Consider the following 201,151-nt stretch of genomic DNA (forward strand, 5'->3'; position numbering starts at 1 on the left):
AATCGGAGAATTTAGTAGGCTCTCTATCTTACAATTAATTTTACCCACCTACTTATCTGCTCTAGTTCCTCTTTTTTCGCATCGATCGCAGCTTTTGTTGAAGTTCCCTCAAGTTAGCGGGTTGACCACCGTAGCGCCAACTGACATAAGCCTGAGAAATGTCTTGAATGGTTTGCGCGTGACTTTGTTTGCCGTCTTGCGCCTGTTTTGCATATTCCAGCGGCGTTTGGGACGGGTGTTTGCGAAATCCTTGCGTCGCTAACCATCTCAGCATTTGTTGATAGAGACTTTCCATTGGCGACAGTTTGTTGAGCCAGCGACGGTAGCGAATTTTTTGCCAGCCTTGCCAAGTGAGCCAGCCGATAAAACTCAGACAAGTCGCCAAAATCAGACCGATGAACAACCCCATCCATCCTCTGGAGAAGAGTCCAATGATCCAACCTAAAACGCCACCAAGCCACTGCACGATCGCGCTCATCACCCGATTTAACACCGCCGCAACCGGAGACGGCAACCAACCCGCAACCCACTGCCAAAAGCGCTGAAGTACGGAGAAGGTCTGATCTTCTTCAATGGAAGGTGGAATCAATTCATGTCCGGGAATCGGATCAAAGGCAAACCAGCCAAACTTGGGAAAATACACTTCTGTCATCGCATAGGCATCCGTGTTTCGCACCACGTACAGCCCTGTAAATGGGTTGAATTCTCCAGGAGCAAAGCCAACGACGAGCCGCGCAGAAATTCCAATCGATCGCAACATCATCGTCAGCGCCGTCGAGAAATGATCCGGATAGCCCCCTTTGTACTTGAACAAAAAGGCTTCGGTCAAGTCTTCGTCTTTGGGCAACAGCGGCAAATTTGGCTGGATTCTGTAGCGCTGTTTGAGATATTGCGCCAGATAGAGCGCTTTTTCGTAGGGAGACGCGATCGCTTTCTCTGACTTTGAAAGAATCGTCTGAGTTTCTTGACGCACTTTGGCCGCGATCTGAGGGGGAATTTGTAGATAAGATTGACCGTTTCTAGGAATGCCAACGGGCGCTCTCTGCAACCAGGTACGATCACGGTAAGGCACTTCTGAAAGCACGGTGTAAGTGATGCCTTCGGCCAGGGGTAGGGGCGCTCGCAGTCCGTCTTCAGGATCGATCGCCACCTCTGTTGTGGGAAAGTAAAGCTCTTTGGGCTGCGTCAGCGCAGGAATCAGATTGGGCAACTCAGAAACGATCGTATAAGTTTGAATCACCTCTTTGGTTTTGTTGAGGGTGACAGGTCTGGGTAAGAAAAATTGATAAGACCATTCTGATCGACTCAGCGTTTTGGTTTGATTGTTGCGCGCCAGTTCCCAGCCTTGTCCGGTGTAGCGATCGAAGGCCTGCACTCGCCAAAAGCCCTCGGCTTGCGATCGAACTCTCATAACGACTTTGGGTTCGAGTTGACCGCGCAGATTTTGATTGATGCGATCGCCAAATCCGTAGTAGAAGGTTTTATCCATCTGCCCAGATTCACCGTTGCGAGCAGCTCCTGCGCCCTGTCCGGCTGCGCCCTGTCCCCGATTGCCGTTTCTCACATAGCCAGGATTGGTAATTTGACGGTTATTAAATTCGCCCTGTAATTGAATCTGCGGACTCATCGGAAAACTTCGCAACTGGTAGCCAGAAAATCGAGGCATCACTGCAAAGATCATCAAGCCCAACGCCAGCGTGATTGCAAACGTGAACGGTAATGAGGAGAAATTAACCTTGCGTAAAGTCAGTTTTGTACTGGTCGATCGACTCAATCCTAAGCGCGATCGATAATCTAATACCAATACTGGAAGCGCGATTGCTAAGAACGCCAGCAACAACACGCCAAAGATCATGGTTTGACTCAGGGTACTCGCCACCCCGATCAAAATTAAACCAATGATCATTGAATAGCCCAAATCTTTGCGACGCGGCAAATCAAAACTGTGTAATACCTGAAGTTGAATCAACAGTTCTACTAAGACCAGCCTTGTGTCGTTGAGTTCTCGATTGCCGATCAGATTGACGAAGAAAGTCGCCAAAGCTACGAGCATCGCGATCGCCAGCGCAAACTTAGTAGGAATGTTGCGATCGTGCCGCCGCATCCAACTCCAGGTTGCCCCAATCAAGCTGAGCGGAATGGCCCAAACGCTGAGATGGGTTTCTGCGGCAATGTCGGTTGCGATGATGCCAATGCTGACGAGTGTCTGAGTCAAAATCCGAAACAAAATTGACTCTTCTGGCTCTGGCATCAGGGCGCGTTGTGGCCACCACGACTGTCTCATAGAAAAGGGTGAAGGTAATTTTACTCATGGTACACGGTCGCACCTTGGGAGGAGAGGGAGGGGGGAGGAGGGAAGAGTGAGGAGTGAGGAGTGAGGAGTGAGCTTGGTGAAGTTCTTTCCTTTGGTTGAGAAATTGGGTTGTTTCCTAAATTTCCCATAAGTGAGGGATATTGAACCGAGACGCTTGTCTCAAAGTTTCCCAAATTGGCAGCTTGGGAGGTAGAAGACTTGGATACCGAAGCGAAAGAACCTTATCGAACGGGTGGTTTGTTAGCGTTGAGGGGTGCTGATGATTGTTTTGATGGTTGGTTTTTATGGGACAGAAAGTGGCGATCGTGGGGTCTGGGGTTGTTGGAGCGGCGATCGCGTATGAACTCAGCAAAATTTCAGAGTTGACAGTGATGGTGTTTGATCAATTGCCTGCACCTGTTGAAGCTGATTTGAGCGTTTGTCCGACTTCGACGGGGGCGGCTTTGGGGGTGTTGATGGGGGCAATCAGCAAAAAGGAAAAAGGTCGAAATTTGCAGATGCGCCTATCGAGTCTTCAAGCTTATGAAACGCTGATTCCAGAACTCGAAGCTTTGACAGGAAGTGTGGTTCCCTATAATCGACAGGGAATCTTGATGCTGGAGTTTGAAGAAGATTTGACGCGCTGGGAGCGGCTGGTTGAGATTCGACGATCGCAGGGCTTGACGCTGGAGATTTTGGAAGTCGATCGTCTGAGGGCTGACTTTCCTCAGTTGCGCTTGGATGGGGTGAAAGCGGCGATTTATTCTCCTGACGATCGGCAGGTCAATCCCGTCGCGCTGACTCATGCGCTGATCAAAGCCGCTCAACAGAATGGGGCAGCTTTTCAGTTTAATACTAAGGTGACCGGGGCGATCGACCACGAACTGCACACTTCACACGGCACGATCGCTACTGATTGGATCGTGATTTCTGCGGCACTAGGATCGACTCCTCTGACAGCAACAATGAATCAACTTGTAGACATTCGTCCTGTGTTGGGGCAGGCGATTCATCTGCGATTAGAGAAGCCGTTACAAACTTTAGAACCTGTAATTACGGGAAATGATGTGCATTTGGTGCCGTTGGGTGGTGGCGATTATTGGGTAGGTGCCACGGTCGAATTTGAGGAGGATGCGGCTCCACTGCGGCCCGATCGCGCTCAATGGGAAGCCGTGATCAATCAAGCGATCGCCTTCTGTCCCCGTCTTGCGGATGCGAAGCCAATTCGCTCCTGGTATGGGTTGCGTCCTCGCCCTCAAGGTCGTCCGGCTCCAATTGTTGAATTGCTCCCAGGCTACAATCAGGTTTTGTTAGCAACGGGCCACTACCGCAACGGCGTTCTTCTGGCTCCCGCGACGGCAAAAATGGTCAGAGATGCGATCGTCAAGCTGTGATTAACGTCAATTCGATGAATTGATCGGTCACTCCGCTTCAAACGCAAAATTTTCTTGCTCTGGAAGTCGATCGTTCCGTTCTGGGATATGAAACATTCCGTTCTGGAAGTCGATCGTTCCGTTCTGGGATAGAAACATTTCGCTCTGGAAGTCGATCGTTCCGTTCTGGAAGTTGATCGTTCCGTTCTGGGATATGAAACATTCCGTTCTGGAAGTCGATCGTTCCGTTCTGGAATAGAAATGTTCCGCTCTAGAAGTTGATCGTTCTGCTCCGGAATCGAAACGTTCCGCTCTGGAAGTCGATCGTTCTGTTCTGGAATCGAAATGTTCTGTTCTGGAATAGAAACGTTGGGGTTTAAGTAGCGATCGTTCTGCTCCGGAATCGAAACGTTCCGCTCTAGAAGTCGATCGTTCCGCTCTGAAATAGAAACGTTGGGGTTTGGAAAGTTAATCGTTCCGCTCTGAAATAGAAACATTCCGCTCCGAAATAGAAACGTTCTGTTCTGGAATCGAAACGTTCCGCTCTAGAAGTCGATCGTTCTGTTCTGGAATCGAAACGCTCCGCTCTAGAAGTCGATCGTTCTGTTCTGGAATCGAAACGCTCCGCTCTAGAAGTCGATCGTTCTGTTCTGGAATCGAAATGTTCTGCTCTGGAATCGAAATGTTCCGCTCTAGGAAAGCTTTGAACCAAAACGCTTCTCATAAAGTTCCCTAGAGTTGGGAGATTGGGGGGCAGAAGACTTCACCACCGAAGTGACCCCCCTCAAAACCTACGTCCAATAGAGAATCTGCGCTTGAGGAAAGCGATCGCCAATCTGCCCTTCAAAAAAGCGGCGCATCGTCTTCATCGTGTCAGAGTCATACACATACTTGACCCCGCCAAACTTATTGCGCTTCATGACTCGCTTTGACTCATCCATCTCTAGCTTGCTGTTGGGATACCAGCTTTGCAAAACCTCTTTAGAGCCAGGGGTAAAGCGATGAGAAATTAGCTCAAACGTCAGGTCACAGTCAAAATCTAAAGCACGACTGATCGAGTCAAACAAGCGATCGTACTCCTCTTCCCAGTCCTCGATCGGCATGATCGGCGCAATCACCAAACCAACCGGATAACCGCCACCCCCCCGCTCACGAGGCAAGGCCAACTTTCTCAAAGCTTGAAGTCTCTGGGTAACGGATGCAGTCCCCCCTTCGAGACGATCGCTAATCGGAGCCGCATTCACACTAAATCGACAGCGCGTATGACCATTGTGTGGCAGATCCAACAACTCATCAACCCCATCAAACTTAGAAACCCAGCGCAAATAACCATCCTCACGGGTGCCAAAGTAGCGAATACACTCCGACAAGCTGCCCGTCAAATGCTCAATGCTCAATGGGTCGGTATAACAACTCACTTCAAACGAGGTAGCCTGCCCAGGGCGCTCATAGTTGCCCAAATTCTGCAAGGTCTGAGGCAAATTGGCAAAGGCTCGAACCACAGGCGCACCTTTGAGACTGCCCGCCAGATAACAATACTGACAATGAGCAGGACAGCCTTCAGCTAAGTGAAACTGCCAATCCGCAGACGGGGGAATCGGACTCAACTTCAAACTACTCGGCGGCGCAGTGACGACGGCCATCGTGCGCTTAGAAATGCTGTAGGTCTCGCGATCGGTCTCTCCTCGCAAGCCAGTCAGCCGATTCTTAGGCAACTCTTCAACAGGCAGATCCAAGGCTTTGACTCGTGAAAGGATCTGCTGTCCCCAGGGTTCGTCGAGGGCAGCGGGGGTAAAAATGACGCGATCGGGCATCCACAAACGCGCTTTGGGATGGGTGTCAGCAGCAGAAATGGGACTCGCAATTGTACTCAACAAATTTGTTCTCCAGCTTTGCTCTTTCTCTATTATGGCGGTTATGCAAAGGCTGAAAAACTTTGCTGTGAGCGGATTTCACGACTTTAAGAGTAGGGTTCTCTACCTCTTCTAAAACCGTATCAAATCTAACTCTTTGGAGAGGTGAGCCGCCTTAAAAATTGAGGTTAATTGATTAATAGAGAGCCTTCAATAAACGTCAGTTCGATAGAACTTTTCGCTTCGTTATCTTGCACTTCTGCCCCCCAACCCCCCAAAATTGGGGGACTTTAAGACAAGAATTCCAGTTCAAAGTCCCTCCCTTGTGGGGGATTTAGGGGGCGTTCCTGAATTTGCAGTCGGAGTGAAGTATTTCGTCGAATTCACGTTAAATAAATAGGTTTTCGAGATCAAGAGATTGTTTAGGAATGGAGAAAAAATATGGCGATCGTTAGGTTTGATCCATTTCGCGACATTGACATCATGCAACGGCAGATGAATCGCTTGTTTGACCAAATGATGTCTTACAACGGTGGCGATGCTCAGACTGATATCACTAGCTCTAACTTTGTCCCAGCGGCAGAAATCCACGAAACGCCTGACCAGATTCAACTCAAGATGGAGCTTCCCGGCATTGAGCCAAATGATTTAGATGTGAAAGTGACCGCAGAAGCAGTGGCAATTCGGGGAGAGCGCAAGTCTGAAGTCAAGCAAGAAGATAAAGGAGTGCGGCGATCGGAGTTTCGTTATGGCAGTTTCCAGCGCGTGATTCCTCTGCCTGCTCGCATTCAAAACGACCGGGTTCAAGCCGACTTCAAACATGGCGTTTTGAGCTTGACGCTACCCAAAGCTGAGGAAGAAAAGAATCGAGTGGTGACTGTTAGCCTGACTGGGCAAAATCAACCCCAAATCAGTGGGCAACAATCTCAGTCTGATGGGCAACCTCAGCAACAATCCCAAGCGGTTGGCAGTTCAAATTAGCTTTAGTTACGCAATGTGAAACTTCATTTAAGCGTCTCTTTTCAAGGATGCCTACGGAATCACTCCACTCGGCTGGTTCACGTTGAGATCCCCTTAGCTGCCTTGAAAAGGAAAGATGTGAATTCCAGGTTGCACAGCGCGTTCTAAGTTTACTGACTTTTTGGGATGGATAACAGACGGGATGGAGCGATCGATTAAAGTGAGCGATCGCTTCGTTCCGTTTTGGCGTGCTTGCTCAGACAGGGACAGTACCTAATGCGTTTGGTGAACATAGTAAATCCGTAATCAAAATCAAACGTTGTATCGTACTGTTCTTTATGTTTACTCAGGGATGCCAAATGACATATGCCCTGTGATAGGCATGGTTAATAGAGTTTCCTCCCATGAAACCCTGCCTACTAGCGCAACTCAATCAATTATGGGTAGTTTTGCAAGGTTTGAAGAGCAATCTCAAGAAATAGATCGTATTCAGAGTTTATAAGACTCTCTAAGCTGCGCCAGTTATGGAAGTGGCCCATGTCAACCCCAAATTTCGGTACAAAGATAGATACAGATGGGGGGTCATCCCCTACACGGGGTAACTTCTTACCTTTAGAAGATGTGCAGTATTCATAGCAGAAATAGTATTGATGAAGACGGCTACGAGCATTGGAACCGCATGTAACCGCCTTTTATCATCTGATTCGCAACCTCCAAAGGAGGCAGCTTCCTCATGTCAAATTTTAACGCTCTCCCTCGCAATTCAGCTTCCGTAGTTACTAACACCATCCAGGTGCCTACTTCCGGAATCGAATTAGCAAGTCCTACGGTTGTCAAGCTCATCGAGCAGGGAGGAATGGCTGCTTCTCTCGTCCTGGTCTGCCTGTTTATATGGCTGCTGACGAAACTGATTGAAGTGGCAAAGAAGGAGTAGCGATCGTTCAAGTTGTGCGATCGTGGCTACTTATCTGTCAAACATGCTATTGAGCAACTTATTAAAATCCTGGTTCCCTGTTGAAATCGATAGCATCTCTTCACAATTTACGAGTTCAGGAGAGCCAACTAAACTGCCCTTCTAAAGAACCTGAAGCTAAATTTCTAGCTCAAAGTTCTCCTCTATAGAAACTCGGCAAGCAGAAATGCCAAAATCATACGGCAAAAAATCTGATCGAACTTGAGTCACAATAGTGTGTTCCCTTCATTCCGTTAAACTTCTAGACACTACGGCTCAAGCGTTTCCAAATTTGTTTGAGAGCACGGTTGACCAAGATTTTTTCTGAAATCGAGCAGTCACTCTTTTCTAAAAGCGGTGCGATGGCTTGCGCTTCTGCCTCGGCAAACCCGTATTCTCTTAGCTCCTGCTCATAAAGCTTGTCTCGAAAGGCTTTGACCGGATCGATGCCCCGTGCAAGACAGTCTAAATACTCGATATCAGACATGCCCAAATCGATGACTAGCGGTGAGGTATTCATCAAAATTTTGCTCTCGACTCACAGTGATGTAAGCCAGCATACCAGTCGATCGCCCTTCATATTGTAAAAACGAAGGCAAATCTTCTAGCTGTCATCCATCCATAGGAGGAGCGTAAAAAGTGGAACCTCGATTAAGCTACCACTGCTGAATAATTTGGGCTAACTCACTTATCCTTAAGTAGTCAGAAACAAAGCTTTTTTGCAGCAGATTGGTGGGAATGAATTCATCGTACTTTTGCAGCTTTGGGGCTTCTTCTGGATCGAGTAAATCGTCTGAACTCAGGTGTCTTTCTGCGAGAGATTTCACTTCATATTCCAGACTTTCGACCTTACACTTGCCCAATCTAACGATGAGAAAGTAGGGCGATCGAGCCTTAATACTTTTGATGCCCAATGCAGGTTTGCAATGAAATCTGAGGAACCGTTCTAACGTTCTAAAGGCGATCGTGCCTGCCCACGGAAAAATACAGCAGATTTCTTCATTCAATAGCACAATTGGATTTTGAATAAGTCCGTTTCTAGCTAACTGGCGTGCTGCTTGCAATCGATCTTTTGCACCCGCTTGCAGGTAGGAATATTGCGTGTCTTCTTGCAAAACTTTTCGCATTCGTTGCAGCACACGAGTATGAATATCACCCGCACTGCCACGCCACGAACTCGACGTTCCGGTCTGTTTGGTGAGTTGAACAGAGATAATCTTCTTTCTAGAATTCACCTCCAAAACTTCCCAGATGCGACCTGCTAATGAGAAGCGATCGCCTTCACTCGGAGGCACCACAATGCTGCCGATCGTTTTAGTTTCTTGCTTAACGATGTACTCTTCTACATCAGGAAAAATTGCGTAAAACTTAAAATTGCGAGCGATCTTTTCTCCCGCCAATCCAATGATTAATCCGCCTTCTATGGTTTTTTGAATGTGGTCGATTTCGATCCAGTGCCGCAACAGTTGGCGATATTCATCTTGAGAGATTGATCGAAAGGGTGCCAGGGTTAAAACTTGCTGCGCCAACGCTCCCGGAGACAATTCACCGAGCGACACTAACACACTCATCGTTTGGTGATAAAGCAGACTATAGGGATACTTGGCTGACTGAAGCGGCTCGATCCATTTCTCTTCTAAATAAAGCTGAATAATCGCGATCGCCTGCAATAGTTGCCAGGGAATTTGTTCGGGTAGAGACTCTTCGCCCGTGGGTTTGTCTTCTGCACAGATAAACCGCATTTCTGCCGCCCCGCCCCGTCTGCCCGATCGCCCCAATCGCTGCAAAAAGCTGGCCACCGACGACGGAGATTCTAACTGAATGACGCGATCGAGCTGCCCCAGATCAATCCCCATTTCAAAGGTCACCGTTGCCGCAGTCACGGCCGGCGTATCTGGTTTTCGCATCGCCGCCTCAGCCGCTTCTCTCAAAGGAGCCGAAATGCTGCCGTGATGGACGTGGTAAATGTCAGGAAATCCCTTCGCCTGAGCAATCTCGCGCAGGGCTGCGATCGCTTCTTCGGTCGCCGTCCGTCCATTGGCAAAAATCAGACATTTGCGCCCCTGACTTTGATTAAATAAATGCAAATGATAAGGGTTAAATGCAGAATCCTTAGTTTCACCTTTGGCGCGAACGACTAAACCCGGATCGTAGAAGTGTTCGATCGAGAGTTGAATATTTCGCGCGCCGCCTTGAATGTCGGGTGTGATTACCGATTGAGTTGTCCCTAATCGCAGCCATTCCTCCGCCAAACCATAATCGCCCAGGGTGGCAGATAATCCAATTCGACGCGGCTGATTTTGAGTTCGTTTGGCTAATCTCGACAACTGACAAAGAATCTGATCGCCCCGATCGCTACCCATAAACGCATGGATTTCATCAATCACCACAAACCGCAAATCGCCAAACAAGCGATCGAGATCTGCGTTTTTATTAATCAACAAACTTTCCAACGATTCGGGTGTAATTTGAAGTATGCCTTTGGGCCGAGTTAACAGCTTTTTTTTGCGACTTTGAGTTACGTCCCCATGCCAGGCCCAGACTGGGATATCCGCATATTTCAAGAGGTCATTCAACCGATCGAACTGATCATTGATCAACGCTTTGATTGGGCTGATGTATAGCGCCCCAACCGTTTGAGAAGGATTTTCGTATAGCAGCGTCAATATCGGCAAGAATGCTGCTTCAGTCTTTCCGGATGCCGTTCCCGCAGCAATGAGTAAATGAGCATCTGTTTCAAACAAAACGCGACAGGCTTCGATTTGGGATTGCCTGAGATCAGTCCAACCATTGCTGTAGATATAGTCTTGGATAAACGGAGCAAGACGCTGATAAGAACTTTGCATCATAGCGATCGTCAGAAACTACATACGATTTAGCGATTACCCAGAATAAATCATTGGGAACGCAGAATTAGAAATTCAAAACTCAAACGGACGATCGCTCGTAAATTCTCATCACAGCGGATTGACTCAAATCTACTCGATCAAAGACTCCATCAGACGTTAACCCATCCTACCCGACTGATTATGAGTGAAGTTGATTTTTTTGTAACAGTGAAATCTACCTTTAGGAAGATTGGTGACGTAACCGTTGTTAGATAACCTGCACGGAGATTATAGTCACGCAATCAAGGTGCGAACTCTACCGATATCAGCGCGGTGAATCGGGATAAAACAGGGCGTAGAATCGCTCGATCGTGACACAGATACTCAGATTATTACGGAGATGAATCGAACATGTTAAAGAAAATTGCTGCTGCAAGTATTCTTACTATGCTTGTCGGACAAACACTTCCAGCGTCGGCTCAATATGATCAGCAATACAATCAGTCAAAGCCGACAACTCCCTCTGAGAAGCCGTCTACCGAAGCGATGCCCTCTGCTGCACCAGACGAAACGCCATCCAATAACACGCAGCAAATAATGCCTTCTGCGACCCCTGGCACGGAGTCCCAACCCTCTACAACTCCTGCGCCTGAGATGATGCCTACCGCACCCTCTAGAATGCCCTCAATGGAGATGACCCCTTCGTCACCTTCTACAGCGCCTTCGACTGAAATGATGCCCGCATCACCGTCTAAGGAGATGACCCCCTCGTCCCCTTCTACAAAGCCCTCCGAGACGATGCCTTCGACCGAAATGACTCCCTCATCGCCCTCGACTGAGATGACTCCTTCGTCACCTTCGACTGCGCCTTCGACTGAGATGACTCCTTCATCGCCTTCGACCGAGACGACTCCTTCGTCGCCTTCAACCGCACCTTCGACCGAGATGACCCCTTCGTCGCCCTCGACCGAGATGGCTCCTTCGTCGCCTTCAACCGCGCCCTCGACCGAAATGACTCCCTCATCGCCTTCGACCGAGATGACTCCTTCGTCGCCTTCAACCGCGCCCTCGACTGAAATGACTCCATCGTCACCTTCGACTGCGCCCTCGACTGAGATGACTCCTTCGACTCCTGCTCCGTCAACCTCCACGCCCGTCACCCCCTCTGCCGACGCAAAACCAGCCGAATCGGGAGCGAAAACTATGGTGCTAGAGAAAGAAAGCCTCACGGGTATTAAAGAAATTTCGTTTCCCACTCCGCCTGTAACGCCTGCATTCTTTACGTTGCCGATGCAGCTTAAGGTGGTGAAAGATACCTCGATTACCAGTAATACGCCGATCACCGATAAGAGTGCCAAAGATATCACCGCTTGGGCCGCCGCAATTCGGGCTTGTGCTGCCGATCGCCCTGCGTTTGTGCGCGTTGTCGGGGATCAAGAAGTGCCCTTTATGATCAATGGTTCTGAAGGCAAAGTCCGGATGAATGCTAACGATAAGCCTGTCTGTAGCGCTTAGCTTTAGAGCTTTCGAGCGTTCGTAGTTCTGGTTCACTGATTCCTAGTTGAGGAGGGTGTGGTTGTTTTGATTAACGATCGCTTCCTCCTCTTTCTCTTTAAAAACTTTTCTAAAGTGCAATCACTTTTGTATTTAGTTCTTATTCCATATGCAATTAGTCATATAACTTTTTGGCATTCATCGCTGATTAAAGATGGCTGTGATTTGGCGTTTCATCAAGATTCTGTGTAGTCAATCTCGATTTATTTTTTTGTGATTAATTCAGTGATAGTTTGAAACGGCACTCGACGATACTGATACACCATGAGAAAAGCTTGGATCTTTGTTACCGTCAGTCTTGCCCTATTTACGGGTGCCACTTCTAGTAGCGCTGCTACACTGACCCTCTACGACGGCTCCAAAAATACCTCACTTAGCGCTCAAGGCTGGATGTCTTCTATCCCTTTGGGTGTCTCTCAAACCGTCAGTGCAGGGGCCACCACGCTCAACACCACAGCTAACGATGCGCTGCAAGCCGGGTACGCCAGAATTCCTACTAACTTTGCCCTCGATCGCAACCGGGGCTACACATTAGGATTCAACATTCGGCTCTTGTCTGAGACGCACAGCAGTTCTAACGATCGGGCGGGCTTTAGCGTCATTGCCCTCGGTGCCGACAAAAAAGGGGTTGAACTGGGATTTTGGACAGACACCCTCAAAAAAACTGGTTCCATCTGGGCGCAAAACGACGGCGCAACCAAGCCTCCGCGATTTACTCGTGGCGAAACGACCGCCTTTAATCCTGGAACTGCCCTGACTCGCTACGAACTTTCTGTCAAAGACAATTCCTACAATCTGTTTGCCAATCGCAACTATCAGGCTCCCATTCTCAGCGGCGTTTTGCGTAACTATTCGCTCGAAGGCTCGTTCTACTCGACTTCCAACTCCTTGTTTTTTGGCGACAACACCACCTCCGCTAGAGCCAACACCAGCATTGCCAAGATTGATCTGACGGATTTTGCGATCGCTCGATCGGCGGCTCCTACGATCTCTTCTCCAACAACGCCTCGACTAATACCAATGTCTGCGCCCGTCGCAAGGTTGCAGACTGAAGATTCTCAGGTTGAAGTGGATGCGCCTGCAATCACCTTTCAAACCAAAATCAAAGAGGATGTAGAGCCTACTAAAGAAATTCCAGAATCCTCTCTTTATCTGGGGCTACTTGGCATTGCGGCCTGGTTTTTCACCCGTCGCGTCTTGACCGCAGGTGCTAAATCAAATCGTTAAACAGAAACTTCTGCCTCTTTGCTTTCTGCCTGTTCGATCGCTTCTACTTGTTTTGCCAGGTCAATCAGAGATTCCTCAAAGATTTCTTTTTCCTGAAAAACGAGACTGACGAGATGAATAAGTGCCAGCGTCACGGCGGCGATCGACACAATATAGCTGTGAATCGTGTACAAATGTTCGACCGAAAGACTGCCCACCGCTCCGCCTGTAATAATGTCTCTCAGGGTCGGCCCAATCAGCGGAATGGCTTCGATCGTGCCCAACTCAATTTTGAACCGCCAATAGCCAAGCTGATCCCAGGTGAGAATCATCGCAGTCCAGGCTAGACCGATCGCTGACAGCGTAAACAAAATGCCGCTCACCCAGGCCGTCAGCCAACTTTTGCGAAACCGTTCGCCCAAAAACATCACCACGATCTGAATCAGCCCAACCCCGATCACCAGGTTTCCGGCGAGATTGTGCATCGAGTGAACCAGCCACCCAAACGCCACTTCCGTATCGAGTAGTTTTAGCGAATCGTAAGCGCCTCCAGCAGAAGGCTGGTAATAAAAAGCTAAAAGAATCCCAGAACTGGCCGCAATCAACGTCAGCGTTAGAATTACGACTGCCAAAATGGTCGAAAGGCGACGAAGGACAAAAGCAGGATTTTTCATAAACGTGCAGGAAATTTTGTGAGACAGACCCGAATGATTTGCTGGGTCATTTGTCTAAGCGTGATTTTGAAACCCGCAGAACTTTAAGATTTGTTTCTTTAATTAAGATATGGGACTTTGCGATCGCGCCCCTCTCCCAAAAGGCAGGAAGATAACCGAAGCACTTCTCGACTTGTCTAATCTAAAGAACCGTAAATTTGATTGGGGGTTTTCGCTTCGTTGTAAAGCGCATTCACGTCAGATAAGTTGCCCACTGCTCGATTACGCTGGGAGTGCCATACCAGAGACCCCCCGATCGCGGGGAATGTCGAACGTTTTCTAACGTAATATTTTCGGCACCTTTGAGATGAGCCGCGACGATCGGTGTGATGCCATCTCCCCAACAGTTTCCTTGTCCGCAGGTAATTTGATAGCTGCTGTAAGCCAACCACTGACCCAATCGACGATCGCCCAAAATCGATTTACCCGCCACACAGACATAGCGCACGTCTGAATAGAACGCACCCGGATAAGTCTCGTTGACGAAATTCAGGTTTCTCAAGGCCCACCGTTCTAAACTGATGTGCGGCGTTCCGAGTGCGACGAGGTTAGCGACAAAGGAATGCGCTTTCCACACATAGGTTTTGTCAGGCAAGACTCCATGCACATCGTAGGGCTGTTCTCCGAGGTAAATGCGCGATATCCAACCGCCTGCCGAATGTCCAATCAAGTTCACCTTGGGCGCATCATACTTTTGCATCACAGTTTGAACGGTGCGATCGAGCCATTCTAATATTGGCAAAACCGATCGACCGCCCAGCGTCGGAAACCAGGTGCGTTTGAGCAAAGGTACGGTCACCGTCGGATAGCCCAAATCGTTGAGGGTCTGCTCCATGAGTCGGTAGTCGATCGCGCTGGCAAGATAACCCGGCAAAATCACGGTAGGTAAAGGCATGAAAAATCAGTAGAGAGATGAAGATTTATTTAGCTTAGGACACTCTTCTAACTTTTTGAGGCTTAGCAAAGGTGCAAGACCAGAGACGTTAGACCAAATCAATTTGTTAATGCTACAGATCCGTCGCCCCCTAAATCCCCCAGTCTGGGGGACTTTGAGAATCCAGACTTCTTTGGTTTGAAGTTCTCCACAAGTGGCGAATTTAGGTTGCTCTCCCAGATCTGTAGCACTCAAAGATCAATTTGGTATTAGACCAGAGACGTTAGACCAGAGACGTTAGACCAGAGGTTAAAAGCCTATTCTGTCCAAAGTCTCCTCCCTCCTCCCTCCTCCCTCCTCCCTCCCTTTCCTCCCCAATCTCCCAGTCTGAAGCTAAGATCTGAGCGGGATTGTTTCTCTCTGCCCCGATTACTTGTCATGGACTTGTTATGAATCAGCCGATCGCCCCCTCTTCTGCTTTCTCCTCGTTTGTTAGAAATCTGCCTGACCTGTTGCAACAGCCTGCATCTCTGGCACTATTTGGTTCGCTGGGGGCGCATCTGTTTTTCTTTGCCACGCTGCCCGCATTTACCTCACCCCCCGAACAGCCAGACTTGCGATCGGTGCGCCTGGTCAATTTGACTCCACAAGAACAAAGCCGTCTACCCCAATCGCCGCTCACATCTCAGTTTGGCTTGCCGCCGCTGCCTGATTCGAGTGCCAAATTTAATGTGCCGTTGGGTCAGCCGTTTCCGCAGTCGCCTTTACCAGATGCATCGCAGTTATATAAGATTCCTGACTTGAGTGTGCCAACTCCGCGTGTGCAGCCTCAGCCTCCGTTTGACATTTCTCGCTACATTTTCAAACCCAACACAACACCTTTAATCTCTCCCGATCGAACCAAGGTTCAAACTCCCGACGATCCCACTTCGCCTGACAAGCCACCCTCTCAACCGCTTCCACCTGACCAAATACCTTCTGGAGCAACCGATCGTAATATTCCTCGGCTGCCTGCTGCTCCAGTTGTACCTGACCCCAACGATCAAGCAGCAAACAATCCAAATCCTTCAACTCCAGGCAATAATTCGGCAAGTGCCACTCCGTCACAGTCCCCAGTTTCTCCTAGCAGTCGCTTGTTAGCCGAAAATCGTCAGCTTCAAGAACTCTACGCCCGTGAGAATTTTGTCTTTAATCCGATGGGCGCAACTGACAGCGAACGGGGACAGCAAGCGACGCAAAACTACGCCAAATGGTTTGAGGAAAATATTACTAACAAGGACATTGCGGCTGAAGATTTAACAGAACAAGTCATTAAGAGTGAAATACTGTATCGATCGCCTGCCCCACTCACCGAAAGGTACAGTCCTGCACTGGTTTATGTTCTCATTGATCCACAAGGTAAGATGGTTGGCGCTCCGGCTGTGTTGGGTCGATCGGGCTATCGGTATTTAGACCTGCTTGCTGAGAGAGCGATTAATCAGCAGATCAAAGACTTAAAGCCCGTAGATGGAAAATATGTAATCTACAAAATCGAGCTAACCTTTAAACCCGAAGCTCAACCACCGAATCAGCCGACTAGCTAACAGTTGAGTGATTGCTTGTTTAGACCCAAGCGTCCGCGTATCTCATCGTTGGAAATGCTGCCTTCTGAGCAACGACGCTTTCTTGATCGCTCAATCATGTCTATAAACTTAGGATTGCTGCTCAATGAAATTGCAAGTGTACAAACGCCCGATACAATCGAGTGACTGAATCGCAACCTGTACCGCTTCATATTGGTATGTTACGAGTAGTGTTCGCAATGAATCCTTCAAGCTCACTCACAGAGTATTGTGTTAACCCTCTCGTACTCAAGTAATGTACAAACGAACTTGATACGCGAGTGTAGCAAACTGCTGGTTTGTATTGCCGCTCCAGATTTTTCCGTTTCTTTTTACGCTCTGCCTTCAATAAATCACCGCTCTCGCTACTAAACTTTAAAAGCTGATAGTCATATTCTGCCTCTCTTTGAACAAAAAGATTTGAATCTTGTCGCAATTGCTCAATACACCTGAATTTACTCTGGAATAGTTCACTTTGTGATTGAGCATCATCACCAACGATATGTAGCGCATCAATAACTGCCCATCGTGTTGTGTAAACTGCTATAGTTACAAGTCTTACCCAGGGTATAAACCGCCTGCTTCCGAGTAAAGTGATTGTCAGAAAGAAGTAGTTGTTCAAGAATTTTGACGATCGGAGACTCTGGATATTCTTGTACAAATTTTTTGGAGTCAGGATGCCGAGATCCAATCAGTATTAAGTCTCGAACAAAAAGACAAGTTAGATCAACGGTTTCAGCATTCTTTGACTGCAAGAGTTCAACAATGATATTGCAGAGTTTTGATGAAGAAGTTGAGTTAACAATCGCAGCCAAGTAATCAACATCTTGAAGGTGAGCAAGGTAATAGAGAATACCGTTTACTATCAATTCCACCTCAGTTGCTCCACTGACAAAATTGCAAATACTATTTCTTCATCATTCCCACGCTAATCCTCGAACCTGTTCTGAAAACTGAAACACATCAGCAGAATTACTTTTTGACTCGATAGAAGGGGCGTTTTACAACGGTGGCTGAGTAGCTTTTTCCGCGAATCTCAACTTCGACTAGTTGACCGGGTTGGGCGAGATCAAGTGGCACATATCCTAAAGCGATCGCTTGTCCTAATGTTGGTGATAGCGTACCACTGGTTACAATTCCGACAGGCTGACCTTGGTGCAATATCGGATAGTCGTGTCGGGCAATGTTGCGACCCTGCATTTGTAGAGCGACAAGTTTTTTAGCAACGCCGTCTCGTTTTTGTTGTTCTAAAACCGATCGACCAATAAAGTCACCCTTGGTATCAAGATGCACGACCCAGCCCAATCCCGCTTCTAAAGGAGTTGTCGTGTCATTGATGTCTTGTCCATAGAGTGCCATTGCCGCTTCGAGTCTTAGCGTGTCGCGGGCACCCAGACCACAAGGAGTCACCCCAGAAGAGAGGAGCGATCGCCACAGTTCTCTTCCCACTGTCGGATCGAGCATCACCTCAAACCCATCTTCTCCGGTGTAGCCCGTGCGAGCGATAAAGGCAGGCTCACCCAAAACAGACGCTTCTAAATGACCAAACGGTTTAATTGGCGACAAGTCCGCATCCACAAACGCTTGAAAATGCCGAACCGCTTCTGGCCCCTGGAGGGCAATCAGAACTTTGGAAGACTGATCGGTGAATGCGATCGCTTCCATATCAATATTCTCTAACATCCAGGTTTTGTCTTTGAGTGTCGTCGCCGCATTGACAATGATCATCCAACGCTGATTGTTATCGGCATCCAACCCCTGGTAATAGAAAATCAGATCGTCAACAATCCCGCCTTGAGGATTGAGCAACACCGTATATTGAGCTTGACCCGGCTGTAGGCGACTCAGATCAGACGGCACCAATCGTTGAATCTGACTCAGCACGTCCTTCCCAGTCAGCGCAAATTTGCCCATATGCGAAATATCAAACATGCCTGCGGTCGATCGCACCGCCTGATGTTCTTGCCCAATTCCTCCAAACTGCACAGGCATCTCCCACCCCGAAAAACCAGTCATTCTAGCATTGAGGTCTATTGCTAAATCAAATAGAGGCGTGCGAGCGAGGATTTCAGGGGATTGAGTCACGAGTCGATCGTCCTTTGTTAAGTTCTCAAATTAAGGTAGCAGGGAAAGGGAGGGAGGAGGGAGGAGAGAGGAGGGAGGAGAGAGGAGAAGTAATGTGTGAAAACTATGAATGTGATGTAGATGACAATGGATGTGTGAACCTGTGGGCGAATACGAGATTCTGAATGACTCATCCTTTCTCGCGAAGCGGAACAAAGTTCTCCCTCATCACCTTCTTCCCCGATCCCCAATTTACGATTCTCTTGCGCTAACCCCTTGTCAACGGAACCATACAAGCACACACTAAAGTTGGGAGTCGAAGTGGCAGCAAAGAGGTTTTTTTGTGAAAAGAGTCTTATCTATTATTCTTGGCGGAGGAGCCGGAACCCGCCTTTATCCATTAACTAAGCAACGGGCAAAACCTGCGGTGCCTCTAGCGGGAAAATATCGCCTGATTGATATTCCTGTCAGTAATTGCATCAACTCAGAAATCTTTAAGATTTATGTTCTGACTCAGTTTAATTCGGCTTCCCTTAATCGCCACTTAACCAGAGCCTACAATTTTTCTGGCTTTAGTGATGGCTTTGTCGAAGTGCTTGCCGCTCAACAAACTCCCGAAAATCCTAACTGGTTTCAAGGAACAGCCGATGCGGTGCGTCAATACCTCTGGTTGTTTCAAGAATGGGATGTTGATGAATTTTTGATTCTCTCTGGCGACCATTTGTATCGGATGGATTACCGTCAGTTTGTACAGCGTCACCGCGAAACCGATGCTGACATTACGTTGTCTGTTGTACCGATGGACGATCGCCGCGCTTCTGATTTTGGTCTGATGAAGATCGACAAAGATGGGCGCGTCATTGACTTTAGCGAAAAGCCTAAAGGTGATGCGTTGAAATCGATGCAGGTCGATACGAGTATTTTGGGACTCAACCCCGACGAGGCGAAACAGAATCCCTACATTGCGTCGATGGGGATTTATGTCTTCAAGAAAGAAGCCTTGATGAAACTGCTGCGACAAGCGCCCGATCGCACCGACTTTGGCAAAGAAATCATTCCTCATTCGGCGCAGACTCACAACATTCAGGCGTTTCTCTTTAACGATTATTGGGCGGATATTGGAACGATCGAAGCCTTCTACGAAGCCAATCTAGCCCTGACTCATCAGCCCGATCCGCCCTTCAGCTTCTACGACGAAAAGGCTCCTATCTATACTCGTCACCGCTTTTTGCCACCGAGTAAGTATCTAGACTGCAAGATTACTGAGTCGCTGATCGGTGAGGGCTGCATTCTCAAAGATTGTCGGGTGCATCATTCTGTCTTGGGCGTGCGATCGCGCATCGAGTCGGGTAGCGTCGTCGAAGATACTCTGGTTATGGGAGCTGACCTCTATCAAGGAGGAGCAGAACGCCCATCTGGATTGGATTGTGATAGCCCAGAAGTGCCTTTGGGAATCGGCTCGGATACGATCGTCCGGCGGGCCATCATTGATAAAAATGCTCGAATCGGCTGCAACGTTCAGATTGTCAACAAAGATCGAGTCGAAGAAGCCGAACGCGAAAATCTGGGATTCTATATTCGTAGCGGGATTGTGGTGGTGTTGAAAAACGCGACGATTCCGGATGGGACGATTATTTAGGGATGAGGGATGAACGGCTCTGGGGGTTCGTCTCTTGTGATTTTGATTGGGTTACCGGGAAGTGGTAAGTCAACGTTTGCACGATCGCTGCTGACTACTCATCCCGATTCAATTTTGATCTCGACGGATGGGATTCGATCGCAGCTATTTGGCGATGAATCAACTCAGGGGTCGTGGCTAAAAATTTGGCTAGAAGTGCGGCGGCAGTTTCAGGAAGCGGTGCGTCAGATTGAAGTGGGACAAGCTTCTCTGGCAGTTTACGACGCGACGAATGCCGTGAGAAAACAGCGACGACAGGCGATTCATCTCGCTCGAAAAATGGGCTTTTCTCACATCGTGGGGCTATGGATTAATACGCCGCTTTCTGTCTGTCTAGCGCGCAATCAAGCCAGAAGTCGCCAGGTGCCAGAAGCCATAATCTTACGAATGGATCGCCGCTTGCAGGGGGCACCTCCGACGATCGTAGAGGGACTGGATGAGTTGCGATCGCTTTCTCTAGACGGCGCACCAGACCCCCAATTTCTGCAAATTAACGTCGGGTCGATGAAGTCTTTTCGCTGCGTTGTTTAGCGCTTCTGCCCCCAACCCCCCAACTTTGGGGGACTTTGAGCCAACGTCAAATTAGGAATCTGTGCCTTTATCTTTAACTGCCCTAGACCACAGCCAACTGACGCTGAAAGTCATACACTTGTCGCCCAACGGCTTCGGCAACGGGCTTGATGCTGTGAACTAATTGCACCATGTCGGGCAGGGAGAGCGCCTGACGCGCATCAGAGACAGATTTTTCGGGTTCGGGGTGACACTCGATAATCAGACCATCGGCACCACAAGCGATCGCGCCTCTCGACAAATCGGCAATCAGTTCGCGTTTTCCGGCGGCATGGCTCGGATCGACAATCACCGGGAGATGCGTAATTTGTTTCAACGCGACGACCGCACCCAGATCCAAAACATTGCGCGTGTAGGGGTCGAAGCTTCGGATGCCTCGCTCACACAAAACGACATTGGGATTGCCGTGGCTGACCACATATTCAGCGGCCATGACAAATTCTTCGATCGTCGCTGACAGTCCCCGCTTTAACAATACGGGCTTATTTGCCTGACCGATCGCTTTCAACAGATCGAAGTTTTGCATATTGCGGCTGCCGATTTGCAGCATGTCGGCGTAAGCAGAAATTTCCTCAATCTGCGAGATAGCCATCACCTCCGTCACGACGGGCATTCCATAACGCTGGCGCACCGAGGCGAGAATTTCCAGTCCTTCTAAACCCATTCCCTGAAAGGCGTAGGGCGACGTGCGCGGTTTGTAAACGCCACCTCGAATGGCTTGCACCGGGGCGGTTTGCAGCGATGAGGCGACGGCTTCCATCTGCGCCATGCTTTCAACGGTACAGGGGCCGCCAAAGATGACGATTTTTTGTCCCCCGATCGCCACCTGATCTGAGAGACGAACGATCGTGTGTTGAGCAGCGTCAGACTTAGAAACTAACTTGGCATCCAGCATTTGATTGAGTCCTTAATTGGGAAGAGTTGGTTGGAAAAATTGAGCCAAAACGAGCAAAAAAAACCGGAACCCTTGTGAGCAGTTCCGGGAGACGAAGACAGACGCGACGACCTTCACCCAGAACTTCTGTGGGGCCAAAAATAAAATCCAAAAAAGTAGATTTTGAGCAGCATGAGGGTCGAAGGTGAAGGGTCTGGCAATAAAAAAACCGCAGAGTTGGCTCTACGGTTCACTGGGGCGTTCACACAGAACTTCATTCACCCCAAGTGAACCGCCTCGCGCCAAAAAAAGTAAAAGTAGGAAGGCCTGTGAGACATGAAGCGAAAAATCCCCTTGTCGAGAAACGTGTCCAAAAACTTTGTTCTTTGAACTTAACAGAGGGATCGGTGCAAGTCAACTCCCCGATCGGGCTACAACCGTCAGTTTTTTAGCATAATCCTTGATTGTCTGCAAACTTTCTTGACACTTTGTAACAATCGCTGTTATATTTGTTTACATAAGACAGAGACAACCCGGAGCGATTTCAGCCCGCTAAGTCCTTGTTACAGATTTCACTTCACTCTCAGAAAGAGGTTTGACAATGACAGCGATTTTAATTGCCTTGTTTGTAATTGGTTGGGCGGCGGTAGCGTTGTTGGGTACACAGGCTTATTTTCGAGGCGAACAGACCAAGCCCATCCACGAACGCAACTGGCGCTCTGAGTCGTTTGAAACGTTGGCAGAGTCGATCACAGGAAGCGAAATCGACTACAGCAACCGAGTTCCCGCTTATGCAATGGATGCCTACGCTAGTCGATCGCTTCCCGATGCGTAGTTAGATTTTAAGAATTGTAAGTTTGAGACTCTTCAGCCCTGGTTTAACGACTGGGGCTTTTTTGCGTCGATTTTTGTCCTAAATAAACGTGAATTCGACGAAGTCTTTTCGTTTCGATGTCAAGCTTCTGCCCCTTAAATCCCCCATGCTAGGAGATCTTGAAGATAAGATTTCCAATTCAAACTACCCGATCGCTTCCGCTAATTCGAGCCAGCGTTCTGTAGAAGTTTCGATCAAGTGGTCGAGTTCTGCTAATCGCTCGGACAGTTTTTGGACTTCACTAAATCCATCGGGCGGAGTGCCGTAGAGTTTCTTTTCGATCTCTGCTTTTTCGGCTTCCATTTGAGGAATTTGTGCCTCTAGCTGTTCATATTCGCGCTTCTCTTTGAAGGAGATTTTACGCGATTTGTTGGCAGTGGATGTCGTGGGTAGTTCTATCGGTTTAGTAGGTTTTTCCTCTGGCTTTGAAACGTTGTTATCTTCTTCTTTTTTGTAATCCAGATAAACCGAATAGTTGCCGGGATACTGTCTCAAATTGCCGCCGGGTTCGAGTGCAAAGATAGTTTCGACGGTGCGATCGAGAAAGTAGCGATCGTGCGAGACTACAATCACACAGCCATTAAATCCTTCCAAATATTCTTCTAAAACGGCTAAGGTCTGGACATCTAAATCATTCGTTGGTTCGTCTAAAATCAGAACGTTTGGCGCACTCAATAGCACTTGCAGCAAAAACAATCGCCGCTTTTCGCCTCCAGACAGCTTGTGAATCGGCGCATATTGCTGACTGCTCGGAAATAAGAATCGCTCCAACATTTGAGACGCGGTGATCACACTTCCATCGGCCAGCGTGACTAATTCTGCGGTTTCCTTGAGATAGTCGATGACGCGCTGATCTTGATTGAGCGAGTGAATTAACTCCTCGGAATGCTGGTCAAAATAGCCAATGTGAATCGTGCTGCCAATGTCTACTTTGCCGGAGTCAGGTTCAATTTGTCCGGTAATAATATTCATCAGCGTTGATTTTCCAGCACCGTTGCCGCCGATGATGCCCACGCGATCGTCGGGACTAAACTCATAAGTGAAATCTTTGATTAAAACGCGATCGTCATACGCTTTAGAAATATTCGTTAATTCAATAACTTTTTTACCAATTCTGCGTCCAGCCGTAGCAATATCGACCTTTCCAACTGATTGCTTAAACTCACGATTTTGCATGTCGTGAATGCGATCAATCCGAGCTTTTTGCTTGGTGCTTCTCGCTTTTGGCCCGCGTTTTAGCCACTCTAATTCTCGTCTCAAAACGCCTTGATGTTTGCGCTGAGTGCTGACAGAAGATTCTTCGGCGAGGGCTTTTTTCTCTAAGTAGTAAGAATAGTTGCCGGAATAGGTGTAAAGATCGCCGCGATCGATTTCTAGAATCCGATTGGTGACGCGATCAAGAAAATAGCGATCGTGCGTGATTAACAATAAAGCGCCTCGATACCGATTCAAATAGCTTTGCAGCCACTCGACCGACATTGCATCTAAATGGTTGGTTGGCTCATCCATCAGCAAGACATCGGGTTGAGACAAGAGCGCCGTCGCCAAGGCCACCCGTTTGCGATAGCCGCCCGACAAATCGCCAATTCGAGCGCTAACGTCATCAATTCCTAACTCGGTCAGGACGATTTTGGCGTTGGTTTCCAGTTCCCAAGCGCCGACGGCTTCCATTTGATGGGACACTTCAGACAATCGAGCCATCAGTGCCGTTTGGTCGCCCTGTCCGTGAGCCAGCTTGTCTGACAGTTCCTCATATTCTCGAACCAGTGCCATTTGTTCACCGCTGTCGGCAAAGACTTGCTCAAGAATGGTGCGGTCTTCGTCGATTTCGGGCTGTTGGGGAAGGTAGACAATTCTGGCGCTGGGATTGACTAGGCGTTGTCCCGCGTCGATCGGCTCCAGTCCTGCGATCATTTTTAGCAGTGTCGATTTGCCCGATCCGTTAGTACCAATCAACCCAACCTTATCGCCTTCCTCAATGCTAAAGCTGGCATCCTTAAGAAGCTCTTTAATGCCAAAATCTTTGCTGACCGATCGCAACGTAAACAGACTCATTCGATTTCCCAGTTAGAAAAGCCCCCATTTACGTTAACATTCTGCAATCACTTTAGGCAGCGATCGACAATTCATCTCAGAAGTTTGGGGACTCTTTTAGACTGCGTTGATACTTCTCGGTAGTCATGCTAATTCATACCAGCTTGCCTTGGCTGAGTTTAGCGATAGCAACGTTATTGACTGATCACTAGAGTTTCTGGCTGAACGATTGTGCTTTGTTAGAGAGTAATCTACTTCATCGGCGGTCACTCATGTGTGAACATGACAAGCATCGTTATCTCGCCTTTGCTGGCGCACAGCATCATTCGGCGGATCTATTTCTGAGCTGCTATCCAGTGTGGTTTGATAAACCAGTCCATCTTATTCTTCATAATCTGAACATTCTTAAAGCCCGCTTGCTTTAGGTGGTCTACCAGATCTGACCGTTTGAATCCAATCTCATGAGTATTAGATAACTTAGCTACACGATAAGAGACTGCCGTATGAATAAAATTAGGTTCATTGCAGATCAGAAACCATCCGTTATTCCTTAAGCAAGCATAGCTAGAGATAATCGCTAAATCCCCCACGAGTGAGGGACTTTGAACCAGAATTCCTCTCTTAAAGTCCCCCAAAATTGGGGGGTTGGGGGGCAGGAGCCGTGAACAACGAAGCGGAAAAACTCTCATCGAATTCACGTCTTTTTACCGTAAGTGACGAACGATCGCACAGTCTAGAAGCTCCCTTAGATCCCTCCAATTTCAAGGGGGCTTCTGATTATGTGCTTGACCAATCTTCTATTTGCAAGTCTGAAACCTGCCGAAAGTCTGACCCGTTGCAAGTGAGTAAGATTGAATAGTTGGTTATCGCGATCGCGGCAATTTTGAGATCCATATTCCCCAGTCGAGGATAAGCTTTTCGTAAGCGTTGATGCTCCAAAGCTGCTGCATGGTTGAAAGGAAGAATTGCGATCGATCGATAATCAATGGAAAGCTGTCGCAGTCCTTGGTATGCAAAAACTTGTTCCTCCAAAATCTTTGCCCTGGCTAAAAGACTGAGCCGACCTTTGACTTGTTCTTCATAGGCAATTACCGTCACAGCAGCTTCAAGCTCGTCGATCGCCCCGAGTCTCGCTAAAATTCGCTTTCCCTCTTGACCGTTGCGTTAAATCAGGCTGAGATGGTCAGTATCAAGAATGTACCTGGTAGGAGACAATCATCCTACTTAGCAGATTTGCGCCATTCTTGCCCAAGGCGAACAGCTTCATCAAAAGTAGGATCGTTTTCAAAGCTACCCGCAATTTTCGACCACCAGGGTTCCTTCTTCTGGAGAGATTCAGAAAGCATTTGTTTCACCTGCACTAATTCTGCCTCTAGCGTTGTGACTCGTGCTTCAAGTTGTTGAGAGCGTTCTTCAAGTTGCTGAGAAGTCATAGAAGCTTGCAATCGATAGAAATCTTAAGAGCATTGTAGCGCAGTGGCTAGAAGCGATCGTTGGCTTGAGTTTTGAGGGTTGGCTAACGTTCCTAGTCAGCAGTTGCGACAGACTTTGCAATTACACCAATGGCTTTAGTCAATCCGCTGCACTAGGGTTGTTAGGATGCGCTTGGACAGAAAGAAGTATAAGGAACTACCATGACTGCCTAATTTCTATTGACCTTTCACCTTGTTGGACAGCGTTCTCAATTTGTTGAAATATGTTATGCACTCCAATAATTAGAGGGGTAAAAATAGCCTCTCGATCTTTGGATAGGCTCTTTAGAATACAAAGACCGGATAAAGAATCCGCTATTCCTGTTTCCACTCCAAAATTATGGTAAGAAGTATCTGTTGTCATCCAAGCAAGATTGAGAGGTAGATATAGCTTTACATCCTCTACTTCGAGATATAGGTGAGGATCTTTCTTGTAAACTCCATGCATTTTAGGTTTTTCGTGATACTTATTCCAGAACTTAATATTTTTTGATTTAAAGTCAGTTTGAAAGAATTCAAAAGTGCATCCAACAAAATCTTTAGTTAGATTATTTGCATTTTACAGGTTTAAGACTTTTGGCTGCCAACACTTTAGCAACTCTGTCATAAATGCCATAAGCGCATGATAATCGTCATAGGGTAAAGCACGTATACTGCCTAGATCATCCAAATTCTTTGCAGGAATACTTGCAAAGCAAATTCCACTTGCAGCAGCAATATTAAGCAGTCTATGAACATTCACATAATGGGTAAGAAAAGGCTGATATTGCCAAATGTGCAACCTGTCGAAATTATGATTTATATGGTCAAGCCTTCTTATTATTCCATCTTCTCTTTTTGTTTTGGATATCTCTCTGTTAACAAACTCATATATTTTTCGTAGCTTTTCGATTTCTAGATATTGAATTTGCTTAAGCAAAATTTTGAAGTCTATGATATTATCACTTTCATTAAAATTAAAATAGCCTTGTGTATCAAATCTTCTGTAGCTTTGCTGCCTTCCCTTTAGTATAAAAACATATAGTCGTGAGTATTTCTCATATAGTTTATGTCCAATAAACTTTTCAATAGTTGTCTTGACTTTCCGTCGGCTAGTTGTGGATGTAACCTGAACTGCAATTTTATTTGATGAGTCGCCCAAATCAATCCCTGGTTGATTAGAATTGATTGAGTTTAGGTTTTCAAGCTGAAAATCAAAGACAATATTGAGCAGGTCTTTTACAAAATCCTCTGCAAGAATCCCTAAATCATGTAAATTAGATGCTGTGCGAAACTCAATAGATTGCTGCAAAAGAGCCAGGTTGTTACTGATCTCTTTAAAGTAGGTTTCTCTGGTCAGTACCATGTCTATAAAAATTGTCTGTCTTGGTTTGCTGATAACTTAATATCAGAGTTCCCTCTATTAACAACGCTGAAATTAATGAGGTGACTTTCAAATAATTGGAAGGGGCACTTGGTAGACAGGCTGACGATACTAAATCTAGTAAACATTAGCAGATAAGACTACGGTCACATCCCTATAAGGGGTTAAGCAACATAACTCATCACTAAGCCGAAATTCCGCGTTGTGCTTGGCGTTCTCGAATGCGATCGAGCGTCCCTGTCGGAATCGCAGAAATTAGCTGACGGGTATAAGGATGCTCTGGGTGACGGTAGATATTCTCGGACGTGCCGATCTCTTCGATTTTGCCTCGATTCATGACGACGATGCGATCGCTCATAAACTTCACGACACCCAGATCGTGAGAAATGAATACATAAGTCAAGCCAAACTCAGATTGCAGTTCTTTGAGCAGATTTAACACCTGCGCCTGGACTGAGACATCTAACGCAGAAACCGACTCGTCACAAATGATGAATTTAGGGTTGAGAGCAAGCGATCGGGCAATACAAATCCGCTGGCGCTGACCGCCTGAGAATTCGTGAGGATAGCGATTCATCAACTCAGGATTTAAGCCCACTCGTTGCAACAAATAGGCCGCCCGTTCTCGGTGTTGTTTGGGTTTACCCCGCCCGTAGATCTGTAGTGGCTCCATCACCGCTTCGCCAATATTCATGCGCGGATCAAGCGAACTGTAGGGATTTTGAAAAATGATCTGCGCCTCTCGGCGAAACTGCCGCACTTCTGATGGAGACAAAGATAAGATATCTCGCCCCTCAAAGCGCACCTGTCCCCGTTTGGCTTCGATCAGTCGCAGGAGGGTTCTTGCCAGGGTCGTCTTTCCGCAGCCCGACTCACCCACCAGTCCCAACGTCTCCCCCGGATACACGTCAAACGAAACGTCGTTAACCGCCATCACATAGCGTTGAGTCTGCCCAAACACCCCTCGAATCGGGAAGGCTACCTGCAAATTTTGCACCGACAGCAACGGCGGTTTTTGCTGCAACTCATGCAGACGTGAGTTAAATTCTGCCTCACTGATTTCTTCTGCACTGCGAAGCACCTGAGCCACATCCTGCTGTTTTGCCTCGATCAGGCGCTCCCCTGTGGGCAACGTCGAAACTTCCATAAAATCGGACACCGTGGGCAAATATCGCAGGCGGCGATCGGGCTGTGGCCGACAAGTCAGCAACCCTTTGGTGTAGGGATGTTTGGGATTGGAAAAAATCTCCCAGACGGGCCCATACTCAACGATTTTGCCTTCATACATCACCGCCACCTGATCGGCAATTTCAGCAATCAGCCCTAAGTCATGGGTGATAAACATCATCGCCATACCCCGCCGATCGCGCAGTTCTCGCAGCAGATCCAGAATGGTGGCTTGTACGGTGACATCCAGGGCCGTCGTCGGCTCGTCAGCAATCAGCAGCGTCGGGTTACAGGAGATCGCCATCGCAATCATCACCCGTTGAATCTGTCCGCCCGAAAGCTCGTGAGGATAGCGATCGAGCATCGCCAACTTCTGACGGTTGATCTGCTGATCGATTTCTGCCTCGCTGGGTTGTTTTTTGTTTTGGGCGATGTCTTCGAGATAGCGGCGCTTGAGTTCTGCATCCGGTGCTAACAACCGAACTTCTTGCAGCAGGGCTACGGCCCGTCGTCTCGCCTCGGATTCAGAAACCTTTTCGTGCAGCCGAATCGCCTCAGTAATCTGAAACCCACAAGTGTAAACCGGATTGAGCGAACTCATCGGCTCCTGAAAGATCATTGCCAAGCGATCGCCGCGATAATTTTGCAATTCTTGATCAGGGACGCGCAGCAAATCGATCGGCTCTCCACTTGTCTGAGCATCTCGAAACCAGATCTCACCGCCCGTCACTTTGCCCGGAGGATTGGGCACCAGTCCCATCACCGCCAACGAAGTGACCGACTTACCCGATCCTGACTCACCAACGATTCCTAGAGTTTGACCGCGCTGCACTTGAAACGAAATGCCATCGACCGCTTTCACCACTCTCGTATCCGTTCTAAACCGAACCTCAAGATTGCGAACGTCCAGGATAGTCTCACTCATAGGGCAGGAACGACGATAAAAGGGTTGAGAGGGCAGCGATTGCCAGATTTTACTAATTTTGCTCAATTGCAATGATTCAGCTTAACAGCGAACTTGTAGTAGACGCTGTGAATCTTGTTACCTGACGGGATTTTCGATCAATTGTGCCAGTTTCAGAAGCCCTACAGCATGGACAGGTCACCGATCACGTCTAATCGTTTGTAGCGACCGATCGTAATATAAGTTTCCGATAGCGCTTCTGCAACAGAAGGCGTGATCCAGCCCATTTGTTTGAGAACGTGGATTGCGACGGCGTATTTTGCTCGTTTTGCGCCATCGCTTACTTTGATGGCTAACCCCACACCTTCACCGACTCGTCCCACACACTGCACGCCTTCTGCCCCTGACTTACTGACGATTTCGCCCTGGGTAAGCTGCATCAACTCGGTGTCAAACTCGCCTTCTCCGGCCACCATCGTTGGATGATGCGTCATCGCCCGTGAAATTCGCTCCATGTCGAGGCTGTTTCCCGATGCGAGGTGGGCGTAGAGCCAGGCCATTTGCCGCAGTTGCATAAAATAAGTCGGTGCGCCACAGTCATCTTTTGCCGTGATGAACTCGATCGCCGGGATCTTGAGCAACTCCGCAATCTTATTCAAAATCAACTGCTGTACTGGATGGTGATGCTGAAGATAATTGTTAAACGGAAACCCTCGCTGCTGACACACCGCCAACATTCCTGCATGTTTCCCCGAACAGTTGTACTCTAACGAACTGCGCTTGCCTGCCGGAACGGGACATTGCAGCATCGTCGGGTCAATGTCCGCCCGCCACAAAATGTTGAAAACCTGTCTGACTTGCTCAATGGTGCCTTGATGAGAGCTACAGATAATTGCCAGATCGCGATCGGTCAGATTATATCGCTCCAAAGTCCCCGTAGTTGTCATCGCCAGCGCCTGAAACGGTTTCAACGCAGAACGGACAAACGTCGCCGTGTCAGCGCTACCCGCCATCAAAAGAATGCGCCCGCGATCGTCGCAAATCACCGCTTCAGCGGAATGGACAGATTCTGGAATGCCTTCTCGCAGCAGCCTGACTTCAAGTTGTGCCGATGATTGATTTCTTCTTCCCCTTGTCATGCATAGCACTCTAACATTAGACGGGAACTCCACTCTCAAAAAGTTACTAGTTTTTAACTCGCTACAAGATCAGCCAAGCCAATCCGCCACTCACCAAAGCCGTGCCCAAGAAGGCAAACGTGCGGTTGAGACGCTGCAAAATAGGCTGTATTTGATAGCTGACGATCAGCCGATCTTGATTGAGCACTTCGATCGGCTTTTCCCAGGTTTGCCCATCATACCAGCCCGATTCTTCATAAAAAACGGTGGTGTTGAGCAGTCGCGTCCTGATGTATGACCAGCCCAGATAGAGACGAATCAGCGCCAAAGCCGGAATAATACTTGCGCCAGCAGCCCCCAACAGTGCGTATTCCAGGGGGTGTCTAGCAGGAGAAAAGCTCATCGCCGCCGTGGGCCCCGCCAGCAGCCAACTCAAGCCCCACAAAATTGCAATTGGCTTGATGTATCCCACCAGATCAAGCGTTGCCCATCTAAAAAACCACGATTCTTTGAGGTCTTGATACTCATTAATCGGTCTCTGTTCCACCGGAACGGGGCAAACGACTGAGGAGTTCATAAATCGAGCCAGAAAATAAACGATCGGATATATCCGTCAGTATAAGAGAGTTTTGGGGTTTGGGTGCCTTAAGTGAGTCGTGAGTTAGCCGTAAAAATTGCCTTGAAGATCTAATTTGTTCTAATTTGTAAATTACCCGAAACATACCCCGTCCAGAACTAAGCTTCAAAGTCTCCCAATTTTGGGGGATTTGGGGAGCAGAAGCCGACTGAAGCGGAGCAGTAAACGACTTGTGTACACAATAGCTTTTTAAGGGGCAGAAGGAATGAGCTATTAACCTGGCAATGTTTGCTATTACAAATGTAGAGATTGTGCTTCGACTTCGCTCAACACTCGATCGTTTAGCGGGTTGAGCGTAGCCAAAACTCACGCCAAAATGCAAATGTCAAATCTTTTATTGCCAGGTTACTAGGTACGACAACACATCCTGCGAGATCGTGATGCCCATCACGATACGACCTCTCGTAATCCATTAACCTGGGCCGGGAGAAGTGTCTTCAATCCAAATATCAACACAAACGTAATAGTCAGTCAAAGGAATTCCGAAGCATGATGTAGGCTGAGGAGGAATTACGCCCGTAATAATATTATTAATTACATTCTGTGAAGGGCGACTAATTCTTGTTTGCAGTTGATCCAACTGGCTCTTGGTGAGTTTTTTGGATAGCCTAACTGAACTAGTTTGAATTTTCCCCACTACTTGCTCTCGATTATGATCCTTTTTGGTGACCTGAAATTGAGATTCAGTTGTTCGTTGCTGGGCATTGACAATAAATACACTGCCAATAAAAAACAGTGTTAAGACAACTGCAAATAACACACCTATTCTGTATTTCTTTTTCATTTCTGTTCTCCTGTTAAGACGGAATCAAGGATGAGCAAACACACTTTCGATGTATGGGTAGCGTATTTTACAATGCACCTGTAGAACCTTTAAGTTACTGAGGCAAAAGATATCAGAAAATCCAATACTCCGAAATCTTTTAGGCTTGTTTGTGGTCTAATTCTTGCCAAAGCTCAGGCTCTCGAATTTGCATCATCAAATCCTCCACTTCAACTCAATTGTGGTGTTAAGTTGTGTAGCTCTGATCGCCCTTAGTTTCCAGGCTGACTTAACACTGGCAAATTCTCCTTCTGAATGTCTTGCACATTCTTATTGTTTTTGCACATTTTTGTTATGAGTTGAGCCAGATTTTAGGAGTTGCGCCAGTCAAGCGTTTGAAGTGACGATGTAGATGACTTTGGTGCGTAAACCCACAAGCGATCGCCACTTCTCCGATCGTCATCTCCCCTTGCCTCAACAAGTGCTTTGCCCGTTCGACTCGTTGTTGAATTAAATACCGATGGGGACTCAGCCCAGTAGCTTGTTTAAAGGCACGGCAAAAGTAGTGTTGACTCAGTTGAGCGATCGCTGCCAGTTCATTCAGACTCAATTCGCGCTCTAAATAATCGTTGATGTAGTCTGTGACAAGATGCAACCGATGTTGAGAGAGTCCACCTGTGTAAACTGGAGTGCTACAGGGCTGGGTTGCATAATGCCGTAGCAAATGAACCGCAAGTGTATTTGCCAGGGTTTCGGCATACAAACGACTTCCACTTCCCTGCGATTTCAGTTCTGCTTGAAGGGCCAACCCAATCTGATAAATCAGCCCATCTTGAATTCCAAACTGAGGAATCAACTCTACACGATCGGTTGCTAATAGGTCGATCGCGTTCAGGTTAAATAACTCTGACTTCAGGTTTAGGGAAAGCGTTTGAAGCTTACTGTTCCAGCAAAAAAAGTGACGACTGTAGATTGGACAAATCACAGCCGTACCGTGAAAGAAGGTTGCTCTATTGGATTTTCCTTCTACAACCTGCTCTACCTGGAGCCTGTGCCCTATATTTATGCTGATCACATAGTGATCGAGACAGTATTCGGGAGTTTCTCCAGGTGGTAGATGATGAGCTTCTATAGCCATGTTGCTCCACCCAGCATTGTGGCTTGTGAGAATGGGTGACTGCTCAAAGATATTCGGTAAACGATTCGTATGATTTGAATCAAATCTTTCCTGTGTTGACATCGCTCATCCTCCTTTTTTTCTCAAGAGGGGTCTTATTCAAGGTTCGTAGTTCCATGCCAGCTCAGGCAGATTTCTCACCATGTCGCGCAGACTTTGACCCGATAATTCGGCGAGTTGCCGGAAAGCCCTTCCAGACACATAACAATCGGCTCCTGGAAAACATCGGGCACAGCGTTGATAAAGCCGTTGAACGCTTCTTGGGTTCTCGACCGCCTGCCCTTTGATGTATGAGCCGCCCTGCTGCTGAATTTTGACAGCGATCGCGGTAATGAACTGGATTGCTACCCCCCGACCCCGATGAATCGGATCAACAAACAGATCAATCACTACGCCCCCCTTAAGGCAATGGTGAAGATCATAGGATGATTCCCAGGCTGCAAAAGCGATTAACGTTTGGGGTTCAGCTTCCGCGACCATCATTTCAAATTCACGTCCAAAACCGTCTTGTGCCAGCTTTTGAGGGGTTCCTCCGCAGGGACGCTGAAACGTTTCTTGCATGAAGACTGTTATTAGTTTTTCCAGGTTTGAAATATCGTCTGGAGTTGCATTGCGAATGTAGTAAGACATTATGCAGGCACCTTCATCTCTATAACTTTTTTATAACCCTATCAATAAAGAATAGATCGCCCAGAGCCTCTAGAAAATACTCAACAAAGAGGCTCAGTTCTAACTTCAATGTTAAAACCAAGCCTGAATACTTATCTTCAAGATTCAATGACTGACCCAAAACTTAGCCCTTCTCTTAGCCGATCGCCAGTGGCTCGTAGGCAACTTTGGGCGCATGTCCCCAGAAGGCTTCGAGGTCGTAGTGTTCGCGCTCTTGGGGCATGAGAATGTGGACGATCACATCGCCGTAATCTTGCACCACCCAGCCGCCTTCTGCCAATCCCTCTGATCGCAGGGGTTTGCGGTTGAGCGTTTCTTCTACTTCGTCTTCGATGGCGGCGGCGATCGCGCGAATCTGCACCTTAGAAAAGCCCGTCACGATCACAAAATAGTCTGCCAAGACGGTGACTTCTCCCACTTTGAGCAGCACAATGTCTTCACCCTTGCGATCAGAGGCAGCATCGGCGATCCGAGTGGCCAGTTCGTAGCTCGTATCAAAATCTGGGGCGGAAGATGCAATCGTCGAAAGGATTTGCTCTTTAGAAAAATCTGTCATTAATGTTCAGGTTCCTTGATTAGGTAAATGGTTAGTGCGATCGAGGCAGTTAGAAACGGTAGGGTGGCATGATTTTCACTCCAGCTAAGGGTCAGGGTTTGGGAGGTTGGCTCTTTTGGGGGGCTTGTGGGTCACCGTTTGCATAAACCAGTTGCGAGTTAGCACCGTGCGGGGATGAATCAGGTGGTGAGCATTGAGCAAGTGTCTGAGTGAATGATCGGAGGCGCGCCAGATGGCTTCTTCTAGATCTTGCCGACTTAGTTGTCTCAGAGCCTCTAACTCAAGGGCGTCGCCTCGTCCAGGTTCTAGGCCATCTGCTAGATAGACCACACAGCTTAATGGACTCATCCCTGGTCTGCCCAAGGTGTGGTCTCGAATGGCTTGCAGCACTGCTTCGTCTCGGATTTCAAATTCATCTCTGGCGACGATCGCTCCCACGTCAGCGTGAAGTAAATGAGGATTAGACTCATCCACTGCGTCCAGGGTTAGCCCTTCGTCTTTGGACATTTGCAGGAGCCGCTGGGGTTTAAAGAACTTCGCCAGGTCGTGCATCAGGGCTGCTTGAGCCGCTTTTTCTACATCCAAGTGATGGTGCTGGGCTAGAACGATCGCCAGTTGCTCAACGCGCAAAATATGTCGAATTCTAGTTTCGGGAACGTGAACCTTGAGCCAGGTGAGAATCCGCCGCCGAAGGGGATTGGCAGGATTTGAAAAATTATCCGCAGTCGAGTGTTCAGCATGACGGACATCAGCTTTAGGTGGATTTGGACGTACCGCCTCGAACGACTCACGCATGAAGGCAGAAAGCTCCTGTCAGTGCGACACGATCGACCTTAGAAAAATTGAATTTAGAAAACAAATAGCACAAGATTTTGCATAAGTAGGACGAAAGATTCTCTTATTTTAGCTCAATCGCTCCGATCCATAAATTTGCTAACAATCTGTGATGATGTACGGAATCCCCCCAAAGAGGGTTGCGGTTTGAAGTGCTAACATAGGCTCAAAGCAAATCAGCAAAGCACTTACACGACATTTGGGTAGAAGATCATGTATTTTCATCCGTCTTACCTGTTATTGATTCCGGGCATGATTTTGGTGTGGTGGGCCCAGCAGCGCGTTCAGGGCACTTATCGCAAGTATTCTCAAGTACGATCGAGTCTAGGAATGACCGGGGCTGAGGTGGCGCAGACGATTCTCAAAAATATGGGGATTCACAATGTAACGGTCGAGCCGATCGCAGGAGAACTGACGGATCACTACGATCCCAGTGCTAAGGCAGTTCGATTGTCTGAGGTGGTATATGGGTCTGACTCTCTGGCGGCGGCGGCTGTGGCGGCTCACGAGTGTGGTCATGTGCTGCAAGATGTGAAGGGCTATAAGCCAATGAATATGAGGGCGGCGCTGGTTCCGGCGGTCAATTTGGGCGCTAACTTTGGGCCGATTTTGATTATGGCTGGCTTGTTTATGGGCGCGATCGGCGGAGTTTTTATTCAGATTGGCATTGTGCTATTTGCGGCGGTGATTGTCTTTCATCTCGTCACGCTGCCTGTTGAGTTTGATGCGTCAAATCGGGCGCTGAGAATCATTGACGAGCTAGGAATTTTGCAGGGTGAAGAAAATCGGGCGGCCCGCAAAGTGTTGAATGCTGCGGCGTTTACCTATGTGGCGACGGCTCTATACGCTGTGTTTCAGTTGGTTCAATATCTAATTTTGGCCAATTCTCGCCGTTAGTTTCTGGTCGTCTTAACTAAAGATTTTTGAGCAGGGCATCTAAATCAGATGTCCTTTTTATTGGTTAAAACTTGTAGCAAGATGAGTCTAAAAGCCTGTTTTAACGTCAGTTCGATGAGAGTGACTCGCTTCGTTGAGCGCTATCACCGTTTTGTTGTCTAGTGAGTTGTCGAAATCTTATGGTTGATCACGATCGTCTCTTCAAGGAGCTGCTCACTACATTCTTCGCTGAGTTTTTGGATCTATTTTTGCCCGAAATTGCCAGCACGATCGAACGAGACTCAATCCAGTTTTTGCCGCAGGAGTACTTTGCGGATCTCACGTCTGGAGAGGACAAAATCATTGATCTGCTTGTTGAGGTCAAACAGTCTGGTGAGGAAGTTGGATTCCTTGTCCACATCGAAGCTCAGTCATACACTCAGTCGAACTTTGCCCGAAGAATGTTTTTTTACTTTGCCCGTCTGTACCAAAAGTATGTGCAGAGGATTTATCCGATTGTTGTCTTCTCGTTTGATGAACCCCTGAGAGCCGAACCGCAAACGCACACTGTGGAGTTTTCAGGATTAAAGGTTTTAGAATTCAATTTTGCTGCAATCCAACTCAATCAGTTAGACTGGCGCAACTTTATCGATCAGCCTAACCCAATCGCAGCCGCTCTCATGTCCAAGATGCGAATTGCCCCACAAGACCGCCCCAGAGTGAAAGCGGAATGTTTGCGGCTATTGACCACATTGCGCCTTGACCCCGCAAAAACCAGACTCATCTCAGGATTTGTGGACACGTACCTGCGGCTAAATGAGGTTGAGGAGCCATTGTTTGCTGAGGAGATTGGTAAATTAGAGGCAACAGAACAGGAGCAAATTATGGAAATCACAACCAGTTGGATGGCTCAAGGGATTGAGCAAGGGATGGCTCAAGGAGAACGATCGCTGATTTTTCGACTGCTGGCCCGAAAAGTTGGAGAAGTGCCAGAGGCTTTACGCAGACAGATCGAAGCATTACCCATTGAGCAACTCGAATCCCTTGGAGAAGCTTTACTCGACTTTTCTAGTGTGTCAGATCTAGAGAGATGGCTGTCCCATTTGTAGAATGCCTGCTTCTTTGAGAGCCGTGCGAATTGAATCTACTCTTTGACGGTTAACGCCCAAATCCGATTCGCCCAATCGAGAAGCTGATCGCACTTGAATCACGCCCGCAGGTTTGTCTAGATAAAACTCCACATCATCGACAAAGCCCATCAGTTTGCTGGTGAATTCGGCGTAGAGATAGTTCTCAGTTTCAGCAACGATTCTGGTTCTGGGTTGCGCCTGAATGGTTTGCTTGAGGTTAGCGAATGCCTTTTCAGGACTGGTGGCGTAGCGCAGGGGAGCGATCGTATGGGCTTGATCTGCTGTTTGACTATTCACACAGTTGGGCGTACTCGGACAGGCTGCCAGCTTGCCATTCTGAACTCCCAGATTAGCCGGACGTGTGCCCGAAAACGAAAATAATGCAAACAAAGGGGTTGGCTGTAGGGGTTGAGCAGACACCGAAACAGACATTGTGAGCCAGCAGCTTGCAACTAACAGAGCCGTCACGATCGATTTAACACTAAAAACTCTAAGCATTTGCCAAAACACGTCACTCATAGTTAATCCACAGTTAATCCATACAAAGCTTACCGTCTTCACCCTCACTCCTCACCCCCTCCCGATCGATCTGCAACCCCTTCACCTCAACGCCAACACCCTCCCGCATCCAGGCTTTCTCCATTGCTGACTGAACCGCTTCTGCATTTGCGGCACTTGATAACGCGAGTAAAGTTGGGCCCGCCCCACTGATCACCATTCCATGAGCACCCGCTGACAGGGAAGCCGATCGCACCGCTTCAAATCCCAAAATTAACGTTTGACGATAGGGCTGATGAATACGATCGTCAAGTGCCGCCTTGAGCCAGTCTGCGTTTGCGGTTTCCAATCCTCGCACCAACAAACCCAGGTGAGCCGTATTAAAGATGGCATCAGCGCGACTGTAATCGGTAGGCAAAACGCGACGAGCTTCTGCGGTAGAGAGTTCAAAATCGGGAATGGCGACGATCGGCATCAGGTCAGAATGCCAGTTCAATTCACAGATTTCCCACGCCCGATCGCGGCCCGATGCCGCCAATCGACAGCCCCCAAGCAATGCAGGCACCACATTATCAGGATGTCCTTCGAGGGCGATCGCCAGGTGCATGATCTCGTCTTGACTCAGCGGCGACCCTGACAGACTATTGGCACCCACCAGCCCACCGACGATCGCCGTTGCCGAACTGCCCAATCCTCGTGCGAGGGGCACATTCATCTCTATCTCTATCTCAACCGCAGGCGGGGTCTGTCCCAGATGGGCAAAAAACTTGCAGAATGCCTGATATACCAGATTGCTGTCATTGGTGGCGACGCGATCGGCTTCTGCCCCCGTTGCCGTAATTTTGAGTGGTTTTTGAGACGACGGCGTAAATTTGAACTGGTTATACAGCGTCAGGGCAGCCCCTAGACAATCAAAGCCAGGGCCAATGTTTGCTGTTGTCGCAGGGACTCGAATGGTGGGCATAAGAGGGATGAGGGATGAGGGATGAGGGATGAGGGATGAGGGAGAACTTCGATGATCTGTTTCCCCTTTGGGGGTAATCCGCTTCGCGAGGGGGGATGAGAAGGATTCAAAAAGACATTTCCATAGAATATCGGATGGCGGGAAGCGATCGGCTCTCAATTCTCAAAAACCTCCGTTTGTCCCGGCTTTCTTACACGACGTTTGATCTTGATTTGAGTGAGAAGCTTAACGAAACCAAGCTCGTAACAATGTGTTGTCAACGCGAATCTGAACTTCACGGGCAAGATTACGTCAATTTGCAGTCTCCTGAATTCTCTTTTTAAGGGAAGTTAGGGGGGATCTTCGAGATCACAGCCTGCGATCGAGGACGCTTTCAACCATCACTTTCAACCATCAAAGATTGAGCGTTCTGAGTTCTTTCTTGCTTGAAACGCTAGATTTGAGCCTTTGTGAGGAGCATTTAAAGATTTCTTGAGTAGAAGATAAATGTTTTCTGGATAGGTTGCTTGCTTTGATGGTTAACTCTAGATTAGTCAGTAGATAGCCGGATGCGCTGAGAAGTCTTCCAGGAAAAAGATCATGAATTCTCGTGCAAATACAGATACCAGTAAATCGATCTCCGTATCCTCACGCACTCGATTTCTAGCTCATCTTAAAAGCTTGCGACCTCGCCAGTGGACAAAAAATCTGGTTGTGTTTGCGGTGCCTCTCTTTGCATTTAGCATTAATCTGCCGTCGTTTTTGGCTGCGACTCTGGCCTTTGTGCTGTTTTGCTGCGCTTCTAGTAGTTTTTATCTGATCAACGACGTGGCGGATGTAGAAGCCGATCGTCAGCATCCCGTCAAGTGTAAGCGCCCGATCGCGGCGGGTTGGGTAAAAGTGCGGACGGCGATCGCGATGGCGGTTCTTTTATTGAGCAGTGCCTTAATTTTGGGATGGTTAACCGCGCCTGCATTGGGAGTCACGCTGATCGCCTATTCGCTGCTGCAAGTTGCATACAACCTCAAACTAAAGCGCACTCCCATTTTGGACATCATTGCGATCGCCGCTGGGTTTGTTTTGCGTGCTTTGGCTGGAGGGGCTGCGATCGGAATTGCTCCATCGGTCTGGTTTTTGCTGTGTACTGGAATGCTGGCGCTGTTTTTGGGAGTCGAAAAGCGCAAAGCTGAACTTCGACTTTTACAAGAACGTGGGGGAAAAACTCGCAGCGTGCTGAAGCGCTATTCTCTACCACTGCTGACTCGGATGGAAAGTACTGTGACGACCGGAGCGCTGATGAGCTATGCCCTGTGGAGTTCTGGCCCGCAAGTCAACGGCGCGTCTACTCCCTGGATGATGTTGACCTTCCCATTTGTGCTATATGGTATTTTTCGCTATCAGCTATTGAGCGATCTCAAAGTTGACTCGCTTGAAAATTCTTCCACTCCTGAGCTAGGAGAACGGGCGGAGCGTCCAGAAGAAGTGTTGCTTACCGATAAGCCAATCCTCTTTACGGTGGTCAGTTGGATTGTCACAATCTTCGTGATTTTATGGCTCAAGCATCAAGGCATCATTGTTTAGGGATGAGGAAGGCTGCGCGAGGAGGGAGGAGGGGTTGTCTGCGATGATCTGTTCCCCCTTTGGGGGTAATACGCTTCGCGAGAGGGATGAGGGATGAGAACTTGTAGTACTGCTCACGGTTCCTAAATCAGTGACATTTGTTTTAGGGTCTGCTTTCACCCTGGAATAATTCAAAGTCAGCGCTTTTGTAAAATTGGGATCGGCATTAGGCGGCGTAAATAAATGAGAATTTTGCAACTGCATAACCGCTATCAGATTGTGGGCGGAGAGGAAGGCGTTGTTCAAGCTGAGAAGGCGTTGTTGAGCGATCGCGGCCACACCGTTGAGTTGCTAGAAGTTAGTAACGATGAGATTGTCGGAGCCTGGAGTAAAGCGATCGCAGCGGTGAGTGCGGTTTATTCCCAGACTTCTAAACTGAAGGTGAGAGAAGCGATCGCTCAGTTTCGGCCGGATGTTGTTCACGTTCACAACTTTTTTCCGCTGCTGTCGCCTTCGGTTTATGATGCCTGTCGAGATCAAAAAATTCCTGTGGTGCAAACGCTGCACAATTATCGGTTGGGCTGTCCCAGGGCGATGCTGTTTCGAGACAATCAGATCTGTGAAGACTGTCTGGGGAAGCCGATTCCACTAGCGGGGATTGTGCATGGCTGCTATCGTGGCTCTCGGTCTCAAAGCGCGGTTGTGACAGCAATGGTGAGTTGGCATCGGCTGCGGGGCACTTGGCAAGAGCGGGTCAATGCTTACATTACGCTGACTCAATTTCAAAAAGAGAAGCTGACTCAGGCGGGGTTGCCGATCGCCAAGATTCACGTCAAATCTAATTTTGTGTTCGCACCCGAAGGGGTTTCTTTCTCCAATCCTGCTGATCATCACAATGCATTATTTGTAGGCAGACTGGCAGAAGAAAAAGGCGTTGCTGTTTTGATTGATGCTTATGTGCAAAATGCGTTGACGCTACCATTAAAAATTGTCGGCGAAGGGCCTTTGCGAGAAGTGTTGCAGCAGCAGGTCAAAGAGGCTGGATTAGAGGACACGATTACCTTTCTTGGCAGACAAGACAAAGCGACGGTTCTCCAACTCATGCAGCAAGCTCGATTTTTGGTGTTTCCGTCGATCTGGTATGAAGGGTTTCCGTTGACGATCGCCGAAGCGTTTTCCTGCGGGCTTCCGGTTATCGTCCCCAAACTGGGCAGCATGGCAGAAATTGTAGAAGACGGACAGACAGGCTTACAGTTTGCTCCCAGAGATGCAGCCGACCTAGCCACAAAGATGAAGTGGGCAGAACAACACCCAGCAGCGATCGCCCAAATGTCAAAACAGGCTCGTCTCACCTACGAAACTAAGTACACCCCAGAAGCCAACTTTGATCAACTGATGAAAATTTATCACCAAGTATTGAACGATCAAGGATTAGACAACCCGTCATTCTGACTAGCAGTTCTAACCCGCGAAGGTGAGTTTTATTCAGGTAAGCACAGGATTTGTCAGGTTTATCTCCTCACTCCTCACTTCCTACTTAGGCAACAACGGCAAGACGATCGTCACAAAATAATAGACCAGCGGAGCCGTAAAAACGTAGCTGTCGGCGCGATCGAGAATGCCCCCATGCCCTGGAATCAGTTGTCCAGAGTCTTTAACGCCTGCATCTCGTTTCATCATCGACTCTGTTAAATCGCCTAACAGACTGGCAATCCCGATCAGCAAACCCAGCGCCACCCCTGTGATCGGCCAGCCCGACCAGTTGAGATACCACGATCCCAGCACGCCAACTGCTACACTAGCAGCGACTCCAAACACGGCACCTTCGACAGTCTTTTTGGGGCTGATATCTGACAGGCGAGTTCGACCGATCCACCGACCGATCGTATAGGCTCCGATGTCAGCGGCCCAGATACACAAAAAGGCCAGCAGCGTGTTTGTCAAACCAATCGGGAGCGCCTGAAGTCCTTGCCAGGAGGTGATCCAAAAGCCGTCGAGCGGGAGGTTACTGGCTTCAACTTGTCCCAGCGATCGCAGGCGAATCCAATAGCTCGGCAGATAGCCCCCATAAAACAAGCCCATGATCGAAGCAGAAATATCCGCGATCGTCGCCAACTTAGGCTGAAACAGCAGATAAAAGCAAATTAACGTTCCTGCAACCGGAAAGATCGCATCTGCCAGACCGGGCGAAAGGTTGGAGACCACCAGCAAAATTTGACTGACCACCAGCGTTGTTTTGCCAGCCGGAGCAAACCCTTTGGCGCGAGCAAGCTGAAAATATTCTAGTTGCCCAAAATAAATAATCAGACAAAACCCCGCCGTAAAATACCATCCACCCAGCAGCATAATGGTCAGGGCGAAGGCAATCAGGACAATCCCACTCAAAATACGAGACCAAGGCATAACACTAATTTTGCATGAAGAGAACCTGGTCTAACTGTCCAACCATCCGCTGACTCCATTGCTCAATCAAATCATTTGGCAAATTAGCCAGAGGTTAAGAAGGTTAAGAGTTGCTTTGGAACACTTTAGCTGATTTGGAGAGACAAACCTAGTTTTGCGTTTTGAGTTCTTCACAATCTCTCTCGTTCATTCTATTTTTTCGCCACTCAAAACAAAAATTGGATCGACCGCGATAAAGGTTTGACTCGTGCCACGGGTTTCGAGGCGATTGACCGCCGACTGAACCACTTCAATATTCCTGGCGTGAAGGTCGGAGAAGCTTTCTGAAATCTGGTAGAGCGTTTCCAAACTGACGGCCGTGGCGACGATGCGACCCTGGGGTTTGAGTTGTTGCCAGACGGCCTTGAGAATCGCTTTGATCGGGCGACCGCCTTCGATACAGACCCGATCGGGCTGAGGCAAATTTCGCAGACAGTCGGGCGCAGTTCCTTCGATCACCTGGACGTTTTTGATCTCAAAGCGATCGCAGTTGTGCCGGATCAAATTCGCGACCTCCTCATCTCGCTCGACGGCGATGATCTGCCCACTAGGACAGAGCAACCCTACTTCTACAGGAATGGTTCCTGTGCCTGCGCCGATGTCCCACAAAATAGAGTCTCGTTTTAGTCGCAGTTGAGACAGCAGTAGTAGCCGAACTTCACGCTGAGTCATTGGAATGCCAGGAAGATTCTCGAAAAGATCATCGGGAATGCCGGGGGTGAGGTAGGGCCAGAGGGGGGAGGGCATGGGGAAGGGATGAGGGATGAGGGATGAGGGATGAGGGATGAGGGATGAGGGATGAGGGATGAAAGGTGGTGACCTATTGGTAGGTGTGGCAGATAGAGACATTGGACATTAGAGAACAGGGCAGGAGCCAAAAACTTGCTTTGTCTACAGTGCAAGGTCTACAGTCCAGAGTCCACAACTCTCAGTCCGTCCGGCTTGATGGAGGCTTGATGAGTTTATCCTAATTCTCCTGAGTGAATCGGGCACACTGCCTAAAGGAATTGACACGTAGACGATCGACCCATGCTTTCACATCTGTTGCTTGTTAGAGACGACCAGGGCGAACATCAAATTACGCTGGAGCGCAGCCTTTGCACGATCGGGCGAGATCCGAGATGCACAGTCCGGCTGGCTTCACAGTTTGTTTCTCGTCGCCACGCTACGCTGATCCAACTGCCGCTAGATGATGGGAGTTGCCGCTATCAGATTGTGGATGGTAGCCCCAAAGGAAAGCCCAGCGCCAATGGATTGTTGATCAACGGGCGTAAGCTGCAAACTCATGTGTTGTGCGATCGTGACAAAATCGTCTTCGGCCCTCAAGTTTGGGCGGTCTATCACTTATTAGAAAGAGACGGTGTAGAGGGAGTCTTTGTGGGCGATGTGGATGCGACGTTACGGGCAGACGACTAAAGTGCTTTTCTATTGCTTTTCTATTGCTTTTCTAAAGTTTGACGACTTGGAGCGTTTGCAGGGTGAGATCGGCGCAACCGCTGATCATGCCACCTGCTAGAAGAACTTGCTGTAGATAAATGAGAACGTCTTGAGTGATTTTTTCACCAGGAAACAGAGCAGGAATGCCAGGGGGATAGGGGCAAATCAGCTCTGCGCTGATGTGATCAACCGTTTGAGCGATCGCCAGCGTTTCTGTTGTAGCAAAAAAAGCATCGCGGGGAGAGTAGAGAAGAGGGGGAGGGAGGAGGGAGGAGGGAAGAGGGAGGAGGGAAGAGGGAGAACTTTGTTCCGCTTTGGGAGGGATGAGGGGTTGTCTTCGATGATCTGCTCCCCCTGGGGGGTAATACGCTTCGCGAGAGGGATGAGGGTTGGGATGGCGTGCAAGTTGGGTGAAGGCTTGGATGAGTTGGTCGATGTCTTGCTGAGTGTTGCCCAGGCTGATGATGAAGGTGAGATGTTTGAGAGAGGGAAACTCGGCGGTGACTTTGAGGTGTTGATGGAGGCGATCGTCGGCAGCAAAACCATCCCATCCTAACTCTGAAACAGTGACGGTGAGACGGGTGCGATCGAGCGCCAAAAATCCTGGAGTTTTCCCGGCTTGACTGGGTTGGAGTGTGGAAACAGGAATTTTCTCAAGGCGCGATCGAGCGTTATCTGCCAGATTTAGCGTGTGTTCTAATCGTTCTAGTCCCTGGGTGGCCATTTGCTGACGAGCCGCGTCTAGTGAAGCAAGTAGGAGGTAGCTAGGACTGGTCGATTGAATTAGCTGTAAGGCTTTTTGGATGCGATCACGCTCAATTCTCTGCCCTCGAAGATGCAGCATGGCCGATTGAGTCATCGAAGCCAGGGTCTTATGAATCGACTGCACGGTTAGATCGGCTCCGGCCGCTAAAGCAGCGATCGGCAAATCGGGATGAAAGGCAAAATGTGACCCGTGAGCTTCGTCAACGATGAGTGGAATGTGATGCTGATGGGCCATTTGAGCGATCGCCTCCACATCACCACACACGCCATAATACGTCGGATACAGCATCATGACGGCTTTAGCGTCGGGGTGAGCGGCTAGTGCTTGCGCGACACCATCAGGCGTAATGCTGTGGGCAATCTCCAAAACGGGATCGTATTCAGGATTGACAAAAATGGGAATCGCGCCGGAGAGAATAAGTCCCGCGATCGCTGATTGGTGCCCATTGCGCGGCAGAATAATTTTGTCACCAGGGCGGCAGGTCGCCAGAATTGATGCGATCACACCACAGGTCGAGCCATTGACCAAAAACCAGGTTTCATCTGCTCCAAATGCTCTGGCCGCCAGTTGTTGAGCCGCCAAGATTGCTCCTTGAGGCGCAAATAGATTGTCCAATTCGGGCAATTCTGGGAGATCCGATCGTCCCACTTGAGTCCCCAACAAGTCGGTCAATTGGTCTGGAAAACCTTGTCCTCGTTTGTGACCTGGCGTGTAGAAAGATGCGTTGGACGATCGAGCGCACTTTTGCAGACTCTCTAGTAAAGGCGTGGTTTCTTGAAAGTCAAATTCCATTTGGATTCGTCATTGATTTGCGGTTAGGGTCATTTGTTTAGCAGCAGTTTTGTAGCGATCGTATTCATCGGACGCAGACACCTTTTGCACATTAACCAACCATAATGGTACGTTACAGTAGCACTTCTTACGCTGCGTTGCTTAGACTGCAAGAACAAAGTGTGCCTTCGCGCATTAAAGAAGTAAGTAGGTGAACAGAATAAGTTTCACAGTGAGGCAGCGCGAACTGAAACTTTCAACCGATTTGCGGTGTAATTTCGTACAACTACTTATTCGTGCTTTAGAATTGGCTTTGAACAACAATGGCTCCTTAATCCACATAAAAAATCAGGTGGAGCCATGACCCCACCCATCTATTGAGCTTATATTGAGCTTTAACTGACTAGATGTTTTTCTCGATAACAGGACGTCCTTCTGTGTCCACATCTAGTTCTTCTCGGCGAAGCTGTTCTTCAGCAGTAACAGTCTCTTGCTCAGTGACTTTTCTAACCTGCACTTCTTCACGCACAAACGCCTCTTTATGAATGTCGGGCGTTTCTTCATAGACCTCTACTCGCGCAACTTCTCCTTCTTGGAAAGCATACTCACCCGGAGAAACCGCCGTTTGTGCCGTTGCAGCAGTTCGCTCGACAACTACGCGCTCTTTTTCAATCGGAACAGAAACTCGTGCTGTCTCAGTTTCGACCCGCTTTCCGACGGTGACTTCGCCCGTTTTTTCGCGATGCTTAGTTGCAATCAGACGCTCTTCATACAGCTTGAGGTAAGCATCTTGAGCCGCGTGTTTTGCTTTGTCCCAACTTAGCCCAGTGTTAGCATAATTTGTTTCATAGGCGCTCTTTAGCTCAGGTTCGATCTCTTCAAACGTTTTGCCTGTCTCGGCATGACGATCGAAGGCTTCATAGCCAGTTTTATAGGCAGGTGCATAATCATCGTAGGTTTTGTCTGCCTCAACATAGGGTCGAGACGTGTGATTCGTTCGCCAGTGTGCGTCTTCTGTAGTGGGGTCGATCGCTTCAGCCGCACCTTTGCCAAATAGCCCGCCCCCGACTGCTCCGATCGCGGCTCCAACGACTGCCCCAACAGGGCCGCCAACTACACCACCGATCACTGCGCCTACTGAGCCAGCTCCTGCTGCACCAATTCCAGTTCCGACAGGGTGAGCACCAGGTTCTCCTGTAATGGGATCGAGATTTGCGTCTGGTTCGTTGAGATTTTTTTTAGAGTCACTCATGATGTTGTCCTAGTAATGTTTTGAGATTGAAATTTCAAACAAAGCTATCAGCAGAAGCACCAACTAAAGACTCAACGCCACAGCTACTACAAGGAGTGGATATTAAAAAACCTGGTTGCAATAACCTGTGGAACAAACCACTGTCAAGCCCCTATAAGGTAGTCGAATGCTTCGTCAGTCCAGCTAATTAAGTGTTGTGTTGCACTTGTCTTCCCAAGCAGTAATGCTGAGGCTAGTTTACAAAAAGATGATGTTTTGAACACCTATCCATAGGAGTACAAGACGCGAAAATCGATACCCACAAAGATCAGTATTCCTGCTTGAGAACTGCTCAATGTTCTATTCGATTTGATATTGATGGAGTTAGAGTTTCTAAAGCGTTAGCCAGCATCTAGTTAGACTTCAAGAAATCTCGCTCTTATCAGCATCTAAGATTTCTCCTACTTCGCCAATAACCTCCTTCTTAAGTTTGGCAACCTTTTGAGAAAACTCTTGCTGTTGAGATGCAGTGAGCAAGTTGTGGTAAACAAACCAACCTACATAGATGATACCAACTAGCTCAAACAAAGGTGAAAGAATTGGAATGCTAGTGGCAACGCTGAGAATCCCGCCTAGCACTGTCAGGAGTAGATTTAGACCAATCGCTGCTAACAGCACCCAGCCGACCGCTTTGAGAATTGGGAGGTAGGGTTTTAAGAACTCAGCACTGTAATTGATCGGATCACTCAGGAATTCTGAAGTTTTGGCTTCTATCAATTCTTTAGAAGGAGTCTCAACAGTTGTCTTTTTGAATGGAATAGAGTCACCAGTAGGGATATCAATAATAGTCGTTTCAGTTTTTACTTCAACAATGTTTTCGGTGTTTGTAGACATGAGAAATCTCCTGATTTAAAACAATTGATTTAGGATAATTAGACAACAGTGAGGGCAGATTCTACTCCGCCCCCAATATTGGAATTAGAACAGTGTCCGAACCGCTAAGAAGCCCGCGATCGCAGACGCTGCCAAAGAGGTTAAAGCCGTTCCAAATAGCCACCAAGCCGCCGTCGCCGCTACTTTTTGAGTTTCGATCGCTTGCTTTTTAGCTTCACGCTGAACCGCTCTGATGCGTTTTTTGGCTTCTATTTGAATTCGTTCAGCCCGATGTAATACACTGTCTCGCGTTGATTCGATTTGATTGATAATGCGATTGGCATCCGCTTCGGAGATATCTTCACGAGAGCTAAGGACGGCAACTAGCGTATCGCGATCGAACTCCCCTAGCCGCGATTTTAAGGCCTCAAATCCAGCTTGAGGGTCATCAAACAAAGTGCTGAAATCTTGCTTAATGCCTTCATAGCTCAGTTCCGGGCGCTCTAGAGAATCAAGATAGCTGCGAATCTTGCCAAATACAGTGTCGATCGTAGATTGAAAGGCTTGTTGAACTTTCTGAATCTGCTCCGTCACTGCTTTGAAGTTTGACTCAACCTGATCCGCAATTCGGTTTGCTTCTTCTTCACTGATGTCTTCGCGCTGAGAGAGCAAAGCAACGAGTGTAGAACGATCGAAGCGAGACAGGCGCTCACCTACACTGCTTAACCCTGAGCGAGGATCTTGAAGTAACCGTTGGAGATCTCGTTTAATGCCGTCCGGGTTTAGTTCTTCTTTTTGAGTATTTCGCAAGTAGCTTTCGAGACTAGCTTCAAAGTCTACCGCTTGTTTTTGGGCACGTTTTGCCAACCGACGCGGCGCTTTGATCGTGTCACGAATGGCGGTTTGCACCTGGTCGATCGCTTGGTTTACTTGCTCCTCCGTCAAGTTACCTTCTTGGGTGAGCAGTTTAACTAATGTTTCACGGTCAACCTGAGACAGGCGAGAACGAATGGCATCGGTTCCTGCTTTTGGGTCATTTAGCAGCGTCTGTAAGTCGCGTTGAATGCCGTCTGGATCGAGTTCTTTCAGGTCTGTCTTACGCAAGTAGTCAGCAATCACAGTTGTCGTTTGTTCGTATTGCTCTTTTGCTTTGCCTGCTAGTTTTTGCGGAGCTTGCAGAATGCTAGTACGAACTGATTCAACTTGATCCAAAACTTGATTGACTTGCTCTTCGCTCAGGTCTTGACGTTGACTAAGGAGTTGAACTAGGGTGTCACGATCGAACTGAGAAAGGCGTGATCTCAAAGCACTGAATCCGGCTTGAGGATCATCAAACAAGGTTCTTAAATCTCGCTCAATGCCTTCTGGGTTCAGTTCTTCTTTGTTGGTATTCCGCAGATATTCTTCAACTTTGCGTCGAAGTTCTTGTGCCTCAGACTGCACTCGCTCCTGAGCTTCTTTGGCCTGCGAGAGAACAGTATCGCGGGTAGATTCAAGCTGACCAACAATCTGACTAGCCTCTTCAGGATTGATGTCTTCGCGCTGCCCCAGTAGCTTTACTAACGTGTCGCGGTCAAGCTGTCCCAATCGATCGCCCAATGCCTCTAAGCCCGCTTCTGGGTCTTCTAATAGCAGTTTGAATTCACGCTCGATCGCTTCTGGATTAAGTTCTTCTTTGCCTGTTGACTTCAGATAATTTTCAACTCGACTGCGAAGATCTTGCGCTTGGTTTTCCGATTCAGACTGTTGTACAGAACTGAAAACTTCAGCACGAACAGCTTCTAGCTGATCCGCAATGTCTTGAACGCGATCGGGTGTAAACCCTTCTCGACGTGAGAGGATTTCAATAAACGTGTTGCGATCGATGCCTTCCAATTCTCGACGAATCGCACCCGCATCAGCTTGCGGATCAAAGTAGACCAGATGACAACACCAATGATCGCACCTAGAACACTACTTCCGACTAAGCTCAGTTTTACAGCGAGAAAGCTGGCGGCAAATAGAGCGATCGTTACGGTTAATAGGGCCCACATCCCAACCTTAGATTCCGTTTTGCGAATAGAGGCGCCCAGACTATCTGAATCATCGTCGTCTGAATCGGGTAACGTGCCTGGAGTGGCTACGATCGCAACTGATAAATTGGTCAATAGAAACTGAAACGCAAACGCCATCATTACTCCAGCCAGCAGTGAGATTAAAAACTGAGGGCTAGAAAAAACAAAGGCTGTCTCTTCTACAGGCACTTGTCCTACTATTAAATTTGTTAACTGAAACATGATACTTTTCCCATTTCGACTTTATTGACTAGAGCTACTGTTCGCGCCTCAGAACCTTTGATTTCGTCTGACTGCGGTTCGCTTGCAATCTAACTTAGAAACCTTCTATTAAAAATTTCCCAAGTTCAATCCCGTAGCGTCTCGGTTGTGATGGGGGCGGTGCTACGTTTGGTAATTCCTTTTGTGGGAGTAGACTTAGAGAAACAAAATGCGAGTCGCTCAACAAAACCCGCATCCTATGCACTGAGGCTTTTCTGGCTGATTCGCCCAATTACAGAAGCCTTATTGTTAGCTGAACTGTTAACTGAGTCATTTATTGTTGCTGACATAGGAAATTAGAGGAAATCAGGAACACTATGGAGATCTCAACGTGAGGCGGTTTAGTGGAGTAATCTCCCCAACTCCCCTTAAAGAGGAACCTGAAGAAGTTGCAGACCGCGCGGCGTTGCTGATTGAAGGGATGAATCTGTGGGAAGTGTCAACTTTTCCGCCCCCTAAATCCCCCAATTTTGGGGGACTTTGAACATTTAGTTCCCCTTCGCATTAGGGCAATTCATCCTGTGGTTCAGCAATGCCCAGACCGCGCTACTTCTGGACGATGTCAGAGTAAGGCATCAAGCTTCAAATTCTCCTTATCGAGTCGCTCTCACAGTGGTTTGGGTTGTCTCTGGACGGCGCGTACCGATCGAAGCACCCAGCAACGACGCAATCAATCCTAATAAAGAACCAATCGCAAACGACCAACCCCCTCTAGCAACATCTCCAGCAACGTTTCTTGTTTGTTCAGCCGTCGCGCTAGGTACATTGTTCGGTATACTCGCACCGCTTTGCTGCACCTGATTGACAACTTCTCCAGCGTTTGAGGCTACTACCCCAAAGGCACCTGACACGCCACTGGTTACTAACCAGGCACTCAACGCTAAAGTCGTCGCCCAGAGAACAGCCCCATTCAACAAAGCAGACTTACGACTCATCGGGCCACAAGCTCGCGCTGTTACCCATCCCCCAATAAACAGAGAGATTAGCAGACTAATAATCGACCAGATCCCGATCGCTGATCCCACACCTCCTAGATCAGACCGAGGCGACCCAGAATTCGCAATGCCAGACAAGCCGATCGCTGCCCCTAACGCACTCAAGACTAGCTGAGAACTCAAGGCGATAACCAGCCCCGAAAAGATTGGCCCCCATCGGACGCGATCATGATAATCTGCTGTGGCGGCTACTGGCGTATTCGTAATATAAACGTCAGACGGTTGAATCGCTGGGTCATCGTTAGCCCTTCTTACAGGATCATCAGAGTAGGTCATGTTTTCCTCCAGCCGTACTACTTAAAGTAAAATACATTGACTACTTGAACTGTAGAAACCTGCTCAGGACACAACACCCATCTTGAGAGATAGTTGGTGGGTAAGTTTAAAGTTCTTAACCAACTAATAACCTGAGCAATAATCGGGTGTGTTTGAAGTGATTAGACCCAAGAGAGTAAGTCTGACTTAAGAGGGAGGAGGCCAGTTTTTTTGAAGTCTAATTTTAAGTAAAAGTAGTTCAAACACTTTAGGTAAAAAACAATGGCACTTCATAGAATCAAAGATTTTGACCCTGACTATCGCAGTCATTTTGAAGAGCAAAAATACATTCTGGAGTATGACCTCTATTCTGGAAACGATAAGGTTGGCTCCGTCAAAGATTTGTTAGTAGATGAAAATGGTAGATTCCGTTATCTGGTCGTTCACACGGGTAACTGGATCTTCGGTAAAAACGTCCTACTTCCGATCGGTCGTGCCCAAATCGACAACAAAAAGCACTGCGTCTATGTCAATGGACTAACTCGTGCTCAAGTCGAAGCACTTCCAGAGTATCAAGAAGGTGCCACAGTCGATTACGACCAGGAAGAGCAGGTTAGAGGTGTGTATCGTCCTATGATGGCTGCTCCGTTGGATGCGTCTGCTTCTTTAGATGCGTCTGCTCCCTTGGATGCTGCCCCGGCTGTTGCTGCTCCTGCTGCTTACGATCGCAGCACCTACAACTATGATCAGGATGCTGACTTGTACAACTTGAACGAGCAAAACCACGAAAGCCTTAAGCTGTATGAAGAGCGATTGATTGCCAACAAAACTCGCCAAAAAGCAGGTGAAGTCGCGATTGGAAAGCGCGTCGAAACCGAAACTGCACGAGTCTCTGTCCCTGTTGAAAAAGAGCGTGTTGTCATTGAGCGCACAACGCCTGTCAACGCTGGCACGACGGTTGCCCCGGATGCGGATGCCTTTGCTGAAGGTGAAGTTGCACGAGTTGAAGTCTACGAAGAAACGCCCGATATTCACAAAGAAGCGTTTGTGCGAGAAGAAGTGCGAGTCAGAAAAGAAGTTGATCAGCAGACCGTTCAGGCAGAAGAACAGCTTCGTCGAGAAGAACTGGATGTGAACACTCAAGGTCGTCCAGTTGTGGATAAAGGAACCGACTCCCGTTCTGGAAAGCGATCGAAGTAGCCGCTCTCATGCTAGTTAAGTAATCCTTGACACTCAGAACCGTTGCGGGCAGGGCTATTTATTGGCTCTGTCTGCCTTTGTAAAACCATCAGCAGATTGCGAAGTAGCGTTGTTTTTAGGTCGTTACATCTCGATTGTTTGAAGTTGTGGAGTACTGCATCTCAGGTCTCTCAATCCCTGACGTTAGCTTGAATCCAGGTTCCTCCCTTTTTAAGGAAACTGGAGAGAGTCTGATGGCTAGTAACTGACTAAAAATGTTTATTTGAAATCTACTGATTATCTAAAACTTGAAATTTATTTAGCGTCGATCGCATGAAAAGGAACTCACACAAGAGAAGCTCTAGTTGCGGCTCATGCAAGCTTCTACACAAAGTTTAGCAGATGTGAACGAGTAGTCATTAGAACCTTGACACAAAGGCTGAAGTTGAAGCGATCGTGAGACCAAATAGCGGTTTTAAGGTTAAGTGGAACAAGCCTACTAAAGCAAAATTCGGTTTCTTTTATCTTGTTTCCTTTTATCTCTTTTTAACGTTAACATCTTGGTTCAGAATCTAATATGAATCTCTTAAAACTACGTCCTGAAGACTGTTCGGCGTTCGGACGGCTCATTTTGCAGTACCTTCAGGAAAATCCACAAACCAACATGAGTGAGCTTTCCAGGCGGGTCAACATCTCACGGGCTGGGCTAGGTTGGATCTGTCTTAAGCGTAGCGGGCCAGACGAAGAAACAGCAAAAAGAATTGCTCAGGTGATTGGGGCTGACATGACAAAAGTTGCTCGTCTTGTCTACGAAAACAAACTAGAAAACCTGGCAAATTTAGGCGAATTAAACTACACAATCAAGCTAGATCGAAACTTTGTTAAAAGTCCTATTCCTCCAGAAGATGCGATCGCTGGGCTAAACTCTGTCTTTCATGCGTTTCACTACATTATCCGAAGTATTCCTGAGTCCGAAAAGCCTTCTGACTTCCAAATCTACAAACAAGCCCACGAGGTTGTCAAGTCACAGGTTTTGAAGGGCAGAAAAGCCTCTAAAAAGGGAACTGGGGACTAACAAAAGACTTCTTGCACAAATCATAGATGCCCTCCTGCTAAGGCACCTTCTGCAACGAGGGGTACTAGAATTCTGTTTTAGCTCGTATAGACCCCTCTTGGAATCTAATCTGATCCCTTAAAGCATCTCTGAAGAACCTAAGTGTCCAACTTTGCTGGAGTTGGTGACTTTTTCATGGAAATAGCCTTAACTCCTAGAACCGATCTTTTCCGACTGACATCCCACCTGCAACTCTGTATGCTGAAACAGTACTAGTAATGGACAGGTGCCAGGTTTCTGGAAACAGCTACGCCCGTTGCTATTAATAAGATCAATTTTAGTTGTTGAGTAGATTATAGATAGGAGTTTCTATGTCCATCATCGAAATTTATAGTGCTGCGCTTTGTCCTTTTGCCCATCGATCGCGCTTAACTTTGCTAGAAAAAGGCATTCCTTATCAGTTGATTGAAATCGACCTGCAAAACAAACCTGCTAACTTTAAAGAGATTTCTCCTTACGGCAAGGTGCCTGTACTTAAGCATGGCGATCAGCGAGTGTGGGAATCAACCATCATTAATGAATACCTGGATGAAACTTTTCCAGAACCTCCGTTGTTACCCAAAGAACCTATTCAACGTTCTCAGGCGCGAATTTGGATTAATTTTGCTGATACCCGGTTGTTTGCTGCATCTGGAAAGTTGTTATATGGCTCCGATCAACAGTTCGCCACGATCGTAAAAGAGTTAATTGAGCACTTGCAGTTCATTGAGCAGGAAGGGCTACAGAAGATGTCGGCAGAGGGCCCTTACTGGTTTGGTAGAGCGATCAGCTTAGTTGATTTGACCTATTACCCTTTGTTTGAGCAATGGGCAGTGCTGGAACACTACCGAAATGTGCAATTGCCGCCCGGACTTGACCGCTTAAAACAATGGTGGAAAGCTGTTGCAAGCCGTGAAACCGTGAGGTCGATCGCTAAATTTTCAGAGTTTTATGTCGATCGATATGGTCAGTTTGCTCAGGCTCGTCAAGCCCAAATGGTAAATCATGCTATTAAGTAACTTTGAAAAATCAGAGGAAACATGGACTTCTCCCATTCGCTGCTATTGTTTTGTACTCTACTTACCTTCTACGTACTTGGTGTGATCTGGTTTGTCCAACTTGTGATCTATCCGCTGTTTGCTAGAGTCGGCTCGGCGGAATATGTTGCTTATCACCTATTCTACACAAGTAGAATCCCGTTTCCAGTCATTCTTCCAGGGTTTGCTTCCTTCCTCTTGCCCATCGCCCTGATTTTATTCCATCCTGTGTCAGTTCCCCTGTGGATTGTTCTGGCTAACGTCGGATGTGGGCTAGTCTCATTGATTGTGACTGTAGCCTTAGAGATACCGCGCCATAGTCAACTAGAGAGCAGTGGCAAGCAGGCGATCGTGATCGATGAGCTGATCCGCTACAACTGGCCTCGCACTCTGGGAATTACTAGCTCTGCTGTTCTAATGCTCATGATGCTCATATTGGCGTTCTCACCAGCCTAATTTGTTCGCTCACTCCATCCAGTATTCATTGTTTTTGGCTTGTTAAAGTGGAGGCTAAAGTATGGATGCAGAGATTGTTCCTTGCTCTGTTCAACATCTGGAAAGCTTAATTGATAATACAGATGCCTTTTCAAAGACTTATGGGCTTTTGGTAGCCGATGGATACATGCCTTTTGAAGGGGCACTTCAGTATATTCTGAAGCAGATCCAAACTTCGCAAATTCGCCATCCTTGGCTACCCTATCTGTTTCTTTTTCGTCCTGACCAAACTTTAGTTGGATTTGGAGGCTTCAAGTCAGTGCCGGACTGTGAGCGTAGGGTTGAGATTGGTTACTCTGTTGCTCCAAGTTATCAGGGTAAAGGAATTGCAACATCGGCAGCACGCCAGCTTATTAACATAGCGTTCGAGTCAGGTTCCGTTGATTGTGTTTACGCTCACACATTGGCAGAACCTAACGCCTCAACAAGCGTATTAACAAAGTGTGGAATGACTCAAGTCTCAGAGATGGTTGATCCCGATGTCGGACATCTATGGAGATGGGAAATTAGTCAGTAGTAGCCAGATTAAGACAAGTAGGGCGTTACTCAACTGCTATTCAGCAAAGGCTGCGTTTTACGATCGAGGCTAACCACAAATCGCTTTCAGGTTTAAGTAATTTCTGAGTTAAGTGCTGTATCTCATTCAAGATTCAGAGAGATCAATAGCTCAAACTAAGCAGTTTCAAAACGCTACTCAAACAATTAGCAATTACTAAACAACCTGTATTGAGGTAAACAAATGGGACGTTACATCTTTAATGAAACTTTAGCGAAAATGGTGCCTTACTTTGGGTTACCAACGCTGCCAATTATGAGCAATGAGCCGATCGTGCTTGACTTTTCGATCGACACGGTGCGGCAGGTCATTCCTGATTTTCCCCAGGATGGCAACCTGCAAGTTACCTTTGTGCGTAGCGTTGTGCGGCAAGTTACCTTTCGTCCAGACTTTCCAGCTAAGAAGTTGTTTGCTTTTCTGTTTGGCTATCAGCCTGCGACTGAGATTAAGGTGTCGGTCAACAATGCCAACACAGGGCTGTACAGTGATATTCGCTGTCTGGGCGATGGCATCCATGTAGAAACACAAATGACCGGAGGCGGAGATAACTACGTTCGCTTCTCCTACACTGAAGATTTTGTTGCTCCTTATGATTTGCTAGAAGCTCAACAATATAAGCTTGGTTCGCTGGATTACGTCACAGAGACAAAAGACAATGAATATCCCTGGTTGTCTGAGCGACAGGTGACTGAGGCTGATATTCAAGGGGTCGATGTTACGCAGCTTTATATTATGTTTCATTCGATCTATGCTCGTAAAGGACTCATTTACTACAATGATTTTCTAAAACGAGTCTTTGAAAAACAACCCTGGTATCGTCCCCTTTATCAAGTCCAGCAATTCAAGCAAAACGGATTACCAAAGCTGAGTGAGATTGAGCAGTCCAACCTTGACTTTCTGCGCGATCGCTTCTGGAATAAGTTGTAGGCTTCATCAAGCGATTACCCATGCCAATTTTATGAGAGATGAAGTAGGTCTGAGCGATCGTGCGGTGGTTGAGTTAATGCAATCAGTTCTTCAAAACAGTAGTGGTTAGCGAGGTCTGTCAATGCTTGAATGAGCTGATCCTGTGGCTCAGGAATTTGCTCAATTAACTGAAGAACTTGCTTGGTATTAATGCGAAGGGCTGCTTGATGGAGTTGGTTGATCCAGTCGATCGGCATCTCTGCCAGGTCAGCAGCCGTGAGTGAATGAGACGGTGAGGATTGGTTGTTTTGTTCATCCGTATAGAGATATTGAACGCCTAAATGTTCAGCTATTTTTTCAAAAACAGTGGTGGTTTGAATAGGCTTACGCACAAAGTCGTCAAAGCCCAAAGCCATTGCTGTCAGGCGGTCTTCTTCAAAAGCACTTCCAGTCAAGGCGATGATTACAGGTGCTTGGTTGCCTGCTGCTTTGATCTGCCGAGTTGCCTCAAACCCATTGAGAACGGGCATTCGTAAATCCATCCAGATTAAGTCGGGTGACCAACTTTGCCAAAGGTCGATCGCGGCTTGTCCATTAATTGCTTCCTGCACTTCAAAGCCAACAGGCGCTAACAACTCAAGGAGAAACCGTCGATTTTCGAGTTTGTCTTCAACAATTAGAATCCGACAAGGGGGGTGTTTTTTGTCTAGTCCAACTACTTGCCGATGGGGGATTGGTGCAGGCAGAACATCCCAGGTGACGGCGTGAGTGCAAATCTCAAAGGTAAAGGTTGAGCCTTGTTCGGGTGTGCTGTCTACGCTCAGATTGCCTCCCATCAGCCGCACAAATCGATCGCTAATCGGTAATCCAAGTCCAGTGCCTTCTTGTGCCTTGTGACCTGCCTCAGTTTGTACAAATGGCTCAAAGAGGCGATCGAGATCAGACGCAGCGATGCCACAACCTGTATCTTCAACACTAAAGCGCAGAATCGGGTCAGGGGTTTGGTCAGAGTTGACTCGCACCGTCACGCTGCCGATCTGGGTGAACTTGATGGCGTTGCCGATTAGGTTAACTAGAATTTGCCGCAGTTTGCTTTCATCGGCGTGAATGTAGTGAGGGACATCCGGCGATCGCTCAAAAATTAGTTGTAAGCCTCTAGATTGAGCTTTGAGGGCAAACATTTGCTGAAGTCGATCGAGTAGCCCATACAGGTCAAAATCGGTCTCATTGAGAGTGATGCGCCCTGCTTCGATTTTGGACATTTCTAACACATCATTGATTAGAGTTAGAAGGTCTTCACCACTGCGATTGATGGTATCAAGATAGTCTTGCTGTTGGGGATTCAACGATCGACTTCGTAACAGCAGTTGGGTAAAGCCAAGAATAATATTGAGTGGCGTTCGCAGTTCGTGGCTCATGTTGGAGAGAAACTGACTTTTGGCCAGGTTAGCGGCATCTGCGGATTCTTTGGCTTGTTTGAGAGCCGCTTCAGTTTTTTTGAGCTTACTGATATCACGGGCAACCCACAGCACTGCTTGATCAGACAACGGTGAGACACTAGCCAAAAACCAGGTTTCGGGATGGGCGATCGAGGCGCAGTATTCCACAAAAACATGCTTACGAGTGCCATCAGGGTTGAGAGGTTGCTGACGGAGGTTTAAGGCTTGCTGAATCGCATGAGTGATTAGGTTTGCGATCGATTCGGGTAATACTTCGTGAACGGTTTTGCCAATGAGATCGACACCCGGTTCATCCGTAACGGATTGCGTCTGCATATACTTCAGATAGTGACCCTCTGAGTCGAAGACAACTACGACATCACTCATCGCAGCGAACATTAATCGAAGTTCTGTTTCGGAGGTTTTCAAGGCGGCTTCTGCTTTTCGACGCTCTTGAATTTCTTGTTGAAGCTGAGTGTTTTTTTCGCCAAGTTCTGTGGTTCGCTGCTCGACTCGGCTTTCTAATTCTTCGTTGGTTTTTGCCAGGGCTGAAAAAGATTCGCGTAGCTGCTCGGCCATCTGATTGAATGACTGTGCTAATCCATTGAGTTCAGTTGTGCTGCTGACAGAAACCGTTTGATCTAGATGTCCAGCCGCGATCGCTTTGGCAGCACTTCCCAGTCGAGAAATCGGTTGGGCGATCCAGCGAGCCGTCAAAATTCCCAAGGCTGTCGCCAGTCCAAACGCACCCAGACAAAGCACGATCGTCGTTCGAGTGTTGGCATGAATTTGATCCATGAAGTCGCTTTCTGGAACCACGACAATAATCAGCCAGTCCAATCCCTGAACCGTTTTTAGCGGCACAACCTGGAGAAATTGCCGTTGTCCCTCAACTTCAAAATCGAGTTGTTGGGTTTGAGTAATCTGAGACAGGTTGCCAAAGCGCTGTTGTAGGTACTCTGTTGTTTGTCGGGTTAAGCGATCGCTACTTTCTAATGCTTTGACACGAACTGGATTTTGCTGATTGAGCGGGGCGGTTGGATTTTGAATGACATAAGGTCGTTGAGTTGCAGAACTGCCGACGAGCAAGCCTGTCTGACGTTCGAGAATGAAGGTTTCACCCGATCGCCCAATCTTCAAACTCTGTAGAAATTGACCAATTCCAGTTAGCGAAAAATCTACCGAAGCTACCCCTACTAGCTGGTTGCGATTGTTATGAATCGGCAAGCCCGCATTCAACACATACTTAGGTGTGGCAAACAGTCGATAAATTCCGCCCCAGGTTGCTTTCTTGGACTTAACAGCCGAACTGTACCAGGGACGATTCCGGGGATCATAGTTGGGTCTGGCTCTCAGGAGTTTAGTGCGATATCCAGGGCGATCGGCAGCATAGATGCGAATCTGATAGTCGGTCGATTTTCCGGCAACTTTTACTTGAAAGTTATTGTTGTCATCTCGCTCAACCGCCACATGTTCTCGTGATTCTGACCCAAGCTGGACGGCGGTCACCGTGTCAAAGGTCTCAAGCTGATACCAGAGGTGTTGTTCTAAGGCTGCTAGATTTTGAATATCAATTTCACCCAACCGAACTGCATTTGCGTTGAGTTCATTAATCTGATGGGGAGTTTCTACATAGGTTTGCAGGTATTGTTGAATTCGAGCCGTAATCTCACTTCGCAACTGTACTGCAACCTCATTGACAGCCTGTTGTCCGTTGCGAATGGATAACCATCCAGTTAGCCCCACTGCTAACGAAATCTGTAGAATAAACGGCACAACCAGAACGCGGCGCAACGGCATACTTTGGGCAAGCTTTGAGAAGCGATCGGTGAGAAGGCGCATCTGCAAACTCCTTGTATTAAACGGCACTGTTAGAAGTCAGTGCTAATCCGAAAATCCCTAAGCCTAATGAGTTTCCTCAGCATAATGTAACAAGCGTTTCAAGTAAACTCACGCATCTGGGTGATAAAGTAGCGAAATCTAGGCGATACCATCGCTGAAGCTAATTCTTCACCTCAAGGTTAGAGCGATTTGAGTGTCATGAAGGTAATGTTTCTTCATGTTGCAATTATTTTTTTCTTGATCGCAGATCGTAAAATTGATCTACGTCTTGTACAACCACTACGCTTTATGTAAGAACAGATTATGTAGAAACAGATTATGTAGAAACAGATCGACGAATTTAGCAACGCTGTTTTTAGACGCACCCTTCAATCCTTAATCTCTATAAATTCTATGGCTGTCACCATTTGCAGTTTTTGTAATTCCGTCTTGAGCGCTGATGATTGCAAAACAATATGAACGCTAAGGGAGACATTCTAATCGTTGACGACACATTGGATAACCTTCGTCTCTTATCTGCAATGCTGGCTGCCCAGGGATATGAAGTACGGAGTGTCACCAATGGGTCGATCGCGCTGATCGGAATGCAAACTCAGCCACCTGATCTCGTTTTACTGGACATCAACATGCCCGGAATGAACGGCTATGAAGTGTGTCAGCGTCTCAAATCTAATGCTCAACTCAAAGAAATTCCCGTCATTTTTATTAGCGCTCTAAACGAAGCAGTCGATAAAGTAAAAGCTTTCTCAGTGGGCGGCGTTGACTTTATTAACAAGCCTTTTCAAATTGAAGAAGTGCTGGTTCGCATCGAACACCAACTCAAACTTTGCCGCCTACAGCGACAGCTTCAAACCCAAAATCATCAATTGCAGCAGACTCAGGCAGACCTGCAACGATCGCTCGACCAGGAGCGCGCCCTCAACCAACGGATCGAAGCAATGGCGGCTCTAGAAGAACGCAATCGTATTGCACGAGACATTCACGACTCACTGGGGCATTCTCTCGTCGCGCTCAACATTCAAATGGAGGCAGCCCTGACGCTCTGGGGGGTAGACACCGATCGCGCCCGATCGACGCTAATCGAAGCCAAAAAACTCGGTTCTGAAGCTCTGGAAGCGGTGCGTCACTCGGTGTCTGCGATTCGTTCTGATCCCCTACAGGGACAACTGCTCGAAGGCGCGATCGTTAACCTTGCTGAGGAGTTTTATCACTTAACGGATGTGATGCCAGAGTGCCAAATCGGTCTCTCTCAACCCCTTTCTACTGCAATCAATCACGTTGTCTACCGGATTATTCAAGAGGGGCTGACTAACATTTGTAAATATGCCGAAGCGACGATCGTTCAGATTCAGATTGAGACTACGGATGCAGGTTTGTCGCTCACTCTGCAAGATAATGGAAGAGGGTTTCAACTAGATCAAGCCACAATGGGGTATGGACTCCGAGGAATGAAAGAGCGATCGACTGCGCTGGGCGGACAACTACAGATCATTAGCAATCCGGGTGCGGGGTGTCAAATTGTCGCTCACTTTTCTAGAGAAAACCATCCCTTCAACAATGGAACTTAATTGCCCTATTGCGAGGCATTTACGATGATTCGAGTCCTATTAGTAGACGACCAGGAAATTGTCCGGCGAGGGCTGAAGATCTTGCTAGAAACAAAGCCTGACTTTCAAATTGTCGGTGAAGCAGAAAACGGTCGATGTGCGATCGCACAGCTTGAAGCCCTACAAAAGGTCACAACGGACACGTCCTTTCCGGATGTTGTGTTGATGGATATTAGAATGCCTGTGATGAATGGAGTAGAAGCTACACAGGTGATTTGTCAGCAGTTTCCGACGCTCAAAGTGTTAGTTCTCACGACTTTTAACGACACAACCTATGTTGCAGAAGCGCTACACTTTGGCGCAAAAGGGTATTTGCTCAAAGATACTCCCACTGATGAGCTTGCCCAGGCGATCCGCGCGATTCATCAGGGCTACACTCAATTTGGGCCAGGAATTGTCGAAAAAGTGATTGCTGAAGCGCCCGTCTCAAAACCAGAGTCACTCCCTCCAGGCTTAACGGAACTCACCGACAGAGAGCGAGAAATCCTGCGATCGATTGCCACAGGCGCAAGTAATCGAGAAATCGCCCAAACGCTCCACCTGACCGAAGGAACCGTGAGAAACCACATTTCACACATTTTGACCAAGCTAGATTTGCGCGATCGCACTCAGGCATCAATTGTGGCCAACTCTTATCGCACCTGGTTAATGTAATACCAAATCCACTAGTTACTGATACAGATTCTCGCCCCCTAAATCCCCCATTTTAGGGGACTTTGAAACGGCTTCCTTGATAGGTTCTTTTCAAATCTCAGAGATAGAAATCGGTTAATTAACTGATTTTTTATGAGTATCATTTGTTGGTTGATTTGGTACAAGATTCGGGCAGTCCGCTAAATCCCTACCCGTGAGAAATTTTGAACTAGAAGTCTTATCCGAAACCTTTCCATCTCCTATCTGTTAGGAAATGCTGACTGATAAACAGGCACCTGCATAAGCGTATTACATCACCCGTGTAAAGAAAAGTCGTCATCACAGGATTTAACATGACCGATTGCCTCAAACAGCATGACAGATGTCATTCTCAAGTCGTGACATTTATATGATGTGAGCCGCCTCTCAGCTTTGGTAAAGTAAGGCTGTCAAATTGGGGGCTGCATTCCCACCGTTGAGTTTGTTGTCGAAGTGAAATTCAAGCTGATCTGCGGAAGACCCCCAAGCACGTCTCCCCATGAACTCATCATGAGCAATCAGGTGTTTGAACCCAATCAGTTTATTCTTCACGATCGCGACACTGAAATTCTGTATTCGATCGAGTATCAAACAGGTATTCCAAAACTTGATTATCAAACCTTGCATGTTGATCGCATCTGCCATTTTAGCGGTGACGAAATCAGCCTGGTTGCAACCACGATCGGGAGATTAATCACCGTCACTTTAACATCTGACTTTGATCAAAGAAGCGAAACGTTACTAACGCTGCTGTTGCCCACAGTGTACCTACCTGTGAATGTAATGGAGCAGTTAATCCAAGTTGAAGTTATTACTACGACTCGACGACTTCCACAGCCCAAAAGCTGGCGGCGAGTTGAAGGACAAGTCGAGACCCATCAAGCGCGATCGTGCCAGGGAATTGCTCGACTCGTCGAGTGCTAATTGAACCCTGCTGCGATCGCCCATCTAACTCATACAGAGGTGCCCCGATGAAGCGTGATGAATCCTCTCCCATTCGCCTGTTAATTGTTGATGACCAGAGTCTGATTCGTCAGGGACTCAAAGCCATGTTAGAACAGGAGCCTGATTTGCAGGTGGTGGGCGATGCTGAAAATGGCAAAGTTGCTCTAGAGCAGGTAGAGGCTCTGCAACCTGATGTAGTGCTAATGGATATTCGGATGCCCGAAATGGATGGCCGAACCGCGACTAAACTCATTACTCAAAATTTCCCGAATGTCAAAGTTCTGGTCTTAAGTACGTTTGATGATGATGCGTATCTAGCAGGCGCAATTCGAGCCGGGGCAAAAGGATATTTGCTTAAAGATATGCCTTCTAAAGAGTTAGCCGATGCGATTCGCTTTGGGTACTATGGCTACACTCAATTTGGGCCAGGGTTGTTTGACAAACTGTTGTCAATGGAATCGGCTCCCGATCAAACGACAGGATCGCCTCCACCCAAACCATCAGAACTCACCGCACGAGAACAAGAAGTGTTACGACTGCTGGCTGTCGGAGCAACTAATCGTGAAATTGCTCAACAGCTTTACATTACAGAAGGAACTGTGAAAACGCATGTGACGAGTATTCTGAGCCGCCTCAATTTCAAGAATCGATCGCAGCTTGCAATATATGCAAATTCTATTTCAACTGAAAGGAACACACTAACTGCCAGACTAGGAAGCCAATCAGAAGGGGAGCGATCGTTCTAGTTAAACATTAGCTCGATGCAGGTTTTTCGCTGCGATGTTCTGGTCTTCGGGAGCATCCCAATTGTGCAAAATCTCGGATTGCCCTCCTCACGAAGTGGGGCGAGAGCTTTGCCAGCCCATCTTCCCAGTGAGAAGGGAGTCAGATCTCTTGTTCCCTCTCCTTGGGGAGCTACGGTGTATACACAAGTCTATACTCACTTCGTTCTAGTCGGCTTCAGCCCCCTAAATCCCCCATTCTGGGGGACTTTAAGCAAAAAAGGCTTCCAGAATTTAGAACCCTGATCAGCGTTCAAAGTCCCCCAAATTTGGGGGATTTAGGGGGCGAAGGATTACGGCAAGTACAGATCAATCGACTTATGTATACACGGTAGCCTTGGGGAGAGGGTGAGGGCAGAAAGACTGTGCGACACAATTGGGATGCTCCCTGGTCTTCTGCCCCCCAACCCCCAATTCTGGGGGACTTTAAAGCAAGCGTTTTGGTTCAAAGTCCTTGAGTGGGGGATTTGGGGGTGTTCCTAGATTTGTAATCGAGAGGTTTGGTGAATTTGGGTCTGGTTAACGAGGAATGGGTAAGCGATCGATAGCGGACTTGATGGTTCCCGCTAGTTGATTTGTCAGATCACTATTCTGATTGATGCGAGACTCTAGACCACTACTAAAGCTGCCTCCTGTGAAGAAATCACCCACTGATTTAACAACTGTCCCAACTAGGTTAGACCCGCGAATGTCGGCATCAGCAACCTGCACAGAGAGTTGATTAACCTTGATAGGATCGCTGGAGGTGTCTACCGAAAAGATCAGATTCATATTCAATGTATGAAACACTCTGAAGGAGGGATCTGGGACAACAGGAACAGAAACATGGAAGTTCTCGTTATTTTGAGGAACAACCACCCTGACGCTTACTTGATTGGCACCAGGGCCGGCCGTAACTTCTTTAGTGCCAACATCTCTGAGGTTAACATTCACGTCTTTGATTCTCATGCCTTTACCGACTCGCTTGCCATTGAGTTGGTCTTTGATCTGCTGTGCAGCAACTCCTTTGCCAAAGTCTCTCCAGACGGTATCGATCGTTTGTTCGATCAGGTCTGAGCGTTGTAGAATAAACGCGATCGCGGCTGGATAATTGGTAATGGGGGCGGGAGCCGGAGCAGGCTTAGGAATGGGTTTGGGCTTGGGTTTGGGAATCGGTTCTCCCGAACACTTGGGTGCAGTTGGATTTGCATCACAATCGATCACAGCATAGGCTGGTGTGTAAATTCCGATTACTGTGACTAGCACTAAACTCATGATTACACTCATGAAACCTCGTAACCGTAACTTGTCCATGATTGACTCCTGGTAATGGTTTAATTGATTATTTTGGGCATCAAGTTCTGATGTCTAACAGCACAAAACTTGAGTGGTAGAGCAATTTATCAAAACGTAATCCTGAGCGATCGTGGATTAGACTTTCTATACGACTGCTGCTCTCAGAACAAAGTCCGGGAATTTATTTCTCAGCCGCTCCACAATCTGGAAAGTCTCCTTGCAGCAGGGCTAATACTCCCTTGACTCGCACTCCTCGCAGTCCTTGAGCCGGAAATACACCCTTGGCAGCGATCGCGGTAATCACCTGTGCGGCAGGCTCTTTGGGAGGAGTCGCAACAAAGTCAAACTCATAGATGCAGTCGGGAGGCGCTTGGATATAAACAACGGGCACCAACTGGGGATTTGTCCAACCCGTCGAAGGCACTGTACCGCGAGCAATAATCTGCACTTGGGGCGGATTACTCTCTAACAAAACTAGGCTGACATCAGTCACCGTAACGTCTGTATGAGTAGAATCAGGCTCAGTCAGCACAGCACCCTCAGCAATCCCTTTGAGCGGTAGCACTTCGTACTTGAGTTGTGCGCCGGATCGATCCACCACAAACCCCAAGCTTCGAGCTTTAACCGCCAAGGTTGTAAAGTCTTGCTGCTTTTCACCTGCTAAGTTAACAGGAGGAAGTATCAGGGTGAGTGACAATTCTCCTGCGTCTACATCAGGCTGGAGGGTGACGCTAATCAGCAAACCGAGCTTACTTTGTTGTTGGGTGATTTGCTCCCCTCGAAACGTAAAGCTACCTTCGACACCTCGATAGTCAAGCTGAGATTCTCGCCCGCTCTGCGCTTTGGGGGCTTGAGGATAGAAGGCAATGTTAGTAGCTCCCTCTCGATCGCTAAACTTAAATAGACTGGCTTCGGGTTGAGTTTTTGGGCGTTCTGATTGAGTCACAATAGGTCTCCAAGCTGTGGTTTGATTCTTTAACCATAAAAACTAGAGCGGGGTTTGGCAGTCGGAAAATGTCGGATTTGCGATCGTACTCAATAGGTTGTTTTTCTCGCTAGGATCAACAAATATTGTGAAGTTCGTAAATACTCGATGAGTTGGAAAACCTGGGCTGCGATCGACATCGGCTGTGACGAAATTTGATCTGAGTATTGAAGCAAGATTGGCAATGTATCTTCGAGCAATAGTGCGTGATCTAAAGACTGCCAAATTAAACTATTAACTTTTTGCGGAAAATGTTCTGAAAGCTTTGTAGTCAGAGAGTTTCTTTCCATTTCTCCCATTCCAACAATGGCGATAAGCCGACACTGATCTTGAACTATCCAGTGTTGTAGTTGAGTGATCTCTTGACGACGACCGTAGAACACCGCAACCTCCAGAGAGGCTTCTCCACTGTGATCAGATTTTGTGGTTAGCGAGCTAGTAAAGTTGTTGGTATTCGCACTATCACTCGCAATCATTAGTCTATTATCAAAACTATATATAGGAGCGATACTTTTTTGTTTTCTTTGATGCTGTCGTCGCAAAACAGTTTGTAGGTTTTTTTTAGTAACTAACTCTCCAAAAAGTTGACTAAGTTGTTGCCATAGTTGAGATCCAACATCTCGAATATGACCCGTGTCGTAGCCAAGCTGGTGAGCGATCGCCTCATACGTCCAGCCGTGCCAAGAATAGCGGAAAACTTTCTCCTGAATGTCCTTCAGGTTTTGTCCTTCTAGTACCGTGTCGAGCAGAACTAAGGCTTCTTCTACGGTCATGAATGAAGCGGGAGGACAATCATTTAAGGAATGCTGGCTCATTAGATTTGGTAAGGTGAAACAGGAGCAGGTTTAGGGGGACTTTGATACTACTTGGAGTGTTGGAAGCATTCGAGAGAGAAGCTAAATTTGTGTGGTCTCTAGTGCAGGGCAGCGCCTCTGCAATCAGAGAGGGATTAAACTGGAGTAAGGTCAGTACAAAGCTGATATTGAGTGTGAAAACTTCAGAGAGAGTCGTCATGATTTTCCCTTTAACAATAGAACCTTTAACAATAAAACCTTCAACAATAGAGAGTGACATCTTCACCACAATGGTCAGCTAAGTAAGACAGCGATTTGAACCGGATTTCAACGAATTGATCACAGAAAGGATTCAATTTGCAAAGCGGTGGAATAGAGAGGATTCGGTAGCCAAAAAGTTCGATCTCTCGCTCAAATGGACACCGACCCGGAATAAGTTTGCAGAGCGATCGAGCCACAGTTGGATGACAGATTTCGATTGATCCAAGCCATTGTTGAGCAAAAGAAAGTAGATTAATTGTGTAAGCTGAGATGAGACGTTTCATTGGTTTATTCTCGATTCAAATTAGCTTTATCTTAGAAATTTCAGTGAGGATAAACGTCTGAAGAACGTCATGGATTGACCTCAACGAATGAGTGACTTTCTCTATGACATTTGTGATTTTAGACAGACCATTTTCTATGACTTTTGTCATGCGATTCTAGAAAAGTTGACACTAGACTTCCTGCATGAATACCTGGCGATTGATGTTAGCTTCGCAAGAGCCTTCGGCAACGCTGCTATCAGAACAAAGTCCACCTCCGTGGACTAACGGTTAAAATCGCCTCTTTAGTGTGAGAAGGCACACTTTGCTCTTGTAGCCCCGACTTTAGTCGGAGGGCATCTATGATTCGTGCAGGAAGTCTACTCAAAAAACAGATGCGTAATCAGTATGTTGACCGATCGCGCATCCGTTTCTTATTCGATTGCTAGAGGCTGCTCAGAGCTTTTGGCGTTCCATGAGTTCAGCAAACAATCCTGCTTGGTTAGCGAGTTGATCGAAGGTGCCTTGTTGAACGACGCGACCACTTTGGAAAACATAGATGCGATCGGCGTTGCGAATGGTACTCAAGCGGTGAGCGATCGCAATACGAGTAACTTTGAGACGTTCTAAACTTTGGCTGACGATCGCCTGAGTCCGATTGTCTAAAGCACTGGTGGCTTCGTCGAATAAGAGGATTTTGGGTTTTAGGGCCAGCGATCGGGCAATTAACAATCGTTGTCGTTGCCCTCCCGAAACATTGGTTCCTCCTTCGCTGATCACCGTATGCATTCCCATTGGCATAGATTCGATATCTTCAGCAAAGCCAGCCATTCGAGCCGCTTCCCAGGCTTCCTCCATTGTAATCATGGCACCACTAGCAATGTTTTCAAATATAGAAGCGGAGGTTAAGCGGCTATTTTGCATTACCACGCCTAGTTGCCGCCGGACTGCATGAACATCCAACCCTGATAAATCCTGTCCATCGTAGTAGATCGTGCCCGATTCAGGAACATCAAACCCCAGGAGCAATCGAAATAGCGTTGACTTCCCGCTACCGGACGCACCCACAAAGGCGATAAATTCACCCGGTTCAGCCCGAACGCTCACATCATCCAACGTCAGAGGGCCATCATCTCGGTAGCGAAAGATCACATGATCGACGACGACTCGACCTGACAAACGACCCGGATCAGCCTTCTCAGAATCAACTTCAGGTTTGGCTTCTAGAATGGGTTGCGCCCGCTCCCACAAAGGGACAATTTTGAGGACATCCACCACCGTACTACTCAAACTTGTTGCACCACTGATAAAAGTCCCAAATGCTGCATTGAATGCTAAAAACACACCTGTAGACAACCCACCTTCTTGAGACTGTGATTGCTGAAGAAAGCTCGCTGCAAACCAGAAGAGTGTTGCTGTGGTTAATGCAGGCAGAATTTTATTAATCACTGCCAGATAATCTTCGATGCCCTGCGTACTCAGCATCCACTTGATCTGTTGACTGTACTGTTTGCCCCAAAACGCAAAAGCACGAGCTTCAGCCCCAGCGACTCGAAGTTTGGGCACACCGTTAATCAATTGGATCATCACTCCAAAAAGCTGTCCCTGTAGCTCCATGAGCGGGCGAATCTTGCGGAGCGTCGAAATGCCAGAAACCAGCGTTACGGTAATGTTAATCAGTGCAACAACAGTCGCAATCAGAGCCAATGCGGGGTTGTAGTAAAACAGTAGACCGAGATTAAGCAAGGCAAACAAGCTAGTGAAAATACTTCTCAGAACCGTGCTACTTAGCTTTTGACGAATTTGACTAACAGCGCTCACCCTGGAATTGAGGTCACCGATCGAGTACTGCCGAAAGAAGGAGGCTTTGAGATTTAGCAGTCGATCCCAAACAGCAGACTGAGTAGAAGCATCGGCAAAGGTTTCAACTCGCATAATAGCAATCCCTTGGGCAAGTTGAAATAGGGTACTCCCAAAAGCGGTTGCTACCAGTGCTAAAGCGATTTGCATCAGTAGACTACGATTTGCATCGGGGATGGCACTGTCGATTAGAATAGCAGTAGCTTGCGGCGTGATCATTCCTAGCAGGGTTGTTGCTATACCCGCCGTCAGAACAACTAGCAATTCCTTATAGTGTCCCTGTAGCGCGAACTTTACCAGGTCGATCGTCGTCAGCACTTTGTCCGGTAACGGACGGTAAAACGTATATCCAGTCGAGGTTAGTTTGGCAGCACTTTTAGCTGTGATCGGTGTGCGCGTTCTCTCAACGGGGTCAAAAATCTCGTAGTGGGTGTCTGAGATGGGCAACACTGCAACAGGATGGTTATCCTCTAATGTGTAAGCAAGCATGGCACCACAATCTTTCTTCCACCACTGACCCTGTAGGGAAATTGATCGCATTCTTAACCGAGAGGCACGAGCGATCGCTTGCAGCGGATCTTGAACTCGCTTCAGATCTTCAGATTTTGCAGGCGGCCGAATCGTCACACCTAACACTTTGCCAACTGCACCCGCCGCAATAAGTAACGCTTGATCTGGGTCGCTGGCCCCCGTTTCAGCAGTCGTGAACTTTGGTGATTGTAGCAATGAAGCAAGTTCGCCTAGCGTTTCCTCCATTACTTGACGGTTGAGGTGTTGCCGTTCTTGAAATCGCTTTAGCTCTGTATGGGTTTCTTGTTGCTCTAGTAAGTAAATACTTTGAAGCACATAGATTTGAAGCTGAAAAATTCCCATCAGCACGGTGTTGGGATCGTCAATTTCAGACGTTTTTTGACAAGAAAGCTCGATCGTATCCCCGGCTTGAAACCACATATCGGCACTCACTGGCAACAGTCCTGATTGGGGTGTGAGTAGTAGTTCCTCAAATCCCATCCAAACTGCATATCCGCTTTGAAGCTGCACCCAGGAAACAAGCTCTCGCTGGGGTTGAAAGATCTGCCCCTCTGTGAGCGAGAAGTAGCGCACCCCTTCCTCTTGAAATACTAGAGTAGGAGGAACAACCGCAGACAGTGTTAATCCTAGTTGCTCAATCCAACTCTCTGCTAAAGTGAGTGCTTCCCCATTCCCGTCTGCAAGGAATTCTCGAAAATCAGCGATCGAGACTTTTAGTAGCTCAGTTTCCTCGATCGAGACGGCAAGTAGTTGGTAGGGCAATGCTTCAGAATCACCTGAAATACCAAACATGGCTTGTCGCGATCGGGTGGTAAACAAGTAGCGGCGAGTTCCTTCTGCAATGCCTTCTCTGAGAGGAATCGCAAACAATGCCAATGACCCCGATTTCACCACCCACATTGTTTGTGGATCATCTAAAACTAACGGCTCATTGCCTTTTAGCGAATGGTACTCTCCGGGCAAACCAACCGTCCGAACTTGATCTAACATGACGATTCCTCCTGAACTCCTTCCCCTTCGCTGCGAATCAGTTGCAAGTATTTTCCTTCGACCTGCTGTAGGGTTTCATGCGTACCTCGTTGCACGACTTTGCCGCGATCGAAGACAATAATCTCGTCACAATCTCGAATCGTACTCAGTCGATGCGCCACGATCACACAAGTACAGCCGCGTTCCCGAAGTTTTTGATCAATCACTCTCTCAGCTTCAGAATCGAGCGCGCTGGTGGCTTCATCCATGACTAAAATTGCAGGATTGTTGACCAAAGCACGAGCAATCTCTAATCGCTGTCGCTGACCACCGCTTAAGTTAGTTGCCCCTTCTGCCAGGTCAGCATTGTAGCCTCCCGGCATAGATAGCACAACCTCCTGAATCGCCGCATCTTTACAAGCGCGAACTAGATTGCTAAATGGAACAGTCGAATCCCATAGCGTAAGGTTGTCTCGGACACTGCCTGCAAACAGTGAGATGTCTTGTTCGATCAGCGCCATTGAGTGAGTAATAATCGATCGCGGAAGCTGTGCCCTCGATTGTCCATCAAACAAAATTTCTCCTGACCACGGCTCATACAATCCGCACACTAACTTGGCAACCGTCGATTTCCCTGAACCACTCCCCCCCACTAAGGCAACTCGTTGACCTGGCTTGAGCGCAAGACTTAGATTTTCAATCAAAGGAGGCGCAGAGCGATTGTAGCCAAAGGTAAGGTTGCGAAGTTCAATATAGCCTTGTAGCCGAACATTGGCAGCCGAAAGCTCATCAAGCGGCGCAGTGATTTCTTTTTGAACAATGGGGTCGATCTCATTCCGCAACACATCATCCAGCCGACCTAGATTCCCTTCCATTTCTTGAAGTTCGCCCGCCAAACCCACCAGACTATTCACAGGCTCTAGAAACCGTTGCATTAAGGATTGAAAGGCAATGAGCATCCCAATACTGAGAACGCCATCCATCACCCGCAGTCCACCGACGACTAACAACAACATTGATGTAATTGAAGTCAAGAACAACGGCAACACACCCAGCGTTTGGTTCGTGGTGTCCATCTCCTGTTTTGCATTGATTGCTTTGGCGTAGTAGCCAGCCCAACGCGAAAAGAATTCTGATTCTAGCCCGGATGCCTTCAGCGTCTCCATGCTTTGCAGACCAGAAATGGAAACCCCGTTTACTTTGCCTTGTTCTTGCATTAGCCGCAGGTTACCATCGACGCGCTGACGAGAAACCCATCGCCAAACAGAGACATTGACGACTACAAACGCCATCCCGATCGCCGTCAACACAACATCATATTGCAGCATAACAACGGCATAGAAAACCACGGTCACGGCTGAAATGACAGTTGTCGCTAACCGTCCTGAAAGTAAACTTGCTAAACTATCGTTGAGGCGAATCCGACTACTAATTTCTCCTGCAAATCGCTGATCATAGAAGCTAACAGGCAGCCGCAGAATATGCCACAAAAATCGACTGGACATGCCCACAGCCAGCTTAATTTTCATTCGACGCAGAAACTGAAGCTGAAGTAATGTTAGAAATCCGCTTAACACTGCGGTGAAGATGATACCTAAAATCAAGGGTTGTAGCCAGTCATTCCTTCCTTCAATCAAAACGTTGTCCACAAACGCCTGAGAGAAGGCTGGCATTGCAAGTCCAGGAATGACTAGTAGCAAGCCTGCGATGACACAATACACTAAGGCTCCGATCGAACTCTGTAATCGTTCCCACAATGCCAAAGTGAGACTGGGTTTACGTCCTCCAGGCTGAAACTCTGGCCCCGGTTCACCCACTAAAACAACGCCAGTAAAAGATTGATCGAATTCTGCTGGTGAAACAGTGCGCGGCCCGGTCGCCGGATCATTGAGATAAACACTGTCTTTAGTAAAGCCCTCAACGACTAGAAAGTGATTAAAATTCCAGAAAACGATGTAGGGACATTCTAGTTTGCGTAGCCCATCCAAATCGACCTTAAAGCCTTTTGTTTTTAAGCCGTAGCTTCGAGCCGCGTTGAGAATGTTGGAGGCTTTACTACCATCTCGTGAAACGCCGCAAACCTGCCGCAATTCGGCAAGGGGAACAATGCGATCGTAGTACCCCAACAAAATGCCCAGTGCTGCTGCTCCACACTCCACTGCTTCCATTTGCAAGAGAGTTGGCGTTTGACGGCGACGATCAGGACGGCTCACAACTCGTCGAATTTGTCTTAATCTACGTCCAATGTAGGCTTGAACTTGCTGCATAGTTAGTACATTCCACTCCACGATCGCAGGATTGGAAACACAAAGGAAATTGGGGATTGTTCGTCTACTTTGACGCGCACTGAAGTCGTTGTTCCTGATGTAATTTCGGTATCTGGCCCCTTAGACGATGACCATTGAAAACGGCTTTTTGTCGAGGGATCTTGGCGAAGCTCGGCAAACACTTGAATTTGTGGGCCTTGAGCCGTCAACCCTTGCAAGACTTCAGCACCCCCTACTACACTCGACGCGCCCTCCTTAGTCACCGGAAACGCAGAAACATTGGTCACTGTCGCCACAATGCCACCAAAGCGCTCTCGTTTGACCGTAGAAGGCGTAACCTGCAACTCCATGCCCTTGCGAATCTTTTTGCCTTCGCTCACCGGGAAGAATACAACCCCAACTAACTTGTCAGCAGAGTCTTGAGCCTCGATCGTACCAATTCGTCCGCCTTCCTCTAGTGTTTGCCCTGGTACAACGACGACTTCTAACACCCGTCCATCAAAATTACTCGTTACTTGACTACTACCTTTTAATTGTGAGACTAGCTGGGTGATTGTTCGCTCTGTATCTTGAATTTCTTTTTTACGATTCGTCGCAATGGCTAAATCTTGTTCTGCTTGGCTTGATAGTTTGGTATCTAGTGTGGCTAACTGAGCTTGCAGATCTTTGACTGCATTCAAGTTTCCTAAAAATTGTCGCTGTGCGTCTGCTTCTTTGACATCAAGCTGTTTAAGCTGCGATTCAATTTCGCTGATTTTAGTTCTACTATTGAGAAATTCTTGTTGTGCTTGCAGAACACTATCACTCGATACGGCTCCTTCCTGGCGCAACTGTTGGCGAATCTGAAAGCGCTGTTGGAAGGTGGGCACGAGATCCTGCATCGTCTGCAACTGTTGCTGCAAATTTTGTCGTTCTTGACGAATCGAATTCAGCCCTTTTTCGCGCAAAATGGGTGTGACAGACTGGGTAGTGTCCAAGCTTTGTACAATTGCCTGACGCTGCTGCTGAATCGCGCCCTTATCTAACACCGATCGCTGAAATTGCAGTGAATTTGCAGTACGATCTTGCTCTTGAAGTTGAGCTAGTTTAGCCCGTGCCAGATCTAAATTTTCTTGCAGTTCAGTTTGGTCGATCGTGGCTAATACCTGTCCTTTTTTGACGCGATCGCCGGGACGAATATTCAAGGTAAGAATCTTCCCAGAACTAGGAGACTGAAACGCTGCAACCTGGCTCGGAAAGACCAACACGCCTTGCCCTGCAATGGTAATTGGAATGCGACCGAAAACACTCCAGGTCAACCCAACTGCAATCAAAGATCCCATCGCTGCTAATGGAATCCACTTCTTAGGCTGAACCACCTGCATGAGTTGGTCTAACCGCTCTGGGGAAGATAAGCGATCAAGCGCTTCTTTGCGAAACAGATTATTTTTTTGAATCGTGACCATACTAACTCCATTCAAATGATTGAAATTTTCATTAGGTAATCGATCGCATCAGGATTAAGCGTTCTAAATTCTGGTACAAATCTATAAGCTTACAATGTCTGAGTGTTAGTTTCAGCATTCATTCAATTGCCACGAATCTGTTTTAACATCCAATCAAACCGCGTTCCTGCTAGTGTTACCTGAGCCAAAAATCCAGAACTTAGCTCATCCTCATAGGTTAAGCCTTCATCCAGAGATTGACCCGAACTATAGGTGATTCTGCCGTAGCCTAGCCGATTGATAATGCCCTGCTGCTTATCAGCTAACAAAATCGCCAACACCCGGTAAAATCGAGCCGCAAATCCCACATCGTTGAGCAATTTCGCAGCCAGTTTCCATCGGGGAATCGACAGCACGATCGCATCCTCGATCGCCCGAATCGTCATCGCTGGCGGACTTGCTTCAACAAACGGTGTTTCGCCCACCATGTCACCCCGCGATAATTTGGCAAACTCACGCTCAACCTGATTAGTCTGTTCTAAGCTGGAAAAAGCGCGAGTCAGAGGATTGTTAGTATCTTCTGCGATCGAGGCTGCCATCTTGCCATCCAGCAGAATATGCAGCGCATCGACAGGTCTTCCCGCATGAAACAAAACTGCTCCCGCTGGGATTCTTGTAGCAGTTCCCGCAGCAATCATCCAGCCAATATCACTATCGTTTAACTCGGCAAATGTAAATAGAATTTCTCGAATCTGCGGCTGACATAACACAACCGTACTGTGACCAATCTGATTCACCATCTGTTCGAGTCGGTGCGCTAATAGAACAGCGATCGCTCGATAAAGATGCGCTGCAAACGTAATGTCCTCCTGCATTTTTTCGACTAGCTGCTGCTGTGGAATCATTAAGACCAACGACTTTCTAAGTGCCTTGACCGTCGTAGAAGATTGGTAGGATGCTAAAAAGGGCATCTCGCCCACAACTTCACCATTGGCGAGTCTAGCAATTTCTCGTCCTGACAGTTCGCCTCCTTCTAGAGCCGCAAACGCCCGCCCGATCGGGTTGTCATCCGCCTGCGCGATCGTGACTGTCAATGCCCCATCCAGCAGGATATAGAGCGCATCTACAGGTGTTCCTTGACGGATCAATGTCATACCAGCCGCGATTTCTTGTCTCCGACCCGTTGCTAAAATCCAGTCAATGTCGCTACTACTTAGTTCCTTTAAGAGAACTTCTGTCATAATTTAACTTCCTTCTATGTTGCTAACGGGGAAATCGATCGGAAAGGACAAAAGCGCCAATAACAATCACGATTCGTTTTGCTGAGTTATGCAGCTTGTGTAGGGAAAACCTATCTTTAAAATAAAACTACAGATGCTCCCCAAGAGAGTAGAAGCAACTAGAATTTGATGCAAGCAACCTTCAACAGAGCATCTGTAGCCTGGGAGCGGTGAATGTCCCATGAGCAGGCAATCAAACTGACGCTGATTCACCTCGACCAACAAACCTGGCGAGCTACTCAACTGGAGCATCACTGGTGTAGAACTTCGGCTCAAGCAATTCATCAATCTTTTGGGTCAACTCAGGCAGCTTGTCATTAATCTGTTTCTCAATCCCACCTGTGCCATACAAGCCCCCTGGAGGTTTCTCACCTTCTCTTAATGTAGAATTACCGCCTGCAATTGCCGCCAACTCTTGAGCCGATAGCTCTAGCGGTTTATTTGGCTTCATGTTGTCCATTTCGATGATTTCTCCTGACTATGTTATTTTTATTGATCATTGCAGCGGAAGCAGCCAAGTCAGGGGACTCAACTGCTAACCCACCTGTTATAGAAACTCGGATTATTCCGAACCTTCGATCGCGGCATTTCCCCCAAACAACCCACCGAGAGCTTGTATATCCTCAGTCGTTGCATCAAGGATTGTGAGTTCAAGGAACGATGATGCCGTGTTCTCAGATTGAAAGGCTGATCGGGATGGGCCACACCCACCGAGAGGTGTCTCCTGGGCAAAGGCAACTTTCGATTGCTGAAACTGCGCTAGTGTAAAGCGTATGCTCAAACCACCCGCCACCTCATCTAGTTCCTCATCTGATAGCTCGCTCATTTCTTGAGACGGCGCATCATTCGGAGCCATTTCGTGATCTGACATGGAATCTCCTGCGATTAGATCAACTAGAAGGGGTATCCCATCGGACTGATTTGCCTTAGCGAATGTCCCTTCTAGTTCAGTGGTCTTTAGAACTCGCCTAGCTTTGCGATCAGATCATTGCTGGCGATAGTTTGGGTTTGGTCAATCTCAGTTGCTTCAAGACTCTGAGCGCCACCCGCACCGACACTATTGGCTCGAACATCCTTGACTGAAGCTGTGTTGAACGAAGCGTCGAAGTCCTTAACGAGTAGTTGGTCGAGTCCGGCACCACCCGCAACGACATCGAGTTCTTCGGTAGACAGTTCTTGAGATTTGGGCTGCATTTCGTTAGACATGATTGTTTTCCTGATTGTTTAGTGTGTGTTTAGACTTGATTGAACTGCGAGTACAGCTTAGAAACCGCCTAGCTTTGCGATCAGATCATTGCTGGCGACAGTTTGGGTTTGGTCAATCTCGGTTGCTTCAAGACTCTGAGCACCACCCGCACCAACACTATTGGCTCGGACATCCTTAACTGAAGCCGTGTTGAACGAAGCATCGAAGTCTTTGACGAGTAGTTGGTCGAGTCCAGCACCACCCGCAACGACATCGAGTTCTTGAACGGACAATTCTTGAGCGTGGTTGATTTCGTTAGACATGATTGTTTTCCTGAATGTTTGGTGTGTTTGAAATTTCGCTTGACGTTGAACGCTACTCTTAGAAGTCGCCGACAATTGCCAGGAGATCGTCACTAGCAACTGTTTTCGTTTGGTCAATCTCGGTTACTTCAACGGTTTGAACGCCATTGGGCCCAACATTGATAGCGCGAGCATCTTTGATCGAAGCTGTCTGAAAGGACGCATCGAAGTCTTTAGCGAGTAGTTGGTCGATTCCAGCACCGCCAGCTACAACATCGAGTTCTTGAACAGACAGTTCTTGAGCGTGGTAGTTGATTTCAGTAGACATGGTGTTTCCTTCCGGTTTAGTTAAGTGAATTGCAAGCAGAACAGACGGTTTGTAGTGCGTTCCTTGCTTGATGTCACCAGAATAGGTTTTCTATCCCCTCATCCACATCTGAAAAACGTCTTGGGTTTTGTCTAAACGAAGTAAATAGAGCCTCTCTAACTTTGGCTTTACCCTATCAGATCACGCCTAAGACTTTCGTCATAGACAGGCGAAAATTGCTCCACCAAACGTGATGCTTTTAGCTACAAGGAGATCAAACCCCTGCATATTGCAGTATCACTAAACGTGAAAGCCCCAATGATCTGCTATTTAACCTCTTTTCTCAATAGATGATCGACCATGACCGCAAATCGCTCAGAGACTCTAAGTGCAACATGATGAGCAACACTCAAAAGTTTCTAGCAATGTTGTAAATACAAACGGGAGCAGCAATGTTAAATCAATCCAAGTTAGCAACCAAATTTACTTTACTTTTATCACTGGTGTTTGTGGGTGCGATCGCGCTGAGTGGATTTGCCTTATCTCATGCACTTGAACAAAAAGCAGAAGGTGAAATCGCTTACCGGAGCGAGATATTGTCCGAGACGATGAATTCAGTCAGAGCATTTACCAACACCCGCATTAGCCCGCTCTTGATGCCAATGGTAGAAACGCAACCTACCTTCATCCCCGAATCGATTCCCAGTTTTACAGTGAGAGAAGTCTTTGAAGGTCTTCGCAAAAATGACGAATATAAAGACTTCTTCTACAAAGATGCTCTGCTAAATCCAACAAACTTGCGAGATAAGGCAGATGTGTTTGAAACTGATCTTACCAAGCAATTTCAAAGCAACCCAAAGCTAAAAAATATCTCCGGTTTTCGGGACTCTGTGGGCGAGAAGCTGTTTTATAGTGCCCGTCCATTTTCAGTGAAAAATGCAACCTGTTTGCGCTGTCACAGTACGCCACAAGCGGCTCCCAAAAGTCACATCGCCAGCTATGGCTCAGAAAATGGCTTTAACTGGAAGCTCAATGAAGTGCTGGGTAGTCAGGTGATTTACGTTCCTGCTAGTAAAGTTTTTGATGATGCCAGTCGAGCCTCTTCTCTAATCATTGGTATATTCATTGGCATATTCGCGCTAGTGATTTTGCTCATCAACTATTTGCTCAAGCGCAACGTACTACAACCAATTAAGCCAATGGCGCAGCTTGCTCAAAAAATTAGTATGAACGAGATCAGCGCAGAAGAAGCAGCAGAGTTTGAACATGAAAAACTAGCCCCGATCGCCAAGCGCAATGATGAACTAGGACAATTAGGGCGAGTGTTTCAACGCATGGTGCAGGAAATTTATGCCCGCGAACAACAACTCAAACAACAGTTGCAGAAATTGCGTCTCGAAATTGACGATGGCAAACGAGCGCGTCAAGTTGCTGAGATCGCCGAGTCAGAATCGTTTCAGAAATTACAGGAGGAAGCAAAAGCTTTGAGAAGTAAACGCGAGTCTGCGACTGATTAAGCTCCTATTTAACGTGAATTCGATAAAGCTTTTTGCTTCGTTGTTTTGTGCTTCTAGCCCCCCAAGCTGCCAATTCTGGGGGACTTTCGGACAAGCGTTCAGGTCAATGTTTCACTAGTCACTTTACCTTGAGGATATACCGTGTCTGAAATTATCTCAATTCACTCATTTCGTGGCGGAACTGGTAAGTCGAATGTCACCAGTAATTTAGCGACTCTGATTGCTCGTTCTGGAAAGCGAGTTGGCGTAGTGGACACTGACATTCAATCACCCGGAATTCATGTTCTATTTGGGCTTGAAGAAGAGCGACTGCGCTATACCCTGAATGACTATCTCTGGGGGCGCTGCGCCATCGAAGAAGCCGTTTATGATGTCAGTTCAATTCTGCAACAAAAGCAGTCTTTATTTGGTCGTCAGGGAAGTATCCATCTGATTCCTTCTAGCATTAGAATGAGTGACATCTCTCGCATTCTTAGAGAAGGCTATGATGCTCGACTTCTCAATGATGGGTTACAAAATCTAGTGCGTCGGCTAAAGCTAGATTATCTGTTGATTGATACTCATCCCGGCATCAATGAAGAAACGCTACTCTCGATCATTCTCTCGGATGTGTTTGTTCTGATTCTTCGTCCTGACAAACAGGATTATCAAGGAACTGCTGTCGCGATCGATGTGGCTCGTAAGCTAGAAGTTCCCAAAATGATGCTCGTGGTCAATAAAGCCCTGCCATCACTGGATTTTAAGGAGCTACGGCAGCGAGTCCAAAATACCTACGAAACTCCCGTAGCGGGCATCCTCCCAGTCAGTGAAGAGATGTTTGATTTGGGCAGCAGTGGTATTTTTTCTTTGAAGTATCCCAATCATCCCTGGACTCAAGAGATGACTGCGATCGCCAAACAAGTGACAGGCTCTAGTTCACTTAAACAAACGAACGGGTTTTTGTTGAAGTAGCGCTCCCGTCTTTTGAGTGTCCCCTGGGAAAATGGCTCTCACTCGCTCTACTACTGAGATCATATACTTGTAGTCAGCGACGGGAGCATTTGTCACAAACCCGGCTTCTTGAGCCACGACAGAAGGGGTTTCATTTAAAGTCTTGCGAATTGATTCTTGAGCATTGCGCTCGATCGTAGGACTAATCAAAACCGCACCAGACGGAACATTGTGAACATCGGTCAATAGAATTCGCAAACTGAGGGGATTAGCCTGACTTTTATAAGTTTCAAACTCTTCTAGCGAGACAGCACCGACGGCTGCTTTACCCTCAACCACTGCTTCTAAAATCGCCTTGGGCGTGGGTGGAAACATCAGTTCTGACAGGGTTAGACCATATAAATTAAAAATCGGCAGATAGTATCCCGTTGCAGAACCTGGCTTTCCCAAGGCTACAGACTTACCTGCGATCGCTGCAATTTCCCGAATCGGGCTATCTTCTCGCACCACCAGAACTGAGCGCAACCCTTGTACCCCAAACAGCGGAAAGAGGGGCGTATATTGATGTTGTGAGATTGCGATCGCAGTCAACCCCGGCGGCGCAAACACTAGCGACCATTCCTGCCGCTGAATCCGCTCTAAAGCTCTCCCCTCGTTGATAGCAGGCTCTAGCTCTACCAATGACTGCATTTTTTCGCTTAAGTATTGTTTAAAGCGATTGTACTGATCCAGGGATTTGCTGCCTTCTTCGTAGCTGACTGTGCCGACTAGCAGCGATCGACGCTGAGACGAGGGTAGAGTGGCACGACAGGCAGACAGCCCCATCAAACCAAGGAAGCCACGGCGAGAAAGTTTCAGAGGTAAGCCTGAACTTAGTAATTTAAGTGTTCTGTCAGGAGTTGCGTTCATCATTTTGCTTTTACTAAAAGTTGGTACTATAGCTATCCTATTTGAGTTGTGGGAGTTCGGTGGTTAGTGGTTAGTCGTAAATCAATTGCTAGGGACTAATGAGTAACCACCCATCAATTGACGATTCTCACAGACGATTTAGAACTGCTATATCTAATTCATAGTGTTTAACTAGTCAAAATATGCTTACCGCTGTATTATTTGTTACTAATCTGACTGGGTAGTCTAGGGAATTTTAAGAGAATCAGGTAGTACTATTTAGGAAAGGACGTAGAAAAAATGTACGATCGCCTGGTAAACGTCGCGATTCGCTTGCCCCTATCCTATGTCTGTTGGGCTGATTGACTGACAAATCCTTTCAGGTAGGTTGGGTTGAACTTGGTGAAACCCAACGTTAGCAACGGTAGAAAGGCTGCTGTTGGGTTTCGCGTTGCTCAACACCAACCTACGAAGAATCGAGGGTTTCAGGAGTTTTGTCAGTCAACCAGGTCTGTTGGGTCAAAGAACCAAAACGTGTTCAAAATCGCCACAGTCAATTTTGGATTGGCTTGTATGATAGCCTCAATTTGTTCTCCACCTTGGCGCATCAGCTCATTGCGCTCAAGCCCCAAAACGTCCTTTTTTCCAGCGAGGTTTCAGGGCTATTTCCTCAAACCAGCCTGCGTTGTAGCTTCCTTGTCACCCCCTGAAATAACCTTCACCGATCAGGCGTGAGACAGCAAAGGTTTGATCGAACTCGTCTTCGGGATCAATCTGAACTTCAAGCGGAGTAAGCATTTCATCATAAGCTTCCCCGGACAGGCGCATTATCGACGCTCCCTTGCTTTTTGGCTAATTGGGATACACATCGGCGTACCTGCGATCGGGTCTGAGAAAATGCGACAGTCTAGATTAAACACAGCTTGAACAGTCTCTTCTGTCATTACCGTTTGCGGATCGCCTGCCACAAAGATTCGCCCTTCTTTAACAGCGATTAGATAATCTGCATAGCGACAAGCTTGATTGAGATCATGTAGCACCATGACGATCGTTCTTTCCTGCCGCTGATTTAAGTCATAGAGCAGATCTAACACTTCGATTTGATGCGCCAGGTCTAAGAATGTTGTGGGTTCGTCTAATAAAAGAATTTCAGTATCTTGTGCGAGGGCCATTGCAATCCAAGCGCGTTGGCGTTGTCCACCGGAAAGCGTATCTAAAGCGCGATCGCTAAACCCTTCTAAATCAGTTGTCTCCAACGCCCGCTGCACAATCTTTTCATCTTGAGTAGACCATTGTTGTAGCCAGTTTTGATAGGGATAGCGTCCCTGAGCCACTAAATCTTTTACCGTCAGCCCTTCGGGTGCGATCGGGTTTTGGGGAAGCAATCCTAACTGTTGTGCAACTTCTTTGGTCGATCGGCTAAAGATCGATTTACTGTCAAGGTAAACTGCTCCGCTTGTCGGCTTGAGTAATCTGGCTAATCCGCGCAAGAGCGTTGATTTTCCGCATCCGTTTGCACCCACCAAAGCCGTAATTTGTCCGGGTGGAACAGCGAGAGTCAAATCTTGAACAATCGGGGTTCCTTCATAACCAAGCGTAAGATTGCGAGCGGTGAGGGCAGCGGGTAAAGACATGACAATTTTTGTCAATAAACTTCATGACCTTGATTAAATCAGAGTTCTAACATTCTGTCGAGGTTTGTGTTTAGGGGAAGCAACACATCTGAGTGGGTCATGGGGGACGAGAGAAATCGTGCGGGAGCATCCCAATTGTGTAGCACAGTCTTTCTGCCCTCACCCTAACCCTCTCCCCAAGGAGAGGGAACAAGAAATCTGACTAGTCCGATTAATATCGTGAGCATCTTGCAATGAAGCTGACCTTATCGGCTGAGAACCTGGAAGAGCTTTATCTGGAAGCTCAACAGCAGTTTTCTTTGACAAAAACAATAGAGGTGCCTTCCCTAATGAGAATTAATTCATTAGTAATGGTAGAATCCTCCAAGTATGAGCTACAGGCTGTTGTAATATGAAGTCTTTTGTTCCGGTTCGTCATTTCCAAATGAGTTGTATTGTTCTGACTAGTGCAATGACGATCGCTGCTCAAAACGCAACGGCTCAAACGCCAGCGCCCACACCCACAATTTTCCAGATTACGGCCATTCAAGCGCCAAATTCAGCCGCTGTAAAAACTGCTTTCCAGCAACCTCCCAGCCAGCGATCAAGGCTGCTACCAGAAGGAATCATTCAGTTCGTAGGTTCAGGGACAATTACATTTACCAATCCCAAATCAGAAGGCAATCGCGTCACTGTAGAGATTGCTAATACAACGCTTAAAGATCAAAAACCGCTTCAACTACAACAGCCGTATCCTGGAATTGCCCAAATTACGATCGCGCCGCTCAATGATAAAACGCTACAACTGTCGATCGTGGGTGAGAAGTCTTTACCAACCGTTGCTTGGTCGCCGTTTGACAGTCAGATAACGGTTACGGCTTGTCCCTTTGGTTTTCTGCCGATACCCGCAGAATTTCAGGGCGAAGGTTCAGCGCGATTGCTTTACGATGTGAATGATGCTGGATGCCCACAAAACATTCGAGTGGCTCAATCGAGTGGTCAGCTTGCCTTTGATGCCTGGGCAGTGAGAGAACTTCAACGACGACAACTCCAGCCGAATCGACCCACTCAAGCACTCCGTCTTAGAGTCACTTATAAAAGTGCAGAATCAGAGTCTCAGAAACAACCAGAACCACGCGGAACTGGAAATGGCTCTCCGACTCGATCGCCCTGATAGGCTGATTGACTTTGAGTTTGCATAAACTGGCTCTGCAACCCTTTTACAATGCGGAAATGGCTATCAACCTAAATGTCGAGCAGCTTAATAGGCACCGTAGCTTAGGATCGTGAATTAAATAAGATCGTTTATTGCCAAGTTACTTCGCCCCCTAAATCCCCCATTCTGGGGGACTTTGAGATCAAAAAAATTCTGGAATTCAAAACGGGTTTGAGCTTCAAAGTCTCTCAAATTTGGTGGATTTAGGGGGCTGCAACCCATTGAAACGAAGCCAAAATCTTAGGGTAGATATCTCTTGGTAAAGTTTCATTGAATGAAGACTTCAGCGATCGCTAACCCTAATTTTTATCGTTGACGCTGCACTAGAGGCAATCTGGACAGGCCGCAACCACTGGTATTTCAGGGTTTCAGCAAATAGATAAAGTCGAGCTAAGAACCCTCAACTACAAATCGAATATTAGTTAGCCCTGATGCTGGGTCGAGATTTTGATAAGTGCCGCCACCTGAGATAAAGTAAGTCGAACTCGGCAAGCTGGCGTTGTTGATAGGCATTCTAGCGATTCCACCCAGATTCGTTGTACTACCAAAAATCAGGGCATAGTTTCCGGGCGGCAGTGACGCAGACAGCGGAATTCTTACGTCTTGGCTTCTAGTGGTGAGAGCGCTGGGAGGAATGAATGTCGTGGATGCAACCACCTCGCTAGGGGCAGGCGGAAACGCCGTCGGAAACGCCGTCGGATTACTCAGCCGAACGATCGCCCCAAAGATTGGTTTTCCGCCTCCGTCTCCGACCAAATGCCCCCCAATCCGCGTCACTCGAAACGGCGCACTAACTCTAAATCTCCAGCCTAGATACTGAACATTGCTCACCGGAGCGCCAAAGATCTGCTTGGTTTCTCCTAATGTAGCAGAGGTCAAAATCGCAGCCTGGGCCGTCGGGGTGCCCATGATCATCAAAGCAGACCCAACAGCGATCGCTGTGAGCGTCTTAAGAACAGTTGAGGTTGTCATGAATAGCGGCTCCTAAACAATGTCTGCGGCAGGAAAACTCATTTTGGAAGTGAAGTGATCGACTCCAAGCCTTAAAGGGTGTTTCAAAAGTCTTCTGTTGTGAAGATAGAGACTCGGAGATCCCCCCTGCCTCCGTTAAAAAGGGATTTTGAATCTAGTTCCTCCCTTTTTAAGGCTACTGTGTACACACATCTCTTTCTCGCTTCGTTTCAGTCGGCTTCAGCCCCCTAAATTCCCCAAAATTGGGGGACTCCAAGCCCAGAATCCGAGTTCAAAGTCCCCCAGATTGGGGGATTTAGGGGGCGAAGATCTCGGCAATAAACGATTAAGCAACTTGTGTGTACACGGTAGCTTTTTAAGGGGGGGCTAGGGGGGATCTAACCCGTTCTGCTACCAGCGAGATGACTTTTAAACCATCCTCTTAGCGTTCAAGCGCTAGTCGATGCTCAAATTGTCTAATGCAGATTGTCTAATGCAGTAAGTGGGAGAATTAGCAGATGCAGCCTTGCTTGTTAGACAATACTTCACGGCTCAAAGAATTGTTTCTAGTATGATGCAGGTTTTCGGTATCGAAAGGATGGCTTAACAATTCCTTAAGTCACCCTTTAAAGAGGACTACTCCACTCCAGACTGTGTTTTTTTGCGTTTCAGAACACCGCCGACCATCATGGAGACAGATGTAACAAGTAAGGCGACTGTACCCATTGGTTCTGGAACAGCCTGCACGATCGCCTGATTTTCTTTCTCCTCAATTAACATCAGCCTGGTTTTCTGACTAAAAAATCTTGAGAAAGTACCCTGAGTCTTAGCGATCGCAGACTCCTTATTGCCCCCAAACGATCGAGCCACAGAAGTCTTGTCGGGATCAAATTCGATGTTCTGGTAGCCTGTCGCATTCAACAGATCGCCTTTGCCAGGAGTATTAAGAGCACCAAAGATTGAGAATTCGTTTAGTGGGATGAAAGTGTCTTCATAACTGACATCTAACAATTGAAATTTGATGTTGCCGCTGGCTCTAGCAGTCTCTTTAAGAGGATTGTCAGTCAAAGTTGCCAGCTCCAGCAGCGTATCAAATTTGAACGAAAACTCTTCTCCGGCAGCGATCTCAAAGTCGTAGCCAATCACACCCGCAAAGCTTTGAGCGATTCCTTGATAAGCGATACCGTCTCCCGCTGCCTGGCTCACCGATGAGTTTTCAGCACGAGGCTTAGGTTTATTCAAAAAGAGCGCTTTGGGGGTGGCAATGGCGGTTGCTTTCCCGTTTGTCGCAGAGATGACGGTTTTGGAGTCGATCGCTGCCAAAACCTCTAGTGGATTGTGGCTGAAGTCAAAGAGTTTGACCTGAGCTTCTGAGAAGGCTGTAGATTTGGCGTTAGCTGGATTGGGCGCGATCGATGTGACGGCCAACGGCACCAGCAGCAGCAACAAACGCTGAGTATTGTTTCGTTTCAATTCCATAAAATCCTCTCAATTCATACGATTTCGCAGACTCGCGTCAAACTGTCAGCCCTTACACGCAGGACTGCCTAGCCTTAAATCGAACATACAGCTAGAAATGGGAGATGCTTTTTAATTGAGCGTAATTTTTGATCAACTTACAGATGACCTACCGAACTAACTCCGTACTACTGGAGTGGGGGCTGAAGGATAGTTCGATGGGCAGTGAAGGTCAGTCTTCTAGTAATCGCTCAATAGTTCTCTGGGTCAGGTAGTCTGGCAGATACATCTTTACTAACTAAGAATCCACGGGGGAGATGGATTGAGACACAAGTTAAGATGTCACGAAATACACTGATGAGTTAAGAAAACGATAGCAGTTATTTAATAGAATCTCAGTAAAATCACGAGTTAATGTTTAAAGTTTGTATAAAGCTTTGCACAAAGAGTTTCGAGTAGCCACTCACCGCTAAAAACTGCTACTTATCACTACAGCGATCGCGCCATCGCACAGGACTAAATCGCCAAAAGTTTTGGAATAGTGGAGTGGCAACTTTTCTGGGCGTTGCTGAATCAGGGGGTGTGCCCCAAAGCGGCGGGAACGCCAAGGTTCAAAGTCCCCCAATTTGGGGAATTTAGGGGGCGAAAAAATGGACACTTCCCACAGATTCATCCCTCCAATCAGCAACGCCCTTTTCTGGTAGGTTGATCGAGAGAAATTCATATAGCACCGTATTTCTACTAAGCTTTCATGAAGGGACGATCGTTGCGGATGCGAAAGCCCACAAAAAGCATTAGAAGATCATCTCAATGCGCTCCCACACAGTTTGATTAAAAGCTTATTCTCGTAGTCAACTAAAAAATATAGGGATTGCCTAACCAGCAGACTCAACCAACACGTTTCCAGGGGCACAAATGCAGCGGCAACCTCAACCTTTTCAGGATGCGATCGATCAGCTATCCGAAATTTTGATGCGACTGTTTCCGCAAGCAGATCCGCTACTCATTGAAGCTTTGAGCCAATCGTTTGAGATTGCAGAATTTCGACTGGGCGATCGCTGTAACTCCTCACCAACCACGCTATCTATTGTTTGTCAGGGGCGAGTCCGCTTGCTAGGGTATGGCGAACAGCAAAAGGAGGTGTCTGTTTGTGTGTTAGAAGTAGGTGATAGCTTTGGCGCAGATGACCTGTGGGCAACTCTTCAATATTCAGCGATCGCCGCCAGCATCGGAAAGCTTGCCCAAATTGATATCAAAGATCTAGAATCCTGGCTAGAAAAACTTCCTGACCTGCGCGATCGCTGGCACCAACAGGCCCAAACAAGAGACTATCTACTGTTTCTTAAAACCCTGACGAGCTTACGATCACTATCTCAGGCTCAACTTTTAGAGATCGGATCTCATTTGGTTTCAATCTTATTACCACCAGGAAAAAGGTTAGCCGAAGTTTCGCAAACAGGACAGTTTTGGCTGCGTCGGGGTGAAGTTTACAGCCGCAACGTTCAGCCTCCAAAGTTGGGCGATTGGGGGTCTCCATCTGATGATTGGACTGCTCAAACAGAAGTTGTCCTGTACCATTTGCCTGCTGAGTACTGGGAAACGATCGTACCAACGGTTTCAACCTTAGATAATTTAACTTCGGTTGCCGTTCAGAAAACTCCGACTAACCACTCAGAGAACTTTCCTCACGCTGACATAGCATCCTCTAATACATTGCCCTTTCCGCAACCTGGGAAGCGACGATCGCGCCTAGGGCAAAAGTATCCCTTTGTTCCGCAGCAGAGTTCGGTAGACTGTGGCATTGCTTGTTTGGTTATGGTGGGACAGTACTGGGGTAACCGTTTGAGCTTGAGCGACTTGACTCGTCGGGCAGGAATGGGGCGGTTTGGGGTTTCACTTCAAGCTTTGGCAACCACCGCAGAAGGTGTAGGCTTTCAGGCTCGACCCGTGCGGGCTAGTTTGGGACAGCTAATCGAACAATCTAAGCCGTGGATTGCTCACTGGCAAGGCGATCACTATGTGGTTGTCTACCGAGTCAGAGGAAACCAATTTTTGATTGCTGATCCCGCAGTTGGAAGGCAAAAACTATCACTACAGGAGTTTCAGACCCATTGGAGTGGCTATGCACTGTTACTAGAACCCACCGATCGACTTAAGGCATCTGAGGCAGAAAAGCCCTCCCTAAAGCGGTTTTGGGGACTGCTGACAGCTTATCGCACCGTGATCGGACAAATCATTTTTGCTTCGCTGCTGATTCAAGTATTTGGGCTGGTGGCTCCGTTGTTAACTCAGTTCATTTTGGATCGAGTCATTGTTCAACGCAGCTTGATCACGCTGAATGTGTTTGCGATCGGGCTACTGCTCTTTGGTATCTGGCGAGTTAGTTTAACAGCTGTGCGGCAATATCTGCTTGACTACTTTTCTAATCGGCTGGATCTGATGCTGATCAGTGGTTTTATTAGCCATACGCTACTCCTGCCTCTGACATTTTTTGAGTCTCGTCAGGTGGGCGATATTCTAACTCGTGTACAAGAAAACCAGAAGGTACAGTTGTTTCTAACTCGGCAAGCGATCGTGGTCTGGTTAGATGCGCTGATGGTGTTTGTCTACCTGGGTTTGATGGCTTACTACAACTGGCAACTGATGCTGCTGGTATTGGGATTGCTCGTTGCGATCGCGCTGATTGTTCTGATTGCTACGCCCTTTATGCGACAGGTTTCCCGCGATGTGTTTCGGCAGACCGCGATCGAAAACTCTGCTCTAGTAGAAATTTTGACTGGGGTTGAGACAATCAAATCCGCCGCCGCAGAACGAACCTTACGCTGGCGTTGGGAAGACCGTCTGACTGAGTTGCTGAATGCGCGATTTCGAGGACAAAAGCTATCAAATACGCTGCAATTTCTCAGCGGACTGGTGAATAGCCTGGGGAGTACAGCGCTGCTCTGGTATGGGGCAACTTTAGTGATTCAAGGAAGCCTGACGGTAGGGCAATTTGTCGCTTTTAATATGCTGCTGGCAAGTGCGATCGCGCCCGTTCTCTCGCTGGCGCAGCTTTGGGATGAACTACAAGAAGTTGTTATCGCGGCTGAACGGTTGAATGATGTGTTTGTGGTGTCGCCAGAAGAAGATGCTCAACGTCCGATGCTGATGTTGCCGCCGTTAAGAGGTGAAGTCCGCTTTGAGAATGTCACTTTTCGTTACAGTGCCGAGCAGGAAAGAAATACGCTGCAAACGGTTTCCTTTGAAATATTGCCAGGGCAGATGGTCGCGATTGTGGGTCAAAGCGGTTCAGGTAAGAGTACATTGGTGAATCTACTTCAAGGACTCTATCAGCCAATGAGCGGGCGCATTCTAATCGACGGGCATGATATTCGCCAGGTGTCTCCTCAATCGCTGCGATCGCAGTTGGGAGTTGTGCCACAGGATTGTTTCTTGTTTTCGGGCACCATTCTAGAAAACATTGCGCTATTTCGTCCCGAATTCACGCTAGAGCAGATCATTGAAGTCGCAAAACTAGCAGAAGCTCACAGCTTTATTCAAGACTTGCCCCTGGGTTATCAGACCAAAGTAGGAGAACGAGGGACAACGCTATCAGGCGGTCAAAAACAACGGATTGCGATCGCTCGTGCGCTACTAGGTGAACCTCGTTTACTCATTTTAGACGAAGCGACCAGTTCACTCGATGTCCATGCAGAGCGCCGCTTTCGCGATAACTTGAGACGAATTGGAAATTGCACTATCTGTATGATTGCCCATCGGCTATCAACCGTGCGAGATGCAGATAATATTCTGGTGGTCGATCGCGGCATTCTAGTTGAGCAGGGCACCCATCCTGCATTAATGTCTCAGCAAGGGGTTTACTACCATCTAGCACGGCAGCAGTTATAGGAAGATGGTTAAAGTTGGTAGTTAAAACCGCAGCTAGGAGAACAAAACCCACCGTCGCGAATTAAGACAATATTGATGAGTGTAGTTTGCGAAAACAAACTTCGTTTTGGCGGGGGAGAATTCTATTCACTAACTAACTATCTAAATCAGAACTGCCTCATCCCTCATGTATGAAAATTCAGTGAAGCAGGTGATAAAATCCCAGTAAAGTCGAGTGTAATTACGTATTGAGAAATGAGATCCAGTAATATTGACGTGGTATTTTTACTGAAATTTCTACTTTAAGTTTAGAAATCGCTGTATCGGTTAATAAGCAAATACAACTGAAAGGATGTTAGGAGACAATCTAAATTCTCTAATCAGACGGAAATTCAGTCGCAAGTTATCTCCAGGAGCGTTGCTGTGCAGAAGTTGGATGATCGTCTGAAATTAAATTCTCCAAGCTCCACGAGTCGCACTTTTGTTGCTCAACAATCAAACTGGTCTACTTCTCTACAGTCCGTACTAGACCAACCTCCGATCGCCTTTCCGCTTTACCTACTGCTGGGTGGCATTGCGTTTTGTAGTGCTTTTGGTGCCTGGGCTTATTTTGGGCAGATCGATGAGGTCGGTCATGCCCGTGGGCAGCTTGTTCCTAAAGGAAGCGTGTATAAGATTCATCCGGTCGAATCAGGCAAGGTGACAAAGCTGCTGGTCAAAGAAGGACAGCTCGTGAAAGCGGGACAAACTCTGGCGGAACTCGACCCACAACTCTCAACCGGAGAAGTCGATCGCTTACAGCAAACACTAGCCTCTGATCAAACACAACTTAACCAGATGCAAATGTTGGTTGCCCGATCGCGTCTAGAAGCCCAACAGGGACAGGAAAGTGCGTCTGCAAATTCACAGGGTCAAGTTGCTGCGATCGCTCAGTCTACTACCAAGGTAAACACAGTTCGGGAAGTTTTGTCTCAGCTTCGAGTGGATGAAACGGCGCAGCGATCGCGACTCGAAAAACTTAGAACACTTGCCAGCCAAGGAGCCGTTTCGCAAGAGCGTTTGTTTGAAGTAGAACAGGCATTGCGCGATCGTCAAAGCAGTATTACCAAAAGCCAGGGAGATCTGGAACAAGCGTTGTCAGAAGTCAGGCAGTTGCAAGCAGGGTTGGATCAAAAGCAAGCAGACGGCACTCGATCTCAGCTAGAAGCTCAACAGCAAACCCAACAGCTAGAAGTTGAAGCCACTCAACTAAAAGCCAAAATTGCCGAAACTCAAACCTTATTAAATACTGCAAAAACCAAAGTTAGCCAGCGATTGTTAGTTGCGCCTGTTGAAGGAACAGTGTCTTCTCTAAGCATTCAAAATGTGGGCGAAGTTGTACAACCGGGACAAACGATCGCAGAGATGACTGCTCTCAAGGCTCCGCTAGTACTACGGGCAAGTTTGCCAAATCAGGAAGCAGGGTTTGTTCAAGTGGGAACGGCAGCGCAAATCAAACTCGATGCCTATCCCTATCAAGATTATGGGATGGTTTCGGGAAAGGTGGTTTCAATTTCTCCAGATGCCAAGCCTAGCGATCAGTCAGAGCCAGTTTACCAGGTCGAAATTGCGCTCGATCGCACCTCGATTACAGCCGATCAGAAAACGATTGTATTCAAAGCGGGTCAAGTGGCTACAGCAGAACTTGTAATTCGTCGTCGTCGCATTATCGATGTGTTATTCGATCCAATTCGTCAATTGCAAAAAGGAGGTCTTCGCTTGTAGCAATTTCTAGAGTGAGGTATTTTGTTGGGGTAATAAAATTCAACATCAAGAGCAATTTTTTTAAGAAGGTTCTTGATAGTTCTTGAACCAATCTTTTGAAAAGTTAGTATATAAAGCTACTATGAAAAATTGACATTATTAATGGTGAAATCTCGAATATTTTTCTCTAATTGATATGATCTGAAGTGCGCTCCCTGTTGCGTGAAAACATCTTTAACGAAGGAGAAATCTCATGGTAATTCGCGACCTGGAATATCTAGACACTGTGTTTGATTCAAAAGAAGCAACTGGCATTGTTGGAGGCGCTAAAGCCTGGTTTAGCAGCAAATCCTGGTCAGGTCCATTCTCAACGAGCAACTACTCCACCGGCTTTGCCAAGGGTACCTACTTGGCTGTAGCGGCTGGGACATCTGGCTCAACTTATGCAGCAGGTGCAGCAGGTGTATTCAGCACCTCTGGTGGAACTGCATTTGCGTTTGGCATCTAACGATTAACTGTAAAAAAATGTGGTTTTGTAGGAGTGTTATTCGTAATGTTCCTACATTTTTTTCGATTGCCTTTCAGAAGCTTTAGAGAAATTAAAAAGTTGAGTTTTAGCAGTGATATTTTTAGTTAAAATCAGCTAGTTTGAGATGGTTAATCATTTGTTTGAATCTTTTATTGTGTTGGACGATCTCATCAATTACTTAAAGAAAAGTGTTCGATTAAAAGAGATTTATCAAAAGGTTTTGCATCAGAAAATTATTGATCAAACGGCTCACGCAAAGGGAATCATCGTGACGCAGGATGAGATTCAGGCAGAAAGCGATCGCTTACGTCGAGAATCTCGTTTAGAAAAAGCATCCGACACGTTAGCCTGGTTAAATGACCAGATGATCACAGCCGAAGATTTAGAGGCAGGAATTCGCGATCGCTTGCTAACTAAAAAACTCTCACACATCTTGTTTGATCAAGAAGTTAAAGCGGCTTTTGCTCAACATCGATCGGACTTTGACCAAGTTGTTTTGTATCAAATCATTGTTTCTGAACAGACCATTGCCCAGGAGCTATTCTTTCAAATTGAGGAACGAGAAACCAGCTTTTTTGAAGCCGCCCATCTCTACAATCAGGATGAATCGCTTCGGCAAACCTGCGGCTACGCGGGAAAACTTTATCGCTGGAACTTAAAACCAGAGGTGTCTGCGGCAGTTTTTAATGCGCGATCGGGTGACTTACTAGAGCCGCTTAAAACCGATCAGGGATATCATCTCTTATGGGTCAAAGCATTTATTCCAGCCCAGCTAACACCCGAAATTTATCAAGAGATTCTAGACGGTCTATTTGGCACTTGGCTATTTAATGAATGTCGTCATTTGCTTGATTAGAAAACTACAGCAGTACCTAAATCAGTAGGAATCTTCAAAGGGCGGGTTGTTATTGTTCTTAGCCATCGATTCACGACTAATCTACTAATCACTAAGGAACGCGAGTTTATTAACCTGAAATTCTCTAAATATGCTTGGTCAGCTAATTTTGGCGGCGTTGCTGAGTCAGGGGATGAATTGCCCCAAAGCGGAGGGAAACCCAAGGTTCAAAGTCCCCCAGAATAGAGGATTTAGCGATTATCTACATATTTGCTTCAGGTGAATTAGTAAGCTATGAAGCGATCGTGTAGCCAAGTTGCAAGTTGAGCGACAGCACTCTCGTAAGTTGCTGTGTTGCCATGTCGATCCAAATTCCACAGGATGCCCTTCGCTAGAGTTGGAGTAAAATTGATGTGAGAACATACCGTTTGGTTTAACACCGCATCGATTTTGTGCAGACGACTTTCTAGAAACGCGATCGTTTCACAATTCTCACAGTGAGCAAACTGCTGCCAATGGCTTATTTCTTGCAGGTTCGACGACAGTAGGATCAAAAAGTCAGAGCGCTGCAAAATTTCTGCATTTTCTGCTGTACGCTTACCACCGAGATCGAGCAGAACAATCGAAAAATGTGGATTCTGTCCCAGGTGATCAATGGCTCGAAGCGTTTCAAGAACAAACTCTTCAGAGAACTGACCTTTTCTGCGAATTGACTGCACGACTGCTGGATCAGCTTCGCTTGACCACATTCCTTCGCCATCCGGACAAACCCGTTGCAGGAAGACTCGGTTTGAGTGCTTGAGAAGTTGTTGATAGAGTGCTGCAACGGTGCTGGTTGATTTGTTCAAGAGAACGGTTGGATATGGCGCGGGAGCTTTGTCAGGAGTTTCCTGATATGTGTGTGGATGCACCTTTGGTCGTGAATGATATCTACAATCCATTGGAGTTTCGGGCGCGAGTGGATGAGATTTATCGGACTCGATTGCCCAAGGGTTGGACAGAGGCAGAGGTGATTGCAGATTATACCGGGATGACGGCTCATGCTTCGGTGGGAGTGGTGTTGGCATGTGTGGGCACGAAGCGATCGATTCAGTACACGCCCGCGAAGGTGGATGCTCAAGGGAAAGTCGTTGGATCGCTGAATCTGATTCGCGTCATGCTGGGATTTCAGGCGAATGGGCGATCGAATGCTTCGAGCAAACTTGCGGGGTAAGATGAGTCCAAGTTACTGATTTGAGATATGCCACGTCGTGCTGCTAAACCGATTTTAAGTTGGGATGACACTGCTGAATTGATTGGACTTGCGCTCTTCTTGCAGCCGAATCGGAGTTTTCAAGCGACTTCTAACTTTTCGACTCAGCTTCATGCTTGGTTTTTGGATCAGGTGCGATCTATGAATCCGGATCTTTCGGCTTATTTGCATGATGGGCAGTCGGAGAAAGCGTTTACGATTTCGGGATTGGAAGGGAGTCGGGTGGGTCGATCGATTCAGTTTGAGGCAGAGCAGCTTTATGCTTGGACGGTGACGGGGCTGAATCATGAGGTTTGTGAGTGGATGCAGCAGTGGTTGGTGAAGCCACCGACGGAGATTAAGCTGCGGGGGGAAGTGTTTCGGATTGTGCGGTGGGAGATTGGTTTGCCTGCGATGACGTATGAGGCGGTTTGGGAGCAGGCTGGGGAAGGGCAGCAGGATGATTTGAATCTGACGTTTTTGAGTGCGACGAGTTTTCGGAAGCGGCAGAATCATTTACCTTTGCCGATGCCGGAGAATGTGTTTCATAGTTACTTGCGGCGTTGGAATGATTTTGCATCGATCGCAGTTGAGCAAGAGGATTTTCTTAACTGGGTGAATGAGTGTGTGGTGATCTTGCGGCATGAGGTGCGATCGCTCAAAGTCCAAGCAGGCAAACAAGGCTCGGTGACTGGGTTTGTGGGTCGGGTGCAGTTTGGGCTGAGTCCGAAGGCGAAGGGTGATCCGGACTATGTGCAAATGGTGCGATCGCTGGTGTTTTGTGCGCCGTATTTTGGGACGGGGCATAAGGTGACGTTTGGGTTGGGGCAGACCAGAGCGGGATGGTTGGAGGTGGAATCGGTTGAGGAGCCAGTTGTGGAGGTGGCGGAGTGGAACGATTCGGTGGAGGTGCAGCGGCGGGTGTTGATTGAGGCGCGGCGGGCGGAGTTGAAGGCGTTCTTTTTTGGGTTGAAGAAGCGGCAAGGTGGGGAGCGGGCGGAGAAGGCGGCGGATTTGTGGGCGACGATCGTGGCGCGGCAGGAGTTTGGGGAGAGTTTGAAGGGGATTGCGGAGGATCTGGGGATTGGGTATGAGAGCGTGAAAAAGTATTCGCAGTTGGCTCGCAAAGCAATGAAGGAATGAGAGGGGTTTGCGATCGTGCCTAGGTCATCTTGGTTATACTGTTGCATAGCGCAGTGTAGTTTGCTCAGAAGAATCAGAATGATTTCAAATCTGATCGAAAGCCATAATCTTGAGAGTTATCAAACCATCAAGTTGGGTCAAGCGATTTTATCTGTTCCGATCGAAGTTGATCCCAAACCCTATATTAGGCAGCTACTTGCAATCGAGCTTCAAGCCATTCAAAATCCGACCGCAAAAGCCGCGATCGAACGGGGCTTAAATGAGGCGACGACGGATGAGGATTTTTCCAGTTTGCTCGAAACATTTCATTTACTGAGTTCTTCTGCAAATGCCGATCGTTTGATTGCGGCATTGGAGCGCTCTAAGGTGCAAGAAACGGCTGCACAATCGGTTGAAGATTTCAAACGGGAGTTTGGACTTGTCGAAGAAACGCCCTAAGAAGTTGAATGAGTCTTCGGAATCGACGGCTGAGGAGTCTTCAGAAAAGCTGGAGCGGAGTGCAGTTTTTGAGCCTGATTTTCGTGAGGATTTGCGGTTTTGGATTGAGTGCGATCGCAAGATTGCGTTGAAAGTGATGGATTTTGTTGAAGCGGTGATGGTGATCCTTTTGATGGAATTGGAAAGCCGGAGCCGCTGAAATATCTAAACTCAAATACTTGGTCGCGCAGGATCACAGATGAGCATCGACTGGTTTATGAGGTTTATCGCGATCGAGTGAAGTTTCTTCAAGCGCGATTCCATTACTCTCGCTAGACTATCACCAAGCTACTGGCTTATAGTGAGTTGTCCTAGATGCGTTAAGATTCGGGGCACTTCGTATAGACCGTTGCGATACTGCGATCGTGTTGAAAATAGGTCAGAAATTCCGTACTGTTTTTCGAGTGCTTTCACGAATAGATAGCTGCTTCCATTCATGACCATTCCGTAGAACATTTTTTCGAGATTTGGCGAAGCGCTCATGTAAGCCAATGTCTGAGGGAGGGCTTGGGACACAAAAAAGAAACATTTATGAAGAAGTCGGTTTAGCGCGATCGTGCTTATTCGATCGATCGACAAAACTTTGGGCTGCATTCCGTGTAACAACTAACGGATGTGGAAAAGTTTCCATCCCCTTGCGGGGAATGAGTGATGAAACTTTTTTATGATAGTCTAGAGGTATTATGCCTAACATCAACGTGTTTCCATCCCCTTGCGGGGAATGAGTGATGAAACCTAGAGCGTTTGGGTCTATGTTTTGCGGGTCAAGGTTTCCATCCCCTTGCGGGGAATGAGTGATGAAACGAGTTGTAAGTAACTCGACTACATTCTTAAGGAATTTCGTTTCCATCCCCTTGCGGGGAATGAGTGATGAAACGTTTATACGAGGACTCTACCATGTCTGTTGAATCTGATGTTTCCATCCCCTTGCGGGGAATGAGTGATGAAACTCATGGAAACCCATGAACCACTTTTGCGCTATGGCAAACGTTTCCATCCCCTTGCGGGGAATGAGTGATGAAACTTTTTGGGAATGGCGGAAACGATCGACTGGATGGCAAACGTTTCCATCCCCTTGCGGGGAATGAGTGATGAAACTTTTTTATGATAGTCTAGAGGTATTATGCCTAACATCAACGTGTTTCCATCCCCTTGCGGGGAATGAGTGATGAAACCTTATGCGATTCAATCGCTTGTCTCGTGTTTTTCTGTTTCCATCCCCTTGCGGGGAATGAGTGATGAAACACTTCATCTAGGGAGCCTTGCCCTGAGAAGCTCTCAAGACCCAAATCGACGTAATAGCTTTGTACTAGTCAATAAGCACTGATTTAGTGTCAATAAGCTAGATCGTCAAGCGCTAGAAACCTTATGGAACAAGGCATCGACGCAATCCAACGAAGTTATGCGGCTTTCAAGGTTCTGGCGGATCGCGTGGAAATCATCGATACTGAACAAGGTAATCGACTCTTAGAAAAAGGTCAACCTCGCTTTCAATCGCACGAGCTACATTTAAGAAATCTTTTAGAAAGTTAGAAAGATTACACGATCGTTTAAATTTCCGAAAAAATACGGGTTGTCTCAAAATTCGAGCGTAATATCGATAGGAATCTCCTGCTGAAAGAAAAATTAGAGTGGAAAATCCTTTTTCCACCGTCCTGCATCATAGAACTTGTCAATCGTCCGCTCGTCTCGCCCCCTAACTTTCTCAATCTGTCATGATTCAGTCTCATCAGGACATTACTATCGCGATCGCTTGGTGTCTCGCCTGGGGTAACAAAGAAACTCCCCAACACGATCCCTCTCTACTCAGAAAATTTCGTCACGATCTAAAGCAAGGACAAGCGATCGATTCCGAACTTTCTCACTACTTAGACCAAGCCCAAAAATTACAAAAGCTCGAAAAATCAGCACAAATTCCAGACACGATCGAGCAATTCCAAACCGAATACGATGAACTTTGGAATGAATCTACAGAAATCGGACTCGTCTTCGGTGGCGCAACTAAAATTAAGCAATACGTCTTTGAAACCAGCAATCTACAGGACATTCGAGGCGCATCAGCATTACTCGATCGCATTAACCTCATCGACTTACGCAGCTTCTTCGATTCCTTGATCGAGTCAACTGTTCAAAGTTGGTTCAAGCAAGAATATCCCGAACTCAGTAAAGCACTGATCCCAGAACTCATTGTCTATTCCACAGGGGGAAATATTCTCGCGCTCTGTCCAGCCGCATATGTTCATCAGCTTGCTAACGCGATCGAGCAATGCTACACCCGCGAAACCTTGATTGCAAACTCCTGTGCTGTCGGTGAGACATTCAAGCTACTAGAATTTCGGTTTGGCAAAATTCAACAGCCCTGGCTCCAAGACTATCTCGCAAATCCGAAACACGAACTATTTCAAGCTTACTTTGGTCAGCCTAACGCTGAAGATCCTGACCAACCATTTCGCGATCGTAAATCTTTCAATGAATTAGTTGCCCATCTTGCCAGTCAATTCAATCAACGACGAAGCGGGAATATTACTTCAAATCGCCCAACTCGCGCCTATCCCCCGCTCTACGAAACTCATCCCTATGCTCAACGCGATGAAGGCGATCGACGTTCAGCGATCGCTCGTGTGCCTGCTTTGCGTCGGATGAAATTCTCCGAACCCTCCGGGCGGAAGTACATCATGGGTCAAATTGCTAAATGGAGTACAGAACAAGATTGGTGGTCAAGCATCGTCGGCAACTGGAAGCATGGAAAAATAGATAGCTGGGTGCAGAAGTTTCTAGATAGTCGTAGCAAACTGCCCTACCAGAACTACTTCGAGTCAATGCCACACGATACTAAAGAAGCGCGATCGCTGCGAGAAATTGGTGCAGCTAGTAAACCATCTGGTTTCGTTGCTTACATCTATGCTGATGGCAATAACATGGGGGGCTATATTCAAAAAGAAATCAAAACCCCTCAAGATTATCGCGCATTTAGCCAAGATATTTCTGCTGTCACAGAACAGGCAGTGTATCACGCGATCGCAAAGCATCTTAAACCCTTCTACTATGAGCCTGATGATTCTTCCGATCGTAAAGACCCAAGCTGGATTCATCCCTTTGAAATTGTCACGATTGGTGGCGATGATGTTTTTTTGATTGTGCCTGCTGATCGTGCTTTAGCGATCGCGAACACACTCAGTCAAGAATTCGAGAAGCTACTGAAAGATAAACAGATCTACAAAAGCGATGAATCCTATAATCAAGAATCTGTTCACCGCTATCAGCCCAGTGATGCAACCAAGCGACCTAATTCGAGAGAGCAATGTAAGCTCAGTATGTCTGTAGGTGTCCTCATCACAGCCGAAGATACGCCGATTTACTATGCGGCTGATTTGGTAGAGCAATTACTAAAATCAGCAAAACAAAAAGCGAAGAAGCTCAAAGGAAAAGGCTACCTCGGAGGCACGATCGATTTTCTAGTGATGAAATCCGTCACAATGATTTCTTCCAACATCAAAGAGTTTCGCGCTCAGGGTCTAACTCGCGAACGGGATGGACAAGCACATCTCAAGCTTTATGGCGCACCCTATACTCTGCATGAAATGAGTGGGTTACTAGAAACGCTTGCAGCGTTCAAAAAAGCCGATTTTCCAAAGTCACAACTCTACCAAATCCGAAGCTTACTTGAACAAGGCAAACAAACTGCAATCCTCAACTATCGATACTTCCGCGCTCGCCTGGGCGAGAAAGGTCAAAACTTAGAACAAGCCTTTGAGCAACCCTGGTGTAGTGCCAAACTCAACTCAGGCAACCTCGCTCCTTGGATGTCGATTTTAGACTCCGACTCTACTACTTACGAAACAATTTGGTACGAGTTAACGGATTTGTTTCCCTTTGTTCCTGACCCACCAAAATCCAAGATTCAACGAAAGTCCTCTCCTGCTCAATCTCGTTCTAAATAGGCAATTGCTATGATTGTTCTCGATGAGCTTGCACCTCCCATTCTTCAGACGATCGACAGTTGTGCGATCGTAGATTCAGCGCTTTGTGTTGGTGCTGGTGGCTCAACAGGTTCTCTCGCTGACAAGCCCATTGTTCGGAATGCTCAAGGACAACTGATCATCCCAGGTTCTCAACTCAAAGGCAGACTACGGCACGAATGTGAAAAGTTAGCTCGAAGCTTAGGATGGTGGATTGCCGAAGCTCCAGGTGCGAATCAGCTTTGTCCTGATGATGTTGAAGCAGAATTTCGATCGCATTATACAGTTGCTAATTACCCAGGCTATCACTGCCTTGTCTCACAGATATTTGGTGATCCGATTTTACCTGCTCGGATTGCCGTTGATGATCTGGTCTGTCAGTATAGCCGAGAAGAATTAGGAGAAGTCATTCGTCCAGGGGTTTCGATCAATCGATCGCGAAGTACTGCTGAGGATCAGAAGCTCTTTTTCCTAGAAACTTCTCCTGCGAATGCTCAACTTCCTTTCAAAGGAGCCATTCATCTCCTCGCGGATTGTCCAGACTATGCGATCGCACTCATTTCGGCAGCACTCCAACATCTTCACGCATTAGGGGGCAGCAAATCTGCTGGACTGGGTTGGCTCACCTGGACAGAATTTCCTCAAGTGAGTCCAGACGATGAAATTTGGTTACAACTGATTGCGCCCAGGGAGTCGGAATGAATTGTATTGAACTAGAAATCACGGCTCAAGCTCCATTAGCAATCGGACGACAGAAACCAGGTGGCTCGATCAGCGAAACGGAAAGCTACATCCCAGGCACGATAATCCGAGGTGCGATCGCGGCTCAGATTCTCAAGACAGCAAAACCGCAAAATAAAGATCTTTCAAGCAATGGTGGGCAGTTTCAAGCCTTGTTTTTAGGGGGACAGCCTGCGATTTTTCAGAATGCTTATCCAGCGATCGCCAAAATCAGTGAGTCTGAATCTCGCTGTGTTCCTGAAGCTGTTTATGTTTTACCTGCTACGGCGGTCAGTTCTAAAGCTGAACCTGGATTCAAAATGGAGAACAAAGAGAAAGGTGGCGTTTTTGATACGTTAATCGATCGTTTTTGTGCTGAACAATGCGGGCATATCTATGATCCAAGCTGTCCCAAAGATACGAGTCGCATTGAGCCTTTTGCCGGGTTTTATAGCAAAGCAATTCATGGGCAGTATCCTTATCGGACGCATAGTGTTTCAAGCCGCTTTTTGACGAAAGTTGGGATCAATCGCCGTAGAGCAACTGCACAGGATGACATTCTTTACAGCATCGAAGTTTTGAATGAATCGTTTTTGAGAAATACGCGCGATCGCTTTCCAGAGTGGGAATACGTCAGCTATCGCAGTCAGATCTGGATTGATGATGATCAATTAGCAGCAGCATTGAGAAACTATCTTCAGAAACATTCTGACAGTTTCCGAATGGGAGGCTCTGCATCAAGAGGACTGGGCAAAGTCCATCTAGCAATCAACAATAGTCAGACCGTTGAATCTGTTGAGAAAAAGATTGCTACGTTCAATTCAAAACTTAAAGACCGTTGGAACCTTTGGTCTATTTTTAGACAGTCACCTGATCAATCTTTGCCTCAGCGAACCTTTTTCACATTAGATCTCCAGTCTGATGTAATTTTGACAGATAACTGGCAACATACGATCGTGCTATCTGCTCAAATGCTACGAGACTTTGCAGGCATTCAAGACTCCACACTTCATCTAGAAACTTCTTATAGCAGCTACGACTATCGAGCGGGCTGGAATTCTGCTTGGGGCTTGATGAAAGATATGGAGCTTACAACAAATCGAGGCTCAGTGTTCTTATTCAGCACTGAACAGCCAGAGCAATGGTATGGAGCGCTGCAAGAACTAGAGTGGAGAGGAATTGGCGATCGTACCTCCGAAGGATTCGGACAGGTACAGGTTTGTAATGAGTTTCACACGGTGTTTCGGGAGAATGCGGTATGAGTTTGCTGAAAGAAGAGTTGATGCTAAGAATCGATCGAGAGATTCGCTATCGTATGGATGGCGTGATTGAGAAATTAGGCAAACTTGCAAGAGAATTTGATATTGGGCACGAAGACACCAGTAAGCGATCGCCACTTCGTAACATTCTGCTAGTTGCTTCTGATCCAACATCGTCCATAGAAACCATTAAGACTTATATGCGCTATCAAGCTGCACGAGATATCAAAGTCTTGGGCGTAAAGCGCAGAGATCGAAGATTTGTAGATGCGTTAATTCTCCAATTAGAAGAGCTAGAAGACGATGCAAAGGCGATTTTTGAGCAAGTTAAAACATCACTTCCTAAACAGCACCAACTCGGCGAATATTTTCAAACACCAGAATACACAAAGGATCTGAAAGATTTACATCTCAGACTTGCACAACTCTATTTAGGAAGTTTAGTTCGAGAACATACTGCTTTGGTCGAAGAAGGTCGTAACCCTTCAAAAGCAAGAGAAGAGAAGAATTTTAATCAGTCTAAACCTGATGCTCCATCTAAGGCATTTGAGCGTCCTAGCAAGCCTCAGAAGCGAAATTAATAGGAGAATTTACCATGCGTCGAGTGATTGTTTCTACAATTGGAACTAGCTTACTGACAAATCAGATTGTTCGATCGAGTCCTGATGAAAAGACTTGGTATAACCAGTTGAGAGATACTGCAAATTGCAAATCAGAAGAACTTCCGGCAACAGCAAAAGAAATTATCGAAGTTTTGCAATCACGATCTCAAGAAGTTCTCAGTCAAAGTTCTTCACAGCAAATTCGTCTAGCAAGTGCAGAGCTAAATGGCATCTATGGCATTTACCAAGAACAGCTAGATCAGGGACAGCAAGACATCCACTATTTAATTGCAACTGATACTGCACAAGGAGTTGCAACCGCCAAAATTGTAGAATCTTTTTTGCGATCGGAAGGCATCACTCAAGTCAATATTGTCTGTCCGAGGGGGTTATCAATGGCAAGTACAGCGCTTTTTGCAGTTGGCATTGATGAACTTATTGTCTGGTTACGCGAAACAGTTGAACCTTTGAGAAAAGACCACGGCTATCGAATCTACTTCAATTTAGTCGGCAGCTTCAAAAGCTTGCAAGGGTATATGAATACGATCGGTATGTTCTACGCCGATGAAATCATCTACATTTTTGAAGGAGCAGGTTCGCAACTGATTACCATTCCGAGACTCCCGATTAAAATTGATGAAGCTGCGATCGCGCCTCATGCGTTGCAGCTTGCTTTGATAAAAGCTGGGCATGAACCCACAGTTGCAGAAGCTGAAATGATTCCTGAATTGATGTTGTGGGAGGTCGATGGTAGAAAGCTATTTTCAACCTGGGGCGAGTTAATTTGGGAGGAAGTTAAGCTTCAACTGATGTCACAAGATTTACTAGCATTTCCCAGATTAATTTACAGCGATGCTTTCAAAGCAGACTACAAACAAGTTAAAGATGCAAAAGATCGTCTGAAGCTCCAAGAGACATTAGCAAAAGTCTCCGTTATGCTCAATGCCTCCAATGGCGATCCAGCACCCTTAAAAGCAGACGGAGGATTGCAGTATGACAAATATGTTAATCAAAACCGCATCGATCATTTTCGAGTCACACAGGGTTTACGGGTTAGTTGTGAAAGTGTGAATGACCAGTTGCGCCTGCGCCGATATGGAAAAGAACCAGAAGTCAATCGCAAGCCGTAGGGGGAAGCTATGTTTAACGTTTTTAAGAATCGATTAGAGATTACAGGAACACTGACAACAGTGACAGCATTGCGAGTGGGAGCCGGGAAATCGACTGATCCCATTGGCTCGGATTTACCCGTGATCAAAGATGCGCTGCGTCGTCCTTTGATTCCTGGATCGAGCTTCAAAGGGGCACTGCGATCGCGCTTAGAAAGTTTTCTGCGTGGTATTGACTTAAACTTTGCTAGAGATCCTTCGGAGCTAGTCGATCCAAAAATAACTGCTTGGCTCAAAGATCTGAAAGATGAATACAAAGAAGCTGAGAATAAGGACGATAAATCACTCACTGAGAAGATTCTAGAGAGAACAGATTTAGTCTCACTTGTATTTGGTGCGCCTTGGTTAGCTGGAAAGCTTCAGGTTCGTGATTTGACAGTTGTGCCGGAGATTTGGTTTGGACAGTATCAGGAGCGAAATGGAGTCGCGATCGAGCGAGATACCGAAACGGCTTCGAGTGGAAAGCTTTACGATTTTCAAGTGGTTCCTGCGGGAACACCCTTTCAGTTTCAGGCAGTGATTGAGAATGCGGAAGACTGGGAGTTGGGATTGTTGCTGGTCGGGTTGTACCAGTTAGAGACAGAACAATTGCCACTAGGAGGAGGACGATCGAGAGGATTGGGTGTGGTGAAGTTGGTGCTGGAGCGAATGGAGTGGATCGATGTCAGACAAGGAGACAAAATCGATCGAGAGAAATTGCTGAACTATCTCAAACAGCTTGCAAGTCATCAGGATCAAACACTGAGGCAGAACATTCTGAATGATGCAGAACTTAAATCAAGATGGTCAGAAGCACTCTTGCACAAACTATCCAATCATCAAGTTGTACAAGCTTAGGAACTTATTATGCACAAAGCAATTGTGAATCAATGTACGATCGAACTCAATCTTATCCCTGAAGGCCCAATTTTGATTAAATCGGGTCGCCAAGGGGCTGATCCGACAAAGCCTGATATGGAATTTGTTGAAACATTCCACAATGGGCGAAAGGAGATTTATTTTCCAGGAAGTTCGCTCAAAGGTGCAATTCGCGCCCAGGCAGAACGAATTGTTAGAACTGTAGGGAGTCAAAGCTATAACCTGAAAGAACCCGATCAACTATGGGCAAATGATCCCTTAAATGACAAACGAGATTATTTAAAAGGAAAAAGCCCTGAGAACATCTATCTCCATTCTTGCTTTACTGAGCAAATGTTTGGAAACACTTCGATTTCTAGTCGAGTGCGAGTAGAAGATGCCTACTATGATGCTCAAGCTGGAATTCCATTAGTGTTAGAGGAACGAAATGGTGTTGCGATCGATCGAGTTACAGGTGCAGCAACCGATAAAGCATTGTTTAACTTTGAAGTTTGTACCTCTGGTGCGTTTAGTACCAAAATCCATCTTAAGAATTTCTCGCTTGCACAGTTAGGATTGATTGGCTTAGTGTTGCGAGACCTAAATGATGGATGGTTTGGGATTGGCTTTGGGAAATCGCGAGGCTTAGGAACCGTTAGCCTTGATTACAAACGAGCGATCGTGCGTTATCCCACTTGTCAATTTCAAGATGACAAAATCCAGATGATGGGTAAAAGCCGCAAGACTTGGGATAAGACGATGCTACTAGGAGCGGGCGAATTTTTAGGGAAGAATCCTTATGGATTTCCAGACCGTGATCATCAAGCAACGCCGATTCCTGCTGAGGCAATGTCACTGGGATTTGGAGTGCAGATGGAGTGGCGGGGTCAAGAACAAGTAGAGAGCTTGTTTCGGTCAGCCGTAGAACAGTGGAAAGTTCTCTTACAGGAGCGTGCTGCATGAGTTATGTTGCTTCGGCTCAGATGGATTTAGAGACACTTCAGGCCCTCTTGGAAAAGTACGATCGCGCTTCGAGCTACTATTTTCTGCGTTGGACTCACAAAGTCAGTGGGATTCAGACCCATCTGAAAGGGTTTCCGAGTCCAGAAGGGCAATTGTTTAATTCGCAACTAGAACTGCGGTGGAAGCAAGTTCAACAGAGCTATCGGGTGTTGATGTTGAGTTCAGAGCCGTTGAATGAAGCGGGATTTCAGCCGTTATCGGGCGAATGGGAGCATGAAGATCATCCGGTTCTGATGCACGATCGCACAAATTTAACAGGCGATCGTAAAAATCCCCAATATCCAAACGGCTTCACTTACGAAAAAGGTATAGAGGTGTGTCGAATTCAGCAGCGGTGTTTTCGCAATGTGAACACGTTAGCAGTTCAGTTTATTGCACTTACGGTACAAGCGTCATGACTGAGGAAGATACTTCATTCAAACTGATTCCATTTGCAACAACGGAGCCGAAGCTAGAAGAGCGTTATGGACACGATCGCTTTGGGTACGATCGCTTTCATGGTTGGTTTGACCTAGCTTTGACTGCACAAACGCCTGTGCATATCTCATCTGGAATCGCAGCGCTTGGGCGAGATATCGGGGAAAGTGATGTCCCCATGATTCGTCCGATGGTGCAGTCTCAGAATGGAACATTGGTAATTCAGGGCAGTTCTCTCAAAGGGTGCATTCGTGCAATTTATGAGGTGATTACTAATAGTCGATCGGCGACTCAATCAGCAATGACGCTTCCTGATGGCTATAAACCTTCAAGTGGAGAGCGTCTCTGTGCTGCGGGGCGAGTGTTTGGGGCGATGGGCTATCAGGGATTGGTGTCTTTTACAGATGCGCTGTGCAATGTTTCTGCTGAAGTTGGATACGTGCGTCCAATGTTTTCACCTAAATCGCTGACTAGGTATTGCGATCGCAATGGTCTAGCAAAGGGGCGAAAGTTTTACTATCAAACGTGCCGAGTTGCTGAGGGGCAGGGTCGAACAGTTGCGATTCAACGTGCGCCGAAGGGGGCGATTTTTACAACACGATTGAAGTTTAAGAATCTAGATTCGGCTGAGTTGGGAGCATTGCTAATTGCACTTGGACAAGATTCTAAGCATCCGATCGCTTTGAAGCTGGGAGCCGGGAAAAATCAGGGAATGGGGACGGTTACGGTTGAGATCATGAAGGCGGAAATTGTGAATCAACAAAATGTGGTCGATCGCTATTCTGACTATGATTACAAGGCTTCTGCTTGGTCGGATGCAGTAAAGCAAAAACTGATTGCGGAAGCACATCGACAGTTGATTAATCAGTCGCTTGTGGGTGAGCTTTTGCAGGTATTGCGTTATCCAACTGATCGAGAACCGAGGGAGGAAGAATGAGAGAGCAGGATTGGAAGACGGCAGATGAAATTGCGCGATCGCTGCAAGCTAGTAAAACTGATGTGAATGAACTGAAGAAAGTGATTGCTTATTTGCGGTGGTCGCTTCGACAGAAAAGGCAGCCAGATTTATTTGAATATTTAGAAGTATTGGTGAAGGCGGGGGAGCAGCGTTCAAAGTCTACTGAGCCGCACTATCGCAACATTCAGCAAGCTTGTCAGCAATATTTGCAGAAGGAAATTGAAGCTGAAGTTGCGATCGAGATTTTGGGGTGGGCAGCTCGATTAGAGATTTATCACAATGCAAAGTAGATGGATGCTCAGATTGCAGTATTCTTGAGCATTGAGAATTTTCAGGCGGCTTGGAAACGAGTTATATAGCAATCCTAAATCATTCGTGAAATGCACAGTTGATCGTGCCCCCTAAATCCCCCAGAATGGGGGACTTTGAAACCGGAAATCTTGGCTTGAAGTCCCCCAGAATGGGGGATTTAGGGGGCAGAAGCCGCCTTGAACCGCAGCGACAAAGGACTGATTTATGACTCATTTAGGATTGCTATAGTTTGCTGAGTTTTGGGTATACGTTGCTTTTCAATAATGTGATGAGTTTGATTTTGGCGGAGGGGTTGAATCCGTATTTGGGGAATTTGCATCGATCGGAGCGCAAGGAGCTGCATTTGGCGTTTGATTTGATGGAGGAGTTTCGATCGCCGATCGTGGATAGTTTGGTGATGAGTTTGATCAATAAGCAGATTTTGAAACCTACTGACTTTAAGTGGGCGAATCAGGAGGGTGGAATTTATTTAGAGGATGCGGGGCGGCGAGTTTTTCTGAAGTATTTTGAGGAGCGTATTTCTGAGTCGATCGCTTATCCAGGATTGGGGGACAAGGTTTCTTATCGGCGGGTGATTCAGTTGCAGATTCAGAGGTATAAGCGTTGTTTACTGAATTCTGTGCCCTATGAGCCGTTTCTACGATCGACGTGAGGCAAAGGCGATGTTGGTTGTGGTGGTTTATGACATTCCGAATGATAAGAGGCGCACAAAGCTGGCGAACTTTTTGGAGGGGTATGGCAGAAGGGTTCAGTATTCTGTTTTTGAGTGTTTTTTGACGCTTGATCAGATGCAGAAAATGGCTGAACAGGTTCGGAAGAAAATCAAGTTAGAGGAAGATAACGTGAGGTTTTACTGGATCTCATCGGATGCGATGGGTCGGACAATTACGCTGGGAAGTTCTCCACCAGAACCTCCTCCATCGGTGTATATTCTCTGATGATTTTTTGAAGAATTTCTTAAGGTTAGAGAGTTTTGTCGCGAACTGGGTTGATCTTTCTTTCTAAGTAATTTATTATCTTTGGTGTGGTTGTCCCACCCCCTGCTGAACCTTGAAAGCCGCATAATCTCGTTGACCTGCGTCGATGCCTGTCTGGGTAAGGGTTTCAGGTAGCTTGGCCTCTGCCTTGTTGACAATAAATTGGAGTTTATTGACACTTAAAATGACCTGCGTCGATTTGGTTTCTAGGATCTCTTCAGGGCTTGGCTTCCTGAGCGAAGGGTTTCACAGCCTATTCCCCGCAAGGGGATGAAAACCAATCCAATCAAAAGATACACCGTGCACGTTGGTGAAAGTTTCACAGCCTATTCCCCGCAAGGGGATGGAAACGCCAATCCTCATATTCCATAAAAATCCTCGGAATTTGAGTTTCACAGCCTATTCCCCGCAAGGGGATGGAAACAACCCGCGCACTGCACTTTTTCCAGCCACTGGCTTGAGGTTTCACAGCCTATTCCCCGCAAGGGGATGGAAACCACATTAAACATTTTGGGTCATGAGCGATGCTCAAGGAGTTTCACAGCCTATTCCCCGCAAGGGGATGGAAACCTTGTTGCAATCCCCAAAGATATTTAGCGCAGTCCGTGATGTTTCACAGCCTATTCCCCGCAAGGGGATGGAAACTGTACAGGAACCCTTGTTGCATTAAAAACATGAGGATGGGTTTCACAGCCTATTCCCCGCAAGGGGATGGAAACACCCGAAAAAAAACTGTGGTTTGAATCGAATCAAAGTTTGTTTCACAGCCTATTCCCCGCAAGGGGATGGAAACGTAATAAAATTTAACAACAACTGAAACCCTTATCCTATCTAGCTTTACCTGGGGACTCATAAGCCCAAGGTCGCAAGTTCAAATCTCGCCTGAGCCTATTCTGACGAATAAAAGATCCTGTAGACCTCATCTGGATGGGATGTGGAATTTTAGATCGTTTGAGAATGCCCTTCAATGCCCTTCTATCCTTTTGAGTGGGTGAGGTGTAATACCAAATCAACCAACAAATGATACTCATAAAAATCAGTTAATTAACCGATTTCTATCTCTCAAATTTGAAAAAACCTATCAGGGAAGCCGTTTCAAAGTCCCCCAAAATGGGGGATTTAGGGGGCGAGGATCTGTATCAGTAACTAGTGAATTTGGTATAAGGTGTGAGGTGTGGAAGAGAGACGGAATCGTAGAAAATTGAGAGGATTGTCTGTGTCAGCGCTGCCCGTTCAAACTTAGTGATTCATCCCTCACCCCTTATGTCTGAAACCCAAAATCGTAAAGCCGATCATCTTCGTATTTGCCTGGAAGAAGATGTGCAGTGTCAGGAAACGACCAATGGACTGGAGAATTATCGGTTCACGCACTGTTGTTTACCAGACCTCGATCGCGCTGAGATTGATTTAACCACGCCCTTTTTACATAAAACACTGAGTGCCCCGATTCTGATTTCTTCGATGACGGGCGGAACGGATTTAGCAAAAACGATTAATTATCGATTGGCGGCGATCGCTCAACATTACCGACTGGCGATGGGGGTTGGGTCGCAGCGAGTCGCGGTCGAAAATCCTCAAGTAGAAGACACGTTTGCGATTAGAGCGATCGCGCCGGATGCTCTGCTGTTTGCCAATTTGGGCGCGGTGCAACTCAACTATCGCTATGGGATTGAGGAATGTTTGCGCGTGGTCGATTTGCTCGAAGCTGACGCGCTGATTTTGCATCTCAATCCTCTTCAAGAAGCGGTGCAAACGAGAGGCGATACCAATTTTCGAGGGTTGTTGGATAAGATTGGCGGTTTGTGCGAGAAGCTGCCCGTTCCTGTAATCGTCAAGGAAGTCGGCAACGGTATATCGGCTCAGATGGCACAGAAACTGATCGAGGTCGGCGTGGACGCGATCGACGTGGCGGGAGCAGGCGGCACTTCTTGGGCAAAGGTCGAGAGTGAACGGGCAGAAGATGCCAAACAGCGCAGATTGGGCAGAGTTTTTGCAGATTGGGGGATTCCGACGGCTGAGTGCATTACGGCGGTGCGGTCGTGTGCGTCTGAGATTCCTCTGATTGCGTCGGGTGGCTTGAGAAACGGATTGGAGATTGCTAAAGCGATCGCGCTGGGGGCAGATTTAGCCGGGTTAGCGCTGCCTTTTCTCAAAGCGGCCAATGATTCAGAAGAGGCGCTGCATCAGTTAGTAGAAATTTTGACCGCAGAAATTACGACGGTGCTGTTCTGCACAGGGAATGCAAATTTGGCGGAACTGCGGCGATCGAATGCCTTACAAAAAAGTTGTGAATGATTTCTAAACGCTTTGTTTTTGCTAATACCCTTTGCTAATACCAGTTGTTCGTGAAGCTGCACGTCTTTTGATCCCTTATACCGAATCAATTTGTTAATGCTACAGATCCTTCGCCCCCTAAATCCCCCATTCTGGGGGATTTAGGGGGCTGCAAGATCTGTAGCGTTCAAAAATCAATCTGGTATTAACCTTCCTTAAAAAGAGGAGAAAATAAAAGTTTTAGTTCTCTTCTAAAAGGGTAGAACATGAATTTAAGGTTGCCCATCGCCTCTGAATTAACTTATGAACTGTAAAATTCTCGCTACCTCTTTTGCCACCTGGAAAGCGCATCATGTTTCTAATTCTTCAGATGATTTGTTGAGGGCGATCTCTTCGAGTTACCCTCAAGGGGTCGCTGCTTGCTATCTTTCTAATTCCAGCCCTTATCTTCTAAGAAAAGTAACCGTTGATTTTGAGTTAGCGCCCCGTCAAGTGATTTCAATGATTGATCTGCTGAAGCCAGAAATTCTGATTTGCTGCGGCATGGCCGAAAATCGAGACAACTTAACTGTAGAGTCAAACGGTAAATCTCAGACTGAAATTCTTGAGACTAAAATCGACTTAAACCACCTGACTGAGGGAACGATCGCTACTCAGATCAGTCACGACGCTGGAAACTTTGTTTGTAATCATCTTTATTATTCAGTTCTCAAATACTTACAGAATCGAGATTTCAAATGTCAGTGTATCTTTGTGCATGTTCCTGTGTTGAACGAGCGAAATTTTAGAACGATCGTAGAAGATTTTTTGATGATCGTCGATCGCCTGAATGCCGGGAAATTTCTTCTTAAATAGCGCGATCGCAGCGAATAACCTTCTAAATTGCTAATGATAATCTGTATGGTAAAATCCCCTCACTACTTGATGCTTTCACGCTGAATAATGTTGTCATTTTTGCCGATTTTGCTCGCACAAGCCACCCCCAACCTGCCCCCCAAAGAGATTATCAAACCTCAAGAAGTTCGCGCGCTACCCGGACAGCTTGACTCGGTTTTGGTCTTCAATAGCAACAGTCCCGAAGTGGTTCAACAAGACGGTATTTTGCTTTCGACCTTTCCTGCGATCGCCAAACGAGTGCCTGCCGCTCATCTTGACCAAACCTTTGAAGGTCGCTTTGACATTTTTGCTCATCACATTGCCAAGGCGCTGACTCCCGAAGATTTGAGAACGTTGTACCTGGGAATCATTGTGCATAATCCGGGCCAAGTGCCTGTGACAGTGGATACGCTGCAAGCTGCAAGCTATCTGAGTCAACCGGATGCGCCGTTCTTAGATATTCCTTCTTTTGTGGATAACCCGATCGGAAAGGTGTTTGCGGGCCCTGGCAGTCGAGCAGTCAATGAAGTGATGCGGGGACGACGGCAAGCAGAATTTCCGCCTCAGTTGGTGATTCCGCCAGGGGAGAGCCGGATGATTTTGAATTTGCCGATTCCGGTTAAGCCGTTGACTCCGCCGCTAAATGGACGATCGACACTGATGCGCCTTCACAGTTCGGGTAAGGTCTATCTGGCTAGTCTGGGAATGTTTGCTAAAACGGATGCCAGCGGTAACGAACGCGCTCCCACTCTAGAAGAATGGCAAACTCTGCTGGATACGGGCGATTTGGTGACTCCTCGTGATAAGCCTCCGACACCGCTTTCGGCAACCAAAAATGCCTTTGCTTATGGGCGAGTTGCGGGAGTCGCTGTCGGGTCTCAGTGGATTAGTCAGGTCGTAGATCAAGGCAGCGATCGCTTGAATATTCCCAATCCGGGTCAGGCTTTTTCCTACGGATTTAGTTTGCTGTATCGAGGGACAATGGGAACGGGGCAAAATCAGAATGCCAAAGTCATCAAACGCTATCCTGATACGGCTTATGAGGCACATGGCAACTATGGGATTGAGTACGATTTAGCCATGCCGTTGTACAATCCCACCAACCAAAACCAAACCGTAACGCTGGCTGTAGAGAATCCTTTAAAGCGAGAAGATACTCAGCAGGGACTGCGATTTTTTGAGCCGCCAGCGCGATCGGTCTTCTTTCGCGGCACCGTGAGAATTCGCTATAAAGACGATGCTGGGTTGCCTCAAACTCGCTCTGTGCATTTAGTGTTGCGTCGTGGTCAGCAGGGCGATCCGCTAGTCACTCTAAATCTGAAACCGGGAGAACGCCGTCTGGTCGAGTTTGATGTGATCTATCCCCCAGATGCCACGCCGCCACAGGTTTTGACCGTCAGAACATTGGATTAATGCCAGTTTGATGAACAGCGTTGCTGAATAGCGAGATGATTTGCCCTCATCCCCAACCCGTCTCCCCAAGGAGAAAGGAGCGAGAAATCCTGTCCTATCTCCTTTTGGGAGAGGGTTAGCAAGGGCAGATTTAGGAATTCATACCCGATTCAGCAACGCCCGAATTAGCACGGCCTTGCACTTTGATAGTCCTCAACGGCTAAGATTGCAGTGAAACTCATGAGTCGTTGATATGGGGCGCGCTAAAACGATCGCAGCAGGCATTCTACTAGGCATTGGGCTTCCGATTAGCCTTCTAATGGCCATTCCTTTGTTGGATCAAAAAACACCTTCCGAAACTAAAAAAGGCGCTTTTGGGACATTGATCATACTGGGGCTACCGCCGCTTGCGCTAGGTAGTTGGCTGATATTTAGTAACCAGCGAGGCAGTAAGCAAGCAGAACGCGATCGACTTCAAGCGCTTTTCTATCAACTGCTCAAAGAAGGCAACGGGCACATTAATGCGCTGCGCTTTTCGATGGAGTCTAAGTTGAGCGGCTCTGAGGCAAAAGCCTACTTAGACGATCGTGCCAAAGAATTCAACGCTTCCTACAACATTAGTGAAGAGGGCAAACTTTCTTACTACTTTGATGGCGATTTTGGTCAGCCTGCTTTGAGTTATAGCCAATCGTCAGAAACCTATGATGTCATTGTTGAATATGTTGCAGATAGCAATCGTCGCAATGTAATTCAAGCAATTCACGAATTGACGGGACGAGACTGGATAGAAGTCAAAACTTATGTGAAAAGAAATCGTCCCTGGACGATCGCTCAAAACGTCAATAAGGAGACGGCCGACCAGATGCGAGGCAAGCTAGAAGCAGCAGGCGCAAAGGTTTTAGTCGTGTTGAGATAGAAGACTTTAAACTAGAGACAGCGACCCTTTTGCACAGATTTAGAATCTTATGATGACGCGAATTTTTCTGACGATCGCTCCCATTCTAGCCGGACTCTCGGTTGCCTTCGGTGCGTTTGGTGCCCATGCGTTAAAGGAGAAATTGAGCGATCGCTCTCTCGAAATTTTTGAAACAGGGGCCCGCTATCAGATGTATCACGCTTTGGCCTTACTGCTGGTTGCGGTGCTAATGAGTCGCGCTGAAACGGATCAAACCCTTCTAACCGTTACGGGGTCAGCCTTTCTCATTGGAATTTTTCTATTTTGTGGCAGTCTCTACGCCCTGAGTTTCACTGGCATCAAGATTTTGGGCGCAGTGGCTCCTTTAGGCGGACTGGCGTTTATGGTTGGGTGGGCTTGTCTAGCGATCGCTGCCTGGAGTTATAAATAATTCCTCAAAGTTCTTCAATCAACACATAGATAGTACGATCGCTTGCGGATCTGAGAACTTAAAGCTAATCTTCCGTTCAAAGTCCCCCAGAATTGGGGGGTTGGGGGGCGTAAGGGCTGATTAACGAAACGGAAAAACTCGTCGAACTTGTGCTAAATCAGATATGAGAGATGCTGCAATGCTCTGCTTGACGGGATCACGAGGATCATTGACGTAGATCAAAATATTGGTATGAACGGCGTTCATGCAGCATTTCTCGTGTAAACCGAGGAGCATCAAGTGGAATTGGATTTTGCTGCATTCGCTCAATGAGGGTTTTGAGAAGCTGTTGTTTAGTTTCTATATCAGAAATAGAGGGCGAAATAACTTGAGGGGCTTGAATCAACAACTCAACTTCAGTGCCTTCAGGTAACTCAAAGTCTGTTTGAAGAATGAATGCACCATTATGATAAGTTGCTTTTAGAGCTTGAGGCATCAGGAAACTCCTCGCTAGTTGCTATCCTTCAAGCATAGCCGATCGTTCCTCTCTCAAAAATTCAGGATTCCAAAAAACGAAGAACTCTTGTAGAATATTCCGCAGGTGGATATCACGCCCCGGAAACCAGATTTACCAGATCCGATCTCCGAGGACTTCCACCTAAGTTATCGGTACTAACTTCGGAGGCGTTCATGATTGTACTACGTCTGCTTTGCGATGGGATCTTGAAAGGTTGGAATCAAGATCCTGCATACACTTCATATCTTTGGGGAACCTCTGAGCAACTGCTTTGTAGTTCCCCATCCTCTTTGCATTAAATAGAGAGGATAACAATATGGCAGTTAGGAAACATCTTCCTGACTCGGTTTCGTTTAGCTTTGAGTTGCAATGCTCATCCGTTAGACGCTATCGAGTCATGGTCACATTGGATTTGCAAGAGCGACTGATTTTTATGTCTTCTGGCATTCTTCCCGATGTAATTGACTTCGTTGACGAATTTGTTGAACAACTCAGCGAGGTTGCCTCGACGAAACTAGCCATTCTCAAATGGGATGGCACTAGTGATTTGACGACTGAATATCAAATCATTCGCGTCTTGCCAGGATATCAAGCCCAACGTTCTTTAGTGAAGTTCAATATCGTGATCGGCGACAGTTCATTAATACATCTGGAGGAATTGCACGACAAAAAGACCATTCAACTATAGAAGTTTAGAAAGAAGTTTAGAAAGAAGTTTAGAGAGCCGTCAATAACTCCTTCTCTGAAAGTTCCGCAGAATGAGGGGCTAAAGGGCTAGACAACGAAGCGGAAAAACTCATCGCATTCACGTCAACCTGGTGGTCTGCGGCTCTCTAAAATCATCCGATCGACAGACATTCAGCCAACTCTAAGGCGATTGTGTCAAGATGCAAAAAGTGAAATCTTCTAAAGTCTTATGTGTCGCCTGTTTGGTTATCTTGGTTCGCCCGTCCAACTCGATCGCTTACTCACTCAACCCGAACATTCTCTCATCGTCCAGAGCTATCAACCTCGCGAAATGACCGCAGGAACGATGAATGCCGATGGCTATGGTTTGGGTTGGTATCATCCTCAACGCGACACAGAGCCGTTTCTCTACAAAAACATTCTGCCGATCTGGAATGATATCAACTTGCCCAGTTTGAGTCGCTATATCGAATCGGGCTGTATTTTGGCAAACGTGCGGAGCGCCACCGCTGGACTGGCCGTTGATTTGAGCAATTGTCAGCCTTTTCAGCATTCTCTCATCTTGGCCATGCACAATGGCTTTATTAAAAACTTTCGGCAGACTTTGTATCGACCGATTCGCGATCGTCTCAGTGATCTAGCTTATCAATTGATCAAAGGTAATACCGATTCAGAACACTTGTTTGCGCTGCTGATTGACGAGCTACAAACGACCGATAGTTTGGCCCAAGCCCTCAATCAAACGATCAAACTCGTGGCTCAACTCGCTGACAAACAAGAAACGCCGTTTTCTGCCAATCTAATGGTTAGTGATGGTCAGCAATTGGTGGTCTCTCGCTATGCCGATCGCCTCAAAGTTCCGACCCTTTATTGGCTGCGCGATCATCCCAGCTTTCCTCAGTCGGTGATGGTGGCCTCTGAGCCGATTTTTCCAGGAAACTGGCACCCCTTGCCAGATCGCTGCGTTGCAATTCTAAAACATGACCACGACCCCGAAATTTGCCCCCTCTAAAGTCCGTCTCAAATTCTGGATGCAGGACTGTCGATCGCTCACCCTATCTCTGTTTGAGAATCTGGATTACGAAACATTCTGTCGTCAAGCTCATGCTGATTTCAGTCCGATCGGATGGCATTTGGGTCACATTGCTTACACTGAGGCTCTGTGGCTTTTACAGCGCTGTGCAGGTCAGCCGCCCATCTTTCCTGAATATCATCGCTTGTTTGCTCAGGGTGGCTTGCCCAAGGGCGACCGCGTCCATTTGCCTCCCCTTGGTGAAGTTTTGCACTATTTGGAAGCGGTACGATCGCAGGTTTTTGACTACTTAGAAACGGCACCGCTAGAAACTGAAGAACGCCTGTGGAAATGGTTACTTCAACACGAAAGCCAACATGCCGAAACCGTTGCGATCGTTCTAAAACTACAGGAAAGAAACCAGCAACTAGATGTAAATAAAACAAATGTAAATAAAACAGATGCAAATAAAACAGATTTTATAAACTTCTCAAATCAAAATGCTCCAATGATCTGCATTCCAGCAGGCTATTTTGAGCAGGGGAGTGAAGCGATCGCAGCAATGGATAATGAACGGCCGACTCAACAGGTTTATTTAGACACTTACTGGATCGATCAGTTTCCGGTGACTTGTGGCGCGTATCGATCGTTCATGCAGTCAGGGGGCTATCAGAATGCAAAGTGGTGGTCAGACGCGGGTTGGCAATGGCTGCAAAAAACCTCTATGACTGAGCCGCTTTATTGGCGAAATGATCCAACTTACGACGACCATCCCGTTTGCGGTGTGAATTGGTTTGAAGCAGACGCATACACTCGATTTGTAGGCAAGCGCTTGCCAACCGAAGCCGAATGGGAAAAAGCCGCAAGCTGGAATTTTGGAGAGCAACGTCGTGCAGGTCTCTCAAAAACCTATCCCTGGGGCAACGAGCCACCTGACCCAACGCGATGTCATCACGCTCAGATGGTGGGAACGTCGCCCGTTCGGTCTCATCCCAAAGGTCAAAGTCACGCAGGCTGTCACGATCTGTTGGGCAACGTCTGGGAATGGACAGCTTCCTGGTTTGACGGTTACCCAGGATTTGAGAGTTATCCTTATCCTGCTTATTCTCAAGCCTATTTTGACGGTCAACATCGCGTCCTCAAAGGTGGCAGTTGGGCGACCTATCCCTGGGCACTCCGATCGTCCTTTCGCAACTGGTATTACCCCCATGTGAGAGAAATTTTTGCTGGATTTCGAGCCGTCCGCGATACCGAACCGTAGACCTTCAGCGCTCTCGTCATGAAATTCTGTCTGAAATTCTGTCTGATATGTAGTTGACCAAAATACGATCGCGCCTCACGCTAGACAAGGGACTTTGGACGGGGACTTTAAAAGCCGCTCACAGGCTCAAGTTCAACAAATCAGACAAGCATGGTGAAAATCAACGGAGGACGCATGTCAACTCAGTTTGCAGGTCGGGATGTTTTCGATCGTCTCAATGTCGTCGATCGCCTCAAGATCGATCATTTGGTCAGCCAGACTCAGCCCTCAGAAGACGAACTTCATCCCGGAAGTGACGTGGTGAGTGGATTGAGCCAGATCCCCAAATCTTTGCCGCCGCGCTATTTTTATGACGATCTTGGCTCTCAGCTATTTGAGCAGATTTGCGATTTGCCAGAATATTATCTAACCCGCACTGAGACGGCGATTTTGCAAGACTGCGCCAATCAGATTGCCCACCTCACAGGTGCTTGCGAAATAGTTGAATTGGGCAGTGGCAACTCGACCAAAACGCGCATTTTATTAGACGCTTATCAGCAGGCTGACTATCCTTTGTGCTATCGCCCGATCGACATCAGTGCAGGCATTCTCGAAAGTAGCGCCCAAGAATTGCTGATCGACTATCCCACGCTCCAGGTTCAGGGACTCGTCGGCACCTATGAACTGGCCCTGCAAAAACTCTCAGCGACTCACCTTCCCAAACGGATGATCTGCTTTATCGGCAGCACGTTGGGCAATCTCAGCCCCCAAGCCTGTGAGGAATTTTTGCAGCAAGTCACCGACGCGCTCCAGCCAGGTGAATATTTTTTACTCGGCATCGACCTTCAGAAATCAAAAACTCAGTTAGAAGCCGCTTACAACGATCACCAGGGCATCACCGCCGACTTTAATCTCAACATGCTGCGCCATCTCAATCGCCGCTTTGACGGAGACTTTGACCTGACTCAGTTTGAGCATGTTGCTCATTACAACGACACTCAACACCAGATTGAAATGCACTTGCGGAGTTTAACATCGCAGACGGTTCACTTAAACGCCTTAGATTTGACGGTTCACTTTGCCCAAGGCGAGACAATCTTAAGTGAGATTTCGCGCAAGTTTGATCTGACCAACCTTCAACAACAACTTCAATCAAAAATGCTCAACCTGCTACACGTTTGGACAGATCCCAATCAATGGTTTGGATTGCTTCTCTGCCAACTACGATCGCCTGAGTAATATTCAATTAATCTGGCATTGCGATCGATCTTCGACCTCCCCTAACCTCTCCTCAGTCAGGCGGGGAGCTAGAAAATTAATTCCAACCTTTAGAAGCCATCGGTGGGGGGTAAAGCTCCTGTCGCAATGAAAAACTGAATAGTGAAAGGCAATTGAGATGGCGTTGAACAAACTTTTGAACCATCTCCAAAAAAGTTTTCAAAAAAGTGGGTTTGAATCGGCAAATTATTTGTGATACTTTTGCAAAATCCCGCTAAACTTGAGTGGGCTAATGGGAAGCCATGTCTTTAAAGGGCATAGATTTCAAATTTCAGCCCCATCAGGTTAAGCAAAAGGATACGGAGTTTACCTGGATTGCGTCACTCGTTTAAACAAGTTTGAAAAGCAAGCTGCGATCGATTGAAACTAATCCAGAAATTTAAGGTGGTAGGGGATGAGTGATACAACTTCATTTTTAGGAGGAGCCGCATTAGCAGGGCTGGCAGCCGTCATTCTCTTGAGAGGAGGGGTCAGCGCTACTTCTCCGATCGGGACGATGCCCATGCCGACGCTTCAACCATTGCCCACTGCGACAATGCCTCCAGTCGGGACGATGCCTCCTGGGGTCACTCAACTCCCTACCACTTACGATTTAGAAAAACAGCGGGCCGAAACTGACCAGATCAAGGCCCAGCTAGAGCAGCAGCGCGTGCAAACCGAGCAACTCAAGGCGCAAATTCAGAGTCAGCAGGCCTTGATCGAAACGCTCAATGTCCAAAACAAAAATATGCCCCCGGCGATCGCAACCCGCAGTCCCCAGGGACAGGTTAATCCGCTAGAGTCACCCAACCTCATGACGGGTGTGCTTTGGGCGTTGGGTGGAATGATTTTAGCCTTTGGGGGCGGAATCGCGCTGGTAGGGCTATTTGTGCTGCTTGCGCGTCAACGACCGTCTCGCACGATCGAAGTGATTCATGACGACAACCCTAACTATCTTCCGGCGGGTGCGGTGAGACGGCGATCGCAGGTGTTGCCCCCTCGTCGAGTCATCAAACGGATGGATGCCGAAGATTTTGAGTAAGGTTTGAGTTTACATCCATTCTTCGCAGCGCGTCATCATTTTTGATCCTCTCTAATTTCCTTAAAAAGAGAGAACGTAAAGTGTCTTTTTTAAGCAGGACAAAGGGATCTAATCGACGCAAATCTCATAAAGAATTGGGATTACAATCCTCAAGCTGACCTATTTTGCTCGATCGTTCATGCACAAGTCGTTGTTCAAAGACTGGCAGTTTCCGCAGCAGCTAACTCCCTATTTGTTTTTGCTTCCCGCGTTGGTGATTTTGGGGCTGACGGTTTTTTATCCAGCGCTGCAAGCGTTTTATTTTAGCTTTACTCGCTATGACTTGCTCACGCCTGCCCAATGGACGGGACTGACGAATCTCAAACGTCTGTGGGCGGATCAGATTTTTTGGCAGACCTTGAGAAATACGCTGATTTATCTGGTCGGAGTGGTTCCCATTCTGGTCACTTTTCCGCTGGGGTTGGCGATTTTGGTCAATCAAAAACTTCGAGGAATTCGCTGGTTTCGGGTGGCTTACTATACGCCTGTGATTATCTCAATGGTGGTTGCGGGCATTGCCTGGAAGTGGCTCTACGCGGACAATGGATTACTCAATCAACTGCTCAAACTGTTAGGGATTTCTGACGGGATTCCCTGGTTGACGAGTCCGAGTTGGTCGATTTTTAGCGTCATGGTCGTCACCATCTGGAAAGGGTTGGGCTATTACATGGTGATTTATCTGGCTGGGCTGCAAGCAATTCCAGAAGATCTGTATGAAGCGGCGGCGATCGATGGCTCTGATGGCATTGGCAAACATTGGGATATCACCGTTCCTTTAATGCAGCCTTACCTGTTGTTGGTTGCCGTTATTTCAGCGATTTCTGCGACCAAGGTTTTTGAAGAAATCTACATCATGACCCAGGGCGGCCCGCTCAATAGTTCTAAAACGATCGTCTATTACGTCTATGAACAGGCCTTCCAGAATCTAGAAATTAGCTACGCCTGCACGATCGGACTGGTGATGTTTTTGATGATTTTGGTGTTGTCGATCGTGCGATTATGCGTTCAACGACTGACTGATTCTGACCAACCGTTGAGCTAAGTTCAATCTCCAGATTGTCCCTTGCCGCGAAACATTTCATCGAATTGACATCAAGTTAGGATAGACAAATTTAGAACCGACCAAAATCACTCCTCTTCCTCCGGCGTATCCGTTTGTTTGGGACGGCCCGCCAGTGCAACTGCCATCGCATCAACGACTCGCGAAACCGGAATCACCTCTATTCCCACATCACCATAAGTGCCCTTGGGCACGATCGCTCGTTTGAATCCCAGTTTTGCCGCTTCCTTGAGTCTGAGTTCCATTTGAGAAACCGATCGTACCTGTCCGCCCAATCCCACTTCGCCAATAATGACGGTTTGCGGATCAACGGAGCGATCGCGAAAACTAGCTGCTACTGCTACCGCTACCCCTAAATCTGCCGCAGGTTCTCCCACATTTAGCCCGCCCGAAGACGCGACATAAGCATCCAGCTTTGATAAGGGAATTCCCACCCGCTTTTCAAGAACCGCCAAAATTTGAAGGAGACGGTTGTACTCGATGCCCGTGGTCGATCGCCGAGGAGAACTGTAGCTAGTCGCACTCACCAACGCTTGCAGTTCTACGACAATGGGACGGGTGCCTTCGCAGGCCACGATCGTCGCGGTTCCGGTAGAGGCTTCATCTCGGTTGCCCAAGAAAAGCTCTGAGGGATTGAGAACTTCTTGCAGCCCCTGATCGACCATTTCAAACACGCCAATCTCATGAGTCGCTCCAAAGCGATTTTTCACAGAGCGTAGGAGACGATGACTGGCAAAGCGATCGCCCTCAAAATACAAAACGGTATCGACGAGGTGTTCTAGAACTTTAGGGCCGGCGATCGCGCCTTCTTTGGTCACATGACCGACGATAAACAGCGTGATGTTCTGGCGTTTGGCCACCTGCATGAGCACCGACGTACATTCGCGCACCTGAGAAACTGACCCCGGAGCCGAAGTCAACGTACTGTAAAAGAGCGCTTGAATACTGTCAATCACGGCCACGGCGGGCTTTAGCGACTCCAATTCCATTAAAATGGTGTCGAGATCGGTCTCAGGCAACAGATACAAATCTGCATCGGGTGCGGAGGGTTCATCTTGGGGAAGCAGCGATCGGTCGTCTTTGCCGATTCCTAGCCGTTGCGCTCTGAGTTTCACCTGCTGTCCCGACTCCTCGGCGCAGACATAGAGCGTTCGATACCTTGTGGCGAGTCGATTTGCGGTTTGGAGTAAAAGCGTTGACTTACCGATTCCAGGGTCGCCGCCGATTAGCACCAGGGAGCCAGGAACAATGCCGCCACCGAGGACGCGATCGAGTTCCACATACCCCGAAGTTAGCCGAGACTGAGGATGGTCTTCAATCTGAGTCAGGGTTTGAGAAGAAACCGCAACGGGCGCACTGCGGCTAGAACGGCTTTTTCCAGAGGTGCGGGTCTGCCCAATGGCGGCCGTCTGCGTCGATCGAACCACCTGCTCTTCCAGCGTATTCCACGTACTACAAGAAGGACACCGACCAAAATATTGAGGAGAGTCTGCCCCACATTGGGTACAAACAAAGTGCGATCGCAGTTTTGGCATGAACAAAAATAAGTGTTAATGATTCGCAACATTTCAGACAAACCTTAAGAAAGTCTGAAATTGAGTAAGAGAAAGGGTTTGACGAACTGAAAATAAAAGATTCAGCCCCTATCTTTAATGATAAAGTATGGAAAAATTAAGCTTTAAAGATTTGACTTAAGGAGCGTTACAGAAGTTGGAAAGTCATAAAGAAAAAATACTCGTAGTCGATGACGAGGCCAGCATTCGACGCATTCTTGAAACCCGTCTGTCCATGATTGGCTATGATGTCGTCACGGCTGCCGATGGGGAAGAAGCCCTCGATACGTTTCGTAACGCTGATCCTGATCTGGTGGTTCTTGATGTAATGATGCCCAAGCTTGACGGCTATGGGGTTTGTCAAGAGCTTCGCAAAGAATCTGACGTACCGATCATCATGCTGACCGCTCTAGGAGATGTCGCCGATCGCATCACAGGGTTAGAACTCGGCGCAGATGATTACGTCGTCAAACCCTTCTCTCCCAAAGAGCTAGAAGCCCGCATCCGTTCGGTTTTGCGACGAGTCGATAAAGTCGGAGTGACTGGAATCCCTAGTTCCGGCGTGATCCACATCAACACGATTCGCATCGACACTAACAAGCGCCAGGTTTACAAAGGTGACGAGCGAATTCGGCTGACGGGCATGGAGTTTAGCTTGTTAGAACTGTTGGTGAGCAAATCGGGCGATCCGTTCTCGCGATCGGAAATTTTGCAAGAAGTCTGGGGCTACACACCCGAACGTCACGTCGATACTCGTGTGGTAGACGTTCACATTTCCCGCCTCCGCGCCAAACTCGAAGACGATCCCAGCAATCCTGAACTGATTCTCACCGCCAGAGGCACAGGTTATCTCTTCCAGCGCATTCTCGAACCTGGAGAAACCGAATAGGTCAGGGTCTTGTGACTGTGAGTTGTTTGGGTAAATAGTCTGACCCTAGCTTTTTAGCACAAAATCCTGCATCGATCGTTTGACCCGGCTGAACGACGCGACCCCACTCTGGAGGCGTTACGATGTACTGCGAACCCTGATTGCGGAACGTTCCATTCCAGCGTTGATCAAGGGTCGATCGCTCCATTTGAAACTGAAGCTGCCAATTTTCGACAGGCGTTTTGCCCTGGTTGGTGACTGGCAAACTCACACAAAAGCCCGCATTCCAATCAGACTGCACGATCAGTTTGGGCTGCAACTGAGCGATCGCGCCTGAATTTGACTTCGTTGAACTTGACATAGGCGAAGGACTGCTGGGCGAGGGGCTGGGACGCACGACAGGAGTTGTGGAAAAAGAACGCATCGTCGGGGCTGGTAAAAGCTGATTGAGAAGCTGTTGTTTGGGTTGGTCGATCGCCTGCCAGTCGTCTAGCAAAATTCCCCCCGTATCCTGACTATTGGGGTTCCAACTCCAGTACGCAAAACCGAGATTGTTGCGCTGCAAAAAGTTGACAAACTGACGCTGCCAAATGCCTTCTTTGGAAGTCGCATCCACCTTGCGTCCGCCAAACTCACCGACCAGAACGGGCGCAATCTTCTGTCTTGCGATAAAAAAGAAACCCTTCTCCCAGCGATCGCTCAGATTTTTGGGAAAACTTCGCTCTGAAAACCAGGGCTGATCAAACACACCTGGGCCATATTCGTGGGGCGAGTAAACCAGCTTATTGCGAACCGCTAACCGAACTGGAAACCGCCGTACTCCTTCTAGATTGCCGCCCATCCAGTGCCGCTTGAGCCGTTGCCCAGGGACGTTGTTCTCCACGCCTTCAACGATGATCAGCCAATTTTTGTTGATCTTGAGAATCGCATTGCCCGATCGCTCCGCCGCCAGTCGCCAGTCAGTTGCTTTATTGTTGGTTCCCCAGCTTGCCCGACCGTGAGGCTCATTTTTGAGGTCAGCCCCAATGACATTTGGCTGATTTTTGTAGCGCTCCGCCAGCATCGTCCAGGTTCCGATCCAATCCGCTTCGGTGAGGCCATCTCCATACCACAGTTCAGGAATGCGTTGATTATTGAGACGGTGACTATCAAGCAAAATCAGCAAGCCCTGCCGCCCCGCTTCTTGAATCACCAAATCCATGACTTCGATCGGCGTTTTGCCCTGCAATTCACGATTACTGCCCAGGTCGAAATTAATGCCGCTCACGCTCGTCCCTCGGAGTGCCTGAACCGAATAAGGTAAGCGAATCACGTTGTAGCCCAAGCTCTTGATCTGCGTCAGCATCTCCTTATAGTCTCGCAACCACAATCCATGAGGAGCCTGAAGGTCAGATTCTATGCCAAACCAGTTGACCCCCCGCAGCATCACCGATCGCCCTGTGGCATCCACTACGCTTGCCCCTCGCGTCGATAAAGGTGGCTGAATGACGATCGCAGCCTCCGCTATAAAAATTAGGTTTTGTATCCAAAAATACAGCCCGATCGCCAGTCCAATTATGAAGAACCGAAGGAGTCGAATCTGAAGGCGAGGGCTAAATCGCACATTAACAAGGTTTTGTAATGAATACCAGGCGCTTTGGTAAAAATACGGTGGCGATCGCCGTTGTTTCAAAGCCTGCCCTGAGTATTTCTGCCACAAGACAGCCAAAGCTGTGATTAGCCAGGTGTGTGTAAAGCGAGTCCGCAATCTGGGTAGGAGGGCAAAAGATTTAGCCATATTTAAATCGTTGAATGAGTTTACTTGGCTGAGAGAGAAATCAGAATTGAGAAAATTGCACCGTCAAACTCTTAGCAGTAAAGCCCCAAAATTTTAGAATTCAATACAGCTATACAAAGGGGGCAAAACTCAGTTGCACCCGGAAGAAACCCATGAACGATCTCGTCCCTTCATCCTTCTAAGCAACCGCTTGCTACCCTTACTATCTCGGTAATGACGGCGCTTTTCAGCAAAAGGTGTCTAAAGATAAGATGCCTTTCATATAAAGTTTTTGTAAAGTTTTCATGAAGCTATTCAGGCCTACAACAGTGCTCTAATGACTGCTTGTACGCTAGACACCGTAAGGGAAACCGTACTACGGAATCCACTGAGTCAATCAGGGCATTAAACCTCATCATGAAAAAGTAGTCTCCGAAATTTCACATAAACTTTTTGTGCCAGCGCTCTTCTTCATGGGATTTATATTCCATTTTTAGTGGAGAGCCACTAATCTTGATATCAAAGGTAAGCAATTCTTTTCTGTCTGCCTCGATCGCTTGATTGATCGCATCAAGACAGATTGAAACTTGTGAAGTTGCTGCCACTTGCCCACGGTCTTTTTGTAGTAACCGATACTCAGAGTTGTCAAACATGACTGTACCTTCACTCGGAAAGTTTTTAGTCCCTGCCGCCCTCGCTGCCGGAGCCGTCTTCTCAATCTCTACAGCCCCGCTTGCTCTCTTTGGCTCTGAGCCAATCACCGTCGAAATGAAGGGAACGGAAGTCTTTAAAGGCAGCCTTAAAGATGTCGCTGCTCCTTATCTGGGTTTTGCGGGTGCCCTGAGTTTGGCTGTAGGAGTCACAAGCCTCGCATTGACTGGATGGCGGCAGTCCTCTCGTCAGTCAGGAAAACTGGAACAGCAGGTCTCCGGAATGCAGAATCAACTCCAGGAAAAAGAAGTTCAGCTTCAAGAGCTTTTGCTCTCAGATAAAAGTCTAGAAACGACTGGACTCCAATTTTTTCTAGAGGATGAAGAATCGTCTCAGCTAGTTTCTGATGAAGTAGCCGTTCCGTCTCAGCCGATCGTTCAGGCATCTGCTCAGGTGAGTCAGCCGATCGTTTACGCTGCGCCGTCTCAGTCTATTCTGTCTGCCAAGCCCACCGTTCAAACTGCGGTATCTCCTCTACAGGCTGCTCAAGCGTTTCTCAGCTTCTCTCGAACGGGAACCTCAGCTAAAGCAGCGGTCAAACCTGCCTGGACTCAAGTGCCCCCTGCTTCTGAGAGTACGGTCGCGCAAATCAGCGAACTGCAAACTCAGCTTCAGCAAATCATGGCGCAGATTGAGACGCTGCAATCAAACGCTTGGGTCGAGTCGCAGCCTGTCAACTCAAGAGTCACGATCGATTCCATGATCTCCTCAATTCCGCAAGCCAAACAGCGTAAACTTGAGCCGCAGAGAGTGATGCAAATTGTTGCTTCCTAGAATTTGGGACACTCACGGGGTGCCCTTCTTTTTAGGATAAGTTTCGGCAGCCAAAACAGCCAAGATCCTGCTTCGCAAGAAACGGCGACCTTGGGTTGGACTGCTGAGAGGTAACTTAAGTGATGTCTTTGTTTTCAAGCTACCGTCATCGGAGAACGGCTTGAGGGGCGATCGCCGCATCGGTTTGTCCCTTTAGATCGTCTGATCTCTCAATTGCTTTGGCTGCGACTCTGACTCTCTGAGATGTGAGGTCACGTTGACTAATAGGCGGAGTTGGGGGACTGATGGTTAACACTTGATCCGCTTGCAGGTAGCTTCTACCATCCGCCGTAAAGCGCACGACTAAACTATCTGTGCCTTGTGCCACGTCAAGGGATCGAGCGACAGGATCAGTCACCGCCAAAAAGGTCACTTTAGTGTCTGGCTCTAGATTTAGACCTGCCCGCCCGGTTTGCCAGACCTCTTGCGGCTGACCCTGGGGAGTTCGCAGCAGGTTGAGTGTGGCTTCCCACTTGCCTTCTTTTACCTCGACCTGAGTGCGCGACAAGATCGAGTAGGTTGGCTGCTGATTGCTCAGACGATCGCCCGGTTGTAAAGTTCGGAGAGCCTGCACGGTGATTTGGGTGCGATCGGGAAGGGTTGTTTTTCCAGTCACGGTATAGGCTCCGCGCTGTTGGGCAGGCTCGACTTGCATCGTTAATTCTGTTTTCGAGGAGCGCACTTGCACACAGCCCACACAAATCAGAGACAAAAACGCCAGGCAACGCGATCGAGCAACAGTAAACGTCATGGAAGAAAAAAGTTAAGTTGACTTGAAATTCTAGAAAAGAGTGAACGTCACAACAAATGCAGGTCATTTGCAGGTTGCTTACGCGACTCCTACTTCGTTAAGCTCAATTTTCCGCATTCATCCGGAATCGTCAACCCTTAACTTTATCTAAAGCCTGCGAGACCACCCCTTGAGCCTTGATAGCGAGATCAGCGTCTTGAGGTTCTGATTGTGAGGTAAAAGTATTGAGGGCCAGAGGAATAGAAGCTGGAAGTAAAAGCCAAGTCTAGTCGGTTTTGTCCTGAATTGGGAGAAGAAGCTAGGAGATAGGATCGGGCTTTAATTGTGTAAACTGTCACACGATGCCAAAAAATGAGTCAGGTCAAAGTGGGTCATGGTAACGTGTGAAGTTGGTTCTTTGTGACAGTTCGGCTGAGTGAAGTTAATGATCAATATCCTTGAAGCGTTGTCGGCGACGGCACATCCCAAGGTTAGTCCATCAATCAGCAATGGTGTGAGTGAACAATGTCTGACTTATCCAGGTATCCCATTCTAAAGTCTCTTCTGTCTTGGGGAGCAGTCTCGTCGGTGGCGGTGGGCGCGATCGTCTCGCTACAAAACAATCCTGCTCAAGCAAATCCCTCCGCGTCTAATCCAGAGATTGCTGTCCCGCGAAATGATTTGAGGTCGGTTAATCCAGATTTGGCGAGTCGTCAGTTGCCCAGTGTTGCGGCGGTCAGTCCTGCTCGATCTTATGTTCCTCAACTTCAGCAGCCGATTCCTGCGTCTGTCAGCGAAGACGATTTGATTCGTCAGCTTTCGGGGAGTGCGCCAGTCGTGCGTTCTCAGCAGGTTTCCCAGCAGATTCCGGTTTTTGCGCCGACTCCGACGGTTTTGCCTACGACTGAAGCGACGCCTGCTCGTGAACCTGTGTTGGTGACGGCGACGACCAATTCTGATCAGGGGCTAAAGCTGCTAACTGTCCCTCAAATGAAGTTTACGGCTCCGACTTCTGCGGTGCGATCGATCAATCCTAATCCTGCTCCGTTTACAACGACGGCTCAGACAACGGCGATCGACCCCACGACCAAAGATAGCTTGTTGTCACAGTCCTCTAATCAGGATGCCGGATCGCTGTCTCCTCGCAGTCGCCCTTTTCTCAGAAGTACTGCTTTGACTCCGCCCAACTTTACGCTACAGGGCGTTTATCTCTATCAGGGAGATGAGTCTTCGGCGCGGGCCAGGTTGACGACGATCTATCCGCTGACACCGCGAGTCCAGTTTGGGGCTACGTTTGATATCAGTACGGGGAATGCGTTTACGGACACGCCTAATGATGGGTTTAACGTCACAGAGCTATATTTAGCCACGTCTCTGGGCGACATTCCTAATTTGCGATTTGTGGTTGGGCAACTGGATCTGACTTCTTATTTCGATCGCAACAGTTTCGCCAAAGATGGCGCGACTCACTTTTTTAATCCTGTGTTTCAGACCAATCCAGCCCTGAGTGCGACAGGGATTGGCTCTCGTCCAGGTTTGTTGGTGAATTGGAGTCTGACGGACAATATCGAGGCGAAAGCGGCGGCGTTTTCTTCGTCGAGAGGGCTGAGTGACTTTGCGCTGGATGGGTTTGCGGGCGAGTTGGGAATTCGCTATGGCAATCTGATTGTGCGGGGAACGTATGCAACCGATCGCGACTCTGGCAACAAAGATGGCTTTAGAGAAATCTTTCAGATCAATCGAGGCGGCGGACTGACCGGCCCCTTGCGCGGCGATCGAGAAGAATCCTATGGTATCAACGCCGAAGCTTTTATTCCCAATCTGAAAATGGGGATCTTTGGGCGATACGGTCGCTACAACAACGTCGATTTGGGCGAAGGCGGCGACACCTTTAGCGGCGGGATTACCTTTTTGGATCTGTTTGCCAAAGACGATCGCTTGGGGCTGGCCTACGGTCGGGGCTTGTCAAACGATAAACTGCGGGCCCGCAACAACGATCGCACGCCCGATGTGTTGGAGTTGTTTTACGACTTTCGGTTATTGCCCAATCTACGACTTGGCTTCTCGGTGCAAGAGCGAAATCAATTTTCTGAGATCGTCGCTGGCATCCGAGTCAGAACTGAGTTTGATGTCACACCTAGAGGAAGGCTGATTCAGTGAACTTGACCAAACAGCAGCGTAAAAGAAACCGCACCCTTGCCTTTTGCCTGGGGCTTCTGTTGTCGGGAACGCCGATTCTCTCGTTTGCGGTGAGCATTCCTACGGTGCAGGCTCAAACGGTTCCTAGTGAAGTGCGTCGAGGCTATACCGAACTGGGACAGGGATTGGTGAATCAGGCGATCGCGACCTTTCGCGGGGCCATTCAACGATACCCGGAGTCACTGGAAGCAAAATTGGGGCTGGCGATCGCCTTTCGTCGAGCCGGACGGGATGCCGATGCGTTTCAAGCCTATCAGCAGGTTTTGGTTCAAGATCCCAACAATGTGTTGGCGTTGAAGACGATCGGGATTTTGGGCGGCTTTCGGCCTGAGTGGCAGGCACGAGGGATTGAGGCGCTGACGACTTTGTTGAAAATTAGTCCCGCAGATAACGAAGCGCGTGCCCAAAGAGGCTTACTGTATGGCTTTCAAGGACGCTTTGCCGAGTCGCTGGCAGATTATGAGATTGCACTACAGGGCAGTCCCACGCCAGACGTTCTGTTAGGTGCGGCTCAGATCTACACCTACGGCGGCAATCCTCAAAAAGGGCTGGAATTATTTGAGCGCTATCGGTCTGCGTCGAATAAACCAATCGTCGGAAATGCAGCGATCGCTTATGCGCGGGCCTTGAGGGCGACGGGGAACACGGCTCAGGCGATTCGGATTTTAGAAGGGCAGCTTCCGAGAGAAACCAACGCCTTTGGGGTGCAGGTGCGATCGGAGCTTTCTCAAGCCTATTTAGCCAATCGACAACCGACTCAGGCTTTGGCCATTCTTGACCCGCTGCGCGATCGTGGCGATTCTCGACTCTCTCTGGCTAGAGCGCTCAATGAGATCGGCAAGCAAGAAAATCGTCCAGATCTGTCGGCGCAAGCGTCTGATCTCTATCGGCAAGTTCTCAACTCTACGCCCAACCCCTCTCCGGCTCTGGTGCGAGAAGTGGCGGATGTGCTGAGTGCCATTCCTCAAGATCGACAGACCGCCTTGCAGCTTTATCGTCAACTCGTCCAGCAGCAGCCCAGTGACAAAGTGTTGATCATTCAGCAGTTGGCGCTCGAAAGTCAGTTAGGGACTCTGCCTCAAGCTGAAGTGCGGCAACGACTGCGATCGATTCTCCAACCTTTGCCCAGTTCTCCAGCACAGCAGGCGGCGATCGCTCAAGCGCTAGTGAGACTGGAACCCGATCCCGAATTTCTCCCGGTCTATCAGAGTCTGATTCAGGCGGGTGTGAATGAGCCGTTTTTGAACTTTCGATTGGCACAATTGCTGATTGAGAGAAACGATCTGGATGGGGCGAAGACGGCCCTGGCGGCTTATCAGGCGACTTCGGTGGGGTCGCGCGATCTGGCTCCAGAATTGCTATTGGCAGAACTCGATCGCCGCCAGGGAAACCTGGAAGCCAGCGCCAAACGCTATGAAACGCTGATTTCTAGTAGTTCGCGAGACAGCGATGTGACGACAGCCGCGATTCGAGGATTGGCCGGGATTCGATTGGCTCAGGCTCGATATGAGGACGCTTTGACGCTTTACGATCAGTTGATTTCTCGCAGTCCCCAAGACCAGCAGCTACAGCTTGGACGAGCGGCGATCGCCTACCAGGGCAAGAAAATCACCGAAACAGAAGCGGAAGCTGTCCTCGATCGCTTTTTACAAGCCCGTCCCGCCGAAACGCCCCAAGAGCTATACACCTTAGTCGGACTGTTGCCCAGCAATCCCAGACGTGAGGCGCTCTACAACGCCCTGATCGAAGCTGATCCCAGCAATGTGACGGTGCAGGTGAGGCTGATTCAACTGTTGGCGGTGCGAAGCCCCAATCAGGCGCGGGCCCAGGCAAATCGACTGATCGCCAGAGTCAGAAAAGCCTCCCCCAACGGCAACAACAACGTCGAACTGCTGTTTCTCAAAGGTCAACTAGAGCAGGCCTTGGGCAACCTCGATCGCGCTGAAGATGCGTTTGCGGCGATCGTCAATCTCGAACCCGACAATACCAACGCGCTGTCTGCTCTGGGAGGAATTCGCTTTCAGCAGCGACAGTTTGACTCGGCGGCCAGCCTCTACTCCCAGGTTTTGGAGCTAAACCCCGATGATCTGATCGCTCAACGATCGCTAGCCGAATTAACCGCCGCTCAGGGCAATCCGCTAGAAGCGCTAGAACGATTTGAGCAACTCCAAGTGCAGGGCAACGCTGATCCCAACTTGTCCAGGCGCATTCAGCAGTTGCAAGAAGACATGCTCAGACAGCGAGGCTTCCAACCGCCCTGGGAGCGCTATTAAGGTTCGATCACACTTGGTGCATCTGGTTTGAGTTTTCGTGGTCTATGTTGTCTCGGTTCCCGCTTGCCCCCCTCGATCCCAGAAGATTACTTCACGACTGTCCCACTTCCCAGGAGCGCCCATTTTCAGAATGCTGCGGTTTTTGCTACTGATTTTCGTCAGCCTGTCGATCGGAAGTTTGACAGCCTGCAATTTGCTAATGCGCCAAAATTCTGATCGACCTTCTGTTGAAGAATCGGCTACACCCGACCATTCCGCTTTGCTGTCTGAAAGTTGGACGGCTTACCGTAACCGATTTATTCAAACCGATGGGCGAGTGATTGACTGGGAAGCGACTGGACGATCGACTTCTGAAGGTCAAGCCTATGCCATGTTGCGGGCTGTGTTGGCGAACGATCCCGACAGTTTTGCGCTAACCCTCAAGTGGTCACAAAACAACCTACAGCGACAAACAGCCGACAAGCGACGACTCGATCAGCTTTGGGCCTGGCAGTGGGGGCGCGATCCCGCCGGAAGATGGGGCATTCTAGACGGCAACTTTGCCAGTGATGCGGACATTGATGCGATTACTGCTCTGATTTTGGCCTCGCGTCGATGGGAGCGGCCAGAATACCTGAGTTTGGCGCGGGCTAAATTAAAGGATCTCTGGACTTACTCCACGGTGACCGTCGGATCAGACCGATATTTGCTGCCTGGCCCACTCGCCGCCTTTCAAAAAGCAGGCAAGCTCAAGTTCAATCCGTCCTATCTCGCGCCTTCTTCCTTTCGGCTGTTTGCTCAGGTTGACCTTGATCGCGATTGGCTCAGTCTGGTCGAAAGTAGCTATCTAATGCTGGAACGATCGGCGGCGGTTTCCGCGATCGGCTTGCCGAGTGACTGGGTGGCACTAGATCCCAAAACAGGACAGTACGTTGCTTTGGACGAATCCAATACGGTCGTCAGTCGCTATGGATTTGATGCGAGTCGAGTCTGGTGGCGGGTTGCTCTCGATTGGAAGTGGTTTAACGAGCCACGCGCCAAACGCTACCTAGAGAAACATCTGGAACCAATGGAAAAGCTGTGGCGATCGCAGCAAAAAATTCCGGCTCAAATCGACCTCCAGGGCAAACCGATGGTGGACTACGATGCGACTTCTCAGTATGGAATGCTGTACGCTGCCTTTCGGGTCGTCGATCCGGCGATCGCGCAGCAGATTTACGAAAAAAAGTTAAAGCCTCGCTACCAAAACGGTTTCTGGGACAACGACTCCGCCTATTACACGCAAAATCTCGCCTGGTTTGGGCTTCTGCCCTCAACGGCAATCGCGCCCTACCTTTCACCCCCTACTAAAGCTGCCCAAGATACTCACCCATGAACAATCGGTTTTCAGGTCACTCCCGGCGAAATTTGCGTCGTCTACCCCGGACGGTGTTGCGGTCATTGTTGCTATCTAGCATTGGATTGATCACCGGATTGGTCATCACCTTCGCTCAGGGACACCACTCGGCGATCGTCACCGCTCAAGGTGTTCAAAAGCAAGAAGATCAGCTAATCCGAGAATTTAAGCTGCCACCCGCTCAATCCGCTCCGGTCTACCAACCTCAAGCCCCCGTTTCACAACCTGAACCCGCTCCTGCGGCTCCCCAACCTGCCCCGGTTGAATCTGCTCCCGCTCCCGAATCGGCCCCAGTTGAGGCGGCTCCCACCCCTGCTCCGACCCCACAGCCAGAGAAAAAGCCGTCAGAACCTCAGCTGGCAAATACCGGCCCGCGCAGTCAGTACGTTTTAGAATTTAATCGCAGTCCGGTGATTGGCAACCGATTTCGGCTAGAGGGCGTGTATTCAGAAGCGCGATTGGGCTTTACTCGTCCCAAAAATTGGCAGGTCAAATCGGCGAAGGCGATCGTCCATTTTCAGCATTCTCCGGCTCTGGTGGCCAACAAATCCAATCTGATTGTGCGCGTCAATGATACGAGTGTGGGCAGTGTGCCGCTTAATCTTAAGGACGCTCAGACGGGCGAAGCAGTTGTCAACGTTCCGATCAATCTGCTTCAGGACTATAACGAGATTGCGATCGTCGCCCAGCAGCAAAATTCACCGACCTGCTCTAACCCAGATGACAAAAGCCTCTGGTCAGAAGTGCTGCCTGATTCAAAACTGGTGTTTGACTATCAGAGCCAGCCGATCGCCCTCGATTTTAGCCGCTATCCCTTTCCCTTCTTTGACGATCTGGGATTAGATGCCAGCCGCATCAGCTATCTCGTGCCCTCAAAACTGGATGAATCCTGGCTGACCGCTTCCAGTCGATTTCAGACCAATTTGGGACGAATGGCCGATTTTCGCCCGCTCGAAACGCAGTTGGTCAAAGACTTAAAGAAATTTGCGTGGAACGATCGCCTCGTGATCATCGGCACTCCCGAATCACAGCCAACGCTGAAAACGCTGAGACTGCCCTTCCCAATTGTCAACAACCAGATCCTTGATGGCAATAAAGCGCCCCTGCCCGGAGATGTGGGCGTGTTGATGTTGGCGACGACTCAAGAAGGGGGCGTTCCTGTTCTGATCGCGTCTGGCAACAGTGCCGAGGGCGTTGCGAAGGCGGTTCAGTTTTTGGTGCAGCCTCAGAGCGGTCAGATTGGCACAGGTCAGTCGATTTTGGTTAATGATCTCGTCGATGTGCCGTCCCCCGATCCTCGCGTCTGGTCGCGCTATCTCCCGGTGGCGAATTCGTTCAAATTGAGTGAGCTAAAAGGGCTGGACAACAAGCCATTCAAGGATGTGACGGTGCGGGGTTCGTCGGCTCCTCCCGTTCAGGTGGCGTTTCGGGCATTACCGGACGATCGCTTTTTGCGCGGCAGTTCGATGAATTTGCGCTACAGCTACAGTGCTCAGGTCAATCCCAAAAATTCGGCTGTGGAAGTGCGAATCGATGGAGTGGGCGTAGGCAGCAAAAAGCTTACCTCTGATGCGGGCGCGACGAACGAAGTGTTTAACGTCAATCTGCCTGAAAATTTGATTCGGTCAGACTCGGTGATCGACGTTGCCTTTAAGCTGTCTCCCAAAGAAGCAGGCAATTGTGGGCAGGTGAGCGACCAGCAGCTTTGGGGAACGGTTCACAGCGACAGCGACTTTAATCTGCGGCGGGAAACCTCTGTCCAACTCCCCGATCTCAAGCTGTTGACGACGGGCTACCCTTTCACCGCCCCCCAGGATTTGTCTCAGACGGCGATCGTTCTCCCCGACCAACCTAATGATGCAGACTTGATGACGCTGATGAGATTTAGCGAACGCATGGGACGACTCAGCCAGGCCAACTCGGTCAAACTCGACGTGTACGAATCTGGCAAGCTCCCAGAATCCATCAAAAAAGAGCGCAATCTCGTGGGAATTGGCACCCGCGATCGCTTCCCGATTAAAGAAATATTTGAGACGGAGAAAGGCTTTCGTCTGTTGGGGGCTTTCACTCGTCAATCAGATCAGGCGCGCATCCAATCCCTGCCTGACAACGGCGGCGTGATCAAGAGCATTCTCTCTCCCTGGAATGGCGATCGCGTCCTCGTGGGTCTGAGCGGCCAAACCGAATCGGGTCTAAAACAAGTTCAAGACATTCTCAGCAAAGACTTGTGGTTCTATCAACTCAAGGACGACACCGTTTTGGTTAGTGCCAACGCGCAAATGCTGTCTCCGTTTGATTCCAATGCCTACCAGCTTCAGTTTTTACAAGAAGGACGATCGCGCCGGGTCGAAGACTTGAATCCGTTAGCCAAGGCTCGTCGCTTTTTGCAAGACCACTGGTATCTGTTGCCCACGGGCATTATCGCCCTCTCGCTCTTGCTCTACGGAGTTGCCCAACTTTATCTCAAGCGTGTTGCAGGATAGATCGTCATGACAAGTCAAACTTCTGATCTAGAGCCAAAGCGTCGCAGTAAAAGTGAGCGACTTGTCGCTTGGCTGGCTGACCTGATTCCCAACTTTTTTGATCGCACCCTTAGTTGGGTCGGACGATCGCAGCTAATCTGGCTGATGGTCGTGCTTTTGGTGCTGTCTGTGCCGTTGATCATCACGCCGCTGACGGTCTTGCAGCAGGGCATCGTCGCCGTTATTTTGGTGGCGATCGGTTGGTTGGTGGCGACCCTGGAGCAAAAACAGCCTCAAGAAAGCACCAGCCAATATTTGCATCTGTTTATGGTGTGGCTGAGTCTGATTACGACGTTTCGCTATCTCTATTACCGCACCAACTACACGCTTAATCTGACGAGCGGCTGGCTGGACGCAACATGCAGTATTTTGCTGTTTATTGCAGAACTTTATGCGATTTTGACGCTGATGCTGGCGTTCTTTCAAACCCTGCAACTTAAGAATCGCAAACCCGTTGATTTAGACAATATTCCGCCTGACCAATGGTTTTCGGTAGATATCTACATTCCCACTTACAGCGAGGATGTGGAAATTGTTCGCAAAACGACCCTGGGGGCACTGGCGATCGACTATCCCGCAGACAAAAAGCGCGTCTACATTCTCGATGATGGTCGGGCTGACAAGTTCAAATCGCGACGAGCCGCATTGAGAAAGATGTGCGACGAACTGGGCTGCACAATGCTGACGCGCGACAACAACGAACACGCCAAAGCGGGAAATATCAACACTGCGCTGAAAAAAACGGGCGGCGAGTTGATTCTGATTTTGGATTGTGACCACATTCCAGTTCGCAATTTTCTCATGGAAACGGTGGGATTTTTCTACCGTCCAAAAGTCTCTCTAGTGCAGACTCCGCACTGGTTTTACAACCCTGATCCGTTTGAGCGAAATCTGCAAACTGGGGGCAAAATTCCGGTCGGCAACGAGCTTTTCTACAAAGTGCTGCAAAAAGGAAACGACTTTTGGAATGCGGCTTTCTTTTGTGGGTCGGCGGCGGTCGTTCGCAAATCTCACCTGCTCGAAGTGGGCGGCATCGCAGTCGAGACGGTGACCGAAGATTGTCATACCTCCTTGCGGCTGCACTCATTGGGGTACGAATCGGTGTACTACGATCGCGTCATGGTGGCGGGTCTGGCTCCCGAAAACTTTTCTGCCTATGTGGGTCAACAGATTCGCTGGGCGCGAGGCATGGCGCAGATTCTGCGACTCGAAAATCCCTTATTTAATCCCAGGTTAAAGCTGTCCATTCCCCAACGCATTTGCTATTTCAGCGCGACTTCCCACTTTTTCTACGGATTTCCACGTCTGATGTATGCGCTGGCACCTGCTCTATTTCTGGTGTTTGGCATCAATCCGATCCGAGGTCTGGGGCTAGAAACGCTGGCCTACGCCTTGCCTCACTTTTTCATCTCGACCTACGCTAACTACATCACCTACAAGCACGTCCGCTTCTCGTTTTGGAACGAAATCTACGAGTTTGCGATGTCGTTTCATGCGGGACTGGTGACGCTGTTGGCGTTGATCAATCCTAAATTAGGCTCGTTTAATGTCACGGACAAAGGACTTTCGGTGACCAAACGCAGCTTTGATTGGGGGTCGGCGCGGGGACTAGTGATGACGGGGGTATTGGTAGCCGCCGCGATCGCAGCCGTTCCTTTTTGGCTGATCCTTCGTCCCCAAGATTCAGAAGCCGTGCTGGTCAACCTGGTCTGGAGTATTTTTAATCTGATTTTGATTGCGTCTGCAATTTTGGTCGCCTTTGAACAACCTCAACTGCGTCGGGCCCATCGTCTCGATCGCAAACTCAGCGCCCTTCTCTACAGTGACGATCGCACCCTCAGAGGTACGACGGCCAACGTCAGCGAAACGGGATGTCAGCTAATCTTAGATTCTTGGTCTGACCTGGTGAATGAGGTTGAGATCGAGCTGATTGGCGATTATGGGGCGAGGGCGTTTGTGACGGGGCAGATTATTCGCATCGTGCCGATTAATGAATCTCAGTCGATGTTGTCGATCGAATTCATCAATCTGACTCGTTCTCAACTGGATGCGATCAGTGTGGTGATCTACTCGGATGTGCGCGAATGGTATTCTCAACAGCGCGACGGGGTGGATGATCCGATGGAGTCGTTTCGGTTTATTGCCAGCAGTATTGGGCGATCGTTTCGCAAGCGAGAAGCGGCTCCCAGTGGTCTCAGGACGCGCAAGCCGATCCATGCTCATGCTCAACTGTATTGGCGGGGTCACTTTTATCAAGCGGTGGCGATCGAGATCAATCAGCGCAGTTTGCAGTTAGAAATGCCGACGGGGTTGATTTATGACCTGGATGCGTTGGGCAACAATCAGCCTTTGGTCGGTTTGCTGCTGAGTCAGGATACGGATGAGCCTTTGCCCAAACGGTTGCTTGCTCAAGTTGATCAGGTAGAGTCGGTGGTTGACCAACATGGCAGCCGGATTGTGATTGAGTTGAGTTTCCCCGACAAAATCATGGAGCGCCAAGAAAGCAAAATTAAGGAACTCGTAAAAACTTTGAGCTAATAGCTGATTTGAAGAGGTGGGTGGGGCGATCGCTCTTGATTGCCTACTCCAGCATCAGGACGCGAAAGCCTGCTTGGACAAAATGACGATGTTACAAAAGTTAGACTTCGGGTGTATGGTACGCAATGACTACCTATGGATAATCGTAAGTTTGTTACAGAAAATCGAGACTTTTTGATCAAGCAAAGTGAGATGCTGCAAGCGATCATTAGCCGCATGGCCAGCAACTCGCTCATTATCAAGCAGCTAGGATTAACACTTTGGACAACATTAGTAGGCTTTGGTTTTACAAACAGGGCAAAGCCTTTATTTGTTCTAGCGTTGATTTCTTTTGCACTGCTAGGCTTTTTAGATGGATACTATCTACATCTGGAGAAACGCTTTCGACATAACTTTAATCGGCTAGCTGAGATACTATGTGGCTTTAATAGCGGAAGATTAGAAGAGATCCACAACTTTAGAGGAAACTTCATAGCTCTAGAACAATTGAGCAAAAAACAAATTTTCCAGTCATACGTCAGTACTTTAGTATCTTGGGCAAATCTCCCTTACCTAATAATTTTAGTAACTACACTAATAATCTTGATGGCCGCCTAAAACCTTATATTAGTTCTTGAACCCTTAGGCTCTCACAAGAACACCTTAGAAATTATGTCCTCTCTCGCTTTATGCTACGAATCAGGAAATCGATTGGATCAGGTCTTTTCTCACGAAAATCAACATATTTAAGATTTGCAAGAAAAGATGAGACTTTTGGCTCCCCTACGCAACTCTTAAGAACTACAGGAATAATTAGATCGTTATATTTCACATTATTACGTAGCAAAGCGCTAATCTCTGTATCCTGCCAGGGCCCAACCCCAGTCTTACCGTGGAATATAGCCGCTGCCCAGAGCCGATCACTTTCGATGATTTTTTCCAATTCCTTTCGTATTTCTTCACCACCCAAAATTTCATCATCTATCCAATACGAAATTTTGTTATCTTTCAACTTGGCTACAATCTTATCAACTTCGGTTTTATCTTGAGTGTTGTAGCTAATAAACACGCCAATCCGGAAACAGATTTCATTCCCATCAAATTTCTCCTGAATTGTTCTTCTACGCGATGGCCCAATATTCTTAACTTTAGAGACTAAATCATCTATATCTTTGTAAGGCCGAGATGCAACGATTCCATTGATGATTCCAGTGTGAATATTCGTGCCTCTGAAAACATCTGATAGAATGCTCTCACTAGCCATGTTAATATCTATGGGAATCTCTTTTTCAACAACTTCCTGAGTCAAACTAGGAAACTTTGAGCTGGATGTATCTCCAATACGCTCAAACAAATTAACAAATTGAATTCTTCTCAAGCTCAACTTTCTCTTAAGAAAATTAGAGCAGTCTACTGGAGAAAGGATGAAAGCGATATCTGGTGGGACTTCGCCACAAATATCTTGCTTAAAATTAGACTCCTCCAGAAGTTGAATAAATCTATCTACATACCCGCTGAGAAGCTCATAATTTCTTGCTCCACCGTAAGCACTGGCTACGACTTCTCCATCTTTAAGCAGTTTTGCATAACATCTGAAGATATGGTCATTGGAATCATTAGTGAGTTTTTCAAATGAGATTTGGTAGTTTGATTGACCTAAATACTCTTGCCATTGGGATCTGCATAAAACATCTATAAGCTCCTTTAACTGCTTTCCAGAACCTTCAAAATGGTTCTCGTATTTGTCAATAAAATGCTCTTGATATATACCGAGTACTTCCAAAGCATAGTCTCTACAATAATTCCCTAAAACTCGCATGTTCCCATGAAGTTTAGATTTGATCTTTTCATCTATTTTCTTGATTTTGTCAAAAGCCCCTTCAAAACCTTCACAGTTCTTGTATGCACCTTCAATCCTAGTATCAATTTTTTCTCTAATTTTCCGGAACTCGTCAGTCAGACCAGGGCCAAGTGTGATGCTCAAAGTAGAAAATCGACGCTCACTTGCTGCCTCTGAACTAATGAGAGTATTCAATATATCCGAAGTGCCAGCCATGTAAATCAATAACCGAACTTCATTGTTATACTCTCTGCTAGATATTCTATTAGTCAGAGATTTTAAGACAGCTCTCATCTGCTGAGGTTGAGTTGCGTCCTCTCTTAAAGCATCATCCAACTCATCAATAAGATAGATAAACGCATATCGAGGATCGGCGGTTTTGACCCTATGTATTACGTCTAAAAATACATTTTGCAAATCAACATCAATATCTTTAGTAAAGCGATTAAACTTCCCTAAGAAGCCTATATCAAAATCTCTCGCCTGAGTAAGCTCGCTAGAGGACTCCCCCACAAGTTCTCGTAAAACGTATTCCCCTACAGTCTTAATTTCTACATCATGAAGTATCTTCCAAATTGTCTCAGCTAGTATATATGAGTAAAATTTGTTATGAAAGCTTTGAGAGTTTCTGGAAACTCTCAATTTTGCTGGAAGCTCAAAACTAACAACTATAGAACGATTAAAATTACCGTTTTCAACTTCAATTAGCTCCCTGAAGTAGTTAAACAGAGTCGTCTTACCGCTACCTGCAATCGCAGCAATAAATCTAAAAATAAATCTTCCCTTATTGAAACAGTAATCTAAGTCATCTTGAAGTAGATCTGTTATGGTATGCAGTTGCTTCCCGATAATTTTTTGGGAGGCACTGTTAGCTTTAGTGACTTCACCGCCTTCCCCTTGTCGTTTAACTTCGCGTTCAATCCAGATATCTTGGCAAAAGTCTCTACCAGAAGCAACTCTACTGAGAAAGGGTTCTATAAAACTAGAATTTTCTGAAGAATCAGTCATACTACTCGACCCAATGGATTAACTCGTCTTCTTCGCCCTTAGAAGTGAAAACAGTACCAGTAGACCTTAGCTCCTCAAAGTACTTGTTCAGCATTTCTGGTGAGAGGACGGCTGAGTTAGTATTTTGAAAGCTTCCAAACAGCTCCTTTTTATGGATAGCTACAATCCCACTTAGTTCTTGACGTTTTCTTTCTTCAAAGTAGAGTAATCTAAACTTCTCCTGAAATTCGTCAAAAGACATTACATCAAAAGATTTACTCTCAGAATGAGCTTTAGCAGCTTTTTTGATGCAATTCAGCAAAGTATTTAGGACTTTTTGTCCTTTAGCAGCCTCAAATCTGTAGTCTGTTGTAGCTAGGTTGGCAACAAGAGCTTCTAAACCTGGCTCTGTTACAGAAAAGCGTCCTTTACTCCTTTGCTTGATTAATCCCTGCGTCAGTAGAGAGTCATAGATATTCTCTGCTTTTCCCCGCCATTTACTCTGCAAGTAGGGCTTTACAGTACTTTTTGTGACAGTATTCAAATTTTTCGCTGCTGTATCTGATTCTGTGTACGCACTCGCGTAGAGCAGATAGACGAGCTGTTCTGTAGTAAGTTCAGGCATATCTTCCATCCTCCCGTTAAATTGTAACTGCTATGGAACTAAGTGTCTCTACTGAGCAGATGATAGCTGCAATATCCGCATAAAAATTCGTTTAGTGGACTAATTAGTGTTGGTAATGTCTCTCTCAGCCTCATTTTCCAACCTCTAATCGGGCCTTCGCCCCTGTTACTCCCTAAATAAAGCTCAGAACTCGGAACGTTGAGCAAATTACCCCATCCTTCAAGCTCTGAGCCTTGACGACCCCTTGCGGGTAACTCGAAGAGATCGACCTTTCAAGTCAAATCATCCCGCTATTTTCTAAATTACGGCTTACAGGAAGATGGTGGTCATGCCCGCTTTCGGATGCGTTCTTGGAGGCGATCGGCGACATCTGCACTCAGTTCTGCTTCTGGCTCAGTTTGTTCGCGTGTCGCCAACACAGACTCAATCTCAGAAGACCAAGCTTGCCCTAGCTGCTTTATTAATGACTGAAATGCCTGTTGCTGCCGTTCAATATCCGCTTTAGAAACCACCTGAATCGTATGAGCCAACGCTGCCTGACGAGTCAATGCGTAAACAATGTACTGATTCAGCGATACGCCTTCGCACTCAGCGAGATGAGCAAGCTGTTGATGCAACGTTTCAGGGAGTCTCAAGGTTAATCGGCTCATAGCTTTTCTCCTGATGCTAACAGGTTCACAAATTGTACAGGGGTCAAAACAGGCAGCCCTAACGACTCTTTAGCACTTTGAAAATCTCGAATATTAGAGGATGTTTGAAAAGTTGTCGTTCATGGCATCACTCGCCCGTGAATGCAATTCCGGGCTAGCAGAGCAAAACCCGTTTAAACGGGTTGGAACCAATCACGACAAGCGCTTCAGTCCCTTTAGTGGACTTTCCCTGATAGACCGTGATTTTGAATCACGGGCGGAATGGCAGCGAAGCGAAGCAACTTTTTATACTTTTCAAACATCCTCTTAGACGTAACCACGATCGCGCCTGCATTCATCGCACAATCAACGACCAAATCGTCACCTGCATCTGGAGAAGTCGGTCGCCAAGAGAAATAAATATTCGTGTATTGAGCAAGCGAAGCTCAGAACTCGGAACGTTGAGCAAATTACTTTATCCTTCAAGCTCTGAGCCTCGACGACCCCTTGCGGGTAACTCGAAGAGATCGCTCCATACACTCAAGTCACCTATCTTTTTGCATCACCGCTTACAGCAAAATGGCGGCCCGATCGGCCAAGTCCGATCGCTCTCCTTTTAATAAAGTGATGTGACCTGCGATCGCTTCTTCTTTAAATCGCTCCACCACGTAAGTCAAGCCATTGCTGGCAGCGTCTACATAAGGATTGTCAATCTGATCAGGGTCGCCCGTGAGAATCACCTTCGTCCCCTCGCCAGCGCGGGTCAAAATCGTTTTGACTTCATGAGGAGTCAGATTTTGCGCCTCATCGACAATGAGAAACTGATTGGGCATCGTCCGACCGCGAATGTAAGTCAGAGGCTCGATTTGTAGCAGTCCACGTTCGATCAGTTCTTCGTGTCCGCGTCGCCAGTGGCTCGGTTTGCCAGACGGATCTTGAGTGCCAAAAATCAGATCGAAATTGTCGTAGAGCGGCTGCATCCAGGGATTCAATTTTTCGTCAATGTCTCCTGGCAGATAGCCCAAGTCCTTCCCCATCGGCACCACAGGTCTAGAAATCACCAGCCGACTGTAGATGCGCTCATCCGCAACTTTTTGCAGACCAGCGGCGATCGCCAACAAGGTTTTCCCTGTGCCAGCCTTACCGACCAGCGTCACCAGAGAAACTGAGTCGCGCAATAGGAGATCCAGCGCGAAGTTTTGTTCACGGTTGCGGGGGTTGATTCGAGAAATGCCAGAGCGAGGCATCTTAGCGATCGGCACCACTTTGCCACTCTTGCCATCGATCGTCGCTAAAGCGGTATGGTTCGGTCGAGCCGCATCGATTAGCGTCAACGCCTGATTAGGAAAAAACGGTTGAGTCAGCCCGATCGCACCCTGTTGAAAGAGGCGATCGATGTCTTCGCCTTCAACCACGACTTCTGTGATACCTGTGTAGAGATCATCGACATCCACTTTGTCGGTTTTGTAGTCTTCGGCAATCAGTCCTAATGCGTCGGCTTTGATGCGTAAATTAATGTCTTTGCTGACCATGACGACAGGACATTCACACTGGCGCATCAGTTCTAACGCGACGGCCAAAATGGCATTGTCAGCCCGATCGCCTTCTAGCTCAGGCGGCAATTCTTGAAGCGTTTCTCGATGGCACAGCGCTACTTGAATCGAGCCGCCATTGTCGAGAGAAATCCCTTTGGTGAGATGCCCTTTTTGGCGGAGTTCGTCGAGGGTGCGGGAGGCTTGGCGGGCATTTCGTCCGGTGACTTCGGGCTGTTTTTTGAAGCGATCTAACTCTTCGATAATCGTGATCGGCAATACTACATCGTTATCCTCGAATCGCAAAATTGCACTGGGGTCGTGAAGCAGGACATTCGTATCGAGGACGAAGGTTTTTTTCATGAAGCACTTCTCAAAAATAAGCGGACAATCTCACAGGAAACGCAGGGAACAGATGGAATCTGCGCTGCATCGGGTCTAATCGCGCCATTTGATCTCAGTGCAGCAGACCTTGAAAGACATCGCACTTAATGACGTTTAGCGATCGTGACACAAAAGCGGGACGATAAAAAATGAGTTTCAGCCTGAGTTTGCAACTATTAGTATGATTCGCTACAAATTCAGAAGATTTTTCTACGTGAGATTCGCAAATAGCTATTTTTTGCAAGTGCCCGTTCCTCACAAGTTTCTCAAATTGTTTTTGTATAACGAGGATGAGTTTACTCAATGAGGTGGACGCAATGTTTCACAAATTATTGGTTGCGGTTGCTCAATCTGAATTTGATCGCCAGATTTTTGAAGAAGCGATCGCCCTTGCAAAATCCAATGATGCGGCTTTGATGTTGTTACACGTTCTCTCTCCGTTTGACGAAGCGTATCCTGGAATTGCGTATCCCGGTATTGCTGGTGTTTACCCTGGCATTCATCAGTCAACGATGCAGGCGTGTCTCGACCAGTGGAAAAAGTTAGAACAAGAGGGCGTAGAATTGCTGCGATCGCTAACCGAAGAAGCCATCCGCGCGGGAGTCAAAGCCGAATTTACTCAGAGCCTTGGCGATCCGGGTCGTGTGATTTGTGAAGCGTCTCGAAATTGGGGGGCTGACTTGATTATGGTGGGCCGTCGAGGTCGCAGCGGATTGGGTGAATTTTTCTTGGGCAGTGTCAGCAATTATGTGCTTCATCATGCCCCTTGTTCAGTTTTGACCGTGCAGAAACCCGTCCCAATTGAGTCTGAAATTCGGCAAGACAAGGCTGTGTTACAAGGTTGACCCGGTTAACGTCAATTCGATGAAATGCTTTGCCTTGCAGATCTAAAATGCGCCTCCCAAATTCGCCACGAGTGAAGGACTTTGAATCAGAAAACTTGTTTAAAAGTTCTCCAGAATTGGCAGCTTGAGGGGCAAAAGACTTGAATATCGCGGCGAAAAAACTTGTCAAATTTACGTCAGTTTATTCAATTCAAAACTATCGCGTCCAAAATATCATGGAGATGACAGATGTTTGAACGAATCTTAGTCGCATTAGACAATCCCCAACGCAATGAGTCGTTGATTAAAGCGGCGATCGTACTGGCAAAAACCACAAACGCAAGATTATTGCTGCTACACGTTTTGCCCCTAGAAGGTCGTCACTCTAATCATGTTCAGGCAAACGATATCAGCCACGCCAAAGAAAATAATCTGGAATGGCAACGCTGTCAAAAGAGTGACTTAGAAGAACTGCGATCGCTCTACAGAACTGCCAATGCTGCGGGCGTATCTGCTGATATTGCTCAACCACTCGGAGATCCGGGCCAAAAAATCTGTGAACTGGCTCATCAATGGGGCGCTGATTTAATTGTGATGGGCAGAAGAGATGCAATAGACACCCATCAAACTACACTTGGCAGCGTTAGTCGATACGTAGCAGCGAATAGCTTTTGCTCAACGGCGATTATGCAAAATCAATCGTGTGAGGATTTTGTGATGAATACGTCCAAAATGGCTTTTGCAACACAATCCTGAACGGGAGCTTCGGATTAGGTTGAGCAGGATTTAGGCTCGTGATCTAGACTGAAGTGAGCGACCCCTCGCGAGTCACTCGAAGCGACCCCTTGCGGGTAACTCGAAGAGATCGTTCTCTCTCTTTCTCACTGCACAATGGCAACCGCACAAATTCTGCAAACTTTTAACCCAAACGACATCGGCGTTGATAATGGCAATCTATTGGGGCTGCCTTTTGACTACGAATCGGCCAATATTATTGTGATTGGCGTTCCCTGGGAAGTCACCGTTTCTTATCGCGCTGGAACGGCCGCCGCTCCTCAGACGATTTTGGATGCGTCGCGTCAGTTAGATATCTTTGATTTTGATCATCCCAACGGCTGGAAACAAGGGATCTTTATGACAGAGATTTCGCAGTCGATTCAGCAAAAAAGCGACGCGCTCAGACAGGATGCGATGCGAATTATTGAGCATCTGGAGCAAGGCAAACAAGTGGCAGACGATGCAGATCTGTCCCAAGTGTTACAAACAATTAACCGAGAATGTGAAGCGGTTAACCAGTGGCTCTTTGATCAGGCGCAAGCGGCGATGAAGTTGGGTAAAAAGGTGGTCGTGATTGGCGGCGATCACAGTGTTCCTTTGGGCTATTTTCGGGCGTTGAGCGATCGCTATTCAGACTTTGGCATTTTGCACATTGATGCTCATGCTGACCTGCGCGCCGCTTACGAAGGCTTCCAGTTTTCTCACGCCTCGATCATGTTTAATGCGCTGCAACTGCCGCAAATCTCAAAGCTTGTCCAGGTGGGAATTCGTGATGTCTGTCACGACGAGATTGAGTTAATTCAACAGTCGGGCGATCGTGTCTCTACCTACTTTGATCCGATGCTAAAAGAGAAGCTGTATGCCGGGGTTTCCTGGTTAGATCTTTGTCAACAAATCGTCGCTCAATTGCCTCAGCAGGTTTACATTAGTTTTGATATTGACGGACTCGATCCCAAGCTTTGCCCCAACACTGGAACGCCTGTCCCCGGCGGCTTGGAGCTAGAGCAAACTATTTGTCTATTTCGAGAAGTGGTGCGAAGTGGGCGAGAAATTATTGGCTTTGATGTGGTAGAAGTCGGTAATCAAGAATGGGATGGCAACGTCGCCGCCAGAGCCGTTTATAAGCTGTGTAATTTGATGAGCCTGAGCAAAGAATCTCATTAATTGAAGTTAGGATCGTGAATTAAATAAGATCGTTTATTGCCAAGCGACTTCGCCCCCTTGCTTCCTGAATCTCCCCTAGATGGAAGACTTTAAGCCAGAACTAAAAGTCCCCCAAAACTGGCAGCTTGGGGCAAAAGATTCAAACAACGCAACGAAAGAACTTCACTAAGGAACGCGAGTTTATTAACCTGAAATTCTCTAAATATGCGTGGTCAGTTGATTTTGGCTTCGTTTGAATGGGTTGCAGCCCCCTAAATCCCCCAAATTTGGGGGACTTTGAAGCTCGAACCCGTTTTGCAATTCCAGAATTTTTTTGATCTCAAAGTCCCCCAGAATGGGGGATTTAGCGAATCGAAGACGATCGGACTGAATTTAAAACAAGCACTGGGCCTGATAGCCGATTATCCAGCGATCGCCAAAAGTAAAACACCTTCAACCACCGCAACATAACCAACCATCAAACCCAGTCACGAGTTCTAGATTGTGAGTTCTAAGCTTTGAGTTCTAAGTTTTGAGTTAACTCATCCCTCACCCCTTTCTTTAACGCTTTCCTCTCGAAGGCACCTTACTCATGTAATCAATGCTCGAAGCCGTGAGCTTTTGAGCATAGTTGACCTTGGGCGCGATCGAGGCGGCCATGTCGGAGTATCTGCGAGGGTCGCCTTCGGCCAGCTTGCGGTCTTGATACTTCTTGGTGTAGTACTTCTCTATCGTAAAGCGCCAGTCGTTTTTGACGGTGCCAGCCGTTTCCTGGAAGTCTTCGCCATAGCGAGGAGTATCCAAATTAAAGGGACGAGCCTCCATCCGCTTGCGCTGATAAGGAACGGTGTTGTCACCAAACGCCAGAGTGTACTCTTCGCTGTCAAGTAGCGCATCGACAAAGCCGCCAAAGCCTTTTGTGCCAATGACGATCGACCAGGCGATCTCTTCAGCTTTGTTGTAAGAATCGCGTCCCAAAAACCGCTTGAGGCAAATTTGCACCAGACGATAGTTGTTGTTGACCGAGACGACGGTGCTATAAAACCGCTCAGACTTTGCCAATTCACGAATGAAATCACGCACCGTAATGGCACCATTTCTCAACCGAGATTCTGAGGCAATTTGACGGTTAAATCTCAGCGTTTCATGTTCGCTAAAGACCTGACGGTAGCCTGCCCAGATTAGGGCTTCCACTTCACTAGCGTCGCTCACGTCTTCGATGCGATAGATGTAGGGCGTGTCTTCGTTCTGGTCGGCAGTTCCAAAACTGCTCACCCGATGATTTTGAGTCGTTGGTTTGTACTCTAATAATGGCAATGCCATTCCAGTATCCCTCTTGTAGTGGTTAGATGAGGCTGGATTTTCGATTTAGGAAACGATCGTGAAATCCATGATGAAACTATTATCCCGCGTCTTGTCTGCAAGATCTTGTTTGTGAGAATGCAGAACTACCGCAATGGGAAACTCGAAGAACTGCTGATTGAGGCGGCCGTGCCACTGGCGACCGTTTCACGAGTCATGTCAGGAATTTGGATGTTGTCCGTTTTCACCGGAGTAAACTCGGCGGGTTTGATCTTAATCGATCGTGCCATATCCATAAAGTTGGCCACAGCGCCCCACTTGTAGCGCTCAGTTTCTAACTTATCGCGCCAGTAGTTGCCATAGCGAGGGGTCACGAGGTTGAACGGCCGATCTTTAAACCGACGACGTTGATAAGGAACAGTATTGTCGCCAAAGGTGCGATCGTACTCTTCACTGTCGAGCAGCGTATCGATGAACGTATCCCAGCCCAGCGTGGCGATTTTGATCGACCAGGCCAGCTCTTCCTCTTTGTTATAAGAAGCGCGACCCAGTAGCCGCTTCAACGTCAGTTCGACAATGCGGTAGTTAGAATTCGTCTCTACCACCAGTCTGCGGTAGGTGTCTGACTTAGCCAAACCCCGCACAAAATCTCGAACGGTGATCGTCCGATTTCGCAGTTGTGATTCCAAATTTACCTGACGGCTGCTCTTGAGAATCACATGTTCACTAAATACCTGACGATAAGCAGCCCAGATCAACTGCTCAATGTCCGTCAGATCAGCGCAGTCTTCGAGACGATAGAGGTAAGGCGTATCTTCACCCGGCACCTCATAGCCAGCCACGCGCTGATTTTGAGAAGAGGGTTGGTACTCAAGTAAAGGAATTGACATAGGAGTGAATCAAGAATGAGGGGTGAAGAATGAAGCGAGAGGAATCAACCGATCCCATTCGCCAATCATCAGTTAGACCTTGGGATTGCCAGGGATATAGCGATAGGGCAACGAGACGGCCACTCTTTTTACAGTTGGCTTGCCTGTTTGCGGCACTTCACGGCTCATATCAGGCACCTTGACTGCACTCGAAGTCGCTCTCGCAACGTGACGCTGAGAGTCTTGATGGGGGGTCAAAATCGACTGAGCCATATTCAAGAAGCTGAAGGGAATGGCTTGACGAATTACCTGTTTGTCGAGATTGCCAGCGTTATAGGTTCGCACTTGATAGTAGGAATTGGTTGCCAACTCTCGTTCGAGCAAGCGTCCCCGCCAAAAATCGCTGTATCGAGGATTGGTCAAGTTAAACGGACGGCCTTCGAGACGACGACGCTGATAAGGTACGATGTCATCTCCAAATGCCTGGCGATATTCTGCACCATCGACGATCGCGTCAATAAATCCGTGTAGCCCTTTGGTGGCAATGACGATCGACTGCGCGATCTGCTCATCTTGCCCGTAGCTGGCCCGTCCCAAAAAGCGTTTGCAGGTGAGATCTACAACTCGATAATTAGAGTTAGTATCCCAAACCAGTTCGCGGTAGACATCAGACTTACCCAACCCGCGAATAAAGTCTGCAACCGAAATCATCCGATTGCGAAGTTGAGACTCCAAAAAAGTCTGGCGGTAGCTTTCGAGAATCAGGTGTTCGCCAAAGATTTGACGATAGGCTGCCCAGATCAATTCATCAATTTCGGCAACGCTGGTGGCATCCCTCAATCGATACGCCTGGGGATCATCTTCATCCAAAACATCATATCCATCGACACGCTGGTTTTGAGTCTTGGGAGTTACTTTGAGTAATGGGAGAGACATAGGGATAAACAAGAACAACGAATGGGAAAGAGAATCGCTTTTGTCTAGAGGTTGAAACTCAGAGAAACGCTAGATTCAATAAAATCGTCCGGTTGAAAACGACCCATAAAAGCCGTCTCAGTCTGCGATCGAGTTAGCCTTCTTCAGAAGTCATCGGCTCAATGTTGACGATTTTGCCACCCATACGAGTGATCCGCTGCATCTCTTCATTCATGCGGCTGTAGGGCACCGTAATAAAAATACTCCCACTGCGACGAATGTCATAGTTTTGTAAATCAGTCTGGTCATTTTGACGCAAACCCACAACTTCATAACGAAACATCCGGCTACCAGAAGGCGTATTGGCAGCGCTACCAACGGCGGTTTGACCAAGCATTCTTAAGATCTCCTGTGATAGTTGAAAACAAACTTGTCAGAACAGGGATAAGAGATGAAAGACGCTGTGAGCACCCTCAAAAACCGCACAATAAGCAACCGCTCATCCTACAAAGTTTCTGAAATCCTCGCTAACTCATCCCTCATCCCTCATTCTTTCTTAAGCAGTCGTGATGCTCACGATCTTTGCGCCCGTGCGTTGGATCTGCTGCATCTTTTGTGAAAGCTGCTCGTAGGGCACCAAGAACGCAGTGCTGCTGCGACGAACACTGGGGAAGCCTTTACCCCGAACGCCAGCTACTTCGACTCGATAAATGCGGCCGCTCTCTCCGTAAGAGCCGCCCAAACATTTACTCGGAGCCGAGTCGCTAGAAGGACTGTAGTGTGACCAGCCGCCATCGGTGCTAGAAGGCTGCCGAATCGTGGTAGCAACATTCTGCGCTAGACCTTGCGCCAGACGAGACCGATTGCCCTCAGCTTGAGAGCGATCGCTGTTGGCGTAGCCCCGATAGAGACGAAACAGATTGGTAAAGCCGATCGTTCTGGCTCCCGTCTCAAACTGGAACCCTCTGTAGAAGGGAACCACATTGTCGCCAAAGCTGGCTTGATATTCTTCTGAGTCCAGATAAGAGTCGATTTCAGCGTCAAACCCCTGAGTCTCGTAGATATCTAGATGACGCACCACTTCAGATTCTTCAAAGGGGGCACGACCCAGCAAATGTTTGTGGTTGAGTTCGATGACTCTGGTCTGAAAGTTGCCGTAGAGAAACTTGTTTTTATATAGCTCAGACTTGGCGACCAATCGCACGAACTCTCTAACGGTGATTTTGCCATCGCGTAAAAGCGATTCTGCACTCGTCAAGCGCTCAGACTTCATGATGTAGTCGTTGCCCAACACCTGACGATAAACGGCACGAATGACGTTTTCAATATCTTCTTTTGTCCAGGGACTCCGCAACTCGACGCGAGTCGTTTCTGCAAAAGGGGACGTTCCCAAACGCGAAGCTGCTGCTGTGATAGCCATGATTTCTCCTAAATGAACGGTTTTATTTGCTGTCAGCCGTTAGTCGATCGCGCAAAAAAAGCAAATCGCTAGTTGCCGACCGCCAACCGCCACCAGGTTTAGATAAAACAATGCCCGGAAGGGTAAACAACGGCTGACCAGAGCCAGCAAGTCGCGATACTCTTCCGGGCAAGACGCGCGATTAGCTTAGGGCGTTGATCGCATAGTCGATGTAGGTGTTTGCTTCGTTAGCAGCTTGACCGCTCAGACCGTGGCTCGATTTGATGTTCTTCAGCGCTTCAACGTACCAGCTAGGAGACAGGTCGAAGGTGCGGTTGATTTCATCTAAGCCAGCAACCAGGTACTCATCCATCGGGCCGGTGCCACCTGCAACCAGGCAGTAGGTGACCATGCGGAGGTAGTAGCCGATGTCACGAGAGCACTTTGCTTTGCCTTCGGGGGTTGCTGCAAAGTTTGCGCCCTGCATCTGGGTGGTGTAGGGGAACTTGGAGTACACTGCTTGAGCCGCGCCGTCGATCAGTTTTTGAGCGTTGTTGGTCAAAGCACGAGCGGCTTCCATGCTGGCAGCAGCGCGCTCAAAGCGACCGTTGACGGCTTGCAGTTCGGTGTTGCTCAGAAAACGACCTTGGGTATCCGCAGATGCGATCGCTTCGGTAATGGGGGTCTTCATCGTCAAATATCTCCCTAAAAGATGTGGTGTTGTTATAGAGAAAAGTTAGCGGTTAGCTTGTTAGCCGCTCGATTAAGCAACCGCAGCCGCAGCGCGATCGAAGTAGCTAGAAACTTCGGACATCAGCGCCGAGCAGTCACCCTTTGTGATACCGTTGGGGTCATTTGCCAAGCCAACCGCAGCTTCCTTCATTTTTTGAACGCCAGCAGCCACAGAACCACCGGGAACGCCCAGAGCTTGGTAGGTTTCGCGCAGACCGTTGAGGCAGCGATCGTCCAGAACGCTTGCATCTCCAGCCAGGGTTGCGTAGGTCACGTAGCGGAGGATGATTTCCATGTCGCGCAGGCAAGCAGCCATCCGACGGTTGGTGTAAGCGTTGCCACCGGGAGCGATCAGTTGGGGTTGTTCGGCAAACAAGGAGCGAGCAGCGTTAGCAACGATCGTGGAAGCATTGCTGGTGATGCGGTTGACGGTATCCAGGCGCTTGCTGCCATCTTTCACCATTCCCGACAAAGCGTCGAGTTGGGAGTTGCTGAGGAATTCACCTTTGGCATCGGCTTGTGAAACAACCTTAGCGAATGCGTCTAGCATTGGATATTTCTCCTAATAATCTGGGTTTAGTTCGGGTTTGGCTCAAACGGGAAGGTGCGTCGAGCCATTTGGGAGACTGCGTTACCAGTCAGGTGGGCAGAAAACGCAACTTAAATTTTCCAAGCCCTCTTGCTCTTCATACAAGCCGTTTCATGTCACCAGGTAACAATCCAGTTCATGAAGCGAAGTTTAGAAATCTGAGAAAATTTCATTTTTATATGAGAGGTCGGGAGGTCTTGTTAAATCAGTGTTTTAGATGGGTTTCATCTGTTGTTTTTACCCTTCGAGTCTTTTTATACAATGCGGTAGAGCCATTGTTTGTTACAAGTTGTTGAGTTGCGTAAAGACAGGCGTAACAAATAATGAAATTGCCTCTCTGATTGGCTTGTGGCGAATATTAGAAGGTTTTTTCTAAAATTAATCAAAACGTTTTAAGAGAGTTTGTTAAGAGTGCTTAACTCATTTTTTCTTTACATTCTCTAAAATCCACATCTGGCGCTGACTTCGACGATCTCTTAAAATTTAGTTTTTGTATCATTTTGTATCTGTGGAGGCAGCTTTTGACCAAAATAAGTTCTTAAGTTTTGTAAAGAATGCCTGATCGCGATATGGAGTCAGGGGCACGCAGCGATCGCTCCAAAAGTCAAGCAGTCATACAGGCTATCCTGCGATCGCTTTCCCGTCTGTAGCGAATGGATCTGTCGATTATTTCAGAAGCCTGACTGGAACCTGGAAGAACCGTGAAAGGGCGATCTACAATAGATAGCTGGCTCCTCGCAACAAGTGACACCTCATGACTGCTCAATCTCGCCGCTACCACATCACCACTTTCGGCTGTCAGATGAACAAAGCCGACTCCGAACGCATGGCTGGCATTCTGGAAACGATGGGCTTTGAGTGGGCAGACGAAGCCAATGATGCAGATTTGATTCTCTACAACACCTGCACGATTCGAGACAACGCCGAACAGAAGGTTTATTCTTACCTGGGCAGACAGGCGGCGCGCAAACAAAAAAACCCAGAATTGACGATCGTGGTCGCGGGCTGTGTTGCTCAACAAGAAGGCGAAGCGCTCCTGCGTCGGGTGCCCGAACTCGATCTCGTCATGGGCCCCCAACATGCCAATCGACTAGAAGATCTGCTCGAACAGGTTTTTAGTGGCAATCAGGTTGTCGCTACCGAAGCGATTCACATTGTCGAAGACATTACAAAACCGAGACGAGACAGCAGTGTGACCGCCTGGGTGAATGTCATTTATGGCTGTAACGAACGCTGTACCTATTGTGTGGTGCCGAATGTGCGCGGCGTTGAGCAATCTCGCACTCCCGAAGCGATTCGAGCAGAAATGGAAGAATTAGGACGACAAGGCTTTAAGGAAATCACGCTGCTCGGACAAAATATTGACGCATACGGCCGCGATTTGCCTGGAGCCACGCCCGAAGGTCGGCACAAACACACGTTGACCGATCTGCTTTACTTTGTCCATGATGTCCCTGGAGTCGATCGCCTTCGATTTGCCACCAGTCATCCTCGCTACTTTACCGAACGGCTGATTCGCGCCTGTGCTGAGTTGCCCAAAGTTTGCGAACATTTCCACATCCCGTTTCAGTCGGGCGATAATGATCTGCTCAAGGCAATGTCACGCGGATACACTCAAGAAAAATATCGGCGAATTATTGACACGATTCGCGCCTACATGCCAGATGCGTCGATCAGTGCGGATGCGATCGTCGGCTTCCCCGGTGAGACAGAAGCTCAATTTGAGAACACGCTGAAACTGGTGGATGATATTGGCTTCGATTTGGTGAACACGGCAGCTTATTCGCCTCGTCCGGGTACGCCTGCCGCTATTTGGGACAACCAGTTGAGTGAGGAAGTGAAAAGCGATCGCCTACAACGTCTGAATCGATTGGTCAACGTCAAGGCAGAAGAACGGTCTCAACGGTATGGCGATCGCATTGAGGAGATTTTGGTCGAAGATCAAAACCTCAAAGATCCCACTCAAGTCATGGGTCGGACTCGCGGCAATCGGCTAACTTTCTTTGCAGGCGACATTCACCAACTCAAAGGCAAACTCGTCAAAGTCAAAATCACCGAAGTCCGTCCCTTTAGCCTCACAGGTCAACCTTTAGTCGAAGCTTATTTGTAGATTCACTGGCTAAACAACGTTAACAACCAACGACCAATCGCTCCGTCATCTTCAGTTTGCGATCGTCTTAACGCTTCTTCTACGGTCGCCATCTCCAACCCCGGCAACACTTGAGAAACTCGAATTGGAACACTTTGATTCGCAGATAAAGTAAACGCAAAAATCTGGTTTAGATTGACATCAATCATCCATTGTTCTGATACGCCTGCTTGTTGATAGAGGGCTGTTTTACGATCACAATCTTCTCGACACCGATTAGCTGAAATTTCAACAATCAGCGTGGGCGGAGGAGTTTCATTTAGATTAATGGGCAAATGGCTTCGAGGCGGAAAAGTTAGACTTTCTCCAACATAGAAGGCAAGATTAGGCTGGAATTCACAATCGTCAGCTTTTCTGAAACTCCCGCGCATCAACCCCTTGACTGGAATATCTCTGCTCATCGCGTATAGGATAATCAGGATCGAAAAAATGCCGTCACTTTGACAAGATGGCGATTCGATCTTCAAACAACCCTGGTGATAATAGAAGCGATCGCTCACTCGTTTCGGATCGTCAGCAAGCGCCAAAAATTCTTCCCAGGTTGCCTCAAGCCAGACGTTTTCAGGAACAGTTATCAAATCAATCATGCTGTTCAGCGCTTTCTAAATCTACGCTTTTGAATTGGCGGACGCAAATTGCAGAACTTGATTGAGTTTGCCGCTTCGGTAGCCTTCTAGATCTAGCGTTACATAGAGAAAACCGTAGGATTGAAAGGCAGAAACGAGCGTTGGTAAATCGGTTTCAATTACGAACTCTTTGACCCGATCGGGCAACACTTCAATTCGGGCCGTATCGCCTTCCGATCGCACTCTCAAATCTCGCCAGCCCAACTTTCGCAGATAAGTTTCCGCCCGTCCGACGCGCTGAAGTTTGGCGATCGTAATCGCTTCACCATACGGAAACCGAGAACTCAAACAGGGTTGAGCAGGCTTATTCCACCAGGGCAAACCGAGATACTTGGAGATTTCGCGAACTTCAGCCTTGGTAACTCCGATTTCAGCTAAGGGCGATCGCGCTCCCCGTTCTTTGGCCGCCTGGATTCCCGGTCGATAGTCGTGCAGATCGTCCGCATTCACACCATCCACGACATAAGGGTAGCCCCACTGCGTCGCCAACGGCTTTAAGGTATCGTGCAGTTCACTTTTACAGAAGTAGCATCGGTTAACCGGATTGCTGCTGTAGTTGGGATTGTCCATTTCGTGCGTCAGAACGACCTTGTGAGCAATGCCAATTTCGGCCGCCTGGATTTGGGCATCCTCCAGATCTTCGGGCAATAGAGACGGAGATTCGGCAGTCATAGCCAGGGCACGATCGCCCAACACATCAAAAGCAATTTTGGCCACGAGCGTACTATCAATGCCCCCAGAATAAGCAATCAGGGCATTTTCCATTTCGGCAAACAGGGCTTTGAGTCGATCGAGTTTTTGCATGGGGGACGTGAGAAGTGAGGAGTGAGGAGTGAGGAGTCGTTTCAACTCAAACCTCTTGACTATTCCACCCTACACTTTATTTTTTGAGTCGGTTGACCCCTGTTCTTGACTGTCCGTGCGGCTGTACTTTGCGACGAGGTTAGCCAAATTTTTGAGGTCGATCGGCTTTGAGATGTAATCGACGGCTCCGGATGCCAGACAGCGTTCTCGATCGCCCTTCATCGCCATCGCGGTTTGCACGATGACGGGAATCGATCGGTAGTCGTCGTGAGTCTGAAGTTGTCGCGTCAACTCTAAACCATCTGCTCCGGGGAGGTGAATGTCCATTAAAATCAGCGCCGGAAGTGACTGAGTGAGCGACTGCCACATTTCACTACTATCTTTGACCCAGGTGACCTCATAGCCCAATTTGCACAGGTAAGCAATCAGCAATCGAGCATTGTGAAGGTTATCCTCAACCAACAAAACGTTGTGCGCCCGAATCGCAGATCCTCGCTTGTTGGCAGGTGGCGTAAAAAATTGGGGAGTCGGATTTTGAGCATTGAGGACAGGCGAAACGGGAGTGTCTCCTTGAGGAATGAGCTGACTTTTAGAATTTCCTCCATCTGCGACGACCGGAAGAACGATCGTAAACCGTGATCCTTGTCCTAACTGTGATTTCACCTCAACTTTGCCGCCGTGCAACTCTGCCAGCTTTTGGGTTAGCGCCAATCCCAGTCCAGTTCCCTCGCCTTGAACGGCATTCGTCAGTTGGGTGTAGGGGCGAAATAAAAGCCGCTGTTGTGCTTCAGAAATGCCTGTTCCCGTATCCCAGACGGTGAAGTTTAGCGCTTTTGCAACGACGTTTACCTCTAAGCCAACGGTGCCTTTTGCAGTAAACTTCAGAGCATTGGACAGCAGATTAAACAGCATTTGTTTGAGTCGGAGCGGATCGACCTCGATCGTCTTCACCTCATCCGTCACGTCTAATTTGAGCGTCAAACCGCGATCGTTGGCTTTTTCTTTAACCAGCTTAAGCGCTATCTGACAGACGCTCAAAACGTCCACCGTTTCGCATTGCAGATCTAGCTGGTTGGCTTCAATTTTAGAAAGGTCGAGAATGTCGTTGATCAGTGCCAACAGATGCTGACCGCTGCTGAGAATAATTCTGAGATATTCTTGATGGCGCACGTTACCGGGATTGTAGCCCTGTTCGCGCAGCAGATGAGTAAACCCCAAAATCGAGCTTAACGGCGTGCGAATTTCGTGACTGGTGTTGGCCAAAAACTCACTTTTGAGACGATTGGCTTGCGTCAGTTCTTGCGTTTGCGCCCGTAGCTGATGATTGTGCTGTTGAAGTTGCTCAACTTGTCGCGATCGATGAATGACCTGTATCGCCTGCGCGATCGCCCGCTTTACCAATGTCGATCGCAGTTGCTCATATAACCCGTCAGATCGAGCAGATTGAGGAGACGACGCAAGCGCAATCAGCCCACCCGCCTTAAACGACTCACCCATCGGCCAGGCACTTTGCCAATTTTGAGTTTGCCATTGATTTAAAGTGGACTGCGCGATCGGGTACTCGAAACCAAGCTCAGCAAGCTCAGAAGTCGAACTGGGCTGAGACAATGAGACCGAGGCTCGATACTGGACTTTAAACATTAGCGGGTCGCTCTGGGTGAGAATTGGCTCTACGATCGCCACCATTTCACCATTGAGAGCTTGACTCAAGTGATCGACTAAGGTTTGGAGTAGCTGAGGCGCGACCTCTTGTGGGTCACTCAAAGAGAGCGAACCTCTTGACGACGATGGCAAAGCCGCATCAAAGCACTCATTGAGACGGGTGTGAAGGTGACTTAGACAACGCTCAACCCAAAGTTCTGCGACAGAGGGCAGCCCGTCAGATTGGGCGAAAGCTCCCGATAGAGAAGTCGCGCCGCCAGTCTCCTGAGAAGCGGATAGATGCAAATGCATAAAGCAGATTGAGATCGGACAGCCTGATGACTCAGTAGAGACCGCATTTGCCGCCAGGGGTTTACGGTTCTTGTTGATCATCCTACCCAAATCTACGGAGATCGCAACGTTCTTAACGGATTTGCTTCGTCAAAAACTCACGAAAACGGGTGAAGAATAAAGGAGAGGCTAGAATTCTCGCACCGAAAAGATTAGAGACGCGATCGCCAGCACCAGTCCGATGTAGAGCAATCCGTAGCCCACATTAATCAGTAAAATTTCGGGGCTAGGAATCAGATTGTAGACCGCTTGATTTTTGAGATCGAGACGCGCTAAATCGGGAAGAACTAAATAGAGTCCTCGCGTGGCAGCTTCGATCGAGGGATTTTTGGCCAACTTGCCGAAGGCGACCAAATCGCGGCTAAGATTGCCCATTAAATAAACGGCGAAGGTAAACAAGACCGCCAAAAGAGAACTCGTGAACACCCCAAAACCGATCGCCACTGCCGTAATGAGAGAAAGCTGCAAAAGCAAAAAGCCCGATGAAATCACAATGTCTCGCAGCGAATGAGGCACCTGAGCAAAGTGAAAAAGGGTGAGCGCGATCGCGGTCATCGCCCCAATCAAAACGGCTAACACCGCCGTCAATCCCAAATGCTTGCCGATGATAAATTCTGTCCGGCTGACGGGTTTGGCAATCAGCACAAAGACAGTACGCTTCTCGATTTCTTTGTTGACGAGTCCCGTTCCGACAAAGACGGCGATCACGAGTCCTAGCAGATTCATGGCGGCCAGTCCCAGATCTAGCAGAATCTTTTTCTCAGTTGCAGCCGAGATTTCGGGTAGGAGCCGATTTGCCAATACCATCGCCAGCGCATACAATCCCACCAGATAGAGAACTCGATCGCGAATCACTTCTCGAAATACATTGGTGGCGATCGTCCAGGTGCGTCCGATCGTACTTCCCACACTGCCCGCTCGATGTGCCATCTTCCCTAATCCTCTTTTTTACCGTCAATTCAACACAGGTTTTTCGCGTCGTTGCTTAACACGTTTGCCCTCCAAGCTGCCAACTTCTGGGAAACTTTCAGACAAAAATTCCTGTTTTGTTTGTCGTCCAGGCGTTGCTGATTGGAGGGATGAATCTGTGGGAAGTGTCCATCTTTTCGCCTCCTAAATCCCCCAAAATTGGGGAACTTTGAACCTTGGGCTTCCCGCCGCTTTGGGGCAATTCATTCCCTGATTCAGCAACGCAATCGTCCAGATTGCCTCAAACCCAAACTCTCTGCACTCTCCAGGGAAACGTCTGGAAGATGAGCCAGCATTTTATCCCATGTTTTGTAAGTTTGCAGCGCTTCTACAACGGTTTGCAGTGGCTCTGAGAGAATGGCTGGAAAATCTGCTTCCTCAGACAATTGCATCTGAAACGCCAGCCTTTCATACGGGGGAGTAAATTGAGCGTTGACTCCCGATCGATTGCCTCTAGCATCCACGCGATACCAACCCCAGTCAGACAGATAGACTGCATTAAACCCATGCAAACTGTAGGGTGCGCCCTTGTCGTCAATGCTCAATCGCTGATAACAAAATCCAGTCGGAATGCCGTTGGCTCGCAACAACGCTGCTAACAAATGACTTTTGGCAAAGCAATATCCCGTTTTGTATTGCAGGACATCCGAAGCGCGGCAGGTAATCGGATTCATCTGATAGTCGTAGCTGTGACGAATCTCATCTCGAACCCACTCAAAACAAGCGGCGGCGATCGCTTCAGACGTGTGTTGTCCGAATGCCAGTTTTTGAGCAAGCCCCAAGATTGCAGATGTTTTCCAATCGATCACTTCGCTGACTTGCAGATACGCTTCCATCATGGCTGTTATAGAATTTGAATCTCAATCTTCTCAGACTTTCTTTTAGCGCGATCGTCGTCTCGGCTCAGGCACATTGGGCGCACCACAGTTGACGACTCCTACCGATCGCGTCACTGGAGCAGACACCGCAGGCGGGGCAGGAGATCTGAAGTCAAACTGAGCAGGCGGGCCAATCTTGCGGCTTTGAGTGATTTGACAAGACTTAGTGACCGAGTAACCGCCCGATCGAGCCGTTGGCCCTCCCCAAACTGCTTGAAGCTCTAGCGTGTACTGATCAGACGTGACTCGACCTCGAATATCCCATAGGTCGTTTTCGGTGACTCGCGGCAATTGTTGTTGGACATCCGCAGAAAAAGCAGGCATCTCCTGATCGAGATCTTTAAGCCAGCGCTCGACTTCTGGCCAGGGCTTTCCTTCTAGACGCAGTTTCAAAACCTTTTCGGCGGTGTCTAACACTTCAATTCCCCGCGATCCCATGTTGTTTTGGGGCTGCACTTCAAACACAAAAGCACTACGGCTAAAGTCATCTGCTCGGAGGCTAGGGTAATTGTTGAGCCAGTCTTGCATCAAAAAGTAAAACTGAAACCAGCAGCTAATAATCAGATTACTCAGCAACAACAGCACAATTTCTTGCCGAGCCGCCGGAGCCGGAGCCGTATAGGTCGGTGTAATTGTCACTGGGTCAGTCTTGATAAACCGCCGGATTGACCAGATTATCGAGGAGATGACTGGCCAACTAATATAAGAGGCCGCGGTGGGTCTTCCTTGCAGACTGCCAAATAGCCAGATCGAGACGAGTGCGCCTGTAATCCACGGGCCGAGAAACAGCGTGTTGACGGTGAGCTTTTTCTTGACGGCCGGATCGTAGGTAAACCACCAGACTCCCGCAATCAAAAACACCCACCCCAACGAGGCAATTACGTTTTGCACCGGAGAGGAGGTCAACCCGGCGACGACCACAGAGAACACGCTCAACAAGATGAAGGTCTGCCAGCACGCGGCTTGGGGCGGGTTCATTCGATCGCGAACTTGCTTAAAAACTTCTCTCATAGGAAATAAACTCATAGCGCTTCGATCGAAGGAAGTAGAAAATACAGCAAAAACAACGGTCTAAATCGGCTGTTCAAAAAAGAGGCGGATAGCGATGATCAGGGTAATGGCACTAAAGCTAAAGGCGTTTGCCCACAAAACTGCCAGAGCGCGACTAGGAACGACCGCAAAGCTGGCTCGACGGGCGCGTTGACCCTGAAATTTAGCCGCTTGTTTGGCTTCGGTTTCAGAATCTTTTTTGATCCCTAGCAGCAATTCCAGCAGGTTGATCCCTTCTAGCTTGAGCAAAAAGGTGCTGATAAAACTAACAAATGCCAGCCCGATCAGGACGGGCGGATTGGTGAGCGAGTCAAAAAAGATATAGCTGATCAGTTGCGATCGCAGGTTTTCTGGCAGCCAGGGTTCCACTGTAAAGAAAATCATCCAGCCGACGACTGTAGATAACAGGTTGACTGTTGCAGCATATTGAATGCTCGTTTTGCGACCAATTCCCAAGCGTCTTTGTAGAACCAGTGATTCGACCGCGATCGCCATCACCAAAAATAGAAGCTGATAAATGATCATTCGCAGGGGCAAGACATCAAATAAAGGCATGGGGCGCGTAGAAGAGACAACAAAGCCGTTATGACAAAGATTTTACGTGGCCGGGCGCGATTTGAGCGGGAAGTTTGGCAGGGGATTTTGAGACGGAATCGATCGCCCCGGCTCATTCTGAAAGCTGGCCTCAAAAGTTCGATCGCCCGTTCATCTAAGTCCATAAATCTAGCATTCGTTTGGGCGCTTGACGATCTTGGCTACTACATCTAGCGTCGATCGTCCCTTTACCTGCTATCTTGAGTGGGTCACTCCGCTAAAATGAAACAGCACGGCAGGAATCAAGGTTATGGCCAGAACGGGAATTGGCATTCGGACGGCTCAGACACGATCGGAGCGGATGGTCGGTCAGATTCACGTCTATGATGGCGCTGGCAAGGGCAAGTCTCAGGCGGCGTTGGGTGTGGTGTTGCGGTCGATCGGGCTGGGCATTCACAATTTCTCGCAAACCCGTGTGCTGTTGCTGCGATTTCTCAAAGGGCCGGGGCGCACGTATGACGAAGATGCAGCGATCCAAGCCCTTCAGCGCGGCTTTCCTCATTTGATCGATCAAGTGCGAACGGGACGAGCCGAATTTTTTGGAGCAGACGAAATCACCAAGTTCGATCGCCAAGAAGCGCAACGGGGATGGGATGTCGCCAAGGGTGCGATCGCGTCGGGACTCTATTCTGTCGTGGTCATGGACGAACTGAATCCGGTGCTAGACCTGGGACTGTTGCCCGTCGATGAAGTGGTCAGCACGCTCAAACGCAAGCCCGAACACATGGAAATCATTGCCACCGGACGAGGGGCCCCCCAGGGATTAATCGATATCGCCGATCTGCATTCTGAAATGCGCCCGATGTATCACCCGATCGCTCAAGAACAGGGCATCGCCGGAATCGAGATTTACGCTGGGGCCGGAAAAGGCAAATCGACTAGCGCACTTGGTAAAGCGCTGCAAGCGATCGGCAAAGGCATCGGACAGGACAAATCGCACCGAGTTTTGATCATGCAGTGGCTCAAAGGGGGGGCGGGCTATACCGAAGATGCAGCGATCGATGCCCTTCGGCAAATTTATCCTAATCTGGTTGACCATCAGCGATCAGGGCGAGATGCGATCGTGTGGCGAGGTCAGCAGCAAGAGTTAGATTATGTCGAAGCAGAGCGGGCCTGGGAAATTGCACGAGCGGCGATCGCGTCCGGCTTATACAAAACGATCATTTTAGATGAATTGAATCCGACCGTTGATCTAGAATTATTGCCTCAAGAACCGATCGTGCAGGCCCTCTTACGGAAGCCTCGCGACACCGAAATCATTATCACCGGACGCTGCAAAAATCCGCCTGCTTACTTCGATCTGGCAACGGTTCATTCAGAAATGGTTTGCCACAAACACTATGCAGAAAAGGGGATTGATCTCAAGCGAGGAGTCGATTTCTAAAGCAGTCTTCTAAAGCAAACTGAACGAATTGGTGAATCAGAGAATTTAATCTTCCGGATGATTGCGATCGTTTCGCGAAATGATTGAAATACCTGGCTGACTCATACGTTGATGATTCGGGCACTGATTATTATTTTCTACGTCAAGGATTTCGCTGGCTTCAGGTTTTGATTGCACTTGATGAAGAGTTGCATTCCCGGAATGATTAAACTTCGATTAGGGAGCATCAATACCTGTAGACTGTAGTGCTAGTGAATTTGTGTGCAAAAAATAGACGATCGGTGCAGTTGGCTCTCTCAATCTTTCGCGCTTATGAATGGACATCTCTATCGAGGTTGGCGACGATTCGTTCGATTTCTGCTGCCTGTTTTATTTTTGGGATCGATCTTCACCTCGATCGCGCTGGGTAATCCCGGCATCACCCAAGAAACTCGCCCAGAAATTCGCGGGGTTTGGATGACGCTCAATGACATGGACATCCTCAAAGATCGCACCAAACTGCAAGCAGCGATCGGTCAACTACAGCGCTTAAATTTCAACACCGTTTATCCCGTCGTTTGGAACTCTGGCTATGTAATGTATCCTAGCGCAGTGGCAAGACGAGCAGAGATTCAGCCCTTTGTTTACCAGGGTTCTGACGGTCACGATATTATTGCAGATGTAGTCACGCAGGCTCATCGTCAAGGGTTACTTGCCATTCCCTGGTTTGAGTTTGGGTTTATGGCTCCTCCGACTTCAGAACTGGTGATCAATCATTCAGACTGGCTGACTCAAAAGCGTGACGGTAGTCAAACTTCGATTAGCGGTGCGGGTGAAGTCGTTTGGTTAAATCCGTTTCGCCCCGACGTTCAACAATTTATTAGCGATCTCGTGATCGAAATCGTTTCTCAATATGATGTCGATGGCATTCAGTTTGACGATCATATGAGTTTGCCGCGTGAGTTTGGCTACGATGACTATACCATTGCGCTCTATACCAAGGAGACCAAGAAAGCGCCGCCCTCAAATCCTGGTGATGCCGCGTGGGTCAAGTGGAGAGCCGACAAAATTACCGCTTTTATGTCTCAGCTTAAGAATGCGGTCAAAGCCAGAAGGCCCAACGCCATTATCTCAGTTTCGCCCAACTACTATGATTTTGCTTATCGATTGCAGCTACAGGATTGGCTCAATTGGGTCAGACAAGGATTGGTAGACGAGTTGGTAATGCAGGTTTATCGCTCTGATCTACAAAGTTTTTATGAGCAGCTTGTCCGCCCAGAGATTCAAGAAGTCCAGCAAAAAATCGCGACGGGCATCGGCATCATGGCGGGTTTGAGAAACAACCAGGTGTCGATCGCTCAGATTCAGTCTCAAGTCCGAGTGGCTCAAGAGCGCGGGTTGGGGGTGGCTTTCTTTTACTACGAAAGTTTGTGGGACGAAGCTCCAGAGCCTCCCGCAGAACGACAAGCAGGATTTCAGGCGCTTTTTCCGGCTCCATCAATGCGATCCCTTGCGGGTAACTCGAAGGGATCGGCGGCAAGATGAGGGATGAGGGATGAGGGATGAGGGATGAGGGATGAGGGATGAGGGATGAGAAGGGAACCTGGAAGCTTTCTTGACGTGAATTTCATGAAGTTCTTGCTGCGTTGTCTAGAGCTTCTGCCCCCTAAGCTGACGTGAATTCGATGAGAGTTTTTTCGCTTCGTTGTTCACGGCTTCTGCCCCCCAACCCCCCAATTTTGGGGGACTTTCAGAGAGGAATTCTGGTTCAAAGTCCCTCACTCGTGGGGGATTTAGGGGGCGTTCCTGGATCTAAAAGCGAAGCGAAGCGTTCATCGAACTGACGTTAAGCTGCCAAATTTGGAAACTTTAAGACAAGAGTTCTTGTTTAAAGTCCCTTACTCGTGGAGACTTGGGGAGCGACCCGACTCTGCAACCGGAGCGAAAACACTTCATCAAATTCCAGGTTTCCTATCGTTTTTCGGGGAGGTTTCGGGGCGGGGTTCTTCGGCCTTCGTAAAATCGCCGCTCTAATTTGCCCAATCCCAGCCAGATGGCTCCTGCGATTAGAGGAACGGGGATAGCGAGAATGGGCACTTGTTGATTGAGGGCGAGAATGGGAAGAATCGCCCAGGAAATGGCTCCCAAAATGGCAATGCTGAATCGAATTTTTTGGATATTAGCCAGCGCATTCCGACAACTGGCGCAGTGTTGAGTGTGGGAATGGTAGCGATCAAGCAGCTTCTCATCCGAAATTGGAGCCGACAACGCCACTTCAGGAAACGGATCAGCCTGAAATTGATTGACCCATTTGCGAAACTCTGACACAAAAGAATCGGCACGAGTCGGCAAATAAAAGGCCTTTGAGAAATTGGGGCCGCCGCCTTTTGCTGCTAGATAGCGTTCTTGATAGTGCAGAAAAATCTGATCGTCTTCCAAAATGTCGTTGTTGCTGAGATGAGAGTACCAGCGGGGAGTCAGCTTGATGAAAAAGGCAGGCACCTTGGAAGAGAATTTGAAGGGAAATCGGGCAAACACGCGACATTCCCCTTTGCGAATCGGGGTTGCGTAAACAACGGTCATCGTTCTGCCAAACTGCTTGGAGGTCAAATCGTGCCACATCAGCGAAGGAGCAATAAATAGGCTGTGTTGCTGCCCCAGTGTGCCTTTGCGCGGCCCGTCTGCCCAAAATCCCTTGAATCCTTGTTTACCCGATTCCAAAACATCCAATTCGACGGGGGAGGCGGTCGATCGATTCCCCACCGATTTGTGATGCGTAAACGGCACATGACTTGAATCCAGCACATTTTCGAGCAGCGTCAGCGCATCATAGGGCAAATCGCGAAAGGTATTGAGACAGACCCATTCATCGGGCGTTTCTTCGATCGCGTCGATGATCGGAATCTTGACCTGGGGCGCATTCTCTGGCTGACCGGGGTAGACAAACAGCAAGCCTTGATGCTCGGCCGTGGGCATTGAAGTGACGCAGGCCCGTTTTGACTGATGCGCCAGACTCCCTTCGGGCTGTTGAGGAATGCGATCGCACCCACCATCTCCCCGAAACGCCCACCCATGATATGGACATTCCAGCAGTCCATCAGCGGCAATGCGACCTTCTGAAAGCGGCGCGAGACGATGGGGACACTGATCCTCAAACGATCGCCAACAAGAGGCGTCTCGATCCCACCAGATCACTAAATCTTGACCCAACAGCGTAAATTTAGTTGGCTTGGTCTGATCAAGGTCAGCGACATAGTGAACGGGATACCAGGCTTCTTTACAGTCAAAGCGATCGGGGTCACTACCACCCGCCGCAAGCTCATAAGTTTTGTGGAACGGCTCATCTGGTTGAGCGGTGCGTGCTTCAGTCAGCATGGGAAACGATCGCCTTTTTTGGAAAAGATTGCTTTACACAGCTTAACAACTCCTCGTCACACCCGCAGAACTTGAAGCCTCGATCGAGGATGGCAAGGCAAACAAACGCATCTGAAGCCAGACCTCTGAATAATTTTTGCGCGGTGATTTCAAACACTTTCTAGAACGCCGCGATCGCACTTACCAACGCATCGATTTCTGTCTCAGTGGTGAAATAGTGAACGCAAGCTCGAACACAATTGGGATCAAGCAAGACTCGTAGAAAAAAGTGTTTGCTCTCTAAAAATTGCACCAGACGAACGTGTTCTCCACTCGCTAATTGAAAGGAGACTAGCCCAGATTGCGGCGGAGTCGATCGCAGACAGGTGACATTAGAAAGTTGCGTCAATCGCTGCCAAAGATAAGCACTGCGATCGCAAATCATGCCATATCGCTCCTCGGCGGTGCCGATCGTGTGATGAAAGGCGATCGCGGCTCTCAGTCCGGCATAGAGCGGAATCGCAGAAGTGGCAATTTCGTAACGGCGGCTGTCGGGTTGCCATCCGGTAGGCTGATTGTGAGCGTCGATCGTAATGCTGCGCCAGCCAATAAAGGTGGGATGCAAACTGTCACGCGCATCGGGTCTGACATACAATCCGCCCAGTCCGGCTGCTCCGCACCACCATTTGTGCCCCGTAAATGCGTAAAAATCGACTCCTGATTCGGTCAGATTTAACGGCAACATGCCGACCGATTGAGCCGCGTCCACCAAAATTCTGATTGGTTGGTTAAGTGAGTGCGATCGACAAGTCGCGACAATTTCACTCAAGGGCAAGACCTGTCCCGTGTTCCATAGAATGTGACTGAGCACGACGAGACGAGTGTTGGGGCGCAAGTGTTGAGCCATCACCGCCACTGGATCGCCTTGATTTAACGTCGCCATCATCGGGCAAACCGACACCTCGATCTGAAAGCGGCGCTGAAGTTCTTGAGTCGCTGCAATGATGCCTTGATGTTCGCAATCAGTGAGCAACAGATGGTCGCCCGCCTGCCAATCGAGACCCCACAGCGCGATATTGCAGCCCACAGAGACATCTTCGGTCAAGGCGATCGACTCCGCTGAAACTCCCAGTTCTGAAGCGATCGCTGCCCTTGTCAAATTGCCCTCCTGCACAATCCAGGAATTGACCGCACTAGAAAACGGCCCCGCCTGCTGAAAATGATCGTGGGCTTGCTGAATAGCGGCGATCGCTGGCTGCGGCATGGGGCCCTGTCCTCCGTAGTTAAAGTAGCCTTTGCCTTCCAAATATGGAAAGTGTTGGCGATGCTGGTTGAGTTGAGCCGTCATAGAAATGTTAACCATTCGATAGGTGGAACTTGCTTTAAACGGTTTGTCGCGATGTGGCTCAGGACTTCTACTTTCTAGATTTCCTGATCTGAACGACGTTGATCTTCAGCTTTCTCAAGTTGGTGAATTGAAATTAATTTTCTCTAACTCAAGTAATTCCTAAATTCAAGACGCAAAAGACAAATTTCTCTCAGCAGTCAGCCCGATTTCTTGTTAGTTTATAGGCATGTTGTTGACTGCCGATCTACTTCTCAATTATCAACGCTGTAGTCGTCGAGCTTACCTCGATTTGTATGGAGATCTCACCCAGCGAGATGCTCCCAATGACTATTTGCAAAAATTGTTGCAGGACAGCATCGCCAACCATCGAGAAATTTTGGCAGACCAGGCTTATCATCAGCCAACCCACACCGCTAGAGATTGGTCAACCGGGGCAAATGCGACTCTAGAACTGATGCAGCGAGGAGTCGATCGCATTTATCAGCCTGTTCTGATGAGCGAAGAAAATGGCGTAACGTTGATTAGCGTGCCTGATTTGTTAACGAGACAGCCCGGAGAGTCGGTCTTTGGCGATTGGGTATACGTGCCCACCGAAATCAAGTTGAGTAAGCGCCCCAAGCAAGAGTATCAAATCATTGTGGCGTTTCATGTGCGCGTTTTGGCGGCGGTGCAGGGAGCTTGGTCTGAGACGGCGTGGCTGATGTTGCGTGAGAAGGGGCTGTTTGAGGTGGATCTGTGGGAGTCGATTCCACGAATGGAATTGATTTTGCAAGAGTGCCTGACGACGCTGCAACAAAAGCAGGAACCTGAAGTTTTTATCTCGCGCAGTCGGTGTAGTCTGTGTCATTGGTATAACCAGTGTTATGAGATCGCCAAGTCTGACCAACATCTTTCGCTCTTGCCTGGGGTGACTCCGCCTCGCTATGCCCAGCTTCAAGCGCTCAATCTGACTTCTGTAGAGGCGTTGTCTAACATTCAGCCGAGCCAGTTGGAGCCGCTGCCCGGATTTGGGAGCGAAACGGCGAGAAAGTTAGTTCGTCAGGCTCAGTCATTTGTGCAAAATTGCGCGTTGCCGGGAGAAAGTAACGCTGACCCACCCGAAAGTACCAATGGTCATCGGTTTCTCAATGGTAAACGGGCTGCTCAGGAGATTCCGACGGCGGATGTAGAACTGTATTTTGATATCGAAGCTGAACCGTCGCTGAATTTAATTTATCTACATGGAATTTTGGTCGTCGATCGACAGAAAAAGACCGAAGTTTTCCATTCCCTACTCGCTGAGAAACCTGAAGACGAATTCAAAATTTGGCAAGAATTAATCGATTTGATGTGGGTGTATCCAACTGCGCCCATTTTTCATTTTTGCCCCTATGAAGTGCAGACGATGGGACGACTCGCCGAGCTTTATGAAACGCCGATCGACCGCATTCAGCCGCTACTTCCTCGCTTTATAGATTTGCACGATCGTATTACCAAATCCGTAACGCTGCCTGTCGAAAGCTATGCGCTCAAACATATTGCTCGCTGGCTGGGGTTTGACTGGCGAGATTCTAGCGCTAATGGGGCCCAATCGATTTATTGGTATGCACAATGGTTAGCGACGGGCGATCGTTCGTTTTTAAATTCAATCTTGGTCTACAACGAAGATGATTGTCGCGCGACTTATCACATCAAAGAGTGGCTCGTCGATTTTTTGCAACAACAACGGGAGCGATCGTCGGCTATTTCATAACTTTTAGAAAGGGTAGGTTTAGAGGATGTTTGAACAGTATCAAATCGTCTGGAGATCCCCCCCTAGCCCCCCTTAAAACAGGTAGGGTTGATTCGTTTTATTGAAAGGAAAAACGAAGAGCCGATCTTTTTGTTAGTTGCCGTAGATCTGTCGAAAAGGAAGAATCAGGAGGCAAATTTTAATCACCAGGAATACTGAGAAATCTAATGTTTTCTGAGTCGAATTCGATTTGCCCGGTGGAAGATACTTCAGTTCGCCTCGGATATTCAAACTCTCTTACGACTTATCAATTATTCCGGTGCGCCAATTGAGTTTGCTTCCCGTCGCATTTGATTCGCTCTGCATCGCATTTGATTCTTCCTGCGGAATATACAGAATTCCATCTCGTTTATTGAATTTGCTCTACGTCCGATGCGATTTTCCTGCGGGATTTACGGAAGAATGGCGATCGCATATCTCATACCCAATCAATTTTTAGGACAAAGGATATGTCACATTCAAGAACGAAGGCACTGGCAAACTGTAATTGTTGAGCTTGATTCGAGCCGCTATAATTAAGAAACTATCTTTTGTCTATAAGGGGTACACCACACCTTTCCGAGTTGATGGGACTAAGACGGCAGATTAACACGACTATCTTTCGATAGTCCGCTGTGTGGGCAATCGGGTTAATCCTTAGTCGCTGATCTCCACTGTTATCTTTCCTGCAAAGGGAGGGCAATGCCGGTTCACTTGATCCGGAGGAAGACAGTGTTAAAGGGAAGTAAGCTCAATGGCAACGGGCAGCGCAAATCAAACCAGTCACTTCAGTTTTTTTGCCAAAGACTAAAAGTGAGTATCAAGCGTCTAGATAAAACTTTTCGATCTTATTATCGAAGATTTAGATTGGTTATTAGACGTTTTTTACCCTTCTTACAGGCTATCGCTGCACTGATTGCAATCGCTAAGTCTCTAGGGTTCTTGTAACCTAATCTAAGTTCGTAAGGCAAGGGAGAGATGTTTCTCAATCTTGCTTTAATGTTAGTAGAGGAAAGACAATGTTAACGCTTGAGCAACTCGAAACTGCAATCCTCCAGCTTTCACCTAATGATTTTAATCAGCTTCTAGAGTGGTTCTTTGATTTGGATTATCAGCGTTGGGACGAGCAGCTTGAAAATGATATTGCTGCTGGCAAACTAGATAACTTAGCTGAAGAAGCAATAGCTGATTTTGAGGCAGGGCACTACCGAGCAGTTTGATGCATTTTACGACTCGTAGATTTGCTGAAGGCTGACTCATCCCATCCGTCGTTACATTTCAAAAAAGTCGGCAAGTATTGGTCAGTTCGAGCAGGGCGAGGTCATAGGGCATTGGGGATAGAAGTAGAGTGCGGCATTCTATGGTTTTGGATTGGCACACATGCAGAGTATGAAAGGCTAATTAAAAACCAGTAGCGACAGCATCTCAACACTGCGTTGGTGCAGACGGAACAGAGGTTATCGGTGAGAGTTTGAGGTTATCTGCCGCCGCACAACTTCACCGTTATGCTGAGTATGAAAAAGCAGAACTACAAGATACTCTCTCAACCAACCTTTAGAGCAAAGTTCAAAGGCCCTCAGAATGGGGATTTAGGGGGCAGAAGATCTGATCTGATCAACGAAGCAAAAAACTCATCGAATTCAGACCCAATTAAACGTCTGTCTTTACTCTTTTGCCGACGATCACTAAATCCTGTTCGCTCGTCTCAAATTTGGCAACTCCAGGCAAATAGCCCCACTGCTCAAAGCCATATTGCTCAAAGAGTTTGAGACTGGGTTGATTGCCTGCAAAGATGAAGCCCAACAGCGTCGTAATTTGAAGAGACGGACTAGCTTCGATCGCTCGCTCCAACAACGATCGCCCAATTCCTCGCCGCCGAAAATCAGGGGAGACATATAAACTCAATTCCACCGTTCCCTGATAAGCAGGTCTGCCGTAAAACGATTGGAAGCCAAGCCATCCTGCGATCGCGCCATCGATTTCCATGACCCAGAGCGGTCGATCTTTTGGGGTGTGAGACGCAAACCAGGCGAGACGACTTTCAACTGTGACAGGCTCAAAATCAGCGGTGACAATTCGGGTCGAAACTGTGGAATTGTAGATGGCAACGATCGCGGCCAAATCGCTCTCAACTGCATCACGAATTCCCATTGACTTGCTCCGAAATCCACTGCAAATAGTGACTAGACCCTGCCACGATCGGCACCGCAATAATCTCTGGCACCTCATACGAATGGAGTTCTCGAACTTTAGCTTCCAGTTCTGCAAATCGACTGCGATCGGACTTGATCAACAATTGCCATTCCTCATCCTTATGAATCTCGCCCTGCCACCGATAAACCGACTGCACCGGAAGCAACGTCACACAAGCCGCTAATCGAGTTTCGACCAAAGACTGAGCGATCGCCTCCCCTTCTTGCCGAGATGAAGCCGTCACCAACACCACACAGCATGTCTCTTCTGCCATACGCCTCTAAAATATAATCACTCTCTACTATCCACGATTGTCATGTTCAGAAAAGTTGCGCTCGTCCTACTTTGGATTGGATTTGTCAGTTATGCCTTTTTGTTGGCTCCGCCTGACCAACCCGATACGATCGACTTAATCAAAAATCTTTCCACGGGACAGGTTGAGGGCATCAATCCTTTGATTGTCGGACTGTTTAATATTATGGGTGTCTGGCCGCTGATTTATAGTTGTGTCCTGTTTTTAGATGGTCGAGGGCAAAAGATTCCCGCCTGGTTTTTTGGGTCTGCATCCTTTGGCGTAGGAGCGTTTGCGCTGTTGCCTTACTTATTTTTGCGTCAGCCTAGTCCCACTTTTTCAGGACAAAAGAATTGGTTTCTTAAGATTATGGATTCTCGCTTGACAGGCGCATTGATTGGATTGGGCGCGATCGCGCTCTTCACCTATGGCGTAACTCAAGGCGATTGGAGCGACTTTATTCAACAATGGAAAACCAGTCGATTTATTCATGTGATGAGTCTAGATTTTTGTTTGTTGTGCCTACTATTTCCGACGCTATTGGGCGATGATATGGCGCGACGAGGACTCACTGATCAAAGAATCTTTTGGGCAGTTTCGCTGGTGCCGTTGTTTGGGCCGATCGCTTATCTCGCACTGCGTCCCCCAACCATTGAACAAACAACAGAAGCGATAAGTCAGCAGCCTGTGGGCGCAAAGGGATGAGGGATGAGGGATGAGGGATGAAAAAATATGGGGTCTTCCGGTGGGTGAGGTGAAGTGTCCTGTGCAATCAGTGCATGTTTGGCGGGCCGATTTGGATGACTCACAGCAGTTTGAAGATTGGTTGAACCTATTGTCGTCGGATGAACACGATCGCGCCGATCGCTTTCGGTTTGCTCAACATCGGAGTCGCTTTATTGCAGGTCGAGGAATCTTACGATCGCTGCTCTCGCTCTATTTGCAAACTGACCCAAAATCACTGCAATTTACCTACGGACAACAGGGCAAACCGTCTTTAATAGACCATAATTTGCACTTCAATTTGGCTCATTCTCAAGGGTTGGCGCTTTATGCAATTTGCGATCGTCCAGTTGGGATTGATCTAGAACAAATTCGCATCGTTTCTGATCTACAATCTCTAACTCAGCGCTTCTTTTGTGCTAATGAACATCATTCGATTTCTGCTCTACCACTTCAACAACAACCCACTGCTTTCTTTCGTCACTGGACATGTAAAGAAGCCTACCTAAAAGCTACAGGAGAAGGATTGTCAAAGCTCAAGGGGTTAGAAATTTCATTAACGAATTCAGCCCATTTAATTCAAGTTCCAGAGGGAGCGATTCACAATTGGCAGCTAAAAGAATTGGCACCGGGCGAAGGATTTGTCGGGGCAGTGGTGACGATGGGCAAAAATCTGAGCGTCGATCGCTGGCAGTTCTTAACCAACAAAGTAAATCGCTGACGACGATCGCTTCAGTTAAAAATGAGTTCCTCCGATATACTTGCAGAGGTATTCACTCAAAGGAAAAAACACAGATGCAGCTATCAACGATGCCAGCGAATTCGAGTTTGACTACAATTAATGGTGAACCTGCGATTGCGATCGAGTTCATGCCCACAAGCTGGCAGCGCATTCAAACAGGCAACTGGATGACTGAACCGACGGTTTACACTGCACTGGCGCAGGTCTTCTTAGCCAAAAATCAACAGGGGCATTTTCTATTTGCAGAGCGTCCCGACACCTCATCTCTCAAAGATGCTTACATTGAAGGCAATCGGCTCTTAGCCTGGGAAGCCGTCTCTCACTTTGGAGCAGCGTTTCTTCCAGAAAACTACCCCGATTTGCAGCAGATTCGCAATGAGTTATTGGCTAGTAAGGTGCAGCAAGGAGAACGACTAGCCCTGGTGCAGATTGTCAGCGATTTGTTTGATGAACTTGGATATGATGTGCCTGCTACCTTTTATTGGACGTTTCTAAACCCGTTGCAGCGATTAGATTTGTTTGAAGTGCGATCGTTTCGTTTTAGTGAACAAGATCTTGGCGTTGCCCGCAAATTTGACGCAATTCTCCACGGTGGTTATGTGTCTCCCTTTCGGCGCTTGATTGATAGTGTATCCAGTCGCTATGGCTACTATCTAGAACATGAGTGCGGCTGCGAAAATCATTTGGCAAAACTCAAGCCCTGCGATTCTCCGTTTGAATACAGTATTCCAGAAGCGATGCGTCAAAAAACGTTGCGGGCCTTCTTTTGGAGCGTAATGGAAGAGTATATGCTGTTTGAGTTGCGATCGGCGACTCGACTGGTTTATGCAGATAACTTGACACTCTAAAGCGATCGTTCTAACAAAAATGGGTAGTTGATAAAAGGCGTTGACAATCACCAATTAATCCCTACCCAAAACATATCACTTTAACGTGAATTCGATGGGAGTTTTTCGCTTCGTTCTTCAGCGCTTCTGCCCCCCAACCCCCCAATCTGGGGGACTATTAGAGACTATTCTTCGTTCAAAGTCCCTCGCTCGTGGGGGATTTGGGGGGCTGCCCGGATTTGTAACGGCAGCGAAGGATTTCATCGAATTCACGTCACTTTACTAGAACTCTATATTGAAGGTTATGTAGCCAGGACGTTCACATCTCCAGCGTCTTTGTAGACTCGCCAGCAATCACCATTGCGATGAAGTAGTGATCCTTTATCTGTCACACAAATTGCAACCGAAGCGTTTTCACTCGGCCCTCTAAACAAGGTTGCTTTGTCTCGATCGTAGCCTTTGAGTTGATGTTGGCTACAGGTCACTCTTTCTTCAACCACAATAAAAGACTTCCCGATCGCTTGACATTCTATTTGAATGCTCAAAAGTCTAGTTTTGATTTCTCCTAAGCAATCATCAGGTGATAACGTTTGGGCAGACAGAAGTGCTGCATTAATCTTCTGCCCTACGATTCGTTTAACTTGCTCTCGCTGCTTCTCAAGGGGAACGTTGATTAATTTCTCGGTGTATTTAGATACAGTCATGGCTCATATCTCAGGACAACATCAAAGTGGTAATGCCCCTGATGTGTCGATCAGATGTCGCTCATCGGCAAAGGGAGTGCTCTAATGAGGTAATGCACAATGCACAACACAGATGAGATACATTGCACCTCCAAAAACAGGAACTAGCGCTAAAGATTGCAGCGATCGTGTACGTAGTTTGGTCATGCAAATTTCCTTCTTATTAGGGTGAACGATCAAGGTCGAACCGTAATCGGAAACTTCATCTCAAACGGGTTAAAGCTGCCATCTTTTGATTTCCCAGATAACACCACTACATAAGCACCCGGCTTAGGAAACGTAATGTTCGTGCGAATTGCCCGATGTCCTTTTTGATGTCCTGCCATTTCTATTGTTGAGAGCGGCAGGCGATCGGTCATCCAAGTTGGTTTGCTGCCCTGCTTTCCAGTTGCATAGGCAGTCACTTGACAATCACAGGTGGCCGGAGAAATCATCGCTCCGCCGCGTCGAGTCAGCATAAACCACGTCATAGTGGACTTCCCAGCGTAGGGTGAGTCGTCGGGTTCGAGGTGAATCATGGCTCCAACGCTGTTAGGTGCGGCCTTTTGTTGATGAGCCTCCAGCGGTAACAGCCATAAGGGTGCCAGCGTGACCCCGAGCACTGTAGCAAGACAAATCGATGGAATTTTACGCATGGTCAACTTTCCCCTTAAACAATTGAGATAAGACGGTTGAACTGTATTTCGATAAGCCAGCGTCACACGGTTAGCGTGCGAATGTCAGATAGGATGCTGCGATCGACGTTATAGCCTTGACCAAAAATAGATAAGCTTAGAGCCGCCTACAAGGTTTTTGGCATTGCTAAATCCAGAGATGAATCTTGAGAGTGAAAGTCAGAGAGTCCTCCAGAATTGGGGGGGTTGGAGGGCAATTTAGACCATCGCTCAACAACGCCGATTTGCCATAGTTAGGATCTCAAGCGTGCTCAACCGATAAACAGCGGTCTACTAACACCAAAACCGAGTTTGGAGAAGATTTCAGCAGGTAAATTCTTACTGTGTGGACGGGATGATGCCAACCCTTGTATCACTACACCGTTAGACTTGAGGAATCGCCAATCTGCACACCTAAACCACCACAAGGGTAGATGCGATTTCTAACCAGTGTTTTCTTAACCTGCTCAGGTTACAACGGATGTACTTTTAGCGATGACGATCGGTAGTCAGTTTCAAAACTGTCTTTCCTATCGACAATTGTTTATAAAAAGGACTTAAAGATTCCAGCCTAGCGTAGCGGCGATTTGGTTGGCCAGCTCTAATGGCTCAAAGGGTTTGGCGAGCGCCGCCTTGATTCCCAGTTGCAGATAGCGCTCACGATCAGACGATTGCACTTTCGCCGTCAACAGGAGAACTGGAATCTTTTGAGTCAATGCATTCTTCTGAAGATTTTGAAACGTGGTCAGCCCATCCATATCAGGCATCATCACATCTAACAAAATTGCGTCAGGCTGTTCGGCTTCTGCTTTGTTGATGCCTTCCATGCCAGAACTGGCCGTCAAAACCTCCCAACCTGCGATCGTCTCTAGACAGATTTGAGTGACTTCTTGAATGTACTGTTCGTTATCGATGACTAAGATTCGCTTCATAAAATTAAATTGCTCGACAAATCTTTTAGAGAGACCTGGGTTTAATGTGAATGCAATCAAGTTTTTTCGCTTCACTGTCCAGACCTTCTGCCCCAACTCTCTTATTCTGAAGCACTTTAAGACAAGATTTTCGGGGGGCTGTCTAGATTGATAAGCAGAAAGATTTCATTCAACTCACCTGGATTGATGGACTGGTTTGATCTTAAAGAGATCGCTGCTGAAGTCGATCGTACTTCCGCAAAGGCAACGTGAAGGAAAACCTGCTGCCCTCGCCCAACACACTCTCAACCCAGATTTCTCCGCCATGCTGCTGCACAATGCTCCGACAAATCGCCAGCCCCAATCCCGTCCCCTCACAATTGCGAGAATCTGAAGAATCGACCTGCTGAAATCGCTCAAAAATACAGCCCAGCTTGTCGATCGGAATGCCCCGTCCCTGATCTTTAATTTGCAGCAAAACTGCCCCCTGATTTAGTGTCATCGTCAGCCACACCGTAGAGTGAGGAGGCGAAAATTTAATAGCATTGCTAAAAAGATTCGTGAGTGTTTGCACAATGCGATCGCGATCCACCCAAATTTCTACATTCAGCGTAGAAGCTTTGAGGGTGACATTGGCTTTTAGCGCGATCGGCTGCATCACATCCACCGCTTCGTGAATCAGGTCAGCTAGATTGCAGGATTGCCGATTCATTTTGACTGTGCCCGACTCAATTCGCTCAATGTCGAGAATGTCATTAATCAAGCGAACCAAGCGATCGGTGCTATCTACTGCAATTTGCAGCAAGCGCTTTCCTGCGTCGGAGTCGGCTTTGAGCAGTCCACTGGCCAACATTCCTAGCGATCCGTGAATGGAAGTGAGCGGCGTTCGCAGTTCGTGGCTGACGATCGAGACAAATTCGTCTTTCATGCGCTCGATTTGTTTGCGATCGGTAATGTCGCGCAAAATCACCGTAAACACCGTCTCGCCCGCCAGCATGAGTTTTGAGATCGAAGCCTCCGCCGGAAAATCGCTGCCATTTTTGCGACGGCCATAAATTTCGCGACGATCGCCCATGCGTCGAGCCTCTTCAGGAGAACGAGCAAACTCTTGAACGTGCCGCCGATGAATTTCTGCAAACCGAATTGGAAGTAACCGATCGAGCGGCTCCCCCATAATTTCATTTGCGCTGTAGCCAAACATCTTCTCGGCTCCCTGGTTAAAAAGGGTGATTTGCTGCTGGGCATCAATGGCAATGATCGCATCATCCGCAATGTCTAAAATGCCTGCTAGTCTGGCTTGAGAGATTTGTGAAGCGGCTTGAATGCGTTGACGATCGTCGAGTTCTGATTGAAGGTTCTGATTAAATTCGCGTAGTTTGGTTTGCTCGATCGAGGTTTCTTGAGCGTGTGAGTGGTGTTCTTGTTGAGACGTACTTTTATGAATCTTTGCCATTCGCTGAAGCATTTTTTTGCGTTCTAGACGATTGACAACTCGCGTGACTAATTCTGCTCCCACGATCGGTTTGCTGACAAAATCATCGGCTCCGATCGCAAACACTTGATTCACGATGGCAGCGTCCGTATGAGCGGTGAGAAAAACGATCGGTAGCTCACTCCAGCGTGCATCATCTCGCACGACTTGACATAGGTCAACCCCACTCACATGAGGCATTTCGATATCGAGAATCAGCAGATCAGGCGAGACCGTTTCTAGCATTTTCCAAAACTGCCGCGCATCGTTGAGCGGAGTCACATTCAAGCCCCACGGCTCTAACAGAGATTTCACCACCGCCAAAACTTTGGGATCATCATCCACCGCTAAAATTTTGGTGTCTGCTGCGTCGATTTGTTTGAGAACCTGCGTCACCGTTGCCCACACTTCGGGCACAATAATCGGCTTAGAGAGAAAGGTTTGCCGACCCTGACGAGCCATTTGCAACCGATAGCTCAAATCAGTTTGTGCCGAAAACACAATAACCGGAACCGGAGGATTTCGTCGATGCAACTCCGTCAAAAAACTCAAACTATCTTCGGCATTCCCCACAGTTGGATCAAATAAAACAACGCTGGGATGATCGTGATAGAGAATTTTTTTAGCCAGCGTCAAATCAGGCGCGATCGCAGTTCTCAATTCCCAATTTACAGCATCTTGAATCAGGCGTTCGGTTAGATCTTGATCGCGATCGATCACCAAAACCAATGGCTGTAGTGTCGAAGAGGAGGTCGAGGAGGGAGTCGAAAACGCTGCGATTTCTTGACGGAGTGCCCACACCCAGGTCTGCAAATTCGTCGCCTGCTCTAGCACGCTCAAGTCGCCATCCAGACAGGTCTCTATCTGCCGCGCTAACGTCGATCCTTCTGGAATGCCAAACATGCCTAAAGCACCCGCCAGAGAATGAGCATCTTGTTTTGCCTGCGATCGCTCCTCTTGGCTCAGACGGCTTTGAAGTGCGGCCTCTGCTGCCTTTCCTAGACGCGAAACCTGTTGCTCAACTCGCCCCTGAAATCGCTGCCACACGCCTGCAATCTTCTCGATCGTTTGCTGTCGAATAGATTCTGCTGCCGCTTCGTTTTTTTGTTCGTTCAGGGGTTTCAGTCGATAGCCAATTCCATACACGGTTTCGATCAAATCCCCGGTTGCGCCTACACTTTTTAGCTTTTGTCGCAGTCCTTTAATGTGAGTCCTGACCGCCTCTTCTCCGGGCATTTCGTCATAGGCCCAGAGATGTTCGAGAATCATGCCGCAGCTAAAAACCCGCCGACTATTGCGTAAAAATAGTTCCAGCATTGCGTATTCTTTGGGCGTGAGCGTCAGCAATTTTGTTTGATACCTGACTTCACAACTGATCGGGTCAAGCCGCAACTGATCCCATTCCAACACGGGCTGAGAAACGGTGCTTCCTCGACGCAACAGCGCCCGAATTCGCGCCACCAACTCCTCGGCATCAAAGGGTTTTACCACATAGTCATCCGCTCCCGCATCCAGCCCGATCGCTTTGTCGTGACTGTTATCTTGAGCCGTCAGCAACAAAATCGGCATTGACAATCCTCGCGATCGCATCTGCCGACAGAGGCTAATCCCATCGAGTTTTGGCAGTTGCACATCCAGGAGAATCAGGTCATAGTCAAACGTTTCGATCAAATTCCAGCCAGCTTGCCCGTCGATCGCGGTTTCAACTGCATAGTTTTGACGAGTCAAAATCGTGGTCAGCACCTGAAGAATTTGTTCGTCATCCTCAACAACTAAAATTCGCATGGGGAATTCGCACAGTCCGATTCTCTTGATCTTAGAAGTGATTTTTATATGTATTGGGGAATTGGTTACAAATATCTACTACTTTGAGGGATGAGGGAGGAAAGAAGAAGGGGTGAGGGATGAGGGATGAGGGATGAGGGATGAGGGATGACTTTGAACTGTAGGAGAACTTACCAGAAATCTTAGTTTTAACTTCTCCAGAATTGGCAGCTTGGGGGGCAGAAGATCTCAACACCGCAGCGAAAAAACTTCCATCGAATTGATGTTGTTTTAGGGTTAGTGAATTGCAAACAGTGGTAAATGAACTGATTCAAAAGTTTCTGAAAAGCATTCGTTAAATTATTTTATTGAATGGAAGCCATTAATTATGAATTCTTGCGCTAGTATTCCTAAAATTATTCTTGATACCGATCCAGGTGGCGATGATATCTTTGCTTTTTTATGGCTACAAAGCTTGACCAGAAAGGGATTTGCTGAAATTATTGCAGTCACCACAACAGCGGGTAACGTCTCTGCTCAAAAGACCTTCTCTAGTGCCTGTCAGATTTTGGAACTGAACGGATTTTCTCACATCGAAGTAGGGCGAGCGGCGTTAGACAGCCAATCGATCGGAGATGCGACTCATATTCATGGAAGTGACGGCATGGGCAATCTGTCGAGTACACTTCCTCGTCCCACTCGTGATTATGAGACGGCTCGTAAGGCTGACGATTTGCTAATCGAAAAGCTGACTGCTCAACCTGGAGAGATTACGCTGGTGGCGATCGGCCCCCTGACCAACCTGGCCGCCGCCGAGAAAAAGAGTCCTGGTATTCTGCAAAAAGCCAAAGAAATCGTGATCATGGGCGGCGCATTTTTTTGTCCGGGTAATGTCACGCCTCACGCAGAATTTAACCTCTGGTTTGATCCTCAAGCCGCCGCTGTCGTTTTGGATAGTCGATCGGATCTAGTCATCTTGCCGCTGGATATCACTCGCAATCTGATTTTTACAAGAGAAATGGCCGCAGCGATCGTTCAAACAAATCCAAACACAAATCCAAACAGCCCTCTCGCAAAACTGATCGTCAACCTCTGTGAATTTATGATCAAAACAGCACTGAGCTACCGAGAAACTAATGGAATTTCTGGGTTTTTAGTTCATGATGCAGCCACACTGAGTTATTTGTTTTACCCCGAAACTTTGAGGTTACAGCGCGCAAAAGTATGGGTAGAAACCAAGGGCGAATGGACTCGCGGACAAACCACGATCGACCTGCGACACAATGCCAAACAACCTGCAAACGCCTGGGTCGCCCTACAAGTGGATCAAACCAAGTTTTTTATGAGCTTTGTTGAAGATTTGAAGAGACTCTGGACGTTTTCCCAAGAGTAAGAGATATTTGGGGAAACCAAAAATTGCATACAAACGATCGCTGTATCCAGTATCCAACGATGATTAATCTCAGAGGATGCTTGAAAAGTATCAAATCGTTAGGAGATCCCCCCTAGCCCCCCTTAAAAAAGCTGCCGTGTACACACACGTTGATCGATCGGTCATTGCTGAGATCCTTCGCCCCCTAAATCCCCCCAAAATGGGGAACTTTGAGCCGTCGTCATGACTTTGAACTTTGGAAATCTTTCCTTTGTCAAAGTCACCCAGCATGGGGAATTTAGGGGGCTGAAGCCGCCTGAAACGAAGCGATAACGACTTGTGTGTACACAGCAGCTTAAAAAAGGGGAACAATCCGTCAAAGTCCCTTTTGAAGGGGGATTTGGGGGATCGAAACTCTGAAACGTTAGAAGAAACACTTTTCAAACATCCTCTTAGATCAGAGGCAGCTTTTGAGAATCTTGACCCTTGTTCAAATATTCTTCTAAGCTTAGTAAATGTTGTTTTTGGCTAAAGAAGACCCAATAAAGTTTCATTTAATAAACAAACATTCAAAAGATTAGATAATTAGTGAGTTTGAGTCATGTTGAAATTGCACGTTTGTCCGATCGTTGAACCATGAAAATCCTTTTAGTAGAGGACGACGAGGAAATGGGTGTATTGCTGTCTGAGTCACTAGCAGCCCATCACTACACCGTTGACCTCGCCTCTGATGGACAATTGGCTCTAGACTTTGCCAACCAGTGGGAATATGACCTGATCTTGCTAGATCTGCTGATTCCCAAACTCGATGGCATTCAATTTTGTCGGCAACTGCGATCGCAAGGCCACCAAACTCCAATTCTGCTACAAACTGCAAAAGACGATCGCGCTCACATTGTCGCTGGGCTAGACGCGGGAGCGGATGACTACCTGATCAAGCCTTACCATTTAGACGAGATGCTGGCCAGAGTGCGGGCGTTGTTGCGTCGAGGGAGAACGGCGATCGCATCTCCCGTTTTGACCTGGGGCGCACTGCGGCTTGATCCCAGTTCTGCTCAAGTGACCTATGGCGATCGTCCCGTTTCGCTCACGCCCAAAGAGTACAGTCTGCTCGAATTGTTTTTGCGAAATCCTCAACGAGCTTTTAGTCGCAGTGCCATTATCGATCAACTGTGGTCAATTGATGCTACGCCTAGCGAAGGGGCAGTAACCAATCTAATTAAAGATCTGCGCCAAAAACTAAAAACGGCGGGTATGACAATCGATCTGTTAGAAACAGTCTACGGTCTCGGCTATCGGGTCAGAAAAGATGAAAAAGACAAGACCCAAGAATCTGTTACTGCGCCCTCTGATCAAACTGCTCGCGGTGCCAAATCCCTGAAAAAGGTTAATCAAGTTTTAGAACAGTACAAAGATACATTTATTGAACAGCTTACCGTTTTAGAACAGGCAGAATCGACGCTGCGATCGCGTCCCCTCACCCTTCAACAGCAGCAAATTGCCCGACAAGAAGCCCACAAATTAGCAGGCGGACTGGGCACGTTTGGTTACCCTCAAGGGTCAGACCTGGCCCAGGTAATCGAGCAGTTGCTTCAACAAAAAACGCTTTCATCTACCGAAATTGCTCAACTCGCTCAAAAGATTGCTCAAATCAAACAACAACTAACTCAATCCCCTGCGACAACACTGTTAGAAACATCTGTTAGAACTCAAGTGATCGTGATTGATCACACCGAAGATCTCATTCGAGAATTACAAATAGGAATGTCAGTCTGGGGAATTCAAATCACAGTCGTCACAGCGCGGTCGCAGGATCAACAGCGCATTCTCGACGCTTCTCCAGATGTAATCTTGCTCAATCTCAACCTGCCTGAAGTGAATAGTAAAACGCTTCTGCAAGACTTAAAAGTACAGTTTCCGACGATTCCGATTTTGGTATTTGCAACACAAGACAGCCTCGACGATCGGGTGGCCGTGGCTCGATTGGGGGCGCAAGGCTTTTTGTGTCAACCGACGGCCAAACAGATTTTTGAAGCGATCGAGCAGGCGTTGCCCGCGCAGTCTGTTACCGCTAGAGTCATGGTTGTAGATGACGATGCCACGATGTTAGAGCTTTTTAGAACGCTACTACAGCCGTGGGGGTTTCAAATTATCAGTTTGCAAGATCCCCAACAGTTTTGGCAGGTGTTGACGACAACCGCTCCTGATTTGCTGATTCTCGATTTGGAGATGCCTACGTTTAGCGGGGTTGATTTGTGTCAGGTGGTGCGCCAAGATGCCGTATGGGGAGACTTACCGATTTTGGTGGTGACGGCTCATCGCGAGATTGAATCTATTCAAAAGGTGTTTGCTGCGGGAGCCGATGATTTTATCTGTAAACCGATCGTTGGCCCCGAACTGGTCACTCGTGTCATCAGCCGCATCGATCGTCATCCCAGAAGAGATAAAAGCAGAGAATAGAACTGAACTAATAGAACTGGACTAATATTGTGAACTAATATTAAAATTATTGTTAATCAATAGCGGACAAACAAAAATAGACTGCTCCAGTTACAAATGAGTTAACGCTAGAACTCACTGAACTAAATCACTCTAATGGCAACGCGAATGCAAACAGCTTTTCGGAACTTATCCATTAGCGAACAACAACTGCAACAAATTCTAGAAGCGTTGCCGATCGGGGTTTCTGTCCATTTACCCGATGGGTCAATTTTCTATATCAACTCAACGGGAGAAAGCATTCTAGGCAGACAGATTGTTCCGGGGGTGACGGCTCAATTTTTATCCACTGCCTACGAACTCTATCGGGGTGATCACCTCTATCCGACCGCCGAACTTCCTGCCCTCCGCGCCCTCACAGGTGAGTTTGTAGTCATCGACGACCTGGAACTCCATCAACCTGGTGGCAAGATCATTCCTTTGGAAGTGCGATCGATCCCCATTTTTGACGATCAAGGGACGGTAATTTGCTCGGTCAATACGTTTCAAGACATCACGCAACGCAAAGCAGTCGAGGCGGTTTTGGCTGGCTACAATCGAGCGTTAGAAACTCAAGTGAGCGATCGCACGATCGAGCTTGCCCAACTCAACGATCAACTGTCTCAAGAAATTCTCGACCACCAACAAACCGAACAAATCCTGCGCCAAGAACGAGACTTTAGCAATACGTTGATTCAGACTTCGCCCGCCTTTTATGTTGCGATCGATGCCGCAGGCAAAACGCTGCTGATGAATGAGCAGATGCTCAAAGCGCTGGGCTACCAGGTTGAGGAGGTGATCGGCACTGACTACCTGACGACGTTTATTCCTGAAAGCGATCGCGCCAAGCTGGGTCAGATCTTTGATCAACAGGTCAATCTCAAACAAAGTACCGTCAGCGAAAACTACGTCCGAACCAAGTCTGGCGATCTGCTGTTGGTCGAGTGGCGAGGAACTCCCGTTCTCAAGGCAGACGGCAGCTTAAATTTTTTCTTTGGTCTTGGCATCGACATCACAGAACGCAAACGAGCCGAAGAGATTTTGCGGGAAAGTGAAGAACGGTTTCGTAGTGCTTTTGACGACGCGGGGATTGGCATGTCCTTGACCTCGATAACTGGGCAATTTCTCAAAGTCAACCGTTCTCTTTGCAAACTACTAGACTACTCAGAAGTGGAACTGTTGGAGCTACGCTTTCAAGACATCACTCACCCTGATGACCTGGATGCAGACCTGTCTCTACTCGATCGCATGTTGGCCGGAGAAGGAGGCAATTTCGCCATCGAAAAACGCTACCTCAACAAGCGCGGCGAGTCGATTTGGGTATTAGTCACGGTTTCTGCAATCCGAGATTCGCAAGATGAGCCACTTTATTGCATTTGTCAGGTGCAAGATATTCGAGAGCGGCGAGAAGTCGATCGCTTAAAAGATGAATTTATTTCGATCGTCAGCCACGAATTGAGAACGCCTTTGACAGCCATTCGCGGATCTCTGGGACTGATGGCCACAGGCATCTATGACGACAAACCCGACAAAGCAAAACGCATGATCGAAATCGCTCTGGCTGACAGCGATCGCCTGTCTCGTCTGGTCAATGATATTCTCGATTTAGAACGATTGGACTCTGGCAAAGTCGAGCTTGTGATGGAAGTGTGCGATGTGTTTGACTTGATGCTGAGAGCCGTTGAGGGAGTGCAGGCGATCGCTGAGTCAGCTTCTATTACGCTTTGTGCTACGCCGCTTTTGGCTCAAGTTTGGGCGGCTCCCGATGCGATTCTGCAAACCCTGACCAACCTTCTCAGCAACGCGATCAAATTCTCCCCTGCTAATGGCACCGTCTGGCTCAACGCTGAAAAGCTTCTCTCTGAGGCTCAAAGTCCAGCTATCCGCTTTGAAGTGATCGATCAGGGACGGGGCATTCCGATCGACAAACTAGAAATGATCTTCGATCGGTTTCAGCAGGTTGATCTCTCAGACTCGCGGCAAAAAGGCGGCACTGGTCTGGGGTTGTCGATTTGTCGCAGCATTGTCGAGCAACATGGTGGCAAAATTTGGGCAGAAAGTTCGCTTAATCCCCCAACTGGCAGCCGCTTTTATTTCACATTGTCTATTCCAAGCCTATAGCTATCCTGTTTGAGTTATGAGAAGTCGATCGTTCGTGTTTAGTTGTTAATCAAAGGCTAAGAACTCATGGCTCACCCTTTGAAGATTTTTACAATTGATTCAGCATTGCTATATGACCCGACGCATCTTAATTATTGACGACGAAGAACGCATTCGAGAAGTGGTAAGAGCCTGCTTAGAGGATTTGGGCGGCTGGCAGACCACGATCGCTGCATCGGGCCAAGAAGCACTGACCCAGAGCGCAGCCTACCCACTCGACGCAATTTTGCTCGATGTCTCAATGCCCGACATGGATGGCTATCAACTGTTTGCCATGCTTCAAAAAGATGCGGCAACTAAAGCTATTCCGGTTATCTTGTTAACGGCTAAAGTGCTGCCTGACGATCGCCAACGATTTGCTCAAATGGGTGTCGCAGGCGTGATCAGTAAACCGTTTAATCCAGCGACGATTTGCGATCGGGTAGCGGCAATTCTCAACTGGACAGACTAGAACTTCCTCCAGATAAACTAATGAATCGGCGCTCACGACAAATTGAACTCTATTAAAGATCGCTCAATTTAATATCCAAACAACACCCGAAGTTTCTTAGCTTATTGAACTTTTTGAGATTTGGCATATCAATCTCTGAGTATTCATTAAAAGTGTTCATTAAAAAACGGTGCGATTGACTTTTGTGGAGTTGATCAGTCAAGCAGCAGTTTTAATGGTGTCTATGTCGATCTCAATCTAAAGAAAGCAACGCTCGATCGCGTTCCTCTATTCATAGGCGTAGAGAATCATCCTTTCTAGGTAGATTCATTTCACGCTGATTTTATTTTTAAATGGTTTCCTATTGAGTAGGGATGCCACTAACCCTGAAGGCCTTGACTCTCCAGCTTGGTAGAGAGTTGAGAATGAAACTGTTCTATAGCTCACTCAGCACTAAATATGAAATCCTTACTCTTCAAAGTTAAATTTTTAGACCGTGAACTGAACGTGATCGCAACTCAAGCGTCGATCAGAATGGTCGCGATCGCTTCGCTGCCCTTCGTATTCGGGGTTCTGACGGCTTGTTCAACGCCTTCAAATTCATCTGCAAATCCTGCAACTAGCGCTCCAGCCGCCAACACAATGCCTAGCATGAATCACGGCATGGATCACGGCAAGATGAACCACAACCTCATGGATTTAGGCCCTGCCGATGCCAATTTTGATTTGCGCTTTGTCGATGCCATGACTCCGCACCACCAAGGAGCCGTCGAAATGGCAAAAGAAGCCCAGCAGAAATCAAAGCGCCCAGAAATCAAAAAGCTGGCAGCCGACATTATCAAAGCACAAGACAAAGAAATCGCTCAGATGAAGCAATGGCGGCAAGCCTGGTATCCCAAAGCAGAAAGTACTCCAATGGCGTATGACTCCAAAATGGGAAAAATGATGCCGATGTCGTCTGACCAGATGAAAGGCATGATGATGAACATGGATTTGGGAGCCAGTGACGATCAGTTTGATTTGCGCTTTATCAATGCGATGATTCCCCACCATGAAGGCGCAGTGATGATGGCAAACGATGCATTGAGTAAAACTAAACGTCCAGAAATTAAACAACTTGCTCAAGAGATGGTCTCTTCTCAACAAGCAGAAATTGCTCAGATGCAGCAGTGGCGCAAAGCTTGGTACAACCAGTAGTCAGCCTAAGAGCATGGTTTAAAGGTAATCATTCATCGCCTCCCTCACGGGCGGATGACAACTGAAACAAAGAGACTCTTGACTACTTTTAGAACATCCTCTACAGCCTGATTCAGCCCTTTGGGTTAACGCTGGACGATTTCATCATCAAGGAACTTCTCAATGGCTCATCTATCTCAGCACGCTCATCGCCTCAAAACTGTCCGCTCTGTTTCTGGAACGCTTCTCGGCTTGCTGCTGTTGGCGGCTCCTGTTCATAAATTGTTGGCTCACGGCGGACATGGCGATGAGTTTCAAGGCGGCAGCCAGCCAGCGCAATCTGCGGGTGCGATTCAGGTGGATGCAGAAACGGCAAACCGGATGGGATTGAAGGTGGAGCCTGTGAGCCGTCAGCAACTGGCATTTGGGGTGAAAGCGACCGGGCAAATCGAAACGCTGCCCAATCAACAAGTCGAAGTGACGACTCCAGTCACAGGAACCGTGCTTCGACTGTTTGCGAAACCTGGCGATCGCGTCAACCTTGGTCAACCGATCGCCTTGATGACGAGTCCAGAGTTGGCAGAGCTTCGGACTACGGCACTCGATCGAGGCACTGAAGCCACCTCAGCCGTTCAACAAGCAGAAGCCGATCTGCGATTAGCTCAGAAAACCTATGCCCAACAGCAAAAAATTGCAGAAGCAGAGATTCGACAGGCCCAAACCGAATTAGGCTTCTCGCAAGAACGGTACGATCGAGATCTCGAACTCACCAAAACTGGGGCACTCCCTCGCCGCACTGCGCTCGAATCTCAGACCAAACTCGCTGAGGCGAAAGCTGCATTTGCCAAAGCTCAAAGCCGTTTATCCGTTTCTGAAGCGGAGGCACAACTACAACGCGCTCAGTCTGCGGTAGAAATGGCACAGTCCAAAGTGCAACTGAGTGGACAAACCTACCAAACTCGCCTGCGACAATTAGGGGCGACTGCTAACGAGGACGGCACGATTACGGTAATGGCTCCGATTTCAGGCATCGTTGTCGATCGCAAAACGACGATCGGAGAATCGGGGCAAGATGCGGGCAAGAAAATCATGACGATCATGAATGGCAATAGTGTGCAAATTGCTGCCAACATCTACGAGAAAGATCTGAGCAAAATTCAAGTTGGGCAACGACTCCAGGTTAAGGTGAATGGCTTGCCAAATCGGTCGTTTACGGGGCGTATCAGCACGATCGGCGCAACTGTTGAGGGAGAGAGCCGCATTGTTCCTGTAAAAGCTGAAATCGAGAACTCAGATGGCGCACTCAAACCAGGAATGTTCTCTGAGTTAGAAGTATTGACCGATCAAACACCCGTTGCAGTGTTAGCTGTTCCGGCTTCCGCGATCGTACAAACCAACGACAAGAAGACCGTCGTTTTTGTGCAAAACGGCACTGCCTTTCAACCCACTGAAGTTACTCTAGGTCAGCGTTCTGGTGAGTTCGTTGAGATCAAAAATGGTGTCTTTGATGGCGATCGAATCGTCACTCAGAGAGCCAGTCAACTTTATGCCCAATCGCTACGCAGTGGCACGACTGGAACAGATCATCCGACAGATCCCACTCAAGCTGGACTCTCGCTACCCTGGTGGGTCATGCTGCCCTTGGGAAGTGCGATCGCAGGCGGAATATTTTGGGCAGGAACCTACTGGGCAGGTCGCCGTAGTCGAGTTGCTCCGGGTCTAGGCAAAGACTCCCGCTTTTATGACGCTGAAATACATTTTGACCGCGCTCATTCGCCAACCAGTCAGCATTCCACTGGAGCCATCGAAGAACAACCAGACTCTACTCGCCCTCGTTAAGTAAATTATGCTCAGTTCGATAATTAAGTGGTCGATCGCGCGGCGTTGGCTCGTTGTCTTAGGTGCCCTCATTCTCACGGTCTGGATTTTTCTCACGATTATTAAGATGCCGCTGGATGTGTTTCCAGCGTTTGCCCCGCCCCAGGTTGAAATTCAAGTTGAAGCGCCAGGACTTGCGCCAGAAGAAGTCGAATCGCTGGTGACATTGCCGATCGAGAGTGCGCTGAATGGAACTCCGGGGGTCAGTGTGGTTCGCTCTTCGAGTGCGGCAAGTATTTCGGTTGTGAGAGTGGTCTTTGACTGGGGAGCCAACATCTATCAAGCGAGGCAGCTTGTCACCGAGCGATTGCAGTCTGCTCAAAATCGATTGCCAGAAGGTGTCGAACCCCCACAGATTGCGCCGATTAGCTCCCCGATCGGGACGATTCTCAGCTATTCTTTCACCTCCAAAACTACGGACTTAATGGAGGTGCGCCGCATTGTTGATTGGCAAGTCACGAACCGTTTGTTAGCCGTCCCAGGCGTGACGCAAGTGATCGCGTTTGGTGGCGATGTGCGGCAATATCAAGTCTTGGTTGCGCCAGACAAACTGAAAGCCTTCAACGTCTCTTTACAGGATGTATCGGAAGCCGTTGCCGCTGCCAATGTGAATGCTCCCGGTGGTTATTTGGTGACTCCCGATCGAGAAAAGCTAATTCGAGGAATTGGACGCATCGAAGACATTGAAGCCCTCAAAGAATCCGCGATCGCAACCCGAAACGGCACGCCAATCAGAATTACCGAAGTTGCAGAAGTCAAATTAGGAGCGGCAGTCAAACGCGGGGATGCCAGCCTCAATACTCAAAAAGCGGTTGCGATCATTATCAACAAACAACCTCAAGCAGATACGCCAACCGTCACTCGTGCGGTCGAAGCCGCCATGCAGGAGGTTAAGGCAGGCTTACCTAAAGATATTGAAATCACCCCGACCTCTCGCCAGGAAACCTATATCGAGGCCTCGATCGAGAACGTTCGCAGTGCGTTAGTCGAAGGCAGTATCATCGTCGCCATTATTCTGATTCCGTTTCTGATGAATTGGCGCAATCTGGCGGTGTGTCTAACTGCTCTGCCACTTTCATTACTAGTTGGCGTGCTGGCGCTCAATTGGCTGGGACAGGGACTCAACACCATGACCTTGGGCGGGTTGGCGGTGGCGATCGGGTCTGCGGTGGATGATGCGATCGTAGATGCCGAAAATGTTTACCGCTGCTTACGAGAGAATAACTATTCGCCGAATCCGCGTCCGGTTTTAGAGGTGGTGTTTGAAGGCTGCCAAGAAGTGCGAGATTCAGTGTTTGGAGCCACGATCATTACGGTGGTGGTCTTTGCGCCGATTTTTGCGCTAACGGGCGTGGAAGGCAGCATTTTTACGCCGATGGGAGTGGGGTATTTAGCAGCAGTGCTGGCTTCTAGCGTGATTGCCTTGACGGTAACGCCTGCCCTCTGTGCCATTCTGCTGCCTCATGGTCGCCTTCCTGAACGCGAACCCTGGGTCGCCCGTTTTTTTAAGCGGCTTTACTATCCGTTGCTCAGACTTTCGATGCGTCGATCGACTCTGATTTTAGGGGGTGCTGCGGCAAGTCTGGTGATTGCTGCGATCGCAGTGCCGTCGTTTGGTCGAGTCTTTCTCCCAGAGTTTCAAGAGCGATCGCTGGTCAACACGCTTTTGCTTTACCCAGGTTCCTCTCTAGAAGCCACCAACAGCGCAGCGTCTGTACTAGAACACAAGCTCAAAGACGATCCCAGCATTCAATCGATTCAGGTGCGGTCTGGACGGGCAGCGGGTGATGCGGATGCGGCAGGTGTTAACTTAACTCATCTTGACGTGGAGTTGAGTGAGGAAGGTATGAAAAACCGTAGAGCAACGGTTGAACGGGTGCGTGCAGAATTCGGTAAGGTGCCGGGAGCCGCGCCCAATGTAGGAGGCTTTATTTCCCATCGGATGGATGAAGTGCTGTCGGGTGTCAGAAGCGCGATCGCGGTCAAAATATTTGGTTCTGACTTAGAACAACTGCGATCGCTCGGACAGCAAGTAAACCAGGTGATGCAATCGGTTGAAGGCGTGATCGATTTGCAGCTTGAACCTCAAGTTCCTGTTGAGCAAGTTCAGATTGAGTTTAATCGATCGGCGGCGGCTCGCTACGGGTTAACGGTGGGGCAACTTTCAGAAACGATTGAAACGGCTCTAAACGGACGAGTGGTTTCTCAAGTCTTAGAACAACAGCAAACCTTTGATCTCGTCGTGTGGCTAACACCAGAGGCTAGACAGAGCTTAGAGACGATCGGTAATCTTCTAGTAGATACGCCGAATGGCAACAAAATTCCTTTAGCGCAAGTCGCAACCATTCGCGAGGGAACAGGGCCAAACACAATTAATCGTGAAAATGTCTCTCGCTTGATCGTGATTGCGGCGAATGCAGAAGGAAGAGCGTTACGCGCTGTAGTGAACGATATTCAGGCAAGAGTAAAGCAACAGATTCAAATTCCACCCGGTTATTACATCCAATACGCTGGACAATTTGAGGCGGCAGAGCGAGCCACTCAGAATCTTTTGATTTTTAGCGCGATCGCATTCGTCGTGATCACCGTAATCATGTATTTATCTGTCAAATCAATTCCTTCTACGGCTGCCATTATGATCAACTTACCATTGGCGCTGGTTGGAGGAGTGATTGCGGTTGCATTGACGGGAGGAATTTTGTCGATCGCGTCTCTCGTTGGCTTCGTCACCCTATTTGGCGTTGCCACTCGTAATGGGCTTTTGTTAGTTGATAACTACAATGCAAAGTTTGCTGAAGGGATGCCGCTCAAAGACCTGTTGATTGAGGGGTCGATGGAGCGACTAAATGCAATTTTGATGACTGCCTTTACGTCTGCATTGGGATTAGCGCCGTTGGTGTTTGTAGGAGGTGCGGGCAAAGAGATTCTTCAGCCGTTGTCGATCGTGGTACTGGGTGGGTTATTTACCTCGACTGCTTTAACTTTATTGGTAATTCCAGCGTTATATGCCCGTTTTGGCAAAGTCCTAATGCCCAAGCAGACTTCTCTTTCTAGAGAAGAGAATCAAGAGGTTGGTTCTGAAAAGGCTGTAGGCTACAAGGCTTGACCAAGTTAGATTCTAGTATTGAAGGAGCTATCTCGGATCGAACTGTTTACCAATATCCATGTTTAATTCAACGTCAGTTCGATGAACGCTTCGCTTCGCTTTTAGATCCAGGAACGCCCCCTAAATCCCCCACGAGTGAGGGACTTTGAACCAGAATTCCTCTCTTAAAGTCCCCCAAAATTGGGGGGTTGGGGGGCAGAAGCTGTGAACAACGAAGCGGAAAACCTCTTATCGAATTCACGTTAATTCAGGAGCTAACTCATGAAATCTTTCAAGTCTTTCTCGATCGTTTTTGCAAGCTTCGGACTTCTTTTTTTAAGCGCTTGCAGCACTGGCAATCAAACCGCAAATCCGGGGAGCAGTCCCGCGAGTCCGATCGCTTCATCACCTGTCAATGAATCCAAGTCCGCATCGCCCAAAAAGCATTCTGGAGCCAACCAAGGTGGACAGGTCGTTGAATCAGGTAATTATCATTTAGAGTTTGTTCCAGAAAAAGAAGCTGAGGGCACTCATCTGGATTTCTACTTGCAGAAAGGCGACAATCACGAAGCTGTTCCAAATGCAAAAGTCACGGCTCAAGTGCAATTGCCCGATGGAACTCAGAAGTCTTTAGCCATGAAGTACGATGCACAAGGCAAACACTATAAAGCCCTACTGCCTGGAACGATCGCTGGAGAATACAAAGTTGCCATTTTGACAGACATCGCTGGCGAAAAAGTGAATGGTCGCTTTAGCTTTACCAAGTAGACTCCGACGACAAACCACGATCGAGTGAAATAAGCTACAACGCCTGTTCTAAATCTAGCCAAGTCGTCAAATCTGCGATCGCTGAAAAGTCCAGCAATGCCAATGCTAAGGCTTCGAGTTGTCCGAGACTGAGAGCAGAAATGCGATCGCGCTCTACTTGAGAGAGTTGTCCGACTCGTTGTTCTAGTAATAAGAAGACCAGCGATCGTTCCCCTTCCTGTCGTCCTTCCTGTCGTCCTTCCTGTCGTCCTTCCTGTCGTCCTTCCTGCCGTCCTTCCTGCCGTCCTTCTTCCAAAATGTCCTGATAAATGACTGACTCGCGCATGATGTCCTCCCGAAACAATTGACGAATCAAACTCTTCTCAAATTTTAACCCAGCGAGAATCTGGGTGTACGTAGAAATCTCTTGCCGTTGCGTCGGCTCTAGCTGATTGACCTGCTGTACAACTTGAAGGAGTAGATTTTGGGGCTGTGATGTAGCGGCAAGCGCAGCGAGAGGAAGCAAAGCCGGGTCATTGAGCAGCCGTTCGGGATCTTCTTCCCACAACCGGATCACACGATAGTCATGACGGGTGGTTGCGGAAACGAAAGCAGTCTCGATCGTCGTTAGATCAGCAGGAGGAAGAAGCAAAACCACAACTTGAGTAATCGGCAGTCGATGGAGACGATGCAGCCGTACCCAGTAGTCCAGCATCCGCAGCGGAAGTGGTGGATTCGATTCGAGCTTGGTTTGAAATTCGAGATGGAGAAGTTGCCCTTGTAGCTGCAAAAAGGTGACGGAATCAGCGCGAATTGGTTCGATGCTAAGTTCGGTTTTGAGCACTTCAACCGCGACTTGAGAGGTGCCAAGTACCCAACTGGCAAAGCGGGCGGGATGTTTTTCGGAAAGCAGTTTGCAGAGATTATCAAACGACATTGGACGGCGGACTCAGTGGTCATAGCTTACCAGAGCGATCGATCTGAGGTTAGAGGTTTGTCTGAGAAGCCGTTACAAGCATTGGAAGAAGTGTTAGTTTGACTGTAGACAATCTCAGTGAGTTGGGTTGATTCAAACTTATTGATTAGGTGAGGGGACGATACCTCTATCCTAGAAGTAGTCAGAATTCTGGGTTGATCGAGAAAACTTTCATGCGGATACTGCTCGTCGAAGATGAACCGGATTTGGGGGCTGCAATTCAGCGGGTTTTGAGCCGAGAAAAATACATTGTAGATTGGGTTCAGGATGGTGCAAAAGCTTGGGACTACCTCAATGATCAGCAGGTTCACTATACGCTGGCGATCGTCGATTGGTTACTTCCAGGGCTGTCTGGTATCGAACTTTGTCAACGACTGCGCTCGCAGCACAATTCACTACCCGTCCTGATGCTAACGGCAAAAGACCGCATGGAAGATAAAGTGATGGGATTGGATGCCGGAGCCGATGATTATCTCGTCAAACCTTTTGGCATGGCAGAATTGCGGGCACGACTGAGGGCACTACAGCGACGATCGCCCCAACTTCAGCCATCCCAACTCCAAGTCGGTGATCTCATGTTGGATTACAGTACTGCCACTGTTTCCACTCAAAGCCTTCAAGCACAACCCCAAGCAATTCCCCTGACCGCTAAAGAATTTCAGCTTTTAGAATATTTTATGCAGCATCCCAACCAGATTCTCACCCGTGACCAATTGATGAATCAAGTTTGGGATCTGCAATCTGATCCCACTAGCAACGTTGTCCCCGCGCAAATTCGCCTTCTCCGCCGCAAGCTCGCCGAGTATGGCTGTGAAGGACTCTTGGAAACTGTTTACGGATTGGGCTATCGCCTCAACGTCACGAGGTAGACACCCAAGATGATGAACCAAAGCAAACTGTTTAATCGAACACGCTGGCGATTAGCGGGCTGGTACACCGGAGTCATGAGTTTGATTCTCGCGCTGTTTGGAGTGGCTGCTTATCAGTTGTTGACCGAAGCCCAGTGGTACGCTCTGCATCAAGAACTAGAATCTGTAGCGGGAACCCTTCACGATGGTCTAGAGCCAATGCTCAAACAGCCTGGAGTCATTGACGATCGCGCGGCTCAACTCTTGCCAGGATTGTGTTTAACGCCATCAACTTGTTCTGATTCTGAACGATCGTCCACTCAACATCGGCATATTTTAGGAGCCGTACAGCAAGAAGGTTCCTATGTGCGTTTCTTAACTCAATCTGGACGGCTGATCGCAACGGTTGGACAACAACCCCAGGGGCTGCCAGTCACCCAACAACAAATGCTTTGGCAAACGTTAGAGAATCCTGAAGGCAAACGCTATCATCAGATCGCTTTGCTGCTAAAAAACGATCAGAATCGTCCCTGGGGCTATATGCAGGTGGGTCGATCGCTGCAAGAGTTCGATCGCTATTTAGCAACCCTGCAAGTTATTTTCTGGCTTGGACTGCCGCTCACAATGCTCGTAGTGATTGCGGCAAGCTGGTGGTTAGCGGGATTGGCAATGCGACCTGTCTATCAGTCTTATCAACAAATTCAGCAGTTTACAGCGGATGCGGCTCATGAGTTACGGACGCCATTAGCGGCAACAAGCGCAACCATTGAATCGGTTTTAGAACTCGAAGAACTATCAGAAACCGAAGCTCGCAACACACTACAGACGATCGAGCGTCAAAACAATCGCCTTGCTCACCTCGTTCAAGATTTGTTGTTGCTCTCTCGAATGGATCTCCAAGTTCTGCCTGTAAAACATCAACCGTGTTGTCTAAATAGCTTGCTGACTGATGTAGTAGACGAATTTAGTGCAATGGCGATGGCGGCTAACATTCTACTCACACTTGAGGTTCGAGTTCGACATTCGATTTATGTATTGGGTAACGAAGAACAACTTTTTCAACTTGTCGCAAACTTACTCACCAATGCCATCCAGTACACTCCTATGGGTGGAACAGTCGCCGTGTCTCTGGATAGCGATTCTACTCAAGCGGTCATTCAAATTCAAGATACGGGGATTGGAATTGCGCCGGAGGATCAGTCTCGCATCTTCGATCGCTTTTATCGAGTTAGCTGCGATCGCTCTCGTCAAACTGGAGGCGCTGGGTTAGGGTTAGCAATTGCCAGCGCGATCGCTCACGCGCATGATAGCGAGTTGCAGGTTCACAGTGTTTTAGAACAAGGCAGCACATTCAGGCTTCGATTAGCTCTAGTTCAAGTGTAAGACGGTGACGCTGTAGCTTCAAAATCTAACTGATTTAACGTCAATTCGATGAACTCTTTCGCTGCGGTTATAGATCCAGGCAGCCCCCTAAATCCCCCACGAGTGAGGGACTTTGAACCAGAGTTCTTTTCTTAAAGTTTCCCAAAATTGGCGGCTTGGGGGGCAGAAGCCGTGAACAACGAAGCGAAAAAACTCTCATCGAACTGACGTTGATTTATTCTCGAACGGAAAGCAGCGAGTCTAAGCGATCGGCGTAGCCTGTTAGTTCTACATAGCCTTTTCCGGTGAGGGGGCGATCGTTTTGCAGTCCTTTAAAGGCAACGGCTCCTTCCCAGTAGGTTGCGGTTTGGGTTTTGAGTTCTTGGTTGGGCATGAGCGGCTGTGCTTGTAGGGTCAAGTTGAGTTTGGGGATGGCGATCGCCCATTTGGCGGGGTAGACTGCTTTGCTGTTGGGGCTTTTCCAGGTGTTTAGGACGTTGACTTGATAGTCTTGGGCGGTTAGGGGAGTGGTTGTGCTGTCAGCCGCGATGAAGGTGCCCGCCGACGTGGGTTCCAGGGTACCGTCTTCGTGACGCAGCAGGTAAAGCATTAGAGCCGTTCCGTTATCAAACTGCATTGAGAACCAATCCCAGCCCACTGTACCTGCTGCTAGCGAACTGGTGGAATATTCGTGATCTTTCCAGGTGATGCCTTTGACGGTAAAGGGCTGTCCTTTGATGGCGATCGTTCCCTCAGTCGGCTGCTGCACCAGAGAATAGTAGTAAGAAGCGTTTCCGGGTTCGAGTCCTTTGACGCTCAAGCCGCGATCGCCCTGCAAGACAGGTGGACGGGTTTGTTCAACCGTTAAATCTAAAGTTACATCTGGAGTTTGAGCTTGAAGCCGAACTTTTCCGGGTGCAATCTCTGTCGCTGACCAATTTTCTAACCAGACGTGATAGGGTGCGACAGCGGCCCCTGCGAGATCGACCCGGCCGCGACTGAAGCGATCGTAAGGGTAAAAAGCCTGTTGAGCCACATCGCTGACGGTGAAATGGGCTGAATAAATTTGATTGCCGCGCCAGTGAGATGGGGAGGATTGAGAGTCGGAGGATTGGGAGTCGGAGGATTGGGGTGCGATCGCTTGCCGAAAAAAGGTGAGTTGGTAGCCAAACGATCGGCCTTCCTCAGTTTCTAAGTTGCCTGTGTAATACCACCATTCGGTCTGGTAGTCTTCGTGGGGGCCAAAGTCTTGAGGAAAGTGCCAGTCTTGAGGAGCCGTTGCTTTCAGAAATTTGGACGTGTCAACGGGAGCATCTTCTAGCCAGGTCAGTTGAGTCGCCTCAGCCGGAAATGGAAACAGAAAAGTAAAGCAGACGCAGATCGATAAACACAAAAGTTTGAATCGCTGGAGCATAAAAACCAAGGTTCCAAATGATTGAATTGAGAGCAGCAAAGTGATGTAAATTCGATGAATCTTTTCGGTTCGGTTTCAGATTTGGGTTGCCCCCAAACTCCCTACAAGTGAGAGACTTTAAACCAGAACTCTTCTCTTAAAGTCAGCCAGAATTGTGGAGTCGGAGGGCAGAAGACTTCAACAACGAAGCAAAAAACTGCATTGAATTCACACCAAAGTAATCAGAATAGAGAACATCAACCTCATTCCTGACGAATCGCAGCAGAAATATTCATGCGACCGAGACGAAACGCTGGGTAGATTCCAGCTAACAATGCAGCCACGATCGCGACTAACAACGCTTGCCAAAAATACCGTCCTTCTAGCGCCATTTGCAGCGTCCACCCAAACGATCGCACATTGATCACATAGATGAGAATCCACGCCAACGCATATCCCAACGGCATCGCAAACACACCCGCCATCGTCCCCATCAACCCCGTTTCTAGCAGCATCAAGGCACCCAGTTGGCGCGGAGCCATCCCCGTCGCGCGGAGAATTCCTAGTTCACGAGTGCGTTCAAGTTGCAGGCTCATCAACGTGCTGAGAACGCCAATAAAGGCAACGACCACCGCCAACAATCTCAAAGCATCCGTAATGGCAAAGGTACGATCGAAGATTTCTAATGAACCTTGCCGCAAACTGCGATTGGACTGCACCAATAAGCTTTGTTGTCCCTTAAATCGGGTACGAATCGACTCGACGATCGCATCCACCGAGGTATTGGGCGCGACGAATAACCCCAGAGACGCGATGCTGGAGTCGTGCCAGATCGCTTCATATAAATCGTTGTCGAGAATGATCGTGCCGCGATCGGACGAGTAATCATAAAACACCGCTAGAACCGGAAAGGAGCGATCGCCCTCCGGAGTTTGCAGCGTGATCGATTGAGGAGGCTCGGCTAAGTTTTCTCGCAAAATCAGCGCTTCTGAAATGATCACTCCTTGACCTGCATCCAGCGCATCCCAAGGATCTTTGCCCAAATCTTGGCGAATCCAGGCGTAAGGACGTTTGCCCTGAGAGACATCGCCATCGGCAGAAATCAGCTTGACCTGACGATGAAAATCAACTACCTCAACATCGGCATCGTTGTAGCTGACGGCTTTCTTGATTCCAGGATGAGTTTTGAGGGCAGCAGCCACCAGGGGATCAAGCTTGCCCAAGACGCGATTGGCCGTGGTCGATGGCGGCGATACATAGATATCTGCCTGCAAGGTTTGATCCAACCACTGCACTACGGTTCCGCGAAAGGAACCCACCATAATCGACACGCCGACAATGACAGAGACGGAGACCATGAGAGCCGCGATCGCCACCGAGGTTCGGCTGAGTGACCGCAAAATATCACGCGGGGCTAACCGTCCAATTACGCCCAAAAACTGCTGGCCCACAGGTGAAAAACTCTGCATCGCCAACGTTACCAGCGGCGGAGTTAGCAACGCTGCCCCTAATAGAACGGCAAACAGTCCTGCGAACGCTGCGACTAATCCGGCCGATTGCCATTTTAATAACGCAACCCCCAACACAGTCGCCGTAAACCAGGCAAATACCAATGTCGGTAATAGTTTTTGCACTCTTCCTTCGAGGGTCGATCGCTGAAGGGTCAAACTGGGCGGCGTATTCATCGCTTCGATCGCAGGCACCGCAGAGGCAATCAGTGAAGAGACAATCCCGATCGCTAACCCTTTGACGATCGTACTTTGCGCCAGCGTCACTTGTTGAACGGTGACCACAAAATAGAAATCGTTGATTGTCTGAGTGATCAAGCCGACGATACTGCGACCTAACACAATCCCCAACGCTACACCTAACAGGGAACCGATCGTACTAAAGATCGCTGCCTCACCCAAAATTAACGTGAATAACTGTCCTTGAGTTACGCCAATACATCGCAAGATTCCAAAAATGGGACGACGTTGGATCACACTAAAGGTCACGGTGTTGTAAATCAAAAACATCCCGACGACCAACGCTAACAGACTCAGGGCCGTTAGATTTAATTCAAACGCGGCCGTCATCTGCTGAACTGCATTTTTCTGCGCCTCAGCCGTTTCTAGCTTGAGATCACGGGGCAACTGAGCCGTGATTTTATCTAAATCTTCAGGTCGATCGACGATCAAATCAATCTGATCCAATCGTCCCACCTCTCCCAAAATTTCTTGTGCGGTGGCAATGTCGGCAAACAAAAAGTTACTCAGTGCCCGCCGATTCAGCGAATCATTGGTTTCTAATAACCCAATCACTTGAGCCGATCGCGCCTGTCCTGCTACATCCAAATGCAGCGTATCGCCCAAAGCCACCCCATACTGCATGGCCGTCTCTTTGGAAAGCACGATCGTATTAGGCTGCATCAAAAACTGCGTAAAGCCATTTCCACTGCTGCCAATATCGCTAAAATAAGCCCGAAAAGGAGACTCTGCAAACAAATCAACGCCCACCAACCGCATCGGCTGATCGCCCAATTCACTTGTCCGCACATATCCCTCGACCACAGGCGCAGACGGCAAACTCACCGATCGCTTCACCTGAGCATAAACCGATTCGTCGATGCCAGTGGGGGCGATCGCGACAATCCGATGAGTTGCCCGTCCCGTAATCGCATCCGTCGAAAGTGAAAAGGCGCGTTGAGCGGAGCCGTTGGCCAGGTCGATCGAGACCATCATCGCCACACCCAAAGCAATTCCCAAAACGCAGAGGACATACTGCAAAGGGCGCTGTCTAAGTCGCTGCCACGCCAACCGCCAAAGCGGACGATTAGACACGATCATGGAGTCTTGAGAATTCATTGATACCATGCCTACTCTGGAGAACCAAGATTTAGAGTAGCAAGTCTATCGATGGTTTGTATCTAAGCGGCTGAGATTGTCCTTGATCGCCGCCAACCAGCATGAATTCGATAAGATAATTTGCTTTGGGTGATAGCGTCGGGTGTCTTCTCGATCGCCCACCACTGAGGAATTTTGAATCGCAAATCTCGTCCAGAAGTCCCCCAGAATTGGCAGCGTGGGGAGCAGAAGCGCTAAACAACGAAACGAACAACCTTTATCAGGATTCCGTTAATCAATCTAAAGACAATAACGAGCATGGAGGGATTCGAACCCCCGACCCTCAGAACCGGAATCTGATGCTCTATCCACTGAGCTACATGCCCTCTCGTTACTCTGGAATTATATCATCTTAACGTGAATTCGATGGGAGTTTTTCGCTTCGGTCTTCAGCGCTTCTGCCCCCCAACCCCCCAATCTGGGGGACTTTTAGATCATAGTCTTCGTTCAAAGTCCCTCACTCGTGGGGGATTTAGGGGGCTGCCCGGATTTGTAACGGCAGCGAAGGATTTCATCGAATTCACGTCATCTTAAGTCGATCTCGAAGAGATATCTGCTCTAGCATGATCTCGAAGAGATGTCTGCCTGGTTGCCTGACAGAAGTAGGTGAAACCCAACAAACACGAGGAAATTAGTGAA

General features: G+C 48.0%; 179 protein-coding genes, 1 tRNA gene and 2 CRISPR repeat arrays. Of the genes, 90 read left to right on the forward strand and 90 right to left on the reverse strand.

Translation table 11 applies throughout. The annotated features are described in order from the left end of the window. Positions 1-61: 61 nt before the first annotated feature. The gene (locus ACKFKH_RS08965; protein WP_446857926.1) at positions 62-2,284 is read right to left on the reverse strand and encodes a transglutaminase TgpA family protein; all 2,223 of its coding nucleotides are present in this window, start codon (positions 2,282-2,284) and stop codon (positions 62-64) included. Positions 2,285-2,598: 314 nt separating this feature from the next. Here ACKFKH_RS08965 and ACKFKH_RS08970 point away from each other — a divergent pair, with 314 nt between their 5' ends. After that, a complete protein-coding gene (locus tag ACKFKH_RS08970) occupies positions 2,599-3,687 on the forward strand; it encodes an NAD(P)/FAD-dependent oxidoreductase (protein ID WP_446857927.1) in 1,089 nt (362 codons plus the stop codon). On the opposite strand, the gene ACKFKH_RS08975 is transcribed toward ACKFKH_RS08970, so the two are convergent. Next, positions 3,618-4,163 carry a hypothetical protein gene (locus ACKFKH_RS08975; protein ID WP_446857928.1) on the reverse strand — a complete coding sequence of 182 codons (546 nt, stop codon included), beginning with the start codon at positions 4,161-4,163 and terminating at the stop codon, positions 3,618-3,620. The two genes, ACKFKH_RS08970 and ACKFKH_RS08975, sit on opposite strands and share 70 nt — an antisense overlap. 294 nt (positions 4,164-4,457) lie before the next feature. Beyond that, on the reverse strand, positions 4,458-5,543 hold the full coding sequence (locus tag ACKFKH_RS08980; protein ID WP_446857929.1) for a spore photoproduct lyase family protein: 1,086 nt from the start codon (positions 5,541-5,543) through the stop codon (positions 4,458-4,460). A 417-nt stretch (positions 5,544-5,960) separates the two neighbouring features. Between ACKFKH_RS08980 and ACKFKH_RS08985 the strand changes: the two genes are divergently transcribed. Further along, the gene (locus ACKFKH_RS08985; protein WP_446857930.1) at positions 5,961-6,500 is read left to right on the forward strand and encodes an Hsp20/alpha crystallin family protein; all 540 of its coding nucleotides are present in this window, start codon (positions 5,961-5,963) and stop codon (positions 6,498-6,500) included. Between the two features lie 1,193 nt (positions 6,501-7,693). Here ACKFKH_RS08985 and ACKFKH_RS08990 read toward each other — a convergent pair. From ACKFKH_RS08990 to ACKFKH_RS09000, 3 genes are all read right to left on the reverse strand, one after another. Then, positions 7,694-7,951, reverse strand: a complete 258-nt coding sequence (locus ACKFKH_RS08990; protein ID WP_446857931.1) for a hypothetical protein — start codon at positions 7,949-7,951, stop codon at positions 7,694-7,696. 136 nt (positions 7,952-8,087) lie between these two features. Further along, positions 8,088-10,280, reverse strand: a complete 2,193-nt coding sequence (locus ACKFKH_RS08995; protein WP_446857932.1) for a DEAD/DEAH box helicase — start codon at positions 10,278-10,280, stop codon at positions 8,088-8,090. Between the two features lie 479 nt (positions 10,281-10,759). Continuing rightward, entirely contained in the window at positions 10,760-11,410 is a 651-nt protein-coding gene (locus ACKFKH_RS09000) for a hypothetical protein (protein WP_446857933.1), read from the reverse strand. Here ACKFKH_RS09000 and ACKFKH_RS09005 point away from each other — a divergent pair. Together ACKFKH_RS09005 and ACKFKH_RS09010 are read left to right on the forward strand one after the other, a co-directional pair. Further along, positions 11,376-11,774: a hypothetical protein gene (locus ACKFKH_RS09005; RefSeq protein WP_446857934.1), complete on the forward strand. Its 399-nt coding sequence runs from the start codon at positions 11,376-11,378 to the stop codon at positions 11,772-11,774. The genes ACKFKH_RS09000 and ACKFKH_RS09005 overlap by 35 nt on opposite strands. Before the next feature lie 303 nt (positions 11,775-12,077). Beyond that, on the forward strand, positions 12,078-13,040 hold the full coding sequence (locus ACKFKH_RS09010; RefSeq protein ID WP_446857935.1) for a choice-of-anchor Y domain-containing protein: 963 nt from the start codon (positions 12,078-12,080) through the stop codon (positions 13,038-13,040). Here ACKFKH_RS09010 and ACKFKH_RS09015 read toward each other — a convergent pair. Next, complete coding sequence (locus ACKFKH_RS09015; RefSeq protein ID WP_446857936.1) at positions 13,037-13,693, reverse strand: cytochrome b N-terminal domain-containing protein; 657 nt, start codon at positions 13,691-13,693, stop codon at positions 13,037-13,039. The two genes, ACKFKH_RS09010 and ACKFKH_RS09015, sit on opposite strands and share 4 nt — an antisense overlap. Before the next feature lie 232 nt (positions 13,694-13,925). Continuing rightward, the gene (locus tag ACKFKH_RS09020; protein ID WP_446857937.1) at positions 13,926-14,627 is read right to left on the reverse strand and encodes an esterase/lipase family protein; all 702 of its coding nucleotides are present in this window, start codon (positions 14,625-14,627) and stop codon (positions 13,926-13,928) included. Between the two features lie 428 nt (positions 14,628-15,055). Here ACKFKH_RS09020 and ACKFKH_RS09025 point away from each other — a divergent pair, with 428 nt between their 5' ends. Next, on the forward strand, positions 15,056-16,189 hold the full coding sequence (locus tag ACKFKH_RS09025) for a hypothetical protein (protein ID WP_446857938.1): 1,134 nt from the start codon (positions 15,056-15,058) through the stop codon (positions 16,187-16,189). A gap of 530 nt (positions 16,190-16,719) precedes the next feature. Here the strand turns inward: ACKFKH_RS09025 and ACKFKH_RS09030 are convergent. Then, complete coding sequence (locus ACKFKH_RS09030) at positions 16,720-17,082, reverse strand: hypothetical protein (RefSeq protein WP_446857939.1); 363 nt, start codon at positions 17,080-17,082, stop codon at positions 16,720-16,722. Positions 17,083-17,179: 97 nt separating this feature from the next. Next, entirely contained in the window at positions 17,180-18,292 is a 1,113-nt protein-coding gene (gene gcvT, locus ACKFKH_RS09035; protein ID WP_446857940.1) for a glycine cleavage system aminomethyltransferase GcvT, read from the reverse strand. A gap of 322 nt (positions 18,293-18,614) precedes the next feature. Between gcvT and ACKFKH_RS09040 the strand changes: the two genes are divergently transcribed. Then, positions 18,615-19,910 (forward strand): glucose-1-phosphate adenylyltransferase, encoded by a 1,296-nt coding sequence (locus ACKFKH_RS09040; RefSeq protein WP_446857941.1) that lies wholly within the window; start codon positions 18,615-18,617, stop codon positions 19,908-19,910. Positions 19,911-19,919: 9 nt separating this feature from the next. Next, a complete protein-coding gene (locus ACKFKH_RS09045; RefSeq protein ID WP_446857942.1) occupies positions 19,920-20,480 on the forward strand; it encodes an AAA family ATPase in 561 nt (186 codons plus the stop codon). An 82-nt stretch (positions 20,481-20,562) separates the two neighbouring features. On the opposite strand, the gene aroF is transcribed toward ACKFKH_RS09045, so the two are convergent. Beyond that, the gene (aroF, locus tag ACKFKH_RS09050) at positions 20,563-21,414 is read right to left on the reverse strand and encodes a 3-deoxy-7-phosphoheptulonate synthase (RefSeq protein WP_446857943.1); all 852 of its coding nucleotides are present in this window, start codon (positions 21,412-21,414) and stop codon (positions 20,563-20,565) included. 580 nt (positions 21,415-21,994) lie between these two features. On the opposite strand from aroF, the gene ACKFKH_RS09055 reads away from it, so the two are divergent. Further along, positions 21,995-22,228, forward strand: a complete 234-nt coding sequence (locus tag ACKFKH_RS09055; RefSeq protein ID WP_446857944.1) for a photosystem II protein, Psb35-related — start codon at positions 21,995-21,997, stop codon at positions 22,226-22,228. A 183-nt stretch (positions 22,229-22,411) separates the two neighbouring features. Here ACKFKH_RS09055 and ACKFKH_RS09060 read toward each other — a convergent pair whose 3' ends face one another. The 12 genes from ACKFKH_RS09060 to yqeK all read right to left on the reverse strand — a co-directional run bounded on the left by ACKFKH_RS09060 (position 22,412) and on the right by yqeK (position 34,922). Beyond that, entirely contained in the window at positions 22,412-24,322 is a 1,911-nt protein-coding gene (locus ACKFKH_RS09060; RefSeq protein WP_446857945.1) for an ABC-F family ATP-binding cassette domain-containing protein, read from the reverse strand. 756 nt (positions 24,323-25,078) lie between these two features. Continuing rightward, entirely contained in the window at positions 25,079-25,399 is a 321-nt protein-coding gene (locus tag ACKFKH_RS09065) for a type II toxin-antitoxin system VapC family toxin (protein ID WP_446857946.1), read from the reverse strand. A gap of 122 nt (positions 25,400-25,521) precedes the next feature. Beyond that, the gene (locus ACKFKH_RS09070; protein WP_446857947.1) at positions 25,522-25,734 is read right to left on the reverse strand and encodes a hypothetical protein; all 213 of its coding nucleotides are present in this window, start codon (positions 25,732-25,734) and stop codon (positions 25,522-25,524) included. 598 nt (positions 25,735-26,332) lie between these two features. Next, the gene (locus tag ACKFKH_RS09075; protein WP_446857948.1) at positions 26,333-27,118 is read right to left on the reverse strand and encodes an SMEK domain-containing protein; all 786 of its coding nucleotides are present in this window, start codon (positions 27,116-27,118) and stop codon (positions 26,333-26,335) included. Positions 27,119-27,320: 202 nt separating this feature from the next. Further along, positions 27,321-29,228: an ABC transporter ATP-binding protein gene (locus ACKFKH_RS09080; protein ID WP_446857949.1), complete on the reverse strand. Its 1,908-nt coding sequence runs from the start codon at positions 29,226-29,228 to the stop codon at positions 27,321-27,323. A 161-nt stretch (positions 29,229-29,389) separates the two neighbouring features. Continuing rightward, positions 29,390-30,346, reverse strand: a complete 957-nt coding sequence (locus ACKFKH_RS09085) for an asparaginase (RefSeq protein ID WP_446857950.1) — start codon at positions 30,344-30,346, stop codon at positions 29,390-29,392. A gap of 61 nt (positions 30,347-30,407) precedes the next feature. After that, on the reverse strand, positions 30,408-30,902 hold the full coding sequence (locus ACKFKH_RS09090; protein WP_446857951.1) for a CGLD27 family protein: 495 nt from the start codon (positions 30,900-30,902) through the stop codon (positions 30,408-30,410). A gap of 472 nt (positions 30,903-31,374) precedes the next feature. Continuing rightward, positions 31,375-31,746, reverse strand: coding sequence for a hypothetical protein (locus ACKFKH_RS09095; protein ID WP_446857952.1), 372 nt, complete (start codon positions 31,744-31,746; stop codon positions 31,375-31,377). Positions 31,747-32,077: 331 nt separating this feature from the next. After that, the gene (locus tag ACKFKH_RS09100) at positions 32,078-32,965 is read right to left on the reverse strand and encodes a helix-turn-helix domain-containing protein (protein WP_446857953.1); all 888 of its coding nucleotides are present in this window, start codon (positions 32,963-32,965) and stop codon (positions 32,078-32,080) included. 36 nt (positions 32,966-33,001) lie between these two features. Continuing rightward, a complete protein-coding gene (locus tag ACKFKH_RS09105; RefSeq protein WP_446857954.1) occupies positions 33,002-33,532 on the reverse strand; it encodes a GNAT family N-acetyltransferase in 531 nt (176 codons plus the stop codon). A gap of 175 nt (positions 33,533-33,707) precedes the next feature. Further along, complete coding sequence (gene rsfS / locus ACKFKH_RS09110) at positions 33,708-34,127, reverse strand: ribosome silencing factor (protein WP_446857955.1); 420 nt, start codon at positions 34,125-34,127, stop codon at positions 33,708-33,710. Positions 34,128-34,211: 84 nt separating this feature from the next. Further along, positions 34,212-34,922, reverse strand: coding sequence for a bis(5'-nucleosyl)-tetraphosphatase (symmetrical) YqeK (gene yqeK / locus ACKFKH_RS09115; protein WP_446857956.1), 711 nt, complete (start codon positions 34,920-34,922; stop codon positions 34,212-34,214). A gap of 252 nt (positions 34,923-35,174) precedes the next feature. On the opposite strand from yqeK, the gene ACKFKH_RS09120 reads away from it, so the two are divergent. Continuing rightward, positions 35,175-35,858: a zinc metallopeptidase gene (locus tag ACKFKH_RS09120; RefSeq protein WP_446857957.1), complete on the forward strand. Its 684-nt coding sequence runs from the start codon at positions 35,175-35,177 to the stop codon at positions 35,856-35,858. 179 nt (positions 35,859-36,037) lie between these two features. Beyond that, entirely contained in the window at positions 36,038-36,946 is a 909-nt protein-coding gene (locus ACKFKH_RS09125) for an Rpn family recombination-promoting nuclease/putative transposase (RefSeq protein WP_446857958.1), read from the forward strand. Here the strand turns inward: ACKFKH_RS09125 and ACKFKH_RS09130 are convergent. Then, a complete protein-coding gene (locus ACKFKH_RS09130) occupies positions 36,920-37,486 on the reverse strand; it encodes a DUF1499 domain-containing protein (protein WP_446857959.1) in 567 nt (188 codons plus the stop codon). The two genes, ACKFKH_RS09125 and ACKFKH_RS09130, sit on opposite strands and share 27 nt — an antisense overlap. Before the next feature lie 13 nt (positions 37,487-37,499). Then, entirely contained in the window at positions 37,500-38,429 is a 930-nt protein-coding gene (gene thrB, locus ACKFKH_RS09135) for a homoserine kinase (protein ID WP_446857960.1), read from the reverse strand. 579 nt (positions 38,430-39,008) lie between these two features. Here thrB and ACKFKH_RS09140 point away from each other — a divergent pair. Next, positions 39,009-39,989 (forward strand): decaprenyl-phosphate phosphoribosyltransferase, encoded by a 981-nt coding sequence (locus ACKFKH_RS09140; protein ID WP_446857961.1) that lies wholly within the window; start codon positions 39,009-39,011, stop codon positions 39,987-39,989. A 222-nt stretch (positions 39,990-40,211) separates the two neighbouring features. Further along, positions 40,212-41,420 carry a glycosyltransferase gene (locus ACKFKH_RS09145; RefSeq protein WP_446857962.1) on the forward strand — a complete coding sequence of 403 codons (1,209 nt, stop codon included), beginning with the start codon at positions 40,212-40,214 and terminating at the stop codon, positions 41,418-41,420. 81 nt (positions 41,421-41,501) lie between these two features. Here ACKFKH_RS09145 and ACKFKH_RS09150 read toward each other — a convergent pair whose 3' ends face one another. Then, entirely contained in the window at positions 41,502-42,371 is an 870-nt protein-coding gene (locus ACKFKH_RS09150; RefSeq protein WP_446857963.1) for a phosphatidate cytidylyltransferase, read from the reverse strand. A 186-nt stretch (positions 42,372-42,557) separates the two neighbouring features. Beyond that, positions 42,558-43,157, reverse strand: a complete 600-nt coding sequence (gene cbiT / locus ACKFKH_RS09155) for a precorrin-6Y C5,15-methyltransferase subunit CbiT (RefSeq protein WP_446857964.1) — start codon at positions 43,155-43,157, stop codon at positions 42,558-42,560. Positions 43,158-43,439: 282 nt separating this feature from the next. Here cbiT and ACKFKH_RS09160 point away from each other — a divergent pair, with 282 nt between their 5' ends. Next, positions 43,440-43,826 (forward strand): FHA domain-containing protein, encoded by a 387-nt coding sequence (locus ACKFKH_RS09160; RefSeq protein WP_446857965.1) that lies wholly within the window; start codon positions 43,440-43,442, stop codon positions 43,824-43,826. A 31-nt stretch (positions 43,827-43,857) separates the two neighbouring features. Here the strand turns inward: ACKFKH_RS09160 and ACKFKH_RS09165 are convergent, their stop codons facing one another. The 6 genes from ACKFKH_RS09165 to ACKFKH_RS09190 all read right to left on the reverse strand — a co-directional run bounded on the left by ACKFKH_RS09165 (position 43,858) and on the right by ACKFKH_RS09190 (position 51,074). Beyond that, positions 43,858-45,405 (reverse strand): aminotransferase class I/II-fold pyridoxal phosphate-dependent enzyme, encoded by a 1,548-nt coding sequence (locus ACKFKH_RS09165; protein ID WP_446857966.1) that lies wholly within the window; start codon positions 45,403-45,405, stop codon positions 43,858-43,860. 382 nt (positions 45,406-45,787) lie between these two features. After that, positions 45,788-46,636 carry a YsnF/AvaK domain-containing protein gene (locus tag ACKFKH_RS09170; protein ID WP_446857967.1) on the reverse strand — a complete coding sequence of 283 codons (849 nt, stop codon included), beginning with the start codon at positions 46,634-46,636 and terminating at the stop codon, positions 45,788-45,790. 402 nt (positions 46,637-47,038) lie between these two features. Then, entirely contained in the window at positions 47,039-47,509 is a 471-nt protein-coding gene (locus ACKFKH_RS09175; protein WP_446857968.1) for a CAAD domain-containing protein, read from the reverse strand. Positions 47,510-47,593: 84 nt separating this feature from the next. Continuing rightward, entirely contained in the window at positions 47,594-49,363 is a 1,770-nt protein-coding gene (locus ACKFKH_RS09180; RefSeq protein WP_446857969.1) for a hypothetical protein, read from the reverse strand. Beyond that, positions 49,270-49,764, reverse strand: a complete 495-nt coding sequence (locus tag ACKFKH_RS09185) for a hypothetical protein (RefSeq protein WP_446857970.1) — start codon at positions 49,762-49,764, stop codon at positions 49,270-49,272. The genes ACKFKH_RS09180 and ACKFKH_RS09185 overlap by 94 nt, the downstream gene beginning before the upstream one ends. A gap of 632 nt (positions 49,765-50,396) precedes the next feature. Then, positions 50,397-51,074, reverse strand: a complete 678-nt coding sequence (locus tag ACKFKH_RS09190; protein WP_446857971.1) for a hypothetical protein — start codon at positions 51,072-51,074, stop codon at positions 50,397-50,399. Between the two features lie 261 nt (positions 51,075-51,335). Here ACKFKH_RS09190 and ACKFKH_RS09195 point away from each other — a divergent pair, with 261 nt between their 5' ends. The 6 genes from ACKFKH_RS09195 to ACKFKH_RS09220 all read left to right on the forward strand — a co-directional run bounded on the left by ACKFKH_RS09195 (position 51,336) and on the right by ACKFKH_RS09220 (position 56,340). Beyond that, positions 51,336-52,253 (forward strand): DUF2382 domain-containing protein, encoded by a 918-nt coding sequence (locus ACKFKH_RS09195; RefSeq protein WP_446857972.1) that lies wholly within the window; start codon positions 51,336-51,338, stop codon positions 52,251-52,253. Positions 52,254-52,809: 556 nt separating this feature from the next. Next, complete coding sequence (locus ACKFKH_RS09200) at positions 52,810-53,307, forward strand: winged helix-turn-helix domain-containing protein (RefSeq protein ID WP_446857973.1); 498 nt, start codon at positions 52,810-52,812, stop codon at positions 53,305-53,307. Positions 53,308-53,657: 350 nt separating this feature from the next. Beyond that, the gene (locus ACKFKH_RS09205) at positions 53,658-54,344 is read left to right on the forward strand and encodes a glutathione S-transferase family protein (protein WP_446857974.1); all 687 of its coding nucleotides are present in this window, start codon (positions 53,658-53,660) and stop codon (positions 54,342-54,344) included. Positions 54,345-54,365: 21 nt separating this feature from the next. Beyond that, positions 54,366-54,818 carry a hypothetical protein gene (locus ACKFKH_RS09210; RefSeq protein ID WP_446857975.1) on the forward strand — a complete coding sequence of 151 codons (453 nt, stop codon included), beginning with the start codon at positions 54,366-54,368 and terminating at the stop codon, positions 54,816-54,818. A gap of 61 nt (positions 54,819-54,879) precedes the next feature. Further along, complete coding sequence (locus ACKFKH_RS09215; protein ID WP_446857976.1) at positions 54,880-55,374, forward strand: GNAT family N-acetyltransferase; 495 nt, start codon at positions 54,880-54,882, stop codon at positions 55,372-55,374. 222 nt (positions 55,375-55,596) lie between these two features. Beyond that, on the forward strand, positions 55,597-56,340 hold the full coding sequence (locus tag ACKFKH_RS09220) for a YARHG domain-containing protein (protein ID WP_446857977.1): 744 nt from the start codon (positions 55,597-55,599) through the stop codon (positions 56,338-56,340). Positions 56,341-56,369: 29 nt separating this feature from the next. Here ACKFKH_RS09220 and ACKFKH_RS09225 read toward each other — a convergent pair whose 3' ends face one another. Beyond that, positions 56,370-59,600 carry an ATP-binding protein gene (locus tag ACKFKH_RS09225; protein WP_446857978.1) on the reverse strand — a complete coding sequence of 1,077 codons (3,231 nt, stop codon included), beginning with the start codon at positions 59,598-59,600 and terminating at the stop codon, positions 56,370-56,372. A gap of 455 nt (positions 59,601-60,055) precedes the next feature. Here ACKFKH_RS09225 and ACKFKH_RS09230 point away from each other — a divergent pair, with 455 nt between their 5' ends. From ACKFKH_RS09230 to ACKFKH_RS09245, 4 genes are all read left to right on the forward strand, one after another. Then, positions 60,056-61,168 carry an ATP-binding response regulator gene (locus tag ACKFKH_RS09230; protein WP_446857979.1) on the forward strand — a complete coding sequence of 371 codons (1,113 nt, stop codon included), beginning with the start codon at positions 60,056-60,058 and terminating at the stop codon, positions 61,166-61,168. A 24-nt stretch (positions 61,169-61,192) separates the two neighbouring features. Further along, a complete protein-coding gene (locus ACKFKH_RS09235; RefSeq protein WP_446857980.1) occupies positions 61,193-61,861 on the forward strand; it encodes a response regulator transcription factor in 669 nt (222 codons plus the stop codon). 528 nt (positions 61,862-62,389) lie between these two features. Continuing rightward, the gene (locus ACKFKH_RS09240) at positions 62,390-62,803 is read left to right on the forward strand and encodes a hypothetical protein (RefSeq protein WP_446857981.1); all 414 of its coding nucleotides are present in this window, start codon (positions 62,390-62,392) and stop codon (positions 62,801-62,803) included. A 47-nt stretch (positions 62,804-62,850) separates the two neighbouring features. After that, entirely contained in the window at positions 62,851-63,570 is a 720-nt protein-coding gene (locus tag ACKFKH_RS09245; protein WP_446857982.1) for a response regulator transcription factor, read from the forward strand. 555 nt (positions 63,571-64,125) lie between these two features. Here the strand turns inward: ACKFKH_RS09245 and ACKFKH_RS09250 are convergent. The 13 genes from ACKFKH_RS09250 to ACKFKH_RS09310 all read right to left on the reverse strand — a co-directional run bounded on the left by ACKFKH_RS09250 (position 64,126) and on the right by ACKFKH_RS09310 (position 77,331). Beyond that, a complete protein-coding gene (locus ACKFKH_RS09250) occupies positions 64,126-64,899 on the reverse strand; it encodes a hypothetical protein (protein ID WP_446857983.1) in 774 nt (257 codons plus the stop codon). A gap of 163 nt (positions 64,900-65,062) precedes the next feature. Beyond that, positions 65,063-65,827, reverse strand: coding sequence for a hypothetical protein (locus ACKFKH_RS09255; protein ID WP_446857984.1), 765 nt, complete (start codon positions 65,825-65,827; stop codon positions 65,063-65,065). 89 nt (positions 65,828-65,916) lie between these two features. After that, the gene (locus ACKFKH_RS09260; protein WP_446857985.1) at positions 65,917-66,681 is read right to left on the reverse strand and encodes a hypothetical protein; all 765 of its coding nucleotides are present in this window, start codon (positions 66,679-66,681) and stop codon (positions 65,917-65,919) included. A 239-nt stretch (positions 66,682-66,920) separates the two neighbouring features. Beyond that, on the reverse strand, positions 66,921-67,205 hold the full coding sequence (locus ACKFKH_RS09265) for a Mo-dependent nitrogenase C-terminal domain-containing protein (RefSeq protein ID WP_446857986.1): 285 nt from the start codon (positions 67,203-67,205) through the stop codon (positions 66,921-66,923). Between the two features lie 435 nt (positions 67,206-67,640). Beyond that, positions 67,641-70,565 (reverse strand): NHLP bacteriocin export ABC transporter permease/ATPase subunit, encoded by a 2,925-nt coding sequence (locus ACKFKH_RS09270; protein WP_446857987.1) that lies wholly within the window; start codon positions 70,563-70,565, stop codon positions 67,641-67,643. Then, on the reverse strand, positions 70,559-72,811 hold the full coding sequence (locus tag ACKFKH_RS09275) for an NHLP family bacteriocin export ABC transporter peptidase/permease/ATPase subunit (RefSeq protein ID WP_446857988.1): 2,253 nt from the start codon (positions 72,809-72,811) through the stop codon (positions 70,559-70,561). The genes ACKFKH_RS09270 and ACKFKH_RS09275 overlap by 7 nt, the downstream gene beginning before the upstream one ends. 2 nt (positions 72,812-72,813) lie before the next feature. Next, positions 72,814-74,256, reverse strand: a complete 1,443-nt coding sequence (locus ACKFKH_RS09280; protein ID WP_446857989.1) for an NHLP bacteriocin system secretion protein — start codon at positions 74,254-74,256, stop codon at positions 72,814-72,816. A 122-nt stretch (positions 74,257-74,378) separates the two neighbouring features. After that, positions 74,379-75,476, reverse strand: coding sequence for a cyclic nucleotide-binding domain-containing protein (locus ACKFKH_RS09285; protein ID WP_446857990.1), 1,098 nt, complete (start codon positions 75,474-75,476; stop codon positions 74,379-74,381). A 274-nt stretch (positions 75,477-75,750) separates the two neighbouring features. Continuing rightward, the gene (locus ACKFKH_RS09290; RefSeq protein WP_446857991.1) at positions 75,751-75,975 is read right to left on the reverse strand and encodes a hypothetical protein; all 225 of its coding nucleotides are present in this window, start codon (positions 75,973-75,975) and stop codon (positions 75,751-75,753) included. 102 nt (positions 75,976-76,077) lie between these two features. Then, positions 76,078-76,386 (reverse strand): CTB family bacteriocin, encoded by a 309-nt coding sequence (locus tag ACKFKH_RS09295; protein ID WP_446857992.1) that lies wholly within the window; start codon positions 76,384-76,386, stop codon positions 76,078-76,080. Between the two features lie 86 nt (positions 76,387-76,472). Continuing rightward, entirely contained in the window at positions 76,473-76,721 is a 249-nt protein-coding gene (locus ACKFKH_RS09300; protein ID WP_446857993.1) for a CTB family bacteriocin, read from the reverse strand. A 57-nt stretch (positions 76,722-76,778) separates the two neighbouring features. After that, on the reverse strand, positions 76,779-77,024 hold the full coding sequence (locus tag ACKFKH_RS09305; protein ID WP_446857994.1) for a CTB family bacteriocin: 246 nt from the start codon (positions 77,022-77,024) through the stop codon (positions 76,779-76,781). Positions 77,025-77,082: 58 nt separating this feature from the next. Further along, a complete protein-coding gene (locus ACKFKH_RS09310) occupies positions 77,083-77,331 on the reverse strand; it encodes a CTB family bacteriocin (protein WP_446857995.1) in 249 nt (82 codons plus the stop codon). A 431-nt stretch (positions 77,332-77,762) separates the two neighbouring features. Here ACKFKH_RS09310 and ACKFKH_RS09315 point away from each other — a divergent pair, with 431 nt between their 5' ends. After that, complete coding sequence (locus ACKFKH_RS09315; protein WP_446857996.1) at positions 77,763-78,827, forward strand: c-type heme family protein; 1,065 nt, start codon at positions 77,763-77,765, stop codon at positions 78,825-78,827. A gap of 141 nt (positions 78,828-78,968) precedes the next feature. After that, entirely contained in the window at positions 78,969-79,778 is an 810-nt protein-coding gene (locus tag ACKFKH_RS09320) for a MinD/ParA family ATP-binding protein (RefSeq protein ID WP_446857997.1), read from the forward strand. Here ACKFKH_RS09320 and ACKFKH_RS09325 read toward each other — a convergent pair. Further along, positions 79,743-80,666 (reverse strand): phosphate/phosphite/phosphonate ABC transporter substrate-binding protein, encoded by a 924-nt coding sequence (locus ACKFKH_RS09325; RefSeq protein WP_446857998.1) that lies wholly within the window; start codon positions 80,664-80,666, stop codon positions 79,743-79,745. The two genes, ACKFKH_RS09320 and ACKFKH_RS09325, sit on opposite strands and share 36 nt — an antisense overlap. Before the next feature lie 806 nt (positions 80,667-81,472). Next, positions 81,473-82,279 carry an ABC transporter ATP-binding protein gene (locus tag ACKFKH_RS09330; protein ID WP_446857999.1) on the reverse strand — a complete coding sequence of 269 codons (807 nt, stop codon included), beginning with the start codon at positions 82,277-82,279 and terminating at the stop codon, positions 81,473-81,475. 391 nt (positions 82,280-82,670) lie between these two features. Here ACKFKH_RS09330 and ACKFKH_RS09335 point away from each other — a divergent pair, with 391 nt between their 5' ends. After that, positions 82,671-83,432, forward strand: coding sequence for a TonB family protein (locus ACKFKH_RS09335; RefSeq protein ID WP_446858000.1), 762 nt, complete (start codon positions 82,671-82,673; stop codon positions 83,430-83,432). Between the two features lie 432 nt (positions 83,433-83,864). Here the strand turns inward: ACKFKH_RS09335 and ACKFKH_RS09340 are convergent, their stop codons facing one another. Next, a complete protein-coding gene (locus tag ACKFKH_RS09340) occupies positions 83,865-84,446 on the reverse strand; it encodes a hypothetical protein (protein ID WP_446858001.1) in 582 nt (193 codons plus the stop codon). Between the two features lie 615 nt (positions 84,447-85,061). After that, entirely contained in the window at positions 85,062-85,904 is an 843-nt protein-coding gene (locus tag ACKFKH_RS09345; RefSeq protein WP_446858002.1) for a hypothetical protein, read from the reverse strand. An 894-nt stretch (positions 85,905-86,798) separates the two neighbouring features. Here ACKFKH_RS09345 and ACKFKH_RS09350 point away from each other — a divergent pair. From ACKFKH_RS09350 to ACKFKH_RS09365, 4 genes are all read left to right on the forward strand, one after another. After that, on the forward strand, positions 86,799-89,771 hold the full coding sequence (locus tag ACKFKH_RS09350) for a peptidase domain-containing ABC transporter (RefSeq protein WP_446858003.1): 2,973 nt from the start codon (positions 86,799-86,801) through the stop codon (positions 89,769-89,771). A gap of 402 nt (positions 89,772-90,173) precedes the next feature. Continuing rightward, positions 90,174-91,514: an HlyD family efflux transporter periplasmic adaptor subunit gene (locus ACKFKH_RS09355; protein WP_446858004.1), complete on the forward strand. Its 1,341-nt coding sequence runs from the start codon at positions 90,174-90,176 to the stop codon at positions 91,512-91,514. Positions 91,515-91,746: 232 nt separating this feature from the next. Further along, complete coding sequence (locus ACKFKH_RS09360; RefSeq protein WP_446858005.1) at positions 91,747-92,001, forward strand: hypothetical protein; 255 nt, start codon at positions 91,747-91,749, stop codon at positions 91,999-92,001. A 145-nt stretch (positions 92,002-92,146) separates the two neighbouring features. After that, entirely contained in the window at positions 92,147-92,878 is a 732-nt protein-coding gene (locus tag ACKFKH_RS09365) for a peptidyl-prolyl cis-trans isomerase (RefSeq protein WP_446858006.1), read from the forward strand. A 263-nt stretch (positions 92,879-93,141) separates the two neighbouring features. Here the strand turns inward: ACKFKH_RS09365 and ACKFKH_RS09370 are convergent, their stop codons facing one another. After that, on the reverse strand, positions 93,142-93,705 hold the full coding sequence (locus tag ACKFKH_RS09370) for a hypothetical protein (RefSeq protein ID WP_446858007.1): 564 nt from the start codon (positions 93,703-93,705) through the stop codon (positions 93,142-93,144). 14 nt (positions 93,706-93,719) lie between these two features. On the opposite strand from ACKFKH_RS09370, the gene ACKFKH_RS09375 reads away from it, so the two are divergent. From ACKFKH_RS09375 to ACKFKH_RS09395, 5 genes are all read left to right on the forward strand, one after another. Further along, positions 93,720-94,070, forward strand: a complete 351-nt coding sequence (locus ACKFKH_RS09375; protein ID WP_446858008.1) for a hypothetical protein — start codon at positions 93,720-93,722, stop codon at positions 94,068-94,070. 27 nt (positions 94,071-94,097) lie between these two features. Then, the gene (gene cas6, locus ACKFKH_RS09380; protein ID WP_446858009.1) at positions 94,098-95,231 is read left to right on the forward strand and encodes a CRISPR-associated endoribonuclease Cas6; all 1,134 of its coding nucleotides are present in this window, start codon (positions 94,098-94,100) and stop codon (positions 95,229-95,231) included. Between the two features lie 78 nt (positions 95,232-95,309). Then, positions 95,310-95,669, forward strand: coding sequence for a hypothetical protein (locus tag ACKFKH_RS09385; protein ID WP_446858010.1), 360 nt, complete (start codon positions 95,310-95,312; stop codon positions 95,667-95,669). Between the two features lie 4 nt (positions 95,670-95,673). Beyond that, positions 95,674-95,868, forward strand: coding sequence for a hypothetical protein (locus tag ACKFKH_RS09390; protein ID WP_446858011.1), 195 nt, complete (start codon positions 95,674-95,676; stop codon positions 95,866-95,868). Then, entirely contained in the window at positions 95,865-95,984 is a 120-nt protein-coding gene (locus ACKFKH_RS09395) for a type II toxin-antitoxin system YoeB family toxin (protein WP_446858103.1), read from the forward strand. Before ACKFKH_RS09390 ends, ACKFKH_RS09395 begins: the two co-directional genes overlap by 4 nt. A gap of 12 nt (positions 95,985-95,996) precedes the next feature. Here ACKFKH_RS09395 and ACKFKH_RS09400 read toward each other — a convergent pair whose 3' ends face one another. Beyond that, positions 95,997-96,302, reverse strand: coding sequence for a hypothetical protein (locus ACKFKH_RS09400; RefSeq protein WP_446858012.1), 306 nt, complete (start codon positions 96,300-96,302; stop codon positions 95,997-95,999). 29 nt (positions 96,303-96,331) lie between these two features. Further along, a CRISPR array of direct repeats spans positions 96,332-96,953; the repeat unit is 35 nt; unit sequence GTTTCCATCCCCTTGCGGGGAATGAGTGATGAAAC. A 123-nt stretch (positions 96,954-97,076) separates the two neighbouring features. Between ACKFKH_RS09400 and ACKFKH_RS09405 the strand changes: the two genes are divergently transcribed. The 18 genes from ACKFKH_RS09405 (at position 97,077) to ACKFKH_RS09490 (ending at position 113,829) form a co-directional block, all read left to right on the forward strand. Beyond that, positions 97,077-97,241 (forward strand): hypothetical protein, encoded by a 165-nt coding sequence (locus tag ACKFKH_RS09405; protein WP_446858013.1) that lies wholly within the window; start codon positions 97,077-97,079, stop codon positions 97,239-97,241. Positions 97,242-97,423: 182 nt separating this feature from the next. After that, positions 97,424-99,649 carry a type III-B CRISPR-associated protein Cas10/Cmr2 gene (gene cas10 / locus ACKFKH_RS09410; protein ID WP_446858014.1) on the forward strand — a complete coding sequence of 742 codons (2,226 nt, stop codon included), beginning with the start codon at positions 97,424-97,426 and terminating at the stop codon, positions 99,647-99,649. A gap of 9 nt (positions 99,650-99,658) precedes the next feature. Further along, positions 99,659-100,369 carry an RAMP superfamily CRISPR-associated protein gene (locus tag ACKFKH_RS09415; protein ID WP_446858015.1) on the forward strand — a complete coding sequence of 237 codons (711 nt, stop codon included), beginning with the start codon at positions 99,659-99,661 and terminating at the stop codon, positions 100,367-100,369. Then, positions 100,366-101,649 (forward strand): type III-D CRISPR-associated RAMP protein Csx10, encoded by a 1,284-nt coding sequence (csx10, locus tag ACKFKH_RS09420; RefSeq protein ID WP_446858016.1) that lies wholly within the window; start codon positions 100,366-100,368, stop codon positions 101,647-101,649. Before ACKFKH_RS09415 ends, csx10 begins: the two co-directional genes overlap by 4 nt. After that, positions 101,646-102,227, forward strand: a complete 582-nt coding sequence (locus ACKFKH_RS09425) for a hypothetical protein (RefSeq protein WP_446858017.1) — start codon at positions 101,646-101,648, stop codon at positions 102,225-102,227. The genes csx10 and ACKFKH_RS09425 overlap by 4 nt, the downstream gene beginning before the upstream one ends. Positions 102,228-102,241: 14 nt before the next feature. Continuing rightward, positions 102,242-103,378, forward strand: coding sequence for a hypothetical protein (locus tag ACKFKH_RS09430; RefSeq protein WP_446858018.1), 1,137 nt, complete (start codon positions 102,242-102,244; stop codon positions 103,376-103,378). 9 nt (positions 103,379-103,387) lie between these two features. Then, on the forward strand, positions 103,388-104,254 hold the full coding sequence (csx7, locus tag ACKFKH_RS09435) for a type III CRISPR-associated RAMP protein Csx7 (protein ID WP_446858019.1): 867 nt from the start codon (positions 103,388-103,390) through the stop codon (positions 104,252-104,254). Positions 104,255-104,263: 9 nt separating this feature from the next. Continuing rightward, positions 104,264-105,217 carry an RAMP superfamily CRISPR-associated protein gene (locus tag ACKFKH_RS09440; RefSeq protein ID WP_446858020.1) on the forward strand — a complete coding sequence of 318 codons (954 nt, stop codon included), beginning with the start codon at positions 104,264-104,266 and terminating at the stop codon, positions 105,215-105,217. Beyond that, complete coding sequence (locus ACKFKH_RS09445) at positions 105,214-105,675, forward strand: hypothetical protein (RefSeq protein ID WP_446858021.1); 462 nt, start codon at positions 105,214-105,216, stop codon at positions 105,673-105,675. Before ACKFKH_RS09440 ends, ACKFKH_RS09445 begins: the two co-directional genes overlap by 4 nt. Further along, positions 105,672-106,631: an RAMP superfamily CRISPR-associated protein gene (locus ACKFKH_RS09450; protein WP_446858022.1), complete on the forward strand. Its 960-nt coding sequence runs from the start codon at positions 105,672-105,674 to the stop codon at positions 106,629-106,631. Before ACKFKH_RS09445 ends, ACKFKH_RS09450 begins: the two co-directional genes overlap by 4 nt. Beyond that, on the forward strand, positions 106,628-106,942 hold the full coding sequence (locus tag ACKFKH_RS09455; RefSeq protein WP_446858023.1) for a hypothetical protein: 315 nt from the start codon (positions 106,628-106,630) through the stop codon (positions 106,940-106,942). Before ACKFKH_RS09450 ends, ACKFKH_RS09455 begins: the two co-directional genes overlap by 4 nt. A 251-nt stretch (positions 106,943-107,193) precedes the next feature. Continuing rightward, a complete protein-coding gene (cas1, locus tag ACKFKH_RS09460) occupies positions 107,194-107,616 on the forward strand; it encodes a CRISPR-associated endonuclease Cas1 (RefSeq protein WP_446858024.1) in 423 nt (140 codons plus the stop codon). After that, entirely contained in the window at positions 107,591-107,902 is a 312-nt protein-coding gene (gene cas2, locus ACKFKH_RS09465; RefSeq protein WP_446858025.1) for a CRISPR-associated endonuclease Cas2, read from the forward strand. The genes cas1 and cas2 overlap by 26 nt, the downstream gene beginning before the upstream one ends. 282 nt (positions 107,903-108,184) lie before the next feature. Beyond that, positions 108,185-108,734: direct repeats of the CRISPR family, unit length 35 nt; unit sequence GTTTCACAGCCTATTCCCCGCAAGGGGATGGAAAC. 470 nt (positions 108,735-109,204) lie between these two features. Further along, entirely contained in the window at positions 109,205-110,236 is a 1,032-nt protein-coding gene (gene fni / locus ACKFKH_RS09470) for a type 2 isopentenyl-diphosphate Delta-isomerase (protein ID WP_446858026.1), read from the forward strand. Between the two features lie 282 nt (positions 110,237-110,518). Further along, positions 110,519-111,070, forward strand: a complete 552-nt coding sequence (locus ACKFKH_RS09475; protein WP_446858027.1) for a pyroglutamyl-peptidase I family protein — start codon at positions 110,519-110,521, stop codon at positions 111,068-111,070. A gap of 87 nt (positions 111,071-111,157) precedes the next feature. After that, a complete protein-coding gene (locus ACKFKH_RS09480) occupies positions 111,158-112,504 on the forward strand; it encodes a DUF3370 domain-containing protein (protein ID WP_446858028.1) in 1,347 nt (448 codons plus the stop codon). Positions 112,505-112,736: 232 nt separating this feature from the next. After that, positions 112,737-113,399 (forward strand): ribosomal protein L7/L12, encoded by a 663-nt coding sequence (locus ACKFKH_RS09485; protein WP_446858029.1) that lies wholly within the window; start codon positions 112,737-112,739, stop codon positions 113,397-113,399. Positions 113,400-113,451: 52 nt separating this feature from the next. Further along, entirely contained in the window at positions 113,452-113,829 is a 378-nt protein-coding gene (locus ACKFKH_RS09490; protein ID WP_446858030.1) for a DUF423 domain-containing protein, read from the forward strand. Positions 113,830-114,034: 205 nt separating this feature from the next. Here ACKFKH_RS09490 and ACKFKH_RS09495 read toward each other — a convergent pair whose 3' ends face one another. Next, positions 114,035-114,304 (reverse strand): antitoxin family protein, encoded by a 270-nt coding sequence (locus tag ACKFKH_RS09495; protein ID WP_446858031.1) that lies wholly within the window; start codon positions 114,302-114,304, stop codon positions 114,035-114,037. Between the two features lie 337 nt (positions 114,305-114,641). On the opposite strand from ACKFKH_RS09495, the gene ACKFKH_RS09500 reads away from it, so the two are divergent. The 6 genes from ACKFKH_RS09500 to ACKFKH_RS09525 all read left to right on the forward strand — a co-directional run bounded on the left by ACKFKH_RS09500 (position 114,642) and on the right by ACKFKH_RS09525 (position 120,644). Further along, the gene (locus ACKFKH_RS09500) at positions 114,642-115,013 is read left to right on the forward strand and encodes a hypothetical protein (RefSeq protein WP_446858032.1); all 372 of its coding nucleotides are present in this window, start codon (positions 114,642-114,644) and stop codon (positions 115,011-115,013) included. Positions 115,014-115,241: 228 nt separating this feature from the next. Continuing rightward, on the forward strand, positions 115,242-116,024 hold the full coding sequence (gene egtC, locus ACKFKH_RS09505; protein ID WP_446858033.1) for an ergothioneine biosynthesis protein EgtC: 783 nt from the start codon (positions 115,242-115,244) through the stop codon (positions 116,022-116,024). Further along, the gene (locus tag ACKFKH_RS09510) at positions 115,993-117,285 is read left to right on the forward strand and encodes an SUMF1/EgtB/PvdO family nonheme iron enzyme (RefSeq protein ID WP_446858034.1); all 1,293 of its coding nucleotides are present in this window, start codon (positions 115,993-115,995) and stop codon (positions 117,283-117,285) included. The genes egtC and ACKFKH_RS09510 overlap by 32 nt, the downstream gene beginning before the upstream one ends. Positions 117,286-117,435: 150 nt before the next feature. Next, positions 117,436-118,503 carry an L-histidine N(alpha)-methyltransferase gene (egtD, locus tag ACKFKH_RS09515; RefSeq protein WP_446858035.1) on the forward strand — a complete coding sequence of 356 codons (1,068 nt, stop codon included), beginning with the start codon at positions 117,436-117,438 and terminating at the stop codon, positions 118,501-118,503. A 433-nt stretch (positions 118,504-118,936) separates the two neighbouring features. Next, positions 118,937-119,563, forward strand: a complete 627-nt coding sequence (locus ACKFKH_RS09520; protein WP_446858036.1) for a hypothetical protein — start codon at positions 118,937-118,939, stop codon at positions 119,561-119,563. A gap of 178 nt (positions 119,564-119,741) precedes the next feature. Beyond that, positions 119,742-120,644 carry a carbohydrate ABC transporter permease gene (locus ACKFKH_RS09525; protein WP_446858037.1) on the forward strand — a complete coding sequence of 301 codons (903 nt, stop codon included), beginning with the start codon at positions 119,742-119,744 and terminating at the stop codon, positions 120,642-120,644. A gap of 86 nt (positions 120,645-120,730) precedes the next feature. Here ACKFKH_RS09525 and radA read toward each other — a convergent pair whose 3' ends face one another. Next, positions 120,731-122,197 carry a DNA repair protein RadA gene (gene radA, locus ACKFKH_RS09530; protein ID WP_446858104.1) on the reverse strand — a complete coding sequence of 489 codons (1,467 nt, stop codon included), beginning with the start codon at positions 122,195-122,197 and terminating at the stop codon, positions 120,731-120,733. Between the two features lie 175 nt (positions 122,198-122,372). On the opposite strand from radA, the gene rpaB reads away from it, so the two are divergent. Further along, a complete protein-coding gene (rpaB, locus tag ACKFKH_RS09535; protein WP_446858038.1) occupies positions 122,373-123,104 on the forward strand; it encodes a response regulator transcription factor RpaB in 732 nt (243 codons plus the stop codon). Position 123,105: 1 nt separating this feature from the next. Here the strand turns inward: rpaB and ACKFKH_RS09540 are convergent, their stop codons facing one another. Both ACKFKH_RS09540 and ACKFKH_RS09545 read right to left on the reverse strand, forming a co-directional pair. Continuing rightward, positions 123,106-124,860: a cellulase family glycosylhydrolase gene (locus ACKFKH_RS09540; RefSeq protein WP_446858039.1), complete on the reverse strand. Its 1,755-nt coding sequence runs from the start codon at positions 124,858-124,860 to the stop codon at positions 123,106-123,108. 419 nt (positions 124,861-125,279) lie between these two features. Beyond that, positions 125,280-125,492 carry a hypothetical protein gene (locus tag ACKFKH_RS09545; RefSeq protein ID WP_446858040.1) on the reverse strand — a complete coding sequence of 71 codons (213 nt, stop codon included), beginning with the start codon at positions 125,490-125,492 and terminating at the stop codon, positions 125,280-125,282. Here ACKFKH_RS09545 and ACKFKH_RS09550 point away from each other — a divergent pair. After that, positions 125,491-126,324, forward strand: a complete 834-nt coding sequence (locus ACKFKH_RS09550) for a hypothetical protein (protein WP_446858041.1) — start codon at positions 125,491-125,493, stop codon at positions 126,322-126,324. The two genes, ACKFKH_RS09545 and ACKFKH_RS09550, sit on opposite strands and share 2 nt — an antisense overlap. Before the next feature lie 145 nt (positions 126,325-126,469). Here the strand turns inward: ACKFKH_RS09550 and ACKFKH_RS09555 are convergent, their stop codons facing one another. After that, on the reverse strand, positions 126,470-127,114 hold the full coding sequence (locus ACKFKH_RS09555) for a hypothetical protein (RefSeq protein ID WP_446858042.1): 645 nt from the start codon (positions 127,112-127,114) through the stop codon (positions 126,470-126,472). Positions 127,115-127,618: 504 nt separating this feature from the next. Here ACKFKH_RS09555 and ACKFKH_RS09560 point away from each other — a divergent pair. The 6 genes from ACKFKH_RS09560 to ACKFKH_RS09585 all read left to right on the forward strand — a co-directional run bounded on the left by ACKFKH_RS09560 (position 127,619) and on the right by ACKFKH_RS09585 (position 138,597). Then, complete coding sequence (locus tag ACKFKH_RS09560; RefSeq protein WP_446858043.1) at positions 127,619-129,253, forward strand: carbohydrate porin; 1,635 nt, start codon at positions 127,619-127,621, stop codon at positions 129,251-129,253. Next, the gene (locus ACKFKH_RS09565; RefSeq protein WP_446858044.1) at positions 129,250-131,565 is read left to right on the forward strand and encodes a tetratricopeptide repeat protein; all 2,316 of its coding nucleotides are present in this window, start codon (positions 129,250-129,252) and stop codon (positions 131,563-131,565) included. Before ACKFKH_RS09560 ends, ACKFKH_RS09565 begins: the two co-directional genes overlap by 4 nt. 130 nt (positions 131,566-131,695) lie before the next feature. After that, positions 131,696-132,919 (forward strand): glycosyl hydrolase family 8, encoded by a 1,224-nt coding sequence (locus ACKFKH_RS09570; RefSeq protein WP_446858045.1) that lies wholly within the window; start codon positions 131,696-131,698, stop codon positions 132,917-132,919. After that, a complete protein-coding gene (locus ACKFKH_RS09575; RefSeq protein WP_446858046.1) occupies positions 132,916-135,423 on the forward strand; it encodes a cellulose biosynthesis cyclic di-GMP-binding regulatory protein BcsB in 2,508 nt (835 codons plus the stop codon). The genes ACKFKH_RS09570 and ACKFKH_RS09575 overlap by 4 nt, the downstream gene beginning before the upstream one ends. Before the next feature lie 6 nt (positions 135,424-135,429). After that, positions 135,430-138,000, forward strand: a complete 2,571-nt coding sequence (bcsA, locus tag ACKFKH_RS09580; protein ID WP_446858047.1) for a UDP-forming cellulose synthase catalytic subunit — start codon at positions 135,430-135,432, stop codon at positions 137,998-138,000. Positions 138,001-138,135: 135 nt separating this feature from the next. Continuing rightward, positions 138,136-138,597: a hypothetical protein gene (locus ACKFKH_RS09585; protein WP_446858048.1), complete on the forward strand. Its 462-nt coding sequence runs from the start codon at positions 138,136-138,138 to the stop codon at positions 138,595-138,597. Positions 138,598-138,649: 52 nt separating this feature from the next. Here the strand turns inward: ACKFKH_RS09585 and ACKFKH_RS09590 are convergent, their stop codons facing one another. The 3 genes from ACKFKH_RS09590 to ACKFKH_RS09600 all read right to left on the reverse strand — a co-directional run bounded on the left by ACKFKH_RS09590 (position 138,650) and on the right by ACKFKH_RS09600 (position 142,081). Continuing rightward, positions 138,650-140,827, reverse strand: coding sequence for a TIR domain-containing protein (locus tag ACKFKH_RS09590; protein ID WP_446858049.1), 2,178 nt, complete (start codon positions 140,825-140,827; stop codon positions 138,650-138,652). Between the two features lies 1 nt (position 140,828). Continuing rightward, entirely contained in the window at positions 140,829-141,431 is a 603-nt protein-coding gene (locus tag ACKFKH_RS09595; RefSeq protein ID WP_446858050.1) for a hypothetical protein, read from the reverse strand. Between the two features lie 326 nt (positions 141,432-141,757). Beyond that, the gene (locus tag ACKFKH_RS09600; RefSeq protein ID WP_446858051.1) at positions 141,758-142,081 is read right to left on the reverse strand and encodes a toxin-antitoxin system HicB family antitoxin; all 324 of its coding nucleotides are present in this window, start codon (positions 142,079-142,081) and stop codon (positions 141,758-141,760) included. A 261-nt stretch (positions 142,082-142,342) separates the two neighbouring features. Here ACKFKH_RS09600 and ACKFKH_RS09605 point away from each other — a divergent pair, with 261 nt between their 5' ends. Beyond that, on the forward strand, positions 142,343-142,480 hold the full coding sequence (locus ACKFKH_RS09605; RefSeq protein WP_446858052.1) for a hypothetical protein: 138 nt from the start codon (positions 142,343-142,345) through the stop codon (positions 142,478-142,480). 149 nt (positions 142,481-142,629) lie between these two features. Here the strand turns inward: ACKFKH_RS09605 and ACKFKH_RS09610 are convergent, their stop codons facing one another. Beyond that, complete coding sequence (locus tag ACKFKH_RS09610; RefSeq protein ID WP_446858053.1) at positions 142,630-143,955, reverse strand: PhoH family protein; 1,326 nt, start codon at positions 143,953-143,955, stop codon at positions 142,630-142,632. A gap of 338 nt (positions 143,956-144,293) precedes the next feature. Here ACKFKH_RS09610 and ACKFKH_RS09615 point away from each other — a divergent pair, with 338 nt between their 5' ends. From ACKFKH_RS09615 to ACKFKH_RS09625, 3 genes are all read left to right on the forward strand, one after another. Continuing rightward, positions 144,294-144,821, forward strand: coding sequence for a universal stress protein (locus ACKFKH_RS09615; RefSeq protein ID WP_446858054.1), 528 nt, complete (start codon positions 144,294-144,296; stop codon positions 144,819-144,821). Positions 144,822-145,049: 228 nt separating this feature from the next. Further along, complete coding sequence (locus tag ACKFKH_RS09620; RefSeq protein ID WP_446858055.1) at positions 145,050-145,556, forward strand: universal stress protein; 507 nt, start codon at positions 145,050-145,052, stop codon at positions 145,554-145,556. Between the two features lie 135 nt (positions 145,557-145,691). After that, a complete protein-coding gene (locus ACKFKH_RS09625) occupies positions 145,692-146,741 on the forward strand; it encodes an agmatinase family protein (RefSeq protein WP_446858056.1) in 1,050 nt (349 codons plus the stop codon). A gap of 540 nt (positions 146,742-147,281) precedes the next feature. Here ACKFKH_RS09625 and ACKFKH_RS09630 read toward each other — a convergent pair. The 8 genes from ACKFKH_RS09630 to ACKFKH_RS09665 all read right to left on the reverse strand — a co-directional run bounded on the left by ACKFKH_RS09630 (position 147,282) and on the right by ACKFKH_RS09665 (position 152,487). Beyond that, positions 147,282-148,043 (reverse strand): phycobilisome rod-core linker polypeptide, encoded by a 762-nt coding sequence (locus ACKFKH_RS09630; RefSeq protein ID WP_446858057.1) that lies wholly within the window; start codon positions 148,041-148,043, stop codon positions 147,282-147,284. A 125-nt stretch (positions 148,044-148,168) separates the two neighbouring features. Then, complete coding sequence (locus tag ACKFKH_RS09635; RefSeq protein ID WP_446858058.1) at positions 148,169-148,912, reverse strand: phycobilisome rod-core linker polypeptide; 744 nt, start codon at positions 148,910-148,912, stop codon at positions 148,169-148,171. A gap of 72 nt (positions 148,913-148,984) precedes the next feature. Continuing rightward, positions 148,985-149,827 (reverse strand): phycobilisome rod-core linker polypeptide, encoded by an 843-nt coding sequence (locus tag ACKFKH_RS09640; RefSeq protein ID WP_446858059.1) that lies wholly within the window; start codon positions 149,825-149,827, stop codon positions 148,985-148,987. Positions 149,828-149,960: 133 nt separating this feature from the next. Continuing rightward, positions 149,961-150,203 (reverse strand): phycobilisome linker polypeptide, encoded by a 243-nt coding sequence (locus ACKFKH_RS09645; RefSeq protein ID WP_446858060.1) that lies wholly within the window; start codon positions 150,201-150,203, stop codon positions 149,961-149,963. Positions 150,204-150,362: 159 nt separating this feature from the next. Beyond that, a complete protein-coding gene (locus tag ACKFKH_RS09650) occupies positions 150,363-151,226 on the reverse strand; it encodes a phycobilisome rod-core linker polypeptide (RefSeq protein WP_446858061.1) in 864 nt (287 codons plus the stop codon). Between the two features lie 22 nt (positions 151,227-151,248). Then, positions 151,249-151,398 carry a hypothetical protein gene (locus ACKFKH_RS09655; protein WP_446858062.1) on the reverse strand — a complete coding sequence of 50 codons (150 nt, stop codon included), beginning with the start codon at positions 151,396-151,398 and terminating at the stop codon, positions 151,249-151,251. 9 nt (positions 151,399-151,407) lie between these two features. After that, positions 151,408-151,896 carry a phycocyanin subunit alpha gene (gene cpcA / locus ACKFKH_RS09660; RefSeq protein WP_446858063.1) on the reverse strand — a complete coding sequence of 163 codons (489 nt, stop codon included), beginning with the start codon at positions 151,894-151,896 and terminating at the stop codon, positions 151,408-151,410. A 72-nt stretch (positions 151,897-151,968) separates the two neighbouring features. Further along, the gene (locus ACKFKH_RS09665; RefSeq protein WP_446858064.1) at positions 151,969-152,487 is read right to left on the reverse strand and encodes a phycocyanin subunit beta; all 519 of its coding nucleotides are present in this window, start codon (positions 152,485-152,487) and stop codon (positions 151,969-151,971) included. A 793-nt stretch (positions 152,488-153,280) separates the two neighbouring features. Here ACKFKH_RS09665 and miaB point away from each other — a divergent pair. Beyond that, positions 153,281-154,636, forward strand: a complete 1,356-nt coding sequence (miaB, locus tag ACKFKH_RS09670; RefSeq protein WP_446858065.1) for a tRNA (N6-isopentenyl adenosine(37)-C2)-methylthiotransferase MiaB — start codon at positions 153,281-153,283, stop codon at positions 154,634-154,636. Between the two features lie 2 nt (positions 154,637-154,638). Here miaB and ACKFKH_RS09675 read toward each other — a convergent pair whose 3' ends face one another. From ACKFKH_RS09675 to fraC, 7 genes are all read right to left on the reverse strand, one after another. Then, positions 154,639-155,262 (reverse strand): Uma2 family endonuclease, encoded by a 624-nt coding sequence (locus ACKFKH_RS09675; RefSeq protein WP_446858066.1) that lies wholly within the window; start codon positions 155,260-155,262, stop codon positions 154,639-154,641. 21 nt (positions 155,263-155,283) lie between these two features. Continuing rightward, a complete protein-coding gene (larE, locus tag ACKFKH_RS09680) occupies positions 155,284-156,105 on the reverse strand; it encodes an ATP-dependent sacrificial sulfur transferase LarE (RefSeq protein WP_446858067.1) in 822 nt (273 codons plus the stop codon). 69 nt (positions 156,106-156,174) lie between these two features. Next, complete coding sequence (locus ACKFKH_RS09685) at positions 156,175-158,139, reverse strand: ATP-binding protein (protein WP_446858068.1); 1,965 nt, start codon at positions 158,137-158,139, stop codon at positions 156,175-156,177. Positions 158,140-158,226: 87 nt separating this feature from the next. Next, complete coding sequence (locus ACKFKH_RS09690; RefSeq protein ID WP_446858069.1) at positions 158,227-159,027, reverse strand: ABC transporter permease; 801 nt, start codon at positions 159,025-159,027, stop codon at positions 158,227-158,229. Between the two features lie 254 nt (positions 159,028-159,281). Then, on the reverse strand, positions 159,282-159,905 hold the full coding sequence (locus ACKFKH_RS09695) for a transglutaminase-like domain-containing protein (RefSeq protein WP_446858070.1): 624 nt from the start codon (positions 159,903-159,905) through the stop codon (positions 159,282-159,284). A gap of 42 nt (positions 159,906-159,947) precedes the next feature. Beyond that, positions 159,948-160,955: a DUF5357 family protein gene (locus ACKFKH_RS09700; RefSeq protein WP_446858071.1), complete on the reverse strand. Its 1,008-nt coding sequence runs from the start codon at positions 160,953-160,955 to the stop codon at positions 159,948-159,950. A 60-nt stretch (positions 160,956-161,015) separates the two neighbouring features. Next, on the reverse strand, positions 161,016-161,549 hold the full coding sequence (gene fraC, locus ACKFKH_RS09705; RefSeq protein ID WP_446858072.1) for a filament integrity protein FraC: 534 nt from the start codon (positions 161,547-161,549) through the stop codon (positions 161,016-161,018). A 30-nt stretch (positions 161,550-161,579) separates the two neighbouring features. On the opposite strand from fraC, the gene ACKFKH_RS09710 reads away from it, so the two are divergent. The 3 genes from ACKFKH_RS09710 (at position 161,580) to ACKFKH_RS09720 (ending at position 164,496) form a co-directional block, all read left to right on the forward strand. Continuing rightward, on the forward strand, positions 161,580-161,762 hold the full coding sequence (locus ACKFKH_RS09710; protein ID WP_446858073.1) for a hypothetical protein: 183 nt from the start codon (positions 161,580-161,582) through the stop codon (positions 161,760-161,762). 76 nt (positions 161,763-161,838) lie between these two features. Further along, positions 161,839-162,972: a cob(I)yrinic acid a,c-diamide adenosyltransferase gene (locus ACKFKH_RS09715; RefSeq protein WP_446858074.1), complete on the forward strand. Its 1,134-nt coding sequence runs from the start codon at positions 161,839-161,841 to the stop codon at positions 162,970-162,972. A 312-nt stretch (positions 162,973-163,284) separates the two neighbouring features. Continuing rightward, a complete protein-coding gene (locus ACKFKH_RS09720; RefSeq protein WP_446858075.1) occupies positions 163,285-164,496 on the forward strand; it encodes a glycoside hydrolase family 10 protein in 1,212 nt (403 codons plus the stop codon). A gap of 426 nt (positions 164,497-164,922) precedes the next feature. Here ACKFKH_RS09720 and ACKFKH_RS09725 read toward each other — a convergent pair whose 3' ends face one another. Together ACKFKH_RS09725 and ACKFKH_RS09730 are read right to left on the reverse strand one after the other, a co-directional pair. Further along, positions 164,923-166,326 carry an aromatic ring-hydroxylating dioxygenase subunit alpha gene (locus ACKFKH_RS09725; RefSeq protein WP_446858076.1) on the reverse strand — a complete coding sequence of 468 codons (1,404 nt, stop codon included), beginning with the start codon at positions 166,324-166,326 and terminating at the stop codon, positions 164,923-164,925. A gap of 160 nt (positions 166,327-166,486) precedes the next feature. Then, positions 166,487-167,668 carry an aminotransferase class V-fold PLP-dependent enzyme gene (locus ACKFKH_RS09730; protein WP_446858077.1) on the reverse strand — a complete coding sequence of 394 codons (1,182 nt, stop codon included), beginning with the start codon at positions 167,666-167,668 and terminating at the stop codon, positions 166,487-166,489. Between the two features lie 211 nt (positions 167,669-167,879). Here ACKFKH_RS09730 and ACKFKH_RS09735 point away from each other — a divergent pair, with 211 nt between their 5' ends. Together ACKFKH_RS09735 and ACKFKH_RS09740 are read left to right on the forward strand one after the other, a co-directional pair. Further along, the gene (locus ACKFKH_RS09735) at positions 167,880-169,385 is read left to right on the forward strand and encodes a TM0106 family RecB-like putative nuclease (protein WP_446858078.1); all 1,506 of its coding nucleotides are present in this window, start codon (positions 167,880-167,882) and stop codon (positions 169,383-169,385) included. 1,037 nt (positions 169,386-170,422) lie between these two features. Next, the gene (locus ACKFKH_RS09740) at positions 170,423-170,623 is read left to right on the forward strand and encodes a hypothetical protein (protein ID WP_446858079.1); all 201 of its coding nucleotides are present in this window, start codon (positions 170,423-170,425) and stop codon (positions 170,621-170,623) included. A gap of 430 nt (positions 170,624-171,053) precedes the next feature. Here the strand turns inward: ACKFKH_RS09740 and ACKFKH_RS09745 are convergent, their stop codons facing one another. After that, a complete protein-coding gene (locus ACKFKH_RS09745) occupies positions 171,054-171,554 on the reverse strand; it encodes an N-acetyltransferase family protein (RefSeq protein WP_446858080.1) in 501 nt (166 codons plus the stop codon). Continuing rightward, entirely contained in the window at positions 171,541-171,870 is a 330-nt protein-coding gene (cutA, locus tag ACKFKH_RS09750) for a divalent-cation tolerance protein CutA (protein ID WP_446858081.1), read from the reverse strand. The genes ACKFKH_RS09745 and cutA overlap by 14 nt, the downstream gene beginning before the upstream one ends. A 42-nt stretch (positions 171,871-171,912) precedes the next feature. Here cutA and ACKFKH_RS09755 point away from each other — a divergent pair, with 42 nt between their 5' ends. The 3 genes from ACKFKH_RS09755 (at position 171,913) to ACKFKH_RS09765 (ending at position 174,201) form a co-directional block, all read left to right on the forward strand. Further along, the gene (locus ACKFKH_RS09755; RefSeq protein ID WP_446858082.1) at positions 171,913-172,593 is read left to right on the forward strand and encodes a DUF2834 domain-containing protein; all 681 of its coding nucleotides are present in this window, start codon (positions 171,913-171,915) and stop codon (positions 172,591-172,593) included. A gap of 10 nt (positions 172,594-172,603) precedes the next feature. Continuing rightward, the gene (locus ACKFKH_RS09760) at positions 172,604-173,332 is read left to right on the forward strand and encodes a 4'-phosphopantetheinyl transferase family protein (RefSeq protein ID WP_446858083.1); all 729 of its coding nucleotides are present in this window, start codon (positions 172,604-172,606) and stop codon (positions 173,330-173,332) included. A 74-nt stretch (positions 173,333-173,406) separates the two neighbouring features. Then, entirely contained in the window at positions 173,407-174,201 is a 795-nt protein-coding gene (locus ACKFKH_RS09765) for a hypothetical protein (RefSeq protein WP_446858084.1), read from the forward strand. A 281-nt stretch (positions 174,202-174,482) separates the two neighbouring features. Here the strand turns inward: ACKFKH_RS09765 and ACKFKH_RS09770 are convergent, their stop codons facing one another. The 4 genes from ACKFKH_RS09770 to ACKFKH_RS09785 form a co-directional block, all read right to left on the reverse strand. Beyond that, entirely contained in the window at positions 174,483-174,884 is a 402-nt protein-coding gene (locus ACKFKH_RS09770) for a hypothetical protein (protein ID WP_446858085.1), read from the reverse strand. Between the two features lie 215 nt (positions 174,885-175,099). Next, positions 175,100-175,558 carry a hypothetical protein gene (locus ACKFKH_RS09775; protein WP_446858086.1) on the reverse strand — a complete coding sequence of 153 codons (459 nt, stop codon included), beginning with the start codon at positions 175,556-175,558 and terminating at the stop codon, positions 175,100-175,102. A 575-nt stretch (positions 175,559-176,133) separates the two neighbouring features. After that, positions 176,134-176,508, reverse strand: coding sequence for a response regulator (locus tag ACKFKH_RS09780; protein ID WP_446858087.1), 375 nt, complete (start codon positions 176,506-176,508; stop codon positions 176,134-176,136). Between the two features lie 202 nt (positions 176,509-176,710). After that, a complete protein-coding gene (locus tag ACKFKH_RS09785; RefSeq protein ID WP_446858088.1) occupies positions 176,711-179,743 on the reverse strand; it encodes a response regulator in 3,033 nt (1,010 codons plus the stop codon). A 367-nt stretch (positions 179,744-180,110) separates the two neighbouring features. On the opposite strand from ACKFKH_RS09785, the gene ACKFKH_RS09790 reads away from it, so the two are divergent. The 4 genes from ACKFKH_RS09790 to ACKFKH_RS09805 all read left to right on the forward strand — a co-directional run bounded on the left by ACKFKH_RS09790 (position 180,111) and on the right by ACKFKH_RS09805 (position 186,183). Further along, a complete protein-coding gene (locus ACKFKH_RS09790; protein ID WP_446858089.1) occupies positions 180,111-181,115 on the forward strand; it encodes a nucleoside hydrolase in 1,005 nt (334 codons plus the stop codon). 615 nt (positions 181,116-181,730) lie between these two features. Continuing rightward, positions 181,731-183,554, forward strand: coding sequence for a response regulator (locus ACKFKH_RS09795; RefSeq protein WP_446858090.1), 1,824 nt, complete (start codon positions 181,731-181,733; stop codon positions 183,552-183,554). A gap of 147 nt (positions 183,555-183,701) precedes the next feature. Then, on the forward strand, positions 183,702-185,693 hold the full coding sequence (locus ACKFKH_RS09800; protein WP_446858091.1) for a PAS domain-containing sensor histidine kinase: 1,992 nt from the start codon (positions 183,702-183,704) through the stop codon (positions 185,691-185,693). A gap of 112 nt (positions 185,694-185,805) precedes the next feature. Then, positions 185,806-186,183: a response regulator gene (locus ACKFKH_RS09805; protein WP_446858092.1), complete on the forward strand. Its 378-nt coding sequence runs from the start codon at positions 185,806-185,808 to the stop codon at positions 186,181-186,183. 497 nt (positions 186,184-186,680) lie between these two features. Here ACKFKH_RS09805 and ACKFKH_RS09810 read toward each other — a convergent pair whose 3' ends face one another. Further along, a complete protein-coding gene (locus ACKFKH_RS09810) occupies positions 186,681-186,815 on the reverse strand; it encodes a hypothetical protein (RefSeq protein ID WP_446858093.1) in 135 nt (44 codons plus the stop codon). Here ACKFKH_RS09810 and ACKFKH_RS09815 point away from each other — a divergent pair. The 4 genes from ACKFKH_RS09815 to ACKFKH_RS09830 all read left to right on the forward strand — a co-directional run bounded on the left by ACKFKH_RS09815 (position 186,805) and on the right by ACKFKH_RS09830 (position 193,069). Next, on the forward strand, positions 186,805-187,359 hold the full coding sequence (locus ACKFKH_RS09815) for a DUF305 domain-containing protein (RefSeq protein ID WP_446858094.1): 555 nt from the start codon (positions 186,805-186,807) through the stop codon (positions 187,357-187,359). The two genes, ACKFKH_RS09810 and ACKFKH_RS09815, sit on opposite strands and share 11 nt — an antisense overlap. A 162-nt stretch (positions 187,360-187,521) precedes the next feature. Next, positions 187,522-189,177 (forward strand): efflux RND transporter periplasmic adaptor subunit, encoded by a 1,656-nt coding sequence (locus tag ACKFKH_RS09820; RefSeq protein ID WP_446858095.1) that lies wholly within the window; start codon positions 187,522-187,524, stop codon positions 189,175-189,177. A 7-nt stretch (positions 189,178-189,184) separates the two neighbouring features. Continuing rightward, entirely contained in the window at positions 189,185-192,322 is a 3,138-nt protein-coding gene (locus tag ACKFKH_RS09825; RefSeq protein ID WP_446858096.1) for an efflux RND transporter permease subunit, read from the forward strand. Positions 192,323-192,583: 261 nt separating this feature from the next. Then, positions 192,584-193,069 carry a hypothetical protein gene (locus ACKFKH_RS09830; RefSeq protein WP_446858097.1) on the forward strand — a complete coding sequence of 162 codons (486 nt, stop codon included), beginning with the start codon at positions 192,584-192,586 and terminating at the stop codon, positions 193,067-193,069. Between the two features lie 34 nt (positions 193,070-193,103). On the opposite strand, the gene ACKFKH_RS09835 is transcribed toward ACKFKH_RS09830, so the two are convergent. Next, a complete protein-coding gene (locus ACKFKH_RS09835; RefSeq protein ID WP_446858098.1) occupies positions 193,104-193,985 on the reverse strand; it encodes an Rpn family recombination-promoting nuclease/putative transposase in 882 nt (293 codons plus the stop codon). A 212-nt stretch (positions 193,986-194,197) separates the two neighbouring features. Between ACKFKH_RS09835 and rppA the strand changes: the two genes are divergently transcribed. Together rppA and rppB are read left to right on the forward strand one after the other, a co-directional pair. Further along, positions 194,198-194,893, forward strand: coding sequence for a two-component system response regulator RppA (rppA, locus tag ACKFKH_RS09840; protein ID WP_446858099.1), 696 nt, complete (start codon positions 194,198-194,200; stop codon positions 194,891-194,893). 12 nt (positions 194,894-194,905) lie between these two features. After that, complete coding sequence (gene rppB, locus ACKFKH_RS09845) at positions 194,906-196,255, forward strand: two-component system sensor histidine kinase RppB (protein ID WP_446858100.1); 1,350 nt, start codon at positions 194,906-194,908, stop codon at positions 196,253-196,255. A 214-nt stretch (positions 196,256-196,469) separates the two neighbouring features. On the opposite strand, the gene ACKFKH_RS09850 is transcribed toward rppB, so the two are convergent. The 3 genes from ACKFKH_RS09850 to ACKFKH_RS09860 form a co-directional block, all read right to left on the reverse strand. Beyond that, complete coding sequence (locus ACKFKH_RS09850; protein WP_446858101.1) at positions 196,470-197,648, reverse strand: lipocalin-like domain-containing protein; 1,179 nt, start codon at positions 197,646-197,648, stop codon at positions 196,470-196,472. Positions 197,649-197,890: 242 nt separating this feature from the next. After that, complete coding sequence (locus tag ACKFKH_RS09855; RefSeq protein WP_446858102.1) at positions 197,891-200,473, reverse strand: ABC transporter permease; 2,583 nt, start codon at positions 200,471-200,473, stop codon at positions 197,891-197,893. A gap of 292 nt (positions 200,474-200,765) precedes the next feature. Further along, a tRNA-Arg gene (locus tag ACKFKH_RS09860) sits at positions 200,766-200,838 on the reverse strand. Between the last annotated feature and the right edge of the window lie 313 nt (positions 200,839-201,151).

The sequence above is a fragment of the Phormidesmis sp. 146-20 genome (assembly GCF_052939475.1).

What these genes read in the sequence shown, in the direction of transcription:
- ACKFKH_RS09175 (WP_446857968.1), bottom strand. Translation starts at nt 47,509, where the DNA reads ATGTCTACAAACACCGAAAACATTGTTGAAGTAAAAACTGAAACGACT.
- ACKFKH_RS09225 (WP_446857978.1), bottom strand. Translation starts at nt 59,600, where the DNA reads ATGCGCCTTCTCACCGATCGCTTCTCAAAGCTTGCCCAAAGTATGCCG.
- ACKFKH_RS09755 (WP_446858082.1), top strand. Translation starts at nt 171,913, where the DNA reads ATGTTCAGAAAAGTTGCGCTCGTCCTACTTTGGATTGGATTTGTCAGT.
- ACKFKH_RS09235 (WP_446857980.1), top strand. Translation starts at nt 61,193, where the DNA reads ATGATTCGAGTCCTATTAGTAGACGACCAGGAAATTGTCCGGCGAGGG.
- ACKFKH_RS09490 (WP_446858030.1), top strand. Translation starts at nt 113,452, where the DNA reads ATGACGCGAATTTTTCTGACGATCGCTCCCATTCTAGCCGGACTCTCG.
- ACKFKH_RS09610 (WP_446858053.1), bottom strand. Translation starts at nt 143,955, where the DNA reads ATGAAAAAAACCTTCGTCCTCGATACGAATGTCCTGCTTCACGACCCC.
- ACKFKH_RS09760 (WP_446858083.1), top strand. Translation starts at nt 172,604, where the DNA reads ATGAGGGATGAAAAAATATGGGGTCTTCCGGTGGGTGAGGTGAAGTGT.
- ACKFKH_RS09140 (WP_446857961.1), top strand. Translation starts at nt 39,009, where the DNA reads ATGAATTCTCGTGCAAATACAGATACCAGTAAATCGATCTCCGTATCC.
- ACKFKH_RS09120 (WP_446857957.1), top strand. Translation starts at nt 35,175, where the DNA reads ATGTATTTTCATCCGTCTTACCTGTTATTGATTCCGGGCATGATTTTG.
- ACKFKH_RS09430 (WP_446858018.1), top strand. Translation starts at nt 102,242, where the DNA reads ATGCGTCGAGTGATTGTTTCTACAATTGGAACTAGCTTACTGACAAAT.
- ACKFKH_RS09500 (WP_446858032.1), top strand. Translation starts at nt 114,642, where the DNA reads ATGGCAGTTAGGAAACATCTTCCTGACTCGGTTTCGTTTAGCTTTGAG.
- ACKFKH_RS09525 (WP_446858037.1), top strand. Translation starts at nt 119,742, where the DNA reads ATGCACAAGTCGTTGTTCAAAGACTGGCAGTTTCCGCAGCAGCTAACT.
- ACKFKH_RS09550 (WP_446858041.1), top strand. Translation starts at nt 125,491, where the DNA reads ATGACTGTACCTTCACTCGGAAAGTTTTTAGTCCCTGCCGCCCTCGCT.
- ACKFKH_RS09405 (WP_446858013.1), top strand. Translation starts at nt 97,077, where the DNA reads ATGGAACAAGGCATCGACGCAATCCAACGAAGTTATGCGGCTTTCAAG.
- ACKFKH_RS09265 (WP_446857986.1), bottom strand. Translation starts at nt 67,205, where the DNA reads ATGAAACGTCTCATCTCAGCTTACACAATTAATCTACTTTCTTTTGCT.
- ACKFKH_RS09585 (WP_446858048.1), top strand. Translation starts at nt 138,136, where the DNA reads ATGGATAATCGTAAGTTTGTTACAGAAAATCGAGACTTTTTGATCAAG.
- ACKFKH_RS09545 (WP_446858040.1), bottom strand. Translation starts at nt 125,492, where the DNA reads ATGTTTGACAACTCTGAGTATCGGTTACTACAAAAAGACCGTGGGCAA.
- ACKFKH_RS09795 (WP_446858090.1), top strand. Translation starts at nt 181,731, where the DNA reads ATGAAAATCCTTTTAGTAGAGGACGACGAGGAAATGGGTGTATTGCTG.
- ACKFKH_RS09055 (WP_446857944.1), top strand. Translation starts at nt 21,995, where the DNA reads ATGACAGCGATTTTAATTGCCTTGTTTGTAATTGGTTGGGCGGCGGTA.
- ACKFKH_RS09195 (WP_446857972.1), top strand. Translation starts at nt 51,336, where the DNA reads ATGGCACTTCATAGAATCAAAGATTTTGACCCTGACTATCGCAGTCAT.
- ACKFKH_RS09540 (WP_446858039.1), bottom strand. Translation starts at nt 124,860, where the DNA reads ATGGCTAAATCTTTTGCCCTCCTACCCAGATTGCGGACTCGCTTTACA.
- ACKFKH_RS09170 (WP_446857967.1), bottom strand. Translation starts at nt 46,636, where the DNA reads ATGAGTGACTCTAAAAAAAATCTCAACGAACCAGACGCAAATCTCGAT.
- ACKFKH_RS09095 (WP_446857952.1), bottom strand. Translation starts at nt 31,746, where the DNA reads ATGAAAAAGAAATACAGAATAGGTGTGTTATTTGCAGTTGTCTTAACA.
- ACKFKH_RS09775 (WP_446858086.1), bottom strand. Translation starts at nt 175,558, where the DNA reads ATGCGTAAAATTCCATCGATTTGTCTTGCTACAGTGCTCGGGGTCACG.
- ACKFKH_RS09340 (WP_446858001.1), bottom strand. Translation starts at nt 84,446, where the DNA reads ATGACAACCTCAACTGTTCTTAAGACGCTCACAGCGATCGCTGTTGGG.
- cas2 (WP_446858025.1), top strand. Translation starts at nt 107,591, where the DNA reads ATGAGCCGTTTCTACGATCGACGTGAGGCAAAGGCGATGTTGGTTGTG.
- ACKFKH_RS09415 (WP_446858015.1), top strand. Translation starts at nt 99,659, where the DNA reads ATGATTGTTCTCGATGAGCTTGCACCTCCCATTCTTCAGACGATCGAC.
- ACKFKH_RS09205 (WP_446857974.1), top strand. Translation starts at nt 53,658, where the DNA reads ATGTCCATCATCGAAATTTATAGTGCTGCGCTTTGTCCTTTTGCCCAT.
- ACKFKH_RS09820 (WP_446858095.1), top strand. Translation starts at nt 187,522, where the DNA reads ATGGCTCATCTATCTCAGCACGCTCATCGCCTCAAAACTGTCCGCTCT.
- ACKFKH_RS09690 (WP_446858069.1), bottom strand. Translation starts at nt 159,027, where the DNA reads ATGGCACATCGAGCGGGCAGTGTGGGAAGTACGATCGGACGCACCTGG.
- rppB (WP_446858100.1), top strand. Translation starts at nt 194,906, where the DNA reads ATGAACCAAAGCAAACTGTTTAATCGAACACGCTGGCGATTAGCGGGC.
- ACKFKH_RS09165 (WP_446857966.1), bottom strand. Translation starts at nt 45,405, where the DNA reads ATGGAATTTGACTTTCAAGAAACCACGCCTTTACTAGAGAGTCTGCAA.
- ACKFKH_RS08990 (WP_446857931.1), bottom strand. Translation starts at nt 7,951, where the DNA reads ATGAATACCTCACCGCTAGTCATCGATTTGGGCATGTCTGATATCGAG.
- ACKFKH_RS09425 (WP_446858017.1), top strand. Translation starts at nt 101,646, where the DNA reads ATGAGTTTGCTGAAAGAAGAGTTGATGCTAAGAATCGATCGAGAGATT.
- ACKFKH_RS08985 (WP_446857930.1), top strand. Translation starts at nt 5,961, where the DNA reads ATGGCGATCGTTAGGTTTGATCCATTTCGCGACATTGACATCATGCAA.
- rsfS (WP_446857955.1), bottom strand. Translation starts at nt 34,127, where the DNA reads ATGACAGATTTTTCTAAAGAGCAAATCCTTTCGACGATTGCATCTTCC.
- ACKFKH_RS09855 (WP_446858102.1), bottom strand. Translation starts at nt 200,473, where the DNA reads ATGAATTCTCAAGACTCCATGATCGTGTCTAATCGTCCGCTTTGGCGG.
- ACKFKH_RS09310 (WP_446857995.1), bottom strand. Translation starts at nt 77,331, where the DNA reads ATGTCTACTGAAATCAACTACCACGCTCAAGAACTGTCTGTTCAAGAA.
- ACKFKH_RS09290 (WP_446857991.1), bottom strand. Translation starts at nt 75,975, where the DNA reads ATGGACAACATGAAGCCAAATAAACCGCTAGAGCTATCGGCTCAAGAG.
- ACKFKH_RS09570 (WP_446858045.1), top strand. Translation starts at nt 131,696, where the DNA reads ATGCTGCGGTTTTTGCTACTGATTTTCGTCAGCCTGTCGATCGGAAGT.
- ACKFKH_RS09090 (WP_446857951.1), bottom strand. Translation starts at nt 30,902, where the DNA reads ATGAACTCCTCAGTCGTTTGCCCCGTTCCGGTGGAACAGAGACCGATT.
- ACKFKH_RS09785 (WP_446858088.1), bottom strand. Translation starts at nt 179,743, where the DNA reads ATGCGAATTTTAGTTGTTGAGGATGACGAACAAATTCTTCAGGTGCTG.
- ACKFKH_RS09685 (WP_446858068.1), bottom strand. Translation starts at nt 158,139, where the DNA reads ATGATCAACAAGAACCGTAAACCCCTGGCGGCAAATGCGGTCTCTACT.
- cutA (WP_446858081.1), bottom strand. Translation starts at nt 171,870, where the DNA reads ATGGCAGAAGAGACATGCTGTGTGGTGTTGGTGACGGCTTCATCTCGG.
- ACKFKH_RS09790 (WP_446858089.1), top strand. Translation starts at nt 180,111, where the DNA reads ATGAATTCTTGCGCTAGTATTCCTAAAATTATTCTTGATACCGATCCA.
- ACKFKH_RS09605 (WP_446858052.1), top strand. Translation starts at nt 142,343, where the DNA reads ATGGCAGCGAAGCGAAGCAACTTTTTATACTTTTCAAACATCCTCTTA.
- ACKFKH_RS09245 (WP_446857982.1), top strand. Translation starts at nt 62,851, where the DNA reads ATGAAGCGTGATGAATCCTCTCCCATTCGCCTGTTAATTGTTGATGAC.
- ACKFKH_RS09600 (WP_446858051.1), bottom strand. Translation starts at nt 142,081, where the DNA reads ATGAGCCGATTAACCTTGAGACTCCCTGAAACGTTGCATCAACAGCTT.
- rppA (WP_446858099.1), top strand. Translation starts at nt 194,198, where the DNA reads ATGCGGATACTGCTCGTCGAAGATGAACCGGATTTGGGGGCTGCAATT.
- ACKFKH_RS09835 (WP_446858098.1), bottom strand. Translation starts at nt 193,985, where the DNA reads ATGTCGTTTGATAATCTCTGCAAACTGCTTTCCGAAAAACATCCCGCC.
- cas6 (WP_446858009.1), top strand. Translation starts at nt 94,098, where the DNA reads ATGCCACGTCGTGCTGCTAAACCGATTTTAAGTTGGGATGACACTGCT.
- ACKFKH_RS09145 (WP_446857962.1), top strand. Translation starts at nt 40,212, where the DNA reads ATGAGAATTTTGCAACTGCATAACCGCTATCAGATTGTGGGCGGAGAG.
- ACKFKH_RS09350 (WP_446858003.1), top strand. Translation starts at nt 86,799, where the DNA reads ATGCAGCGGCAACCTCAACCTTTTCAGGATGCGATCGATCAGCTATCC.
- ACKFKH_RS09625 (WP_446858056.1), top strand. Translation starts at nt 145,692, where the DNA reads ATGGCAACCGCACAAATTCTGCAAACTTTTAACCCAAACGACATCGGC.
- ACKFKH_RS09805 (WP_446858092.1), top strand. Translation starts at nt 185,806, where the DNA reads ATGACCCGACGCATCTTAATTATTGACGACGAAGAACGCATTCGAGAA.
- ACKFKH_RS09595 (WP_446858050.1), bottom strand. Translation starts at nt 141,431, where the DNA reads ATGCCTGAACTTACTACAGAACAGCTCGTCTATCTGCTCTACGCGAGT.
- ACKFKH_RS09780 (WP_446858087.1), bottom strand. Translation starts at nt 176,508, where the DNA reads ATGAAGCGAATCTTAGTCATCGATAACGAACAGTACATTCAAGAAGTC.
- ACKFKH_RS09615 (WP_446858054.1), top strand. Translation starts at nt 144,294, where the DNA reads ATGTTTCACAAATTATTGGTTGCGGTTGCTCAATCTGAATTTGATCGC.
- ACKFKH_RS09735 (WP_446858078.1), top strand. Translation starts at nt 167,880, where the DNA reads ATGTTGTTGACTGCCGATCTACTTCTCAATTATCAACGCTGTAGTCGT.
- ACKFKH_RS09365 (WP_446858006.1), top strand. Translation starts at nt 92,147, where the DNA reads ATGGTTAATCATTTGTTTGAATCTTTTATTGTGTTGGACGATCTCATC.
- ACKFKH_RS09560 (WP_446858043.1), top strand. Translation starts at nt 127,619, where the DNA reads ATGTCTGACTTATCCAGGTATCCCATTCTAAAGTCTCTTCTGTCTTGG.
- ACKFKH_RS09765 (WP_446858084.1), top strand. Translation starts at nt 173,407, where the DNA reads ATGCAGCTATCAACGATGCCAGCGAATTCGAGTTTGACTACAATTAAT.
- ACKFKH_RS09300 (WP_446857993.1), bottom strand. Translation starts at nt 76,721, where the DNA reads ATGTCTAACGAAATGCAGCCCAAATCTCAAGAACTGTCTACCGAAGAA.
- thrB (WP_446857960.1), bottom strand. Translation starts at nt 38,429, where the DNA reads ATGCCCACCATTCGAGTCCCTGCGACAACAGCAAACATTGGCCCTGGC.
- ACKFKH_RS09325 (WP_446857998.1), bottom strand. Translation starts at nt 80,666, where the DNA reads ATGAACGCAACTCCTGACAGAACACTTAAATTACTAAGTTCAGGCTTA.
- ACKFKH_RS09230 (WP_446857979.1), top strand. Translation starts at nt 60,056, where the DNA reads ATGAACGCTAAGGGAGACATTCTAATCGTTGACGACACATTGGATAAC.
- ACKFKH_RS09480 (WP_446858028.1), top strand. Translation starts at nt 111,158, where the DNA reads ATGTTGTCATTTTTGCCGATTTTGCTCGCACAAGCCACCCCCAACCTG.
- ACKFKH_RS09045 (WP_446857942.1), top strand. Translation starts at nt 19,920, where the DNA reads ATGAACGGCTCTGGGGGTTCGTCTCTTGTGATTTTGATTGGGTTACCG.
- ACKFKH_RS09200 (WP_446857973.1), top strand. Translation starts at nt 52,810, where the DNA reads ATGAATCTCTTAAAACTACGTCCTGAAGACTGTTCGGCGTTCGGACGG.
- ACKFKH_RS09315 (WP_446857996.1), top strand. Translation starts at nt 77,763, where the DNA reads ATGTTAAATCAATCCAAGTTAGCAACCAAATTTACTTTACTTTTATCA.
- ACKFKH_RS09400 (WP_446858012.1), bottom strand. Translation starts at nt 96,302, where the DNA reads ATGCAGCCCAAAGTTTTGTCGATCGATCGAATAAGCACGATCGCGCTA.
- ACKFKH_RS09015 (WP_446857936.1), bottom strand. Translation starts at nt 13,693, where the DNA reads ATGAAAAATCCTGCTTTTGTCCTTCGTCGCCTTTCGACCATTTTGGCA.
- egtC (WP_446858033.1), top strand. Translation starts at nt 115,242, where the DNA reads ATGTGTCGCCTGTTTGGTTATCTTGGTTCGCCCGTCCAACTCGATCGC.
- ACKFKH_RS09695 (WP_446858070.1), bottom strand. Translation starts at nt 159,905, where the DNA reads ATGATGGAAGCGTATCTGCAAGTCAGCGAAGTGATCGATTGGAAAACA.
- ACKFKH_RS09590 (WP_446858049.1), bottom strand. Translation starts at nt 140,827, where the DNA reads ATGACTGATTCTTCAGAAAATTCTAGTTTTATAGAACCCTTTCTCAGT.
- ACKFKH_RS09800 (WP_446858091.1), top strand. Translation starts at nt 183,702, where the DNA reads ATGCAAACAGCTTTTCGGAACTTATCCATTAGCGAACAACAACTGCAA.
- ACKFKH_RS08970 (WP_446857927.1), top strand. Translation starts at nt 2,599, where the DNA reads ATGGGACAGAAAGTGGCGATCGTGGGGTCTGGGGTTGTTGGAGCGGCG.
- ACKFKH_RS09730 (WP_446858077.1), bottom strand. Translation starts at nt 167,668, where the DNA reads ATGGTTAACATTTCTATGACGGCTCAACTCAACCAGCATCGCCAACAC.
- egtD (WP_446858035.1), top strand. Translation starts at nt 117,436, where the DNA reads ATGGTGAAAATCAACGGAGGACGCATGTCAACTCAGTTTGCAGGTCGG.
- yqeK (WP_446857956.1), bottom strand. Translation starts at nt 34,922, where the DNA reads ATGCGTGAGTCGTTCGAGGCGGTACGTCCAAATCCACCTAAAGCTGAT.
- ACKFKH_RS09665 (WP_446858064.1), bottom strand. Translation starts at nt 152,487, where the DNA reads ATGCTAGACGCATTCGCTAAGGTTGTTTCACAAGCCGATGCCAAAGGT.
- ACKFKH_RS09295 (WP_446857992.1), bottom strand. Translation starts at nt 76,386, where the DNA reads ATGTCAGATCACGAAATGGCTCCGAATGATGCGCCGTCTCAAGAAATG.
- ACKFKH_RS09650 (WP_446858061.1), bottom strand. Translation starts at nt 151,226, where the DNA reads ATGGCTATCACAGCAGCAGCTTCGCGTTTGGGAACGTCCCCTTTTGCA.
- ACKFKH_RS09725 (WP_446858076.1), bottom strand. Translation starts at nt 166,326, where the DNA reads ATGCTGACTGAAGCACGCACCGCTCAACCAGATGAGCCGTTCCACAAA.
- cas10 (WP_446858014.1), top strand. Translation starts at nt 97,424, where the DNA reads ATGATTCAGTCTCATCAGGACATTACTATCGCGATCGCTTGGTGTCTC.
- ACKFKH_RS09160 (WP_446857965.1), top strand. Translation starts at nt 43,440, where the DNA reads ATGCTTTCACATCTGTTGCTTGTTAGAGACGACCAGGGCGAACATCAA.
- ACKFKH_RS09260 (WP_446857985.1), bottom strand. Translation starts at nt 66,681, where the DNA reads ATGAGCCAGCATTCCTTAAATGATTGTCCTCCCGCTTCATTCATGACC.
- ACKFKH_RS09555 (WP_446858042.1), bottom strand. Translation starts at nt 127,114, where the DNA reads ATGACGTTTACTGTTGCTCGATCGCGTTGCCTGGCGTTTTTGTCTCTG.
- ACKFKH_RS08995 (WP_446857932.1), bottom strand. Translation starts at nt 10,280, where the DNA reads ATGATGCAAAGTTCTTATCAGCGTCTTGCTCCGTTTATCCAAGACTAT.
- ACKFKH_RS09510 (WP_446858034.1), top strand. Translation starts at nt 115,993, where the DNA reads ATGACCACGACCCCGAAATTTGCCCCCTCTAAAGTCCGTCTCAAATTC.
- ACKFKH_RS09070 (WP_446857947.1), bottom strand. Translation starts at nt 25,734, where the DNA reads ATGACTTCTCAGCAACTTGAAGAACGCTCTCAACAACTTGAAGCACGA.
- ACKFKH_RS09485 (WP_446858029.1), top strand. Translation starts at nt 112,737, where the DNA reads ATGGGGCGCGCTAAAACGATCGCAGCAGGCATTCTACTAGGCATTGGG.
- ACKFKH_RS09720 (WP_446858075.1), top strand. Translation starts at nt 163,285, where the DNA reads ATGAATGGACATCTCTATCGAGGTTGGCGACGATTCGTTCGATTTCTG.
- ACKFKH_RS09060 (WP_446857945.1), bottom strand. Translation starts at nt 24,322, where the DNA reads ATGAGTCTGTTTACGTTGCGATCGGTCAGCAAAGATTTTGGCATTAAA.
- ACKFKH_RS09815 (WP_446858094.1), top strand. Translation starts at nt 186,805, where the DNA reads ATGCCTAGCATGAATCACGGCATGGATCACGGCAAGATGAACCACAAC.
- ACKFKH_RS09645 (WP_446858060.1), bottom strand. Translation starts at nt 150,203, where the DNA reads ATGCTTGGTCAAACCGCCGTTGGTAGCGCTGCCAATACGCCTTCTGGT.
- ACKFKH_RS09620 (WP_446858055.1), top strand. Translation starts at nt 145,050, where the DNA reads ATGTTTGAACGAATCTTAGTCGCATTAGACAATCCCCAACGCAATGAG.
- ACKFKH_RS09220 (WP_446857977.1), top strand. Translation starts at nt 55,597, where the DNA reads ATGGGACGTTACATCTTTAATGAAACTTTAGCGAAAATGGTGCCTTAC.
- ACKFKH_RS09740 (WP_446858079.1), top strand. Translation starts at nt 170,423, where the DNA reads ATGTTAACGCTTGAGCAACTCGAAACTGCAATCCTCCAGCTTTCACCT.
- ACKFKH_RS09075 (WP_446857948.1), bottom strand. Translation starts at nt 27,118, where the DNA reads ATGGTACTGACCAGAGAAACCTACTTTAAAGAGATCAGTAACAACCTG.
- ACKFKH_RS09630 (WP_446858057.1), bottom strand. Translation starts at nt 148,043, where the DNA reads ATGGCATTGCCATTATTAGAGTACAAACCAACGACTCAAAATCATCGG.
- ACKFKH_RS09715 (WP_446858074.1), top strand. Translation starts at nt 161,839, where the DNA reads ATGGCCAGAACGGGAATTGGCATTCGGACGGCTCAGACACGATCGGAG.
- ACKFKH_RS09830 (WP_446858097.1), top strand. Translation starts at nt 192,584, where the DNA reads ATGAAATCTTTCAAGTCTTTCTCGATCGTTTTTGCAAGCTTCGGACTT.
- ACKFKH_RS09385 (WP_446858010.1), top strand. Translation starts at nt 95,310, where the DNA reads ATGATTTCAAATCTGATCGAAAGCCATAATCTTGAGAGTTATCAAACC.
- bcsA (WP_446858047.1), top strand. Translation starts at nt 135,430, where the DNA reads ATGACAAGTCAAACTTCTGATCTAGAGCCAAAGCGTCGCAGTAAAAGT.
- ACKFKH_RS09280 (WP_446857989.1), bottom strand. Translation starts at nt 74,256, where the DNA reads ATGGTCACGATTCAAAAAAATAATCTGTTTCGCAAAGAAGCGCTTGAT.
- ACKFKH_RS09745 (WP_446858080.1), bottom strand. Translation starts at nt 171,554, where the DNA reads ATGGGAATTCGTGATGCAGTTGAGAGCGATTTGGCCGCGATCGTTGCC.
- fni (WP_446858026.1), top strand. Translation starts at nt 109,205, where the DNA reads ATGTCTGAAACCCAAAATCGTAAAGCCGATCATCTTCGTATTTGCCTG.
- ACKFKH_RS09330 (WP_446857999.1), bottom strand. Translation starts at nt 82,279, where the DNA reads ATGTCTTTACCCGCTGCCCTCACCGCTCGCAATCTTACGCTTGGTTAT.
- ACKFKH_RS09020 (WP_446857937.1), bottom strand. Translation starts at nt 14,627, where the DNA reads ATGCCTTTACCTACCGTGATTTTGCCGGGTTATCTTGCCAGCGCGATC.
- ACKFKH_RS08975 (WP_446857928.1), bottom strand. Translation starts at nt 4,163, where the DNA reads ATGTTTCTATTTCAGAGCGGAACGATTAACTTTCCAAACCCCAACGTT.
- ACKFKH_RS09185 (WP_446857970.1), bottom strand. Translation starts at nt 49,764, where the DNA reads ATGTTTCAGTTAACAAATTTAATAGTAGGACAAGTGCCTGTAGAAGAG.
- ACKFKH_RS09575 (WP_446858046.1), top strand. Translation starts at nt 132,916, where the DNA reads ATGAACAATCGGTTTTCAGGTCACTCCCGGCGAAATTTGCGTCGTCTA.
- aroF (WP_446857943.1), bottom strand. Translation starts at nt 21,414, where the DNA reads ATGCTGGATGCCAAGTTAGTTTCTAAGTCTGACGCTGCTCAACACACG.
- ACKFKH_RS09130 (WP_446857959.1), bottom strand. Translation starts at nt 37,486, where the DNA reads ATGAGTGACGTGTTTTGGCAAATGCTTAGAGTTTTTAGTGTTAAATCG.
- ACKFKH_RS09635 (WP_446858058.1), bottom strand. Translation starts at nt 148,912, where the DNA reads ATGTCAATTCCTTTACTTGAGTACCAACCCTCTTCTCAAAATCAGCGC.
- csx7 (WP_446858019.1), top strand. Translation starts at nt 103,388, where the DNA reads ATGTTTAACGTTTTTAAGAATCGATTAGAGATTACAGGAACACTGACA.
- ACKFKH_RS09250 (WP_446857983.1), bottom strand. Translation starts at nt 64,899, where the DNA reads ATGGACAAGTTACGGTTACGAGGTTTCATGAGTGTAATCATGAGTTTA.
- ACKFKH_RS09080 (WP_446857949.1), bottom strand. Translation starts at nt 29,228, where the DNA reads ATGAGTGAGACTATCCTGGACGTTCGCAATCTTGAGGTTCGGTTTAGA.
- ACKFKH_RS09125 (WP_446857958.1), top strand. Translation starts at nt 36,038, where the DNA reads ATGGTTGATCACGATCGTCTCTTCAAGGAGCTGCTCACTACATTCTTC.
- cpcA (WP_446858063.1), bottom strand. Translation starts at nt 151,896, where the DNA reads ATGAAGACCCCCATTACCGAAGCGATCGCATCTGCGGATACCCAAGGT.
- ACKFKH_RS09450 (WP_446858022.1), top strand. Translation starts at nt 105,672, where the DNA reads ATGACTGAGGAAGATACTTCATTCAAACTGATTCCATTTGCAACAACG.
- ACKFKH_RS09375 (WP_446858008.1), top strand. Translation starts at nt 93,720, where the DNA reads ATGGCGCGGGAGCTTTGTCAGGAGTTTCCTGATATGTGTGTGGATGCA.
- fraC (WP_446858072.1), bottom strand. Translation starts at nt 161,549, where the DNA reads ATGCCTTTATTTGATGTCTTGCCCCTGCGAATGATCATTTATCAGCTT.
- ACKFKH_RS09275 (WP_446857988.1), bottom strand. Translation starts at nt 72,811, where the DNA reads ATGCAGCAAGTTCAAGCCTACATTGGACGTAGATTAAGACAAATTCGA.
- larE (WP_446858067.1), bottom strand. Translation starts at nt 156,105, where the DNA reads ATGCAAAAACTCGATCGACTCAAAGCCCTGTTTGCCGAAATGGAAAAT.
- ACKFKH_RS09675 (WP_446858066.1), bottom strand. Translation starts at nt 155,262, where the DNA reads ATGATTGATTTGATAACTGTTCCTGAAAACGTCTGGCTTGAGGCAACC.
- ACKFKH_RS09700 (WP_446858071.1), bottom strand. Translation starts at nt 160,955, where the DNA reads ATGAGAGAAGTTTTTAAGCAAGTTCGCGATCGAATGAACCCGCCCCAA.
- ACKFKH_RS09850 (WP_446858101.1), bottom strand. Translation starts at nt 197,648, where the DNA reads ATGCTCCAGCGATTCAAACTTTTGTGTTTATCGATCTGCGTCTGCTTT.
- ACKFKH_RS09210 (WP_446857975.1), top strand. Translation starts at nt 54,366, where the DNA reads ATGGACTTCTCCCATTCGCTGCTATTGTTTTGTACTCTACTTACCTTC.
- ACKFKH_RS09150 (WP_446857963.1), bottom strand. Translation starts at nt 42,371, where the DNA reads ATGCCTTGGTCTCGTATTTTGAGTGGGATTGTCCTGATTGCCTTCGCC.
- ACKFKH_RS09085 (WP_446857950.1), bottom strand. Translation starts at nt 30,346, where the DNA reads ATGACAAGGGGAAGAAGAAATCAATCATCGGCACAACTTGAAGTCAGG.
- ACKFKH_RS09010 (WP_446857935.1), top strand. Translation starts at nt 12,078, where the DNA reads ATGAGAAAAGCTTGGATCTTTGTTACCGTCAGTCTTGCCCTATTTACG.
- ACKFKH_RS09475 (WP_446858027.1), top strand. Translation starts at nt 110,519, where the DNA reads ATGAACTGTAAAATTCTCGCTACCTCTTTTGCCACCTGGAAAGCGCAT.
- ACKFKH_RS09440 (WP_446858020.1), top strand. Translation starts at nt 104,264, where the DNA reads ATGCACAAAGCAATTGTGAATCAATGTACGATCGAACTCAATCTTATC.
- ACKFKH_RS09025 (WP_446857938.1), top strand. Translation starts at nt 15,056, where the DNA reads ATGAATCAGCCGATCGCCCCCTCTTCTGCTTTCTCCTCGTTTGTTAGA.
- radA (WP_446858104.1), bottom strand. Translation starts at nt 122,197, where the DNA reads ATGCCAAAACTGCGATCGCACTTTGTTTGTACCCAATGTGGGGCAGAC.
- ACKFKH_RS09100 (WP_446857953.1), bottom strand. Translation starts at nt 32,965, where the DNA reads ATGTCAACACAGGAAAGATTTGATTCAAATCATACGAATCGTTTACCG.
- ACKFKH_RS09005 (WP_446857934.1), top strand. Translation starts at nt 11,376, where the DNA reads ATGACTCCTTCGACTCCTGCTCCGTCAACCTCCACGCCCGTCACCCCC.
- ACKFKH_RS09190 (WP_446857971.1), bottom strand. Translation starts at nt 51,074, where the DNA reads ATGACCTACTCTGATGATCCTGTAAGAAGGGCTAACGATGACCCAGCG.
- ACKFKH_RS09335 (WP_446858000.1), top strand. Translation starts at nt 82,671, where the DNA reads ATGAAGTCTTTTGTTCCGGTTCGTCATTTCCAAATGAGTTGTATTGTT.
- ACKFKH_RS09215 (WP_446857976.1), top strand. Translation starts at nt 54,880, where the DNA reads ATGGATGCAGAGATTGTTCCTTGCTCTGTTCAACATCTGGAAAGCTTA.
- ACKFKH_RS09305 (WP_446857994.1), bottom strand. Translation starts at nt 77,024, where the DNA reads ATGTCTAACGAAATCAACCACGCTCAAGAATTGTCCGTTCAAGAACTC.
- cbiT (WP_446857964.1), bottom strand. Translation starts at nt 43,157, where the DNA reads ATGCCCTCCCCCCTCTGGCCCTACCTCACCCCCGGCATTCCCGATGAT.
- ACKFKH_RS08965 (WP_446857926.1), bottom strand. Translation starts at nt 2,284, where the DNA reads ATGAGACAGTCGTGGTGGCCACAACGCGCCCTGATGCCAGAGCCAGAA.
- ACKFKH_RS09640 (WP_446858059.1), bottom strand. Translation starts at nt 149,827, where the DNA reads ATGTCTCTCCCATTACTCAAAGTAACTCCCAAGACTCAAAACCAGCGT.
- ACKFKH_RS09495 (WP_446858031.1), bottom strand. Translation starts at nt 114,304, where the DNA reads ATGCCTCAAGCTCTAAAAGCAACTTATCATAATGGTGCATTCATTCTT.
- ACKFKH_RS09810 (WP_446858093.1), bottom strand. Translation starts at nt 186,815, where the DNA reads ATGCTAGGCATTGTGTTGGCGGCTGGAGCGCTAGTTGCAGGATTTGCA.
- ACKFKH_RS09520 (WP_446858036.1), top strand. Translation starts at nt 118,937, where the DNA reads ATGAGTGATACAACTTCATTTTTAGGAGGAGCCGCATTAGCAGGGCTG.
- csx10 (WP_446858016.1), top strand. Translation starts at nt 100,366, where the DNA reads ATGAATTGTATTGAACTAGAAATCACGGCTCAAGCTCCATTAGCAATC.
- ACKFKH_RS09825 (WP_446858096.1), top strand. Translation starts at nt 189,185, where the DNA reads ATGCTCAGTTCGATAATTAAGTGGTCGATCGCGCGGCGTTGGCTCGTT.
- ACKFKH_RS09445 (WP_446858021.1), top strand. Translation starts at nt 105,214, where the DNA reads ATGAGTTATGTTGCTTCGGCTCAGATGGATTTAGAGACACTTCAGGCC.
- ACKFKH_RS09270 (WP_446857987.1), bottom strand. Translation starts at nt 70,565, where the DNA reads ATGTTAGATCAAGTTCGGACGGTTGGTTTGCCCGGAGAGTACCATTCG.
- ACKFKH_RS09285 (WP_446857990.1), bottom strand. Translation starts at nt 75,476, where the DNA reads ATGACAGAAGTTCTCTTAAAGGAACTAAGTAGTAGCGACATTGACTGG.
- ACKFKH_RS09710 (WP_446858073.1), top strand. Translation starts at nt 161,580, where the DNA reads ATGACAAAGATTTTACGTGGCCGGGCGCGATTTGAGCGGGAAGTTTGG.
- ACKFKH_RS09770 (WP_446858085.1), bottom strand. Translation starts at nt 174,884, where the DNA reads ATGACTGTATCTAAATACACCGAGAAATTAATCAACGTTCCCCTTGAG.
- ACKFKH_RS09345 (WP_446858002.1), bottom strand. Translation starts at nt 85,904, where the DNA reads ATGGAATTGAAACGAAACAATACTCAGCGTTTGTTGCTGCTGCTGGTG.
- ACKFKH_RS09240 (WP_446857981.1), top strand. Translation starts at nt 62,390, where the DNA reads ATGAGCAATCAGGTGTTTGAACCCAATCAGTTTATTCTTCACGATCGC.
- ACKFKH_RS09455 (WP_446858023.1), top strand. Translation starts at nt 106,628, where the DNA reads ATGAGAGAGCAGGATTGGAAGACGGCAGATGAAATTGCGCGATCGCTG.
- ACKFKH_RS09360 (WP_446858005.1), top strand. Translation starts at nt 91,747, where the DNA reads ATGGTAATTCGCGACCTGGAATATCTAGACACTGTGTTTGATTCAAAA.
- miaB (WP_446858065.1), top strand. Translation starts at nt 153,281, where the DNA reads ATGACTGCTCAATCTCGCCGCTACCACATCACCACTTTCGGCTGTCAG.
- ACKFKH_RS09105 (WP_446857954.1), bottom strand. Translation starts at nt 33,532, where the DNA reads ATGTCTTACTACATTCGCAATGCAACTCCAGACGATATTTCAAACCTG.